This is a genomic window from Streptomyces akebiae, assembly GCF_019599145.1.
Classification (GTDB): Bacteria; Actinomycetota; Actinomycetes; order Streptomycetales; family Streptomycetaceae; genus Streptomyces; species Streptomyces akebiae.
The window spans coordinates 283,166-513,851 of sequence record NZ_CP080647.1 but is presented as its reverse complement, the minus strand read 5'-3'; the positions used below and the strand labels follow the sequence as shown (position 1 = coordinate 513,851).

193 protein-coding genes and 6 pseudogenes (2 of these 199 cut by a window edge) are annotated in these 230,686 nt (G+C 71.8%); 101 read left to right on the top strand and 98 right to left on the bottom strand.

What is annotated here, in order from left to right:
* From K1J60_RS45555 to K1J60_RS02240, 4 genes are all read left to right on the top strand, one after another.
* Positions 1-1,109, top strand: partial view of a benzoate-CoA ligase family protein gene (locus K1J60_RS45555; protein WP_259407518.1) — the 3' portion only. It extends 520 nt beyond the left edge of the window; 1,109 of the gene's 1,629 nt are visible here — the last part of the coding sequence; the start codon falls outside the window, past its left edge; it ends in the stop codon at positions 1,107-1,109.
* A gap of 3 nt (positions 1,110-1,112) precedes the next feature.
* Positions 1,113-2,735 carry a class I adenylate-forming enzyme family protein gene (locus K1J60_RS45550; RefSeq protein WP_259407517.1) on the top strand — a complete coding sequence of 541 codons (1,623 nt, stop codon included), beginning with the start codon at positions 1,113-1,115 and terminating at the stop codon, positions 2,733-2,735.
* Positions 2,732-3,913, top strand: coding sequence for an FAD-dependent monooxygenase (locus tag K1J60_RS02245; protein ID WP_220644656.1), 1,182 nt, complete (start codon positions 2,732-2,734; stop codon positions 3,911-3,913). Before K1J60_RS45550 ends, K1J60_RS02245 begins: the two co-directional genes overlap by 4 nt.
* A gap of 96 nt (positions 3,914-4,009) precedes the next feature.
* Positions 4,010-4,804 carry an aminotransferase class IV gene (locus K1J60_RS02240; protein ID WP_220644655.1) on the top strand — a complete coding sequence of 265 codons (795 nt, stop codon included), beginning with the start codon at positions 4,010-4,012 and terminating at the stop codon, positions 4,802-4,804.
* Positions 4,805-4,944: 140 nt separating this feature from the next.
* Here K1J60_RS02240 and K1J60_RS02235 read toward each other — a convergent pair whose 3' ends face one another.
* Entirely contained in the window at positions 4,945-5,430 is a 486-nt protein-coding gene (locus tag K1J60_RS02235; protein WP_220644654.1) for a carboxymuconolactone decarboxylase family protein, read from the bottom strand.
* A 134-nt stretch (positions 5,431-5,564) separates the two neighbouring features.
* Here K1J60_RS02235 and K1J60_RS02230 point away from each other — a divergent pair, with 134 nt between their 5' ends.
* A complete protein-coding gene (locus K1J60_RS02230) occupies positions 5,565-6,260 on the top strand; it encodes a L,D-transpeptidase family protein (protein WP_220644653.1) in 696 nt (231 codons plus the stop codon).
* A gap of 39 nt (positions 6,261-6,299) precedes the next feature.
* Here K1J60_RS02230 and K1J60_RS02225 read toward each other — a convergent pair whose 3' ends face one another.
* Genes K1J60_RS02225 through K1J60_RS02210 form a run of 4 tightly spaced genes read right to left on the bottom strand, consistent with a single transcriptional unit; the run spans position 6,300 to position 10,737 of the window.
* Entirely contained in the window at positions 6,300-7,502 is a 1,203-nt protein-coding gene (locus K1J60_RS02225) for a Gfo/Idh/MocA family protein (protein ID WP_220644652.1), read from the bottom strand.
* Between the two features lie 14 nt (positions 7,503-7,516).
* Positions 7,517-8,860 carry an ABC transporter substrate-binding protein gene (locus K1J60_RS02220; protein ID WP_220644651.1) on the bottom strand — a complete coding sequence of 448 codons (1,344 nt, stop codon included), beginning with the start codon at positions 8,858-8,860 and terminating at the stop codon, positions 7,517-7,519.
* Positions 8,861-8,871: 11 nt separating this feature from the next.
* Positions 8,872-9,819, bottom strand: coding sequence for a carbohydrate ABC transporter permease (locus K1J60_RS02215; protein WP_220644650.1), 948 nt, complete (start codon positions 9,817-9,819; stop codon positions 8,872-8,874).
* 18 nt (positions 9,820-9,837) lie between these two features.
* Positions 9,838-10,737 carry a carbohydrate ABC transporter permease gene (locus K1J60_RS02210; protein ID WP_220644649.1) on the bottom strand — a complete coding sequence of 300 codons (900 nt, stop codon included), beginning with the start codon at positions 10,735-10,737 and terminating at the stop codon, positions 9,838-9,840.
* A 171-nt stretch (positions 10,738-10,908) separates the two neighbouring features.
* Between K1J60_RS02210 and K1J60_RS02205 the strand changes: the two genes are divergently transcribed.
* Positions 10,909-12,069, top strand: a complete 1,161-nt coding sequence (locus K1J60_RS02205; protein ID WP_220644648.1) for an ROK family transcriptional regulator — start codon at positions 10,909-10,911, stop codon at positions 12,067-12,069.
* A gap of 78 nt (positions 12,070-12,147) precedes the next feature.
* Positions 12,148-12,330, top strand: a complete 183-nt coding sequence (locus tag K1J60_RS02200) for a hypothetical protein (protein ID WP_020115084.1) — start codon at positions 12,148-12,150, stop codon at positions 12,328-12,330.
* Positions 12,331-12,420: 90 nt separating this feature from the next.
* Here K1J60_RS02200 and K1J60_RS02195 read toward each other — a convergent pair whose 3' ends face one another.
* The 3 genes from K1J60_RS02195 to K1J60_RS02185 form a co-directional block, all read right to left on the bottom strand.
* Positions 12,421-13,797 carry a S1 family peptidase gene (locus K1J60_RS02195; RefSeq protein WP_220644647.1) on the bottom strand — a complete coding sequence of 459 codons (1,377 nt, stop codon included), beginning with the start codon at positions 13,795-13,797 and terminating at the stop codon, positions 12,421-12,423.
* A 98-nt stretch (positions 13,798-13,895) separates the two neighbouring features.
* Positions 13,896-14,417, bottom strand: a complete 522-nt coding sequence (locus K1J60_RS45545) for a GNAT family N-acetyltransferase (protein ID WP_259407516.1) — start codon at positions 14,415-14,417, stop codon at positions 13,896-13,898.
* On the bottom strand, positions 14,417-15,253 hold the full coding sequence (locus K1J60_RS02185) for an SAM-dependent methyltransferase (protein ID WP_220644646.1): 837 nt from the start codon (positions 15,251-15,253) through the stop codon (positions 14,417-14,419). Before K1J60_RS02185 ends, K1J60_RS45545 begins: the two co-directional genes overlap by 1 nt.
* A gap of 268 nt (positions 15,254-15,521) precedes the next feature.
* On the opposite strand from K1J60_RS02185, the gene K1J60_RS02180 reads away from it, so the two are divergent.
* Both K1J60_RS02180 and K1J60_RS02175 read left to right on the top strand, forming a co-directional pair.
* Complete coding sequence (locus K1J60_RS02180; protein WP_220644645.1) at positions 15,522-16,157, top strand: HAD family acid phosphatase; 636 nt, start codon at positions 15,522-15,524, stop codon at positions 16,155-16,157.
* A 77-nt stretch (positions 16,158-16,234) separates the two neighbouring features.
* Positions 16,235-16,624 carry a PPOX class F420-dependent oxidoreductase gene (locus K1J60_RS02175; protein ID WP_220644644.1) on the top strand — a complete coding sequence of 130 codons (390 nt, stop codon included), beginning with the start codon at positions 16,235-16,237 and terminating at the stop codon, positions 16,622-16,624.
* 3 nt (positions 16,625-16,627) lie between these two features.
* On the opposite strand, the gene K1J60_RS02170 is transcribed toward K1J60_RS02175, so the two are convergent.
* The 4 genes from K1J60_RS02170 to K1J60_RS02155 form a co-directional block, all read right to left on the bottom strand.
* Entirely contained in the window at positions 16,628-17,311 is a 684-nt protein-coding gene (locus tag K1J60_RS02170; protein WP_220644643.1) for a response regulator, read from the bottom strand.
* A gap of 164 nt (positions 17,312-17,475) precedes the next feature.
* Positions 17,476-19,479, bottom strand: a complete 2,004-nt coding sequence (locus K1J60_RS02165) for an FtsX-like permease family protein (protein WP_220644642.1) — start codon at positions 19,477-19,479, stop codon at positions 17,476-17,478.
* 136 nt (positions 19,480-19,615) lie between these two features.
* Positions 19,616-20,299 carry an ABC transporter ATP-binding protein gene (locus tag K1J60_RS02160; protein ID WP_220644641.1) on the bottom strand — a complete coding sequence of 228 codons (684 nt, stop codon included), beginning with the start codon at positions 20,297-20,299 and terminating at the stop codon, positions 19,616-19,618.
* A 70-nt stretch (positions 20,300-20,369) separates the two neighbouring features.
* Positions 20,370-20,738 (bottom strand): hypothetical protein, encoded by a 369-nt coding sequence (locus tag K1J60_RS02155; RefSeq protein ID WP_220644640.1) that lies wholly within the window; start codon positions 20,736-20,738, stop codon positions 20,370-20,372.
* A 161-nt stretch (positions 20,739-20,899) separates the two neighbouring features.
* Between K1J60_RS02155 and K1J60_RS02150 the strand changes: the two genes are divergently transcribed.
* The 3 genes from K1J60_RS02150 (at position 20,900) to K1J60_RS02140 (ending at position 25,563) form a co-directional block, all read left to right on the top strand.
* Positions 20,900-22,192, top strand: a complete 1,293-nt coding sequence (locus K1J60_RS02150) for a sensor histidine kinase (RefSeq protein ID WP_220644639.1) — start codon at positions 20,900-20,902, stop codon at positions 22,190-22,192.
* Positions 22,193-22,263: 71 nt separating this feature from the next.
* On the top strand, positions 22,264-23,076 hold the full coding sequence (locus K1J60_RS02145; protein ID WP_220644638.1) for a peptidoglycan-binding domain-containing protein: 813 nt from the start codon (positions 22,264-22,266) through the stop codon (positions 23,074-23,076).
* 96 nt (positions 23,077-23,172) lie between these two features.
* Entirely contained in the window at positions 23,173-25,563 is a 2,391-nt protein-coding gene (locus K1J60_RS02140; RefSeq protein WP_220644637.1) for a SpoIIE family protein phosphatase, read from the top strand.
* A 54-nt stretch (positions 25,564-25,617) separates the two neighbouring features.
* On the opposite strand, the gene K1J60_RS02135 is transcribed toward K1J60_RS02140, so the two are convergent.
* Together K1J60_RS02135 and K1J60_RS02130 are read right to left on the bottom strand one after the other, a co-directional pair.
* Positions 25,618-27,528, bottom strand: a complete 1,911-nt coding sequence (locus K1J60_RS02135; protein ID WP_220644636.1) for a phosphatase PAP2 family protein — start codon at positions 27,526-27,528, stop codon at positions 25,618-25,620.
* A 96-nt stretch (positions 27,529-27,624) separates the two neighbouring features.
* The gene (locus K1J60_RS02130; protein WP_220644635.1) at positions 27,625-28,539 is read right to left on the bottom strand and encodes a BadF/BadG/BcrA/BcrD ATPase family protein; all 915 of its coding nucleotides are present in this window, start codon (positions 28,537-28,539) and stop codon (positions 27,625-27,627) included.
* A gap of 244 nt (positions 28,540-28,783) precedes the next feature.
* Between K1J60_RS02130 and K1J60_RS02125 the strand changes: the two genes are divergently transcribed.
* From K1J60_RS02125 to K1J60_RS02100, 6 genes are all read left to right on the top strand, one after another.
* Positions 28,784-29,905, top strand: a complete 1,122-nt coding sequence (locus K1J60_RS02125; protein ID WP_220644634.1) for an ROK family protein — start codon at positions 28,784-28,786, stop codon at positions 29,903-29,905.
* A gap of 274 nt (positions 29,906-30,179) precedes the next feature.
* Positions 30,180-31,505: an ABC transporter substrate-binding protein gene (locus K1J60_RS02120; protein WP_220644633.1), complete on the top strand. Its 1,326-nt coding sequence runs from the start codon at positions 30,180-30,182 to the stop codon at positions 31,503-31,505.
* A gap of 125 nt (positions 31,506-31,630) precedes the next feature.
* Positions 31,631-32,551, top strand: a complete 921-nt coding sequence (locus tag K1J60_RS02115; protein ID WP_220644632.1) for a carbohydrate ABC transporter permease — start codon at positions 31,631-31,633, stop codon at positions 32,549-32,551.
* Positions 32,548-33,450 (top strand): carbohydrate ABC transporter permease, encoded by a 903-nt coding sequence (locus tag K1J60_RS02110; RefSeq protein ID WP_220644631.1) that lies wholly within the window; start codon positions 32,548-32,550, stop codon positions 33,448-33,450. The genes K1J60_RS02115 and K1J60_RS02110 overlap by 4 nt, the downstream gene beginning before the upstream one ends.
* Before the next feature lie 2 nt (positions 33,451-33,452).
* The gene (locus K1J60_RS02105; protein WP_220644630.1) at positions 33,453-35,171 is read left to right on the top strand and encodes a hypothetical protein; all 1,719 of its coding nucleotides are present in this window, start codon (positions 33,453-33,455) and stop codon (positions 35,169-35,171) included.
* A 70-nt stretch (positions 35,172-35,241) separates the two neighbouring features.
* A complete protein-coding gene (locus K1J60_RS02100; protein WP_220651228.1) occupies positions 35,242-37,074 on the top strand; it encodes a hypothetical protein in 1,833 nt (610 codons plus the stop codon).
* A gap of 74 nt (positions 37,075-37,148) precedes the next feature.
* Here the strand turns inward: K1J60_RS02100 and K1J60_RS02095 are convergent, their stop codons facing one another.
* Complete coding sequence (locus K1J60_RS02095; protein WP_220644629.1) at positions 37,149-37,823, bottom strand: nucleoside/nucleotide kinase family protein; 675 nt, start codon at positions 37,821-37,823, stop codon at positions 37,149-37,151.
* Between the two features lie 92 nt (positions 37,824-37,915).
* Between K1J60_RS02095 and K1J60_RS02090 the strand changes: the two genes are divergently transcribed.
* The 3 genes and pseudogenes from K1J60_RS02090 (at position 37,916) to K1J60_RS45535 (ending at position 39,448) form a co-directional block, all read left to right on the top strand.
* Positions 37,916-38,794 carry an ANTAR domain-containing protein gene (locus tag K1J60_RS02090; RefSeq protein WP_220644628.1) on the top strand — a complete coding sequence of 293 codons (879 nt, stop codon included), beginning with the start codon at positions 37,916-37,918 and terminating at the stop codon, positions 38,792-38,794.
* A gap of 17 nt (positions 38,795-38,811) precedes the next feature.
* Positions 38,812-39,036, top strand: a pseudogene (locus K1J60_RS45540) (hypothetical protein); the annotation flags it as partial.
* Between the two features lie 76 nt (positions 39,037-39,112).
* Positions 39,113-39,448, top strand: coding sequence for a glycosyl hydrolase family 65 protein (locus tag K1J60_RS45535; RefSeq protein WP_398683096.1), 336 nt, complete (start codon positions 39,113-39,115; stop codon positions 39,446-39,448).
* On the opposite strand, the gene K1J60_RS02080 is transcribed toward K1J60_RS45535, so the two are convergent.
* From K1J60_RS02080 to K1J60_RS02060, 5 genes are all read right to left on the bottom strand, one after another.
* Positions 39,339-40,457 carry a serine hydrolase domain-containing protein gene (locus tag K1J60_RS02080; protein ID WP_220644627.1) on the bottom strand — a complete coding sequence of 373 codons (1,119 nt, stop codon included), beginning with the start codon at positions 40,455-40,457 and terminating at the stop codon, positions 39,339-39,341. The two genes, K1J60_RS45535 and K1J60_RS02080, sit on opposite strands and share 110 nt — an antisense overlap.
* A 129-nt stretch (positions 40,458-40,586) precedes the next feature.
* Positions 40,587-41,963, bottom strand: coding sequence for a CAP domain-containing protein (locus tag K1J60_RS02075; RefSeq protein WP_220644626.1), 1,377 nt, complete (start codon positions 41,961-41,963; stop codon positions 40,587-40,589).
* 40 nt (positions 41,964-42,003) lie between these two features.
* The gene (locus tag K1J60_RS02070; RefSeq protein ID WP_220644625.1) at positions 42,004-42,321 is read right to left on the bottom strand and encodes a YkvA family protein; all 318 of its coding nucleotides are present in this window, start codon (positions 42,319-42,321) and stop codon (positions 42,004-42,006) included.
* A gap of 108 nt (positions 42,322-42,429) precedes the next feature.
* Entirely contained in the window at positions 42,430-42,813 is a 384-nt protein-coding gene (locus K1J60_RS02065) for a hypothetical protein (RefSeq protein ID WP_220644624.1), read from the bottom strand.
* 278 nt (positions 42,814-43,091) lie between these two features.
* On the bottom strand, positions 43,092-44,015 hold the full coding sequence (locus K1J60_RS02060; RefSeq protein WP_033528651.1) for a MurR/RpiR family transcriptional regulator: 924 nt from the start codon (positions 44,013-44,015) through the stop codon (positions 43,092-43,094).
* Between the two features lie 155 nt (positions 44,016-44,170).
* On the opposite strand from K1J60_RS02060, the gene K1J60_RS02055 reads away from it, so the two are divergent.
* Positions 44,171-44,560: a hypothetical protein gene (locus K1J60_RS02055; RefSeq protein ID WP_220644623.1), complete on the top strand. Its 390-nt coding sequence runs from the start codon at positions 44,171-44,173 to the stop codon at positions 44,558-44,560.
* On the top strand, positions 44,560-45,387 hold the full coding sequence (locus tag K1J60_RS02050) for a DUF1206 domain-containing protein (protein ID WP_220644622.1): 828 nt from the start codon (positions 44,560-44,562) through the stop codon (positions 45,385-45,387). Before K1J60_RS02055 ends, K1J60_RS02050 begins: the two co-directional genes overlap by 1 nt.
* A 67-nt stretch (positions 45,388-45,454) precedes the next feature.
* Here the strand turns inward: K1J60_RS02050 and K1J60_RS02045 are convergent, their stop codons facing one another.
* Positions 45,455-47,167, bottom strand: coding sequence for a cholesterol oxidase substrate-binding domain-containing protein (locus K1J60_RS02045; RefSeq protein WP_220644621.1), 1,713 nt, complete (start codon positions 47,165-47,167; stop codon positions 45,455-45,457).
* A 146-nt stretch (positions 47,168-47,313) separates the two neighbouring features.
* On the opposite strand from K1J60_RS02045, the gene K1J60_RS02040 reads away from it, so the two are divergent.
* Complete coding sequence (locus tag K1J60_RS02040) at positions 47,314-47,835, top strand: DUF6328 family protein (protein ID WP_220644620.1); 522 nt, start codon at positions 47,314-47,316, stop codon at positions 47,833-47,835.
* A gap of 120 nt (positions 47,836-47,955) precedes the next feature.
* Entirely contained in the window at positions 47,956-51,183 is a 3,228-nt protein-coding gene (locus K1J60_RS02035; protein ID WP_220644619.1) for an amidohydrolase family protein, read from the top strand.
* Here K1J60_RS02035 and K1J60_RS02030 read toward each other — a convergent pair.
* From K1J60_RS02030 to K1J60_RS02005, 6 genes are all read right to left on the bottom strand, one after another.
* Positions 51,177-52,400, bottom strand: coding sequence for a 4-hydroxybenzoate 3-monooxygenase (locus K1J60_RS02030; RefSeq protein WP_220644618.1), 1,224 nt, complete (start codon positions 52,398-52,400; stop codon positions 51,177-51,179). The genes K1J60_RS02035 and K1J60_RS02030 overlap by 7 nt on opposite strands.
* Before the next feature lie 87 nt (positions 52,401-52,487).
* Complete coding sequence (locus K1J60_RS02025; RefSeq protein WP_220651227.1) at positions 52,488-53,474, bottom strand: pyridoxal-phosphate dependent enzyme; 987 nt, start codon at positions 53,472-53,474, stop codon at positions 52,488-52,490.
* A gap of 228 nt (positions 53,475-53,702) precedes the next feature.
* Complete coding sequence (locus tag K1J60_RS02020; RefSeq protein WP_220644617.1) at positions 53,703-54,053, bottom strand: UBP-type zinc finger domain-containing protein; 351 nt, start codon at positions 54,051-54,053, stop codon at positions 53,703-53,705.
* Positions 54,050-55,534 carry an ATP-binding protein gene (locus tag K1J60_RS02015; protein WP_220644616.1) on the bottom strand — a complete coding sequence of 495 codons (1,485 nt, stop codon included), beginning with the start codon at positions 55,532-55,534 and terminating at the stop codon, positions 54,050-54,052. Before K1J60_RS02015 ends, K1J60_RS02020 begins: the two co-directional genes overlap by 4 nt.
* Before the next feature lie 19 nt (positions 55,535-55,553).
* Positions 55,554-57,230, bottom strand: coding sequence for an FAD-dependent oxidoreductase (locus tag K1J60_RS02010; protein ID WP_220644615.1), 1,677 nt, complete (start codon positions 57,228-57,230; stop codon positions 55,554-55,556).
* A gap of 97 nt (positions 57,231-57,327) precedes the next feature.
* A complete protein-coding gene (locus tag K1J60_RS02005) occupies positions 57,328-57,684 on the bottom strand; it encodes a VOC family protein (protein ID WP_033528662.1) in 357 nt (118 codons plus the stop codon).
* A 57-nt stretch (positions 57,685-57,741) separates the two neighbouring features.
* Between K1J60_RS02005 and K1J60_RS02000 the strand changes: the two genes are divergently transcribed.
* Complete coding sequence (locus tag K1J60_RS02000) at positions 57,742-58,614, top strand: universal stress protein (protein ID WP_220644614.1); 873 nt, start codon at positions 57,742-57,744, stop codon at positions 58,612-58,614.
* A gap of 52 nt (positions 58,615-58,666) precedes the next feature.
* On the opposite strand, the gene K1J60_RS01995 is transcribed toward K1J60_RS02000, so the two are convergent.
* Together K1J60_RS01995 and K1J60_RS01990 are read right to left on the bottom strand one after the other, a co-directional pair.
* Positions 58,667-59,914 (bottom strand): DUF4032 domain-containing protein, encoded by a 1,248-nt coding sequence (locus K1J60_RS01995; RefSeq protein ID WP_220644613.1) that lies wholly within the window; start codon positions 59,912-59,914, stop codon positions 58,667-58,669.
* Between the two features lie 139 nt (positions 59,915-60,053).
* On the bottom strand, positions 60,054-61,976 hold the full coding sequence (locus tag K1J60_RS01990; protein ID WP_220644612.1) for an AMP-dependent synthetase/ligase: 1,923 nt from the start codon (positions 61,974-61,976) through the stop codon (positions 60,054-60,056).
* Between the two features lie 313 nt (positions 61,977-62,289).
* Between K1J60_RS01990 and K1J60_RS01985 the strand changes: the two genes are divergently transcribed.
* Entirely contained in the window at positions 62,290-62,814 is a 525-nt protein-coding gene (locus K1J60_RS01985) for a hypothetical protein (protein ID WP_220644611.1), read from the top strand.
* A gap of 15 nt (positions 62,815-62,829) precedes the next feature.
* Here K1J60_RS01985 and K1J60_RS01980 read toward each other — a convergent pair whose 3' ends face one another.
* Genes K1J60_RS01980 through K1J60_RS01970 form a run of 3 tightly spaced genes read right to left on the bottom strand, consistent with a single transcriptional unit; the run spans position 62,830 to position 65,856 of the window.
* A complete protein-coding gene (locus tag K1J60_RS01980; RefSeq protein WP_220644610.1) occupies positions 62,830-64,329 on the bottom strand; it encodes a tripartite tricarboxylate transporter permease in 1,500 nt (499 codons plus the stop codon).
* A gap of 1 nt (position 64,330) precedes the next feature.
* Positions 64,331-64,876 (bottom strand): tripartite tricarboxylate transporter TctB family protein, encoded by a 546-nt coding sequence (locus tag K1J60_RS01975; RefSeq protein WP_220644609.1) that lies wholly within the window; start codon positions 64,874-64,876, stop codon positions 64,331-64,333.
* Entirely contained in the window at positions 64,873-65,856 is a 984-nt protein-coding gene (locus tag K1J60_RS01970) for a Bug family tripartite tricarboxylate transporter substrate binding protein (protein ID WP_220651226.1), read from the bottom strand. Before K1J60_RS01970 ends, K1J60_RS01975 begins: the two co-directional genes overlap by 4 nt.
* A 335-nt stretch (positions 65,857-66,191) precedes the next feature.
* Between K1J60_RS01970 and K1J60_RS01965 the strand changes: the two genes are divergently transcribed.
* Together K1J60_RS01965 and K1J60_RS01960 are read left to right on the top strand one after the other, a co-directional pair.
* Positions 66,192-67,835: a sensor histidine kinase gene (locus K1J60_RS01965; protein WP_220644608.1), complete on the top strand. Its 1,644-nt coding sequence runs from the start codon at positions 66,192-66,194 to the stop codon at positions 67,833-67,835.
* A complete protein-coding gene (locus K1J60_RS01960) occupies positions 67,832-68,536 on the top strand; it encodes a response regulator (RefSeq protein ID WP_220644607.1) in 705 nt (234 codons plus the stop codon). The genes K1J60_RS01965 and K1J60_RS01960 overlap by 4 nt, the downstream gene beginning before the upstream one ends.
* A gap of 27 nt (positions 68,537-68,563) precedes the next feature.
* On the opposite strand, the gene K1J60_RS01955 is transcribed toward K1J60_RS01960, so the two are convergent.
* The 6 genes from K1J60_RS01955 to K1J60_RS01930 form a co-directional block, all read right to left on the bottom strand.
* Entirely contained in the window at positions 68,564-69,313 is a 750-nt protein-coding gene (locus K1J60_RS01955; protein WP_220644606.1) for a thioesterase II family protein, read from the bottom strand.
* The gene (locus K1J60_RS01950; protein ID WP_220644605.1) at positions 69,310-70,188 is read right to left on the bottom strand and encodes an STM4011 family radical SAM protein; all 879 of its coding nucleotides are present in this window, start codon (positions 70,186-70,188) and stop codon (positions 69,310-69,312) included. Before K1J60_RS01950 ends, K1J60_RS01955 begins: the two co-directional genes overlap by 4 nt.
* Before the next feature lie 7 nt (positions 70,189-70,195).
* A complete protein-coding gene (locus K1J60_RS01945) occupies positions 70,196-71,584 on the bottom strand; it encodes an STM4012 family radical SAM protein (RefSeq protein WP_259407514.1) in 1,389 nt (462 codons plus the stop codon).
* Positions 71,581-72,387 carry an STM4013/SEN3800 family hydrolase gene (locus K1J60_RS01940; RefSeq protein ID WP_220651224.1) on the bottom strand — a complete coding sequence of 269 codons (807 nt, stop codon included), beginning with the start codon at positions 72,385-72,387 and terminating at the stop codon, positions 71,581-71,583. The genes K1J60_RS01945 and K1J60_RS01940 overlap by 4 nt, the downstream gene beginning before the upstream one ends.
* 49 nt (positions 72,388-72,436) lie before the next feature.
* Complete coding sequence (locus K1J60_RS01935) at positions 72,437-73,618, bottom strand: STM4014 family protein (RefSeq protein WP_220644604.1); 1,182 nt, start codon at positions 73,616-73,618, stop codon at positions 72,437-72,439.
* Positions 73,619-73,727: 109 nt separating this feature from the next.
* On the bottom strand, positions 73,728-74,696 hold the full coding sequence (locus tag K1J60_RS01930) for an STM4015 family protein (RefSeq protein WP_220644603.1): 969 nt from the start codon (positions 74,694-74,696) through the stop codon (positions 73,728-73,730).
* Between the two features lie 257 nt (positions 74,697-74,953).
* Here K1J60_RS01930 and K1J60_RS01925 point away from each other — a divergent pair, with 257 nt between their 5' ends.
* Complete coding sequence (locus K1J60_RS01925; RefSeq protein WP_220644602.1) at positions 74,954-75,280, top strand: hypothetical protein; 327 nt, start codon at positions 74,954-74,956, stop codon at positions 75,278-75,280.
* A 72-nt stretch (positions 75,281-75,352) separates the two neighbouring features.
* A complete protein-coding gene (locus K1J60_RS01920) occupies positions 75,353-76,378 on the top strand; it encodes a DUF6745 domain-containing protein (protein WP_220644601.1) in 1,026 nt (341 codons plus the stop codon).
* 22 nt (positions 76,379-76,400) lie between these two features.
* On the opposite strand, the gene K1J60_RS01915 is transcribed toward K1J60_RS01920, so the two are convergent.
* Positions 76,401-77,021, bottom strand: a complete 621-nt coding sequence (locus K1J60_RS01915) for an L-threonylcarbamoyladenylate synthase (protein WP_220644600.1) — start codon at positions 77,019-77,021, stop codon at positions 76,401-76,403.
* A gap of 143 nt (positions 77,022-77,164) precedes the next feature.
* Positions 77,165-78,529, bottom strand: coding sequence for an FAD-dependent oxidoreductase (locus tag K1J60_RS01910; protein WP_220644599.1), 1,365 nt, complete (start codon positions 78,527-78,529; stop codon positions 77,165-77,167).
* A gap of 262 nt (positions 78,530-78,791) precedes the next feature.
* Here K1J60_RS01910 and K1J60_RS01905 point away from each other — a divergent pair, with 262 nt between their 5' ends.
* The gene (locus tag K1J60_RS01905) at positions 78,792-79,277 is read left to right on the top strand and encodes a hypothetical protein (RefSeq protein WP_220644598.1); all 486 of its coding nucleotides are present in this window, start codon (positions 78,792-78,794) and stop codon (positions 79,275-79,277) included.
* A gap of 54 nt (positions 79,278-79,331) precedes the next feature.
* On the opposite strand, the gene K1J60_RS01900 is transcribed toward K1J60_RS01905, so the two are convergent.
* Both K1J60_RS01900 and K1J60_RS01895 read right to left on the bottom strand, forming a co-directional pair.
* Positions 79,332-80,315: an aldo/keto reductase gene (locus K1J60_RS01900; protein WP_220644597.1), complete on the bottom strand. Its 984-nt coding sequence runs from the start codon at positions 80,313-80,315 to the stop codon at positions 79,332-79,334.
* 12 nt (positions 80,316-80,327) lie between these two features.
* A pseudogene (locus K1J60_RS01895) lies at positions 80,328-81,020 on the bottom strand (hypothetical protein).
* Between the two features lie 120 nt (positions 81,021-81,140).
* Between K1J60_RS01895 and K1J60_RS01890 the strand changes: the two are divergent.
* Positions 81,141-81,923: an alpha/beta fold hydrolase gene (locus tag K1J60_RS01890; protein ID WP_220644596.1), complete on the top strand. Its 783-nt coding sequence runs from the start codon at positions 81,141-81,143 to the stop codon at positions 81,921-81,923.
* Here the strand turns inward: K1J60_RS01890 and K1J60_RS01885 are convergent.
* The 3 genes from K1J60_RS01885 to K1J60_RS01875 all read right to left on the bottom strand — a co-directional run bounded on the left by K1J60_RS01885 (position 81,904) and on the right by K1J60_RS01875 (position 86,571).
* Complete coding sequence (locus K1J60_RS01885; protein WP_220644595.1) at positions 81,904-82,698, bottom strand: hypothetical protein; 795 nt, start codon at positions 82,696-82,698, stop codon at positions 81,904-81,906. The genes K1J60_RS01890 and K1J60_RS01885 overlap by 20 nt on opposite strands.
* A 106-nt stretch (positions 82,699-82,804) precedes the next feature.
* A complete protein-coding gene (locus K1J60_RS01880; RefSeq protein WP_220644594.1) occupies positions 82,805-83,692 on the bottom strand; it encodes a Gfo/Idh/MocA family protein in 888 nt (295 codons plus the stop codon).
* 101 nt (positions 83,693-83,793) lie between these two features.
* Complete coding sequence (locus tag K1J60_RS01875) at positions 83,794-86,571, bottom strand: SpoIIE family protein phosphatase (protein WP_259407513.1); 2,778 nt, start codon at positions 86,569-86,571, stop codon at positions 83,794-83,796.
* A gap of 329 nt (positions 86,572-86,900) precedes the next feature.
* On the opposite strand from K1J60_RS01875, the gene K1J60_RS01870 reads away from it, so the two are divergent.
* Complete coding sequence (locus K1J60_RS01870) at positions 86,901-88,913, top strand: DUF1996 domain-containing protein (protein ID WP_259408217.1); 2,013 nt, start codon at positions 86,901-86,903, stop codon at positions 88,911-88,913.
* On the opposite strand, the gene K1J60_RS45530 is transcribed toward K1J60_RS01870, so the two are convergent.
* Positions 88,894-89,325, bottom strand: coding sequence for a hypothetical protein (locus K1J60_RS45530; protein WP_259408385.1), 432 nt, complete (start codon positions 89,323-89,325; stop codon positions 88,894-88,896). The genes K1J60_RS01870 and K1J60_RS45530 overlap by 20 nt on opposite strands.
* On the opposite strand from K1J60_RS45530, the gene K1J60_RS01865 reads away from it, so the two are divergent.
* A complete protein-coding gene (locus tag K1J60_RS01865; RefSeq protein WP_259408216.1) occupies positions 89,285-89,767 on the top strand; it encodes a hypothetical protein in 483 nt (160 codons plus the stop codon). The two genes, K1J60_RS45530 and K1J60_RS01865, sit on opposite strands and share 41 nt — an antisense overlap.
* An 89-nt stretch (positions 89,768-89,856) precedes the next feature.
* The gene (locus K1J60_RS01860; RefSeq protein WP_398684347.1) at positions 89,857-91,380 is read left to right on the top strand and encodes a hypothetical protein; all 1,524 of its coding nucleotides are present in this window, start codon (positions 89,857-89,859) and stop codon (positions 91,378-91,380) included.
* Positions 91,381-91,418: 38 nt separating this feature from the next.
* Here K1J60_RS01860 and K1J60_RS01855 read toward each other — a convergent pair whose 3' ends face one another.
* Positions 91,419-91,883 carry an SRPBCC family protein gene (locus K1J60_RS01855; protein ID WP_220644591.1) on the bottom strand — a complete coding sequence of 155 codons (465 nt, stop codon included), beginning with the start codon at positions 91,881-91,883 and terminating at the stop codon, positions 91,419-91,421.
* A gap of 309 nt (positions 91,884-92,192) precedes the next feature.
* On the opposite strand from K1J60_RS01855, the gene K1J60_RS01850 reads away from it, so the two are divergent.
* Positions 92,193-93,164, top strand: a complete 972-nt coding sequence (locus tag K1J60_RS01850; protein ID WP_220644590.1) for a hypothetical protein — start codon at positions 92,193-92,195, stop codon at positions 93,162-93,164.
* A gap of 120 nt (positions 93,165-93,284) precedes the next feature.
* Here the strand turns inward: K1J60_RS01850 and K1J60_RS01845 are convergent, their stop codons facing one another.
* Positions 93,285-93,650 (bottom strand): cupin domain-containing protein, encoded by a 366-nt coding sequence (locus K1J60_RS01845; RefSeq protein ID WP_033528688.1) that lies wholly within the window; start codon positions 93,648-93,650, stop codon positions 93,285-93,287.
* Positions 93,651-93,796: 146 nt separating this feature from the next.
* On the opposite strand from K1J60_RS01845, the gene K1J60_RS01840 reads away from it, so the two are divergent.
* On the top strand, positions 93,797-96,091 hold the full coding sequence (locus tag K1J60_RS01840; RefSeq protein WP_220644589.1) for an MMPL family transporter: 2,295 nt from the start codon (positions 93,797-93,799) through the stop codon (positions 96,089-96,091).
* 32 nt (positions 96,092-96,123) lie between these two features.
* Here K1J60_RS01840 and K1J60_RS01835 read toward each other — a convergent pair whose 3' ends face one another.
* From K1J60_RS01835 to K1J60_RS01825, 3 genes are all read right to left on the bottom strand, one after another.
* A complete protein-coding gene (locus K1J60_RS01835) occupies positions 96,124-98,403 on the bottom strand; it encodes a M4 family metallopeptidase (protein WP_220644588.1) in 2,280 nt (759 codons plus the stop codon).
* Positions 98,404-98,600: 197 nt separating this feature from the next.
* Positions 98,601-99,833, bottom strand: coding sequence for a hypothetical protein (locus K1J60_RS01830; protein ID WP_220644587.1), 1,233 nt, complete (start codon positions 99,831-99,833; stop codon positions 98,601-98,603).
* Between the two features lie 56 nt (positions 99,834-99,889).
* The gene (locus K1J60_RS01825; protein WP_220644586.1) at positions 99,890-100,705 is read right to left on the bottom strand and encodes an SAM-dependent methyltransferase; all 816 of its coding nucleotides are present in this window, start codon (positions 100,703-100,705) and stop codon (positions 99,890-99,892) included.
* Positions 100,706-100,924: 219 nt separating this feature from the next.
* Here K1J60_RS01825 and K1J60_RS01820 point away from each other — a divergent pair, with 219 nt between their 5' ends.
* From K1J60_RS01820 to K1J60_RS01805, 4 genes and pseudogenes are all read left to right on the top strand, one after another.
* Positions 100,925-101,143, top strand: a complete 219-nt coding sequence (locus tag K1J60_RS01820; protein ID WP_033528692.1) for a hypothetical protein — start codon at positions 100,925-100,927, stop codon at positions 101,141-101,143.
* A gap of 194 nt (positions 101,144-101,337) precedes the next feature.
* Positions 101,338-102,225 carry a methyltransferase domain-containing protein gene (locus K1J60_RS01815; protein ID WP_220644585.1) on the top strand — a complete coding sequence of 296 codons (888 nt, stop codon included), beginning with the start codon at positions 101,338-101,340 and terminating at the stop codon, positions 102,223-102,225.
* A 203-nt stretch (positions 102,226-102,428) separates the two neighbouring features.
* Positions 102,429-103,507, top strand: a pseudogene (locus tag K1J60_RS01810) (enoyl-CoA hydratase/isomerase family protein).
* A 96-nt stretch (positions 103,508-103,603) separates the two neighbouring features.
* Positions 103,604-104,065, top strand: a complete 462-nt coding sequence (locus K1J60_RS01805; RefSeq protein ID WP_220651221.1) for a GNAT family N-acetyltransferase — start codon at positions 103,604-103,606, stop codon at positions 104,063-104,065.
* A 25-nt stretch (positions 104,066-104,090) separates the two neighbouring features.
* Here K1J60_RS01805 and hemC read toward each other — a convergent pair whose 3' ends face one another.
* From hemC to K1J60_RS01785, 4 genes are all read right to left on the bottom strand, one after another.
* Positions 104,091-105,023 carry a hydroxymethylbilane synthase gene (hemC, locus tag K1J60_RS01800; RefSeq protein ID WP_220644584.1) on the bottom strand — a complete coding sequence of 311 codons (933 nt, stop codon included), beginning with the start codon at positions 105,021-105,023 and terminating at the stop codon, positions 104,091-104,093.
* Between the two features lie 73 nt (positions 105,024-105,096).
* Entirely contained in the window at positions 105,097-107,355 is a 2,259-nt protein-coding gene (locus K1J60_RS01795; protein ID WP_220644583.1) for a bifunctional serine/threonine-protein kinase/ABC transporter substrate-binding protein, read from the bottom strand.
* Positions 107,355-109,748 carry a bifunctional serine/threonine-protein kinase/ABC transporter substrate-binding protein gene (locus K1J60_RS01790; RefSeq protein ID WP_220644582.1) on the bottom strand — a complete coding sequence of 798 codons (2,394 nt, stop codon included), beginning with the start codon at positions 109,746-109,748 and terminating at the stop codon, positions 107,355-107,357. Before K1J60_RS01790 ends, K1J60_RS01795 begins: the two co-directional genes overlap by 1 nt.
* Positions 109,748-110,374, bottom strand: a complete 627-nt coding sequence (locus tag K1J60_RS01785; protein ID WP_259407512.1) for a hypothetical protein — start codon at positions 110,372-110,374, stop codon at positions 109,748-109,750. Before K1J60_RS01785 ends, K1J60_RS01790 begins: the two co-directional genes overlap by 1 nt.
* A gap of 386 nt (positions 110,375-110,760) precedes the next feature.
* Here K1J60_RS01785 and K1J60_RS01780 point away from each other — a divergent pair, with 386 nt between their 5' ends.
* The 3 genes from K1J60_RS01780 to K1J60_RS01770 are packed head-to-tail and all read left to right on the top strand — an operon-like array spanning position 110,761 to position 113,751.
* Positions 110,761-112,305 carry a phytoene desaturase family protein gene (locus K1J60_RS01780; RefSeq protein ID WP_220644581.1) on the top strand — a complete coding sequence of 515 codons (1,545 nt, stop codon included), beginning with the start codon at positions 110,761-110,763 and terminating at the stop codon, positions 112,303-112,305.
* Positions 112,302-113,135 (top strand): fatty acid desaturase family protein, encoded by an 834-nt coding sequence (locus K1J60_RS01775; protein ID WP_220644580.1) that lies wholly within the window; start codon positions 112,302-112,304, stop codon positions 113,133-113,135. Before K1J60_RS01780 ends, K1J60_RS01775 begins: the two co-directional genes overlap by 4 nt.
* The gene (locus tag K1J60_RS01770) at positions 113,128-113,751 is read left to right on the top strand and encodes a TetR/AcrR family transcriptional regulator (protein ID WP_259407511.1); all 624 of its coding nucleotides are present in this window, start codon (positions 113,128-113,130) and stop codon (positions 113,749-113,751) included. The genes K1J60_RS01775 and K1J60_RS01770 overlap by 8 nt, the downstream gene beginning before the upstream one ends.
* 89 nt (positions 113,752-113,840) lie before the next feature.
* On the opposite strand, the gene K1J60_RS01765 is transcribed toward K1J60_RS01770, so the two are convergent.
* From K1J60_RS01765 to K1J60_RS01755, 3 genes are all read right to left on the bottom strand, one after another.
* Positions 113,841-115,199 carry an MFS transporter gene (locus tag K1J60_RS01765; protein ID WP_259407510.1) on the bottom strand — a complete coding sequence of 453 codons (1,359 nt, stop codon included), beginning with the start codon at positions 115,197-115,199 and terminating at the stop codon, positions 113,841-113,843.
* A 107-nt stretch (positions 115,200-115,306) separates the two neighbouring features.
* Positions 115,307-117,511, bottom strand: a complete 2,205-nt coding sequence (locus tag K1J60_RS01760) for a GAF domain-containing SpoIIE family protein phosphatase (RefSeq protein ID WP_220644579.1) — start codon at positions 117,509-117,511, stop codon at positions 115,307-115,309.
* Between the two features lie 110 nt (positions 117,512-117,621).
* Positions 117,622-118,821 carry a PucR family transcriptional regulator gene (locus K1J60_RS01755; RefSeq protein WP_398683094.1) on the bottom strand — a complete coding sequence of 400 codons (1,200 nt, stop codon included), beginning with the start codon at positions 118,819-118,821 and terminating at the stop codon, positions 117,622-117,624.
* A 150-nt stretch (positions 118,822-118,971) separates the two neighbouring features.
* Between K1J60_RS01755 and K1J60_RS01750 the strand changes: the two genes are divergently transcribed.
* On the top strand, positions 118,972-120,459 hold the full coding sequence (locus K1J60_RS01750) for a long-chain-fatty-acid--CoA ligase (protein ID WP_220644578.1): 1,488 nt from the start codon (positions 118,972-118,974) through the stop codon (positions 120,457-120,459).
* Between the two features lie 73 nt (positions 120,460-120,532).
* Here K1J60_RS01750 and K1J60_RS01745 read toward each other — a convergent pair whose 3' ends face one another.
* The 4 genes from K1J60_RS01745 to K1J60_RS01730 form a co-directional block, all read right to left on the bottom strand.
* On the bottom strand, positions 120,533-120,874 hold the full coding sequence (locus K1J60_RS01745) for a VOC family protein (protein ID WP_220644577.1): 342 nt from the start codon (positions 120,872-120,874) through the stop codon (positions 120,533-120,535).
* Between the two features lie 119 nt (positions 120,875-120,993).
* A complete protein-coding gene (locus tag K1J60_RS01740; protein ID WP_220644576.1) occupies positions 120,994-122,994 on the bottom strand; it encodes a GDSL-type esterase/lipase family protein in 2,001 nt (666 codons plus the stop codon).
* 123 nt (positions 122,995-123,117) lie between these two features.
* Positions 123,118-123,594: an iron chaperone gene (locus K1J60_RS01735; RefSeq protein ID WP_220644575.1), complete on the bottom strand. Its 477-nt coding sequence runs from the start codon at positions 123,592-123,594 to the stop codon at positions 123,118-123,120.
* 94 nt (positions 123,595-123,688) lie between these two features.
* The gene (locus K1J60_RS01730; RefSeq protein ID WP_259407509.1) at positions 123,689-124,198 is read right to left on the bottom strand and encodes a pyridoxamine 5'-phosphate oxidase family protein; all 510 of its coding nucleotides are present in this window, start codon (positions 124,196-124,198) and stop codon (positions 123,689-123,691) included.
* 179 nt (positions 124,199-124,377) lie between these two features.
* On the opposite strand from K1J60_RS01730, the gene K1J60_RS01725 reads away from it, so the two are divergent.
* The gene (locus tag K1J60_RS01725) at positions 124,378-127,530 is read left to right on the top strand and encodes an ATP-binding protein (RefSeq protein ID WP_259407508.1); all 3,153 of its coding nucleotides are present in this window, start codon (positions 124,378-124,380) and stop codon (positions 127,528-127,530) included.
* A 17-nt stretch (positions 127,531-127,547) separates the two neighbouring features.
* Here K1J60_RS01725 and K1J60_RS01720 read toward each other — a convergent pair whose 3' ends face one another.
* From K1J60_RS01720 to K1J60_RS01705, 4 genes are all read right to left on the bottom strand, one after another.
* Entirely contained in the window at positions 127,548-128,972 is a 1,425-nt protein-coding gene (locus tag K1J60_RS01720) for a DEAD/DEAH box helicase (protein WP_220644574.1), read from the bottom strand.
* A gap of 142 nt (positions 128,973-129,114) precedes the next feature.
* Positions 129,115-130,035 carry a phosphatase domain-containing protein gene (locus K1J60_RS01715; protein WP_259407507.1) on the bottom strand — a complete coding sequence of 307 codons (921 nt, stop codon included), beginning with the start codon at positions 130,033-130,035 and terminating at the stop codon, positions 129,115-129,117.
* 2 nt (positions 130,036-130,037) lie between these two features.
* Positions 130,038-131,246 (bottom strand): T4 RnlA family RNA ligase, encoded by a 1,209-nt coding sequence (locus tag K1J60_RS01710; RefSeq protein ID WP_220644573.1) that lies wholly within the window; start codon positions 131,244-131,246, stop codon positions 130,038-130,040.
* Between the two features lie 81 nt (positions 131,247-131,327).
* Positions 131,328-131,708, bottom strand: coding sequence for a hypothetical protein (locus K1J60_RS01705; RefSeq protein ID WP_220644572.1), 381 nt, complete (start codon positions 131,706-131,708; stop codon positions 131,328-131,330).
* A 4-nt stretch (positions 131,709-131,712) separates the two neighbouring features.
* On the opposite strand from K1J60_RS01705, the gene K1J60_RS01700 reads away from it, so the two are divergent.
* The 3 genes from K1J60_RS01700 to K1J60_RS01690 all read left to right on the top strand — a co-directional run bounded on the left by K1J60_RS01700 (position 131,713) and on the right by K1J60_RS01690 (position 133,785).
* Positions 131,713-132,021, top strand: a complete 309-nt coding sequence (locus K1J60_RS01700; RefSeq protein ID WP_220644571.1) for a hypothetical protein — start codon at positions 131,713-131,715, stop codon at positions 132,019-132,021.
* 102 nt (positions 132,022-132,123) lie between these two features.
* Positions 132,124-132,861, top strand: a complete 738-nt coding sequence (locus K1J60_RS01695; protein ID WP_317619689.1) for a 2-phosphosulfolactate phosphatase — start codon at positions 132,124-132,126, stop codon at positions 132,859-132,861.
* Positions 132,862-133,023: 162 nt separating this feature from the next.
* Positions 133,024-133,785, top strand: a complete 762-nt coding sequence (locus tag K1J60_RS01690) for a carbonic anhydrase family protein (RefSeq protein ID WP_220644569.1) — start codon at positions 133,024-133,026, stop codon at positions 133,783-133,785.
* A 36-nt stretch (positions 133,786-133,821) separates the two neighbouring features.
* Here K1J60_RS01690 and K1J60_RS01685 read toward each other — a convergent pair whose 3' ends face one another.
* From K1J60_RS01685 to K1J60_RS01675, 3 genes are all read right to left on the bottom strand, one after another.
* Positions 133,822-134,184: an ATP-binding cassette domain-containing protein gene (locus K1J60_RS01685; protein ID WP_259407506.1), complete on the bottom strand. Its 363-nt coding sequence runs from the start codon at positions 134,182-134,184 to the stop codon at positions 133,822-133,824.
* A 118-nt stretch (positions 134,185-134,302) separates the two neighbouring features.
* Positions 134,303-135,202 carry a LysR substrate-binding domain-containing protein gene (locus K1J60_RS01680; protein WP_220644567.1) on the bottom strand — a complete coding sequence of 300 codons (900 nt, stop codon included), beginning with the start codon at positions 135,200-135,202 and terminating at the stop codon, positions 134,303-134,305.
* Between the two features lie 142 nt (positions 135,203-135,344).
* Positions 135,345-136,007, bottom strand: coding sequence for a lysophospholipid acyltransferase family protein (locus K1J60_RS01675; RefSeq protein WP_220644566.1), 663 nt, complete (start codon positions 136,005-136,007; stop codon positions 135,345-135,347).
* A gap of 309 nt (positions 136,008-136,316) precedes the next feature.
* On the opposite strand from K1J60_RS01675, the gene K1J60_RS01670 reads away from it, so the two are divergent.
* The 4 genes from K1J60_RS01670 (at position 136,317) to K1J60_RS01655 (ending at position 138,546) form a co-directional block, all read left to right on the top strand.
* Positions 136,317-137,126 carry an alpha/beta fold hydrolase gene (locus K1J60_RS01670; protein WP_220644565.1) on the top strand — a complete coding sequence of 270 codons (810 nt, stop codon included), beginning with the start codon at positions 136,317-136,319 and terminating at the stop codon, positions 137,124-137,126.
* A gap of 120 nt (positions 137,127-137,246) precedes the next feature.
* Entirely contained in the window at positions 137,247-137,744 is a 498-nt protein-coding gene (locus K1J60_RS01665) for a DUF2975 domain-containing protein (protein WP_220644564.1), read from the top strand.
* Positions 137,744-138,046 (top strand): helix-turn-helix domain-containing protein, encoded by a 303-nt coding sequence (locus tag K1J60_RS01660; protein ID WP_259407505.1) that lies wholly within the window; start codon positions 137,744-137,746, stop codon positions 138,044-138,046. Before K1J60_RS01665 ends, K1J60_RS01660 begins: the two co-directional genes overlap by 1 nt.
* Complete coding sequence (locus K1J60_RS01655) at positions 138,043-138,546, top strand: HAD domain-containing protein (protein WP_220644563.1); 504 nt, start codon at positions 138,043-138,045, stop codon at positions 138,544-138,546. Before K1J60_RS01660 ends, K1J60_RS01655 begins: the two co-directional genes overlap by 4 nt.
* Here K1J60_RS01655 and K1J60_RS01650 read toward each other — a convergent pair.
* From K1J60_RS01650 to K1J60_RS01610, 9 genes are all read right to left on the bottom strand, one after another.
* A complete protein-coding gene (locus K1J60_RS01650) occupies positions 138,512-139,156 on the bottom strand; it encodes a DUF6461 domain-containing protein (protein WP_220644562.1) in 645 nt (214 codons plus the stop codon). The two genes, K1J60_RS01655 and K1J60_RS01650, sit on opposite strands and share 35 nt — an antisense overlap.
* 50 nt (positions 139,157-139,206) lie before the next feature.
* Complete coding sequence (locus tag K1J60_RS01645) at positions 139,207-141,012, bottom strand: RICIN domain-containing protein (protein WP_220644561.1); 1,806 nt, start codon at positions 141,010-141,012, stop codon at positions 139,207-139,209.
* A gap of 8 nt (positions 141,013-141,020) precedes the next feature.
* Positions 141,021-143,159: a beta-galactosidase gene (locus K1J60_RS01640; RefSeq protein WP_220644560.1), complete on the bottom strand. Its 2,139-nt coding sequence runs from the start codon at positions 143,157-143,159 to the stop codon at positions 141,021-141,023.
* 55 nt (positions 143,160-143,214) lie between these two features.
* A complete protein-coding gene (locus tag K1J60_RS01635) occupies positions 143,215-144,144 on the bottom strand; it encodes a carbohydrate ABC transporter permease (RefSeq protein WP_220644559.1) in 930 nt (309 codons plus the stop codon).
* The gene (locus K1J60_RS01630; RefSeq protein WP_220644558.1) at positions 144,141-145,061 is read right to left on the bottom strand and encodes a carbohydrate ABC transporter permease; all 921 of its coding nucleotides are present in this window, start codon (positions 145,059-145,061) and stop codon (positions 144,141-144,143) included. The genes K1J60_RS01635 and K1J60_RS01630 overlap by 4 nt, the downstream gene beginning before the upstream one ends.
* 1 nt (position 145,062) lies before the next feature.
* The gene (locus K1J60_RS01625) at positions 145,063-146,457 is read right to left on the bottom strand and encodes an ABC transporter substrate-binding protein (RefSeq protein ID WP_220644557.1); all 1,395 of its coding nucleotides are present in this window, start codon (positions 146,455-146,457) and stop codon (positions 145,063-145,065) included.
* A gap of 337 nt (positions 146,458-146,794) precedes the next feature.
* A complete protein-coding gene (locus tag K1J60_RS01620) occupies positions 146,795-147,934 on the bottom strand; it encodes a LacI family DNA-binding transcriptional regulator (RefSeq protein ID WP_220644556.1) in 1,140 nt (379 codons plus the stop codon).
* A 188-nt stretch (positions 147,935-148,122) separates the two neighbouring features.
* Entirely contained in the window at positions 148,123-149,790 is a 1,668-nt protein-coding gene (locus K1J60_RS01615; RefSeq protein WP_220644555.1) for an amidohydrolase, read from the bottom strand.
* 101 nt (positions 149,791-149,891) lie between these two features.
* The gene (locus K1J60_RS01610; protein ID WP_220644554.1) at positions 149,892-151,370 is read right to left on the bottom strand and encodes an APC family permease; all 1,479 of its coding nucleotides are present in this window, start codon (positions 151,368-151,370) and stop codon (positions 149,892-149,894) included.
* A gap of 148 nt (positions 151,371-151,518) precedes the next feature.
* Here K1J60_RS01610 and K1J60_RS01605 point away from each other — a divergent pair, with 148 nt between their 5' ends.
* The 3 genes from K1J60_RS01605 (at position 151,519) to K1J60_RS01595 (ending at position 154,341) form a co-directional block, all read left to right on the top strand.
* Positions 151,519-152,211, top strand: coding sequence for a TetR/AcrR family transcriptional regulator (locus K1J60_RS01605; protein ID WP_220644553.1), 693 nt, complete (start codon positions 151,519-151,521; stop codon positions 152,209-152,211).
* A gap of 130 nt (positions 152,212-152,341) precedes the next feature.
* Positions 152,342-153,007, top strand: coding sequence for an ArsR/SmtB family transcription factor (locus tag K1J60_RS01600; RefSeq protein ID WP_398683092.1), 666 nt, complete (start codon positions 152,342-152,344; stop codon positions 153,005-153,007).
* Between the two features lie 74 nt (positions 153,008-153,081).
* A complete protein-coding gene (locus K1J60_RS01595; RefSeq protein WP_398683091.1) occupies positions 153,082-154,341 on the top strand; it encodes an MFS transporter in 1,260 nt (419 codons plus the stop codon).
* 45 nt (positions 154,342-154,386) lie between these two features.
* Here K1J60_RS01595 and K1J60_RS01590 read toward each other — a convergent pair whose 3' ends face one another.
* On the bottom strand, positions 154,387-155,361 hold the full coding sequence (locus K1J60_RS01590) for a GNAT family N-acetyltransferase (RefSeq protein WP_220644551.1): 975 nt from the start codon (positions 155,359-155,361) through the stop codon (positions 154,387-154,389).
* Between the two features lie 335 nt (positions 155,362-155,696).
* Positions 155,697-156,755: a LacI family DNA-binding transcriptional regulator gene (locus tag K1J60_RS01585; protein WP_220644550.1), complete on the bottom strand. Its 1,059-nt coding sequence runs from the start codon at positions 156,753-156,755 to the stop codon at positions 155,697-155,699.
* Positions 156,756-156,969: 214 nt separating this feature from the next.
* Here K1J60_RS01585 and K1J60_RS01580 point away from each other — a divergent pair, with 214 nt between their 5' ends.
* Both K1J60_RS01580 and K1J60_RS01575 read left to right on the top strand, forming a co-directional pair.
* Entirely contained in the window at positions 156,970-160,332 is a 3,363-nt protein-coding gene (locus K1J60_RS01580) for an alpha-L-rhamnosidase-related protein (protein WP_220644549.1), read from the top strand.
* A 395-nt stretch (positions 160,333-160,727) separates the two neighbouring features.
* On the top strand, positions 160,728-161,786 hold the full coding sequence (locus K1J60_RS01575) for an alpha/beta hydrolase (protein ID WP_220644548.1): 1,059 nt from the start codon (positions 160,728-160,730) through the stop codon (positions 161,784-161,786).
* A 33-nt stretch (positions 161,787-161,819) separates the two neighbouring features.
* Here K1J60_RS01575 and K1J60_RS01570 read toward each other — a convergent pair whose 3' ends face one another.
* Positions 161,820-162,746 (bottom strand): PfkB family carbohydrate kinase, encoded by a 927-nt coding sequence (locus K1J60_RS01570; RefSeq protein WP_398683090.1) that lies wholly within the window; start codon positions 162,744-162,746, stop codon positions 161,820-161,822.
* A gap of 25 nt (positions 162,747-162,771) precedes the next feature.
* Positions 162,772-163,476, bottom strand: a complete 705-nt coding sequence (locus K1J60_RS47030) for a WD40 repeat domain-containing protein (RefSeq protein ID WP_398683089.1) — start codon at positions 163,474-163,476, stop codon at positions 162,772-162,774.
* Between the two features lie 392 nt (positions 163,477-163,868).
* On the opposite strand from K1J60_RS47030, the gene K1J60_RS01565 reads away from it, so the two are divergent.
* The 5 genes from K1J60_RS01565 to K1J60_RS01545 all read left to right on the top strand — a co-directional run bounded on the left by K1J60_RS01565 (position 163,869) and on the right by K1J60_RS01545 (position 170,660).
* The gene (locus tag K1J60_RS01565; RefSeq protein WP_220644547.1) at positions 163,869-166,259 is read left to right on the top strand and encodes a SpoIIE family protein phosphatase; all 2,391 of its coding nucleotides are present in this window, start codon (positions 163,869-163,871) and stop codon (positions 166,257-166,259) included.
* A gap of 135 nt (positions 166,260-166,394) precedes the next feature.
* Positions 166,395-167,480 (top strand): S-(hydroxymethyl)mycothiol dehydrogenase, encoded by a 1,086-nt coding sequence (locus K1J60_RS01560; protein ID WP_220644546.1) that lies wholly within the window; start codon positions 166,395-166,397, stop codon positions 167,478-167,480.
* A 396-nt stretch (positions 167,481-167,876) separates the two neighbouring features.
* Entirely contained in the window at positions 167,877-168,239 is a 363-nt protein-coding gene (locus K1J60_RS01555) for a bifunctional 3-phenylpropionate/cinnamic acid dioxygenase ferredoxin subunit (RefSeq protein WP_220644545.1), read from the top strand.
* On the top strand, positions 168,236-169,399 hold the full coding sequence (locus tag K1J60_RS01550; RefSeq protein ID WP_220644544.1) for an NAD(P)/FAD-dependent oxidoreductase: 1,164 nt from the start codon (positions 168,236-168,238) through the stop codon (positions 169,397-169,399). Before K1J60_RS01555 ends, K1J60_RS01550 begins: the two co-directional genes overlap by 4 nt.
* A gap of 130 nt (positions 169,400-169,529) precedes the next feature.
* Entirely contained in the window at positions 169,530-170,660 is a 1,131-nt protein-coding gene (locus tag K1J60_RS01545) for an aromatic ring-hydroxylating oxygenase subunit alpha (protein ID WP_220644543.1), read from the top strand.
* A gap of 1 nt (position 170,661) precedes the next feature.
* Here the strand turns inward: K1J60_RS01545 and K1J60_RS01540 are convergent, their stop codons facing one another.
* Complete coding sequence (locus K1J60_RS01540) at positions 170,662-171,465, bottom strand: IclR family transcriptional regulator (RefSeq protein WP_220644542.1); 804 nt, start codon at positions 171,463-171,465, stop codon at positions 170,662-170,664.
* Positions 171,466-171,615: 150 nt separating this feature from the next.
* On the opposite strand from K1J60_RS01540, the gene betA reads away from it, so the two are divergent.
* On the top strand, positions 171,616-173,286 hold the full coding sequence (betA, locus tag K1J60_RS01535; RefSeq protein WP_220644541.1) for a choline dehydrogenase: 1,671 nt from the start codon (positions 171,616-171,618) through the stop codon (positions 173,284-173,286).
* Between the two features lie 3 nt (positions 173,287-173,289).
* Positions 173,290-174,126, top strand: a complete 837-nt coding sequence (locus K1J60_RS01530; protein WP_220644540.1) for a methylenetetrahydrofolate reductase — start codon at positions 173,290-173,292, stop codon at positions 174,124-174,126.
* Between the two features lie 99 nt (positions 174,127-174,225).
* On the opposite strand, the gene purU is transcribed toward K1J60_RS01530, so the two are convergent.
* Complete coding sequence (gene purU / locus K1J60_RS01525) at positions 174,226-175,107, bottom strand: formyltetrahydrofolate deformylase (RefSeq protein WP_052146168.1); 882 nt, start codon at positions 175,105-175,107, stop codon at positions 174,226-174,228.
* 217 nt (positions 175,108-175,324) lie between these two features.
* Here purU and K1J60_RS01520 point away from each other — a divergent pair, with 217 nt between their 5' ends.
* The 10 genes and pseudogenes from K1J60_RS01520 (at position 175,325) to K1J60_RS01475 (ending at position 190,301) form a co-directional block, all read left to right on the top strand.
* Positions 175,325-176,794 carry an aldehyde dehydrogenase family protein gene (locus K1J60_RS01520; RefSeq protein ID WP_220644539.1) on the top strand — a complete coding sequence of 490 codons (1,470 nt, stop codon included), beginning with the start codon at positions 175,325-175,327 and terminating at the stop codon, positions 176,792-176,794.
* Between the two features lie 20 nt (positions 176,795-176,814).
* Positions 176,815-177,900, top strand: coding sequence for a quaternary amine ABC transporter ATP-binding protein (locus K1J60_RS01515; protein WP_220644538.1), 1,086 nt, complete (start codon positions 176,815-176,817; stop codon positions 177,898-177,900).
* Positions 177,900-179,918, top strand: coding sequence for an ABC transporter permease (locus tag K1J60_RS01510; protein WP_220644537.1), 2,019 nt, complete (start codon positions 177,900-177,902; stop codon positions 179,916-179,918). Before K1J60_RS01515 ends, K1J60_RS01510 begins: the two co-directional genes overlap by 1 nt.
* Positions 179,919-179,931: 13 nt before the next feature.
* Positions 179,932-180,909, top strand: coding sequence for an ABC transporter substrate-binding protein (locus K1J60_RS01505; protein ID WP_220644536.1), 978 nt, complete (start codon positions 179,932-179,934; stop codon positions 180,907-180,909).
* A 236-nt stretch (positions 180,910-181,145) separates the two neighbouring features.
* Positions 181,146-183,584, top strand: a complete 2,439-nt coding sequence (locus K1J60_RS01500; protein WP_220644535.1) for a GcvT family protein — start codon at positions 181,146-181,148, stop codon at positions 183,582-183,584.
* 37 nt (positions 183,585-183,621) lie between these two features.
* Positions 183,622-184,482, top strand: a complete 861-nt coding sequence (locus K1J60_RS01495; protein ID WP_220644534.1) for a bifunctional methylenetetrahydrofolate dehydrogenase/methenyltetrahydrofolate cyclohydrolase — start codon at positions 183,622-183,624, stop codon at positions 184,480-184,482.
* Between the two features lie 58 nt (positions 184,483-184,540).
* Positions 184,541-185,773 (top strand): sarcosine oxidase subunit beta family protein, encoded by a 1,233-nt coding sequence (locus tag K1J60_RS01490; protein ID WP_220644533.1) that lies wholly within the window; start codon positions 184,541-184,543, stop codon positions 185,771-185,773.
* Positions 185,774-185,784: 11 nt separating this feature from the next.
* Positions 185,785-189,062: pseudogene (locus tag K1J60_RS01485) on the top strand (sarcosine oxidase subunit delta family protein).
* Positions 189,055-189,657, top strand: a complete 603-nt coding sequence (locus tag K1J60_RS01480; protein WP_220644532.1) for a sarcosine oxidase subunit gamma — start codon at positions 189,055-189,057, stop codon at positions 189,655-189,657. Before K1J60_RS01485 ends, K1J60_RS01480 begins: the two are co-directional and overlap by 8 nt.
* A gap of 146 nt (positions 189,658-189,803) precedes the next feature.
* Positions 189,804-190,301, top strand: a complete 498-nt coding sequence (locus K1J60_RS01475; RefSeq protein WP_220644531.1) for a dihydropteroate synthase — start codon at positions 189,804-189,806, stop codon at positions 190,299-190,301.
* Here the strand turns inward: K1J60_RS01475 and K1J60_RS01470 are convergent.
* Positions 190,273-191,070 carry an IclR family transcriptional regulator gene (locus K1J60_RS01470; protein ID WP_220644530.1) on the bottom strand — a complete coding sequence of 266 codons (798 nt, stop codon included), beginning with the start codon at positions 191,068-191,070 and terminating at the stop codon, positions 190,273-190,275. The genes K1J60_RS01475 and K1J60_RS01470 overlap by 29 nt on opposite strands.
* Before the next feature lie 333 nt (positions 191,071-191,403).
* Here K1J60_RS01470 and K1J60_RS01465 point away from each other — a divergent pair, with 333 nt between their 5' ends.
* The 9 genes and pseudogenes from K1J60_RS01465 to K1J60_RS01425 all read left to right on the top strand — a co-directional run bounded on the left by K1J60_RS01465 (position 191,404) and on the right by K1J60_RS01425 (position 202,667).
* A complete protein-coding gene (locus tag K1J60_RS01465) occupies positions 191,404-192,489 on the top strand; it encodes an S-(hydroxymethyl)mycothiol dehydrogenase (protein ID WP_220644529.1) in 1,086 nt (361 codons plus the stop codon).
* A complete protein-coding gene (locus tag K1J60_RS01460) occupies positions 192,486-193,118 on the top strand; it encodes an MBL fold metallo-hydrolase (protein WP_220644528.1) in 633 nt (210 codons plus the stop codon). The genes K1J60_RS01465 and K1J60_RS01460 overlap by 4 nt, the downstream gene beginning before the upstream one ends.
* Before the next feature lie 41 nt (positions 193,119-193,159).
* Entirely contained in the window at positions 193,160-194,293 is a 1,134-nt protein-coding gene (locus tag K1J60_RS01455; protein ID WP_220644527.1) for an aromatic ring-hydroxylating oxygenase subunit alpha, read from the top strand.
* Positions 194,294-194,415: 122 nt separating this feature from the next.
* Entirely contained in the window at positions 194,416-195,606 is a 1,191-nt protein-coding gene (locus tag K1J60_RS01450) for an NAD(P)/FAD-dependent oxidoreductase (protein ID WP_220644526.1), read from the top strand.
* Between the two features lie 78 nt (positions 195,607-195,684).
* A pseudogene (glyA, locus tag K1J60_RS01445) lies at positions 195,685-196,940 on the top strand (serine hydroxymethyltransferase).
* 69 nt (positions 196,941-197,009) lie between these two features.
* Positions 197,010-198,392: an L-serine ammonia-lyase gene (locus K1J60_RS01440; protein ID WP_220644525.1), complete on the top strand. Its 1,383-nt coding sequence runs from the start codon at positions 197,010-197,012 to the stop codon at positions 198,390-198,392.
* Positions 198,393-198,443: 51 nt separating this feature from the next.
* Entirely contained in the window at positions 198,444-199,178 is a 735-nt protein-coding gene (locus K1J60_RS01435; RefSeq protein WP_220644524.1) for a formate dehydrogenase accessory sulfurtransferase FdhD, read from the top strand.
* A 192-nt stretch (positions 199,179-199,370) separates the two neighbouring features.
* A complete protein-coding gene (locus K1J60_RS01430) occupies positions 199,371-200,897 on the top strand; it encodes an ABC transporter substrate-binding protein (protein WP_220644523.1) in 1,527 nt (508 codons plus the stop codon).
* A 6-nt stretch (positions 200,898-200,903) separates the two neighbouring features.
* Positions 200,904-202,667: an ABC transporter permease subunit gene (locus K1J60_RS01425; RefSeq protein WP_220644522.1), complete on the top strand. Its 1,764-nt coding sequence runs from the start codon at positions 200,904-200,906 to the stop codon at positions 202,665-202,667.
* Between the two features lie 232 nt (positions 202,668-202,899).
* On the opposite strand, the gene K1J60_RS01420 is transcribed toward K1J60_RS01425, so the two are convergent.
* Positions 202,900-203,715: an SAM-dependent methyltransferase gene (locus K1J60_RS01420; protein WP_220644521.1), complete on the bottom strand. Its 816-nt coding sequence runs from the start codon at positions 203,713-203,715 to the stop codon at positions 202,900-202,902.
* A gap of 222 nt (positions 203,716-203,937) precedes the next feature.
* On the opposite strand from K1J60_RS01420, the gene K1J60_RS01415 reads away from it, so the two are divergent.
* A complete protein-coding gene (locus tag K1J60_RS01415) occupies positions 203,938-207,156 on the top strand; it encodes a glycosyl hydrolase family 95 catalytic domain-containing protein (protein WP_220644520.1) in 3,219 nt (1,072 codons plus the stop codon).
* 105 nt (positions 207,157-207,261) lie between these two features.
* Here K1J60_RS01415 and K1J60_RS01410 read toward each other — a convergent pair whose 3' ends face one another.
* Complete coding sequence (locus K1J60_RS01410) at positions 207,262-207,552, bottom strand: hypothetical protein (protein ID WP_259407503.1); 291 nt, start codon at positions 207,550-207,552, stop codon at positions 207,262-207,264.
* A 166-nt stretch (positions 207,553-207,718) separates the two neighbouring features.
* Between K1J60_RS01410 and K1J60_RS01405 the strand changes: the two genes are divergently transcribed.
* The 3 genes and pseudogenes from K1J60_RS01405 (at position 207,719) to K1J60_RS01395 (ending at position 211,602) form a co-directional block, all read left to right on the top strand.
* The gene (locus tag K1J60_RS01405; RefSeq protein WP_220644518.1) at positions 207,719-208,741 is read left to right on the top strand and encodes a sulfotransferase; all 1,023 of its coding nucleotides are present in this window, start codon (positions 207,719-207,721) and stop codon (positions 208,739-208,741) included.
* 187 nt (positions 208,742-208,928) lie between these two features.
* A pseudogene (locus K1J60_RS01400) lies at positions 208,929-209,375 on the top strand (GtrA family protein); the annotation flags it as partial.
* Between the two features lie 190 nt (positions 209,376-209,565).
* Positions 209,566-211,602, top strand: coding sequence for a DUF11 domain-containing protein (locus K1J60_RS01395; RefSeq protein WP_220644517.1), 2,037 nt, complete (start codon positions 209,566-209,568; stop codon positions 211,600-211,602).
* On the opposite strand, the gene K1J60_RS01390 is transcribed toward K1J60_RS01395, so the two are convergent.
* Complete coding sequence (locus K1J60_RS01390) at positions 211,589-212,683, bottom strand: protein kinase family protein (RefSeq protein ID WP_220644516.1); 1,095 nt, start codon at positions 212,681-212,683, stop codon at positions 211,589-211,591. The genes K1J60_RS01395 and K1J60_RS01390 overlap by 14 nt on opposite strands.
* 2 nt (positions 212,684-212,685) lie before the next feature.
* A complete protein-coding gene (locus K1J60_RS01385) occupies positions 212,686-213,369 on the bottom strand; it encodes a hypothetical protein (RefSeq protein WP_259407502.1) in 684 nt (227 codons plus the stop codon).
* 264 nt (positions 213,370-213,633) lie between these two features.
* Here K1J60_RS01385 and K1J60_RS01380 point away from each other — a divergent pair, with 264 nt between their 5' ends.
* Both K1J60_RS01380 and K1J60_RS01375 read left to right on the top strand, forming a co-directional pair.
* Positions 213,634-214,194, top strand: coding sequence for a snapalysin family zinc-dependent metalloprotease (locus K1J60_RS01380; protein ID WP_220644515.1), 561 nt, complete (start codon positions 213,634-213,636; stop codon positions 214,192-214,194).
* A gap of 257 nt (positions 214,195-214,451) precedes the next feature.
* Complete coding sequence (locus K1J60_RS01375) at positions 214,452-214,886, top strand: cupin domain-containing protein (protein ID WP_220651212.1); 435 nt, start codon at positions 214,452-214,454, stop codon at positions 214,884-214,886.
* A 5-nt stretch (positions 214,887-214,891) separates the two neighbouring features.
* Here K1J60_RS01375 and K1J60_RS01370 read toward each other — a convergent pair whose 3' ends face one another.
* Positions 214,892-215,686 (bottom strand): methyltransferase domain-containing protein, encoded by a 795-nt coding sequence (locus K1J60_RS01370; protein ID WP_220644514.1) that lies wholly within the window; start codon positions 215,684-215,686, stop codon positions 214,892-214,894.
* Positions 215,687-215,906: 220 nt separating this feature from the next.
* Here K1J60_RS01370 and K1J60_RS01365 point away from each other — a divergent pair, with 220 nt between their 5' ends.
* Together K1J60_RS01365 and K1J60_RS01360 are read left to right on the top strand one after the other, a co-directional pair.
* Complete coding sequence (locus K1J60_RS01365) at positions 215,907-216,788, top strand: LLM class flavin-dependent oxidoreductase (RefSeq protein ID WP_220644513.1); 882 nt, start codon at positions 215,907-215,909, stop codon at positions 216,786-216,788.
* A 75-nt stretch (positions 216,789-216,863) separates the two neighbouring features.
* Positions 216,864-217,835 carry an LLM class F420-dependent oxidoreductase gene (locus K1J60_RS01360; RefSeq protein WP_220644512.1) on the top strand — a complete coding sequence of 324 codons (972 nt, stop codon included), beginning with the start codon at positions 216,864-216,866 and terminating at the stop codon, positions 217,833-217,835.
* Positions 217,836-217,881: 46 nt separating this feature from the next.
* On the opposite strand, the gene K1J60_RS01355 is transcribed toward K1J60_RS01360, so the two are convergent.
* Both K1J60_RS01355 and K1J60_RS01350 read right to left on the bottom strand, forming a co-directional pair.
* Complete coding sequence (locus K1J60_RS01355) at positions 217,882-219,048, bottom strand: hypothetical protein (protein WP_220644511.1); 1,167 nt, start codon at positions 219,046-219,048, stop codon at positions 217,882-217,884.
* Between the two features lie 62 nt (positions 219,049-219,110).
* Positions 219,111-220,214, bottom strand: coding sequence for an SMI1/KNR4 family protein (locus K1J60_RS01350; RefSeq protein WP_259407501.1), 1,104 nt, complete (start codon positions 220,212-220,214; stop codon positions 219,111-219,113).
* A 125-nt stretch (positions 220,215-220,339) separates the two neighbouring features.
* Between K1J60_RS01350 and K1J60_RS01345 the strand changes: the two genes are divergently transcribed.
* A complete protein-coding gene (locus tag K1J60_RS01345; RefSeq protein ID WP_220644510.1) occupies positions 220,340-221,482 on the top strand; it encodes a hypothetical protein in 1,143 nt (380 codons plus the stop codon).
* 35 nt (positions 221,483-221,517) lie between these two features.
* Here the strand turns inward: K1J60_RS01345 and K1J60_RS01340 are convergent, their stop codons facing one another.
* Positions 221,518-221,892: a hypothetical protein gene (locus tag K1J60_RS01340; protein ID WP_220644509.1), complete on the bottom strand. Its 375-nt coding sequence runs from the start codon at positions 221,890-221,892 to the stop codon at positions 221,518-221,520.
* Between the two features lie 103 nt (positions 221,893-221,995).
* Here K1J60_RS01340 and sigJ point away from each other — a divergent pair, with 103 nt between their 5' ends.
* Positions 221,996-222,940 carry an RNA polymerase sigma factor SigJ gene (sigJ, locus tag K1J60_RS01335; protein WP_220644508.1) on the top strand — a complete coding sequence of 315 codons (945 nt, stop codon included), beginning with the start codon at positions 221,996-221,998 and terminating at the stop codon, positions 222,938-222,940.
* A 49-nt stretch (positions 222,941-222,989) separates the two neighbouring features.
* Here the strand turns inward: sigJ and K1J60_RS01330 are convergent, their stop codons facing one another.
* On the bottom strand, positions 222,990-223,424 hold the full coding sequence (locus K1J60_RS01330) for a VOC family protein (protein WP_220644507.1): 435 nt from the start codon (positions 223,422-223,424) through the stop codon (positions 222,990-222,992).
* A 73-nt stretch (positions 223,425-223,497) separates the two neighbouring features.
* Here K1J60_RS01330 and K1J60_RS01325 point away from each other — a divergent pair, with 73 nt between their 5' ends.
* The gene (locus K1J60_RS01325; protein ID WP_220644506.1) at positions 223,498-223,959 is read left to right on the top strand and encodes a pyridoxamine 5'-phosphate oxidase family protein; all 462 of its coding nucleotides are present in this window, start codon (positions 223,498-223,500) and stop codon (positions 223,957-223,959) included.
* Positions 223,960-224,041: 82 nt separating this feature from the next.
* On the top strand, positions 224,042-224,878 hold the full coding sequence (locus K1J60_RS01320; RefSeq protein ID WP_220644505.1) for an endonuclease/exonuclease/phosphatase family protein: 837 nt from the start codon (positions 224,042-224,044) through the stop codon (positions 224,876-224,878).
* Positions 224,879-224,929: 51 nt separating this feature from the next.
* Here the strand turns inward: K1J60_RS01320 and K1J60_RS01315 are convergent, their stop codons facing one another.
* Together K1J60_RS01315 and K1J60_RS01310 are read right to left on the bottom strand one after the other, a co-directional pair.
* Positions 224,930-225,892: a GlxA family transcriptional regulator gene (locus K1J60_RS01315; RefSeq protein WP_220644504.1), complete on the bottom strand. Its 963-nt coding sequence runs from the start codon at positions 225,890-225,892 to the stop codon at positions 224,930-224,932.
* A 10-nt stretch (positions 225,893-225,902) separates the two neighbouring features.
* Complete coding sequence (locus K1J60_RS01310) at positions 225,903-226,505, bottom strand: cysteine hydrolase family protein (protein WP_220644503.1); 603 nt, start codon at positions 226,503-226,505, stop codon at positions 225,903-225,905.
* 256 nt (positions 226,506-226,761) lie between these two features.
* Here K1J60_RS01310 and K1J60_RS01305 point away from each other — a divergent pair, with 256 nt between their 5' ends.
* The 4 genes from K1J60_RS01305 (at position 226,762) to K1J60_RS01290 (ending at position 228,384) form a co-directional block, all read left to right on the top strand.
* Positions 226,762-227,136 (top strand): roadblock/LC7 domain-containing protein, encoded by a 375-nt coding sequence (locus K1J60_RS01305; protein WP_220644502.1) that lies wholly within the window; start codon positions 226,762-226,764, stop codon positions 227,134-227,136.
* A gap of 195 nt (positions 227,137-227,331) precedes the next feature.
* On the top strand, positions 227,332-227,703 hold the full coding sequence (locus K1J60_RS01300; protein WP_220644501.1) for an ArsR/SmtB family transcription factor: 372 nt from the start codon (positions 227,332-227,334) through the stop codon (positions 227,701-227,703).
* A gap of 58 nt (positions 227,704-227,761) precedes the next feature.
* Positions 227,762-228,001, top strand: a complete 240-nt coding sequence (locus K1J60_RS01295; RefSeq protein WP_033528876.1) for a hypothetical protein — start codon at positions 227,762-227,764, stop codon at positions 227,999-228,001.
* Entirely contained in the window at positions 228,001-228,384 is a 384-nt protein-coding gene (locus K1J60_RS01290) for a hypothetical protein (RefSeq protein ID WP_033528768.1), read from the top strand. Before K1J60_RS01295 ends, K1J60_RS01290 begins: the two co-directional genes overlap by 1 nt.
* A gap of 46 nt (positions 228,385-228,430) precedes the next feature.
* Here K1J60_RS01290 and K1J60_RS01285 read toward each other — a convergent pair whose 3' ends face one another.
* Positions 228,431-229,558: a GH12 family glycosyl hydrolase domain-containing protein gene (locus K1J60_RS01285; RefSeq protein ID WP_220644500.1), complete on the bottom strand. Its 1,128-nt coding sequence runs from the start codon at positions 229,556-229,558 to the stop codon at positions 228,431-228,433.
* 224 nt (positions 229,559-229,782) lie between these two features.
* Positions 229,783-230,686, bottom strand: the 3' portion of a protein-coding gene (locus tag K1J60_RS01280) for a ferredoxin reductase family protein (RefSeq protein ID WP_398683088.1). Its footprint extends 434 nt past the window's final position; 904 of the gene's 1,338 nt are visible here — the last part of the coding sequence; the start codon falls outside the window, past its right edge; it ends in the stop codon at positions 229,783-229,785.

Here is a 230,686-nt window from a genome sequence, read left to right as displayed (position 1 = left end):
AGCTGACCGCCCTGAGTGCGACAGCCGCCCCCACCACCCGCGCCCACCCCGTCGACGCCCACACCCCCCTCTACATCCAGTACACCTCCGGAACCACCGGCCACCCCAAGGGCGTCGTCCACGTCCACGGCGACCCCAAGACGTACCACGACCTCATCGGCCGCCGGCTCCTGCGCATCACCCCGGACGACGTCACCCTCTCCGTCTCCCGGCTGTACTTCGCCTACGGCTTCGGCAACGCCCTGGTCTTCCCGCTCTTCTCCGGCTCCTCCGCCGTCCTCGCCGACCGCCGTCCCACCCCCGCGGCGGTCGACGAACTCGTCGCCCGGCACCGGGTGACCCTCCTGTACTCGGTGCCCTCGGCGTACGCCGCCCTCGTCACCGACCGGGCCGACGGCCACCAGGACTGCTTCGCCTCGGTGCGCGCGGCGGTGTCGGCCGGCGAGGGCATGCCCGCCGGACTCGGCAAGCAGGTCACCGAACTGCTCGGCGCCCCCGTCCTCGAACAGATCGGCTCCACCGAGGCCGGCCACGCCTTCTGCGCCAACAGCTTCGACCACAACCACCCCGGTACGGTCGGCCGCCCCGTCCCCGGCTTCGAGGTGGAACTCCGCGACCGCGCCGGCCATCCGGTGCCGGAGGGCGAGGCGGGCGAACTCTGGGTACGCGGACCGACGGTGACGCCCGGCTACCTCAACCGGCCCGAGGAGACCGAGCGCACCCTCGTCGGCGGCTGGCTGGCCACACGGGACCGGGCCGTCCGCGAACCCGACGGCACCTACCGCCACCTCGGCCGCGCCGACGACATGGAGATGGTCGGCGGCATCACCGTCTCCCCGCTGGAGGTGGAGGCGCTGCTGCGCACCCACCCCGGTGTCCGGGACGTCGCCGTCGCCGCCGTCACCGACGAACGCGGCGCCAGCAGGCTCCGGGCCTTCGTCGTCCCGGTCCCGCCCATCGGCGTGGGCCTGGAGGCCGAACTGATCTGCATGGCCCGCGACCGGCTCGCCGCCTTCAAGGTCCCCCGCAGCGTCAGCTTCGTGCCCACGCTGCCCCGCACCGCGACCGGCAAGCTCCGCCGCCACCTCGTCCGCCAAGGAGCGTGGTGAGCCATGGCCGGCACCCTCGTCCCCGCAGAAAGGTCCGCCGCCATGCGCGACCGGCTCCACACCGACCGGCAGCCCGCCCTCTCCGGCCGCGGCTTCTACCTGGGCTCGATGTTCAGAGAGGCCGCCGACCGCCACGGCCCCGTCTTCGTCACGCTGGACCGGCCCCTCGACGTCGACCCCGACAGCGGGACCGACCTCTCCTACACCGCCCTCGCCGACCTCGTCGACGAACTCTCCGGGCGCCTGTGGGAAGCGGGCGTGCGCCCCTCCGAGGAGGTGGTCGTCCACAAGACCGACAACGTCGACATCGTCCTGCTGACCTGCGCGGTCTCCCGGATCGGCGCCGTCCCCGTCCTGCTCTCGCCCGGCCTCGCCGGCCCGGTGGTCGGACAGCTCCTCGAACGCCTGCACAACCCCTGGCTGATCACCGACCGGGCCAAACTCGAAGGCCCCCTGAAGGACGTCGACCTCACCGGCCTGGTCCGGCGCACACTCGGCGTCGACGACGCCCCGGGCGCCGAACCGCTGCGGAAGTACGTGGGCGCCCCGACCCCGGCCGCGGTCCGCCTGCACCCCCGCGACGCCTCCCTCATCACCCACAGCTCGGGCACCACCGGCCTGCCCAAGCTGGCCGTGCACTGCCCGAACACCATGTGGAACCGGCTCGTCCCGCAGAAGGCCATGGGCTGGCCCACCCGGGGCGAGACCGCCGCCCTGCACATGTCGTTCGTGCACTCGCGCTTCTACCATCTGCTGGGCGTGCTGCTGCACTTCGGCAGCCCGCTGCTCCTGATCGTCGACCCGGAACCGTCGAACGTCGGCCCGCTGCTGGCCCGCCACCGCCCCGGCATCGTCGAGACCCACCCCAACACCTTCGTCCTGTGGGAGGAGTTGGCCGACGCGCCCGGCGCCCCGCTGTCCCGCGTCCGCTCCTACGGCTCCACCTTCGACGCCATCCATCCCCGGACCGTGCAGCGGCTCCTCGGCGCCTCGCAGCGGCGCTCGCCCTGGCTCATCCAGCTGTACGGGCAGAGCGAGACGGGCCCGGTCGCCTTCCAGTGGTTCACCCGCAGGAGCGCCGCACGCGCCGACGGCCGCCGGGTCGGCATCGGCATCCCCGGCTTCACCCGTGTCCGGGTGGCCGACGACGCCGGGCGGCGGGTCGCCCCCGGCACCGCCGGCCGGATCGAGGCCCGCACCCGCGGCCGCATCCTCACCTATCTCGGCGCCCGGGAGCGCTATCTGCGCCAACTCGACGGCGGCTGGTGGCAGATGGGCGACATGGGCTACCAGAGCCGCTGGGGTGCCCTCTACCTCATCGACCGCGAGATCGACCAGATCGACTCCGTGCACAGCAACCTGGAGGTCGAGGACACGCTGATGTCCCGCCTGGAGGAGCTGCGCGAGGTCGTCATCGTCCCCGGCGCCGACCGCGAACCCGTTCCCGTGGTCTGCGTACGCGGCGAACGGCCCCTGGATCTGCGGCGCTGGCACGAGGCCACGGCCGATCTGCCCACCATGGCGGCGCCGAGGCAGTGGCGGTTCGACGAACTGCCGATGACCTCCACCTGGAAGGTCAAACGCGTCGAGATCACCCGCATGCTCGCCGAGAGCACCCGCGCATGACGCCCCCCGTCCTCGTCGTGGGCGCGGGGCCCGTGGGTCTCTCCGCCGCCCTCGCCCTGCGCGCCCACGACCTCCCCGTCACCCTGCTGGAAGCCGACCCCGAGGGCCGTGAACGCCCCGGCAGCCGCGCCCTGTTCGTGCACCGCGAGACCCTGCAACTGCTGGAGGAGATCCATCCCGGGCTCGCGGTCGAGATCGCCGCCTACGGGCGGACCTGGCACACCAGACGCACCCTCTACCGGGGCCGTGAGGTCTACGCCCGCACCTTCCCGCCGCCCACCGGCACCCCGCCCTTCACCAGCCTCCGCCAGGTCGACACCGAGCGTTTCCTGCTCGCCGCCTGCCGGGAGGCCGGGGTGGAGTTCGTGTGGGACGCCCGGATCACCGCCGTACGGACCGGCCCGGAGGGGGTGACGCTCACCGGCGAGGACGGCCGGACCTGGACGGGCCCCCACGCGGTCGCCGCCGACGGCGCCCGCTCGGCGGTACGCCGCGAGTTGGGCATTCCGCTGGAGGGCACCCACGGAGAAGGCTTCCACGTCGTCGTGGACGTCGCCGACATACCCGGGGCCGAACTGCCGCTGGAACGGGTCTTCCACTACGAACACCCGGCGCTCGGCGGTCGGAGCGTCATGCGGGTGCCGTTCACCGGCGGCTTCCAACTCGACCTCCAGTGCCGCGACGACGACGCGACGCAGGAGTACGGCACCCGGGAGGCCGTACGCCGCTGGCTGCCCGAGGTCGTCGGCGACGGCTACGGCGAGCGGATCCTGTGGGTGTCCACCTACCGCTTCCTGCGCAAGGTCGCCGCCGACTTCACCGACCCGCACCGCCGGGTGCTGCTGGCCGGCGAGGCCGCGCACCTCTTCCCGCCCTTCGGGGCACGCGGCATGAACAGCGGCATCGCGGACGCGGTCGCCGCGGCCCGCGCGATCGCGGAGGGCACCCCCGACGCGGTCGGCTCCTTCGCCGGCGTCCGGCGCGAGGCGGGTCTGTTCAACAGCGCCGCCGCCGGCACCGCCCTGGACCATCTGCGGCCCCGGCGCCGTATCGTCCGTGTCAAGCAGCGGGCGGCGGCGGCCCTCGCCCCGATGGTGCCCCGCTGCGGAGCCTGGCTGGAGCACGCACCCTACGGCCCCCGGCACGGCCCCCCGGTCGGCGCCGGCCGCAAGTACTGAACCGGTCGCGAGCACCGAACCGGCGAGCGACTCGCACCACCCGCGGGACTCGCACGGCCGTGGAACATGGAACCGAAAGACCGACAGGAGCACCGAGTGACACAACCCGCCATCGCGGAAGGTCTGCTGACCTGGTCACCCGAACACGGCCTCGTCCCCGGCCAGGCACAGGGCGGACGCCTCCTCGTAGCGGACTCGTGGCTGCTGCGCGACGGACGGGTGCGCGGCTTCGACCGGCACCGCGAACGGTTCGTGCGGTCCTGCGGCGAGTGCGGCGCGCCGCCCCTGACGCGGGTCGTCGACTTCTGGCAGGACATGACCCGCGCCCTGCCGCGCACGGGGGAGTGGTTCCCCCGGGTGGAACTCGCCTCCGGGTCACTGGAGTTGAGGCTGCTGCTCCGGCACGCCCCGCCCCGCACGGCCGAGATCCGGGTGTGGGCGGCGGGGCAGCCCGACCCGCGCACCGTGCCCCGCCGCAAGGGGCCGGACCTGGACGCCCTGGCCCGCGTGCGCAGACGGGCCTCCGGCGCCGACGCCGACGAGGCCGTGCTGATCGCGCCGTCCGGTCTGGTGCTGGAGGCCGCCAACTCCAGTCTGCTGTGGTGGGAGGAGGACACCCTCTGTCTGCCGCCGCCCCGGCTGCCCCTGCTCGCCGGCGTCACCACGGCCCTCCTCCTGGAACACGCAGCCCGCACCGGAGTCCGCGTCGCCCACCGCGAACGCTCCCTGGCCGAGCTGGACGGCCGCGAGGTGTGGCTCGTCAACGCCCTGCACGGCATCCGCCCGGTCGCGGCCTGGACCGGCCGGCCGATGACACCCGGCCGGGCGGTCCAGGCACCGAAATGGCGACGATGGCTGGACGGGCTCATGCAGCCACTGCCGGAACTCTGAATTCACAGCGATATACGGGCGCGGAGAAGCGCCGGGCCGAAAGGAATTCGGCCCGGCGCTGACGGCGTTCACTGAATTGTGGATGAATCTTCGAGAGCCTTCCCCCGGAGTCCGGAATGCCGGACTCCGGGACTCCGCGACTACTTCTGGACGGGCTGGTAGGCCCCCGGCACCATCCGCGTGGCGATGGCGATCCGGTTGTACGCGTTGATCACGGTCGCCGCCCAGATCAGCGCCGCGACCTGCTCCTCGTCGAACACCTCGGCGGCCTCGGCGTAGACCTCGTCGGGGACCTGGCCGTCGTGGACCAGTGTCACGGCCTCGGTCAGCGCCAGGGCGGCGCGTTCGCGGGCGGTGAAGAACGGGGTCTCGCGCCAGGCGCTGAGCGCGTAGATCCGCTGCTCGGTCTCGCCCTGCGCACGGGCGTCCTTGGTGTGCATGTCCAGACAGAACGCGCAGCCGTTGATCTGCGAGGCGCGAATTCTGATCAGTTCGAGGATCTCGGGCTCGACCTTCGCGTCCCGGGCCGCGGAAACGGCGGCACCGTGCAGGGAGCCCATCGCCCCGGAGGCATCGGGGGTAATTTTCTTCAGTGCCACGCGAGTTATGGATTCGCTGTTGCTCATGGGGGTAACCCTATATCCGAATTCCCGGCTGTGTAACTGTTTCGTCTCAGCGTGGGCTCTCCCACAACCGTCGCCGCCGGTCGCCTGTCTAGGCAGGCAGGACCTACAAAACACTCGAAAGGGAAAGGGCCGTCATGGGGGACATAGGCAGAAGAGGCGCCGTCGCGCTCACGATCACCGGACTGCTGACACCGCTCACGCTCGCGCTGGGCACCGCGCCCGCGCAGGCGGCGAGTTGTACGACGTCGACGGGGCCGTACCAGAAGCAGGTCGAGAAGTTCCTCGGCCGGCCGGTCGACGGCAAGCAGTCCGCCGCCGACTGCAAGGCGATCAAGGCCTTCCAGACCAAGCACGGCATCACCCCGAACATCGGCTACGCGGGATCCGTCACCTGGGGCGTGATGGACCTCATGAACAAGCAGAAGGCCGTGGGCAAGAACCCCAACAAGGCCGGCAAGTGCCCGACCAACAAGGGCCGCATCGCCTGTGTGAACCTCACCCTCCAGCTCAGCTGGATCCAGGACGGCAAGAAGCTCGTCTACGGCCCCGTCCCGGTCCGCACCGGCCGCGACGGCTACGAGACCCGCACCGGACTGAAGAAGATCTACTGGCGCAACATCGACCACGTCTCGTCGATCTACCACGTGCCCATGCCCTACGCCCAGTTCTTCGACGGCGGCCAGGCCTTCCACTCCGTGGGCGTCAGCATGTGGAACCCGCCCGGCTCCCACGGCTGCACCAACATGACGAAGACCGACGCCAAGAAGTACTGGTCGCTGCTGAAGAAGGGCGACGACGTCTATGTGTACGGCCGCAAGCCGGGCACCTGACAGATCGCCAGGAGCCCGGCCGGCGACGGAGGCGGAACGTCACGCCTCGGGGGCGTCCCCGAAGTCCGGGATCTCCAGCCGTACCCCACCCTGCCGCGCGGACTCGTGCGCGACGATCCCCGGCAGGGTGTAGCGGGCCGCGACCCAGGCGTTCACCGACGGCAGGGTGCGGGTGTTGACGGCGGTCACGAAGTCGTCCACCAGGAAGTGGTGGCTGCCCTCGTGCCCGTTGTGCAGATGGTCGAACTCCCTCGGCAGCCGCGACCGGTCGTGCACCGGCGCCGAACCGGAGGTGAAGGCGGCCCGCAGATCCGGCGCGATGTGCTGGAGCGAGGGGTCGTCGGGGGACAGGGTGGGCTTGGGCTCCAGGAGTTCACTGATGTCCTCGACGCCCTTCTTGTCCTGCCAGAACGCCACCGTCGCGAGCTGCTCCATGCTGGCGTCCGTGCCGAAGAACCGGAAACGCGACTCCCGTATCTGCGAGGGGTAGCCGACCCGCCGGAACTCGTTCGTACGGAACGAACCTCCGCCCGCCACCTCGAACAGCGCGGTCGCGTTGGAGAAGTCGTTGCCGAACTGGCTGACCTCCTTGTCGAACACCCCGTCACCGCGCCCGTCCACGACGCCGATCGCGGAGACGCTGACCGCGTGCGTCCGCCAGGCCCCGAGCACCCCGCCCACCGAGTGCGTCGGGTACAGCAGCGGCGGATAGCTGGCGGTCCGCTTCCAGTCCTCGCCGCCGCTGTACTGGTACGCCTCGTAGAACCCCAGATCCATGTCGTGGACGTAGTCGCCCTCGGCGTAGAAGAGCCGCCCGAACGCCCCCTCCGCGATCCGGTTGCGGGCGTGCACGGTCGCCGGGTTGTACTGGCTCGTCTCACCCATCATGTACGTCAGCCCGGTCGCCCGGACAGTGTCGATGATCGCCGCGATCTCGTCGGCGGTGATCGCCATGGGGACCGCGGAGTAGACGTGCTTGCCGGCGTTCAGGCCCTGCAGCACCAGCGGCCCGTGCGTCCAGCGCTGGGTGAAGATCGCGACGGCGTCGACCGCCTTCGACTCCAGCATCGCCTCGTACGAGGGGAAGGCTCCGGCCAGTCCCTGGGCGGTCACGAGGGCTTCGGCCCGCTCGGGCAGCAGATCGGTGACGTAGACGTCGCCGACGCCGGGGTGCGCCTGGAACAGCGTGGCGAACTGGCCGGAGAACTGGCCGGCGCCCACGATGCCGAGGGAGAACGTCATCTGAGGAATGTCCTTCACTGGTCGAGAATCAGGTTGATCTGGTCGTTGGTCTCGTCGAGTCCGCTCACGGGCGCCCCGTTGCCGTAGATGTCCTCCATCGCGGGCTGCATGAGCGCGGTGACGTCCGCCGCGTAGTTGGTGATCGGATAGGAGAAGGTCCGGAAGTCCTGCTTGTCCGCCACCGGTTCGGTGAAGGCGGAGACGTCGAGGCCCTTCTTCTCGTACGCCGCGACGGCGGCCTCGGTGCCGGCCGGGGTGGCGGGGAAGACGACGCCGTACCGGCCGACCGTGCTCTGGCAGGCGTCGGAGGCCAGGTACGCCACCCATTTCCGGGCCCCCGCCTTGTTCTTGGAAGCCTTGGTGATGGAGTCGGCGAGGCCGTTCATCATGGTGGCGCGCTTGCCGGTGGGGCCGGCCGGGGTGAGGGCCGTGCCGATGTCCATGCCCTTGAAGCCCGCATAGGTGGAGATCATCCAGGCGCCGTCGAAGGTGGCCGCCGCCTTGCCGGCCGCCACCTGGGTGTTGGCCTGGTTGGACTGGACGTTGTAGTCGGAGAAGGGCACCATGTAGCCCTTCTCCGCCAGCCCGAAGTACCACGAGATCACGGACTGGAAGGTCTCGCTGTCGTAGCGGTACTTCGTGCCCCAGCGGGCCTTGTCCGTGTAACTCCATCCGGTCGATCCGGTGAAGGGGCTCCACTGGGTCTGTCCGTCGGCGTAACCGCCGCCGTTGCTCGCCAGGCCGTAGACCTTGACGTCGTTCTTGTCGAAGCCCGGTTCGTCGCCCCGCCTGCCCTTGCCGTCGACGGTGAGGCGGGCGACGGCCTTCTCGAAGGTGCCGCCGTCCTCGGGGTTCCAGGAGAGGTCGTTCAGCTCGTCGGCGGTGAGGCCGGCGTCCTTCGCCAACTCCTTGTTGTAATAGAGCGCGACGGTGTCCCAGTCCTTCGGGGAGCCGTAGCGCCGGCCGTCCTGGCCGATCCAGTTGGCGGCGAGGCCCGGCTGGTAGTCGGAGTCCTCGATGCCCAGGTCGTCGAGCGGTTCCAGCACCTCCAGATCGGCGAACTGGCCGAACTTCTGGATGTGGTCGGTGAAAACGTCCGGCTGGGTGCCCGCGATGAACCCGGCGGTGAGCTTGGTCCAGTAGTCGCTCCACCCCAACTGGCTGATCTTCACCCGCAGTCCGGGGTTCTCCTTCTCGAAGTCCTTGGCGCAGGCCTGGTAGGCGGGCAGCTGGTTGGCGTCCCACAGCCAGTACGTCACCGTGTTCGAGGACGCCCCCGTGCCGTCGCCCTGGGCGCAGCCGGTCACCAGGGACAGCGTCAGCGCCCCGGCCCATGCGGTCAGCGTACGAAGTCGCATCTTCGGTTCCCTCACTTGATCCCGGTGAAGCCGATGGAGCTGACGATGCGGCGGGCGGAGGCGGCGAAGAGCACCAGCATCGGCAGCGCGGCGATCAGCGTCGCCGCCGTGAGCCCCGACCAGTCCACGCCGGTCGCCGGGGTCTGCGCCCGGAAGATCGCCAGTGCCACCGTCAGCACCCGCGAGTCGTCGCTGTAACTGACCATCAGCGGCCAGAAGTAGTCGTTCCAGGAGGTGATGTACGTCAGCACGGACAGGGTGAGGATCGGGGTGGCCGCCATCGGCAGGATCACCCGGAAGAAGATCCTGATCTTCCCGGCGCCGTCCAGCAGCGCCGCCTCCTCGACCTCGTGGGGGATGTTCATGAAGAACTGCCGCAGGAAGAAGACCGCGAACGGTGTCATGAAGAGGCTGGGCAACGCGATGCCGAGGAGCGAGTCCACCAGGTGCAGTTGCTTGATGAGCACGAAGTTCGGCAGCAGGGTGAAGATGGTCGGCACCATCAGCCCGGCCAGGAACAGCCCGAACACCTGGTCACGGCCCCGCCAGCGCAGCCGTGCGAAGGCGTAGGCGGCCATCGCGGAGAAGAGGATCTGGCAGCCGGTGATCAGGGTCGACACGATCACCGAGTTGAGCAGGTACCGCCAGAAGTCGAGTCCGCCGCCGGCCCCGCCCTGGGCGATCGCCTCCTCGGCGGACTGCAGGCCGAGGGCCCGCTCGAAGCCGCTGCCGGTGAGATCGACGGGCAGCGGGTTCGCGGGGTCCGCGTTCAGTCCGGCGTTGGTGGAGAGCGCCGTGCGCAGGATCCAGTAGAAGGGCAGCAGGGTGATGAGCACGATCAGGCCCATCACGGTCCAGGCGGCGGCCCGTCCGACGGAGAGCCGGCGCTTCGCCGGACGTACGGTCGGCCGCGTCGTCGGGGGCGCGGCAGGTGTCGCCGGTGTGGTCATGGTGGCCATGCGGGTGTCTCCCTTCCGTCAGCCGAGGTTGCTCTGTCCGGCCCTGGTGAGCCGGTACTGCAGGACGGTGATGGCGCTGAGCACGACCAGCAGGGCGACGGACATCGCCGAGGCGTAGCCGAACTGGAAGCGGCCGAAGGCGGAGCCGTAGATGTAGTACTGCAGGACGTTCGTGGCGTTCGCGGGGCCACCGGCCGTGGTCACCGCCACGGTGTCGAACACCTGGAACGAACCGATCACCGTCATGATCAGCACCACCGCCAGCACCGGTCGCAGCAGCGGCATGGTGACCCGCCAGAACATCCGCCACTCGCTCGCGCCGTCCACCCTGGCCGCCTCGTACACGTCGTTCGGGATCGCCTGGAGCCCGGCGAACAGGAGCAGCGCGGTGTAGCCGACGTGCCGCCACACATTGATCAGGGCGATCGTGGGGATCGCCCAGGTCTCGTCGGCGAGGAACGGGATGCGGTCCGCGCCGAGCGCGCCGATGATCTCGTTGCCGATACCCAGCTGGGTGTCGAGGATCCACAGCCAGACCAGACCGGCCACCACGTTGGACATCAGATACGGCGTGAGCACGATGCCGCGCAGCAGCGCCGACTGGGTCAGCCGCTGGAGCAGTACGGCGATGGCGAGCGCGGCGACCGTCTGCACACCGATGTTGAGCACCACGTACTCGACCGTGACGGCCAGCGAGTCCCAGAAGATCGGGTCGTTGACCATCCGGACGTAGTTGTCCAGGCCCACCCACTCTGCCGGGGTGAGCAGGTTGAAGCGGGTGAAGCTCAGGTAGATGCCGCGCAGGGTCGGCCAGAGCAGGAAGACCAGGAAGCCGAGCATCGCCGGGGCGATGAAGACGGCGGCCAGGAGGCCGTCGCCCCGTTTGCGGATCGGTGGACTGCTGGAGGCGATGGTCATCGGTGCTCCCTCATCGGCGGCGTTGCCTCAGACTCAGGCCACTTACTTTTGTCGCGAAAGAATTATGGCGTCAAGAGGTGGGTCAGCATCTTTTGGAAGGGGCTTGCGCTGGACTAGGGTGGGCCTGTTGTTTCCGTCACGAAAGAAACAAGGTGTGGGAGTCTGACCCTCATGACCGCACTCGCTGCCAGCTGGCTGCCGCTCAGTCCCGGAGAACGCGCGGTGGCGATCGAGGTGCTCGTGCACGGCCCGCTCTCGCGCACGGAACTCGCCCGGCGCCTCGGCCTGTCCGCCGGAAGCCTCACCCGGCTGACCAAACCGCTGATCGAGTCGGGGCTGCTGGTCGAGACCGCCGAGGGGGCCGCGCTCCCCGAGGTCCGGCAGGGGCGCCCCTCGCAGCCGCTGGACATCGTCGCCGAGTCACGCACCTTCGTCGGCTTCAAGATCACCGACGACATGGTGTACGCCGTGGTCACCACGCTCCGGAGCGAGATCGTCGCCCGCCACGACCGTCCGCTGCCCACGCGCGAGCCGGAGCGGGTCGCCGACCTGCTCGCCGAGATGACCGCCGAACTCGTCCGCGCGCACCCCTCGCTCGCCGGTATCGGCATCGGGGTCGGCGGGCTCGTCCGGCGTCGCGCGGTGGTCGGGGAGTCGCCCTTCCTGGCGTGGCGCGACGTGCCGTTGGCGGCACTCGTCGAGGAGCGCACCGGGCTGCCGGTGGTCGTCGAGAACGACGTCGCCGCGCTCGTGGAGGCCGAGACCTGGTTCGGCGCGGGGCGCGGGCTGGACCGGTTCGTCGTCCTCACCATCGGTGCGGGCATCGGATACGGGCTCGTCCTGGGTGGCAGGCGCGTGCCCTATGCCGAGGAGGACCGGGGGTTCGGCCGCCACTGGATCGTGGACCCCTCCGGACCGCTCACCCCCGACGGGGAGCGCGGCAGCGCCGTCTCGCTACTGAGCATCCCCAGCATTCGGTACCAGGTGCGGGCGGCGACCGGGCGTGAGGTGACGTACGAGGAGATCCTGGACGGCGCGGCCGAGGGGGAACCGATGTGCGCGCGGGTCGTCGGCGAGGCGGGGCGGGCGCTGGGAATCCTGGTGGCCCAGATCGCGAACTTCGTGATGCCGCAGAAGATCCTGCTCGCGGGGGAGGGAGTGGGGCTGATGGCGGTGGCGGGGGAGGCCGTGCACGAGGCCGTCCGCGCTCATCGGCATCCGCTGGCCGCGCCCGTGCCCCTGGAGACGAAGGTGTCCGACTTCCACGACTGGGCGCGGGGGGCGGCCGTGCTGGCCATTCAGGTCCTCGTGCTCGGAACGACGGAGCCGTAAACGCAGAGTGATCAGCTTCACGGTCCGTAATGTCTGAAGTGGCACCTTTACTCACATCGGCTTCACGTTCGAGGACATATGGTTTACACCATGTCCACTACCCCTGATGTCGTCCTGGAAAGAGCGGAAGTACCGGCGCGAACGGCCGCCGAGGTCAACGAGGAGATCCGGGCGCTCTGGTTCCGGAGCGGTGGGACGTTGAACAGGGAGCAGCGGAGCGAGTACGAGCGTCTGGTCCTCGAGTGGGCGGCCGCCTCGTAGGTCGTCGGCCGCGGGCCGGTGGGGGCTGGTCGCGCAGTTCCCCGCGCCCCTTCGGGGCGCGCCCTTCGAAAGGGCGCGCCCGACCCGGATCTAGCCCCAGCTCTGTGAGTACTGGCGGCGGTATGCCTGGCGGTCCTGTTCCGTGCGGATGAAGCGGGTGGCCGCCAGGGCGACCATGCTTCCGGCGATCACCAGCAGGCCGGGGCCGACGTTGCGGGGGTCGGCGAGACGGTCGAGGAGGTCGGAGGCGGCCTCGATGGACTCGACGGATTCCACGGCACCCGGTTCGGCGGAGCCCGGGGCGGCGGCACCCTGGGAGTCGTCCTCGGAGCCGTCGGCCGCGGCGGTCGGTTGGGCGGCGGACTGCGGCAGACCGTTCAGCTGGACGCCGAGGTCGTCGAGGGCGTCCGACAGCGGCTGGAAGAACGTCGTACCGCCCGCGTCGCAGTCGCCGTTGCCGCCCGAGGTCACCCCCAGCGCCACTCCTTCCGAGAAGAGCGGGCCTCCACTGTCGCCCGGTTCGGCGCAGACCGTGGTCTCGATGAGACCGGTGACCGTGCCCTCGGGGTAGTTGACCGTGGCGTCGAGGCCGGTCACCTCGCCGTTGCGGAAGCCGCTGGTGCTGCCGCTGCGGAAGACCCGCTGGCCGACCGCCGCGTCACCGACGGAGGTGATGCGCACGCCGCGGCCGTCGCCGACGGAGACGACGTTGGTCTTGTTGCTCGGCGCGTCCTGGAGGTACTGGACGAGCGAGTAGTCGGCGCCGGGGAAGTTGGTCTCGGTGGTCCGGCCGATCTCCTGCCGGCCCTGGTCGTCCGAGAACCAGACGGAACCCTCGGGGCCGCAGTGCCCGGCGGTCAGCATGAAGTCGTTCTCGCCGTCGGTCACGTTGAAGCCGATCGAACAACGCCCGCCGGTCCCGAAGATCGGCTGCGCGCCGTTGAGCCGCATCGTGTACGCGCCTTCGGTGCGCTCCATCCGTACGGAGCCGCCGATCTCCTCGGCGAGGTCGGTCAGGCTCGACCAGTCCTTCTTGGAGACGGTGCTGTCGGCGCGCACCACCACCTCGTTGGAGGCGGGGTCGATCGACCAGGAGGTGCCCGGCACCCGGGGTGCCGAACGCAGCGCCTCCGTGGCGGACTTCAGGTCCTCGCCGCTGTACTCGACCATTTTCGGGCGGGCGCCCGCCTGCTCCACCTCGGCGGCGGCCTTCTCGTCGGTGACGGCGACGACCGGGCTGCCGTCCTCGGCGATCCAGGTGCCCGCGGTCCGCTCGGAGCCGAGTTCGGTCAGCAGACCGTTTCCGGTGCCGGACGCGGACAGCACCGCGCTCGGGGTCGCGGGCGGGGTGACGGCGGGTTCGGTCGCCATCGCCGCCTGCGTGACCATCAGGGCTCCGCAGATCACTCCACCGGCGGCCGTCAGCCGCACCACCCGCTTCACGACTCGTCGTCGTGCGTGCCTCATCGCCTGGCTCCCGAACCCCGTCCGACACGGTGTCAACACCGCCAGGGCGTCCGGTCCTTGAGCGCCCTCCTTTCATACGTGCGGTGGTCGGCACATGTTCACCAGTCCGCGTCGACGTATCCCAACGTCCGGTTCATGGCGATCGCACGGTCGTTGGCCGGGTGGTGGACCGTCCGGACGGTGCTCACCCCGCAGATCCCGGCGAACCCGATGCCGAAGGTCTTCATGGCCACCGAGATGCCCCGGCCGCGATGCCCGACCCGCACTCCGGTCATCTCGTTGAACACGAACCCCGAACCGCGCCGGTCCGAGGTGGCAGCCATGCCGATCCACCGGTCGCCGTCGAGGGCCAGCACGACACCGCGCGGATCGTAGGAGGGCACCTCGAAGCGGAGCCGGTGGTACTCGTCGTACGTGAAGAAGGCGCCGCGCTCGGGGATGTCGGCCGAGCACTCCTTGTTGAGTTCGTACAACGCCCGGCGGTGCTCCGGGGTGTCGCCGAGTTCGGAGAGCGTCGTCAGCCGGATGCCGGAGGTCCGGCACTTGTCGACGTACGGCTGGAAACGTGCCAGGTCGAAGTCGTCGACGTCCAGTTGGAGCCGGACCGGGTCGGTCGTCATCAGCGCTTGCCTCCCACTCCGCAGTACATGGCCACTTCCGCCGGCTCGCCGGTGTCCTCGTCGGTGGGCTCCGGGCGCCAGCGCGAGCACGAGACGACGCCCGGTTCGAGGAGGTCCAGTCCGTCGAAGAAGCGGGCCACCGTCGCGGGGGTGCGCTGGTTCAGTCGCGGGGTGCCGTGCTCGTTCCACCAGGCCGCCGCGATGTCCACGTCGGGCCACCGCGGGTCGGTGACGGTGTGCGAGAGCATCAGATGGCTGCCGGCGGGCAGGGCGGCCATGAGGCGGCGCACGATGCCGTGCGGGTCCTCGTCGTCGGTGACGAAGGCCAGCACGTCGAGCAGCATCAGCGCGACCGGCCGGGTCAGGTCCAGGGTCCGCGCGGCGTGTTCGAGGATCGAGTCGACGTTGCGCACGTCCTCGTCCACGTGGTCGGTACGCCCCTCGGGCGCGCTCGTCAGCAGGGCCCGGGCGTGCACCAGGACCAGTGGGTCGTTGTCGACGTAGACGATCCGCGCGTCCGGGAGGACGCGTTGGGCGACCTCGTGGGTGTTCTCCGCCGTCGGCAGCCCGGCGCCGATGTCCAGGAACTGGCGGATCCCCACCTCGGCGGCCAGATGGCGCACCGCCCGGCGCAGGAAACGCCGGTCCGCGCGGGCGTAGTCGTGGATGCTGGGATGCAGTCGGCGTATCTCGTCCCCGGCCTTGCGGTCGACCTCGTAGTAGTCCCTGCCACCGAGCCAGTAGTTCCAGATCCGTGCCGCGCTCGGCCGCGTGGTGACGATGCGCCGGTTCAGCGACGAGGAGGGGAAGTCCGAGGCTGCCGGGTTGTCCGTCACGGCATCAACTCCTGGATCTTCTGTGAAGGTGCTTTCGTCCAACGGGCAATGTAGACCCGCCGGTTGGTGTTTGCCGACAGTTCGGCGATCTTCACAGCCCCCGCAGCCCGCTCCCCGGCCGTCGTCCGGCCGAAGAAGGTTCGTCGGGACCTCTCTACTAATCAGTAACTCTTAGGTAGTCTCCCGGCCACTGATGGGCATGACCATGACCAGTGCGGCGAAGGTTCCGACGACCTCGCCGCTTTGACATGAGAAAAAGGGGACGAACATGACAGCAAGCGGTGTGGGACGCCGCATCACCACGGTCGCCACGGTGGCCGTACTGGGCCTGGGCGCTTCGATGACCGCGGCCGTGCCGGCCGCCGCGGCGCCGAGCACGGCCGCGGTCGTCGCGGCCACGGCCGCCGAGGTGGACTACGCGACCTGGCAGAAGGACGTGAAGGCCGTCATCGACACGGCCACGCCCTACATACAGCAGCGCACCGCGAACTCCTCGGGGCAGAAGCTCGCCATCGTCTTCGACATCGACAACACGACGCTGGAGACGCACTACACGCCCTGGTACCAGTTGCCGACCCCGGCCATGAAGCCCTCCCTGGCGCTGGCCAAGTACGCCAAGTCCCGTGGGGTCGACGTCTTCTTCGTCACCGCCCGCCCGGGCATCATCGAGTCGCTCACCGAGTGGAACCTGGAGAACGTCGGCTACCCCGTCGACGGCCTCTACGTGCGCGACCTGCCCGACCTGTTCGCCGAGGTCGCCGCCTACAAGACCGCCTCACGCGCGGACATCGAGTCCGACGGCTACACGATCGTCGCCAACGTCGGCAACAACACCACCGACCTCGTCGGCGGCCACGCCGAGCGCACCTTCAAGCTGCCCGACTACGACGGACTGCTGGACTGACGCCGCTCCACCGTTCGTTCCTCGGGGCACGGCCGTCACGGTCTCTTCGCCGGCGGCCGTGCGCCTAGACTCCGGCCATGGCTGACGAAACCACGCTCGACGCGCTCGGCGCGGGTAAATACCTGCTGGTCACCACCTACCGCAAGAACGGCACCACCGTGCCGACACCGGTGTGGGTGGTGCGGGACGGCGACGCGCTCGGCGTCTGGACGGTCGCCGACTCCTGGAAGGTCAAGCGCATCCGGAACCGCGCCGACGTCCTCGTCGGCCCCTGCGACCTGCGCGGCAACCCCACCGGCGACTCCGTCCCCGCCCACGCGGAGATCCTCGACACGGCCGGCTCCGCCGCCTACCGCCGGCTCATCGCCCGCAAGTACGGCGTCCTCGGCCGCCTCACCCTGCTCGGCAGCCGACTGCGCCGGGGCGCCGACGGCACGGTCGGCCTCCGGATCACCCTCTCGCAGTGAACCTCACACGCCGTCACCCGCGTGCCCCGTCCGCCACGCCCACGCCGCGATCTCCACCCGGTTCCGCGCCGCGAGCTTGAGCTGGATGCTGCCGAGGTGGGTCTTGACCGTGGAGAGGGACACGAACATCGAGGCGGCGATCTCCGCGTTGGTGTGCCCCAGCGCGACCAGGCGGACGACGTCCCGTTCCCGTTCGGTCAACGCCTCCTGGGGGCCCGGGACTTCGGGACCGGGCCGGCCCTCCTTCTCCGCCGTCACGTGCTTGAGGAGCCGGACCGTCACCGACGGCGACACCAGCGCGTCGCCCACCGCCGCCGCGCGAACGGCCTCGGCCAGCAGGGTCGGCCCCGAGTCCTTCAGCAGAAAACCGCAGGCGCCGCCGCGCAAGGCCCCGTAGACGTACTCGTCCAGGTCGAACGTGGTCACCACGACCACCCGCAGCGGATCGACCACACCCGGACCGGCCAGCAGCCGGGTCGCCTCCAGGCCGTCCAGCTTCGGCATCCGGATGTCCAGCAGACACACGTCCGGCCGCACCTCACGGGCCAGCCGCACGGCCGTCTCGCCGTCGGCGGCCTCGGCGACCACGGTGATGTCGGGCTGCGCGTCGAGGAAGAAACGGAAGCCGGTGCGGACCATGTCCTGGTCGTCGGCGATCAGGACCCGGATCGGGCTGCGGTCGTTCATGGGCGCATCATGCCTGAAGGAGAAGTACGCGGGTGCGGAGCCTGTGGGCGAAGGGCCCGCGGGTGCACCGGCCTGGGGGAGAGACCGTGGATGGGGGGCCTGCGGGCGGGAGGCCGCGGGTCGAGCGCCTGGGCGTCGACGGCGGACGGCTCGACGAGGGTGTGTCAGTCGGCTTCCTGCGCCCGCTCCGCCGTCACCTTCCGCAGCAGCGGTCGGCTCCCGGCGAGCGCCGCGAACATGGTGGCCGTGCCGAGGGCGACACAGAAGGCGAGGCGTACGGCCCCCGACGCGTCCGGCTCCAGGTGGAACATCTCGCTCACCTTGATGCCGCCGTAGATCCCGGTCGCCGTCGTACCTCCGGCGAGGACCACCAGCGGCAGCGCGGTCTCCCGTATCCGCGCCCGGTCCAGCACCTTCAGCGGCGTACCGGCCAGCCGCAGCAGCGCGTAGACCCGGCGCCGGTCCAGGACCGTGGCCGCCGCGGTGAGTCCGGCGGAGGCCGCGGCGACGAGGAAGCCCAGGGCCAGTACCGCGAGCCCCATCTCGCCGATGAGCCGGGTCGTCGTGTCGCCCTCGGCGTTGACGTAGTCCTGGGTGAACGGCAGGTTCCCGGGGGAGAGGGAGGACAGCGCGGTCGACGCGGTGTCCAACTGCTCCTGCCCGCCGCGCACATGGGCCACGATGCCCTCGTCGCCCACCAGGATCCCGTCGTACACGTCGGCGTCAGCCGTCTCCACCCTTGCCTTCACGCCGGCCTCGGTGAGCAACCCCCTGGCCCGCACGGCGAGTTCGCGCACATCCCCGTGTTCCGCGCGCACGGCGACCTGGCCCCGGTAGTCGTAACCCACGAGGCCGACCTGTCCGACGGTGAAGAACCCGGCGACCAGACCCGCGAGGACCAGACCGCTGACCGTGCGCCAGGCGCCGCGGGGATCGTCGCTGAGCCGACGCGCGGCCAGCAGCGTCGCCGGACGGCGCGCGAAGCGGCTCAGCAGCCTGCCCAGCATGTCGACGACCCAGGGGCCGAGGGTCCAGAACGCCCCGTACACCAGGACGATCAGCGCGAGCGTCTGTCCGGTGCTCAGCCCGTCGCCGTGCGCGGTGACCGCCACGTACAGCCCGATGGCGACGAACAGCACCAGCCGGATCAGCCTCGTCCGGCGCGGATCGGCCTGCTGGGCCACGCCCAGCGGGGAACGTGCCACTCCGCGCAGCGTCGTCACCGCGCTGACGGAGGTGAGCGCGGCCACGGCCGCCACCACCACGAGCAGCCAGGGCAGCCCGACCCACAACTGGCCCGCGTACCAGGTGCCGATGCCGTACGGCACCCGCGCGAGGAGCGGCACCAGCAGCGTGTACACGACCGCGCCGAGGAGACCGCCGACCAGGCCCACCGCCGCCGACTCGACCGCCGTCATCGCGAGAATCTGCCGGGGTGTCGCTCCGGCCAGCCGCAGGGCGGCGAGCCGCTGCTCGCGGCGGGCGGCGCCCAGGCGTCCGGCGGCCGAGGCCAGCACGATCACGGGGACGACGAGCAGGGCGCCGCCGAACAGCGCCGCCTGCTGGTCGAAGGAGGTGAACGGACTGGGCCCGGTGCCGCTGAAGCCGTCCACACGGGCGCGGGCGGCGAGGGCGTCCAGGGCGCTGCCCTCGGCGGCCCGGGTGATCGCCGGGTCGGTGGGTGCGCGGCCGATGACGGCCACGAGTTCCTCGGGGGAGGCGAGGCCGGCTTCGCCGATCGTGCCGTAGCCGCTCGTGGTCGGGAAGCGGTTCGCGAGACGCGTTGCCGGCAGCTCCCGCATCAGCTCCGCCAGGGCGGGCGACAGATAGGTGCGCCCCGGTGCGGGGAAGTGGGCCAGACCGGGCGGGGCGGGTGTCGCGGCCCGGTTCGGCAGCTGGGCCAGGGAGACGACGGTGACCGGCCGGTGGTCCACGTACGTCGTCCCCAGCGTCTGTACGGCGGTCGCCTGCTGCGCCGCCACGGCGTCGGGGGTGCGCCAGGCCGTGCGGTCGGCCCGGGTGCCGGAGCCCAGGTAGGCGGCCAGGAGCGTCAGGAGGACGAGGGCGCCGGCCGCGGCGGCCGCGGCGGACAGGAGGTGGCTCTGCAGGCCGCGCCTTCCGCAGGCGCGGGCCAGGTGCCAGGTGAGGGGCAGGACGGGGGAGCGCATTCTGTGTCTCCGGGGATCGGGGGAATGGACGACCGGCTGCCTGAGAGGCCGGTCGGTTCCGGTTCGAGGGCGGGTGCGGGCTGTCCGAGGCTGGTCGCGCGGTTCCCGCGCCCCTCAAAACGCCCTGCGCGGGGGCCTATGCGACCGTGTACTGGCTGTGGCCGGCGATCCGGCCGTCCCGTACCTGGACGACGCGGTCGCAGTGGGCGGCCACCTCGGCGTCGTGCGTGACCATGACGAGACAGGCGCCCTGGTCGCGGGTGACCGAGGTGAGGAGACGGATGACCTCCTCGCCGGTGGCCTGGTCGAGGGCGCCCGTGGGCTCGTCGGCGAAGACGACATCGGGCTCCACGGCGAGGGCGCGGGCGATGGCGACGCGCTGGGCCTGGCCGCCGGAGAGCTGGCCGGGCCGCCGGTGCTCCAGACCCGCGAGGCCCAGCGGGGCGAACCAGCGGCGTGCGCGCTGCACCGCCTGGCGGCGCGGTACGCCCTCCAGCATCAGCGGGAGCGCGACGTTCTCCTCGGCGGGCAGCTCGGGCAGCAACTGGCCGAACTGGAAGACGAACCCGAACCGCTTGCGGCGCAGTGCGCTCAGCCTGTTCTCGCCCCAGTGGTCGATGCGCTCGCCACGCAGCAGCACCTGGCCGTCGTCGGGGCGGATGATGCCGGCGAGGGTGTGGAGGAGGGTCGACTTGCCGGAGCCGGACGGGCCCATGATGGCGAGGGACTCACGCTCGGCGACCGCCACGTCCACGCCGGCCAGCGCGGTGGTGGGGCCGTACTTCTTGACGAGGCCGTTGCCGGCCAGGACGGTGCTCATGACGGTGACGGGCCTTTCGGTGGGACCGGGGAGTGCTGCGAAAGTGCTGTGCGGGAGCCTCCGGCACCCCCTAGGCGCGCTCGAACTTCCACGTGACGCTGGAGGCGTCGGCCTTGACGACGGTGACGGGGATGGAGAGGTCCTTGCCGTCGCCGTCCTTGCCCGTGCAGGTCACCTTGGTGCCGGCCACCGCCTTGAGGTCGGGGCACCTCAGATCGGAGGTCTCGCCGCCGATCCAGGGCAGCGGGCTGTACTTCGACTCGGTGCGACCGGCGACGATGTTCCCGCTGAGCGCCTTCTGGCCGTCCACGGTGACGGTGTTGAACGTGTCGAGTCCGGTCGTGGACTCCGTACCGCTCATCGCGTAGGTGAGGGCTCCGCCGCCGACGGCCAGAACCGACACGGTGGCGGCGGTGATGAGCAGGGGGCTGCGTTCCATGAGGTGCTCCTGGTGGAGAGGGGTGCGGTTGCGCCACCCAACCTCTCCCGGCGGCGGGGGCGGCCGCCTCGGCCGAACGGCCAGGACTCCCACCCGCCGGACACGCCTCCTCGGCCGTACGGCCGATACGGGGACCACAGGCACTGCCTACTGTGATCCGCGTGAACCTCGTGCTCGACACCAAGGCATCCCCGGGTGGCGGCCCCGGCCGACCGGGGCGCCCGGCCGGAGCGGGCTGTGTACACGTCGGCGGCGTCGTGGCCCTCCTCCTGGCCTGCGGAGCCGACGTCCTCCTCCTGACGGCGGAGGACACCGCCCATCTGTGGCCGCGCCTGCTCCCTCTGGCCGTGGGGCTCGCGGCGGTGCTGTGGCCCGAGCACCGCCGACCGGACTGGCTGACGCCCCAGGTCCGCGCGGGCGTCCCCGCACTGGCCGTCCTGGCGAGCGTCGGGGTCCTGCTCCTGATGCGGGAGACGGGCGGCTTCGGCCCGGGACAACCGGCCGTGCTGCTGTGTCTGCTGGTGGTGGCCGTCCGCACCTGCCCGCCCGGCTGGGCGCCGGCCTGCGGACTCCTCGACGGTCTCGCCCTGGTCACGCTTCCGCTGCCGTACTTCGTCGTCGAGCCGGACGACAGCCTCATCGGCGTGACCCTGCTCCTGGTGCTGCTGGCCGGGATCGCGGCCGCCGTCGCCGCTTATCTGCGCACCCTCGACAACCGGCGGACCCAGGTCGTCACCGAGACCCGCCGGGCGGAGCGCCTCGCCATGGCCGCGGACCTGCACGACTTCGTCGCCCACCATGTCACCGGGATCCTGGTCCAGACCCAGGTCGCCCGGATGATGGCCGCCTCCGAACCCGAGCGAAGCGAGATGGGGGTACCCCCGGACGAAGTCTGGGGGAGCCTCGATCCCGTCCTCGCGGGCATCGAGCGCGCCGCGACCGAGGCGCTGGCCTCCATGCGCCGCACGGTCGGTGTGCTGCGCGACCACGAGGAGGAGACCGGGCCCGCCGACCGGCGCCCGGTGGGCGATCTGGCGGGCCTCGACGAACTGGTGCGCGGCTTCGACGGCGTCGGCGGTGTCGACGGCCGCCGCGCCGTGCTGCGCCACGACCCTTCCGTCCCCGACGACCTGCCGCACGAGGTGCAGGCCGCCGCCTTCCGCGTGGTGCAGGAGGCCTTGACGAACGTCCGCCGGCACGCCGCCGACGCCACCGAGGTCACCGTCGACCTCCGCCACGGGCGCGGTGGACTGGAGGTCGTGGTCCGCGACGACGGACGCGGCGCCGCCCGGCTGCCGGATGCGGCCCGGGGCGGAGGCTTCGGACTGGTCGGCCTCACGGAACGGGTCACCGCGCTCGGCGGCCGTATCCAGGCCCGGCCGCGCGCGGACGGCCCCGGCTGGGAGGTGGCCGCCGTGCTCCCGAGCGCCCCCCGGAGCCGCCTGCCGGGCTGAACCTCCCGGCCCGGCTTCCCGTATCTCCTCTCGGGGATGGCGGGAGACCGCGTGCACGGAAGGAGAACAGCGTGTCGAAACCGCCCGAACCGGGCCGGACGGCGAAGCGTCCCACGATCGAGCCGACCTACGTCATGCGCCGGCGCAGGACCGAGGCCCTGGCCGAGCTGCTGCGTGAGTTCGAGCAGTTCAAGGGAGCCAACGGCCCCGACGACGAGTACGAGACCGTCGCCGTACCCCCCACCCCGGCATCGGTTCCGACACCGCCGCCACCGCCGTCGGCACCGCCCCCGGCGGCGACGCCCGCACCGGAGCCGAAGCCCGCCCCCGAGCGGATCCTGCCCCGGACGGAGTACGAGACCGAGGAACTCCCCCCGGTCATGGTCGGCGAGGACTTCGGCTCGGACACGGTCCCGCGCGACGAGGGACACCGGCGTCGGCAGCGACGGCGGCCGGCCCCCGGCGACGGATCCGGCCTCAAGCGCGCCGCCGTGATCGTCGGCGTCGGCGCGGCGGCCCTGCTGGGCTTCGGCGCCGCCCTGCTCCTGCCCGGCGGCGACACGGAGAAGGAGGCTCGCGCCGTCACCCCGAGCGCGACCCCGTCGGCCCCCGCGACCTCGGCGCCGGCCCCGGACGACGGCGCCGACCCGGACGGCCCCGGCACCCTCCGCGAGGGCGACAGCGGCCCCGAGGTCTCCGAACTCCAGCAACGGCTGCTGCGCATCCCGAACGTGTACGACAACGGCTCCACCTCGGGGCAGTACGACGTCGTACTCAAGGAAGCCGTGGCGCGCTTCCAGCTCTGGTACGGAATCCGGGGCGACGAAACGGGCGTCTACGGCAACGACACCCGCCAGGACCTCGAATCCCGCACCACCCTCTAGCCCTACGGCCCTCCAGCCCTACGGCGGGGCATGGACCCGGTACGTCACGGGCGTAGCCGGGTTGTTGCCCCGCCCCGAACGGACCATCCTGGCCATATGGTGACGAAGGCGTCCGGCGCGTCGCGGGCTGCCACGGCCGGTGAGGCGATGGCGGTGGTCGACGCGCGCGGCCTCGTCGCGGGGTGGAGCGAGGGTGCCCGGCGGCTCACCGGCTACACCGCCGAGGAGGTGACCGGAAGGCCGGCCGACGCCCTGGTGGACGGGGACGCGGTCGCGGTCTGGCGGACGCTGCTGACACACGGCGACGCGGTGGTGGACCTGCGCTACCGGGACGGGCGACGGCAGAAGGTCGCGCTGCGGATCTGCCCGGTGCGGGGCGCGGCGGGAGAGCGGCGGCGGTTCGTCGTCCAGGCCGCGCCCGACCTCACCGAGCGGGGCCTCGGTGAGCTGGCCTTCAGTCAGGCGTCGATGTCCATGTCGGTCTTCGACACCGGGCAGCGGTACCTCCGGATGAACGACTGGGCGTGCCAGGTCATGGGGCAGCCCGAGGAGGAGTTCCGGCACCGGTACTTTCCCGACACCGTGGAGGACGCCGAGCACAGCCGGGGCTTCCTGCGCCATCTGGAGATCGTGGTGGAGACCGGACAGCCGGTCCGTTACGAGAGCTGGACCCGTTCGCCCTCCGGCCGGCGCATGCACGCCTGGACCTCCGAGATGTGGCCGGTGCGTGACCCCTCCGGAGAGCTGATCGGCACCGCGCTCGCCGCGTTCGACAGCAGCGAGCAGTTCTGGGCACGCCAGCGCCTGGCCCTGCTGAACGAGGCGGCCGGGTCCATCGGCACCAAACTCGACGTCGTCCAGACCGCCCGCGAACTCGCCGAACTGGTCGTACCCCGGCTCGCCGATTTCGCCAGCGTCGACCTCCTGGAGTCCGTGCTCCAGGGCGAGGAACCCGAGATGGTCCCCGTGGACGGAGGTGTGGAACTGCGCCGGACCGCGCATCACTCCCGTACGCCGGGTGTCCCGGAGGCGGCGATCGGCCTGGGCTCCGCCGATGTCTACCCGCCCACCTCGCCGCCCGCCCGTGCCCTGTTCACCGGGTCCCCCGCGCTCGCCCGCACCGGCGACGACGCCCTCGACTCCTGGTTCGCCCGGCACGGCGCCCGCTCCGCCAAACTCCAGCAGGCCGCGGACCACGACCTCTCCCTGATGGCCGTACCGCTGGTCGCGCGCGGCACCACCCTCGGTGTCGCCATCCTCGTCCGGCTCCTGACCCCCGAGCATCCCGACGCCTTCGACCAGGAAGACGTGTCGCTCGCCGAGGAACTCGCCAGCCGGGCGGCCGTCTGCGTCGACAACGCCCGCCGCTACACGAAGGAGAGGACTACGGCGCTGGCGCTCCAGCGCAGCCTGCTGCCGAAGACGGTCGGCGGCCAGGCGGCCGTCGAGTTCGCCTCCCGCTATCTGCCGGCCCTGTCGCAGGCCGGGGTGGGCGGCGACTGGTTCGACGTGATCCCGCTGTCCGGGACCCGGGTGGCGCTGGTCGTCGGCGACGTCGTGGGCCACGGCATCCACGCCTCCGTCACCATGGGCCGGCTGCGCACGGCCGTGTGGGCGCTCGCCGACGTCGACCTGCCGCCCGACGAGCTCCTCACCCATCTGGACGACCTGGTCGAGCACCTCGCGGCCGGCGACGGCACGGGGGACGGGGAGATCGGCGCGACCTGCCTGTACGCGGTCTACGACCCGGTGGACCGCAGCTGCTCGATCGCCTCGGCCGGGCATGTGCCGCCCGTGGTGGTGCGGCCCGACGGCAGCGTCCAGGTCGTCGAGGTGGCGGCCGGGCCGATGCTCGGCGTCGGCGGCCTCCCGTTCGAGGCGAGGGAGCTGGAGGTGCCCGAGGGCTCGGTCCTCGCGCTCTACACCGACGGCCTGGTCGAGGCCCGGGACCGTGACGTCGACACGGGAACCGCCGCCCTGTGCGCCGCGCTGGCGGGACCGGCGGACAGTCTGGAGCGCGTCTGCGACACCGTGCTGAAGGCACTGCTCCCCGAGACCCCGGCCGACGACGTGGCCCTGCTGCTCGCGCGCACCCGCGCCCTCGACGCGGAACAGGTCGCCGTCTGGAACCTCACCGACGACCCGGCGCTGGTCGCCAACGCGCGCAAGCTCGCCACCGACCAGCTCAACCGCTGGGGCCTGGAGGAGGCCGTCTTCGTCACCGAACTCGTGGTCAGCGAACTCGTCACCAACGCCATCCGCTACGGCGGCGCCCCCATCCAGCTGCGCCTGATCCGCGACCGCACCCTCATCTGCGAGGTCTCCGACGCCAGCAGCACCTCACCGCATCTGCGCCGGGCCCGCAGCTTCGACGAGGGGGGCCGCGGCCTGCTCCTGGTCGCCCAGCTCACCGACCGCTGGGGCAGCCGTCCGAGTGGCGCGGGCAAGACCATCTGGGCGGAGCAGGCCCTGCCCCCGGCTCTGTGAAGGCCTGTCGGGGGCGGCGCACGCCACCCCCGACAGGCCCGCTCAACCGTGCGGTCACTTCTTGCGCAGGCGCACCGCCACCCCGTGCGCCGTGAAGACCTGCTCGGCCGTCCAGCCGTCGACGGCCACGGAGACCTCCGCGAACCGGCCCTGGAGGGACCGTGCCCCGATGACCGCGACCGTGCTGCCGGAACGCGGCGCCTGCTCGGCGTCGAAGCGGACGACAAGCTTGCTGCCCCGCTCCAGGACCGCCCGTCCGTCCACCACGAGGGCGGCGTCGGCGCCCCGGTCCAGCGTCACGTCGAGGACACCGGCCTGCGCGTAGCCGCCGCGCACCCGGACGGTGTGGTCGCCGGTGACCAGCGTGCCGCCGTTCACCCGGACGTCACCGCGCCCGAACGCCTCCTTCGAGCCCGCCGCGAGGACACCGGCCTCCACGACCGTGCCGCCCGTGTACCGGTTGGCGCCGGCCAGCGTGAGCGTGCCGCCGCCCTTCTTGACGAGCCCACCCGGGCCGTCGATGTCGTTGCGCCAGGTGTCGGCCGCGTGGAAGCCGCCGAGGGACGCGTCCAGCGTGACGGTGACATCGGCGTCGAGGGCACCGTAGCCGTCCGCCGCCGCGAACAGGTTGAGCCGGCCCCACTGCTCCCACCCGTCCAGCAGCACATAGCCGGACGGCAGCGCGGTCGTGCGCAGCACCTCACGGCGCTGCGCCGCGTCGAGGTACGGCAGCCGCGTCTCCAGCAGGACCTCGGCGCCCTTCGGCACGGTCAGGTCCCGGGACTTGCCGTGCCGCGGCAGTACGTACGTCAGCTTCGGCTCGACCAGGCGCTCGTTGGCCGCCCGGTCGGCGTACGGGTCCGTATCGGTTCCGGCCGAGTGCGCGTAGGCGAACAGTGTGTCGGCGGTGGTGCCCGTCTTCGCCTGGAAGTATGCGGCGGCCTGTCGGCGTGCGGCCGCCTTCAGCTCGGCGTTCCTGGGGTCGGCGAGGGCGGCGGCGGCCAGGGCCGTGGCCATGACGCGACCGCCGACGACGTCGAGCGCGGAGTGCATACCCGAGACGATCCGGTCGTGGCTCGCTTCGAAGGCGCGGGTCACCATCTCCTGGAAGCGCTCCGGTACGGCGTACGCGTAGGCCAGAGCGGCCAGGTGGAGGGCGTTGGTGTGCCCGCTGGGGAAGCCGCCGTCCGTGGCCGCGTCCTCGCCGCGCTGCCGCAGCAGCTGGGGGGCGACGACGACGGCGGAGTCGTACACCGGGAACCCGAACTCGTCGGTCCGTCCGGTGTCGACGACCTCGCTGTTCTCGTTCATGCGCCAGGGCCGGGGGTACTGGTAGGAGAACTTGGCGGGGTTGCTCGACGCGAACGGCCCGCGCACGGTGTTGACGAGTTCGGCCACCTTCCCGAGCGCGGAACTGGTCGAGCCGGCGCCGTTCGCCGATCCGGTGGGAGCGTCGGCGGGGACGGAGTCGCTGATCTTGCCCGATGGCGTGCCGTCCGGCGCGGAGGTGATCGCGGTGACCGCCATGGCGCCCGTTCTGTACAGCTCGGCGAGGGGGCCGAGACCGCTGATCACCGAGTAGCTCTGGTGCTGCCGGTCGGTGATGAACGCCTCACGTGCCTGCGCATCCGTCCGGCGGGCGGTGACGCGCTCGCTGTAGCGCACGTTGGCGCGCAGGATCTCCGGCAGCAGCGGGGCGCCGGTGTTCCAGGCGTCGCCGGTCTTCCAGATCTCGGCGAAGCCGCCGAGGGCCCGGACCACGGCGTTGGTCTCGGGGGTGAGGTTCGCCGTGGTGTTGGTCGTGTAGTCGTCGACGAACGCGGCGAACGCGGTGGCGGCCTTCGCCTCGGAGGCCTGCCAGAGGTTCGCGAGGGCCGGAGCGGCGATCAGGCCGGCCGAGACGCCGAGGGAGTTCCTGAGGAAGACACGGCGGTTGAGCGTGTGGTGCCCGGCAGATGACGGCATGGAGCGCCGCTCCTTTCGCGGTGGGTTGATCGGGTGCGGGCTGAGCGTGGAGTTGACGAATGACCGGTCGATGTCCGGTCGACGACCGGACGGTGATCAGCGGGTGACCGGTCGGAGGAGAGTACGTGAGAGTGCCAACGCCCCTTCGACCGGCGGCACTTGAAGCACATGCGGTCGCGCGGACGGTACAGCGTCGGCGAGCGCTTCGGCGAATGCCGAGTACAGGGCGGGCCGGGAGAGGATCGTCCCGCCGGCCACCACCACGTCGTCGACGGGGACCTGGCGGGCGGCGAGCCGCGCCACCAGCGAGGCGAGTGCGCGGCCCCCGTCGGAGATCACCCGGTGGGCGAGGGTGGAGCCCTCCTCGGCGGCCTCGAAGACCGCGGGCGCGTGCCGGCCCCAGTCGGCGGACATGGCCGTGGCGGCCTCCAACGCCCCACCCAGGGCCGGTACCTCGCTCACCTGGAAGGCGGCGACGAGCCGGTCGGCGAGGGCGTCGGGCGCCTCGCCCCGGTCGTGCGCGGCCCAGACGGCGCGACATGCCTCCCGGACCAGGCCGGCGGCGCCGCCCTCGTCGCCGAGAACCGCGCCCCAGCCGCCGACCTGCACCGAAGCACCGGCGGCGGACCGGCCGACGGCCACCGAACCGGTGCCCGCGACCAGCCCCACCCCCTGCGCGAAACCGGCGGCGGGGACCAGCAGCTCGGCGTCACCCACCACCAGGCACGGCACCTGAAGCCGTTGCTGGAGGGCGAGACGTATCCCCTCGCACTGCCGGGGCGTCTCGCAGGCATGGGCGCCGACGGCCACGGCGGACGGAGGGGTGTGCGCGGGCAGCACCTCCCCGACCAGCGTGGCCAGCCATTCGGTCGCGGCCGCCGGGTCGTGCGGCCGCCAGCCACGGCTGGTACGGATGTGGTCGGCGACGGACTCCGTCCCCGTGACAGCACGGAGATGGGTCTTGGTGCCGCCCACGTCGATACCGACCGCGACGGGCCTTGAATCCGGCACGGAGGGCCTCTTTCGTCGTTGCGTTGCGATGGGCGCAGCGACGGCTGGGCGAAACCGTGCCTGGACACACAGGGTCTGTGGGGGGTGCTAGGGAAGCCCCGGGACGGGCTTCTGTCGGTGCGGCAGGCGAGTACCGCTTGACTTCGTTAGGAAATTAACTAACGAATAAGAGTGCGTCAAGGGTTAGGACGCCGGACACCGCACGACCGTGCGGCCGCATGATCGCGGCACGACTGGGGAGACCATGCAACTGAGCGAGAGCGCCCGCGCCGTCTTCGCCGTACTGGCCGCGTCGAGCACCGCCACCCGCCCTCAACTGGCCACCGGGGCGCGCCTTTCCAAGCCGACCGTCTCCACCGCCGTGGCCGAGCTGGAGGCCGCCGGACTCGCCGCCCACTCCGGCACGCTCAACGGCGGAACCGGCAGGTCGGCGGCCGTATACGACCTCGGTCCCGCCGCCGGCGCGGTCCTCGCCGTCGACCTCGGCCCCAGCGTCACCCGGGTCCGGGTCTGCGCCCTGGACGGCACCCTGCTGGCCGAGGGCACCGGCCTGCGGGCGGACACCGTCGACGTGGTCGCCGACGCCCTCTCCGGGCTGCCGCCCGGGGCGCCGCTGCGCGCCATCGTCGTCGCGGTCGGCGATGTCACCGTCCAGAGCCGGGAGGGCACGGCCGTCCGCCCCGCCACCGCCAAGGCGGGCCCCATCTTCGACGCCCTGACCGTGGCACTCCCGCCCGGTGTGCCCGTGCACGTCGAGAACAACGTGAACTGCGCCGCCCTGGCCGAGCTGCACGAAGGCGCGGCCCGCGGCCGGGACACCTTCGGCTATCTGCGGATCGGCGTCGGCATCGGTCTCGGTGTCGTCATCGGAGGCCAGGTGCTGCGCGGCGCGAACGGCGCCGCGGGTGAGGTGGCCCGGCTGCCCTACCCGTGGGACGCGGACCGGGAGCCCCGCCACGAGGGCCTGGAGGCGCACATCGGAGCGGGTTCCCTGCTGCGCCGGGCGGCGGACGCCTGGCAGGGCGTGAACGGCGTGTGCCCGGACACCGTCGACGGGCTGTTCGCGCTGGCCGACGAGGGACACGCCACGGCCTGTGCCGTCGTGGGCCGGCACGCCGCCGACGTGGGCAGACTCGCCGCCGCAGCGACCGCCGTCCTGGATCCCGGCCTGATCGTGCTGGGCGGCGCCGTCGGCTCGAAACCCCGGCTCCTGCCCGGCGTACGGGCCGAACTGGCCCGCCTGAGCTGGCCCACCGAGGTCGTGAGCAGTGCGCTCGGCGACAGCGGCACCGTCGTGGGGGCCAGTCGCCTGGCCGTGGCCCGGGGAATCCAAACCGTGACCGGAGGCGCGGGGGTGAAGCATTGACGGACTCCACCGGCATCTGCCAATGTCCGGACAAGCGCTTTCTAAGTCGGCCGGGACGCCGGCTTGGGGCGAGCGTCCCGCCTGTACTCGAGTACGGCAACCGCACGAGGGCGTGCCCGTGCGGTGACGGCCAGAACGGCCGGGGATACCGCCCCGCGTGGACGACGCGGCCGGGCGAGGCCGCGCCCCCCGGAATGCAGCTTTCCTGCAAAATGCACCCGTGCCGCTCGGTCGGCGCCGTGCTCCGTCCCCTACCGAAAAAAAGGGATCGAAGATGACCACTGTGGGTGTGCGGCGCTCCCGCCGACTCGGCCGCGGCGGTGTGCGCCGCCTGGTTCCCCTCGTTGCCGGTGTCTCGGCGGCCGCCCTGCTGCTCTCCGCCTGTGGAGGAGGGGAATCCGACTCGGGCGGTACCTCCAAGTCGCTGACGTTCTGGATCTCCACGGTTCCGGGGCAGGACGCCGGCTGGAAGAAGATGGTGGCGCAGTACGAGAAGGAGACCGGCGTCAAGGTCAAGCTGGTCAACATCCCCTACGACGGCTACGCGACGAAGCTGCGCAACTCCGCGCAGGCGAACTCGCTGCCCGACGTCGCGGCCGTGCCGGCGCTGGACCCGATCTGGTCGAACAAGCTGATCGACCTCAGCGACATCGCCAACAACAAGACGAACAAGATCAACGCCAACTTCGTCGCCAAGGACTCGTCCGGGAAGGTGCTGTCCATCCCCTCGGACGTCACCGCGTCCGGCATGTTCATCAACAAGTCGCTCTTCGAGAAGGCCGGCGTCGACTATCCGACCTCGCCCGACAAGACCTGGACCTGGGACGAGTTCATCAAGGCCGCGAACGAGGTCCGGGAGAAGACCGACGCCAAGTACTCCCTGACCTTCGACCAGTCGCCGTCCCGGCTGCGCGCCATGGTCTACGAGATGGGCGGCAAGTACGTCCACGCCGACGACTCCGGCAAGTTCTCGGTGGACGCGGCGACCAAGAAGGCCGTGAAGACCTTCGTCGGATGGAACGACGACAAGACCATGCCGAAGTCGGTGTGGACCAGCGGCGCCGACCCGTCGGCCATGTTCCAGAGCGGTGACGTCGTCGCCTACTGGTCCGGCGTGTGGCAGGTCGCCGCCTACTCGGAGAGCATCACGAAGTTCGAGTGGGCGAGCGTCCCGACCCCCGCCCAGCCGGTGCAGGCCAGTGACGTCAACAGCGGTGGCATGACGGTCGGCTTCAACAACAACGCCGACGCGGCCGCCGCCGCGAAGAAGTTCCTGTCCTGGCTGTACGAGCCCGACCACTACAAGACGCTGTGCGAGACCTCCGGCTTCCTGCCGGTCGAGAGCGGTCTGAACCCGGAGTACCCCTTCAAGTCCGAGGCGGCGCAGGCGGCGTTCAAGCTCTACAACGAGTCCATCCCGCTCTACGACCCGATCTCCGGCTACTTCAACAGCGCGCAGACGAACTGGGTGCTGAAGGGCAAGAGCCTCGCCGACGACCCGACCAAGGCGGAGCTCGGCAAGGCGATCAACGGCGAGCAGTCGTCCGACAAGGCCCTGCAGAACATCGTCGACGGCTACAACACGCAGGTCGGCGGCTGATCACAGGCCGGCAGTCCCGGGCGGCGGTGTCTCGACCCCGCCGTCCGGGCCCCCGGTCCCCGCGTGACGCCGGGCTCATGGCCTGAGCCCACCGGAACCCATTCCACCAGCACGGAGTCAGGAAGATGACAAAACGCGCCTCGGACGCTTCGGACGTGTCCGTGAGCCCGCCCAGGAGACGAAGCAAGTACACCCTCGCCCCGCTCGTCCTCATCTCGGGCAACGTCGTGCTCTTCGCGCTGTTCTTCGTCTGGCCGGCGGTGATCGGGCTCGTCTACTCCTTCACGAACTACACGGGCGTGGGGGCGTTCCAGTTCGTCGGACTGGACAACTACCAGAAGCTGCTCGGGGACTCGACCTTCTACGCCGCGACGACCCGCACGCTGCTGTACACCGTGCTCTTCGTTCCGCTGAACTTCGCGTTGTCGCTGCTCATCGCCAACGTGCTGGTGAGCAAGAACGCCAAGGGCGCGTCGGTCGCCCGCATCTTCTTCTTCATCCCGTGGCTGCTGTCGCCCATCATCGTGGGTGTCCTGTGGCGGTGGCTGTTCGGTGAGAACTTCGGACTGGTCAACTACTTCATCGAGAAGGTCGGCGGAAGCGCCGTTCCCTGGCAGTCGAACGCGGACCTGTCCCTGCTCGTGGTCGTGGTGGCGGCGGCCTGGGCCTGGACGGGCTTCTCCATGCTGCTGTTCATCGCGGCGATCAAGAACGTCCCGACGTCGTACTACGAGGCGGCCGCGCTCGACGGCGCCGGTCCGTGGCGCCAGTTCTTCAGTATCACCCTGCCGAGCATCGCCCCCACGTCCTTCATCGTCATCCTGCTCAACACGATCCACGCGATGAAGGAATACGCGGTGTTCGCCTCCCTCAACAACGGTGGACCCGGAACGTCGAACAACCTGCTGGTCCAGTACATCTACCAGACGGGGTTCAAGTCGGGCCAGATCGGCTACGCGAGCGCCGCGTCGTTCGTGCTCATGCTCATCCTGATGGTCGTCGCGATCATCCAGATGATGGTCAACCGGCGGGTGGAGAACCGATGACAACCACAGACATGCCACGCAAGGTCGACGCCGGGCCCGGACGACCTGTTCGCAAGAAGCGGTCCAGCAGCTCGGCCACCGGTGGGCTTCGGCGCGCGGTGGCCCCGACGACCCTGCTGTGGGTCCTCGCGGCCCTCTACGGGGTGCCGGTGCTGTGGTTCGTCCTCAGCTCCCTCAAACCGGCGGGAGACCTGTTCTCCCTTCCGCTGACGGTGTTCCCCGAAGACCCGACCGTGTCGGGTTACAAGGAAGCCTGGGCGAGCGCCAACTTCTCCGAGTACTTCATCAACACGACCATCGTGTGTGTGATCGCGACGATCCTCACGGTGGGAGTCAGCTGCTGCACCGGGTACGCGCTGGCCAAGTACGACAACAAGTGGCTCAAGGCCTTCTTCCTCTGCATCCTGGCCACCACGATGCTGCCGGCCGAGGTCATGCTCGCCCCGCTGTTCCTGGTCGTCCGCGACCTCGGCTTCTACAACTCGCTCTCCGGCATCATCCTCCCGGCCCTGCTCACCGCGACCGGCTGCTTCATGTTCCGCCAGTTCTTCCTGACGGTCCCCGACGAACTCATCGAGGCCGCCCGCATCGACGGCGCGAAAGAGCTGTCGATCTTCCTGCGGATCATGGTGCCGCTCTCCCGGCCCATCATGCTGACGCTCGCCATCCTGTCGTTCCAGTGGCGCTGGAACGACTACATCTGGCCGCTGCTGATGCTGAACGACCCCGAGAAGTTCACGGTGCAGATCGGCATCCAGAGCCTCGTCGGCGCGCAGAACATCAACTGGTCGGTGCTGCTCGGCGGTTCGGTCATCTCCATGGTCCCGCTGATCGTCGTCTTCCTGGTGTTCCAGAAGTACGTCATGAACGCCGACATCAACGCCGGACTGAAGGACTGACCTTGCCCACCCCGCTCGACCACGAGTTCGTCCGCGCGGTGGCCCGTGCCGCCGACCGGTCGGCCGCCCCGCTCGCGGCCCGCCCCGACGAGGAACCCGCCGGTGTGCCGCACCGTGGTCTGGCGCGGAGGGTGAAGACCCTGGTCGCGGCGTACCGTTCCCCGGACTCGGCACTGCACGGCAGCGAACGGGCCGTCGCCGCCGCGACGACCCACCTCCGCGCGCTGCGGGCCACGCAGACCACCACCGGCCTGTTCGCCGGCGGCGACAACGTGCAGTCACCGCCGGACTCCGCGTTCACCGTCAACGACGTGTGCGACGCGCACGTCCTCGCCGCCGACGCGGGGCCGGAACTGCGCGACGTCACGGCCGCGCTCGCCGACATCGCCGACGCCGCCACCGGCAGTCTCCTGACGGGTGGGGTGCACACCCCGAACCACCGCTGGGAGCTGTGCGCGGCGCTGGCCAGGCTGCACCGGTCGTTCCCGGACGACCGGCTGCTCGACCGCGTCGAGGAGTGGCTCGCCGAGGGCGTCGACATCGACGCGGAGGGCCAGTACTCGGAACGGAGCGCCAACTACGCGGCCCATGTGTCCAACCCGTCGCTGCTGCTGCTGGCCGAGGTGCTCGGCCGCGCCGACCTGCTGTACGCCGTCGAACGCAATCTCGCCACGACCCTGGACCTGATCAGGCCGGACGGCACGGTGGAGACCGTCCACTCGCGACGGCAGGACCAGTACCACCCGTTCCCGCTGGCGCCCTACCTGCCGCACTACCGGCTGCTCGCGATCCGTACCGGCCGGGGCGACTTCGCCCGGGTGGCGCGGCTGGCGGCCGCCGGTGGCATCGACGACCCCGACCTGCTCGCCGAGACCCTCCTCACCCCGGACCTGTGCCGCGCCCTGCCGGCCCCGACCGCGCAGACCCTTCCGCGCGACCGGTACCTTCCCACCGCGCGCCTCGCCTCCCGCGCCTCGGCCACCGCGCACACGGTGGTGTACGGCGGCTCCGACGTGCCCGGACACCGGCGTATCCGCTCGGGCCTCGCCTGCAACCCCACCTTCCTGCGCCTGTTCGCCGGCGACGCCGTCCTCGACGCGGTCCGTCTCTCGCGGGGCTTCTTCGACCTGGGCCCGTTCCGCGCAGCCGACATGGAACAGCCCGCCGACAACCGCTACCGGCTCACCGAAACCCTCACGGCCGCCTACTACCAGCCGCTCCCGAAGGACCGGAGGCGGGACGACGGCGCCTACCGGTTGGGGGACGAGGGACGCTTCTCGGCCGCGATGGCCTTCCCCGACCGGCCTCGGGACGAGGTCTCCCACATGACGCGCGTCGAGGTGGACCTGCGGGAAGACGGTGCCGACCTGCGGATCGACCTCAGCGGACCCCGGGTGCCCTGGGCCCTCGAACTGACCCTCCGGCCGGGCGGCGTGGTCGAGGGCGCCGTACCCATCGGCGACGGACGCTGGTGCCTGACGACCGGGCCGATGACCTACCGGGTCGGTGACGACGAGATCCGGGTCGAGGCCGACGTCGAGGCGGGCGAACCGCTCGCCGGGCCGGACCGGAGCGACGTACTGCGCTACGACCCGGGCCAGGACCACACCGTGGTGGGCGGCACCGACGCGACGACCGGGAACCGTGTCTACATCGGCGGAGCCGGCCCGCACACACTGACCGTCGCCCTGCGCGCCCGCCGGTCCGCACCCCTCGTGTGACCCCGCCGAACCACTCCATGGCCACCCCCGGCATGAAGGACTGATCCCCGTGCACCCGACGTCCCCTCCCGTGCACCTCCCGCACCAGCGAGGACCCCTGCACGACCTGCCGGCCACCCCCGAGGCGTACGACGAGGTCCTCGCCTCGGTCACCGAGGTTGCCCTCGCCCGGCTCACGCCCGAGGGCAACCTCGAACACCCCGACTGCGTCGACGACATCGGCGACACCTCCCTCGGCATCACGTCGCTGCTGGCCCTCGCCTGGCAGCGCACGAAAGACCCACGCCTGCCGGAGGCGGTCGGCCGCAGCACGGACTTCCACCTCCGGGAGCGCGTCTACACGGACGACAACCCCGGCTACCCCAACCTGCGGGTGCGCGGCTCCGGCTTCCCGTACGCCCGTTACACCCTGGCTCCCGGCGCCCATCCCATCGGCGACTGGCCGAGCACGGTCTGGGCGCTGCTCCAGGCCGTCAACCTGCTCGACCTCGCCGACGGCCTCCTCACCGACGAACAGACCGCCGCCCTGCGGGAGATGAGCCGCGGCTACTGGCGCTGGCTCACCGAGGCGACCTTCTTCAACCCGCAGGAGGCCGGCAACCAGGCCATCGGCTGCGTCGTCGGCGGCCTGATGCTGGCCCGCCACCTGCCGCCCGAGGACGCCGAGCGGATCCGCGCACAGGCGATCGCCCTGTACGTCGACGAGATCCGCGCCCACCGGGTACGGGATCGGGGCGCCCTCCTGCCGCCCGAGCACGGCGGCGCCTACGACAACAACTACGGCCCGATCTCCCTGTCCTTCCTCGCCCAGGCCCACCGGGTGAGCGGCGAGCGGATCTTCGCCGAGGACGGGGAGGCGCTCGCCCGCTACATCGACGCACGCCTCACCGTCGGCGGCTTCGACAACGGCGGCCCCCGCTACAGCGAACAGCACTCCGGCTTCGAGTCCGTGCTCGGCCTGCGCTACTTCGGCCACCGCATCGGCGCCGACCTGGGCCGCTACCGGGGCGACACGCGCTGGGGCCGGCACGCGGTCAAGCCGGACGGCGGCGTCGACGGCCACTTCGCGTGGATGCTGGTCTGGCAGATCCAGGACACCACGCCCTGGCACCGCGCCCCGTCCACGCGGCCGGTCCGGCACCAGCTGCGCGCCGGCCGGGTCTCGGTCGCCTTCGACTCCAGGATGACCCCCTCCCTCATCGAGGCCGACGGGACCTACCTCCTCCCCGCCGCCGTCAACCGCCAGCACGGCTTCGGGCCGGTCGTCGACGGCTTCCTGCTCTGCCGCCCCATGGGCGAGACCCGGGTCCGGGACGTCCGGGCCGACGGCCTCACGGCCAAGCTCGTCACCAAGCCCGTCGTCACCCGCGACCACGTCCTGCGGCACGTCCAGTCCCTGTACGTCACCGACGGCACCCGACTGTGGACCACGGTCGCCGTCGAACGCCTGCCCGGCGCGCCGTACCTCCTCGCGGGACTGCCGTACGTGGCGGACGACGCCGAGGGCCTGCGCCGGATCGCGGACGCCGACGTGACCTCCGCCGGCGACCTGTGGCTGACGCACCCGGCCGCCGCGGGCCCGGAGTTCTTCGACGCCCGCGCCGACACCACCCAGCAACTCGCCGCCTTCGCCCTCGCCGCCGACCCCCGCGGCTACGGAAACCCCGACGAGGGCTGGTCCCACCTGGTCGCCTCCACGGCCATCGAGGCCACCCCCGCGCCGGGCGCCCCGGACGACCTCGACGTCTTCGCCGTCCGCTACGGCGGCTCCGGCGAGCTCTTCGAGCCCACGTTCGACCGGGTGGCGGAGGGGCTGAGGGTCCGCACGGAGGCGTTCACGGCCGTGATCGGCGACCCGGCGGGCGACGACCGGGGCGAACCGACCCTGACCCTCCGCCCCTGACCGCCCCCACCCCCGCGCCTGACCGCAGGCCGCACAAACCGGCAGCCCGACGTTCCTGACGACGTCGGGCTGCCTCACCCCCGTTCCTCCCACGCGCCGGCCTCCACCGCGGGCATCGCCGACTCCGGCACCACCAGGTCCGCACGCACCCTGGTCGCCGCCACCAGCTCCGCGTTGCGCTCGTCCGTGCGGAGAACCCAGGCGACCGCCTCGTCATGCCCCTTGCCGAACTCCTCGTGGCGGGCGACCAGACGACGGACGCGCTCGGCCTCGTCGAGATCGCAGAACCACACCTCGTCCAGACGGGAACGGACACGCGACCAGGGTTCGCCCGCCACCAGCAGATAGTTCCCCTCCGTGATCACCAGGCGCGCGGACGGCGGGACCGGGATCGCCCCCGCGATCGGCTGCTCCAGGGTCCGCTCGAAGCCCGGCGCGTACACGACGTCGTCCTCGTCGTTCCGCAACCGCTCCAACAGAGCCGCGTAGCCCACCACGTCGAACGTGTCCGGCGCGCCCTTGCGGTCCCGGCGGCCCAGGCGGTCGAGCTCCACGTCGGCCAGATGGAAACCGTCCATGGGGACATGCGCGACCCAGGGCTCGCCTCCCGCGTTGAGTTCCCGGGTCAGCCGCTCGGCCAGGGTGGTCTTCCCCGCGCCGGGGCCGCCCGCGACACCGAGGAGGGCACGGCGGTCGGGGCGGGCCAGAGCGGCCGCGCGGCGCAACAGGTCGTCGAAGGTCACAGACATGAGCAAGACGGTAGACCCGGTCGGCGTACTCGGGCCCGGACCGGGCAGACGACCCCTGCTGTCGTTCCAGGCGAGGAAAGCGGAAGGTGCTCATGCGTGCAGGACCCTGGTCGGAGCCTCACGGGGACGACGAGGAGGTGCGGGAGGAACTGCTGCGGCTGCGCGCGGAGGTACGGCAGCTGCGCACCCGGACGGAGGGCCGGCTCCTGGTCGCCCAGGCCCAGGGCATGCTGCGGGAACGCTACGCCCTGCCGGACGCCGAGACCGCGTTCGCGCTGCTCCAGCGTGCTTCCCAGCAGTACAACGTCAAGCTGCGCACCCTCGTGGAGGCGGCCGTGACCGCGCCGCGTCCGAGTGACCGCGGCGGGCTCTGGTTTCCCGGCCGGGCCCGGCACGCCGAGCCGGCCCTGAGCTTCACGGAGGCACGCGACCGTGGCGTCCGACGCGGCAACCGGAGCGAGGTCCTGGCCGCCGTCCTCAGCCAGACCCTCGCCGTCGTCGGCACCGACATGGGCAACGTCCAGATCGCGGACCGCACCGAGGGCGGACTGCGCATCGAACGGCACACCGGACTCACACGCGACTTCGTCGACTTCTTCGCGTACGTCGGGGACGACGGCACCTCCTGCGCCAAGGCCGCACGGGACGTCGCCCAGGTGACCGTCCAGGACGTGGCGACGGACGCGGTGTTCACCGAGGACGCCCGCTCCGCGATTCTGCACGCGGGCAGCCGCGCCTGCCACAGCGTGCCGCTCATCAGCGCCTCCGGGCTGTGCGTGGGCATGGTCTCCGCCCATTTCGAGCGACCGCTGAAGGGGTTGACGCGTGCTCAGCTCAAGGCGCTGGCCGTCGCCGCCGCGGAGACGGGCGAGTGGCTGGCCTGGTACGACCGGACCGTCGTCCTGGATGCCCTCGAACACCTCCACGCTCTCGGCCGCGCCCACGCGGGCGACAGCGTCAGCCGACGGTGAGAGCGGTTCTCACCCGTGAGCGGACGGTCGCCTACGGCTGGTCCGGCACCTGTTCACTGCCCGCGGTCGGCGACCAGGTGGACGCCGCCCTCTCCGCCGCCACGTACGGCGGCCGGCCCGGCCTCGTCGACGAACAGCGGTCCTGCCTCGACGACTTCTGGGCCCGCGCCGACGTCGAGGTCGACGGCGACGCGGAGATCCAGCAGGCCGTACGGTTCGCGCTGTTCCACGTCCTCCAGGCGACCACCTGACCGAGTCGGCGCTGATGGATCTGGCCGGTCTGGAGCACAACACCCGCGACGGCCCCTCGCCTTCCAGGTGGGGATGCTCGACACGTGTCTGCGCGTCGAGACCGAACCCCGCCACGCAACCTACGTACTGCTCTCCGGCGACTCCCTGACGATCCGCCACCACGGCGAGCCGGTCACCCTCCACGGGGACAAACCCCGGCGACTGGACATACGGGCACCGCAACCACCCGGCCCGGCGCCGGACCGGCCGCCGCACCGGCGACCGGGCCGCCACCGGGGCCGGCCGGGCCGAGTCAGCCGCAGAACGTGGACTCCAGCGTGCGGTTCACCGTCGCGTACACGGTGGAGTTGTTGGACGTGTTGGCGAACGAGGTCACACTGCGCTTGCCGTTCTTCGAGGTGAACGCCCAGGTGTAGTAGCCCTGCACCGTCCCCGTGTGCCCGTACACCGAGACCCCGCAGGACAGGTCACGCCGGCGCAGCCCCAGCCCGTACGCCTGGGTGCTGTTCACCGGGGTCCACTTCAACATCTCCTTCAGCCCCGCCGCCGAGGTGAGCTTGCCCTGCACCAGCGCGGACATGAACTTGTTCAGGTCCTTGGCGCCCGACACCAGGCCGCCCGCGCTCTGCGCCCACGACGTCGTCTGCTGTGTCGAGTCGATCTTCTTCCCGGTGGAGTCGGCGGTCATGTAACCGCGCGAGTGCGTGCCGGGGATCGTGTTCTTCGGGTGGACGTAGAACGTGTCCGCCAGCTTCAGCGGCTTGATGACGCGGTCCTGGTACGCGGTCGCCACCGGCTTCTTGGTGATCTTCTCGATGAGCATGCCCGCGACCACGAAGTTGGCGTTCGAGTAGGCGTAGGACGCGCCCGGCTTGTTGGTGAGCGGCTTGGCGAGCGACAGGTCCATCAGCTGACGGTAGGTGAACACCTTGTTCCGCACCTTCTCGAACCCCGCCACGCTGGGGGAGAAGAGGGTGTTGGCGTAGTCGTACAGCCCGCTGCGGTGGCTGAGCACATGGCGCACGGTGATCTTCTTGTCGGGCAGCAGCCCCGGCAGGTACGTGTTGACGGAGGTGTCGAGCTTGATCTTGCCCTCGTCGACCAGTTGGAGAAGGACCACCGCCGTGAACGTCTTGGTGACGCTGCCGACCCGGATGCGGTCGCCGGTGCCGAGGGCCCGCTTGGTGGACCGGTCCGCGACGCCCTCCGCCAGGTGGTGCACCTTGCCGTTGTCGTCGATCCTCGCGAACGCGCCCGGCGCCCCCTGCGACAGTGCCGTGCGCAGCGTCTTTCGCAGCTCGGTCGTATCGGGCCCGGCCGCCGGGGCCGCATGGGCGGGGACCGTCAGCAACGACAGCACGACCGCGCCCAGCGCCGCCACGCCACCCGTGCCCACCGTTCTCGAAACCATCTGATCCGTCTCCTGTCACCCGCCGTCATCGACAGGGTGCATTGGAGTCGAGTGGTAACGGAGAGTCAAGTAGCGAGGTGCGGGGGTGAGTTGCCCGACTCGAAAGAGGGAGAGTCGGGGAGATCGGTTTCATCCGCCGAAGAGCTGGGTCCAGTAGGTGCCGGCCGCGCCGCCCCCGGCGAAGCCGATACCTATATGGGTGAAGCCGGGTTTGAGGATGTTGGCCCGGTGGCCGGGGCTGTTCATCCAGCCGCGCACCACCTCCGCGGCGGAGCGCTGGCCGCACGCGATGTTCTCCCCGATGGAACGGCGGGTGGAACCGGCCGCCGCCGCGCGGTGCCAGGGTTCGCGGCCGTCGGGGGAGGTGTGGGAGTAGAAGGCCCGGGCCACCATGTCGGCGCTGTGCGCCTGGGCGGCGTCGGTGAGATGAGGGTCGGGGGAGAGCGGCGGGAGGCCGGCCCCGGCTCGCTCGGCGTTGGTGAGGGCGATGACTTCGGTGGCGGTCCGGTGGAGGCCGGCCGGGGAGAAGGGCTGGGCCCAGAGTGCCGTCCAGTAGACGGTTCCCGAGCGCGGGTCGGTGGCGTGAGCGAGGCCCGCCTCGGTGCAGGCGGGTGCGCAGAGGGTCTGCCTGGCCCGCCGGTCGGAGAGGCAGTGGTCCATGAACTCGGCGGGGGTGCGGGGACCGGAGACCAGGTGTTCACCGATGGCGAGGTAGGCGTAGCCGGTGGAGGTGACGCGTTGGTGCACGGAGACGCCGTCCCCGCCTTCCGCGGCGAGTCGTCCCTGCGCGGCCATCGCGTGGGCGTGGGCCTGGGCCGCGGTGGTGAGCCGAGGGCTCAGGGCGACCGGAGGGGAACCCGCGCCGGCCCTGGTGGAGTTGACCACGGCGAGGAAGTCGTCCGGGACGGCGGCGGGTGGGATGGTGGTGCGCACGGCACCGGCCGACGGGGGTTTGTCGCGCCCGCGCGGCGGAGCGGCGTGTGTCACCGCTCCGCGCCCCTGAAGCGGCGCTCGTGCGGGCGTCTCCTCCTCCTGCACGTCCACGCCGAAGTCCCGCGCCACCCCCGCCAAGCCGTCCGCGTACCCCTGTCCCAGGGCCCGCACCTTCCAGCCCTGCCCCTTGCGGTACAGCTCCGCCAACAGCAGTACGGACTCGCGGGTGGGCCTCGGCGGGGTGAAGCGGGCGATCGGGCGGCCGTCGGCCGTTGTGACGAGCAGGGTCGGGGCGGGCAGGTGGCCCAACGGTGTGTCGGGGTCCGCCGGGCTGATCGCAAGGGTGAGACGGGTGGCGCCGGCGCGCAGGCCCGCTGGGTCCACCGTCAGCGTGTCGCCGGTCAGACGGGCGCCCGGGGCCGTCGGCTGGTTGTAGAAGACGAAGTCCGCGTCGCCGCGGACCCTGCCGCTGTCGTCGGTGATGAGGGCGGAGACGTCGAAGGGGCCCGGCACCCTGATCGTCAGGGTGCCGCTCGGCAGCGGGGCGTTGCCCCCGGGTACCAGTTCGTTCATCGGCGCCGTCCGTCGCAGTGACCGTCAGCCCGACAACGTCTCATCCCCGCAGGGCGGTTCCCGTGCCCTCCTGCCGCTCCATGGCGGCCAAGGTGTCCTGGCGGCCGGAGCGCATGGACCTGATCGCCAGCAGGAGGACCCCGATGTCGTCCAGGTAGACCGGGTCAGGCACCAGGTCGGTCGGCAGGACGAGATAGAGGACGGCACCCCAGAAGACCCACTTCGGGCCGGTGGGCAGTCCGGCCCGGCGTAGCTCGCGCCGGGTGCGGACGAGCCGGAGGAGCAGCCAGACGGCCGCTCCGAGAAGCGTGGCCGCGACCACCGCGACCGCGACGATCACCCACGTCCAGGAATCCATCGGTCCCGCCCCTTCGTCGGCCGGCCGGGCGGTCCGCCCGGCCGGTGCCTGTCCATCGTCTTCCCCTCGGCGGCGCCGTGTACCGCGGCGCGCGGGGGCGGGGACGGGTCAGTGTGCGGCGCGGGCCAGATTGTGGTCGACGAGCGCCTGACTGACGGCCCGGATGGAGCGGGCCATGTGGTTCAGCTGCATGACCTCGGCGGCGTACATCTTGATGGTGTGCTCGATGACCGACTCGGACATCCCGAGGCTGGGCAGCTCGGAGCGGGCGGTCTGCAGGGCGGTGCGGGCGACCCGGATCTCGTGCTGGACCTGGATCTGCGCGTGGCGGGCGAGCAGCACGGGGTGGCGCATCATCGCCGGGTAGGAGCCGTAACGGGCCGGCACCAGCTCGCGCAGCCACTTGGCCGCGGACCTCTCCCAGTCGTAACTGCCGGGTGTCTTGACCTGACACGGCCAGTCCGTGCGGAGGGGCGAGGAGGTGAGGGCCATGTTCAACGCTCCGGTCTTGCATCGACGCCATTGGGTGCAGCGGGTGGTGGAGTCTGGGCGGCCCCGGCATAGGGGATGGCCGGGGCCGCCTCACCCGGGGCGCCGTGGCGGGTAGGAGCGGACGGACCCGGGTGGACGACGTGACCCGGATTCCCCCGGGCCACGATCCGGGAGCAGTATTTATATATACCCATGAGTTTGCAAGGGCATGAAAAAATTCATGCCGGGAAAGATGTGAATAATCCCGTGCTGTCCCGATCAGATGGGGGCGAACGGGATCAGTCCCGCAAGAAGAACTGGTGCTGCTCCGAGACCTGCTCGTACGCCTCCAGGCGGGCCTGGGTGCGCTCGGGGTCGGCGTCGGTCATGGCCTGGAGCAGGGCGGAGGACATCATCACGGGCGCCGCGTAGGAGTCGAAGACCAGGCGTGAGCCGGTGCCGGTGGCGAAGACGGCGTCCGCCTCGTCCGCGAGCGGCCCGAGTGCCAGATCGGTCACGAGGGCCACCTTGAGCCCGGCACCGTGGGCGACCCGCAGCGCGGTCAGGGTCTCCTGCGCGTGCCGGGGCATGGAGAACGCCAGAACCCAGGTGCCGCCCGCCTCACGGGACTGCAGCAGCGCGTCGTAGGCGACCGTGCCGCCCTTCGTCACCAGCCGGACGTCGGGGTGGATACGGCGGGCGGCGTACGCGAAGTACTCGGCGAGCGCGCCGGAGATCCTGAGGCCGAGGACGGTCAGCGGGGCCGAGCGGGACAGGGCGCGTCCGATCTCGATCACCTGGTCGGGGTCGGCGAAGTCCCGCCGCAGGTTCTCCAGGTTCTCGATCTCCGCGTCCACCGCGGCCTGCAGCTCGTTGCTGCGGTCCGCCGCGGAGATGCCCGGGGCGCTGCCGAGGGTGGCCAGCGCGATGGCCTGGAGCCGCTCCCGCAGCGCGGGGTAGCCGCTGAAGCCGACGGCCGCCGCGAACCGGGTCACCGAGGGCTGGCTCACGCCGACCCGTTCCGCGAGGTCCGTGATCGACAGGAACGCGGCCTCGGTGATGTGCTCGATCAGATACTGGGCGATCCGCCGCTGCCCCGGGGAGAGCCGGGGGCCGTCGAACAGTTCCCTGAGCCGGGACGTGGGCGACTGCTCGGTCTCCGGGGCGGTCCGCCCCGACGTGATCGCTGATGCCTGCGCACGTGCCTGCTGCGGCGATGGCACCCGCGCGCCTCCTTCGTCTCCCACGAGCACTCAACATAGCCCACGGCCCGCGCGGGCCCGGGCGGATCCCGCGACCTGCGAGAACCCTGTTTCGGGCACACCATGGGGGTACCCGGGGTACCCGCACCCTGTCGTTCATCCGAGGGAGAAGGCTCGTGACCCTGCCCAGTCTGCCCGTGTCCCAGGTGGAGGTCGTGCTCTGCGACTGCTCCGCCCAGGACGCCGAACGTGTCTTCGCCTGCCTGCGTGCCCACTTCGAGTCGGACCGGCGCCCCGACGACCCGCCGCACGAGACCGGCACCGACCGGCCCACGATGTGGACCGGCATGTACGACACCGCCGCCGCCGTCTCCACCGGCGCGGGCCGGCACCCCGAGCCGCCGACCGCGCCCGTGACGGTCGAGGTCCAGGGCAGTCCGCCGGCCGTACGGCTGCTGCGATCCGCCCTGGAGGAGGAGTACGCCGTGCGTCAGGTCGGCGTGGAAGCCGGTGACCAGGAGGTCCAGCTCCAGTTGCGGGTCGAGGGACGGGAGGGGCGCGGCTGATGACGACTCTGGGGGTGGGCGCCGGGCGCGCGGCACGGGGTTCGGTGACCGAGGGCGCGGCCCGCGCCGGACTGACCGCGCGGGGCGTCATCTATCTGCTGGTCGGGGCGCTGGCCCTGCAGATCGCCTTCGGCGGGAGCTCGGAGCAGGCCGACCGGCAGGGCGCCCTGGAGGAGATCTCCGAGAAGCCGCTGGGTTCCGTGATGCTGTGGGCCCTGGGCATCGGCCTGGTGGGCATGGCGCTGTGGCGGCTGTCGGAGGCCGTGTTCGGGGCGGCGGGCCCCGACGGCCGCAAGTGGACCAAGCGGCTCGCGTCCGCCGCGCGCTTCGTCTTCTACGCCTTCGTCGCCTACTCGGTGCTGAACTTCGCGGCGGGCGGGAGCAGCGGGGGAGGCGGCGGTGGTTCCAGCGACGAGCAGTCCCGGGACGTGACGGCCCGCGCGCTCGAACTCCCCGGCGGCCAGTGGCTCGTGGGCGCGGCGGGCGTCGGTGTGATCGCCGCGGGCGGATGGATCGGCGTACGGGCCGCGATGCGCTCGTACCACAAGCACCTCAGGCTCGGCGAGATGTCACGGCGGACCCGCCGCCTCGTCGACATCACCGGGGTGGGCGGCGGCGTCGCCCGGGGCCTGCTGTTCGCCGCGGTCGGTGTCTTCGCCGTCCGCGCCGCGATCGCGTACGAACCCGACAAGGCCAAGGGCCTCGACGACACCCTCCGCTCCTTCGCCGACACCCCCGCGGGCCCGGTGCTCCTGGCCTGTGTCGCGGTCGGGCTGGTGCTGTTCGGGCTGTTCTCGTTCGCCATGGCGCGCTGGCGCAAGGTGTGAGGCACGCCAGGGGGCCGAGCCGGCCGGAGAGCGGGACACGGTGCCTCCGGCCGGCCGCCGTATGTGCTTAGGGGAACAGTCGATCGAGGAAGGCGTTCCCGTAGACCCGGTGCGGGTCGAGGCGGTCCAGGACCTCTCTCGCGCCGGCCCAGCCCGGCCCCGCGCCGTCGTCGAAGGACTTCGGTACGGCGGTGCCGAGCACCTCCTCGTCGCTCCAGGCCGCCTCGTCCGTGTAGCCCCAGCCCTTGGACCACTCGACCCGGGTGAGGGCGTGGCCGCCGTCGTAGGTGGCGAGCAGGAAACGCTCCAGCTCCCGGAAGAACGCCTCGGCGTCCGGCGTCCCCGGCAGCGTCAGCACGTCCAGCCACACGGCGGTGTCCCACTCGGGCCGGTCGGCGCGGGGCCGCAGTGCCGACAGCAGGGGGGCACGCGCCCCGGCCACCCCGACGTCCGCCGGGTCGTCGAGGCCGGTCACCCGGATCTCCACCGACCCGTTGACGGGGAACCGCCCCCGGGCCGCGTACGCGGCGAGCCGCTCCCGGTAGAACGTCGCGAACTCGGAGACCACACGCTGCACCTGGTCCCGTGAGGTGAGCACCGCGTACCCGTTGGCCGTGACCCGCAGTGTCGTCGGCTTCAGATAGAGCAGCGTGTTCTTGGACGGGCCCCAGATGTCCGCCGAGAACGTGGTCGTCAGCCCCAGCGAGGCCGTGGTCAGCTGGGCCTTGCCCAGCACCGGCGCGAGATACCAGGCGCCGTCGGACACCATCCGCCCGACGAGGTCGGCGACGACGGTCGGCACGTTGTCCGAGAAGGGGTAGTTGTAGGGCGAGGTCACGTGCCGTGAGGTGAGCGGGCGGGTCGGCTCGACGCTCCACACCTTGAACCAGGGGAACTCGGTGAACGCGAACCAGATCGCCTCCAGGCGCCCCGCCTCGTCCAGGAAGCTCGCGAAGGTACGCCCGCCGGTGCCGGGTGCGGCGAACAGCTCCCCGGCGGGGATGTCGGTCCGGCTCAGGCATCGCAGGCTGGCGTTGGGCCCGACGCGCAGCACGACCTCGGTGACCAGCGCCCGGCCGACATGGGTGAGCAGCGCGGCCCCGTCCGCGTCGTCGCGCCCGTACGTCCGCAGGACGTACGCGTCGCTGTCGGCGTCCCACACCACCGCCGTCAGCGACAGGACGAGATTGCTGAGCGAGCCGTACGTGTGACCGGGCGGCCGGGTCTCCCCGACCGCGGGCACCGCCGTGCCGTGCGCGTCGACGGCGAGGGCGCCGCCGATCGAGAGGTCACCGGGCGCGGGGCAGGCGGTCACTCCGAGACCGTGGCCCTCCAGGAAGGTCAGCAGTCCTTCCAGTGAGGCGCCGGAGCCCACCCGGACGGCCGCCGGGTCGGTGGACTCCAGCGTCATGGCGGTGAGGTGCGTGGTCGTGTCGACGAGCAGCACCGGGGCGTCGGCGGCGGTGCCGGGGGTGATCGTCAGGGGCGACCAGCCGTGGGAGAGGCCGCGCGCACGGACCGTCCAGCCCTGCCGCCGGGCCCAGTTGACGACCGCCACCACCTGCTCCGGGTCGGCCGGCGCGCACGCCCACAGGCCGGACGCGGTGATCTCCCCGTCCCAGTTGCGGTACACCGACCTGTACAGCTCGACGTCGGAGGGGAAGCCGGGCAGTTCGGCCGCGGCGGCGGCCGGGTCCTGGCGGACGAGCTGCGGGGTGAGGGCGAGCGCGGCGGTGCCGAGGAGGAACCCCCGGCGGGACGTTGCTGAGGAGTCGGTCACGGTGATCACGCTAGGCCGGAAATGACACACGTGACCGATTCGCCAACCGGATTCACTCGTGTGAGTGAAGGTGCGAGGGGGTGTGCTTGTTCGGCGGAGTCACGGCACCATCCAGGGAAGGGGACATCGACCGACCGGGAGGACCTGTGACCGAGGTGCACGGCAACCAGGACCGAGGCCGCGACGAGACCGAGGACGAGCGTGCGGACCGCCGCTGGAGCGAACTCATCCAGGAGGTGCGGGTCGCCCAGACCGGTGTGCAGATCCTGTTCGGCTTCCTGCTCACCGTCGTCTTCACCCCGCGCTACGAGGGTCTGCCGCAGACCGAGAAGACCATCTACATCGTCACCGTCGTCCTCGGCGCCGCCGCCACCGGCGCGCTGATCGGCCCCGTCTCCTTCCACCGGATCGTCGCCGGCCGCCGCATCAAGCCGGCCGCCGTGGAGTGGGCGAGCAGACTGACCGTCGTCGGTCTGATCCTGCTCCTCGCCACGATGACGGCGGCCCTGCTGCTGATCCTGCGCGTGGCCACCCACGACGGGTACGTGCCGTGGCTCGTCGGCTGTGTGGTCCTGTGGTACCTGCTGTGCTGGTTCGCGCTCCCGGCCTGGATCCGCCGCCGCCACGCCGGCGACGTACCCCCGGCGCGCCGGCACACCGGCCGGTGACACCCGGCGCCCGCACGCCGACGGGTGAGGCCGGGCGCCGTCACACCCGTGGGTGACGTCCCCGGTGGCGTGAATGGCGGTGTTGCCCGTGGGCCGTGCGGTGCGCGAGCGTGCCGTGTCATGGACCGTGACCAGAGTCGCCCCACCCCACCCCTGACCCGCCGCCGACTCCTCGCCGCCACCGGTGCCACGGGTGCCGCCGCGGTCCTCGGTACGGTCGGCCCGGCCGCATCCGCCGCCGCCCGGCCCCGTACCGCCGGCGCCGGCCTCTCCCTCACCTTCACCCGAGCCACCAACGGCTCGGCGACCCTCGCACCCGCCGGCGACACACTGATCGCCGAGATCCAGAGCGGCCTGTGGTCGCTTCCGCGCGGTGGCGGCAGGGCGGCCCCCCTCACCCCGGCCGGCCTCGAACCCAACCGGCCCGTGTACTCCCCGGCCGGCGACCTCGTCGCCTTCTGCGCCTACCAGGGCGGCGGCTTCCACCTGTGGACCATGCGTCCCGACGGCTCCGACCTGAGGCAGCGCACCGACGGCCCCTGGGACGACCGGGCACCGGCCTGGTCGCCCGACGGCACCCGGCTCGCCTTCGGCTCCGAACGCGGCGGCGACCCCGACGCCCCCTCCGGCGGAAGCCCGTACCGCGTCCACGTCCTGCACCTCGGCACCGGCGCCATCACCCCCGTCACCGGCCTGCCCGAACAGGACGGCCCCCTCCAGGACGGGCCGTGGGAGGACTTCGACCCCACCTGGTCACCGGACGGCACCCGGCTGCTGTTCGTGCGGGGCAAGGTCGTCGTCTCCGGCAGCACCCCGACCGTCGAGGCCCGCACGGTTGCCGCCGTGGCCGCCGACGGCACCGGTGCGGTGACCGTCGAGCACACCGAGACCGCCGCCGCCCAGGTCATGACCCCCGCCCTCGCCGCCGACGGCCGTCTCGCCTACCTGCGCACCACGGCCTCCCCCAACGGCTCCTGCACCCTCGTCGTCGCCGGGCGGCCCGTCCCGGTCGACGGTGACCTCGCGCCCGTGCCACCCCGCTGGACGGCCGACGGCCGCCTGCTGCTCACGCTGGACGGCGGGTTCAGCCTCGTACGTCCGGAGGAACCCGCGCAGACGGAGGGGATTCCCTTCGAGGGCGTGCTCCCGGTGGACCGGCCGCGCTACCGGGTCAAGGAGTACGACCTCGGGGAGGAGCGGGCGCGTCCCGTCCGGGGCATCCACCTGCCCGCACTGTCGCCGGACGGCCGCCGCATCGCCTTCGCCGCCCTCAACTCCCTCTGGCTGGCCGGCACTTCGGGCGGCCGCCGGCCGAAGAGGCTGCGCCGGTCGCCGCCCACCCGCACCTTGCTCGCGCCCTCCTGGGCCCCCGACGGACGGTCGCTCGTCTACGCCGACGACCGCGACGGCCTGCTCGGCGTGTACCGACACGATCCGGCCACCGGCGAGGAGACCGCCCTCGCGACGGGCGGCCGGGTCATGCCCGCGCTCTCGCCCGACGGCGAGCGGCTCGCGTGCCTCGACATGGCCGGCCGGCTCGTCGTACGGGACCTGGCGAGCGGTGCGGAGCGCGTCCTCGTGGCACCGCTCGGCGGGGGCGGAATCCCCGGCAGGCCGAGCTGGTCGCCCGACGGCCGCCACCTCGCGCTGTGCGATCGCAACCGGCTGGGCGCCCGCTTCCGGGAGGGCTACAACCTGATCCGGATCGTCGACGCCACGACCGGCGCCGACCGGCTGCACGCGGTCGCGCCCCACACCTCCATCGCCGACCGTTACGACTCCGGGCCCGTCTGGTCACCCGACGGACGCTGGATGGCCGTGATCGTCGAGTCCGCGCTGTGCCTGCTGCCCGTCACCCCTGACGGCACCCCGCGCGGCAGGCTCCGCACCCTCACCACCGAGCCCGCCGACCACCCGACCTGGTCCGGCGACTCCGGGACCCTGCTCTACCAGTCCGGCACCCGGCTCCGCCTGATCGACGTCTCCGGCGACCACGCCCGAACCGTCCGGGTGCCGCTCGACCGCACCCGGCCCACCCCCGCCGACACCGTCGTCCACGCCGGGCGCCTGTGGGACGGCACCGGCGAGACGGTCCGCGACGACGTCGACATCGTCGTACGCGGCGGCCGCATCACCGCCGTCGAACCGCATCGCGGCAACCGCCGCGCCGCGCTCCGCCGGGTCGACGCCTCCGCGCACACCGTGATCCCCGGCCTGTGGGACAGCCACACCCACCCCTGGCAGAGCACCTACGGCAGCCGCCAGGCCACCGCACAGCTCACCTACGGTGTCACCACCGCCGTCTCCCTGGGCGGCTTCGCCCACGAACAGGCCCGCATCCGCGAGGAGGTGAACGCCGGCCGACTCGCCGGTCCCCGGCTCCTCACCACCGGCGAACTCCTCGACGGCGCCCGGGTCGCGTACAGCATGGGACGCGCACACCGTACGAAGGCCGGGCTGCGCCGCACCCTCGAACGAGCAGAGGCGCTCGACTGGGACTTCGTCAAGACCTATGTGCGAGCCCCCGGTTGGGTGATGAGCGAGTCCGCGCGCTTCGCCCACGAACGCCTCGGCGTCCGCACCGGCGGCCACCTGCTCTCCCCGGGCGCCCAGCTCGGGCAGGACCTGACGACCCATCTCCAGGCCACCCAGCGCGCGGAGTTCGGCCACGCCATCACCGCGAGCGGACGCGCCTACGAGGACGTGGTGGAGATCTACACCGGGCAGGGCGTGGGTTTCTCCCTGATCGCCACGCCCTTCACGGCCGCACCCCTCATGGGCGCCGACCCGGCACTGGCCGACGATCCCCGGGTCACGGTCGTCATGCCGCCGTGGGACGCCGCCGTCGTCCGGCAGGGCGCGGGGGTCCCGCCGACCCCCGCCCAACTCGCCGCGCTGCGCACCGAGACCGACATCTACCGGCGGATCCTCGCGGCCGGCGGCGTCGTCGCCCTCGGTACCGACCAGCCGCTCGGCCCTGTGGGTCTCTTCCTCCACCTGGCCCTGCGCGCCCTGCACGCCGGCGGCCTCACCCCGGCCGAGACCCTGCGCACCGCGACCGCCCTCCCGGCCCGCCTCTTCGGCCTCGACGACGACCTCGGCACGGTCGAGACCGGCAAGCTCGCCGACCTGACGATCGTCGACGGCGACCCCTTCACGGACTTCGCCGACCTCGTCCGCACGACGTCGGTCCTACGGGGCGGAACGCCGTGCACCACCGAGGAGTTGGTGGCCGCGTACCGGCCCACCGCCCGACGTGCGGAGGCCGCCGCGACGGAGGAGGACTGGCTGGAGGTCGGCCGGCTCATGCGCCGGGACGGCTGCTGCCACGACCACGGAGGTCAGTGATCGGTGCCCTTGCCGATGAACAGCTCCGCGAAGGTCGACGCGGCGGCGGGCGAGCCGAGCACACGGCGGAGCCTCGCGGTGGCGGCGCCTGCCCGGAACGGGTCGCCGGACGACGGCCCGTGCAGCAGCTCCGCCAGCCACTGCGAGAACTCCTGGTAGTCCCAGACCCGGCGCAGACAGGCGTCCGAATAGCCGCGCAGCCCGCTGTCGTCGCCCCTGCCCAGCCAGGCGATCAGGGCGTCCGCCAGGAGCAGGGAGTCGTGCAGGGCCAGGTTCATGCCCTTCGCGGCGATGGGTGCGACGAGGTGCGCGGCGTCACCGGCGAGGTACAGCCGGCCGTACGCCATCGGCTCGGTGACGTAGTTGTGCATGTCGAGCACCCGCTTCTCGACCAACGGGCCCTCGGTGAGCGGTCGGGCGCCGGGCGCCGCCAGGCGGGTGTGCAGCTCGGACCAGACCCGGTCGTCCGGCCAGTTCGCCGGGTCGTCGCCGGCCGGGACCTCCAGGTAGTAGCGGGTGACCTCGGGGCTGCGCGCCATGTGCCCGGCGAAGCCACGGGGATGCACACCGAGGACGACGCAGTCGGACGACGGGGGTGCCTCGGCGAGCAGCGCCAGCCACCCGACCCCGTGGTCGTGCCGGGCGACCGTGGCGTGCCCGGCCGGCAACGCGGTCCGGGTCACACCACGGGCTCCGTCGCAGCCGGCGACGAACTCGCAGACGAGGACGTGCCGCTCACCGGTCGCCGGGTCCAGGTACGACACGGACGGGCGCTCGCCGGCGACGTCGTGCAGCTCGACCTCGTGCACACCGAACCGGATGTCGCCGCCCCGGACGTCCGCGTACTCCCCGACCAGGTCCGACACCAGCAGCGGCTGGGGGTAGACGTAGTGGTGGTGACCGGTGATCTCCGTGTACGGGAACCGCTGCCGCTCACCGGCGAAACGGAACTCGAACTCCGTGTGCACCGGGGCCCGTTCCACGAGCCGGTCGGCCAGTCCGCGTCGTTGGAGCGCACGCACCGCCCACTCCTCCAGGAACCCGGCCCGGGGGCGCCGCTCGATGAACTCGCGGCTCTCGGTCTCCAGCACCACACAGTCCACGGAGGCGGCGCGCAGGATGTTGCCGACGGTGAGCCCGGCCGGTCCGGCGCCGACGATGACGACGGGGGTGCGCTCGGGCGGAGTCGTGCCCGGGAGGGAGGTGGGGGTGGTCACCCGAGCATTATGCCGGGCGACCGGATGGCCGGGTGAGCGACCTCAAGTGAGGTGCGGGAAAAGGGCGTTGGGGCCGGCGGTGCCGGGTCACCGCACCTCGAAGCGGTGCGCCCACTCCGTGATGTCGGCCGTCGTCGCGTTGCCGCCGCAGACCACGAGGCCCAACCGGGCGCCGTCGCCCACGCGTGCCAGGACCTGCCGGGCGGCGGGCAGCAGACAGCCGGCGGCCGGTTCCGTCCACACCTTGCCGTGTTCGGCGAAGTCGAGGACGCCTCGCACCGCCTCGGCGTCGGAGACCACGAGGACGTCCTCGACGAGGGCGGCCACATGGTCGTAGGTGAGCCGGGAGACGGAGGGCGCGCTGAGGGTGGTGACGACGGAGGAGAGCGGGACGGTCACGGGGCCGCCGGCCGCGATCGCCTCGGTCATGGCCGTGGCGCCGACGGTCTCCACGCCCCAGACGCGGACGCCGGGCAGCAGGGCCTTGAAGGCGGCGGCGACACCGGCGGCCAGGCCGCCGCCACCGATGCTGACGAGCACGTCCGTGAGCGTGCCGGTGTCCGCCGTCGCCCCGGAGTTCTCCAGGTCCTCGGCGAACTCCAGGCCCACGGTGCCCTGACCGGCGATCACCCACGGGTCGTCGAACGGGTGGACGAGGGTGAGGCCCTCGGCCTGGAGCTGCTCGGTGAGCGCGAACGCCTCCGCCATCCCGTCGGTGAGCCGCAGCGAGGCACCGGCGGCCTCGACGAGGTCCGCGGCCCGCCGGGGCGCGGACCGGGACATCACCACGGTCGCCTTGATGTGCAGCGCGGCGGCCATGTGCGCCAGCGCGATGCCGTGGTTGCCCCCGCTGACCGCCACGACCCCGGCCGCCCGCTCGGCGTCCGTCAGCGTCAGCAGCTTCGCCGTCGCGCCGCGGGACTTGAACGAGCCGGTCCGCTGGAGTGTTTCCAGCTTCGTGGTCACCGGGGCGCCGAGGAGCGCGGACAGCCCCGGGCTCGCCACGGTCGGTGTCCGTACGACGTGGCCGGCGATCCGCTGGGCTGCGTCCTGGATCTCGCGGATCCCGATCAACACGATGTCACTCCGTTCGGTGGGGCCGGTGTCATGGGGTTCGTGGTCGGGTGCGGGGCCGGTGGCGCTTCTCGCGCAGTTCCCCGCGCCCCTGAAAGGCAGGGGCTGCGCCCCGTGCCTTTCAGGGGCGCGAGGGCCGGGTCCTTCAGGGACGCGGAGAACCGCGCGACCAGCCCCACACACACCCAGCCGACAACGCACCCGAATCCCCGAGCTACCCTGATCAGCTCACCGTAGCGCTGACGTCCAGTCCTGCGGGACGCGCCCCGCAGGGCCAGGCGACGGCTGCCCCTCAGGATGGCTGACGGGCGGCGCGAGGTCCGGCCCCGACTCGTACATCTCGGAGGTCTCGTAGTTCCAGAACCAGGACTCACCCGGTTCGAAGCTCTGCACGAAGGGATGCCCCGTGGCCCCCGCGTGGGCCGTGGCGTGCTGGGCCGGGGAGGAGTCGCAGCAGCCGACATGGCCGCACTGGGCGCAGCGCCGCAGGTGGAACCACCAGCCGCCGGCCTCGTCGCACTCCACGCACCCGTCGCCGCTCGGCGGCACGGCGGGGTCGATTCCGGCGGGCAGGGTCATGAGGTCTCCTCGGGGTCGTCGGCGAGCGTGAGGTCAAGGTCGGCCGCCGGTGCCGTCAGCGGCAGGAAGACCTGGAAGCGGGTCTCGCCCGGCCGGGAATGGACCTCGATGTGCCCGTGGTGCTTGTTGACGACGATGCGCCAGGAGATGTCGAGGCCGAGCCCGGTGCCCTGTCCGACCGGCTTGGTGGTGAAGAACGGGTCGAAGATACGGCCCTTGATCTCCGCCGGGATGCCGGCACCGGTGTCACGGAACTCGACCAGCACCTGGTCCCGGTGGTCGAGCGCCGTCCGTACCGTCAGGGTGCCCGCACCGCCCGTGTCGTTGATCGCCGCGACCGCGTTGTCGATCAGGTTCGTCCACACCTGGTTCAGCTCACCCGGATAAGCGGGGATGCGCGGCAGCGTGCGGTCGTACTCCTTCACCACCTCGATGCGGTCGCCGATCTTCCCGGACAGCATCAGCAGGGTGCTGTCGAGGAGTTCGTGGACGTCGGCGTTCTGGTAGGGCGCGCGGTCGAGCTGCGAGTACTGCTTCGCCGCGTCGACGAGCTGGGTGACGCGGGTCGTGGAGTCCTCGATCTCGTTCATCAACAACTCGGTCTCGACGGTGTAGTTCAGCCAGCGCACCGCTCCTTCGAGGGTGTGCTCGTCCACGGCCTGCGCGACCTGCTCCAGCCACGCGGTGTCGAGTCCGGCCTGCACGAAGTTCGGCGCGAGCTGCCAGCCGCCCGCGATCCCGTGGTCGTCGAGCCAGTCCGTCAGCTCGTCCTCCCGGTCGGAGGCCTCCAGCGGACTGAGCGGAGTCGCCTTGGCGACCTGCTCGGCCGTGCGTTCCTGCAGATCGACCAGCGACTCCAGCATGGCCCGCTTGTACGGTCCGGCGGCGATCGCCCCGAGCTTGTGCCGCATCCCGGCCACCCGCTCCCGCAGCGCCGAGGTCGCCCGGACGGCGGCCGCCGCGGGGTTGTTCAGCTCGTGCGTCAGTCCGGCCGACAACGAGCCGAGCGCCAGCAGCCGTTCCCGCTGGTTGATCGTCCGCTGGGTGTTCTGGCTCCCGAAGAACAGGCCCTCCAGCAGATGGACCGCCATGGGGAACCAGTCGCGCATGATCTGGGCGAAGGCCGCCGCGGGCAGGACGTAGAAGCGGGAGGGCACGGTGACCCGCATGGAGCCCTTGTAACGGGCCTGGTCCGCCTGGTCGCCGAGATAGGCCTGGAAAGCACCCGCGTACACCCCGACCTGGGAGCTGCGGCTGACCTCCACGTCGTCGTCGCCGACCTGCCGCGACAGCACCACCGTGCCCTCCAGGAGCACGAAGAAGCAGGTGGCCGGCTCGCCCTCCCGGTAGACATGACCCGGCTCGAACCGCTCCACCCGGCCCTCGCGGCACAGCCGGTCCAACTGCGCGTCGTCCAGCTTCTCGAACAGGAAAAGACGGCCCAGCTCGGCCCGGTCGCACGGCGACGGCTGCCCGCTCATGACGAAGCCTCCACGCTGGTCATGACTGCTCCAGATACCTGTGCACCAGCATCACGGCCATCGCTCCCTCTCCCACGGCGGACGCGACCCGCTTCGCGGACTCCGACCGCGCGTCCCCGGCGACGAACACCCCGGGCACATTGGTCTCCAGGTGGTACGGCGGCCGGTCCAGCTCCCAGCCGGGCGGCGGGCTTCCGTCCGGGGTCATGTCCGGTCCGGCCACGATGAACCCGCGCTCGTCGCGGAGCACGGTCCCCTCCAGCCAGTCGGTGTGCGGCTCGGCGCCGATGAACACGAACAGCCACTGCGCGTCGACGAGTTCTTCACGCCCGCTCGCCACGTCCTTCAGCGTCAGCTGCTCCAGCTGGTTCGTGCCGTGCGCGGCCTCCACGATCGTGCCGGGGCGCACGAAGATGTTGGGGGCCTCGGCGAGCTGCTGGATCAGGTAGTGCGACATGGACGCGGTCAGCGACTCGCCGCGGACGAGGAGGGTGACCGACTTGGCGCCCCGGGACAGGTACATCGCCGCCTGCCCCGCCGAGTTGGCGCCGCCCACGATGTACACGTCGTGCCCCTGGCAGCCGGCCGCCTCGGTCAGGGCGGAGCCGTAGAACACCCCGCAGCCGGTGAGGTCCGCGCAGCCCGGGGCGGCGAGCTGCCGGTACGACACGCCGGTCGCGAGGATCACGCTGTGCGCGGCGACCGCCGAACCGTCGGAGAACCGGACGGTCCGCGCCGCCCCGTTCACCTCCAGACCGCTCACCTCACGGGCCGTGAGGATCTCCGCGCCGAACTTGGTGGCCTGACGGCGCGCCCGGCCGGTGAGCTGACCGCCCGACACCCCGTCGGGGAACCCGAGGTAGTTCTCGATCCGTGAGCTCTGGCCCGCCTGACCGCCCGTGGCCGACCGCTCGACGAGGAGCGTCCGCAGCCCCTCCGAGGCCCCGTACACGGCCGCGCCGAGCCCGGCGGGGCCGCCGCCGATGACGACCAGGTCGTAGAACTCCTGGGCCGGCGTGGTCGCCAGCCCCACCTTCTCCGCCAGCTCCGGGTCCTCCGGCGCCACCAGCGGCGTGCCGTCCGGGGTGACGACCAGCGGCAGCCGCGCGCCGTCGGCCCCGGCCGCCGCGAGCAGCCGCCGCCCCTCCGGCTCGTCCGAGGAGAACCAGCGGTACGGCACCTGGTTGCGGGCCAGGAACTCCCGTACGCCCGACGACCGCGCCGACCACCGGTGCCCGACCACCTTCGTCGTGCCCACACAGGCACGGTCGGCGGCCCGCCAGGCCTGGAGCAGGTCGTCCAGGACCGGATAGAGCTTCTCCTCCGGCGGGTCCCACGGCTTCAGCAGATAGTGGTCGAGGTCGATGACGTTGATCGCGTCGATCGCCGCGCCGGTGTCGGCGTACGCCGTGAGCAGCACCCGCCGCGCCCCCGGATAGACGTCCAGGGCCTGTTCCAGGAACTCGATGCCGTTCATCTCCGGCATCCGGTAGTCGGCCAGGATCACCGCCACCTGGTCGCCGCGCAGCTTCAGCTCCCGCAGTGCCTCCAGCGCCGCCCGCCCGGACTCCGCCCGGACGATCCGGTACGACTCGCCGTACCTGCGGCGCAGATCCCGCGCCACCGCACGGGACACCCCGGGATCGTCATCCACCGTCAGGATCACGTTCCGCGCCGGACCGACAGCCTGCGTCATACTCCTCCGCCCCGAGACCAATGGGCCCATCGTATGTTCGACCGTGCTGCCGCGCGCGGTTTCCGCGGTGCCACCTGCCGGGACACCGGCAGCGGCGTCAGCTCCGGCGCGGGGCCAGGACGCAGAACTCGTTGCCCTCCGGGTCCTGGAGCACGACCCAGGGCTCGTCGCCGGTCTGCCCGATGTCCGCGTGCCGTGCCCCGAGGGCGAGGAGACGGGTGACCTCCGCCTCCTGGTCGAGGGGGCGGAAATCGAGGTGGAGGCGGTTCTTGCGGTCCTTGACGTCCGGGCTGCGTCCGAACAGGAGGCCGGGGAGACGGTCCGGTGCCGGGCGGATCTCGTACTCCTCGGGCGACTCGTCGACCACCACCCACCCGAGCGCCTCGGCCCACCAGCGCCCCAGCGCCACCGGATCGGCCGCGTCCACCAGCACCTGCTCCCACTGCAAGGTCATGCGGCGAGCGTAGTGAAGACTGGACCCGTCAGCCATGTGACGACCGAGAGGTGGCCGATGACGACGCGCCCGATCACCGCCGCAGTGGACGGTACGCCCGAGAGCCTCGCCGCGCTGGCGTGGGCCGGCCGGGAGGCCGTACGCCGGGGCCTGGCGCTGCGGGTGGTGCACGCGTGGCGGTGGGAGCCGCACGAGGCGATCACCGTGGACCGGGACGGACAGGCGCAGTGGGCCGGTCAGGCCCTCGCCGAGGCCGCGCGGGGTGTCGCCGAGCGGCACCCGGAGCTGGAGGTGACGACGGACCTCGTGGAGGGCCCGCCGGTCGACACGCTGGTCGGCGCCGCCGAGCACGCCGAGACCCTGGTGCTGGGCTCGCGCGGACACGGCGCGGTGGTCGGCTTCCTGCTGGGCTCCGTCGGGCAGCAGGTGATCGTCGGGTCACCGCGTCCCGTCGTGCTCGTGCGCGCCGAGGACAGCCCGAGCGCCGAGGCCGCCGGACGCGAGGTCGTCGTCGGCCAGCAGGGCACGCCGGAGGACAGCGCCGACGTGCTGCGGTTCGCGTTCGAGACGGCGGCCGCCCGGGGGGCGTCCCTGCGCGCGGTGCGGGCGTGGACGCTGCCACCGCTGTACGCGTACAGCCCCGGCTCGCTGAAGCTCCTCGACGAGGCCGGCGGGCTGGAGCCGTACGAGAAGAAGGCGCTGGTCGCCGCGCTGGAGCCGTGGCAGGAGCGCTTCCCCGAGGTACGGGTCGTCCAGCACGTCGAGATGGGCAGCGCCGGGCAGGTGCTGCTGTCCGTGGCCCAGCGGGCCCAGCTGGTGGTCGTCGGGCGCCGAGCCCGCCGCACGGCCGTCGGCGCGCGCATCGGCTCGGTCGCCCACGGCGTCCTGCACCACGCGCACTGCCCGGTGGCGGTGGTCCCTCACAGGTGACGCGCGCGGGCGGCCTCCGCTGCCCGGGGCGGGTGCCCGGGCGCGGGGTGGCTCACTCGGTGGTGTCGTTGTCCGGCCGCGGTGGTGGTGGGGTCGGTGTGGTGGGCAGGACGTTGTCGATGTAGTCCTTCACCGCCGTGTCCAGGCCGATGTCGTGCTGGGCCCGCTCGGACATGTACCAGCGGTGTTCGAGGAGTTGGTGGTAGATCTCCGCCGGGTCCATCGAGCCGCGCAGTTCGAGCGGGACGGCCCGCACCGTAGGGCGGAACACCTCCCGCACCCAGCGGTGGGCCAGCACCTCGGGGCGGGCGCCGAGGGGATCGCCCGGGGCGTAGTCGTCCTGGGTGGCCATCCAGCTCTCCAGGTCGTTCAACAGCCTGCGGGCCTGGTTCTCCTCGGTGTCCAGACCGGTCAGCCGCAGCAGCTGCCGCTGGTGGTGGCCCGCGTCGACGACCTTGGGCACGAAGGTCACCGTGTCGCCGTTGTCGGCGTGCTCGATCTGCATCTCGGCGACGTCGAAACCGAGGTCGTTCAGACGGCGGATCCGGCGCTCGATGTAGTGGTACTTCCCGGCCGGGTACACCGACCTGCGGGTCAGCTCCTCCCACAGCCGGTGGTAGCGGGAGCAGATCTCGTTGCCGAAGTCGATCGGGTCCACCGACGGGTGCAGCGCCCCGGACGCCTCCAGGTCCAGCAGCTCGCCGCTGATGTTCACCCGGGCCAGATCGAGGTCGTACTCCCGCTGCCCGGAGCTCAGCCGCGCGTGCAGATCGCCCGTCTCGGCGTCCACCAGGTACGCCGCGTACGCGCCCGCGTCCCGCCGGAACAGCGTGTTGGACAACGAGCAGTCGCCCCACGCGAATCCGGCCAGGTGCAGCCGCACCAGCAGGACGGCGAGGGCGTCCATCAGCCGGTGCATGGTGGCCGGGCGCATGGTCGTCTCGAACATCGAGCGGTACGGCATCGAACCGCCCAGGTGCCGCGTGATCAGCACCGACTCCAGCGGCTCGCCCCCCTCGTCGAGACGTCCGGTGACCACGCCGAGCGCGTCCACCGCGGGGATGCCGATCCGGTCGAGGTCGCGCAGCAACTCGTACTCGCGCAGGGCGGGCCGCTCGGCGAGTTCCTTGACGGCGACCACCTCGTCGCCGGCCCGCGCGTAGCGCACCACGTGGCGGGAGATGCCGCGGGGGAGCGGCACGAGGTGGTGCTCGGGCCACTCCTCCAGTGGCAGGTGCCACGGCAGTTCGAGCAGCAGCGCGGGGTGTTCCGGGTTGGTGGCGCTGATCTGCAGTGCCATGGGTCCTCTGCCTTCGTCTCACGGTGGTGCGGAGTGCTCTCGGGCAAGCGGTCTCCCCGCCGGTGCCTGGAGCATCTCCGCATCCGGAGGACCCTTTCGTCAACAGCGGCTCGGCCTGTGGGTGGAGGGAACCGCGCGGTCAGTGCCGGGCGCGCCGGAACACGTCGTCGGGGTCCGAGTCGTCCCAGCCCGCGACCTCCTCCGAGAGGGTGCGGCGGGCGGTACGCGCCGAGGTCGCGTACATCGCCTCGATCTCGGCCTCGTACCGCTGCACGATGGTGTCCCGGCGCAGCTTCATCGACGGGGTCAGCATCCCGTTGGCGAGGTCGAAGGGCTCGGGCAGGATGCGGTAGACGCGGATCGACTCCGCGCGCGACACCGTGCTGTTGGCCGCGGCGATCGCCCGCAGCACCTCCTGCCGCAGCGCGTTCTCCTCCCGCGCCTCCCGCCCCAGCAGCTCACCCGGCGCTGACAACGACCCCCGCCAGTGCGCGAGGAACTCGGGGTCCAGCGTGAGCAGGGCCCCCACACAGGGCCGGTTGTCACCCACGACGACCGCCTGGTGGATCAGCGGATGGGTCCGGAGCTGCTCCTCCAGCGGCGCGGGGGCCACCCCTTTGCCCCCGCTGGTGATGATGATCTCCTTCTTGCGGCCCGTGATCGACAGATAGCCCTCGGAGTCCAGCCGCCCGATGTCCCCCGTGGCCAGCCAGCCGTCCTGGAGCGCGGCCCGGGTGCCCGCCTCGTCGTTGACGTACCCCTGGAACACCGAAGGTCCGTTGACCAGGATCTCCCCGTCCCGCGCCACCCGGATCTCGGTGCCCGGCAGCGGACGGCCCACGGTGCCGAACTTCTCCCGGCCCACCGGCTGGGCGGTGATGCCGCCGGCGGTCTCGGTCAGGCCGTACCCGTCATGGATGAGGATGCCGATGCCCGCGTAGAACAGCGTCAGGTCGCGGTTGAGGGGGGAACCTCCCGAACAGCCGCCGCGCACCCGGCCGCCCAGCGCCGCGCGCAGCCTGCGGTACACCGTCTTCTCGTAGAAGGCGTGTTGCAGCTTGAGATCCATCGCCGGTCCGGGACCCGTGTCCAGCCGCTGCCGCTCGACGGCGAGGGCGTGGTCCTGGGCGGCGCGCACCGCCCGTTCGAACAGCGGTCCGCGGCCCGCCTGTTGGGCCTTGCGCAGGAAGTTCTTGTAGATCCTCTCGAAGAGGTACGGGACCCCGAAGAGGAACGTCGGACGGAACGACCGCAGTGCGGCGGACAGCGCCTCCTCGTTGAACTCGGGCTCGTGCGCGAGGAGCAGCCCGCCGCGCAGACACATCCCCTGGATCATCAGACCGTAGACGTGCGAGAACGGCAGGAAGGCCAGGATCGCCGGCTGTTCACCGGGCGCCGCCGCCGTCTGCCGCCAGCCGGCGAGCAGGGCGTCACAGGGGCTGGCGAGGCTGCGGTGGGAGAGCGCGCAGCCCCGGGGCCGGCCGGTCGTGCCCGAGGTGTACGCGATCACGGCGGTGGAGTCCGGCATGACGATACGGCGCAGCGAGTCCACCGTCGCGTCCGGTACGTCCCGGCCCGCCTCCACCAGCTGTGGCAGGGACTCGGTGTCCAGTTGCCAGACGTACCGCAGCAGCGGCAGCTTGGCGCACACCGAGCCGACGGTCATCACACCCAGCTCGTCCTCGACGACCACGCCCACACAGGCCGCGTCCCGCAGGATCCACTCGATCTGGTCGCGCGACGACGTCGGACAGACCGGCACGATCTCGGCGCCCACGGCCCACAGCGCGACGGCGAGCACCGTCCACTCGTAACGGGTCCGCGCCATCACGGCCACCCGGTTGCCCGGGCGGATCCCGGACGCGATCAACCCCTTGGCCAGATCGGCGACTTCGTCCCGTGCCTCGGCCGCGCTCACCCGCGTCCAGGTGCCGGGGGAGGTGCTGTCACGGCGCGCGAGCTGCGGCAGCGCGGGATCGTGGTTCGCCGTCTCGAACAGTGGATCGGCCAGCCCTCCGGTCATGACCGGGCCCGTCGGTGGAGCGATGCCGAAGTTGCCCATGCGACGCTCAGAACCTTCCCTGCACGCGACCTCGCCGACGGTGCGCCAACCGGCGGTGATCGAACGTAGCGTACGGCGCCGACGACCGCTCGGGGAATCGGCAAGTCGGCCTCCGCGTATCCGCACTGTGGGCCGTGAACGTGATGTGCGGCACGTGGGCGACCCCCTTCGCGTGACCCTCCCGGCAATCGTCGCTGCACACGGCTTGATCACCTCTGACCGGCGGTAATGCCCCGGACCCGGACGTCCGACGGGTGTGGCACTGTGGTGCGCGCGACGCGGGAGGTGTCCCGCCGATGTGGAGAGGTGGACGGTGCGCGAGCCCAACGTGATCGGGGACTGGCAGGAGTACGACGGCGACCTGGCCGGCCTGCGTGTGCGCGTCCACGGAGTGGAGTGCGCGGAACCCCCACGGGGACGCGACGACGCCGCCGAAGGGCTGACGTACTTCCGGTTCCGGGTGACCGTGGAGAACCGGGGCAGCGACCACGTCGGCCTCCATCTGGAGGACGGCCAGCTCGACATCCGTACCGGCCCCGACGGCGAGAGCGCCTTCCTCGACTGGCGCAACTCCCGGTTCATCGAGGGCTTCGACCTCTACCCGCTGCGCCGCGCCACCTCCGTCCTGTACGCGGCCGCCCCGGAGTCCCACCTCACCCAGTTCGACATCCAGGTCCAGCTGCGTGCCGACGAGGAGTGGACCGAGCGGTATCTGTGGTCCGGCGGCATCGGCGTGGACGAGGACCTCCTCGACCCGGCGGGCGGTCCGGGCCGAGCGGACATCGCCGGGCAGATCAGCGCCTTCCTGCACGAGGAGGCGGAGCGGGGCGCGAGCTGAGCGCCCGGCCGCCGCTCATCCGACCCGGGCCGTGCGCCTGCCGGTGACCAGCCGCTTCAGCAGCGGCCAGGCCAGCAGCACGGCGATGACCACGTACACCGTCACCGAGAACGGTGTGTTCACCAGGCCGGTGACGCTGCCGTCACTGATCTGCAGGGCCCGTCGCAGCTGCTGCTCGGCGCCTGGGCCGAGGATCACACCGATGACGGCGGGCAGCACCGGCAGGCCGTAACGGCGCATACCGAAGCCGATCAGCCCGATGATCAGCAGGATCACCAGGTCGATCACCTCACCGCCGACCGCGTACGCGCCGACCGCCGCGAAGAACAGGATCCCCGCGTAGAGGTACGGCCGCGGGATGCGCAGCAGCTTCGCCCACAGCGGGGCCAGCGGCAGATTGAGTGCGAGCAGCAGCACCATGCCGACGAAGAGCGAGGCGATCAGGCCCCACACGAGGTCCGGCTCGCGTTCGAAGAGCAGCGGGCCGGGCTGGATGCCGTACTGCTGGAAGGCGGCCAGCATGACCGCCGCGACCGCCGTCGTGGGCAGCCCGAGGGTCAGCATGGAGACGAGGGTGCCCGCCGCCGAGGCCGACGCCGCGGACTCCGGACCGGCGACACCCTCGATGGCGCCCTTGCCCCACTCCTCCTTGTGCTTCGACAGCCGTTTCTCGGTGACGTACGACAGAAAGGTGGGGATCTCGGCGCCGCCCGCCGGGATCGCGCCGAACGGGAAGCCTATGAACGGCCCCCGCGCCCAGGACTTCCAGGTCCGCCTCACATCGGAGCGGCCGAGCCACGGCCGGCCCACCGGGATCGGCTCCGGCGGGCTGCGCCGCAGATGCGCCGCCACCCACAGGGCCTCCCCGATGGCGAACAGACCGACCGCGACGATCACCACGTCGACACCGTCGGCGAGCTGGAGGGAACCGAAGGTCAGGCGCTGCTGGCCGGTCATCCGGTCCAGGCCCACCAGCCCGATCGTCAGGCCGATGAGGAGGGACGCGAGGCCCCGGACGCGCGACGAGCCGAGGACGGACGTCACGGCGATGAACGCCAGCACCATGATCGCGAAGTAGTCCGGGGCGCCGATGTCCACGGCCAGCTCGGCGACCTTCGGCGCCAGCGCCACCAGCAGGACCGTGCCGACCATGCCGCCCGCGAAGTGCCCGATGGCGGCCGCCGCCAGCGCCTGCGCGCCGCGCCCCGACCTGGCCATGGGGTTCCCCTCCATGGCCGCGACCACGGCCGCGCTCTCACCGGGTGTGTTGAGGAGGATCGAGGTGGTGGAACCGCCGAACATCGCCCCGTAGTAGATGCCGGCGAACATGATGAACGCGCCGACCGGGTTCAGCCCGTACGTCACCGGCAGCAACAGCGCCACCGCCATGGCGGGCCCGATCCCGGGCAGCACCCCGATCGCCGTGCCCAGCAGGACACCGATCGCCGCCCACAGCAGGTTGATCGGGGTCAGGGCCGTGGCGAAGCCGTCGAGGAGGGAGCTGAGGGCGTCCATGTCAAAGCACTCCCATCAGCGGACCGCCGGGCAGCGGCACCCCGAGCAGGTTGTCGAACACGGCGTAGGTGACCAGGGAGATGACGGCCGCGATGAGCGGATCCCGGTCCAGGCGCCGGCTGCCGAGCGCGTACGCCGCGCCCCAGAACAGCAGGGCGCCGGCCATGGGGAAGCCGAGCGGTTCGATCAGGACGGCGGCGCCGAGGAACACCCCGGCCAGCAGCAGCACCGTGCGCCAGTCGGCGGGCTCGGACAGGTCGATGTCCTCGCCGACCTCGGCCTGGCCCCGCCCGCCGCGCAACACGTCCACCGCGAGCAGCGCGGCGACCAGCAGCAGACCGGCGCCGACCACGACCGGCACGGTCCGCGGGCCGACCGGCCCGCGCTGGGCGATGTCGACGTCCATGGTCAGCGCGTCGGTCAGGACGAGGACGCCGAGCGCCAGCAGCAGGACGCAGACGCCGAGCTCGGAGTGGTCGCGCAGCCAGGAGCGGCGTTCGTCGGCGGGTGCCGGGGGAGTGCCGGTGGTGCCCGTCTCGGTGGTCACAGCCCCAGCTCCTTCAACACCGACACCACGCGCCTGTCCTGGGCATCCAGGAAGTCGCCGAACGCGTCGCCGGTGAGGAACGCGTCGTCCCAGCCGTTCTGTTTCATCGACTGCCGCCACTGGGGCGAGTCGTGCAGCTCCTCGATCAGCCGGGTGAGCTTGTCGCGCTCGGCCTCGGTGAGACCGGGCGGGGCGACGATGCCGCGCCAGTTGGTGAAGTTCACGTCGTAGCCGGCCTCCTGGAGGGTCGGCGCGTCCAGCCCCGCCACCCGTTTCGGACCGGTCACCGCGAGCAGCCGCAGCTCGCCCGCCCTGATCTGGTCCAGGTACTCGCCGACGCCGGACACCCCGAAGGCGACCTTGTCGCCCAGGATCGACGCGAGCAGCTCACCGCCGCCGTCGAAGGGGATGTAGTTGACGTCCTTCGGCGCGATCCCGGCGGCCTGCGCCATCAGCATCGGCGCCAGATGGTCGGGCCCGCCCGGCGCCGAACCCCCGCCCACCGGCAGCTCGCCCGGGTCGTCCTTCCAGGCCCCGACGAGCTCGTCGATCGTCTTGTACGGGGAGTCCTTGGCGACCACCACGACGTCCTGCTCCTCGGTGAGGCGGGCGATCGGCGTGGTGTCGGCGAGGGTCTTCGGCGCGTCGTTGGAGCGGACGGCGCCGACGACACCGAGCCCCATCGACATCGCGAGCCTGCCGTTGCCGTGCTCGCTCACCAGCCGGCTCAGACCGACCGTGCCGCCGGCGCCCGGCAGATTGAACACCTCGATGGTGTGGGTGAGCCCGGCGTCCTCGGCGTTCTTCGCGGCCGTCCGCGCCGTGATGTCGTAGCCGCCGCCCGGAGTGTTCGGCACCATGAAACGCAGACCGGGGATCTGCGTGCCGGTCTCGCTGCCGCTGCCGGGGGTCAGCAGGGGCGGTCCCACGAGCACGAGCAGGGCCGCCCCGAGCAGGGCGAGCGGGGTGCGCAGCTGCACGAATGCCACCACCTGTCGGTTCGGGTCGAGGAGGGAAGGGTGACCTGGGCCACATCGTGCCCGCGCGGGACGGAGCTGACGCCCTTGCGGAAGCAACGGAAGTTGTGGTCGTAGTGGTCACGGCCCCTGTCACCTTATGGGCACGTCCCCCACACCTCCCTTCCCCGGATCGGACGCGGGCGCCATGATTGTGCGACCCACCGCACAAGGCGGCGCCCCAGCCGCGCGACGCCCGACGTGGCGTCGGCACGAGAAACGAGCGAGACGCCCGGGACGGCGTCGGCACGAGAGAAGAGTCCGTCGTGGTGTTCCGTCGCCATACCCTCGCAGGCGAGATGCTGGTCCTCCAGCTCGCCATCGTCGTGGTGGTGCTGCTGGCGGTCGCGGCGGTCTCGCTCACGCAGTCGGCGGCCACCTTCAACCGGGTCGAGGGCCGCCGTGTCACCGCGCTCGCCGAGCAGCTCGCCGCCAACCCGCTGGTCCGGGACCGGCTCGCCCGGCCCGTCGCGCACGAGGCGCTGGCCCCCCTGGTGAACTCCACCCAGACCCAGTCCGGAGTGACCTCGGTCACCGTCGCCGACGCCGACGGTCTGATCGTCAGCTCCACCGACCCCACCGCGATCGGCGACCCGATGCCGGTGGGTGAGGGCGCCGTCGCGGGCCGCGGCTGGTCCGGTTCACTGACCCTCGACGGCAGCCGCGAGCTCGTGGCCCAGGTTCCCGTGCTCGGTGCGACGACCAACGACAACCTCGGCCTGCTGCTGGGCACCGTCATGATCGGCGAGGCCTCCCCCACCGTGTGGCAGCGCCTCAGCGGCGCCTCCTCCTACCTCCTCGCCTACCTCGGCATCGCCAGCGGCCTCGGCCTCGTCGGCTCCTGGCTGCTCGCCCGGCGCGTCAAACGGCAGACCCTCGGCCTGGAGCCCCAGGAGATCGCGGGCCTCGCCGAACACCGCGAGGCCATGCTCTACGGCATCGCCGAGGGCGTGGTCGCCCTGGACCCCCACCACCGGCTCACCCTCGTCAACGAGATGGGCCGACGACTGCTGGACCTGCCCGAGGACTGCGTCGGCAAGAGCCTGACCGACCTCGGCGTCGAGGGACGCCTGCGTGACGTGCTGGCCGGGGCCCAGGAAGAGGCGCCCCACCAGCGCGACGAGGTCGTGATCCGCCGGGGCCGGGTCCTGGTGATGAACCGCATGACCGTCACCAAGGACGGCCGCCACCTCGGCTCCGTCACCACCCTCCGGGACCGCACCGAGCTGGCCCGCCTCGAACGCGAGATCGGCTCCTTCCGCAGCTCCTCCGAGCTGCTGCGCGCCCAGGCCCACGAGTTCGCCAACCAGCTGCACACCATCTCCGGGCTCATCCAGATCGGCGAGCAGGACGAGGTCGTCCACTACATCCGGGCGCTGAGCCGGCACCGCCACTCCCTGGACGTCACCCTCAGCCGCCGCGTCCGCGACACCGCCGTCGCCGCCCTGCTCACGGCGAAGACCTCGCTGGCCGCCGAACGCCGGGTCATCCTGCGGATCTCGGACGCCACCAACCTGGACCGGCTCGCCCCCGAGGACGCCGCCGACGTGGCGACCGTCGTCGGCAACCTCGTCGACAACGCCGTGGACGCGGCCGCCACCACGACCGCGCCCGACGACCCCGACCGCTGGGCCGGCGCCGACGCCCGGGAGGCCTGGGTCGAGGTGGAACTGCGCCAGGACGCCTCCAGCGTCGAGATCGTCGTCCGCGACTCGGGCCCGGGTGTGGCCCCCGAACTCGCCCGTGAGGTCTTCTCCCACGGTTTCACCACCAAGGCCGCGCGGGAAGGCGAGCGCGGCATCGGCCTGGCCCTCACCCGCCTGGTCTGCGAACGCCACGGCGGTGAGATCTCGGTGACCAACACCCCCGACGGGGCCATGTTCACCGCCCGCATGACCGTCAGCCACCTCGCCGACGCGGTGGCGGAAGGAGCGACACCATGACCGGCACGAGCAGCCCGCCCGGCACCATCGACGTGCTCGTGGTCGACGACGACTTCATGGTGGCCCGGGTCCACCGCACCTTCGTCGAACGCGTCGAGCCGTTCCACGTCGTCGGCGTCGCCAGCACCGGCGAACAGGCCGTCGCCGCCGTCGACGAACTCCGCCCCGACCTCGTCCTCCTCGACCTCTACCTCCCCGACGGCTTCGGCCTCGACGTCATACCGCGGCTGCGCACCGCCGGGCACGACTGCGACGTCATGGTCATCAGCGCCGCCCGGGAGGCCGACAGCGTGCGCGGCGCGGTCCGCCACGGCGTCGTCGACTACCTCCTCAAACCCTTCGAGTTCGAGGAGCTGCGCTCCCGGCTCCAGCGGTACGCCGCCCAGCGCGGCCGGCTGCTCACCACCGTCGTCCGCGGCCAGGCCGACGTGGACCGGGTCCTCGCCGGAGCCACCGCCCCCGCGTCGACGGCCGGCGCCCTGCCCAAGGGCATGAGCGTGGAGACCGCCGAGCTGATCGAGGCCACCCTGCGCGCCGCCGACGGCACCCTCTCCGCCACCGAGTGCGCCACCCTCACCGGCATCTCCCGCGTCAGCGCCCGCCGCTACCTGGAGTACTTCCACAGCACCGGCAGCGCGGACGTCTCCCTCCGCTACGGCGTGGCCGGGCGCCCGGAGCGGCGCTACAGCTGGCGGGTGTGAGGCCTCGCCCCGCCCGCCGTCCTCCGCCTACAGGCCCAGGTGCCGCCGTACGACGTCGACGACCTCCCGCGGCCGGTCGTTGAGGTAGAAGTGACCGCCGGGGAACACACACAGCTCGGTCGGTCCGTCGGTGTGTTCGCTCCAGGCCCGCGCGTCGGCCACCGGCGTCACGGGGTCGGCGTCGCCGGTGAGGACGGTGACCGGACAGGTCAGCCGGTCGTCGGGGCGCGGCGAGTACGTCTCCAGCGCCTTGTAGTCGCCGCGCAGCGCCGGCAGCACCAGCTGCACGAGCTCCTCGTCCTCGAAGACCTGCCCGTCCGTGCCGCCCAACCGGCGCACCGCCCGGAGCAGTTCGGCATCGCTGCCCCGGTGCAGCTCGGGGCCGACCCGGACCGCGGAGGGCGCCCGCCGCCCCGAGACGAACAGCCGCACCGGCGTCCGGCCGGCCGCCTCCAGCGCCAGTGCCGCCTCGTAGGCGACCACCGCGCCCATGCTGTGCCCGAAGAGGGCGAGCGGCCGGTCGTCGTCGCCGGTGACGGCCTCGACGATCCGCTCCGCCAGTTCCCGGACGCTCTCCGACGGCGGCTCGGCGAAACGGTCCTGTCGCCCCGGGTACTGCGCGGCCAGTACATCGGCGGCCGGGGCGAGAGCCAGCGCCAAGGGGTGGTAGGCGCTCGCCGAACCACCGGCGTGCGGCAGACACAGCAGCCGCACGGCAGCCTCGGGCGCGGGCCGGTAACGCCGTACCCACGGACCGCTGTTGACCGCTGAGGTCATGGACTCACTCGCTTTCCGATTCCTCGTCGTGCCGCCGGCGTCGGCACGCGTTCCAGGACACCGCCCGCGAACACGTCGTACAGGGGGAGCGTTTCGAGGTGAACGTAGCCGATGTGGCAGTCGCAGACGGACAACGGGCAGGGGCGGGGCGCGAGTGCCGTCCGGAAGGATCCGTCGTAGAGGTTGCCCAGTTCGGTCTTGACGAAGTGACAGCGTCGTACCGTGCCCTCCCCGTCCACCGATATGACCGTGGAGCCGGTACGGCAGGCGCGGCCCGCCGAGCGGTGCGGGTGGCGGCTGAAGGGGAAGAGCGGGTCCAGCCCGGTCCAGAGCGCCGCCTCCTCGTCGGTGTAGGTGTGCCCCTCGGCGGCGTTCACCCACAGATACACCTGCTCCGGCAGCTCCGCGCGCAGTCGCCGGGCGTGCTCCAGGTGCTCGGGCAGTCCGACGATCCCCACGCTGAAGCGGATCCCGCTCCCGGCCAGTCGCAGCGCCTTGCCGAGGAACCTTTCGTACGGGGTCTGGCCGGGGTGGTACGTGCACCACAGGGCCACCGTGGCCGGGTCGGCCTCCGCCAGCCATTCCGTGCGGCAGCTCAGGTTCGTCTGGATCGCCACCCGGTCGATGTGCGGCTCGTGGGAGAGCTCGACCAGGGCCCTGCGGTACCAGGAGCGCACCAGTCCCTCGCCCCACGGCGTGAACAGCACCGAGAGCCGGTCGCCGGTCTGTTCCCGGGCCCATGCGGTGAAACGGTCCAGGGCCGCACGGTCGGCGCGGAGTTGCTCCGTGGAGTCACGGCGCTTGGCGAAAGGGCAGTAGGGACAGTCGTAGTCGCAGGAGGCGAGCGGGCCCCGGTACAGGATCGTCAGGTCCACGGGCGCGTCACTTCAGCTCGTACGCGGCCATCGCCGCCCGGACGGCGGGCGAGAAGAACTCGGGACCGATGGCGTCCGAGTGCGCCAGCCCCTCGGCGGAGAGCCTCAGCAGGTCGGTGCCCGCGTCCGCGAGCCAGCCGCGCGCGGCCAGCAGGTCCAGCTCCACGGCGAAGTCCTCGTACGGGTCCGACCCGAACCGCCGCCGGTACTCCTCCACCGGCAGCCCCCGAGCCTGCAGCAGCGACTGCAGCAGATGGCGACGCCGCGCCTCGTCCTCGTCGACCGCACGACCGTGCACCGCCCGGCCGAAGTCGCCGGTGGTGGTGTAGTCGTCGATGATCGTGCGGATCTGGCTCATGTTCACCGCGTAGTCGAAGGAGTAGTGCACCTTCGACGTGTACGAACGGGCTCCACAGCCCAGGCCGATCATGCCGTCGGTCTGGCAGGCATGATCGTCCGGGCCCTGCGGCGGAGCGTCCGCGCGGCGGAACATCCGCATGGAGACCTGTTCGTAGCCGTGCGCGAGGAGGTGGTCGCGGCCCTCGCGGTAACGCCGCAGCCGCTGCTCGTCCCAGTCGCGGTCCGCGAGCTCCGGGTCGGCGTTCCGGCCGAGGCCCGTCAACGGCCGGACGTAGAGCGGATAGAGGTAGATCTCCTCCGGCTGCCAGGCGAGGGCCGCGTCCAGTGACAGCCGCCAACTGGCCGCCGTCTGCCCGTCGATGCCGTAGATCAGGTCGATGTTCAGGACGGGGACGGCGGCGTCCCGGATCCGTGACAGCGCCGCCTCCACATCGGACCGCCGCTGCGGTCGTACGGCCGCACGCGCCTCCTCCGGCACGAAGCTCTGCACGCCCAGGCTCAGCCGCGTGGTGCCCCGCTCGGCCAGTACGGACAGCCGGTCGGCCGTCGCCGTGGCCGGGGATGCCTCGACCGACAGCGGGATCGCCCGCAGGTCCGCGCCCATGTGCCGCTCGGCGATGTCGCACAGCCGCTCCAGCTCCGCGGCCTCCAGAAAGGTCGGGGTGCCCCCGCCGAACGCGGCGTTCGCGAACCGCACCGGCTCCGCGTCCCCGAGGGCCTCCCGCACCGCGATCGCCTGCCGTTCGAGGGCGTCGAGATAGCGGCCGGTCAGCCCGTCGGGCGCGCCGATCCGCGTGAAGAGGTTGCAGAAGCCGCAGCGCACCTCGCAGAACGGTATGTGCGCGTACAGCGACAGCGCCTGCCGTGACTCGCCGGCCCACAGTTGGGCGAGCCGTGGTGCGCCGGGCAGCTTCCGGTACGCCGTCTTGTGCGGGTAGGCGTACACATAGTGCTGGTAGGGGCGGACCGCTGCCCCGGTCACGGTCCTGCCGGCGGCGCCGGCCCCGGATCGGGGCCCGGTCTCGATCACGCTCATGCGGACGGCTCCAGGAAGAAGTGGCTGTAGGGGACGGTCCACACGGCCTCGTGGCCGAGGCGGTGCCCGGTGTAACCGTCCTCGCCGTAGGTGGTCCCGTGGTCGGAACAGACGACGGCGAAGCAGCGCCGCCGTGAACTCATCGCGGCGAAGAGCCGCCCGATGTGCCGGTCGACGTACTCCAGGGCCGCCGCGTGCGTGGCCAGGCTGTCGCCCGCCTCACGGGTGGCGCCCGGCAGATGGAACCAGTTGGGCTGGTGCAGCGCCGAGACGTTGAGGAACAGGAACAGCCGCTGGTCGACGGGGAGTTCGGACACGACCCGCTCGGCGCGGGCCACCTGCGACTCGAACGACGTCGGTGACGCCACGGAGAACTCCGGTTCCCAGTGGCTCTCCTGGAACAGGCCCGGCAGGACACTGCCGAGCGCCCCCTGCTTGTTGAAGAACCCGACACCGCCGACGCACACCGTGCGGTAGCCGTGCGCGGCGAGCCCCGAGACCAGGTCGGGACTGTCGAAGACGAAGGTGCGCCCCTCGGTGGTCTCACTGCCGGCGAACCGGCCCGCGAAGAGCCGGGGATGCGGTCCGGGCGCCGCCGGGGTGGGCAGGAACCCCGCGAACATCGCCTGGTGCGAGGCGTAGGTGAAACTGCCGGGCGCGTGCCGCTTCTCCCACATGCCGCCCGGCAGACGGGCGGCCAGGTTCGGCAGCCGGCCCTCCCGCACGAGCCGCACCGCCACGTCGTACCGCAGGGTGTCGAGGGTGAGCAGCAGCAGGTCGTCCCGGCCCACCACCTCGTTCATGTCGGGCGGCCGGACGGTTCCGGGGGGCCGCTGGGCCGTGTCGGCCCGGTCAGAAGGATCCATGGTCTTTCCTTGCCTGGGGGTGGTGCGCGTGCGTCGGGAGCATCGCGCTCCGCACCGCCGCGAGTTGTGCCGCGTAGGTGTCGAGGCCTTCCGCCGGGCCACCCGGCAGTCCGGTCAGCCGGGGCAGCAGATCGCCGAACGCGTTGACCTCGCCCACCGTGAACCGGCGCCAGCCGATCGCCGGAAGCAGGTCCACACCGACGCACAGTGTGTCCGGGAAGCAGGCGGCGGCCCGCTCACAGGTGTTCAGCGCCTGCCGCCAGCGGTCGCCCGCCGCGACCACGACCGAGGTCAGATCGCCCCGTGCACCGCCGAGATGAAGGTTCGTCATCGGGAAACGGCTGGTGCGGACGACCGCGTGCGTGGCCCGGCCCGCCACGACCAGCACCCGGAGATCGGCGGACCGGCCCTGCGCGGACGCCTTCGGCAGCCAGCGCTCGATGTGCAGGCCGTCGGCCGCGAGGGCGTCGACGATGCCGGCGATCTCCCGCTCGTCCGAGTAGCGCCGCACCCGCAGGGAGTTGTGCAGCCGCGGCGGGGCGTGCGGCCCGCTGTCGGCGGCCACCTCCACCGAGGTGGTGGCCCGCAGTCGTCCGCCCGCCGACGACTCGACGGCCAACACACCGGACGCGGAGGAGCCGTGGGCCGGTTTCACGAAGACCCGCGGCATGCCGTGCTCCCGCATCACCGCCCGTACGTCGTCCCAGCCGCGCACCGTGACCGTGTCGCCCGAGGTGGGCGACGGCGGCACCGGGACCCCCGCCGCGTCGAGCCGGGCGTGGCACAGCCGCTTGTCGAACAGCACCGCGAGGTCCGCGGGACCGTCCAGCCGCACCCCGCCCCTCAGGGAGGCCACGGCGGCCAGGAAACGGGTGTACCAGGTGGCCGAGCCCTCCACCCGCGTCGGGTCATCGACGTCCCGCAGCAGCCGGTCCACCTCGGCGTTCTCGCCCGGCGAGTCCAGCCGGACGACCTCGTCGTCGGCGAACTCGTGGCCGCCGTCGCGCAGCACGTCCCGCCACTCGACGACCCGTGGCACACCGACGCCGGCCGCCTCGGCCGCCGCGAGGAACAGCCCGACCCGACGGTTCTCCCCGTTCCCGACGACCGCCCACCTGTACGGGCCCGGTCCCGCGCCCGTCGCACCGGTCCAACCGGCCACACCCATCCCCCTCCACCCGCGCGGCCGCGCGATCCCGCGACCACCGCCCCAGCGACAACCGGCCCCGCGCCGACCGATCCGGCGACGACCGGCCCCGCGACCACCGACTACGTGTTCACTCGCCCACCGCGACGAACCGCCACACCGTGCCGTCCTCCTCCTCGTCCGACTCGGCGTCGTCGGCGTCGACGTCGACCTGGACCCCCTCGGCCTCCAGGGAGTCCCGGAGGCGGTCGCGTATCGCCGCGCTGAGGTAGTTGTGGTGCAGGTCCAGGGTGGTGAGGTGGGTGAGCGGCTGACCGGTGAGGAGCGCGGTCGCGCCGTCGTCGGTGAGGACGCCCATCGACACGTCCAGGACGTCGAGGCGGGCCACCACCGGGGCGGCGGCCAGGGCCGCGCAGATGTCGTCCTGCATCTCGCTGTTGCGCAGCGCCAGATGCCTGAGGGCCGGGAGCCGGGTGCCCGCGAGGATCGGCGCCAGGTCGCTCACCTCGGAGTCGCCGCCGTACTCGGAGGTGCCCAGCCACAGGTCCAGCTCGACGAGGGCCGGCAGATCGCTGCCCGCGACACCCCGGACGGCCTCGACGGGCATGCCGCCGGTCTCCACCGTCAGCCTCCGCAGCCGCTCGTGTCGCAACGGCGGGAAGACGAGCCCCTGGCCGCCGCGCACCCCGAACTCCTCCAGTTCCGGGAAGGCGTGCAGCAGCGGGCTCACATCCCCCTGGTTGATCCAGGAGATCTCGCACTCCTCCATCACGATGTCGCCGAGGAACAGGGCGCGCAGCGAGGGCAGCCGGTCCTTCGCCGCCACCAGAGCCGCGACGATCTCCTCGGGGCCGTTGTCGTAGGCGTCGCTCCAGGCGCCCACCACCAGCGCCCGCACCTTCTCGGTGTCGACCGAGGCCAGGAACCGGGCGAACGCCTCCTCCCAGGCCTCCTCGCTGTCGTACGAGTCCACGGCGATGGCCCAGGCCACCGACTCGGGCGCGGGCAGACGGGCGGCGCCCTGAGGGTCCTTCACCGACGTGGGGAAGCGGTGGACCGGCAGGTCGTGGAACTCCTCCAGATGGCTCCCGATGGTCATGTGCGCCCCGCCCCTTCGTTCCATGTCCGTGGACGTGGCCGAGTCCCTGCCCGGTCCGCCCGCTGCGCACCCGGAGCGCACGGCGCCGCCGGGTAGAGGAGTTCTACCAAGCCGCACTGACACCGTGTGCGGCGGACCCCTGTCCTGTGGACGAACACCTGCGCTCGCCCCGGCGAACCGCCGTGCGGGGCCGATTGTCAGTGGCTGCCCCTACGGTCGTCTCGTGGCACGGGGAGTGCCCGACGGGAGGGAGACCCATGTACCGGCAAGGAGACGTCCTCATCGCGCCGTTGGCGGAGAGCGCCGTGCCCCGCGGCGCGCTCGACGCCACGTCGGAGCCACGCGACAGGCGTGGTCGGCTCGTCCTGGCCCTCGGCGAGGTCACCGGTCACGCGCACGCCGTGGTCGGCCCCGGCCGCCTGATCCGCGAGGACGACGCGTTCGGCCCGATGCTGCTGCACGTGCCGGAGGGCGCCCGTGTCGTCCACGAGGAACACGCGGCGATCTCCCTGCCCAAGGGCTGGTACCGCGTCGTCCGCCAGCGCGAGTACGTGCCGGGTTCGGTGCGGATCGTCGCCGACTGAACCCGTGGGGGAGAGGGCGGCCGTGAGGCACGGCAGCCGCAGGGACAGGCATCGAGATCCAGGAGGAACGGCGTGAACGAGCAGGCGAGTTGGCGGGCGGTGGCGGCGGCCACGGGAGCGGGCGACCGGGCGCGGACCGAGGCGGGTGTGCGCCTCGCGTACCGGGGTGCGGGGCTGCCGGAGCCCGAGCGGATCGTGTGGGTCCGCTCGCCTCTGGCGGCGGTACGCCTGCTGTCGGGGGCGGCCGCGGACGACGGCGAGGCGCTCCCCGCGACCGGGGCGAGCGTCCGTGACGCCGTCCGCAACAGACCGGTCGCCGCCGCCCGCGCCCGGCTGCACCACCGGCTGGGCCCCACCGGCTGGAGCGACCACTGGCGGGCGACCGGGGCCGACCTCTGGGAGACCACCCAGCCCCTCGTCGACCGCGTCCGCACCGGTGTCGTCGAGGCTCTGGCCCCCGCCGACCGCAAGGAGGAGACCCGCGTCCGGCTGCTGCTCCTGGACGCGGTCCTGGGCCAGCACGACGCGGCCTGGCTGTCGGCCTTCGACACCGCCCCCGAGCTGGACGGACTCGCGGAGGTGGCCCGCGCGGCGGGCTGGTGGTGGCCCTACGAGCGCGTCGCGGTCGTCGCCGAACGGCCGGTGGAGCTGCACCGTGACGAGGCGGGCCGTCTGGACCGCGGCGACGGTCCCGCGCTGGCCTTCAGCGACGGCTTCGCCCTGCACGCCTGGCGCGGGCTGCCCGTCCCCGGTGAATTCCTCGACCGGCTCGCCTCGTTGACCCCGGAGCAGATCCGTGCGGAGGAGAACGCGGAGCTGCGCCGGGTGATGCTCGAGTATCACGGTTACGACCGCTACCTGGAGGAGTCCGGGGCGCAGCCGGTGCACCGCGACGAGACGGGTGTGCTGTGGCGCATAGCCCTGCCCGGCGACGAGGACGTGGTGATGGTGGAGGTCGTCAACTCCACGCCGGAGCCGGACGGCACGAGCCGCACCTACTGGCTGCGGGTGCCGCCCACCACGACCACGGCCCGGGAAGGCGTGGCCTGGACCTTCGGCCTGAGCGCCGAGGCGTACGAGCCGCTGCGGCAGACCTGAGCCCCGGCGCCGTGCTCGGCCCTCACTCGAACCGTGAGGTGTCGCCCGCGCCCTTGCGGATGATCTCGGCCTCGCCGCTGGAGAAGTCGATGACGGTCGTCGGTTCCGTGCCGCAGTCCCCGGAGTCCACCACCGCGTCGACCAGGTAGTCGAGGCGCTCCTTGATCTCCCAGCCCTGCGTCAGCGGCTCCTCCTCGTCGGGCAGCAGCAGCGTGCTGGAGACGAGCGGTTCACCCAGTTCGGCGAGGAGCGCCTGGGCCACCCGGTGGTCGGGGATGCGTACTCCGACGGTCTTCTTCTTGGGGTGCAGCAGCTTGCGGGGCACCTCCCTCGTCGCGGGGAGGATGAAGGTGTAACTGCCCGGGGTCGACGCCTTCACGGCACGGAACACGTCGTTGTCGACGTGCACGAACTGGCCCAGCTGCGCGAAGTTCTCGCACACCAGGGTGAAGTGGTGACGGTCGTCGAGCTGCCGGATCGTACGGATCCGCTCGATGCCGTCCCGACTGCCCAGCCGGCACCCGAGCGCGAAGCAGGAGTCCGTCGGATATGCGATGAGCCCACCCTGACGAATACTGTCGGCCACCTGCCCGATGGCGCGCGGCTGGGGGTTGTCAGGGTGCACGTCGTAGTACTTGGCCATTGGACGAGCTTATGCCTACGAGCGGCGCACGGCCGTCGATGGGGCCGCGGGCCCCTGAAAGGGGCGCGGGGAACTGCGCGACCGGCCACGGACGACCCGCGGCTTGAAGACGGCCCACAGTCCCCCTGCCCCGAGCGGAGCGCTTACGCTCCGCTCTCCCGGAGCATGTCCTCACGCTCGACGATCTTCACGCGCTCACGGCCCTGCGGCTCACCGAGCGCCTTCTCCGCGGCGTCGAGCTTGTACCAGCCCTCCCACGTCGTGAAGCGCACGTTCCGGTCCGCCAGGAACGCGTCGACGGCCTCCGGCGCGGGCGCGGACGGCTCGTGCAGCCGCCCGTTCGCGAAGTCGTCCAGGAGGTTGGCGACGGTCTCGTTGGCGTCACCCTTGGTGTGCCCGATGAGGCCCACCGGACCGCGCCGGATCCAGCCGGTGACGTACGTCGACTGCAGGTGAGCGCCGGTCTCCTCGATGACCCGGCCGCCCGCGTCGGGGACGGTGCCCGAGTCGACGTCCCAGGGCAGCTTGGGCAGCTTGTCCGAGAGGTAGCCGACCGCGCGGTAGACGCCGGTGACGTCCCAGTCCTTGAACTCGCCGGTGCCCTTGACGTTGCCGGTGCCGTCCAGGGCGGTGCGCTCGGTGCGCAGGCCGACGACCTTGCCGTCCTCGCCGAGGATCTCGGTGGGCGACTCGAAGAAGTGCAGGAACAGCTTGTGCGGGCGGTCGCCGGTGTCGCGGATCGCCCAGTTCTCCAGGGTCTTGGCGACCATGTCGGCCTGCTTGTTGCCGCGCCGGGTGGCGATGGAGCCCTCGTCGTAGTCGATGTCCTCGGGGTCGACGATGACCTCGATGTTGGGGGAGTGGTCCAGCTCCCGCAGCTCCATGGGGGAGAACTTCGCCTGGGCCGGGCCGCGGCGGCCGAACACGTGGATCTCCAGCGCCTTGTTGGCCTTCAGGCCCTCGTAGACGTTGGCGGGGATCTCGGTGGGCAGCAGCTCGTCGGCGGTCTTGGCGAGGACACGGGCGACGTCGAGCGCCACGTTGCCGACACCGAGGACGGCGACCTTCTCGGCCTCAAGGGGCCAGGTGCGCGGGACGTCCGGGTGTCCGTCGTACCAGGAGACGAAGTCCGCCGCGCCGTAGGAGCCGTCGAGGTCGATACCGGGGATGTCGAGCGCGCGGTCGGCCGTGGCGCCGGTGGAGAAGATCACGGCGTCGTAGAACGCGCGCAGGTCGTCCAGGTTGATGTCCGTCGGGTAGTCGACGTTGCCGAAGAGACGGATCTGCGGCTTGTCGAGCACCTGGTGCAGGGCCGTGATGATGCCCTTGATGCGGGGGTGGTCGGGGGCCACGCCGTAGCGGATCAGTCCGAACGGCGCGGGCATCCGCTCGTAGAGGTCGATGGACACACCGGGCTCGGTGGCGACGTCGGACTTCAGCAGCGCGTCGGCGGCGTAGATCCCGGCGGGTCCGGCTCCGACAATGGCTACCCGCAGAGGGCGGGGCATGTTCAGGTTCCCTTCGAGCGGAAGAAAAGCGTCTCGTCGGCAACCCTAAACTAAGGCAACCCTTACCAGGTACGCGGGTCGGGTCTATGACCTCATAAAGCGATCTTATGCCACGCGAGGGAATGGACGGACGGCGGGGGAGCCCGGGAAACGGCCGGGAAACGGCCGGGGAATGGCCACGCAACGGGCCGCGGAACGGCCGCGGAACGGCCGCGGGACGGCAGGGGAGAGGGCGTAGGCGCCGGCCCCCGGCATAGGTGAGGTGTTTGCCGCGGCGGTGAACGGCAACGCGGTTTCCATGACTCGACCGAACAAAGACCCGAATGAGAACTCCGCGTCCGCCGAGACGGCCGCGGCCAAGGCCCGCCGGACCACCTCCAAGGCGACGGCACCGGCCACCGCGTCCGCGAAGACGGCCGCGATCAAGGTGGACGACGCGACGTCGTCCGCCAAGGCCGGGGCCGGACACGCGGCCGACATGGCCGGCCGCGCCGCCGACAGCGCGAACAGCGCCGTGCACAGCGCCGTGAAGGGTGTCGAGGCGGGACGGCAGGCGGTGGTGCAGGCCTCCGGCCAGGTGGCCGCCGGCGCGAAGACGGCCATGACCGTCATCGCCCACCGCAAGCTCGTCGCCGCCGGAGTGGGCGCCGGCCTGACCGCCCTGACCGCCGCCTCCTACGCGGTCGGCCGCCGCTCCGGCCGCCACGTCCACGGCCCGATCACCCGGCTCACCGGCGGCCGTATCTGATCTGCCCGCAGGGGTCGTCCGGTGCCATGCGCCGGACGACCCCCGCACGCCGTCCTACCAGCGACCTTCCACCTGCTCCTTGATCCGGCGGTCGTACAGCTCCCGGATCGCCGTGAGCGTCTCGCCGGACAGCTCCGGCAGCGCGGCGGCCGACGCGTTGGCGCGGGCCTGCTCGGGCGTGCGGGCACCCGGGATGACCGTCGTGACGCCCGGCAGCTGGATGATCCAGCGCAGCGCCAGCTGGGCCGGGGTGAACCCCTCGGGTGCGAGCGCGGCGAACTCGACGGCCGCCTCCACGCCCGTGCCGTAGTCGACACCGGAGAAGGTCTCGCCCTGGTCGAAGGACTCACCGTGCCGGTTGTAGGTGCGGTGGTCGTTCTCCGCGAAGACCGTGTCCTTGGTGTACTTGCCGGACAGCAGCCCCGAGGCCAGCGGAACGCGCGCGATGATCGCGACCCCCGCCTTCTCCGCCGCCGGGAGGACGTCGAGGAGCGGCTTCATCCGGAACGGGTTGAGGATGATCTGCACGCTCGCCACGTTCGGCCGGGCGATCGCCGTCAACGCCTCGGCGCAGGTCTCCACGCTGACCCCGTACGCGGCGACGCGCTCCTCCTCGACCAGGGTGTCGAGCGCGTCGAACACCTCGTCCGAGGAGTAGACCGGCGTGGGCGGGCAGTGCAGCTGGACCAGATCGAGGCGGTCCACACCGAGATTGCGGCGGGAGCGGTCGTTCCAGGCCCGGAAGTTGTCGAGGACGTAGTTCTCGGGGACCTGCTCCACGCGACGGCCCATCTTCGTCGCGACGAACACATGCAGATCGGGCCTGCTCCGCAGGAACGTGGCGATGGTCTGCTCGCTGCGCCCGTCGCCGTAGACGTCGGCCGTGTCGAAGAAGGTCACCCCCGACTCGGCCGCGGTCTCCAGCACCGCGAGGGCTTCCTTGTCGTCGACGTCTCCCCAGTCGGCGCCCAGCTGCCATGTGCCGAGACCGACCACGGACGCGTGCTGACCCGACCTACCGAATGCGCGTTCTTCCATGGCGTCAGTCTGTCACCTGTTCCCCGCGGTCACCGAGCCGATCTGCCGGGTCAGTTCGGTCTTCTCCAGCCGGTCGAGGTACAGGTTGCGGCTGGCCAGGCCCACCGCGTCCACGCAGAAGTACAGCGCCATCAGCGGATTGACGAACAGTTCGCCGTCCTGGGCGCGGTCGGTGAACCGGACATCGCCGAACTCGCCCCGGCTCCGGGACCTCGTCGAGGCCGCTGCCGGCACCCGGGCTCGCCATGTCCTCCTCCGGTGTCCCGAGCCCGTGCGCGCCGCGCATCAGGATGTCGGTGCCGCCGTCCACCAGGACGACGGCGTCCACCCCGCCCGGATGCCCGATGAGCGCGCGACAGGCGGCCCGCAGGGGTGCCACACCCGTACGGGACAGCGCCTACACGGTGCTGGGCATCCCGTGCAGGTCCAGCCACTCGGCGAGGGCGCGCTCGGGGAAGCAGTCGCCCCGGAAGGCGGTCTCGGGGCCTACCGCCGCGACGTCCTGCTCTAGCCACACATCGAGGCTCAGGCCGTACGGATCGGCGAAGGAGAGGCTCGCGAGATGGGCCTCCTTGCCCGCCGACCGCAGGCGAGGGCCAGCGGCAGCCCGGCGTAGACGTCGAAGCCGCCACCGGCACCGGCTATGAGCACACGCCACGCGTCGCGCAGCCGTGTGAAGAACAGGGGTTGTCCGAGCGAGAACACCGGGGGAAATCAGCAGGGCGGCGCAGGGGGCGCGGACGATTTACGCGGGCCGGGTCACCGGCTACCGTACCGGTCAGTAACCGGACCGCACCGGGCCGGACCGGACCGCAGGAGGCCCCCATGCCGCAGCTCGAAGTCGACGGCGCCGCGCTGACGTACGACGACGAGGGCCCCCGTGAGGGCGACGGTGTGCCCCTGGTGTTCGTCCACGGCTGGACCGCCGACCGCCACCGCTGGGACCATCAGGTCGCGCACTTCGCGAAGAAGCGGCGCGTGATCCGCCTCGACCTGCGCGGACACGGCGAGAGCGGCGGCGCCGGGGTCCGCACGATCGAGGAGCTGGCGAGAGACGTGCTCGCGCTCCTCGATCATCTGGAGGTCGAGCGGTTCGTCCTGGTCGGACACTCCATGGGCGGCATGATCTCCCAGACCATCACCCTCGCCCACCCCGAGCGGGTGGAGCGCCTGGTGCTCGTCAACTCCATCGGCCGCATGACCTACAACCGGGGTCGCGGACTGCTGATGGCGGCCTCCACCCGGGTCCCCTTCAAGCTGTTCGTCGCCGCCAACATCCAGCGCGCCTTCGCGCCCGGCTACCCCCGCGAGGAGATCCGCGCGTACATCCGCGCCTCCGCCGCCACCCCGCGCGAGGTCGTGATGACCCTGTACGGCGCCATGCGCGCCTTCGACGTGCTCGACCGCCTCGGCGAGATCAGCACCCCCATTCTCCTCGTCCACGGCTACCACGACATCCAGCTCCCCGTCGCCCAGATGCTCCGCATGGCCAAGGCCTGCCAGGACGCCGAAGTGCGGATCCTGGACGCCGGCCACGAACTCCCCGTGGAGAAGCCGGCGGAGCTGACCGCCACCCTGGACCGCTTCCTCACCGGCTCCCGGGTCTGAGCCCGCCGCCGATCCACGCGCCGAGGCCCCCGAGGGAGCGGAGCCGCCCGAGTACGGCGCCGACGAACGCACGGGTCCTGGGCAGCCGGTCGATGTCCGCGGCGAGGGCCAGGGCCGCGCCCGTCCACGCGAAACCGAAGGACCACACGGAGAGCCACTCGCACAGGTAGAGAGGTGTGACCAGCCAGTCGTCGCCCACGTCGGTGGCCGCCGCCGCGGCGGCGAGCGCCATGAACACGAGGATCAGCACCCCGGCCACGAGATAGGGGCGCCGCGCGTGCGGCCGGTCCGCGATGCCGGGCGCCCGGTACATGGAGAGGCAGAAGGCCGCCATCGCCGTCAACAGGGCGATGGCGAAGACCTGGTGGAGCACGGAGACCGTCGTCCGTCCCGCGTCGCCCCCGGACCCCGGAGCGGTGGGGAAGAGGGCGACGCCCAGGGCGCAGGTACCGGCGACGGTGCCCAGGATGTCGTTGAACCTGTCGAACCGGTAGACGATCAGGAAGATCCCTAGCGCGCACAACGCGCCGACGAAGATGTCGCGGGTGCTCGTGTAGTACGAGCCGCTCATGGAACCGGGCCAGGCGTCCGCCCCCGATCGGCCGTCGAGCCGTGCCGCGATCCAGTTGCCGGCCGGCAGCGCGAGGGGGAGCAGGACACCGATGACCCCGACCCCCAGGCGCAGCCGCATGACCGTCCGCTCGTCCTGGTCCTTCTCCCGGGCCGCCGCCCCGCGCCGCAGGGGCTCGGCGGCGTCCCCGTCCGTCGCGCTCACGGGCACCTCCTCACCGAAACACGCGAGGCGAAGCCGTGCCCGCCACCGGACGATGTCCGGTAGTCGTCGAACGCAAACTCGAACGCGGGTCCGCGAGTTGGGCTCGTCAGCCGGTCAACTGCCCTTCCGCGGTGGCCAGCAGCTCCGTCACGCGCAGCGCGAACGCGGCGTCGCACGGATGCGGACGACCACTGCGGGCCGCCGCCAACAGCGCGTACCCCGCCCGCACGAGAGCGGGTACGGCCCCTTCGTCGGTCGTGGGCAGGACGGTCGTCCCGGTCCGGCCGCGCAGCTCGACCGTGGCGCCGGAGGCCGCGGGCGGGGCGGTGAGGCTGAGGGTGAGGGTGCTGGACGCCCCGCCGGTGTGCAGAAGGACCAGGTGGACCGTGTCCTTGGGCCCGCGCACGGCGGCGGCCACCTTCGCCACGTCCCCGAGGACCGGCAGCAGCACGGACAGGGCGTGCGGGCCGACATCCCACAGGCCGCCCTTCTCCCGCCGCCAGGGAGAGTCCGCGAAGGGACTGTCGCTCTCGTCGTCGAACAGCGACCCGAACCACTCCGCGCGGCCCGTGAACCAGCCCCCATGGGCGGCCTGTTCGGTGATCCACGCGTCGATCGCGGTCTGGAACCGGGCGGTGAAGAAGACGACCGAGGCGACCCCGGTCTCCTCGACCGCCCGGACGACGGCCCGCCCCTGCTCGACATCCGTCGAGAGCGGCTTGTCGAGCAGCAGATGACAGCCCGCCCGGGCCGCGCGCACCGCGATCGGTGCCTGGACGGAGGGCGGCAGGGCCACGGCGACCGCGTCCACGTCCGCGAACAGGGCGTCGACGTCCTCGTACACGGGCAGCCCGCCGTGCCGGTCGGCCAGTTCCTTGGCCGCCTCCGGGCGCCTGCCCCACACCCCCGCGAAGTCCAGCTCCTGGTGCGCGCTCAGCGCGGGGGCGTAGGTCATCTCGGCCCACGGCCCGGTTCCGAGCAGTCCGATACGCATGCTTCGGTCTCTCCTTGTGCGTTGGGTGCCGTGTCCTACGGAGCCCCCAGAGCCCTTCTGAGCCCTTGGGGTTCCTACGGGACCGGCCTGTCCGACGGCCGTCAGGGCAGCGCCTGTTCGGTCCAGATCGTCTTGCCGGTGGGGGAGTAGCGGGTGCCCCAGCGCTGGGTGAGCTGGGCGATGAGATACAGGCCCCGGCCGCCCTCGTCGGTCGTGGCGGCGTACCGCAGATGGGGCGAGGTGTGACTGCTGTCGGTGACCTCGCAGATCAGCTGCCGGTCGTGGATGAGGCGGACCCGGATGGGGCCACCGCCGTACCGGATGGCGTTGGTGACCAGTTCGCTGAGGATCAGCTCGGTGGTGAACTCCAGCTCCTCCAGGCCCCATGCGGTCAGCTGCCGGGTGGCGTCGGAGCGCGCCCGGCGGACCGCGGCCGGGTCGCCGGGCACCTCCCACTCGATGACACGGCCCGTGTCCAGCGCCCGGGTGCGGGCGACGATCAGCGCGATGTCGTCGCTCGCCCGGCTCGGCGGCAGCGCTTCGAGCACGGCCTCGCAGGTGCCCTGCGGCGAGGTGTCGGCCCCCGCCAGGGCGCTGCGCAGAAGTTCGAGCCCGTCGTCGATGTCCCGCTCCCGGTCCTCGACGAGACCATCGGTGTACAGCACCATGCGGCTGCCCTCGGCGAGGTCCAGCTCGGCCGTCTCGAAGGGCAGTCCGCCGAGACCGAGCGGTGGACCGGCCGGCACCTCGGGGAAGTCGACCGTGCCGTCGGGCCGGGCCACCGCCAGCGGCGGATGGCCGGCGCGGGCGACGGTGCAGCGCCGCGAGACCGGGTCGTAGATCGCGTACAGGCACGTCGCCCCGGTGATCGGGGCGTTGCCGTCGAGGACCGCCTCGTCCTGGTCGATCCGGCTGACCATTTCGTCCAGCAGCCCCAGGATCTCGTCCGGCGGCAGGTCCAGCGCGGTGAAGTTGTGGACCGCCGTGCGCAGCCGCCCCATGGTGGCCGCCGCGTGCAGACCGTGACCGACCACGTCACCCACGACGACGGCGACCCGGGTACCGGACAGGGGCAGGACGTCGAACCAGTCGCCGCCCACTCCGGCCTGCGCGGGCAGATAGCGGTAGGCGACGTCCAGGGCGCTCTGCTCGGGCAGGTTGCGCGGCAGCAGGCTGCGCTGCAGGGTCTCGGCCATCGTGTGTTCGCGGGTGTAACGGCGCGCGTTGTCGATGGAGACCGCCGCGCGGGCCACGAGCTCCTCGGCGAGCGCCAGCTCCTCCTGGTCGAAGGGCTCGGGCTTCTCCGAGCGCCAGAAGTTGGCGACCCCCATCACCAGCTGGCCCACCCGCAACGGCACGGTGATCAGCGAGTGGATGCCGTACTCGAGGACCTGCGCGGACCGTTCGAGGTCCTGGGCCTGCCAGCCGGGTGCCCGGCTGAGGTCGGCCACGAGGGTCGAGGTGCCGCTGTCGATGCTGCGGGCCTGCGGCGAGGAGGGGACCAGGTCGATCCGCTCGCCCACCTTGTACAGCGGCGCGTCCTTGCGGATCCCGCTGCACGCCGTGCGGCGCAGGGTGGTGGCCGTCTTGGGCTCGTCGCCGCTGAGCGCGGCCGGGGCCAGGTCCACGGTGACGAAGTCCGCGAGCCGGGGAACCGCGACCTCCGCCAGTTCCTCGGCGGTCCGGGTCACGTCCAGACCTGTGCCGACGCCCACCCCGGCGTCGTAGAGCAGCCTCAGCCGCTCCCGTGCGGCCTCCGCGCGGCCCGAGAGGGCACGCAGCTCGGTGGAGTCGCGGAGCGTGGCGACGCTGCCGGAGGGTGCGCCCTGGAGATCGGTGGGCCGCTGGTTGACCGCGAGCAGCCGGTCGCCCACCAGGTGCACCTCGTCGTTGGCGACCCGGCCCGAGGCCAGCAGGTCCGCCACGTGCGCTTCGAGGCCCAGGGAGTGGACGTCCTGCCCCTCCGCGTCCGCGGGGAGGTCCAGCAGCCGGTGCGCCTCGTCGTTGGCGAGCAGCAGGCGGCCCCCGCCGCCGACGATGATCACGCCCTCCCGCACGGCGTGCAGCACCGCGTCGTGGTGCTCGTACATGCGGGTCATCTCCGACGGGCCGAGCCCGTGGGTCTGCCGCAGCAGCCGTTTGCTGACGAGCGCCGTGCCCGCCGTGGCCAGGGCGAGGGCCGCCGCGGCGGCGGCCAGCACGAGGGGCAGCTGCTGCTCGGCGACCCCGCCCACGTTCTCGGTGGTGATCCCGGCCGACACCAGGCCCACCACCTTGCCGTCGGGATCCTTGACCGGCACCACCGCCTGGACCAGCGGTCCGAGGGTGCCGGTCACCTCCTCGGTGAAGGACTCGCCCTTGAGCGCGGGCTCGGTGGTGCCGACGAACTGCTTGCCGATGCGGTCCGTCTTCGGATGGGTGTAGCGGATCCCGTCGGTGTTCATCACGACGATGAAGTCCACCTTGGACTGGACCCGCGCGGCCTCGGCCCTCGGCTGGAGCACCTCCGTCGGGTCGGGGGCGCTCAGCGCCTCCCGGGTGCCCGGTGCGTTGGCGAACGTCTCCGCCACGGCGAGCGAACGGTTGTGCGCCTCCTTGGAGCTGTCGTGCCGTACCTGGAGGACCAGCGCCACCACGGCCGACACGACCAGTACCAGCACGATCACGACCTGCAGCAGGAACACCTGCCCGGCGACACTGCGCCCGCTCAGCGCCGATCGCAGCCCCGAGAGCGGGCCCCAGCCGTGTTCCGGCTCCCGACTGGCGCCGCCGTCCGATCCGTGCGGTACCCGCCGGGCGCTGTCGTCCCGGCCCCGCGCAGGCCGACTCTGGGGACGGCGGGTCGACTGAGAGCGAGATCGACCCAGGAGACGGACCATGTGCCCATGTCTACACTGCCCCGCGCCCGGAGGCGAGAGCGGGTCGAGGGCTGCCGCGGCCGACGCCGTCGGCAGCCCGGCGGGGAGAGCGCTTGCTACCACTTTGACCATGTGTGATGCCTCGTTACCTGTCAGATTCCTGTGAATGTACGAGGCGTTTGAACACATCGAGGTCCGGCTCCGTATAGGGCTGGGGTTTTTCATGCCCGGACCCGACCACGACGTTGTAGGAGCTATCCGTGGGACGCACCACCAGGCGCAGACGCCCATCCGGAGCACGGCGCGCGACCTCTGCCGCGATCGCGCTGATCCTGGGCGGAGGCGGTCTCGTGGCCGTCAACGTCTACGCGTCGGCCACCGAGGACGGTTCGCCCGACGACGCGGTCGAGCAGGTGAACTCCGCCGCCGGCACGATCGACTGCCCGGACGTCGGCAGCGAGCTGACGGAGGTGCCCGAGGGGGCGCGGGAGGGGGTCGACAAGGAACTCGCCGCCCTGGACCAGCAGATAGCCGAGGCCTACCAGCGGCTGCAGAACTCCGTCCAGGCCCAGCAGCGGGACAGCGGCTTCGCCGACAACGCGATCATGAACCCGCTGAAGGAGAAGCGAGCGGCGACGATCGAGCGGATCGCGATCGCCGTCGGCCGCGTCGGGGACCGCCCCGAGGGGCTCGACTCCCTCGCCGGCTGCGAACTGCGTCCCGCCGAGAACCAGAACACCGGCCAGGACGACGGTCAGAACGGCGGGGACCAGGACGGCGCCGGCGGCCAGAACGGCGGCGACGAGAACCAGGCCGGCCAGGGGGACCAGCAGGGCGGTCAGGGGCAGCAGGGCAACGGCGGTCAGGCCGGCAACGGGCCGGTGGCCGCGGACTACGCCGACATCGGGTCCGTCCAGCCGAACGCCGGGAACGGCGGCGGGCAGAACGGCTCCACCGGCTCCTTCAGCACCGACTGCGGGGTGAACGCAGGCGGCCTGTTCAACTCGGACAACGTCATCGTCGCCCCCGGTGTCTCCAACGGCGCCCACCACTTCCACGACTACGTCGGCAACCAGGGCAACAACGCGTTCGCCGGCGACGAGGACCTCGCGGCCGCCGACACCAGCTGTGAGAACCAGGGCGACAGGTCGTCCTACTTCTGGCCCGTGATCCGTCTGCAGAACGGCACCGCCGAGCAGGACGCCAACTCGCCCGGCGGCGGCATCGAGGGCAACGCCGGTGAGATCGTGACGCCGAAGGAGGTCACCATGACCTTCGTCGGCAGCCCGCGGGGCGAGGTCGTGGAGATGCCGCGGCTGCTGCGCATCATCACCGGCGACGCCAAGGCCTTCGTCAACGGCCCGGCCAACGCCAACGCGTCCTGGAGCTGCACCGGCTTCGAGGACCGGCAGCTGAAGGACAAGTACCCGCTCTGCCCCTCCGGCAGCGACGTCGTCCGCACCTTCGAGTTCCAGAGCTGCTGGGACGGCCGCAACATCGACAGCGCCAACCACCGTACCCACGTGGCCTTCGCCGCCGCGGACGGCAGCTGCCCGGCCGGGTTCAAGGCCATCCCGCAGCTGGTCCAGCGCATCGTCTACGACGTCGACGCCCCGAGCCTCCAGGACGGCGGCCGTACGACCCCGCTGTTCGCCGTGGACTCCTTCCCCGAGCAACTCCACAAGCCCGTCACCGACCACGGCGACTTCATCAACGTCTTCGACGAGGACCTGATGCGGGCGATGGTGGACTGCATCAACGACGGCCGCGAGTGCGACGCGGCCGACCTCGGCGGCGACCAGGGCGGAGGTGACGACCAAGGAGACGGCGGCGACCAGGGCGGCGACCAGGGTGGCGACGCCGGTCAGGGTGACGACCAGGAGCAGGGCGAGGGCCAGGACGGCGGTCAGAACCAGGACGAGGGCCAGGATCAGGAGAAGCCGGGCAACAACCAGGGCGACGGCGATGACCAGGGCCAGGACCAGGACGAGAACACGGCCGAGCCCACCGAGACCGCCCAGGCACCCGGTGACACGGACGACCAGGCCGACCAGGGCGACGACAAGGAGCCCCAGGTCCTCGGCTCGGTGAAGGCGACCCAGCGCGGCAACGCCGCCGACACCGACGCCGGCGACAAGGACGCGGACGACGCCGGGGACGGCGGTGAGGCAGCCGCGACCCCCGAGCAGACGCCCGCGGGGAACGTGCCGTCGGCCGCCGGGCAGCCCGGCGCACAGGGGTCCGAGTCGGCGACGGGCAGCCTCGCCGAGACCGGTTCGCAGCTGTGGCCCGCGATGATCGGCGGCGTGGCCGTGCTCGCCGGTGTCGTACTGCTGCGCCGGGTCAGGCGCGGGAACTGCTGATCCCGTACCGCCACTTGGAGAGGTGGCGACGGCCGCCGTGCCGCTCGTGGCCGGACGGTGGACGCCGGTCGCGAACCGCATCGGCGTCCACTCGCCGGGCCTGGACGCGAGTCCCCGCAGGGCCGGGCTCGGCGCGCTCCTCGTACCGCGCCCGATGCGCCCGGCCCACTTCGCCCCGAAGGACGACCCGGGCGACGCGGGTAGCGGTCGTCCTCGTCCGGCTGTCGGTGTGGGCGGCGGGCTGCGCCACGGCCCGCCGCCGCAGGGAGACGGAGGCGCCGCGGCGGTCGCTGCGACGCGAGTCGGTCGTCGCCGAACGGGTGCGCATCGCCCGGGAGCAGCGCGACGTCGTCGGACACCCGGTGAACGCCATGCTGGTCCAGGCCGGTGCGGGGCGCGCGGTGCTCGACACCGACCCCGAACGCACCCGGGAACTGCCGCACCGACTCCGCGATCCGGTCCGTGACCGGCACCCTGATCCTGCCGCTGGTCCTCGGCCTGGTCCGACTCCTCGCCGTCCTCGCGATCCTGTGCGAGGCGGGCCGACCACGGCCCCGTCGGGCGGGCTCCGTCCTGGCCTTGGCGGCGTGGTCCCCGCTCAGGCGTTCCCCGCCCGCCGTGCCCCCGCTCCCGCCCCGCGGCGGAGAACCCGTCGCCCGCCGGGCGAACCGGAAGGTGACCCCGGTGCGTCAACCAGCTGTGGGGCCTGTACTTTTCACGCACCGACCGAAGGTGCGACCGATGCTTTCGCGCCGGCTCTCGGGCGGTGGTCACGAAGTGAAATCGATCTCTTCCCGCGCCCGAGAATCAACTGTCGCGGCATCGAGTTTCGGCCGTACACTGACAATTCGTAAGCATGCGGGTGGAGTTGACGGGGGGATCCGAGATGTCCGGGGATCAGTACGGTGTAAGAGACCAGGACGGGTGGAGTCACAGCTTCGTCGTGCCGCCGATGCCGTCGGCGCCGCCCCCCGGCCCCGCGGACGGCTGGCGGGCCGTCGGGGTGGGCCTGCTGAACCTCAGCGGTCTGGGACTCGGCTACGCGCTGATGCGCCGCCCGCTGCTGACCCTGCTGTGCTGGGCGGCCACCGGGCTGCTGCTCTTCTCGGTACTGCCGGCCGACCCTGACGGCGTCTCGGGCACCACGCTCACCGTCTACGGCCTCTTCCTGCTCCTCACGGCGGCCCACGGCGCCTTCCTGGGCCTGCGCAACCGCCTGGTGTGGCCCGCGAAGTCCCCGCTCGCCATCGCGCTCGGTGTCCTCCTCCTCGGCGTACCGGTCGCGGGCGGTCTGCTGTACGAGACCGCGCGCAAGGAAGCCGTCGAGGAGATGCTCCTGGACCGGCTGGAGAAGGCCGACGAGCTGGTGGACAAGGCCTCCGGCGAGTCCTTCTCGACGACCCAGTCCGAGTACCGCAGGGCTCTGTCCGCCTACGACGACCTCAGCACCGACCACCCCGACTCCCGGGCCGCCGAGAAGGTCCCGGACCGGCTGAAGAACTTCTACACGACGGTCGGCGCCCCCTACGAGGAGCAGGAGTACTGCGAGGCGGTCGCCCCCCTCGAGTACCTGCGTACGGTCCCGCAGACCGTGAGCAAGCAGGATCTCGGCTCGCTGGCCGCCTGGCCCGACGACCGGCTCGCCACCTCGCTGTACGAGTGCGCCTCCGACAGCCTGGCGGGCAACACAGCGGGCTGGCAGGACCAGTTCAGCGACCTCCTCACCACGTTTCCCGACTCCGACCAGGCCGCGAAGGTCGAACCCGACGTCAAGGCGGCCGTCGACAAGGCGGTCAAGGCCGTCGGCGGCGACGACCCGTGCACCGCCGTGGACCAGCTGGAGACGCTCGGCTCCCAGGTCAAGGCGTTGCCGGGGGAGAAGGCCGGGGTGGCCGACGCCCTCTCCGCCGCCGCCGGAAAGGCCGAGGACTCCGCCTCCGCCGGTGTCTACACCTGCGGTGTCGACCAGTACAAGGACGGTGACTTCGCCGAGGCGGTGACGTCGATGAACGACTTCGTCGACGCCAACAAGAACCACAAGAACGCGCCGCGCGCCAAGAAGATAGCGATCGCCGCCGAGATCGCGCAGGAGGTCCCGGAGGCGGGCAAGAAGCTGCCCACCACCCGGACCGGCGGCAGCATCTCCGTCACGGTCAAGAACGACAGCCCCGACGAGATCCAGGTCATGTACACCGGCCCGGTGACCGGCACCTTCACCCTGAAGGGCTGCTCCACCTGCACCAGCTACGACTGGAGCAGCACCCTGGTCTCCAGCTTCAAGCCGTGCAGCGGCAACGACAAGTACCCGCAGCGCACGATCAGCCTGCCGGTCGGCACCACGTACTTCCTGCACAAGCCGAAGGGCGACAACGCCTCCAGCGCCGCCTCCGACACGGCCAAGCTGGAGTCCGGCTACATCTACACAGAGTGCGCCTACGTGACCTCGGGCTACGGCCTGAACTCCTGACGCGCACCCGGGCACGGTGACCGGAGGGCCGCGGCGGCTCAGCCCCTGCGGCCCTCCACCCACCCGGCGACGTCGTTCAGGTCCTTCGCGACGGCCTTGCGTACGGCTCGGGCCCCCACGGGGCCCATGATCCTGGCGAGCAGACCCGCGACGGCGCCGGTCGGCCGGGCGGAGAACGTCATCAGGATCGTCGTCGACGCCGGTCCGTCGGCCCGCAGCACCCACTCCGAGGCATAGCGGGAGCCGTGCGACTCGGCCTCCACCACATAGCGCTCGGGCGGCTCGCTGACGGTCACCCACATCTCCTCGGTGGCGTCCTTGCCGAACATGCGACGGGTCTCCCGCCACCGTGTGCCCACCCCGAAGCCCCCGTCCGTGAGGACCTCGACGCTCGTGACACCGCTCAGCATCCGATCCATGGTGGCGAGGTCCGTCAGGGCCTCCCACACCCGTCCCTGGGAAGCGGCCACCCGGCGCTCGACGACGACACTTCTGCTGGTCATGCCTCCCATGAAAGCACCGGGTGCGGACGGCCGCCCGAGGACGGCCGCCGTGCCGGGGCGGGCACCGGCCGGCGGGCCAGGTTCCGTAACCGGGGTGCGTAGTTCTACGGACGACCACGCGAGAGGGGTTCTGCGAGGCTTGGATCTTCGGATGCGGCCGGGACCGGTGAGGCCGCATGGAGGGGATCCGGCCGTGGGTATCCCTCCTCCACGCGTTCGACCACGACATCCCGCCGCCCTGCCCCGCGGCCCCGTGGGGCGATCCGGCTCCGCCACCGCACCGCGTCCACCACGACCGAGGAGAACCCGATGACCGAACGCCCCGAGGGTGCACCGGCACAGCCACAGCCGCAGGACCAGCCGTCCGCGTCCCCGCCGGGGCAGGCGCCGCCCCAGACACCCACACCCACCCAGGCCGAGATACCCGCCCAGCCGGCCCAGGCACAGGCTCCGACGCAGGCGGCCGTCCCGAGCGCCTACCCCTACCCGCATCCGCAGTCCCCGGCGCCGACCCCCCAGCCCCCGCTCGGCTACGGCCCCCCGGCCGCCCCCGTGACCGGCCAGGCCAACCCGTACGGTCAGCCGCCGGGTGGCTACCCGCCGGGCGGCTATCCGCCCCTCGGGGCACCGCCCGCCACGGGCGCCGGCGGGCGTGCCGTGCTGTGGGCCCTGGTCGGCGCGGCGGTTGCCTCGGCCGCCTGGGCGGGCGGGGTCTTCCTGCTCGGCAAGGACGACACCGAGGCGGACCTGCGCGGCTACCAGGCCAAGTCGGACATCTGCCCGTCGGTGGACTACTCGTCCTTCAAGAACGAGTACCCGGAGGAGGACAACGCCCCGGTCAACAACTCCCTGAAGCACACGGCCCTCGACCAGAGCTACTGCAGCATCTCCCTGAAGGAGTCCTCGGCCTCCACCCTCTCCGACGCGTACTTCTCGGTCCAGATCGACCTGCACAAGAAGACCGACCCCGGTCCCGAGTTCACCGCCCTGTGGTCCGAGTACGACCAGCGGTACGACGACTACGAGGTCGACGAGGTCGACGGCTTCGGGGACGAGGCGTACGTCATCACCGAGGACACCACCTCGGGCGACGACACCAGCGGCAGCCGGTCGGCCACCCTCGCGGTGCGCGACGGCTGGATGACGTACGAGATGCGGTGGAGCGCCTACGGCTCCAGCTACGACAACGTGAGCATGCCGGACGTGGACGAGGTCGTGGAGTGGCTCAAGAGCGACACGAACACGACGCTGGACAACCTGCGGGAGTCCGACGGCATCTAGCGCGGACGGACGGATGCCAGCGCGGACGGACGGATGCGCGGGTGAGCCGGAGCGGACGGCGCGGACGGAGGCGGGGTGCGTCGCACCACCGCCTCCCATCCCTCGCGCACCCCGATCGGCTCAGTCGCCCTTCGCCTTCGCGTAGTCCGTCGCCATCTGGCCGGCGAAGTCGTACAGCAGGCACTGTTCGTCGCCCACGACCCACGCGTCGTGCCCCGGCGGACACACGAAGGCGTCGCCCGGTCCGACCTCGCCCTCACCGCCGTCGTCCATACGGATGTGCATGCGGCCCTTGACCACATAACCGTTGTGGTGGACCTGGCAGCTGTCCGTGCCCGCGATGGGGGCGACCGACTCGGACCAGCGCCAGCCCGGCTCGAAGGTGGCCACGGCGAAGTCGAGCCCGGTCAGGTGCACGGCTTCGAGGTGACCTTGGGGGAAGTCGCGCCGCTCGTCCGGCTTCTCGACCGTCTTGATCTCCAGCATGACGGCTCCTTCCGTTACGTCCCACCCCCTTCATCGTCCGCCTGTCAAGCCGGGGCCGCCAACCGGGGGCGGTCGCCGTCCTGAGGTGCCGGACCACCGGCGGCGTCGTGTAATGAGGGCCGGAGATCGCTGCCGCAGGAGAGACGATGCGCTCAGGTCGTTCCAGGGGGAAGGGCGGGGCCGAGGCCACGGGGGGCGGACTGCGGCGACTAGGCGAGTGGTGCGCCCGGCACATCGTGATCGTCATCGTCGCCTGGCTGGTCGCCCTCGCGGCCCTGCAGGTGCTGAACCGGTCCTACGGCGGCGACTACTCGGACAACTTCTCCCTTCCTGGCGTGCAGTCCCAGAAGGGCCTGGACGTCCTGAAGAAACACGACCCGGCGGCTGGCGGTTACGGCAGCCAGATCGTCCTGCACGACAAGGACAAGGCCCTCACCTCGCTCGGCTCCCAGATGTCCGAGACGGTCGACGACCTGCAGAAGCTGCCGCACGTGCTGTCGGTCCAGAACCCGCTGACCGCGCCGACCACCCAGCCGTCGCAGTCGTCGGGGCAGTCGCAGCAGCCGAACGTCGGCCCCCTGTCCTCCGACCAGAAGACGGCGTACATCACGATCCGCTTCGACGTGCAGCCCTCGACCCTCGGGGACGGCTATCTCGACGGCGTGGACGACGCGGTCCAGCCGCTGCGGTCCGCCGGCGCCGAGGTCGAGTACGGCGGACCGCTCGGCGAACTGGCCCGTCCGGCCGCCGACGACCGGGTGAGCGAGCTGATCGGCTTCGCGGTCGCGATCGTCGTCCTGCTGGTCGGCTTCGGCAGTGTCATCGCCGCCGGACTGCCTCTGGTGACAGCATTACTGAGCGTCATCGGCGGCCTCGCGTGCCTCGGTCTGCTGGCCGCCGCGTTCACGTTCGCGACCGTCTCGCCGACCCTGGCGACGATGATCGGGCTCGGCGTCGGCATCGACTACGCCCTGTTCCTGAGCACCCGTCACCGGCAGAACCTCATGGACGGCGACGACCCGGTGCGGGCGGCCGGCCGCGCCGCCTCCACCAGCGGCCACGCCGTCCTCGTCTCCGGATGCACGGTGATCGTCGCCCTCGCCGGGCTGTACGCGTCCGGTGTGAGCTTCATCGGCAAACTCGGACTCGCCGCCGCCGTGACCGTCGTCTCCGCGATCATCGGCGCGCTCACGCTGGTCCCGGCCCTGCTCGGTCTCATCGGCGGGCGCATCGACCGCTACCACGTCCGCAAGCCCGTGGCCGAGACCGGCGCCGACGCGGGTGAGGAGATCACCGGCACCTGGCACCGCTACGCCCAACGCGTGGAACACCATCCGTGGCGGTTCCTGGCGGCCGGTGTGACGACCGTGGCGATCCTCGCGATCCCCGTCTTCTCCATCCAGCTCGGTCACATCGGCGACGGCGCCGATCCCACCTCCTTCACCGACCGCCGCGCCTACGACCTGATGACCGACGCCTTCGGGCCGGGCTCCAACGGTCCGCTCACCGTAGTCATCGACCAGACCTCGGTGCCGTCCTCGGACCGTCAGAGCCTGCAGAGCACCGCGCAGAAGAACCTGGACGCGGTGGCGGGGGCGTACGCGGTCACCCCGCTGACCCCCACCCAGGACGGGGATGTCCTGGTCGGCACGGTCTACTCCGAGAAGTCCCCGCAGAGCGCCGACACCACGGACCTGACCAACCGCCTCGTCGACGACACCCTCCCCGCCTCCGTCTCCGGGACCGCGGCCGAGGGGTACGTCACCGGGACCACGGCCTCCCAGGTCGACTTCCGTGACATCGTGGCGAGCCGGCTGCCCATCATCATCGCCGTGGTCGTCGCCCTCGCCTTCCTGATCATCCTCGCCGTCTTCCGCGGCCTCCTGGTCGCGGTGAAGGCGGCGGTCCTCAACGTGCTGTCCATCGCGGCCTCGTACGGCGTCGTCGTCGCCGTCTTCCAATGGGGCTGGGGCGGGCCCGCCCTGGGCGTCAACGGCAAGGTGCCCATCGAGAGCTATGTCCCGATGATGATGTTCGCCATCATCTTCGGCCTCAGCATGGACTACGAGATCTTCCTGCTCTCCCGCGTCCACGAGGCCTGGTCGCGCACCGGGGACGCCCGGGCCTCCGTGGCCCACGCGCTGGAGATCACGGCCCGCGTCATCACCTGCGCGGCCCTGATCATGGTCAGTGTCTTCGCCGCGTTCATCGTCAGCGACAACATCGTGGTCAAGATGCTGGGGCTGGGTCTCGCCGTCAGCGTCCTCGTCGACGCGACGGTCGTCCGCCTGCTCATGGTCCCCGCGGTGATGACCCTCCTGGGCCGCCGTGCCTGGTGGACGCCGCACTGGCTGGACCGGATGATGCCGCACATCGACGCGGAGGGGGACACGGCGAAACGGCCGGTCCCGCAGGGGCGGGACCGGCCGCTCGGCAGCTGACCGGCTTCAGCCGGAAGAAATCTGACGGTTCGTCAGAACGTCAGCTTCCAGCTGTTGATGTAGCCGGTGTCGAGGCTGGCCACGTCCTGCACCCGCAGCTTCCAGGTGCCGGCGGCGGTCTCCGAGGAGGCGTCCACCGTGTACGTCGCGACCACGTTGTCCGCCGAGTCGGACGACGAGGAGTTCTTCAGCCGGTACGCGGTGCCGTCCGGGGCCACGAGGTCGACGACCAGGTCACCACGCCAGGTGTGGACGATGTTCACGTCCACGGTGAGCGCGCTGGGCGCCGCGCCGGCCCGGTTGACGTTGATCGGCGACTCCACGGTGGAGTTGTCGGGGATCTGGTAGTCGGCGGTGTTCTCGAACACCGACTGGTTCCCCTCCTCGTCCACGCGCCAGGCGAAGCTCGCCGTGCCGGTCTCACCGGCCGCGTCCGTCACGGTGACCGTCGGCGTCCAGTTGCCGGCCGTGGTCGGCGTACCCGAGATCCGGCCCGTGGCGGCGTCGATGGACAGCCCGTCCGGGAGGCCGGTGGCCGCGTACGACAGGGCGCCGGCGTTGGTGGACGACGCCTGGACGTCCAGGGTGACGGCCTGGCCGGTCAGGGAGTACTGGGCGGCCGGCGGGACGACCGTGACCCCGTCGAGGATCCGGGAGCCGACGTTGATCGCGGCCCAGGCGTTGGCGGTGTTGTTGTAGGTCACCGAGCCGAGCCCGTACAGGTCGGCGGCGGCCTGGAGGGTGGCGGTACGGGCGCCGGCGTAGTTGGTCGTGGACGTCATGTACGTGGTCAGCGCCCGGAACCAGATCTTCTCGGCGGCGTCCCGGCCTATCGGGGTCACCGGAAGCCCGTCGAAGGTCGGCGAGTCGTAGGAGACGCCGTTGACGACCTTGGCGCCGCTGCCCTCGGAGGCCAGGTAGTACCAGTGGTTGGCCGGGCCCGAGGAGTAGTGGACGTCGATGTTGCCGAGCGTGGAGGACCAGTAGTCGCGCGAGGAGCCGTCCTTGCTGGGCCGGTCCATGTAACGCAGCGGCGTACCGTCGCCGTTGATGTCGATCTTCTCGCCGACGAGGTAGTCACCGACGTCGCCTGCGTTGCCCGCGGCGAACTCCACGGCGGCGGCGAAGATGTCGGAGGTCGCCTCGTTCAACCCGCCCGATTCACCGCTGTAGTTGAGGCCCGCGGTGACCGAGGTCAGGCCGTGGGTCATCTCGTGCGCGGCCACGTCGATCGAGGTGAGCGGGTTGGCGTTGCCCGACCCGTCGCCGTACGTCATGCAGAAGCAGGAGTCCTGCCAGAAGGCGTTGACGTAGTTGTTGCCGTAGTGCACCCGGCTGTACGGCGCGACCCCGTCGTTGCGCAGCCCGTTCCGGCCGTGCACGTTCTTGTAGTAGTCCCAGGTCAGCGCCGCGCCGTAGTGGGCGTCCGCGCCCGCCGTCTCCAGGTTGGCGGTGGTCCCGTCGCCCCAGATGTCGTCGGAGCCGCTGAAGAGCGTGCCGGTGCCGGAGGTGCCCCGGTTCAGGTTGTACGTGCGGTGGTTGCCGCGGTCGGCGTCGGTCAGCGTGTACGACGAGCCGGACTGGCTGGTACCGAGGGTGACCGTGCCGCTGTAGCGGGTGTTGCCCGTGCCGGTGTGCACGGCCTCGTACTCGTACAGCTTCTTCCCGGTCTGCGCGTCGGTGATGACGTGCAGCTCACTGGGGGTGTCGTCGTGCTGGAAGCCGCTGACGACGGTCTCGTAGGCGAGGGTCGGCTTTCCCTTCGCGGCCCAGACGACCTTGCGGCTGCTGTCCGGAGCGGTCTTGGTGGACCCCTCTTCCTTCGCCGCCGCGACCGCTTGCTTCTCCGCGGTGGCCCTGCTGACCTCGGCACTGAGGTCCGACACCTTCAACTCGGGCTTGTAGGCCCGCGTGACGCTCTCGACCGAGCCGGACCTGGCGGCGTGGACGACCAGGTCGCCGCCGAGCACGGGCAGGCCGGCGTAGGTGCGCTCGTAGCGGGTGTGCACGGTGCCGTCGGCGTCCTTGACGACGTCGCGGACCCGCAACTCCTCCTGGCTGCCGAGGTCCAGGCGGTCGGCGGTGGTGTCCGTGGCCTTCTCGGCCTGCCGGACGAGGGTCGCCCGCTGTGCGGGGGTGAGCTTGGCGGGCAGTGCCCCTCGGTCCGCCTTGGCCGCCGTGGGACGGGCGGTGCCTTCGCCGCCGTCGCCACGTGCGATCGCGGGGGCGCCCGGGACGGCGACGGCGAGGACCGCCGCCGCGACTACGAGGGCGGCTGTGGCCGTGGTGCGTCTGTGGGGGGTGGATCTCACGCGAACTCCTTTGCTGCGGCCGCGTCGGACGAGCGGCCGTACGAAGGACCCGGTGCACGGGTCGAGGCACCGGGTGGTGCAGGGAGTACTGCGATGCGGATGCGCGTGCGCCGTCGTGAGACGGAGTGTGCACAGAGTGGCAGATGTGGAGCTGCTGTGTCAGGAGCACAACAAGTGTTTGGCCGGAAAGTGATCGATCACCGAACGCCGGTGACCAGCCGCTTCCCGGCGGCTGCCCGCACCTCGGCCTCCTCCATGGGATCGTCCCGCAACTCCGTCAGCCGCTCGCGGACGTGCGGCAGACCGGGTGCGTGGGCGATCCCCAGCAGCCGGGCGTCGGATTCGCAGTCCCACAGCGACTCGGTGTACGCGAAGTCGAGTCCGACCGGCGCGACGGACGCCAACGCCTTGAGGAGGGCGGGCCGTTCATAGGAGTGCGGAGTGCGCAGCCACAGCCGGCGCAGCACCGGCGCCGCCTCCGCGCCCGCCGTGCCGAAACGGGCGATCCCGGCGGCCAGGAGGGCGGGTCCGCACCACTGGCGTGCCGCTTCGTGCGCCACGAGCTCCGCCGGCAGTACGGGCAGATCCCGGGGTGTGCCATGCTCCGCCAGCACCTGGACGCCGATCCACGACAACCACGGCCGCCCGTCCGCCGCCCAGGCCCGCGCCTCGGGGACCGCGAGCGGGCCGAGCCGCAGGACCGCGGACGCGAGCCCCGGCAGGGGCAGTTCGCCGTTCACCTCAGCAAGGTGGGGCACCAGGGGGACGAGCCCCGGCTCCGGCGGACGCCCGGCCAGACAGCGCAGGGCCCGGATCCTGGTGTGACGGGCCGATCCGCCGTCGGCGAGGACCTCCAGCAGCCGGCCACCGCTCGCACCCACGTCGATCGGGTGCGGCCGGAGCGGGCGGACGGGCGCACGTGTTTCGGCCCCCGCCCGCCAGCGCGTCCAGGGCTCGGAGCGCCACAACCGCGGCCGATCCCCGCCGAGTCGATCCCGTGCGACGCCGGCCAGGTCGTCCCACCACTCGACCGGCCAGGCGTCCGCCACCGACTCCAGCACATCGGTCCAGTGCTCGCCCTCGCGGACGTACGCCCGCAACGTCTCGCGCGCCTCGACCGATCCCGACAGGGCCAGGAGTTCCAGCATCCCGGTGGCCCGCTCGCAGTCGTCCCCGTCGCCCCCGAGGAGGGAGACCACGGGGTCCAGCGCGAGACCCGACTCCCTCACCAGGCGCGCCAGATACAGAGGGCGGTCGTCCACCACGGTGTCCCACCGCCAGTCCCGCCGCACGACCTCGCAGACCGCCGCGGCCGCCTCCCCCGGCTCGCCGAGCGCCCGCAACGCGCCCAGCCCGCGCCCGCGTTGCAGCAGCCCTTCCAGCGTGCCCGGTAAGGCGTACGCCTGGCCGACCGCGGTGTCATCGGTCATCGCCGCGAAGCCTGCCGGAGACGCCCCACCGGCACCAGCCCTTTTTCAGCGGCCTCTCACGGCTTGCGGGCGAGACCGCCGTGCTCGGCGACGACCTCAGGGGCGGGGTCCGTGGTGTCCGGGCGCCAGAAGGGGACCGAGACCACGCCGGGGTCGAGGAGTTCCAGGCCGTCGAAGAAGGACGTGATCTCCTCGACGGTACGCAGGTTGTACGGCACGGCGCCGCTTTCGTTGTAGCCGTCCTGGGCCTGCTCGAAGACCGGGTCGATGCCCCGCGAGCCGTCGTTGATGGAGAGGTAGCTCCCGGACGGCAGCGCCCCCATCAGGCGGTCGACGATGGAACGCGCCTGGTCGTGGTCGGCGACGTGGCCCAGGATGTTGCTGAGGATCAGCGCGGTGGGCCGGCCGAGGTCCAGGGTGTCGGCGGCGGCCGCGAGGATGCGGTCGGGGTCGAGCACGTTGGAGTCCACGTAGGAGGTCGCCCCCTCCGGGGTGGAGTGGAGCAGGGCGCGGGCGTGGGCCAGGACCAGGGGGTCGTTGTCGACGTAGACGATCCGGGACTCCGGGGCGATCCGCTGGGCCACCTCATGGGTGTTCTCGGCCGTCGGCAGCCCCGTACCGACGTCCAGGAACTGCCGTATGCCCGCCTCGGTGACCAGGTGGGTGATGTTGCGACGCAGGAACGCGCGGCTGCTGCGGGCGATGGTCACGATGCCGGGGAACACGGCGGTGTAGGCGTCACCGGCCTGCTCGTCGACGGGGTAGTTGTCCTTCCCGCCCAGCCAGTAGTTCCAGATACGGGCCGAGTGCGGCACCGAGGTGTCGATCTTCTGATGCGCAGCCGGACCGGGCGTGGTCGCGTGGTCGGTCATGTCTACCGTCCGTCTTTCAGCCGAAGCGAGGATTTCCGGACACAACCTACGTCCCGACACCCCTGCTCCGTAGGCCAGTTCACATTTTCCGGTACGTCCGAGCAGGGGTATCCCGGCGCGGACGCGTCTCGTCGGCCGGACGGGGAACTTCCGGGCCGGGGTCGCACGTCCATCCGGGTGAGGCTGGACGCACGCGGTGCGAGACGGAAGTGGGTTGCCATGACGACGAACGACCCGGGCACGATCGAGACCACGCTGGCCGACGGCCGCCGCATGACCCTGTCGCTGCCTCCTACGGACGCGGGATGGGCCGCCGACGGGATCAAGGCACTGCGCGCCGTTCCCCCCACCCACACCGGACGCGGAGACACCCCTCCCGCCCTCCCCGAGCGCCCCGCCCTCCCGCTGGAGGTCGCACTGCTCGGCTTCGGGGCGTAGGGACCTGCCGGGGTCCTGCCGGGGCCTCGTCCGGATCAACGGCTTCAGTTGAACGCCTCGGCGACAAGCTGGAGTTGCGGGGCGGCCCCGAGCTGGGGCCGCCGGAGGAGTAGGTTGAGGAGGTCGACTGAACCGACCGGGGGCGGAGCCGCTCCGACACAGGGGGTCGGTGAGCGGGACGAGGGGGAGTCGGCGTGCCGGACGGATGGCAGTGGGACCCCACGCTCTTCCAGGGAAGCGCGGCGTACTACGAGCGGGGCCGGCTCCCGTACGCCACCGGATTCGCCGAAGCCCTAGCCGGGTCCCTCGGCCTGGACGGCGGCGGCCGACTCCTCGACGTCGGCTGCGGACCCGGGATCGTCCTGCTGCCGATGGCGCGGTACTTCACCCAGGCCGTCGGCGTCGATCCGGACGAGGACATGCTGGCCGAGGCCGAGCGCCGGGCCGGACACCTGGGGGTGACCAACGCGCGCTGGGTGGCCGCCCGCGCCGAGGACCTGCCGGCGGGACTGGGGACCTTCCGGGCCGTGGTGTTCGCCCAGTCCTTCCACTGGACGGACCGGTACCGGGTCGCGGCCACCGTGCTGCGGATGCTGGAGCCGGGGGGCGCGCTCGTCCACGTCAGCGACCTGAAGGAGCCGGTTCCTGAGCCGGTGGTGTCGCCCGCACCGGTCCCTTCGCCCACGCCGGTCCCTCAACTCGCGCCGCCGCTGTCGCCCACGCCGCCGTACGACCGGATCCGGGACCTGGTACGCCGGTATCTGGGCCCGGTGCGCCGCGCGGGGCAGGGCGTACTGGTCGACGGCACGCCGGGTGGAGAGGCGGCGATCATCGAACGCGCCGGTTTCGAGGGCCCCGCGCGACTGGTCGTGCCGGCGGGGGAGGTCGTCACCCGCACCTCGGACGACATCGTCGCGTGGGCCTTCTCCCGGTCCGATTCCGCGCCCCACCTGTTCGGCGACAGACTGGCGGACTTCGAGCGGGACCTGCGGACGCTGCTGGCGGCGACGGCCCCCGACGGCCGTTTCGCGGAGCGCCTTCCGGCGACCGAGATCAGGATCTGGCGGAAGCCTCCGGGGTGAGCGGTGCCCTCGTCGGTCGGTCGTCGGTCACTCGTCGGTCGGTCGTTGGCCGGTCGTCGGTCCGGTGGCGTTGTCGGTGCGGCTGTGCGGGCGGCAGGTGGCGAAGACGTGCGGGGTAGGCTCGACGGGCCCCGAGCCGGAAGGAACGACCAGATCATGCGTGTCCGAGCGAACGTGCCCCGACGTCGGACCGGAGCGGACAGGTGAGCGGCGGCGAAGAGCCCGTCCTCCTGCACACCGACGGCCGGGCCGCCCATATCGTCCTCAACCGGCCGAGGGCTCTCAACGCTCTCGACCACACCATGGTGCGGCGCGTCGACGAGGCGCTCACCGCCTGGGAGCACGACCCGGCCGTGGAGACCGTCGTCGTCACCGGCGCGGGGGAGCGCGGACTGTGCGCGGGCGGCGACATCCGGGTCGTCCACGACGACGCCCGCGACGGGGACGGCACCGCCTCGGCCGCGTTCTGGCGCGACGAGTACCACCTCAACGCCCGCATCGCCCACTACCCCAAGCCGTATGTCGCCGTCATGGACGGCATCGTGATGGGGGGCGGCGTCGGGATATCCGCGCACGGCAGCGTCCGGATCGTCACCGAACGGTCGCGGATCGCCATGCCCGAGACGGGCATCGGCTTCGTCCCGGACGTCGGCGGCACCCGTCTGCTGGCCCTCGCGCCGGGCGAACTCGGCACCCTCCTCGCCCTCACCGGCGCGGCGATCGGCGCCGCCGACGCCCTGCTGTGCGGCCTTGCCGACCACTACGTCCGTCCGCGTCACTCGGCACCCTCCTCGACGACCTCGCCGAACTGCCAGCCCAGGACGCCGTCGCGCGGCACGTACGGCAGCCGCCGCCCGGCGAGTTGGCGCGGCGACGGGAATGGATCGACGCCTGCTTCGCCGCCGACACGGTCGAGGAGATCGTCCGACGACTGCTCGCCGACGGCGACCCGGAGGCGAAGGAGACCGCACAGACCCTGCTGGCCAAGTCCCCCACCGCCGTCAAGGTCACCCTCACCGCCGTGCGGCGGGCCCGAGGCCTCGGCTCCCTCGAACAGGCGCTGGACCAGGAGTACCGCGTCTCCTGCGCCGCCCTGGCCACGGCCGACCTCGTCGAGGGCATCCGGGCCCAGGTCATCGACAAGGACCGTCGCCCCCGGTGGACCCCGGCCACGCTCACCGACGTCACCGACGCGGACGTGCACCGCTTCTTCGCCTCGCTCGGCGACCGTGAACTCGGCCTCGGCCCTGGTCCCGGCCGCACCGAGCACGACAACACCTAGGCTGCCGGCGTGACCTCCAACCTCCACACCTCCCACACCTCCCACACCCTCCGCATCAGGCCCGGCTCCCCGGCCGACGCACCGGCCATCCTCCGTATGCTCGACTCGGCGGTGGCCTGGATGAACGCGCGCGGCAACACCGAACAATGGGGCACGATCCCGTACTCCGAGCGACCCGACGGACCGTCACGGATCGATCGCTACACGACCGAGAACACCCCGTACATCGCGGAGTGGGACGGCACACCCGTGGGCGCCCTCGTCCTGGACTCCGGCCCCAGCCCCCAGATGCCGATCCCCCCGGCCGACGAACCCGAGCGGTACGTCCGCCTCCTCGTCTCCGAGCGCCGGCACGCCGGCCACGGCATAGGCGCGGCGCTGCTCTCCCACGCCGTCGACGAAGCCCGCCGCGCCGGCGTGGGACTCCTGCGCGTCGACTGCTGGGCGGGTGGCGGCGGCAGCCTCGTCGCCTTCTACGAACGCAACGGCTTCACCCCGACCGCGCCCTTCCTCTCCGACGGCTGGCCGGGGCAGGTGCTGGCCCGCAGGCTCGACTGACCCGCGGGCCGGGCGTCGGAGAGGATCAGTGCGGGATGCCGTCGATGAGCTCGCGGGCGCCCTGGCGGAGGAGGGCCACCGCGACGGAGGTGCCCAGGGTGGCGGGGTCGAGGCGGCCCGCCCATTCGTGGGCGTTGAGGACGGTCTTGCCGTCGGGGGTGAACACGCAGGCCCGCAGGGAGAGTTCGCCGCCGCGGTCCGTGCGGGCGAAGCCGGCGATGGGGCTGTTGCAGTGGCCCTGCAGCACGTGCAGGAACATACGCTCGGCGAGGGTCTCCCGGTGGGTGTCCGGATCGCCGAGCCCGCTGACCGTCTCGATGGTGTCGCTGTCGTCCTCCCGGCACTGCAGTGCCAGCACGCCCGCGCCGATGGGCGGCATCATCGTCTCGACGGACAGGATCTCGCTGATCACGTCCGCACGGCCGATCCGCTCCAGCCCGGAGACGGCCAGCAGCAGGGCGTCCGCCTCGCCCGAGGCCAGTTTCTCCAGGCGGCGGTTGGCGTTGCCGCGGAACGGCACGCACTCCAAGTGCGGGTGGGAGGCGGCGAGTTGCGCGGTACGCCGCACGGAGGAGGTGCCGATACGGGTTCCTGCGGGCAGTTCGTCCAGGGTGCGCCCCGCCGGGTCCACGAGCGCGTCGCGGATGTCGTCGCGCTTCAGGAACGCCGCGAACATCGTGCCGGCCGGGAGGGGCCGGTCGGCGGGGATGTCCTTCACACAGTGCACGGCGAGATCGGCCTCGCCCGCGACGAGCGCGGCGTCGACCTCCTTGGTGAACGCCCCCTTGCCCTCGACCTGGGAGAGATCGCCCATCCACTTGTCCCCGGTCGTCTTCACGGGGACCACCTCGGTGCGCAGCGCCGGGTGGAGCACGGCGAGTTCGGCGCGTACGCGCTCCACCTGCGCCAGAGCCATGGGTGAGTCTCGGGAGACGATACGAATCAGGTCCTGCGACATAAAGGCACGATAGCCCCTCGGGACGGCCCCCCGTGACCACCTTCGGCCCCGGGCCCGAGCCCGGCCGCCGCCGTCATACGTCCGCCCGCTGGTACTGCCCGAGGAAGTCGAACTCCCCTTCGACGGCGCGGAACAGGAACATCGCGTCGTGGTTGTATCCGTTGCCCGAGGTGTATGCGACAGTGCGGCTGATGCCGGTGTAGGACACCTCCCGCATACGGCGCACGATCGCGCCGCGCTCCCGTAGCGCCGCATCCCCGCTCGTGCACGCCTCGGCCAGGAACAGCACCGCGTCGTACGCCTCCGCCGCGTACCGGCCCGGCCGTTCCCCGTACCGTGCCTCGTACTCCTCGGTGAAGGAGCGGGCCGCCGGGGTCGCCGTCGGATCGATGAAGGCGGTGGCGAAGACCCAGCCGTCGGCCGCCGGGCCCGCCCGCTCCAGGAACCGTGCACCGAAGGCCCGTTGGGTGGCGACGCGGGCCCCGGAGAACCCGGCCTCGCGCAGCGCCGCGGCGAAGGCGCCCGCCCGTTCCTGCCCTCCGCTGAACACGACCGCGTCCGACCCGGCGGCAAGGACCCGCGCGGCGAGCGCGGTGTGGTCGAGCTTCCCCGCGGCGACACTCGTGGTGGTCGTCTCCCTGCCGACGCGGCCGAGGGCCCGCTGGATGTAGTTGCATAGGGTCCAGGCGAAGTCGCCCTCGGCCCGGTCCTCGACCAGGAACACCTTGCGGGCGTCGGTCTCGCCCGTGAGATACATGTTGCACGGGGCGGCGAGCAGGTCGTCCGTCGGCGAGAGCTGTGCGTGCGAACGAAGCGTGGACGCACCGGCCTCCCTGACCTGGGACGTCACCCCCACCGACACGGAGACGACGGGCAGCACGGCCCGCGTGTACGTGGTCTCCGCGGCGAGGAAACAGGCGTCCGTGGTCGGTCCCAGCACCGCGAGGACCCGGTCGTCCTTCACGAGCCGGGTCGCCCGGTCCAGGGTCCGGTCGGGCTCGCCCCCGTCGTCGTACGCGCGCAGCGTCAGCCGCAGTGGGCGGTCGTCGTCGGCGTTCACGCGCGCGACGGCCATCCGGGCGCCGTTGAGCTGGGCCCGCCCGACCTCGCCGGTCGTGCCGGAGAGGTCGCCCTGGAAGGCGACGACGAGTTCGGCGCGCGGGCCGGACGAGGGTGGGCTTCCCGCACCGGGCTTGCGCTCGGTCTTGTTCCGCCACCACCACGCTCCGGCGCCGGCCGTGAGCAATCCGGCCGCCCCCGTGGAGCCGAGCGTCAGGAAACCACGGCGACTCGTGGCCCGAGCCCCGGACCGTGCCTGCTCCTGAGTCCGGGCCCCGGCGTCCGGTTCCTTGAGTGACGTCACCGTCACCACGTCCGGGAGCGACGCCGAAGCCGAAGCCGACGCCGTCGGCGCCGGTGCGGTGATCCGGGTCGGCTCGATCGCCCCCATCGCGAGCACCGCCGCCGACCGCTCCGCGATCAGCCGGGTCACCGGCTCCGGCAGCCACCGCTCCCGATCGGCCGGCACCGCCGCGTCCAGCGCCGCACGGACCTCGACGGCGGTCGGACGGCGCGCCGGGTCCTTGTCCAGACACGCCCGTACGACCGGCTCCAACGCTCCCGGGATACCGGGCAGTTCCGGCTCGTCGTACACGGTGCGCAGCAGCACTCCGGCGGCCGCGCCGGTGCCGAACGGCCGGACACCGGTCGCGGCGTAGGCCAGGACGCAGCCCAGCGAGAAGACATCGCTGGGCGGGCCGATCCCGGCGCCGCGCGCCCGCGCCTGTTCGGGCGACAGGAAGCCGGGGGAGCCCACGATGACGCCGGTGGACGTGAGCGCCGTACCCTCCGGCGTGCGCGCGATACCGAAGTCGATCAGGCGCGGACCGTCCGGGGCCAGCAGCACGTTGCCCGGTTTGACGTCGCGGTGCACCAGTCCTGCCCGGTGGACCGCGTCGAGCGCCTCGGCGAGCCGCAGCCCCAGCACACACACGGATGCGGGGGACCACGGTCCGTGTCCCTCCAGCGCCTCCGAGAGCGAGGGGCCCGGTACGAACGGGGTCGCCAGCCACGGTTCCTCCGCGTCGGCGTCCGCGTCCAGCAGGGGGACCACCCAGGGGCTGTCCACCTGCCGGGCCACCTCGATCTCCCGGCGGAACCGGGCCCGGAACCCGGCGTCGTCGGCGTGGGACGCCCGGACGACCTTGACCGCGGCGAAGGCGCCGCCGGGCGCGCGGGCCAGGAAGACGACGCCCATGCCGCCGGCGCCGAGCCGCCGCAGCAGGCGGTAGTCGCCCAGCCGCGACGGATCGGCGGTGCGCAGCGGTTCCATCAGGCGGTCAGCGGCGCCGGGCCGCCGTACACGAACGCTCCGTTCTCGACGCGCCAGAGGTAGCCGCCGGTGCCGTCGATGACCGGCAGACCGACCTTCTGGAACGCGTAGGTCCGGGTGACGCCCTGGTACTTGGCGGCCCGCAGCGCGGCGAGCAGCTCCTCGCGGGTACGGCTCCCGGAAGGGAGGCCCGCGAGCGACGTGAGCACCATCGACGTCACGTCGTAGGCCTCCGCCGCGTACCGGGGCGGCGCCTTCTTCCACCGCTTGCGGTAGGCGTCCACGAACGCCTTCGCCTCGGGGACGTCCGCCGGGTCGACGACCGGTGCGACGATCGTCCACCCGTCGGCGGCCTCCTTCGCCGCCGTGAGGAAACGGGGGTCGAGCAGGGCGGGTCCGGCGGCGCGGGCACCGGTGAAACCGCGCTCGCGCAGGGTCCGGGCGAACGAAGCGGCCCGGTCGGACAGCCCGGCGAAGGCGAACGAGTCGATGCCGGCGGCCAGCAGGTCGTCCACCGTGTCCCCGAAACCGGTCCGCATGGTGCTGACCACGCGGGGCACGTACGGCTGACCGGCCGACCGCAGCTGCTTGCTCAGATTGGCGCTGACCTCCCAGCCGTAGTTGTCGGCCGCCCGGTCGACGACCACACCGACCCTGCGGGGCCGGGTGCTCCGCAGGAACGCGTCCATGTAGAACGGCAGCAGCGAGTCGGGCAGGCGGGCGTGCAGGAACGAACGGAAGCCCTGCACGGACAGGGCGATGGCGCCGGGGGACACGGCGACCACGGGCAGCAGCGCGGCGTCGTAGGCCGCCAGCGCGGACTGGGCGGTCACGTCCGTGGTCGGGCCGACCACGGCGAGTACGGCGGGATCGTCGGCGAGCCGCTTCGCCACCCGGGCGGCCTCGGCCGCGTCGCCTGCGTCGTCCTCGGCCCGCACCTCCACCTGGAAGGGAGCGTCGCGTCGGGCGTTGAACTCCGCGACGGCCAGGCGCAGTCCGTTCTCCTGGGCCCTGCCGGTGTCCCGCTGGTCGCCGCTGAGGTCGCCGTGCAGCGCGACCGTGTAGGCGGCGCGCCGCGAGGAGGCGGACGCGGACGGCTTCCCGTTCCCCGAACCGCCACCGTCCCGGCCGAGGGCCCACCAGGTCGCGCCGCCCCCTGCGGCGAGCAGTACACCCGCGCCACCGAGGAGGACACGGCGCCTCGCCGGGGCGTCGGTGGTTCCGCCGGCCGCCACGGGCACGGTGTCGTCGGAGGCGGGCGTCGGGGGTGGCGAGGGGGTGCCGGGGAGGCCGACGTCCGGTGTGGTCGTCGAGGCGGAGGCCGACGCGGTTTCCGAGGCGGCGTCCGCGCCGGTGGCGCCGGCGGAGATCTCGGTGCGGTCGATGTCCGGCAGGGCGAGTGCTTCGGTGGAGCGTCGTGCGATCAGCCGGACCACCTCGTCGGGCAGCCAGGAATCGGAGGCGCCGCCGGGCCTGCCGACGGCAGCGTCGGAGGGTTCGGCCGAGGTCTCGTCGGCGGAGGTCTCATCGGCGGGGGCTTCGGCGGACCCGGCCGAGGTGGCGGCGGCCGTGCCCTCCTCCGCCTCCGTGGGCAGCAGCTCCCGTATCAGCTCCGCCACCTCGGGGCGGTCGGCCGGGTCCTTCTCCAGGCAGCGGGACAGCAGTTCGCCGAGCGGTGCCGGTACGCCGTCGAGGTCCGCCGGGTCGTGCACGGCCCGGTAGAGGAGGGCGTCGAGGGCCCCCGTGCCGAACGGCGGCCGGCCCGTCGCCGCGAACGCCAGGACGCAGCCGAGGGAGAACACGTCGCTGGGCGCGCCGATGGTTCGTCCGCCACGCCCTTCGGCCTGCTCCGGGGAGAGGTAGCCGGGCGTACCGACGACGAGCCCCGTCGCGGTGAGTCCGCTGTCCTCGGGCGCCCTGGCTATGCCGAAGTCGATGAGCCGGGGCCCGTCCGCCGCCAGCAGGACGTTGCCGGGCTTGAGGTCCCGGTGGACCAGCCCCGCCCGGTGGACCTCACCGAGGGCCAGCGCCAGCCGGCCCCCGAGGACCCGCAGCCCGAGCTCGCCGAGTGGCCCGTGCGTGGCCACGGCCTCGGCCAGGGACGGGCCGGGCACGTACGCCGTCGCCAGCCACGGCGCCTCCGCGTCGGCGTCGGCGTCGATCAGCGGCACCGCCCAGGGGCTGCTGACGCGCCGGGCCACCTCCACCTCGCGCCGGAACCGCTCCCGGAAACCCGTGTCCTCGGCGTACTCCGCCGCCAGCACCTTCAACGCCACGAGTGAACCGGTCGGGGTACGGGCGAGGTACACCACGCCCATGCCGCCGGCGCCGAGCCGGCCGAGCAGCCGGTGGTCGGCGATCCGTGCCGGGTCGGACGAACGCAGTCGCTCCATCAGCCCTCGCCTCCGCCCAGCTCGTGTTCCACCCGGCCGAGCATGGTGGTGGTGCCGCGCGTCATGAACTGCTCCAGCTCGTTGACGGTCCAGCCCTCGGCGCCCTTGATCGACACCGTCATGGTGACCGGGCCGAGCCGGGTGATCATCCACCGGTAGTCCGCCTTGCCGGTGCCGGTGCCGGTGCCGGTGAGGTAGACGCCCGTCTCCAGGACCGAGTCGTCGGCGTAGTTGTTGCCGCGCATACCGCGGGGGGTGCCCACGGACATCAGTTCCGCTATCCGCTCGTCGGCGCGCACCTGCTGCTCGGGGCAGCGCAGCGCCTCCTCCAGCGTCGCGGACACATGGTCGTCGGCATCGAGCACCGCCGTGTGCACCGTCACCGTCGCGGTCACCCTGACCGTGCCGCGCTTCGCGGTGCCGGGCAGTTGGCTGTACAGGGACAGGGAGGCCAGTACGCCGTCGGGGAGCGCCCGGCGCTGCCACCGGCACTCCTCGTCGAGCAGGGCGATGGTTCCCTCGGCGCTGCGGGCGAGCGGCTGGGCCTCGAAGCCCGAGCCCCAGTCCTGTGGCCGCATCGCGACCGCCTCCGCCAGCGCCGTGCCGTCCTCCCTCCCGCGCGGCACGCGATCCGGGTCCGCTGTGAACGGTGTGGCGGACGGTGTCGCAGTCGGCTCCGCACCCTCCGCCGACAGTTGCCCGGAGGCGGAAGCGGAAGGCGTCGCCGCCCCGGACGCCGTGGGCCGGGGCTTGTCCGCCCGCTCCGCCGCCCCCGCGCTGCAACCGCCGAGGAAGACCGCCGCGGCGGCCCCCGACGCGGCGGCCCTCAGCCGCCAACCACCTCTAGGCCCAGCCGTTTTGTCGTCCAACGCCCGCCCCCTCCACCGCGCTGCCCCATGTGTGACCGGTGATCGTACAGAGGTACGCAATCCCGGCGGGAGCGGTTCCCGCGAGTCTCTTCGCACACGCCCGAACCATTGACGTGGAGGCTGAACTGGCCCAGTCTGAACGAATGTTCAGAACAAACGTTCAGAACGGCAGCCGGACAGCGGCCGGTTGGGATGGCGGCCATGCCGATGTGGTGGTGATCGGCGGCGGTATGGCCGGCATGGCCACGGCGCTGCGCCTGCAACGGGCGGGGCTGTCCACGATCGTGCTGGAGGCGCACGGCCACGCGGGCGGCTGCGCCGGCTACTACCGCAAGCGAGGCTTCTCCTTCGACGTCGGCGCGACGACGCTGGTCGACTTCGGCCCCGGAGGGGTCGGCGGTGAACTCCTCGCCGCTGTCGGCATCCCACCGCTGCACGCCGAGGAACTTCCGGGCTACCGCGCTCATCTGCCGGACCGTGAGGTCGTGCTCCACCGCGACCGGGCCGCCTGGCACGCCGAACGCCTGCGCGAAATCGGTGACACCGAACGGCATCGCGCGTTCTGGGATCTCCTCGACCGGCTCGCCGACACCTTCTGGCGGGCCAGCAGGGCGGGCGTACGGCTGCCGATCCGTGGCCCCGCCGACGCACTGCACGACCTGCGGGCGGTCGGTTGGTCAGGGCTTCCGTACGCCCGCCATCTGAACCGGACCCTGGGCGACGCGCTGCGCGACCACGGCCTGCGCGCGGACGCCCCGCTGGTCGGGTTGCTCGCCATGCTGGTCGAGGACACCGTCCACACGGGGGTCGACGACGCGCCCCTCATCAACGCGGCGCTCGGCGTGACCATCCGGGGCGCGGGCCTCAGCAGACACCACGGCGGCATGCACGGCTTCTGGCGGGTGCTGGTCGCCCGCTACCGGGAACTGGGCGGCACACTCCGCACCGCCTGCCGCGTCTCCCGGGTCCAGGGCGCTCCCGGCGCCTATGAGGTGACGACACGTCGAGGAGCCTTCCGTGCCGGGCGGATCGTGTGCGCGGTCCCGGTGGCCACCACCGCGACGATCTGTGCGGGGCTGCCGGTGGCCCGCCGGCTCCGCCCCTACCTGGAACGTGACGCGGACGCCCTCGGCGGCGCGCTCGTCGCCTTCCTCGGGGTGCCCGAATCCGAGGTGGAAGAGCAGGAGTTGACGCACCATCAGCTGCTGCACTCCTACGACCGTCCCCTGGGCGACGGCAACAACATGTTCGTCTCGGTGTCCGCACCCGGAGACACCCTCAGCGCACCGTCCGGCCATCGGGCCGTGATGCTCTCGACCCACACCGATCTCGCCGACTGGCGCGACCTCGACGCGGCGGAGTACGGGCAACGCAAGAAGGAGGCCGGGGAACGACTCCTCGCTCTCGCGCGGCGCGCGTACCCACGGCTCGGGGAGCGTGCCGTGTTCGCCGAGACGGGAACGCCCCGCAGCTACGAACGGTTCGGCTTCCGCCCAAAGGGCGCGGTCGGCGGCGTACGCCAGCGCCTGGCCAACACCAACCAGCACGCCGTACCGCACGATCTCGGCGGCCCCGGCCTGTGGCTGGTCGGCGACACGACCTGGCCGGGGCTCGGCACGGTCGCCTGTGTGCTGGGCAGCCGCATCGTCGCCGAAGGTCTGCTGAAGGAGAGGAGACGCGCGGGATGAGCGCATCCGACAACCCCGGCCCGACCGGTTCGAACGGCCCGGCCCCGGGCCTCCCCACCCTCGCCGAACTCGGCGACGACCTGCTCGTCACCACGCGTCGGCAGCGGATCGTCGCGCTGGCCCGTCCGGGCGCCGGGGCGCTGCTGTTCACGGGCGCGGTGTGGCTCGGCTGGTGGTGGCTGACGCCGCTGATCGTGTTCGGGATCTTCGTCGCGGTCGTGACCGTCACCCATGACGTGGTGCACCGCACGATCGGTCTGTCCCCGCGGGCCACCGACTGGGCGCTGTTCGCGATGGGGCTGGCCCTGCTGGAGAGCGGGCACGCCTACCGGGCCACGCACACCCAGCACCACCGCCTCTTCCCGCACCCCGACGACCCGGAGGGCCACCCCGCCGAACTGTCCCTCCTGGGCGCGGTCTGCTACGGCCCCGTCTTCCTCGTGCGCCTGTGGATCTGGTCCTACCGGCGGGGCCGCGACCGCCGCTGGCTGCTGGTGGAGGCGGCGGCCCCGTTCACCGCGTTCACCGGGGGAGTGCTGCTCCTGCCGTACACGCCGGGTCCGCTCCTCTATACGGTGATGGCGATCGTCGGCAGCTGGGTGTACCCGCTGCTGACGGTGTATCTGCCGCACCACGACTACGGAGACACCCCGTTGACGCAGACCCGCACGCTGCGCGGGAGGATCATCCCCGCCGTCTTCCTGGAACTCACCTACCACCTGGAGCACCACCTGTACCCGGGGGTGCCCAGTCACCGGCTGCCGGAGCTGTCCCGCAGACTCGAAGGCCACTTCGCCGCGCACGGGGTACGGCCGGTGCGCGTTGTCTGAGCACCGAGGTTCTCGCGGCACCCGTGACCGGGTCCTGGAAGCCGCCCTGGTGTGTCTGGTCCGCCACGGTTACGGCGGGACCACCGCACGGGCGATAGCGCAGGCGGGCGGCTTCGCGCCCGGGGTGATCTACTACCACTTCGCGGACCTGGACGACCTGTTGGTGGCGGCGCTGGAACGGACCAGCGGGGCCCGCATCGGCCGCTACCGTGCCGAACTGTCCGGCCTCGACCGCGCCGTGCCCGTGGTCGCGCGGCTGCGCGAGCTGTACGACGAGGACAGCCGGACCGGGCACATCGCCGCCGTCCAGGAGCTGTACGCCGGGGCGCGGCCCGGAACGCGGCTGGCCGCCCAACTGGCGCTGGAGACCCGGAAGTGGGAGGAGCTGGCCGAGGAACAGCTCACGGTCCTCCTGCGCGGCAAACCCCTGGCGTCCGTGGTCCGCGTGCGGGTGCTGGCCGGGGCGGCCGTGGCCTTCTACCTCGGCATGGAAACGCTCACCCACCTCGACGGCGACCGTTCCCGTCCGGAGACGCTGTTCGCCCAGGGGGCCCGCCTCGCCGCGATCTTCGACCGTGTGCCCCGTATGAAGAGACGGGCGCGGGGGGTGAGATGAGCGAGGGGGCCGGCCCCTGAACCGCCGTCACCGGTGATCGGCGGGGCGCGGTGCCACGTGCGGTGTCCGGGGCTCCCTACCGGGGCTCCCTACCGGGCCTCGCCCGTCGCCAACCGCCCCTTCGCGAGGGCGGATTCAGCCGAGTCCGACCCGGTGCCCGCGCCCGCGCCCCCGCCGTTCCTGCGGATCAGCGCCACGCCGAGCACCGCGAGGAGCGAGGCCGCCGACAGCGTGTACAGGCCGCCGTTCGTCGTGCCGGTGGTGTCCTTGAGGTAGCCGAAGAGCGTGGGGGAGACGAAACCGCCGAGGTTCCCGATGGAGTTGACGACCGCGAGCCCCGGCGCCGCGATCTTCAGGTCGAGTCCCGACTGCGCCATCGGCCAGAACAGGGTGGCCGCGCACTTGCCGCCCACCGCGGCGAGCGTGATGGCCGCCAGGCCGAACCAGGGGGAGCCCAGTGTGGCCAGGAAGGTGCCCGTGGCGGACAGGGTCAGCGCGACGGCGAGGTAGGGGCGACGGTCGGGGGCACGGTCGGTGAACCGGCTCATCGAGTACATGGCGATCACCGCGCAGATCCAGGGGATCGCCGACAGCAGACCGACCTGGAATGGCGACAGTCCGCCGATCTCCTCCACCAGACTGGGCAGCCAGAAGGTGATCGCGTACCCGGTGAGGGCCATCGCGAAGAACACCGTGGTCAGCAGCGCCACCTGAGGGTGGATCAGCAGCTTGAGCCGCGACACCCTGGGGGCCCGGCTGCGCGCCTCCTCGTCCCGTGCGACCGCGGAGCTCAGCGCCTGCTTCTCCTGCGCCGTCAGCCACGGGGCGTCCTGGATGCGGGAGACGAGGAAGAAGCCGGCGACGAAGCCGACGACGATCGACAGCAGCCCTTCCAGCGCGAACATCCAGCGCCACCCGGCGAACCCGCCGACCCCGTGCAGTTCCAGCAGCGCACCCGTGATCGGCCCGGTGACGATGTACGCGGTGGCCGAGCCGCCCAGGAAGATCGCGCTTGCCCGGCCACGGCTGGAGTCCGGCAGCCACTGGGTGAAGTAGAGCAGGACACCGGGGAAGAAGCCCGCCTCGGCGACACCGAGCAGGAAGCGCAGCCCGTAGAACATCCATACGTTGTGGATGAAGCACATCGCCATGATCACCAGACCCCAGGTGATCATGATGCGGGTCAGCCAGACCCGGGCGCCGAACCGCTCCAGGAGCATGTTGCTGGGCACCTCGAAGAGGGCGTACCCGATGAAGAACAGCCCCGCGCCGAGACCGTACGCCGTGGCGCTCACCCCGACGTCGGCCCGCAACTCGTCCTGGACGAAGCCGACGTTGGTCCGGTCCATCTGGTTGATCAGCAGCATGAGGACGAGGATCGGCAGCATGCGGCGCAGGAACTTGCCGACCGCACGCCGTTCGGCATCGGGTATGAGGACGTCAGACATCGTTGTCTCCCTCCGGCTGTTCATGTATCTGAATAGCCGTCACGTACGTAGGAATGGCGGGAACCTTACGGAGGGCTCGCCTCCGGGTCAATGGGTTGGTCCGTCGATCACGTATGTGAACTGGGGTGAAGAAGGAGCAGCGCGATGTCGTCGCTGCGCGGCGCGGAGCGACGGGCGTGCTGGACGAGGGAGTCGGCGACGGTCTCCATGGCGTGCGGGCCGGAGGGGTCGGAGCGCGCGAGGGCGTCGGCCAGAGCGTCGACCGCGTCCCCGATGTCGACGCCCGGGGCCTCGACGAGCCCGTCCGTGTAGAGGGCCAGTACGGAGCCGGGCGGCAGCGGGATCTCGGTGGACGCGTAGTCGGTGTCGGCGTCGATGCCGAGGAGGAGTCCCGGTGGCAGGGGAAGGGGCTCGGTGCGGCCGTCGGGGTGGCGCAGCAGCGGGGGCGGGTGGCCGGCGCCGGCGAGGCAGGCGGTGTGCGCGCCCAGGTCGAGGTGGACGTAGAGGCAACTGGTGAACAGGTCGGGGTCGAGGTCGGTCAGGAGCCGGTTGGTCCGGGTGAGCACCTCGTCGGGGGCCGCGCCGGCGGTCGCGTGGACGGCGGTGCGGACCTGCCCCATCAGGGCGGCGGCGTGGACGTTGTGCCCCTGGACGTCCCCGATGGCCGCCGCGGCCGTGGTGGGACCGAGCCGGATGAGGTCGTAGAAGTCGCCGCCGACGTCCATGCCACGGGTGGCCGGGAGATAGCGCGCGGCCACGTCCAGCCCGGCGACCCGGGGCAGCGTGTGCGGCAGCAGCCCCGACTGGAGGTTGTGGGCGAGCTGCTGCTTGGTGTCGTACAGCCGGGCCCGGTCCAGGGCCTGGGCGATCAGCCCGGCGGTGGAGGTGAGGACGGCGCGCTCCTCCGGCGGGAACGGGTGGGGCTGTTCGTAGGCCAGGACGAGGGAGCCGACCGGACGCCCCGAGGTGATCAGCGGCAGGAAGGCCCACGCGCCCATCGCGTCCTGGAGGACGGCCGGCGGATAGGCCCGCTCCAACTCGGCGAACGTGCCGAAGAAGGCGGGGACACCCGTGGTGAGAGCGTGCACGGCGGGGGTGTCCGAGGTGAGCGGGACGGTGTCGAAGCGCTCCATCGACTCGGCGGTGTAGCCGCGGTAGCCGATGATCCGCAGTCGGCCGTCCTCCGCCGTCATCAGGGCCAGAGCGGCTGCGCCGAACGCGGGCAGGACCTGCTCGGCGACCTGGTCGACCACGTCGCGCACGCCGACGGCCTCGGTGAGCGTCGCGGCCAGGTGCATCAGGTGGTACAGGGTCGTGGCCCGCCCCGTGGCGGGCGAGGTGGGCGGGCGCGACGCGGCCGGCGAGGAGACCGGTGCGTGGGCGTGCGTCGAGTGGGTGGGCGTGATGCGCACGCTGATGCCGGAGGCGTCCGGCACCAGGCGGAAGGAGAGCCACCGGTCCGGCGGGCGCAGGGCGATGAACGACACCGTCTCACGGCTGAGCATGGCCGCCCGGTAGCTGTCCTCCGCGATCGGGTCGGCCAGCCAGCGCAACGCCTCCCACGGCTTGGTGCCGAGCAGCTCCGGGATGTCGGCGCCGAGCAGCTCGGCGGCCTCGGTGCTGAGGAAGGTGATCCGCCCGTCCGCGTCCAGCGAGCAGCTGCCACCGGGGAGGCGCTCGGCGAAGTCGACCGCGGCCTGGGCCTCGGTCGGCCCCGCGAGCCTGCGCCGCAGCGGCGGCAGCATCACCGGCTCGGCGGCGGGCCGTACCCGGTGGCCGCTGTCCGCCGCCTCCCGCAGGAGCAGGCCGAGCCGGTGACAGGTGGCGGTGATGGCCTCCCGCTCCCGGGGGCTCGGCCGCGGCGGGTGCGAGGCGGGCCAGTGCAGCACGAGACCGCCCCAGACGTCCGTGCCCGTGGTGATGGGGGCGGCGGCCAACGTGAAGCGGTACGGCACGATCAGTGCCATCCGTGGATAGCGGCGCGCCAGCTCCTCCTGGCCGCCCACCCACACCAGCCGCCGCTCCCGGACGGCGTCGGACACCGGGGAGGGGGCCTTCAGCGCCACTCGCGCCCAGGGCATGGAGATCTCCCAGGGGACCCCGCCCAGCACCGCCAACTGCAGCACCGGCTCGTCCGGCGGCAGCAGATACACCGCCGTGACCGAGGTGCGGCTCTCCCGGGCGAACTCGATCAGGGCGGACTGCAGCAGCTCCGGACCGGAGGCGGCGGTACCAGGCACGTCCTCACCCGCCCCGGACCGGTCCGACGGGGTGTGCGGGCAGCCGCCGATCGTCACCCATATGCGGACCATACGCCCACGGGGCGGCGTTCAGCATGTGGATGAGGCCCCGCCGGGGTGCGGGTGCCGGGCGACATCCGGTGCGGACGCGGATGCGTGTGCGTAGGGGACTCGGCGGCGACTCAGCCCGGTTCGGTGGACGGCGGCTCGGTGTGCCCGGTGCCGGGGTCCCGGACGGCCAGGAGGGCAGCGCCGATGTGCGCCACCGCTCGCGGGTCGGAGAGGGACAGGGCCGTCAGCTCCTCGACGCGACGCAGCCGGTAACGGACGGTGTTGGGGTGGACGAACAGGCTCCGGGCCGCGGCGGTCGCCGAACCCGCGGCGGCGAACCACTGCTCCAGGGTGCGCAGCAGACGCGCACGCTCCGCGACCGGGAGGTCGACCAGGGGCCGCAGGACCACCTCCACCAGGTGCGCCGCCTCCGCCGGCGCGGCGGCGACCACCATGGCCAGCGGGTCGTCGTCGAAGCGTGCCACGCCGGGACCACCGCCCCGCAGCCCGGCCAGCGCGAGCCGGGCGAAACGCAGCGCCTGCGGGGTGTCGCGCAGGGAGTGGAAGCTCGGGCTGACCCCCACCCGGGCGCGGGTCCGGCGCAGGATCCCCAGGCAGGCGCCTTCCGCCGCCGCCGTGGGCAGGGCGATCAGACCGATCTGCTGGTCGGGCAACAACCGCCAGGCGGAAGGGAGTTGGGCCTGACGCAGCCAGGCCTCGACCCCCGCCAGCGGCTCCTCGCCGGGCGCGCCGGCCGCGGCCGCGGCGACCGCGTAGGGCCCCCGCTCGGGCAGGCCCAGCTCGCGGGCGGCCTCCCACAGAGTGGTCCGGTCGGCGATGACACCCGTGAACAGCGCCTCCACCAGCGCCGACCGCCGGGCCTGCCCCCGCGAGGTCAACTCGGCCGCGGTCTCCCGGTAGGCCGCCGCGACCGCCTCCGCGTACAGGCCGAACAGCGCCCAGATCTCCGCGGACTTCGCCACCAACTGGTCGGCGGAGACCTCCGGATGGGTACGTGCCTCCGCCACGATCTCCGTCCACAGCAGTTCGAAGCCGACCCGGTACGCGTGCAGGGTGTCCGCCAGCGGCACGCCCTGCTCGGCACGGACGCGCCCCGTCTCCCGGGCCGGGCTGGGGTCCGGGGTGGCACCCGCACGGAGGTGGTTGAGGATCAGGTCCGCGTTGGCCGTGCACGAGCGACGGAGCGAGTCGAAGGGGATCAGCGACTCGTCGCCGTAGGCGTCGACGTCCGACCGGATGCGCCCCGCGATCCGCTCACCCAGTTCCGGCAGCCTGGAATGCAGTGCCGCGGCCACGCCCGAGATGTCCATCACCGCAGCTTAACGCCCACGTTTTGTTCCCCCGGACAACAGCGGGGAGCGGGCGCTGTCGTCCCGGCCATAGGCCGCCGCCGTAGGCGGCAGCACGATGTCGTGCAGGTGAACAGCGGATTTCGACGACGACTTTCGTGGAGGCGGGCCATGGCCAATCTGGCGGAGTACCTGGTGGAGACGGCACAGCGACAGCCGGGGCGTCCCGCGCTGCGTCTGGGCGACCAGGTGACCGGCTACGCGGAGCTGGGCGAGCGCAGCGCCCGCGCCGCCGCGCTGCTGAGGGCCGAGGGCGTACGCCCGGGTGACCGGGTCGCCCTGATGCTGCCGAACGTGCCCGAGTTCGTCGTCCTGCACTACGGCGTGCTGCGTGCCGGAGGCGTCGTCGTCCCGATGAACCCGCTGCTGAAGACGCGGGAGACCGAGTACCACCTGACCGATTCCGGGGCGGTGCTGCTGTTCGAATGGCATCAGGCGCCCGGTGAGGGCGCGCGGGGCGCGGCCGCCGCCGGTGTGCGGCACACGGCCGTCGAGCCCGCGGCCTTCGCGGAGGCGCTGGCCGGACACGAGCCGCTGCCCGGCGTGGCGGAGACGGCGGACGACGACGTGGCCGTGCTGCTCTACACCTCCGGCACCACCGGCCGCCCCAAGGGCGCCACGCTCACCCACGGCGGACTGCGGCACAACACCGAGGTCAACACGGTTCACGTCCAGCGGATGACCCCGCAGGACGTGGTGGTCGGCTGCCTGCCGCTGTTCCACATCTTCGGCCAGATCTGCACGATGAGCGTGGCCGTGCGCGCCGGGGCCTCGCTCACCCTGATCCCCCGCTTCGAGCCGCAGGCGGTGCTGGACGCCGTCGCACGGGACGGGGCCACGGTCTTCGAGGGCGTTCCGACGATGTACGCGGCGCTGCTCCAGCATCCGGGGCAGACGGACGTGTCGACGCTGCGGATGTGCATCTCCGGCGGGGCCTCGCTGCCGGTGGAGATCCTGCACGGCTTCGAACGACGCTTCGGCTGCGCGGTGCTGGAGGGGTTCGGCATGTCCGAGACCAGCCCGGTGGTCACGTTCAACCACCCCGACCGGCCCCGCAAGGCCGGCTCGATCGGCACCCCGATCCAGGACGTGGAGGTGCGACTGCTGGACGACAAGGGCCAGGACGTCGCGCCCGGCGAGGTCGGCGAACTGGCCGTACGGGGCCCGAACGTGATGAAGGGGTACTGGAACCGGCCCGAGGAGACGGCGGCCGCGATCCCGGACGGCTGGCTGCGCAGCGGCGACCTCGCGCGCCAGGACGACGACGGCTACCTCTACATCGTCGACCGCAAGAAGGACATGATCATCCGCGGCGGCTACAACGTCTACCCGCGCGAGATCGAGGAGACCCTCCACGAGCACCCGGCCGTAGCCCTGGCCGCCGTGGTCGGGGTGCCGCACTCCCACCTGGGCGAGGAGATCGCGGCCGCGGTCGTCCTGCGGCCCGGCGCCCACGCCACCCCCGACGAGCTGAGGGAGTTCGTCAAGGACCGGGTCGCCGCGTACAAGTACCCGCGTGAGGTGTGGCTCATGGACACCCTGCCGACCGGCCCCAGCGGCAAGATCCTCAAGCGGGAGATCACCGCACCGACGGGATGACACAACCGCCGGACACCGTACGGGCCGGTCTCCCGTCCCCGGGAAGAAGACGTGAGGCCCTCCGCCGGACAGCTCAGAGCGGACCGCCGCCGAGACCGATCTCGTTGCCGTCCGGATCGTGGTACGTGACCTTGCGTACGCCGTTCGCGTAGGTCTCGCGGCTGCTGGGATCGAGCCCTCGATTGGTGATCCCGGCGATGCGGGCGTCGAGGTCGTCGACGAAGACGGTGTGCAGCGCGTGGCCGGCCCGTCCGGGCCGGTGCTCGATATAGAGATAGCGGTGCTCCGCCAGCTCCCACACGGCCTCCGTGTCGTTCGGGAAGAACGTCGGCGGGGAGCCCAGCAGGCGCTCGTACCAGGAGAGCGCCGCTGTGTAGTCGTTCACCGGGATACCTGCGAAGAGGACGACGGCCATGCTGCCATCGTAGGGGGCACCGGCTTCCCCCGGCCGTATGTGATCATGTCGCGGACCCCCGCTCGGTGGCCTCGTTCGGCGGCGCGCCGAGCGGGTCCCGTGCCCTCGCACGGTGGGCGTCAGCCGCCGATCCTCGCGGCGATGACCGGGGCGAGGCGGTCGGCTATGGCGCGGTGCCCCTGGTCGTTGGGGTGGACGGAGTCGGTGAGGTCTGCGGAGCCCAGCCAGCCCGTGGTGTCGACGAAGGACACCCGGGAGTCCCCGCCCGCGATCGCCTCCCGCACGGCGGCCTCGGTCTGCGGGACGAACCGTCCCCGGAAGGTCTCCAACGCGAAGATCCAGGCCCCGGGGTGCGCGGCGCGGACCTTGCGCAGCAGACTGGTGTAGGCGGCCTGGAACTGCGCCGAACTCACCCCGTGCCCCACGTCGTTGGTGCCCAGGTTGATGACGACGGCGTCCGCCCGGTAGCGGGTGAAGTCCCAGTCGGGCGTCGCCGCGTTGGGGTTGAGTTTGCCGTACTGCCGCTCCAGCCCCACGCACCCGTCCGCCGCGGCCACCAGGCAGGCGCCCCCCTGGGCGATCCGGGTGTGCTCGGTGCCGAGCCGTTCCCCGATCAGCCAGCCGTAGGCGGTACGGGCGTTCTGCGACGTCGTCGTGCCGACGGTGATCGAGTCGCCGACGAACTCGACCGTCCTGCTCGGCGCCGACGGGGCGAACGTCGTCGCGCCGCTGTCCAGGACGAGCCCCTGGAAGACGGCGTCACCGCGATAGGAGCCCGCCACCACCTGGTAGTTGACCTGAAGGGTGTGGCGGCCGGCCGACAGCGCGGCCGGTGTCAGGTTCACCGTCCCCTTCACGTCGTCGTAGAACCTCACGGGCCCGTCGTCGATCCGCGCCCAGAAGTCGATGGTGTTCCGCTGCTTCAGCTGGACGGTCCGCCCGGTGAATCCGACGCGGTAGTAGGCCCCTGCCCAGTAGGGCGTGTACGCGGTGGCGGAACCGGTGGTGTCCCAGCGTCCGACGAACTTGATGTTCGGGTCGCCCGGCTGGCCGGGCGCGGCCGCCCGCGTGGTGGCGGACGCGGCCGCCGTGCCGTTCAGCGCGCCGCTGACGACGGGCGCCAGCCGGTTCGCGAACTCGGTGTGCCCCGCCTCATTGGGATGCCCGTTGCCGTCCTCGTAGTCGGTGCCGTCGGTGAGCCAGCCCGTGGTGTCGACGTACCGCACCCTGCCGTCCCCGGCGCTGTTGCGCGCGCCGACGGCGGCCCTGGTCTCGGCGACGTACCGTTTCTTCAGGGTCTGCACCGCGAAGAGGACCGCGTCCGGGTACGTGGCCCGGACGTCCCGCAGCAGGGCGGTGTACGCCGCCTGGAACTCGGCACCGGTCACCCCGTGCCCGATGTCGTTGGTGCCCAGGTTGATGACGACCGCGTTCGCCCGGTAGCGGGAGAAGTCCCAGTCCGTCCCACCCGTGCTGCCGACCTTGAAGAACTGTCCGCTCAGACCCGTGCAGCCCGAGCGTGCGACGAGGCAGTACCCGGCGCGTGCGATCCGCGTGTGCCGCATGCCCAGCCGCTCGCCCGTCTTCCACGCGTACGAGTCCAGGGCCAGTCGGTCGGTGAGCGCCCCGGCGGTGATGGAGTCCCCGACGAACTCGATCAACCCCGGTGAAGTGCCCGGCGCGACCGTACGGGCCCCGGAGTCCAGGACCAGCCCCTGGAACACCGTGTCGCCGGACCGGTAGGCGATCCGCAGGGAGTGCGTGCCGGGCGCCAGGGGGCGCGGGGTGAGGTTCACCGTGCCGCGCACGCCGGCGTGGAAGACGTCCGGGCCGCCGTCGACGCTGACGTAGAAGTTGACCGCGTCCCTGGCTCGCACCTTCACCGTGGTGCCGGTGAAGGACGTCTGCACGTACGCGCCGGTCCAGTGCGCGACGGCCGTCGTACCGGAACTCGTGTCCCAGCGGCCGACGTACACGATGTTCGGGTCGGAGACCGAGCCGTCACCCGGCGCGGCCCGCGCCGGGGTGACACCCGCCAGCGACAGCAGACAGGCGAGGAGTACCGCTGTGAGGACGGCGGCCACGCCGCCTCTGCCGGACCTGTGGGGGAAGGTCAGCATGGGGATCCTTTCTCACCGGAAGTGGGAGCGCTCCCATGAGTAACCTCCTCACGGAACCAGTGAGCGGGACCGTGGTCAAGAAGGCCTACGGTGAAGGAAGTCGGGTTCTTTGTGCGCGTGGCTTCAGCCTGCCGCCCTCCGGACGAGCTCTCCGATCCGCGCCTCCGTTTCGGCCGTCAGCTCGGTCAGGGCGTAGGTGGTCGGCCACAGGGTGCCTTCGTCGAGGTGCGCCTGGTCGCTGAAGCCGAGGGTGGCGTACCTGGTCTTGAACTTCTGGGCACTCTGGAAGAAGCAGACGACCTTGCCGTTCCTGGCGTACGCGGGCATGCCGTACCAGAGCTTCGGCGAGAGGTCCGGCGCGACGGCGGCGACGATCCGGTGCAGCCGCTCGGCGAGCACCCGGTCCCCGTCCTGCATCGCGGCGATCTTCGCGAGCACATCGCTCTCCCCGTCCGCCTTGGCGGCACGCGGTCCGCGACGGGCGGACGTCTTCAACTCCCTCGCGTGCTCCTTCATCGCCTCGCGCTCCTCGGCCGAGAACCCGTCGAACTTCTCGCCGGTCGTGGCGGCGCTCCCGGTGGTCTTCCGCGTGTTGGTCATGGCGGTTTTCCTTCCTCTCGCAGTGATGATTCGTCGATCCGGTGGATGTGTGGTGCCGCGATTCCGCGTTGCGGATGAAGGACGCGGGTTCCGGTCAGTCGAGCCAGCGGCCCCCGCGCATCAGCTCACGCCCCGTCAACTCGTCCGCCTCACGCCAGGCCTGCACCCGGATCGGGGTGACACGGAACCAGTGGTAGGAGGTGGCCGAGACCCGGGGATCGAAGCCGGTGCGCGCGGCGAACCGGTCCCCCCGCTCCGTCGGCAACGCGTCGACCGGGAGCACCTCCACCTCGCCCTCGATCATGGTCACGTCGCGGGTGGGGCCCAGCCCGAGACGGGTGGTCCGTGTCGCGGCCAGGTTCCTGCCCGTCGGACTGCCGCCCGGCGTCGCCAGCAACAACGTCTCGCCGTCCCAGTCGAAGGACAACGGAACCAGATACGGCACACCGTCCACCGAGGCACTGGCCACCCAGACGTCGGCGTCATGGGCGAGCCGGTGCTCCGTGTCGCGGCGACGCACCGCGCGGGGGCGGGGACCGGGGGACCGGGTGGCGGGCCGGACGGCTGCCTCGGCGGTGGACTGGGTTACGGACGAACCGGTCATGGTCACTCCTGAATCGCTGGGGCTCACGGAGGGCGGGGGACGGGGGCCGCGGCCCGTCCGGTGTGTCCGCCGGGCGCGTTCGCCGTGGTCACAGCCTCCCCCGACGGGGCCACGGCCCGCCTCCGTGGTGAGCACGGAATCCACCACTGAGAGGCCACGGAGCAGCGGATAATGACCCGGTGTCCAGTCCAGTGGTCTCGGCCCGGGAAGCCGAAGTGCTCGCGCTGCTCGGGGAGCACCTCAGCAACGCGGAGATCTCCGCGCGCCTGTTCATCTCCGTGCGCACGGTCGAGTCCCATGTCTCCGCCCTGCTGCGCAAGCTCGACGAACCGGACCGGCGCGCGCTCTCCCGGCGCGCGGCAGACCTCGCCCGCGCCGCCCGGCCCCGTCCGGCACCCGCCCTCCCCGCACCGCTGACCGCGTTCATCGGCCGGGTGCGTGAACGCGCCGAACTGGCCGAGGCGGTCAAGACGCGGCGACAGGTCACGGCGGTCGGTCCGGGCGGGGTGGGCAAGACCCGGCTCGCGCTGGCGGTGGCGGCGGACGCGGCCGGTGACTTCGCCGACGGGGTGTGGTTCGTCGACCTGGCCCCGGTCACCGACCCGGGGCGGGTCGGCGCGGCGGTCGCGGCGGCCGTCGGTGTGGGCGAACAACCCGGGCGCGGCGCCGAGGAATCGGTGCTGGCCGCCCTGGCGGACCGCGAGGCGCTGCTGGTCCTGGACAACTGCGAGCAGATACGCGACGGGATCGCGCCCTTCCTGGAACGCCTGCTGGTCGCCTGTCCGAAGCTACGGGTGCTCGCGACGAGCCGCGCTCGGATGATGGTGCCGTTCGAATGGGTCTTCCCGGTGCCGCCGTTGTCCTCGGACGGTGGTACCGATTCGGAGGCCGTGGCCCTCTTCCTGGAACGGGCGGCGGCAGTCGGTCTGCCACCGGAACCGGCCCTGCGCGACAAGATCGCGGCCATCTGCGAACGCCTCGACGGCATGGCGCTCGCGATCGAGCTGGCGGCGGCACGCTGGCCCACCCTCGGCCTGGACGGTCTCACCGCCGGCCTCTCCGACCAACTGCGCATTCTCGCGGGCGGCCCCCGCGCGGACGACCGGCACCGGTCGGTACGGGCCGCACTCGACTGGAGCCATGATCTGCTGGAGCCGCCGGACCGGGCGCTGCTGCGCCGGATCTCGGTGTTCGTCATGCCGTTCACCGCCGAGGCGGCCGGCGTCGTCGCCGGGTTCGCTCCGCTGGAGCCGGCGGCGGTCGCCGACGGGCTGGGCCGACTCGCGGAACAGAGCCTGCTCGCCGCGACACCGACCGCGACCGGTACCCGCTACCAGGCGCTGGAGACCATCCGCCAGTACGGGACCGAGCGGCTCGCCGACGCCGACGAGCTGACGGACGTGCGATCGCGCCACGTCGCCTGGTGCCTGGCCGGTGCGACCGCGCTCAGCGGAGCCGAGGGCCCGGACCGGCGCGCACGCTTCGACGCCGTCGCCGACGACCTCCGAGCGTCCCTCGCCTGGGCCGCCGACCGCCCGGACCACCGCACGGTCGCCCACCGCCTGGCCCTCGTGCTCGCCGGTCTGACCTTCACCCGCAACCTGCTCGGCGAGAGCCAGCAACGGTATGAGCAGGCGGCGGCACTTGCCGACGATGGGGTCGGACGAGGAGACACGAGGGGCGTCGCGGACGCCGCGGGCCGCGTGGACGTGGTCGACGGCGGCGGCACGGGCCGCGCGGTTGCGGAGGCGGCCGGGGTGGCCGCGGGCCGCGCGGTGGCGGACGCGGCCGCTGCGGTGGGGGACGAGGCTGGTGCGGGTCGTGATGCGGGTCGTGGTGTGCACGGTGCCGCCGCCGCTGCCGAGGCGCTGCGGGAGGCCGCCGGGGTGGCCGGCTGCCGTCGGCTCGGCGACGACATGTACCGCCTGCACCGCGCAGCGGCCGAGGCCGCCTGCCGCGCGGGCGACCCCACCGGCACGGCCCGCGACCTGGCAGCCGCCGCCACCGTCGCGTACCGCTTCTCCAGCGAGTTCGCACATCTCCCCAGCACGGCCGAGGTGACCGCACTGCTCACCACGGCCCGCCGACTGTCCGGCGCCATGCCGCCCGGCACCACCGGCCTGATGCCCGACGCCATCGATCTGCCGGCCGGCGCCATCGATCTGCCGGCCGACGCCACCGACCCGGTGCCCCATCCGTCGACCTCCCCGCTGTCCTCCCCGCCCCTCGCCCCGCCGACCGAGCCGGCGGTCGCGGTCGAGGTCGAGGTCGCGGCTGACGCCGTGGCAGCTCTCGCTCTCGCCGAAGCGGCCGTCGTCATGGATGCCTTCGGGGCGGTTCAAGGGGACGTGGACAACAGCGCGGGGGAGACCGTCGCTTATGCCGAGCGGGCCGTCCGGCTGGCCGGGCGGGCGGGGGATCCGGTGGCCGAGTCCGCCGCACTCGACGCGCTGTCCGGAGCCCGGACCTGGGCCGGTGACCCGTTCGGCGCGGCGGCCGCCGCCCGACGCCGGATCGAGGTCCTGGCCCCGGTGCCGCACACCCCCGCCGGCACACAGGAGCGGATGGACGCCCTCGCCATGGCCGCCGGGACCGCCCTCGGCGTGGGCGAGCTGGCGCAGGCCCGCCGGTGGGGCAGACAACTCGCCGACCACCCCCTGCTCGCCGAGGTGGCACAGCACGCCACGTCCTGGCTGCTGGTCGCGGACGCCTTCGCGGGCAACGGCAGGGACGTACTCACCGGCAGCGAACGCTTCCTCGACGCATGGCGCCGCGGCGGCAGGCAGCGGTCGTTCTCCCTCGGACCCGCCGCCGCGTCCGTCGCGATGATCCACGGCCTGCGCGGCGACCACGGGGCGCGGGCGAGCTGGCTGGCGATCGTCAAGGAGGCCGGTACGGCGTCGGAGCACCACCACGGCTACGGCGCGGTCTTCGACGCCATGGTGCTCCTCCAGGACGGCGAGCCGGACGCGGCACTGGCCCGGGTCGCGCCGGAACCGGACCAGGTGTGGAAGTGGGTCTCCTGGATCTGGCACCACTGGTACGTGGGCCTGCGCGCCGAGGCCTCGGTCCTCGTCGGCCACCCGGAGGCCCGGGCGCGGGTCGCCGCCGCCCGGCACCTGACCGCGGGCAACCCGGTCGCCACCGCCCAACTGGACCGGGCACAGGCGCTCCTGGACGGCGACCTGCCCGGTCAACTCGCCGCCGCGACGGCGTTCGACGCCGCGGGCTGCCCCTACCAGTCGGCCCGCACCCTCCTCCTCGCCGGAGGCGACCACACCGCCACCGGCAGGGCCGCCCTCGCCGCCCTCGGCCTCGCCCCCGGCTCCTGAGCGTCGGTGCGCGGGTGTCAGCGGCCCTTGCGCACCCGGGCGGCCGCGCGGGCCTCAGCCGCCTTCCGGGCCTCGGCGGCCTTGCGGGACTCCTTCGCGGGGCGGCCCGGCCGGGTGCCGAGGCCCCGGAAAGGCGCGTTGCCACCGCTGGACTTCGTCCCGGTCGGTGGCCGCCTGGCCCCGGTGATGGCGGTCAACTGCGCCTCGCCGGACCGCACTTGGGTGACCGTCGGCCGAATCCTTGCCTCGGACATCATCCGGTTGACGTCGCGCCGCTGATTGGGTGTGACCAGGGTGACGACCTTCCCGGACTCCCCGGCGCGCGCCGTGCGCCCGCCGCGGTGCAGATAGTCCTTGGCGTCGGCGGGCGGATCCACGTTGACGACGAGGTCGAGCGCCTCGATGTGGATGCCCCGGGCCGCGACGTTGGTGGCCACCAGCACGGTGACCGCACCGTCCTTGAACTGCCCGAGCGTGTGCGTGCGTTGGGGCTGCGACTTGCCGCTGTGCAGGGCGGCGGCCCGTACGCCACTGGCCCGCAGATGGCGGGTGAACTGGTCCACCCCGGCCTTGGTGTCGAGGAACATCAGCACCCGGCCGTCCCGCGCGGCGATCTCGGTCGCGGTCGCGTACTTGTCGGCGGGGTGGATGTTCAGCACATGGTGTTCCATCGTGGTGACCGAGCCCGCGACCCGGTCGACGGAGGCGAGCACCGGATCGTGCAGGTGGTCGTGGACCAACTGGTCGACATCGCGGTCGAGGGTGGCGGAGAACAGCAGCCGTTGCCCGTCGGGGCGGACCTGGTCCAGGATCTCCGAGACCTGCGGCAGGAACCCCAGGTCGCACATCTGGTCCGCCTCGTCCAGCACCGTGATCCGTACCTGGTCGAGGTGGCAGTCACGGCGTGAGACCAGGTCGGCCAGCCGTCCCGGGGTCGCCACGACCACCTCGGCGCCGGTCCGCAGCAGCGCCTGCTGCTTGTTGATCGACAGCCCGCCGACCACCGTCGCCAGCCGCACCCCCAGGGTCCGCGCGTACGGCGTCAGCGCGTCGCTCACCTGCTGCGCGAGCTCCCGGGTCGGGACCAGGACCAGTGCCAGGGGCCGCTTGGACTCCGCCCGCGGCCCGGCCGTCCGGACCAGGAGCGCGAGCCCGAACGCCAGCGTCTTTCCCGAGCCGGTCCGTGCCCGGCCGAGGACGTCACGGCCGGCCAGCGCGTGAGGCAGCGTCGCCGCCTGGATCGGGAACGGCTCCCGCACCCCGAGCTCGGTCATGGTCCGCAGCAGCTCCGGCGGCAGCCCGAGCGCGTCGAAGGACTCCGCCGGCGGCAGCTCCCCGGACACCGCCGCCGGCGTCGAGGACTCGTCCCACGGCGAGGTGGCGTGCCGGGGTGGGTCGGCGGGGGAGAGCCCGGAGGCCGAGGACGACGGCTTCGCGTTCAATGGGGAACCTTTCCTGGTGTGTCGCCCGGAACGCGCCGGGGCCCGTACCCCTCGGTACGGGCCCCGGCGGTGTCGAAGCGTGGCCCCATTTTACCAGCGGGCACCCACGGGCCGACCCGCCCGCTCAGCCTCTGCCGCGGCACTAGAAGTTGCCGTAGTTGACCTGCCAGGTCGGCAGCCCCATCCGCCGCCACACGGCGACGACCCGGTCCCGGTCGTCGAGGGAGACCCGTACGGCGAAGCGGTGCCGCACATGCCGGTCGAAGAGCTCCGCCTTCACCACGTCGTCGCGACGTTGGTCGCCCGCCGCCCGCATCCACAGCTCGTCGTACGGCACCTCGTGCGCCCGCAGCCACGCCTCCGTCTGGCCCCGGTGCTCCTCCCCGCGCCCGGAGAGCAGGACGATCACATCGCCGTCGGCGCTGCGGAAGGAGCGCAGCGCACCGCGCACCGACACGTTGAGCAGATCCTCCTCGCAGCGCGTGAAGTCGTAGGCACCCCGGTCGCCCCGAATGGCGAGTGTGCCGTCGATGTCGCACATGACCGCCGAGGGGAGCGCCGGGTCGGCGGTGTACGGCTCGACGGCGGGCTCGTCGTTCAGCCACTCCGCCGTGAGCCGCCAGCCGCCCCTGCGGGACTTCTCGTGCTTGTCGGCGAGGATCCGGATGATCTCCTCACCGACCGGCCGCTCCCGCGCGGCGTCCCGCCGCAGGCACTCCTCCACCGGGACGTCGGTGAAGTCGTGCACCACGAACGTGGCCAGCCCCGCCACGGCCGCCTTCAGCCGCTTGGGGATGTGCGGGGTCATGTGCGTGTTGTCCACGACGACGTCGAAACCGCCGTCGACGGCCGCCCGTACCGCCGCGTCCTGGATCGCCAGCACGGTCTGCTCGTGCGCGTACGACCGGCGCTCGGCCCCCTCGGGCAGCGGGATGTCGAGCATCTGCCGCAGATCGTCGAGGTTGACGCGGCGCATCCGGCCCCCGGACTCCGCCTGCAGCTCGCGCGCGGCCGTCGTCTTCCCCGAGGCGGGCAGCCCCGTCATGACGTGTACCACGGGCACGGTCAGTTCTCCTCGTCGTTCTTGAAGGGGTCGGCCGCCTCCGGCCGGGTGGAACGGTACGTCACGAGGACGGTCGGGCGGCCGTCCAGGCGCTGGAACATGGCGGGGCGCAGGGCCGCGTCGGGCAGTTCCCGCACCGCGCGGGCGAACGCGCCCCGGTCGCCCGCGAGATGCGCGAGCGACCGGAACGCCTCGTCGATCGCCCGCTCACGGTCCTCGACCTGTTTGTCGATGCCCGCGACGACCCCGCGCACCCAGGCGTCGAACTCGTCGGGCACCTGCTCCAGCAGCGCGTCCAGCGGCCGCCCGGCGGACGCGACGACGTCCTCGGCCGAGCAGTTCAGCGCCTGCGCCACCTGCTTGGCGGGCAGCCCCGCGAACCGCTGGATGCCGTGACCGCGCCAGATGTCCCGCTCGGTCACACCGGTCAGCACCTTGTGGAGCCGCACGTACTCGGCGAACTTGGCCTTGGCCCGTACACCCGAGGCGAAGCGCAGCACGAAGCCCTCCGCGTCGGTGCCCGTGGCCGTCAGGCCGCCGGGCAGCCGGTTGCCCTCCGTCATCGCCAGCAGCTCGGCGAGCGGCACGGCGGGCCGGACGGTGACGACCGAGCCGATGCCCCGCCACCCCACGGCGGCCTCCGCCAGGGCGATCTCCGTGCCGTCCTTGGCGAACGCGGCCAGCAGTACCACGTCCCGACGGTCGCCGTAGTCGACGACGATCCGGTTCTCCGGGTAGAGGATCTCGGCCAGGTAGGTCACTCCGGGAACGAGAGCGGACGTGTCCTTCGCGTCGAGCAGCAGCTGCGCCCACGTGGCCTGCACGCTCACGAACGACCCCTTGGACGCGACCCGCCACCGGCCCGCGTAGTGGAACACCACCGCCAGACTGCCGTCGACCTTGTCGTACACCTCGAACGGCTCGTCCGGAAGGCTCGGGGCGTAAGGCTGACCGGCCTCGTGCTCACCGACGTTGAAGAACTTCGGCAGCGGCAGCGCGACGATCTCCCCGGTGCCGTCGTCGGCCACGAGGCCCCGGCAGCGCGTGGTCACGCGGTTCCACACCCGCTCGTACTGACATGTCCTCGTGTACGTGTAGATGGACAACGGCAGTTCCGGGTGCGACTTGCGCGTGACGTGCCCCGCTTCGAGCGCGGCCGCGAGCTCCTCCGGCGGCAGCAGCTCATGAAGAGTCAGGTGTGCCTGGCTCATTGTGTTCCTCCCCTTGCTGGCCCCTGATTGTCACGTGGGGCGCGGCCCCGGGCCCACCGATTTTCGGCGGAGCGCCGCAGCTCATCCGCCGGGTGCCACCGCCCGTGACACCCTCGCCAGGAGCATCTCGACCTCCGCGCCCCGGCGTGAGCTGATCACCAGGTCGCGCGCCGGGTCGACCCACGGCAGATGGTTGCCGCCGTTGCCCCGGGCGCAGCGCCCGGTCGCGGGCGCCGAGGGCCAGACCGTGCGGTCGTCGTTCCAGCCGCCACGACAGGCCGTGTCGGCCGCCGGACGCCGCCCCGGCCTCGTGCGCTCCCTGCCCCTGATCCAGCCCTCCGCGTTCGCCGCGGCCGCCGGGCACCCGGTGATCGACGCCATGAAGCGGCGGGTGCGGGAGGGGCCCGCGGTCCCGGAGTCGGTGACGCCGGAGCAGTTTCCGCGCGCCTCCACGGAGGGCATCGGCATGACCATGCCCGAACCCACCCCGCGGCGGCTCCGAGCCGTGGCCACGTCCACGCGCGAACGCCCCGTCCGGGAGGCGACGGCGCCGCTGGAACCGCTGCGTGCGGCGCCCTGGCCGACGCTGGTGATCTGTGGGACCTGGCAGGACGCGCCGGAGCCGTACCGCGCCCACGTCGGTGAGGCACTGATCGCCTGCGCCGAGGCGGTGCCCGACGCGCTCGACGGCCGCTTGCTCCGCGTCCCCGGCTACCACCCCCACACCCAGCAACCGACCACCGTCATCGCCGCGTTGCGCGCCCTGTGGTCCTGAGGCGGGGACGCGTCCGGCTGGACGCGCGTCCCGGGAACTCCTGACTGTGGTGTGCGTCACTCTCCGGCTGCTTCGAGGTCGACGTGCACGATCATGGTCAGAATGAACGCTCGTTTCGTCGGCATCCCCGGGCTGCTCGAACCTCCGACCGTGGCGGTCGTGGTCGACGTCATGCGTGCCTTCACCGTGGCCGCCTGGGCCTTCGCCCAGGGCGCGGAGAAGATCGTTCTCGCCGAGTCACTGGACGACGCCTTGGCGCTCAAGGACGGTCACCCTGACTGGGTGGCGCTCAAGGACGGTCCGTCGGCGCCCGGATTCGACGCCGTCAACTCGCCGGGTCTGATGCGGTCCATGGATCTCGGCGGACGGACCGTCATCCAGAAGACCACGGCGGGGACGGTCGGCGCGCTCGCCGTGAAGGACGCCTCGCTGGTGCTGTGTGCCGCCTTCGTGGTGGCGGAGGCCACGGCGCGGGTCCTGCGGACGCGCGGGCGTGACGGCGTCACGTTCGTGGTCACCGGCGAGGACGGGCGGGCCGACGAGGATCTGGCCTGCGCCCAGTACATCGCCCGCAGAGCCTCCGGGGGCGGGGATGGGGCCGCCGGGGTCGAGGCCGCCGGGGCCGGGACGGACGCCGCTGACTTCCTCCGCCGTGCTGCCGGGTCACGAGCCGCGGCCGAGCTGGCGGAAGGCGTGCGCCAAGGGGTCCATCCCGATGACGTCGCCCTCTGTCTGGAACTCGACCGGTTCCCCTTCGCCATGGTGGCGACCCTGGAGGGCCCTCTCATGGTCCTGCGTCCGTGTGACGTGCCTTCGCCGACCGAGGACGCCTCTCTCTGAGGCGGACCCGCCGGTCGTCAGGGAGCCCGTGCCCTTCGTGGCGTCAAGGCCGTGCCGTCTGTTCATCAGTGCGGGTGAGCCTGTGCGTTCCGGCGCGGTGAGAGGGGGAGGGATGCGGTGCGTCCGGACCCCAACTCCCGCCCCAGCCGAAGGTGTTCACCCATGTCCCTGACCGCGCCCGCGTCGTCCGCCGTCGGCTGTTCGCACGGGAAGCAGAGCCCGGTCGACATCAGGCCGCTGGACGTCGACCTCTCCGCGCTGCCGCCCCTGCGCTTCGCCCACCCGGCGACGCTCGACCTGGAACTGCACTTCGACGCCCCCGGGAACCATCGGGCCGAGACCGGCCCCGTGCGGAGTGGCCGGCCCGACTGCGTGCGGGACGACGAGGGGACCGTGAAGGCCGCGCCGCCACCCGGCGGAGAGTGCCGGGTACGGGTGGGCGCCGACCGCTACGAGCTGGTCGACGTGCACTGGCACACGCCGTCCGAGCACACCGTCTCGGGCGTGGCGTTCCCGATGGAACAGCACATGAAATACCGGCGGGTGACCGATGACGACGGCGCGGCCGGAGTGGGGAAGGACAGCGGGTTCGCGGTCGTCGGCGTCTTCGTGCACCCGGGCCGGGCCAACGACTCCCTCGACCGCCTGCTCACCTCGGCACGCCGCGCCGCGGAACCCTGGGAGGTCCGCGGCGTCGAACTCGACGCACTGCTTCCGTCCTGCACCGAGTCGTATCGCTACCTCGGCTCCACCACCGTCTGCCCGTACACCCCCGGAGTGCGCTGGATCGTGCTGACCCACCCCGTCCAGGCCTCCGCCACCGCGCTGGCCCACTACCGGACGGTCTTCCCCAAGGGCAACGCCCGCGCCGTACAGCCCCTCGGCGACCGGCGCATCGTCGGCGACCGCCACCGGTGGTGGTGACGGCGCGGCGGGCCGTACCCGCCGCGCCGACCGTGGTCAGGAGTGCAGGTGGCCCGACGCGTGCCCCGAAACGCCGGCCCCCTCGTGCGCGGAGAGCGCCAGACGGGGCCAGCCCCGGATGTCGCGTCGCAGCTGCCGGTCGTGCGTGGCGACGACGACGGCCGCGTCCGTGGTGTGCAGGGCCTCGGTGAGTTCGTCGACCAGGGCGATGGACAGGTGGTTGGTCGGCTCGTCCAGCAACAGGACGTGCGGCCGGGTGGCCGGCGCCGGCGCGAGGTCGAGACGCCGCTGCTGCCCCGTCGACAGCTCGGCCACCGGCTTCTCGGCGTCCCGGGAGCCGAGCGGACCCAGCGCTCCGAGCCCCACGACCTCGCCCTCCGTGAGGACCCCGGTCGTCACCAGCCGCGCGGTGTGCCGGACGGCCACCGAATGTCGAGCCCCGGGGGCGGGAGCGTGCCCGCATGTGTGTCGAGGCTCGTCGAGGGCCACGGGCGAGACCTCGACCGTGGTGTCGGCCTCAGCCGGCCTCTTCGGCTGCCGCGCGCAGGCGGCGGACCACCCGGCGGACGGCGGGAGAGGTCTCGTCACGGCGGTGCACGCCGACGAGGCGGGTGGTGAGTGAGACGTCGGCGAGTGGGCGATGGACCACGCCGGGCATCCGCACGCACCGGACCGAGTCCGGTACGAGGGCGACACCCAGGCCGCCGCCCACGAGGGTCAGGGCGGCGACGAAGTCCTTGACGGGCGGCGCGAGTCGGGCCTGGAAGCCACCGATGTCCCCCACCTCGTTGATCTGGTCGCGGAAGCCGTGCTCCTCGTCGAAGTGGGGCACCACGAACCGTTCCCCGGTCAGCTCTGCGGCGGGCACGGCCTCCAGGGCGCTCAGCCGGTGCTCCTCGGGGAGGGCCAGTACCATCTCCTCCGTCAGCAGGCAGACGGCCGTCAGGTCCGGCGGGTACTCCGGCCGCCACCGCAGAAAGCCCACGTCGATGCGGCCCGAGCCGAGCGCCTCCAGCTGTGCCGGCGTCTCCATCTCCCGCACCCGTACGGTCACGTCCCGCTCGTGGCGCGCGCAGTCGGCCAGCACCCGGGTGAGCACACCGGAGAACGCGGCGGAGGCGACGTACGCGATCTCGGCCTCGCCCAGCTCGCCCCGGCCCGCCCGCCGGCCCACGGCCTCGGCCTTCGCGACCTGGGCCAGGGTCAGCCGGGCCTCGGTCAGGAAGAGCTCGCCCGCGCCGGTCAGCCGGATCCGGGAGCGGCGGCCACGGTCGACGAGCCGCACGCCCAGCTCGGTCTCCAGCGCCTTGATCTGGGCGCTCAGTGCCGACGGGGCCAGGTAGAGCCGGTCGGCGGCATGCCCGAAGTGCAGATCCTCGGCGACCGCCACGAACGATGTCAGCCAGCGCAGTTCCACCGTCGGCTCCTCGTGTCCGCGGAATCCCGTGCCGCGATCATCGTCCGCGCCCCTGTCGCGCGACAACCGCGCCGCACCCTGTCCATGCTAACGATAGCATCGAATGCGTACCGGGCAGCGTCCCGCCGGTGCGGCTCCTCCGTCACGCGGCGAGCGCGGCCGGTTCCCCGAGGCGGGCGGCGGCCGTGCGCCAGGCGGCGGTCACCGCGGCGTGCGCCTGCCGGGTGTTCGACGTGTGATCGTCGGTGAGGGAGAGAGGCGCCCCGACGTGGACATGGAGCGCGGGGCGGCGCACGGGCGCGGTGAGCAGCCCCGCCATCTGCTTGACCGTGTTGCCGGAGGTGACCCGGCGGGCCCCGGCCTGGCCGACGGGGACGACGGGCGCTCCGGTGCGTGCCGCGAGCCGGGTCAGGCCGCTGCGGAACGCCCCGGGCGCGGCCTCGGCGGCGTCCTCGCGGACCGGGATCCCGCCCTCGGCGTAGATGAGGACCGTCCGGCCCCGCGCCAGCGCGGCGGCGGCGAGATCGAGCGCGTCGGCGGCGCGCGGGTCCCTCCGGTACACCGGGATGTACCCCTCGCGGGTGAGCGCGCGGCCCAGCAGGGGGATCCGCCACAGGCCGGCGGCGCCCATGGCGACCGGCTCGATGCCGAGGCGGTGCAGCGCGGCGAGCACGATCGCGGGATCGGCGAGGGAGGTGTGGTTCGCGACGACGATGCTGCCCGGTGTCCAGACGGATCCGGCATCGGTGGTCACCGTGAGACGTCCGACGGCGGGTACCAGGACGTCGGCGAGGCGGCTGAACATGAGGTCTCTCCCGAGCTCGACGAGGAAGACCCCCATCGTCGGGGCGCCCGCCGCACCGGATCTTGAGTGCGCGTACTCAACTTCGCGGGTGCTGCTACCCAGACACGGCGCCACGTCGACATCCCCCGGCTCCCCGGCCCACCGGTCCGGCGCCGGCCTGAGGGCGCGCCGAACCGTTGCGACCACCTCGGGTTCGGCACACTGCAGTGCACCCTCTGACCATCGACCGGCGGAGTTCCCCGTGACCCACGCCCCCGTCCCGCGCGGATGCGCGCACACCACCCACCGCACCACCCCGGGCGATCGCTCATGACCCTGCTCGACCTCGGCCGCATCCGCCTCTTCTGCACCTCCCTCGGTCCCGCCGGCCACGAGGGCGCCCCCGTGCTGCTGCTCGTGCACGGCTGGGGTGGCGACGGGCGGGAGTGGTCGCCGCACGCGGAGGCGCTGGCCGACCGGTTCCGGGTCCTCGTCCCCGACCTGCGCGGCCACGGCCGCTCCGAGGTGCCTGACGAGGGCAACACCCCGGCGGAGATGGCGGAGGACCTGGCCGCGCTGCTCGACTTCCTGGGCGTGGGGCCGGTCGTCGCCGTCGGCCACTCCATGGGCGTCCAGGTCGTCAACCTGCTCGCCCTCCGCCACCCGGTGACCGTGCGGTCGGTCATCGCCCTCGATCCCGCGCACGGCGCGGACGAGGCCGAGGCCGCGCGGATCCCCGCCCGTCTCGCCGAATACCGGGAGCGCGGCGCCCGTGCCGCGGCCGCCCTCGTGGCCGGCGCCTTCTCCCCGCAGGCCCCGCCCGGACTCCGTACGGCACACATCCGCACGGTGCTCGGCACACCGGACCACGTCATCGCCCAGGCCTACGCGGGCATGTACACCGATCCCGGAGCGGTGGGGGTCCGCCCGCACAGCGAGACGTATCTGCGCCGCCGATCCCAACCGGCGCTCACGGTGTGGTCGTTCGAGGAGGCCGCCGAGTGGGAGCGCGGCACGCTGCGGGTGCCCGGCTCACGTGTCGAGCACTGGCCCCACACCGGCCACTATCTGCACGAGGAGCGGACCGACCGCACGATCCGGCTCATCCGTGACTGGGCGGCCGGGGAACCGCCCGGCTGACGCACGACGCCGCGGACCATACCGAGTGCCTCCGCGCAGCCGTCACGGTCACACCTTGCCTACCCTATCGATTCTCGATAGATTTCTATCGCTGGTCGAGTGGGCGTGAAGGAGGGTGTCGTGGGGAAGCTGACGGTGCTGGCATTGCGGGCCGTGATCGTGGGGTTGTTCGTCGGCTCGGTGTTCGTGCAGGCGGTGATGGTGCCGCTGCTGGCCGCGGATCTGGAAGGGCTCGACGCGGATGTGGCCCACGTCCGGACGCCGACGCTCGTGATCGTGGTCCTCGGCGTGGTGACCGTCCAGGTCGTCCTCGTCTGTGTGTGGCGGCTGGTGACGATGGTCCGGCGGGACACGGTCTTCTCCCACGCGGCCTTCCGGTACGTGCACGGGGTGATCGGCGCGATGGTGGCGGCGGCGCTCCTGGTGTTCGCGCTCGGTGTGGTCCTGGCGCCGGGCGAGGCGGTGGCCCCCGGCGTCGTGCTCCTGCTCGGCGGCGTCGGTCTGGCGGTGCTGGGGATGGCGCTCATCGTCCTCGTCCTGCGGATGCTGCTCGCGCAGGCCGTCAACCGTGACGCCGAGGCGACGCGGATGCGTGCCGAGCTGGCCGAGGTGATCTGATGCCGATCGCCGTCGACATAGACGTGATGCTGGCCAGGCGGAAGATGTCCGTGGGCGAACTTGCGGAACGCGTCGGTATCACCCCGGCCAACCTGGCGGTGCTCAAGAACGGCCGCGCCAAGGCCGTCCGTTTCACCACCCTCGCCGCGCTCTGCGAGGTGCTCGAATGCCAGCCGGGAGACCTGCTCCGCTGGGAGAGCGACCACCCTTCGGACACCGGCCGGCACGCCGACACCGACGGTCTCAGGGCCAGGGACGACCACACGCAGACCGACGGCTCCACGGGCGGTGTGCGGCCATGACCACTGACACGCACCGCCCCCTGCTCTTCCTGGACGTCGACGGCACCCTCCTGCCCTACGGCGGTGGGCGGCTCCCCGCGTCCGCCGAGGAGTGGGTCGACTGGCAGCTCACGTCCAATCCGCAGCTGGCGAAGATCGACCGCGCGCACGGGCCGCGCCTGCGGCGGCTGATCTGCGAGCCGATGTGGGCCACCGCGTGGATGGACGACGCCAACGAGGTGATCGCCCCGCTGCTCGGCCTTCCCCGGTGGCCGGTCGTCGACCTGCCGGAGGCGCCGGAGGAGGACCGGGCGGACCTGCTGCACTGGAAGACCCGGGTCCTCGTCCGCACGGCGGCCGGACGCCCGTTCATCTGGGTCGACGACGAGATCACCGACCTCGATCGCGCCTGGGTGGCGCGGCACCACCCGGGGCGGGCCCTCCTGCACCGGGTCGAACCCCAAGTGGGCATGACCGCCGCCGATTTCACCGTGGTCGAGGGGTGGCTGGGCGGCGGGTGACAAAAGCCGCCGCCGGCAGCCGCCGGTGCTCGGAGGCCCTGGGCAGCCACAGCCTGAAGTGGTGCTCCAACCACTCCATGACCTGGGGCGAGGCCATGCTCCCGGCGGCGGTCGGCCAACCGAATGCCACCGGGTCGACGCCGTCGTCGTAGGCGGGGAGCCCGGGATCGAAGGAGGACAGGACCCGCCCGTCGACGGCGTACTCCACCCGTTGCGTGGCGTTCACGTCCCGGCAGGCGGTGACGACACGGGTTCCACGGGAGAGCGCGGGCAGGTGGTCGCGGGCGGAGACGTACGAGGTGGAGGCCTGGACCGCGAAGGCCCAGCCCTCGATCGCCCCCGCCCGGAGCACGGCGTCGACCTCCGGCCGCAGGAACCCCCGTTCCTCGACGGCCGCCACGTCCAGGTCGTCGAGGTGGTCGAGGTCGTAGGGCTCGTCGGCGGCGTTGCGGACCTCGATCTCCTGGGCCTCGACGCGCGTCAGCGGGAAGAACGACTCCCTTCGCGCGCCGAGGCGCAGGAGCACCTGCTCCGGGGCGAGGCCCTCGCAGAAGACGAGGGTGTGGCCGAACGGGTACGCCTCGCACACCCAGCGGAGTCCGTCAGTCATCGGATCATCCTGGCAGTCTCCGCCGGGACAAGGTCAAGGTTCCGGGCCCACTACCGAACGAGCCTCCATTCCTGCGAACCGTCCGTGGACGCGTTCTGCAGGGTGAGCGGCGCCCCGGCCGAACCACCGGTCAGGTAGAGGTCCTTGTTCTTCACCGACCGCAGTCTGATGCGACCGTCGCCGGTCTTGACGACCTCCCACGTGCCCGTGGCGCTGTCGTCCACCCACTGCCCGATCCGCTGCCCGGCCGTCGCGTTGCCGGTCCAGATCGCCGCCGCCCGGCCCCCCGACTTGTTGAGCAGCGTCACACCCCCGTCGGACTTGGTGACGACGTGCCAGTACTGGGTGTCCGGATCCGCGGCCGCCCCCGCGTCCTCCAGGACCACGTCGGGCACGTCCCCGTTGCCGATGTTCGCGTCGGTGGTGTTGTTCCCGGTACCGATGACCTGGCCGGTCTTCCGGTTCACCAACTTCCGGTAGGCCCCGGCCGAGCCACCGAGATCGACCTCGGCGAACGCGATCGTCGACGTGCCCTGGTTGTTGAGGATCACGACCCGGCCGGTGTCCTCCACGTACTGCAGGTTGCGGCTGTACCCCGCCCGCGAGGTCGTCTGGTACTGCGTCCACGCGCCGTCGGCGCGTCCGCTGTCGTTGACCCAGACGTCGCCGCTCCCGGCGGCGTTGTAGACCAGGCGCCCGTCGGGCAGGCGGATGAGCACCGGACTGCCGCCCTGCGCGAGCGGGCGGGAGCCGGACACCACCGGCAGCGCGTCGACACCCATGCCGGTGGGGGAGCCCCGGAAGAACTTCAGCGGGTCGTTCGCCACGCGATAGCGGGTGTTGGCCCCGCCGCCCCAGTACTCGTAGGTGAGCAGCCACTTGCCGTCCGCCGTCGGGACGAGGTTCGTCATGCCCGGCCGGCCACCGCCGATCTCCGTCTTCCCGCCGCCCATGTCCTGGGTCGACCCGGCGATGTCGACGACCGGAGCGCTCCACTTGGCGCTGCGGCCGTCCCAGGTCTTGTGGACCAGGATCTGGCCGTGCGAGTCCTTGGCGGTGTCGTTCGCCGGGTCGAGCCTCGGGACGCCGGTGGCCGGGTCGAAGCCGAGGTAGTCGTTCTCGTCGGAGTAGTAGCAGACCAGCTTGCCCTTGTGGACCATCAGGTACGGCTCCCAGAGGGGATCCACCTGACGGTGCGTGTTGGCGCTCGCGACGTTCTGCCCGACCGCGCCCGCGCTGCCGCCCTGCCAGCCGCCGGTCGCGACGACGTTGACCACCTTCCAGGTCCGGCCGTCGTCGGTGCTGGAGTACAGCGCGATCGCCATGTCGGAGCGGTCGCCGTCGTTGGAGGGCGTCCAGTCGGGGTCGGCGGCCTTGTGCTCCTGGTAGTAGGCGTCGTCGCCCGACACGACACTCGCCAGCAGCAGTGTGCCGGCCTTCAACTTGCCGACCTGCTGCGGGAGTACGTACAGGAACGGGTTGGTCCAGTTGCTCGTGTACTTCGCGTAGCGGGGATCCTTCGACAGGTACGCCGGTGCCTTCACCTCGGACAGTGGCTGCCAGGTCGTTCCGTCGTCGTCGCTCTTGTACACCGGGAGGGTCTGCCGGTCGGCGCTGCCCGTCGACGTGACGACGGTGGACTTCTCGAACGACGCGACCAGACGCCCGCTCGGCAGCTGCGCCGACTTGGGGTAGACCGCGCAGTTGCCCCGTCCCTTCAGACAGGCCTCGGCGCCGAGCTGGTACATGACTCCACCGGTCGGGCTGTACGCCCCCGCACTGGCCATGGGCACCACCAGCAGCGCGGACGCCGCGGTGAAGGTCCCCAGCACTCTCGCGGCTCGTCTTCTCTGCATGGCTTCTCCTAGTCGAGGTCGTCGGCGACGAAGACCCGTACGTCCCACGGGCCGAGTTCCACCGCCGTGCCCGCCGCGACGGACGTGCCGTCCAGCGCGTCGGTGAGGTCGATCGGGGCCGGGACGCTCGCGGGCTCCCAGCTCCAGTTGTGGACGATGTGGACGCGCCGCCCGTCCTCGGCCGTGCCGGTGGTCGCGGTGACCGACTCCGGCAGGTCCGCCCAGCCGTGGCGTGCGGCCGGCGCCAGCCACTCGGCCAGCGCGCGCCCGAGGCGACGGTCGGGCACCGTACCGACGTACGTGATCCGCCCCGCACCGTGCCCACGCGTGGTGAGCGCGGGCCAGCGGCCGAAGTGCGGGTGGTCGTACGCGGCCAGCACCTCGGCGTCGTCGACGGTGAGCCCGTCCGCCCAGCGCGTCGCCGCCGCGCCCTCCGACAGCCGGAGCGGGCTGTCGGGCGTCGGGCGCACCGGGATCTCGCCCGTCAGGTTGCTGAACTCGTCGTAGTGGACGCCGGCCGCCTCCGCCAGCCGCCCGGGGGCCGGTTCGGTACGGGCCCGGGCCTCGTGGTCGGCGTACCCGGTGCGCGGGCTCAGCACCAGATGGCCACCGGCCTCGGCGTACGCGGCGAACCAGTCGAGGGTGGCGTCGGCGGCGAGATACAGCGCCGGGACGACCAGGACCGGATGGCGGCGGACGGCCTCCTCCGGTGACAGGCCCTCCCGCTCCCCGCTCGGGTCGTGCAGTTGCCGGGCGTGGACGATCCGGACCTGGCGTCCCGCGTCGAAGGCACCCCGGTAGAACGGGTCGAAGATCCGGTGGTAGGCGGCGGGGTCCGGTTCGCCGTCCGGTGCGGAGAGCGGCGGGTACTTCTGCATCAGCCACTTGCTGGGCGTCGAGTACACCAGGGTGATGTCGGCGTCCGGTTCGAGTCCGGCGACGAGCGGACCGGCCGCCTCGAACTCCGCGCCGAGACGGGCGAGTTCGGCGTACGTACGGCCGGGCTGCCCGGTGTGCGGGAGGATGCCGCCCCAGTAGGTCTCGGCGCCGAAGTGCAGGGTGTGCCAGTGCCAGTACTCGATCATGCGCGCGCCGCGCGAGACGAGCGCCCAGGCCGCCTGCCGCCACTGTCCGTCGTAGCCGGGGCGGTTGTCCCAGGCCATGCCGATCGAGCCGGCGTTGGTCTCGGTGACGAGGAACGGCTCCTGGCGCGAGGAGAACATCCAGTCGGCGGTCTGGTACAGCGCCCACACCCCGGTCGTCTTCCACTTCTGCTCATGACCGTCGGGCGTGGGGTCGGGCAGCAGCAGGCCGTCCTGCATGTCGTAGTACGGGTTGCCCGAGGCGACGTCGAGACGCGCGCTCAGCTCGTCGTCCTCCACGCCCTGGCGGGTGTAGGAGATGCAGGTGGTGACGAACTGCTCGGGCCGGGCGTACTCGCGCACGAGGTCGGCCTGCCAGCCGATGAACTCGGTGACCTGCCGGGCCTGGAACTCCCGCCAGGCGACGTCGTACTGGGGCTGTTCGTTGCCGTCCGGGGTCCACAGGTCGGCCCACGTCGACAGCCGGTGCGACCAGTAGACGAGCCCCCACTCCCGGTTGAGGGTCTCCACGTCGCCGTACTTCGCGCGCAGGTGGTCCACGAAGCGCTGGAAGACGCCGTGGTTGTGGAAGAGGTGCAGACCGGGCTCGTTGTCGACCTGGAAGCCGATGACGGCGGGGTGGTCGGCGTACCGGGCCACCACCTTGCGGATGATCCGTTCGGCGTGGAAGCGGAACGCCGGGTGGGTGAAGTCCACCTCCTGGCGGGCGCCCCAGCCGATGCGCTCGCCGGTGCGCCGCTCGCCCGTGATCTCCGGGTACTGGCGGGCCAGCCACGGCGGTACGGCGTACGTCGGGGTGCCGAGCACGACGGAGATGCCGCGCTCGTGGGCGCCGTCCAGGACCGGCTGGAGCCAGTCGAGATCGAACGTCCCGTTCTCCGGCTCCCACGTGGACCACACCGACTCACCGACCCGGATCACGGTCACATGGGCGTCGGCCATCAGGTCCAGGTCGGTCTTGAGCCGCTCGGCGGGCCGTTCGTACGGCTGGTATTCGTGGTAGTACGCGGCGCCGAACAGGACGCGGGCAGGCAGAGCCGCCATGAAGGGAAACCTCCGAGAGAAAGGGTGGGGGGGGAGTGCTACGAGGGCGGTGGCCCTACTGTTTGACCCCGCCGGTGGCCAGGCCGCTCTGCCAGTAGCGCTGCAGCATCAGGAACGCCACGACCAGCGGGACGATCGAGATCAGGGAACCGGTCACGACCAGCGCGAGCATGTCGCTGCTGGCGCCAGCCCCGCCGTTCTGGGCCTGCGCGGCCCAGGAGGCCAGGCCCACGGTGATCGGGTACAGGTCGGGGTCGTTGAGCATGATCAGTGGCAGGAAGTAGTTGTTCCAGGTCGCCACCAGCGTGAACAGCAGCACCGTCACCACTCCGGGAGCCATCAGCCGCAGGGCGATCCGGAAGAAGATCCGGGCCTCTCCGGCACCGTCGATCCGGGCGGCCTCCAGGATGCTGTCGGGGACGGAGTCCGCGGCGTAGACGCGCATCAGGTACAGGCCGAACGGGTTGACGAGGGACGGCAGGATGATCGCCCACGGGGTGTTGGCCAGACCCGCCTGCGCGAACAGCAGATAGGTCGGGATGGCCAGCGCGGTGGTCGGGACCATGACGGCGCCGAGGATCAGGTTGAAGGCGGCCCGGTCGCCGCGGAACCGGAACTTGGCGAACCCGTACCCGGCCGCCGCCGCGAGCAGCGCGGCCCCGACCGCGCTGACTCCCGCGTACATGACCGTGTTGAGCAGCCAGCGCACGAAGACGCCGTCGTCCTGGGTGAACGTCTCCTTGGTGTTCGTCAGCAGCTGCGGGGCGTCGGAGAACCACAGACCGAAGCTGTTGAACAGGTCCTGGGTGCTCTTGGTCGAAGCGATCAGCAGCCAGAACAGGGGCAGCAGGAAGTAGGCGAGGGCCGCCAGCATGGCGATCGTGAGCGGGGTGCTGCGGCGGGCCGGGCTCGCCCTGCGGTGGGTGAGGCGTGCCGGCTTCTTGGCGGTCCTGGTCACCGGGGGCGCGGGGATCGTCGTGGTCACGGGGTCCTCCTGCGGTTCGCGGTGAGCAGGACTCCGTAGGAGGCGATCACGATGACCAGGCCGAGGAGGAAGGACACCGTGGCCGCGTAGTTGACCTGCTGGCCGGTGAAGGCGAGGGAGTAGGCGTAGAGGTTGGCGGTGTAGGAGCTGCTGATGACGTCGGGGGCGATCTTCATCAGCAGGTTCGGCTCGTTGAACAGCTGGAAGCTGCCGATCACGGAGAACAGCAGGGTGAGCAGCAACGCCGGGCGGAGCGCGGGGAGTTTGATCGACCAGGCGATGCGCCAGGCCCCGGCGCCGTCCATCGCGGCCGCCTCGTACAACTCGTGCGGGACGGTGCGCAGGGCGGCGTAGAGGATGATCATGTTGTAGCCGACGAACTCCCAGGTGACGATGTTCGCCAGACTGCCGAGCATCCAGCCCTCACTGAGGAAGTGCGGGGCCGGCAGGTCCAGGTTCCGGCTCAGCTGGGCGAACGGCCCGAAGTCCGGGCCGTAGAGATAGCCCCACATGAGCGCGGCGACCACGCTGGGCACGGCGTACGGGACGAAGATGCCCAGCCGGATCACCCGGGAGAGACGCAGCAGACCGCTGTCGAGCGCGAGCGCGAACAGCAGGGCGAGCAGCAGCATCACGGGGACCTGGACCACGAAGAACAGCGCCACCCGGCCGACTCCGTGCAGGAACTGGGAGTCGCCGAGGGCCTGGGCGTAGTTGTCGAGGCCGACGAAGACCGTCCCGCCGATCAGACGGGTCTGGAAGAGGCTCAGGTAGGCGGCGTACCCGAGCGGGGCGAGGAAGAGCAGCAGGAACAGCACCAGGAACGGTGCGACGAAGAGCGGTCCGGCCGAACGGTGGCGGCGCGGGCGGCCCGGCCGGGAGCGGTCCTCGGCGGTGGACGGGGTGGTGACGGCCATGTCAGCTCCCCTTGACGGTGAAGCCCTGGTTCTTGGCGTACGTGGTCATCCGTGACTGCCAGGTGCCGAGGGCGGCGACCGTGTCGGACTTGTCGGCGAGGGACTTGCCGACGGTCTCGGTCCAGTCGGTCGCCGCCTGGTCGAGGAACGGCGGCCACTGGAAGGAGGGGTCGACGGTGGCGCTGATGTCGGCGAAGACCTGGTTGACCTTCTGGCCGCCGTAGAAGGACGGCGCGTCCGACACGAACTCCTGGTCGGTGAGCAGGGCCTTGGTCGCCGGGAAGAAGAACTGCTCGGTGGCGAACATCTTGGCGGTGGCCGGGTCGCTGTTGAGGAACTGCGCGAACACGGCCGCCGCGACGGGGTTCTTGGTGGAGCGGATGACGGCGGTGGTCGAGCCGCCCCAGTTGCCCGCGTTGGGCTTGGCCGCGTCCCACTGGGGGAGCGGGGCCGCGCGCCACTTGCCGGCGGTGGCCTTGGCGGAGCCGGAGAGGAAGGCGGGGCCCCAGGCCGCGGTGATCCAGGTGGCGTACTTGCCCTTGTTCAGGCCGGCGTACCACCCGTCGGTGAAGTCCGGGTCGACGCTGATCACGCCCTCCTTCGCCAGCCCGCCCCAGTAGGCGCCGAGCTTCCGGGAGACGGCGTCGTCGACGCTGATGGTGATGTCGCTCTTGCCGGAGGTGGCGTACGGCTTGGCGCCGGCCTGCCAGAGCAGTCCGTGCCAGGCGGCGGGCTGGTTGGCCGCGAGGTTGGTGAGGTAGACGTCGGGGTCGGCCTTGTGCAGCTTGCGCGCGGCCTCGGCGAACTCGTCCCAGGTGCCCGGCACGTCGATGCCGTGCTTGTCGAAGATGTCCTCGCGGTACAGCAGACCCATGGGGCCCGTGTCCTGCGGGATCGCCCACACCTCGCCCTTGGCGCCACTGACCTGACCCCACGTCCAGTCGACGAACCGGTCCTTCAACTCGGCGGCCCCGTACGGGCGCAGATCCAGCAGGCTGTCGGTGATGGTGAACGTCGGGATCGCCTGGTACTCCATCTGCACCATGTCCGGGGCGCCGCTGCCGGCCTTCAGCGCCGTGCGCAGCTTGGTGTACTGCGGGGTGCCCTGACCGGCGTTGACGACCTTGACCTTGACGGCCGGGTACTTCTTCTCGAAGAGCGCGATCTCCTTGGCGATGTTCGGGACCCAGGTCCAGAACGTCAGCTCGGTCGGCGTCTTCATCGCCTTGTCGATGTCGGCCTTGCTGACGGGCGCGGCCGAGCCGGAGGAGCCGGAGGAGTCACCGCCGCCGCAGGCGGTCAGGGCCGCCCCGAGCGACAGGGCACCCGTGGTGGTGAGGAACAGCCGACGGCTCATGGGGGAGGAGGAGGCGGCTGTGAACGCGTTTCTGGGCATGGTGAACTCCGGCTGGTGGCGAGGGTGATGGCGGCACGCCCGAGACGGACGTACGGAGACGTGCGGGAGGTGTGTGGGGCTGTCGGGGCGCGACGCGACGCGCCCCGGCGCGGCTGACCGACTTGGTCGGGAGCGGGGGAGCGGGGGAGCGGGGGAGCGTCGATACCCGGGGCGGACGCGTGAACCTGGTTCAGGACACGCCGCGGGTGACGGGGGCGGCCCTACGGCGAGTGCGTGAGGGGTGCGCGGGAGCGACGGGGGCGTGACGGGTACGGCGGCTCGTTGTCGGGGTCACGCGCCGGCCGTGACGGTGATGTCCGGGCGGGCGAGGGGGTCTTCAGTGCTGTGGGGCTCCTCCTCCCGGACGGGCGGCGGCGGGGGTGCCCCCTTGGCGGCGTGCTGGGGTGCGCCGGCCGCGAGCCGGGGTCGTCCGGCTCGGTGGTGGCGCGGTCGAGGCGCGGACGACCAGGTCGATGGGGGGGTCGCTCGGCGGCAGTGGGTCCGCGTCGGGGTTCTCGATGGCGTGCACGAGCCGCTTGAGCCCTTCCTGCGCCACGGCGTCGAACGGCTGTCGCACCGTGGTCAGGGGAGGAGTCACATAGGCGGCGACCGGGATGTCGTCGAATCCGACGACGCTGACGTCCTCGGGCACCCGGCGTCCGGCCTCCGTCAGCGCGCGGACCAGACCGATCGCCATGTCGTCGTTGGCGGAGAAGACGGCGGTGACGTCCCCGTCCTCGGCCAGCGCGCGTCCGGCCGTGTAGCCGGACGCGGCCGACCAGTCACCCGTGACGACCTCGGGCACGTCCTTCCCGTGTGCCGTGAGGGTCGCCCGCCATCCCTCCAGACGGTCCCGGGCGGCGTACCACCGCTGCGGGCCCGCGAGATGGTGGACCGTCGTGTGGCCCAGCGCCAGCAGGTGCTCGGTGGCGGTACGTGCCATCAGGTCGGCGCCGTCACCCGCGTTCAGCACCGCGGGCGCGGTGACGAACGGTGGGGCGCCGATGACCAGCACCGGCACGCCGACCCGCGGAGCCATGTCCCCGTTCCCGCCCGCCTCGTCGATCGGCTCGGAGATGACGATGCCGTCCACTCCCTGGTCGAGCAGTGAGTCCACGGCACCGGCGATCCCGGCCGGGTCGCCTTCCATCGTGTTGACCACGCGGAGCGCGTAACCCGTGTCCCGGACGACCCGCTCGACGCCCATGAGCAGCGAGGCCGGCCCGTACAGGGCCGTTCCCAGCGTCACCACCCCGATGGAGCGGGTCCGCCCGGAGGCCAGCGCCCGGGCGGCGTTGTTGCGCCGGTAACCGAGCCGTTCCGCGGCCTCCGAGACGCGTCGGCGCACGTCGGCGGAGACGTACGGTTCGTCGTTGAAGACCCTCGACACGGTCTTCTGCGACACCCCGGCCAGCCGTGCCACATCCGTGCTGCTCGGCGCCGCAGGGCTCCCGCCCCGCCCTGTACCTCGCGTCATGATGCCTCCCGGTGACCGCACGAACCGACCCCATGATGTCAGACATCGCCCTTCTGACTGCGCTGTCATGTCTGCGTAGTCATGTCTACGCAGTCACACGACTGCCGTCAAGGGGTCGGGCATGGATCCGTGCGGCCGGACCTACGCCCCGGAAGCCGTGGGGCGCGGGTCCTCGGGGGTCGGGGCCGTCACGCGTCGGGTGCCGCGTGGACGCGTGCTCCGTCCACGAAGGTCTGCAGGACCCGGGTGGCCGCGATCTCGTCGGCCGGGCGCGCGAACGGGTCACGGTCGAGGACGACCAGATCGGCCGCCTTGCCCACGGTGATGCTGCCGGTCAGGGCGTCGAGGTGGTTGGCGTAGGCGCTGCCCGCCGTGTACGCGGCGAGGGCGGTGCCGAGGTCGAGGCGCTGTCCGGGCAGGAACTCCGGAGTGCCCTCGGGAGCGTCCGGTGAGACGCGGTTGACGGCGACGTGCACGGCCTGGAGCGGGTCGGGGCTGCTGACCGGCCAGTCGCTGCCCGCCGCGAGCGTGGCCCCGGACCGCAGCAGATCGCCGAACGGGTACTGCCGGGCGCCGCGTTCGGGGCCGAGGAACGGCAGGGTGAGCTCGTCCATCTGGGGTTCGTGGGCGGCCCACAGCATCTGGAGGTTGGCGGTGGCACCGAGCGCCCGGAACCGTCGTACGTCGTCGGGGTGCACGACCTGGAGGTGCGCCAGATGGTGGCGGGTGTCGCGATGACCGTTGGCGGCGCGGGCGGCCTCCACGGCGTCGAGCGCCTCGCGCACCGCGCGGTCGCCGAGGGCGTGGAAGTGCACCTGGAAACCGAGCGCGTCGAGTTCGGTGACGTACTTCTTCAGCTCGCCCGGTTCGACGAAGCTGATGCCGCTGCCGTCCGAGGCGCACCCGCAGCCGGTGAGATAGGGGTCGAGCATCGCGGCCGTGTGGTTCTCGGCTATGCCGTCCTGCATGATCTTCACTGTGCCGGCGCGGAACCGGTCCACGCTCAACTCCGCGCGCCGCGCGAGCAGTTCGGGGATCTGCTCGGCGCCGCGCTCCCGGTCCCACCACAGGGCGCCGACGACGCGGGCGGTGAGGAGCCCCCGGTCCAGGGCCGCGCGGTACGAGGGTGCGGGGTCGGTCATGTTGGCGTACGCGCCGACGATGGCGTCCTGCCAGGCGGTGACCCCGTGGGAGTGCAGCACGGCCTGGGCGCGCAGCAGGGCGGCCAGCTGTTCCTCGGGGGTCGGCTCGGGCACCAGCCGGCCGACGAGATGGACGGCGCCCTCCTGGAGCATCCCGGTCGGGCGGCCGTCGGCGGCGCGTTCGATACGGCCGTCGGCGGGATCGGGGGTGTGGGCGTCGATCCCGGCCAGCTCCAGGGCCCGGGTGTTGACCCAGGCGCCGTGGTGGTCGCGGTTGGGCAGGAAGACGGGCCGGTCGGGGACGATCGCGTCGAGCGCGGCGGCGGTGGGGGCGCCGCCGGGGAAGGCCTCCAGGGACCAGCCGCCGCCGGTGATCCACTCGATGTGCGGGTGCTCGTCGGCGTACGCCCGGATCCGCCGCAGGTACTCGGCGGGGTCGACGGTGTCGGCGAGGTGGCACAGGCCCAGTTCCAGGCCCGCGCCCTGCGGATGGACGTGGGCGTCCTGGAAGCCGGGCAGCAGCAGCTTCCCGGTGAGGTCGACGACCTCGGTGCCGGGCCCGATGAGGGCGTGCACCTCGTCGTGGCCGACGGCCGTGATCCGTCCGCCGTGCACGGCCACGGAGGTGGCGCGGCTGCGTGCGGGATCGACGGTGTGGACGGGCCCGCCGGTGAGGACGAGGTCGGCGGGGCCCGTGACCTGGGACTGGGGCATGCGGAAGAACTCCCTGGGCGATGGAGGGGCGGCGGAGGGGCGCGCGGGTCGGACGAGCACGCGGGTCGGACGGGGCGTGCGGGTCGGACGGGCGCGGGCGGTCAGACGGGCGTGCGGTCCATGGGCAGGGTGATGGCCTCGGCGTCGGTGCCGCGTCCCGTGGCGAAGTACGGCGACCGGCGGACGTACTTGGCGACGGCCGCCATCCCGAGACCCACCAGGACGATGACGGCGGGCAGCGAGAACATGAACCACCCGTTGTCCGGGCTCAGTTCGAAGTGGTCGCTCATCGTCAGGTAGGAGTATCCGAGGTAGCCGCCGAGGCCGAGCAGGATCAGTCCGGACACGGCGGGCACACCCACGGCGAGCACCGCCGCGCGCACCCCCTCGTGCCGGGCGGAACGGAAGCGGACGGCGCACGCGAGCGCGGTGAGGCCGTAGTACAGGGCGACGAGCAGGCCGATGGCGTTGACGGCGGCCAGCAGCATGTCGCTCAGCCGGGGCAGGGCGACGGCCAGCAGGGCGATCGAGGCCGCGACGGCCAGGACGACGACCGTGCCGGCGGCGGGGGTGCCGTAGCGCGGGTGGACCCGGGTCCACAGCGGGCCCATCGTGCGGTCCCGGCCCATCGCGAGCAGCCCGCGTGCCGTCGGGATGAGCGTGGACTGCACCGAGGCCGCGGCGGAGAACATCAGGGCGATCAGGGGCAGCGTGGCCCAGGGCTCGGCGGCCAGCTTCTGCCCGAGGTACGGCAGGGCCTGCGGACCGTTCTCGATCAACTCGGCGAGGCTCATCTCCCGCTGGAAGGCGACGGAGGCGAAGAGGAACAGGCCCAGCATCGCGAACAGCGCGATCAGGCCGCCCCGGGCGGCGTCACCCGGCTTCCGGGTCTCCTCCGTGACGCTGAAGGCCGCGTCCCAGCCCCAGAAGAAGAACACCGCGAGGACCATGCCCTGGGCGAAGGTGGTGCCGTCGGCGATCTCGAAGGGGTTGAACCAGGACAGCGAGAAGGACTGTTCGCCGGTGACGAGGGCCCAGCCGCAGAAAGCGATGAGCACGGCGTACTCGAAGACCAGCAGCGCGAACTGGAAGCGGGTGGTGGCACGGGTGCCGGTGACGGCGAGGGCGGTCAGGCCGAGCAGGAGCACCAGCCCGACGGCCGTGCTGACGCCGGTGGACGTCGGATCCAGCGCGATGCCCGCCAGGCTGTTCAGTCCGGCCTTGTTGGCGAAGATCAGGACGACCGAACCCATGACGGCGCTGGTGTAGGCGCAGAAGACGACCGAGCCGGCGATGGTGACCCAGCCGGTCAGGAAGCCGGGCCACGGTCCGAGGGTCCTGCCGACCCAGGCGTAGCCGTTGCCGCAGTTCGGCTCCGAGCGGTTGAGCCGCGCATAGGCGGTGGCGATGCCGAGCACGGGCAGGAAGGCGAGGAGCAGGAGGGCCGGCCCCTGGAGGCCGACGATGGTCGCGATCGTGCCCATGCCGATGGCGATGCTGGTGGTGGCGGCCGTGCTGGAGGCGGCGATGGCGACGCCGTCGACCACGCCGAGGGAGCGGCGCAGTGGGGTGGATGACATGGAGGCTCCTCGTGGGGAGGGTGACGAGGTGAGAGCCGCGCGGGACTGTGATGGAACACCCGGCGTTCGTCTTGCGTCAATGCTGTTGACATAAGGGCACCCGACCCCTTCACTGCCGGTACGCCTCCCGACCGACAGGAGTCCCTCGATGTCCACCCGTGTCCCGCAGGAACGCAGCCGCCGCCGCCCCACCCGCTCGGGCGTCGTGCTGTCGGAGGAGCTGATCGTGGAGACCGCGCTGCGGCTGATCGGTGAGCACGGCCCGGAGGCCCTCAGTGTGCGCCGGCTCGGCACCGCCCTGGGCTGCGACCCCAGCGCCCTCTACCGCTACTTCCACGGCACGGACGACCTGGTGCTCGCCATCGCGGACCGCATCATCGGCGACGCGATGGCGGGCTTCGTCCCCGGGGACGACTGGGTGGCCGCCCTGCGCGACATGGCGCTGCGGGTCCGCGACGGGTATCTCGCCCACCCTCGCGCGGCAGCCTTCGCCTCGTACCGGGTCACCCGGCGCCCGAACGAGATCCGCGCCGTGGACACCGGCATCGGCCTGCTGCTCGCGGCGGGCTTCGGGCCCGCCGACGCGCCCCGCATGTATCTGACGTTCATCGACACCGTGCTCAGTCACGCGGCCATGGAGGCGGCTCTCCTGGCGCTCCCGCGCGGGCAGCGCGAGGCGGACGAGAGGGCGTGGAGCGAGGTCTACCAGGGGCTGGATCCGGCGTCGTACCCGGCCCTGACCGCCGTACGCCACAGCCTGCGCAGCATGGGCGACAGCTCCTTCGAGGACGCGGTCGACCTGCTGCTGGAGGCGTTGGCGGCCCGTGCGCCGGGGAGATGAACGCGGGTTCGTCTGCTGCGGACGTCGCCTTCGCTCCGAACTGCAAGGGTTTGCCGCAAAGGAGTCTTCGCAAAGAGTTCTTCGCGAAGAACTCTTTGCGAAGACTCCTTTGCGGTTTACTCTCTGTGCTGTGACCGACGTGACGAAGAGGCCCGACGGCCGGAGCGCTGAAGAGAACTCCGTTGTTCTGGACGCCAAGGGCCTGCGCGCCATGGCGCATCCGGTGCGCGTGCAGCTGATCGGGCTGCTGCGGAAGTACGGCCCATCGACAGCCACCCGACTCGCCGAGCGGCTTGGGGTCAACTCCGGGACGGCCAGCTATCACCTGCGCCAGCTGGGCGCGGCTGGTTTCGTCGAGGAGGACACCGAGCGCGGCAACGCGCGAGAGCGCTGGTGGCGTTCGGTGCATCAGATGACCGAGCTCAACGACCGAGAGCTGGTCGATCGAGAGCCCGAGGCCACCATGGCCTTTCTGCAGTCCGTCGCCACCGCTTACACCCTGCGCGCTCAGCAGACGCTGAACGAGCTGCAGACGATGCCCCGCGCGTGGCGGGACACCTTCGACATGAGCGACTGGGCCTTGCGGCTCACGCCCGAAGAGGCCGTCGGCATGCGGCAGGAACTGAGGGACGTGATCGCCCGGTACCGGAAAGACACGCCCGAGGCGGCGGCGACTGCCCCCGAGGGGGCCCAGCGGGTCGGCGTCATCGCACACATCCTGCCGGAACTGGACGCGCCCGCCGCGCCGGAGGTGCACTCCGGTCCGGAGACCGTGGCAGGAGCGGAGACGTCGTGACGGGGGACGCCTTAGCCGCTGACGACATGTCCAGAAGGCGGTCCTTACGGCCTCTGGGCGGGGTATTGGCGGCGATGGCCGTGTCGCTGACCGGTACCCGGGTCTCGGCGCTCGCACTGCCTTGGTTCGTCCTGGTCACGACCGACAGCGCCACCCGCACGGGGCTGGTCGCCTTCTTCGAGGTGGCTCCCTACGTGGTGGTCAAGGCGCTCACCGGACCACTGGTGGACCGGGTCGGCCCACGGACCGTCTCCTGGACCACGGACCTCACCAGCGCGACCGCCGTCGCCGCCGTCCCGCTCTTCCACGCCCTGCACCTGTTGTCCTTCCCGCTGCTGCTGGTCCTGGTCGCGGTGATCGGTGGCGCCCGCGGACCCGGAGACCTGGCCAAGGAAGTCATGGTCCCGGAAGCGGCCGAGCGCGCTGGGGTGCGGCTGGAGCGGGCCACCGGCCTGTCCGGCGCGACCGAGCGGCTCGCCTCTACCGTCGGACCGGTCGCCGGTGGCTCGTTGGTGGCGCTCCTGGGCCCCTTGACAGTGCTTCTCGTCAACGCGGGTTGTTTCGCTCTCGGATCGGTGATCATCGCACTGGCGCTGCCTCGCCGAGTGGGAGAGCCGGCCGAGGGCGCCTCGTCGCGGGCAGGGGAGACAAGGGCGGGCTACTGGAAACGCTTCGGCGAAGGTTTCGCCTTCCTGCGTACCGAGCCGCTGCTGCTCACCGTCATCGTCATGGTGGGCATCACCAACCTGCTCGACGCCGCGTTCACGACGGTTCTCATGCCCGTCTGGGCCAAGGAGTCCGGCAACGGGCCGACGGCGATCGGTCTCACCGGCGGCGCGATGGGGGCCGCGGCGGTTGCAGGGAGCCTGATCGCGGCCATGGCCGCACACCGGCTGCGCCGCCGACTCGTGTTCTTCGCCGGGTTCCTGCTGGCCGGTGCCCCAAGATTCCTGATCCTCGCCTCCGACGCTCCGCTGGGAGCGGTATTGGCCGTCTTCGCGGTCAGTGGATTCGGTGCGGGCTTCCTCAACCCGGTGATCGGGGCCGTCCTCATCGAGCGGGTCCCACGCCCGATGCTGGGCCGGGTCAGTGCGCTCGGCGACTCGCTTGCCTGGGCAGGTATCCCTCTCGGCGGGCTCATCGCGGGGGCGGTGGTGTCCTCCGCCGGACTCGTGCCGGTGCTGCTGGTCTGCGGGGCCGCGTACTTCCTCACCACGAACCTGGTGGGGCTGCGGCCGGAGTGGCGAGAGATGGACCGCAGGACAGGGAGGAGCACCGCACCCAGGCACCCCGAGGAAAGCGCTCCGCGGCCCAACACCAAAGCCACGACGTGACACAGGGGAAGCGGGAGCTCCCCGAAGCCGAGCGTGGCGATCGACTCAGCGCCAGTCGTCGATCACGTAGGCGTCCGGGTGGCTGTAGCCAGGTTCGTTGGGCTTGTGCATGGTCACGCCCTGCAGCCAGGTGCGGAAACCGTGGTCGACCATGGACCGGTAGGCGTCCTGGCGGGCCAGGTTCATTCCGGCGTCCAGTTGCCCCAGCCCCCTCTCGGCGGCCAGTTGCTCGCACGCGTCCAGCAGCCGCTCGAACCGGTCCGCGGCGTCCCGGCCGGGGCGTACGGCGCCGAATTTGACGAAGCACACGTCCTCCCCGGCCTCGGACCCCGCTCCGCAGTGGCAGACGGCCAGACCGTCGAGATCCGAGCCGGCGCCCTCCAGGAGGATGGTGTCGCCGAGCCCCTGCGCCTGTGTGGCCATGATCTCGCGCTCCAAACTCAGGCCCTCGTACACGGCCCCCGTCAGTGCGCGACCGAGGCTCAGTGCTTCGGACCGCTCGGGGGCGGTCAGCCCGCTGTACAGCACGCGGCCGGAAACCGCGGCACTGGCGGTGACCTGCTTCTTCATGATGGCTGTGAGGAAGCGGGGCCAGAAGCCGTACCGGCGGTAGAGCTCGAGGTGCTTGGGACTGTGCGAGAAGGTGAACAGTCCGAGGTGGCGGTTCTCCCAGGTGTCGAAGCAGGCCATGACCGGTTCCATCAGACGCCTGCCGATGCCCTGGTCCCACAGGTCCGGACGGACGGTCAGCGGGCCGAAGAACCCGACGCTGCCCCAGTCGGTCGCGAAGTTCGATCCGGCGACCTCGCCCTCGACGGTCGCCGCGAAGGCCGCGTGTGGATCTGCCGCCCAGCGGGTGCGGACATAGTCGGCGGTCCCGAAGAACGTCTCCGGCTCCGGGGCCCCGAGGAAGGTTCCGAAGGCGATCCTGAAGATCTCGTCGGCCCGGTCCAGGTCCGGCTCGGCCAGCGGGCGGACCGACACCGAGGCGGCGACACTCGTTCGCTTCGCTGCGGGCATGATCGCTCTCCTTTCCGCCCCGGTTCCATCGCACCACGGACGTGCGCCGCGGGCGAAGCGACAGCTTCGGCCCCACCTCGAGGAGGCGGGTCAGGACCGGAACGCGGACCGCTGCGCCGACGCCGAGCCGTGTTCCGCCCGGAGCGAGCCCGGAGCGAGCCCCTCGGGCGAGGACCATCGAGCGCCGATCGGACAGGACGCGACGGCCCTCCACGCCGAGCGGACAGGAGGGTGCCCGTCACCGCCGGCTTCGTGGTCGGCCCTGGCCCCCTGCGCGCCCGATGACGTCAGCTGACGTCGGCCGACGGCGTGGAACGTTCCACGTTCTACGGGGCCTATCGGAGCGCCGGCGGCCGACGACGGGGCGGGGCCGTGCTGCCCCGCGTCACCAGGTGGGGGATCGACGCCGTGACCACGGCGCGGTCGCGTCGTCCGTCGACACGTTCCAGCAGCAGTCGGGCCGCGGTCTCGCCCATCAGGGCGCCGGCCTGGTCGACGCTGGTGAGGCTCACCGGGGCCAGCGCCGCGACCGACGTGTTGTTGTATCCCGCGAGGGACAGGTCCTCGGGGATGCGCAGACCCAGCTCCGCGACGGCCCGGAAGACGCCGGTCGCGGCGACGTCCGCGCCGGCGAATATCGCGGTGGGCGGGCGCGCGGAGGTGAGCAGTTCCCTCGCGCCCCGGTAGCCGCCCTCGTCGGAGTAGCCGGAGTGCACGATCCGGGCCAGGTCGGCCAGCCCGTGCCGGGCCATCGCCGCACGGTAGGCGGCCCGGACGTGGTGCTCGGGCCGCTGCTCCCACTGGGTGCCGCGCACCGTCGGATGCGACAGGTGGGCGATGTCCCGGTGCCCGAGGCCGACGAGGTGGTCGATGACCAGGTCGACGCCCGTGCCGTCCTGGTTGACCACGCAGTCGTACGCCGGGGAGGGGTCGTGGTGGCCGATCACCACCGTCGGTACCTCGGCCGCGAGGCGCACCACCTCCGTGCGCCGCACGGCGGGCGCGATCAGGATCAGGCCGTCCATCCGCCGGTCCACCATGGCGTGGATCAGCCTGGTCTGGTCCTCCATCTCGGACGAGCCGCTGGAGCCGAGGAAGAGCGCGTACTCGGTCTCGCGCAGCGCCGTGTTCACGCCGTCCAGGAGGTCGGCGTAGAAGGCGTTGCGGATGCTCGCGAGGAGAACGCCGAGCGTGTACGTACGCCCCCGCATGCCTCGCGCGGCGGCGTGCGGGCGGTAGCCCAGCTCGGCCATCGCCGTCCGCACCCGCTCATGCATCGCCGGGCTCACCCCGTAGGCGTTGTTGAGCACCTTCGACACCGCCGAGGTGGACACCCCGGCGCTGCGCGCGACATCGGCGATCGTGACTCGCTTCGAGCCGCCGGTTGATTGCACTGGGGGACCCACCTCCGTCGTCACGCACCGCTCTGCCTCGTCGGCGTTTCGGAACGTTACTCGCAGACTCCTTGACGACTCGGCCTTCCTCGCCTCAATCTTTGGGCGTTCCCCGTGTGGCACGTTTTACGAATGAGCCGCATACGGTCTCGGATTGAATCGATTCAATCCGCCGCCGCAACCCGCACCGAGTCATCGCCGTAGGAGAGCCGCCATGCCCGACATCACACGCCGGTCCACCCTGCGCTCGGCCGTAGCCGTGGCCCTCGCGCCCACCCTGGGCTCGCTTGTGCTGCCCGGGCTCGCGTCCACCGCGTCCGCAGCCGTCTCCTGGACCGCGAAGTGGATCTGGGCCCCGACCAGCGCCACCAACCAGTGGGTGGCCTTCCGTAGATCGTTCACCCTCGCCGCGGCGCCCTCGAAGGCGGTCACGCAGATCGCGGCGGACTCGAAGTACTGGTTGTGGGTGAACGGCACCCTGGTGGTCTTCGAGGGCGGGCTCAAGCGCGGCCCCAACCGCACGGACACCTACTACGACGAGATCGACCTTGCCCCGTACCTGAAGAGCGGCGGCAACACCGTGGCGCTGCTGGTGTGGTACTTCGGCAAGCAGGGCTTCTCGCACAACAGCAGCGGCAAGGGCGGGCTGCTGTTCCAGTCGGCCATCGAGGTCGGCGCGAACACCACCCGGCTGGTCAGCGACACCGGCTGGAAGCACCGAGTCCACCCCGGCTACTCGAACAACACCAGCGGTACGCAGGTCAACTTCCGGTTGCCCGAGTCCAATGTGCACTACGACGCCCGCGCCGCCGCCGTCATGTCCGGCTGGCGGTCGCCCGGGTTCGACGACAGCGCCTGGACCGCGCCGACCGACTTCGGCGCCGCGGGCGCCGCACCCTGGAACGGCCTCGTCGAGCGCCCGATCCCGCAGTTCCGTTACTCCGGCCTGAGGACGTACACCAACGCCTCGTCGCTGCCGACCACGGGGCGCGGATCCACCGGGATCTCGGCCACGCTGCCGTCGAACATCCAGGTGACCCCGTTCCTGAAGGTGGACGCACCGGCCGGAGCCGTGATCGGCATCCAGACCGACCACTACGACGACGGCGCGGGCCTGACCGGGATCGAGCCGGGGACGCAGTACAACATGCGCGCCACCTACATCTGCGCCGGCGGGGTGCAGGAGTTCGAGTCGCTGGCGTGGATGAGCGGTACGGCGGTGCGGTACACGATCCCCGCCGACGTGACGATCCTGGAGCTGAAGTACCGGGAGTCGGGCTACGACACCGACTTCGCCGGGTCGTTCAGCAGCAGTGACCCCTTCCTGGACACGCTGTGGACCAAGGCCGCGCGCACGATGTACGTCAACATGCGCGACAACTACATGGACTGTCCCACCCGTGAGCGCGCCCAGTGGTGGGGGGACGTGGTCAACCAGCTCAAGGAGGGCTTCTACACCTTCGACACCAGGTCCCACGCCCTCGGCGAGAAGGCCATCGCCCAGCTCGCCGCCTGGCAGAAGTCCGGCGGCGCCCTGTACTCCCCGGTGCCCTCGACGATCTGGACCGCCGAACTGCCCGTCCAGATGCTCGCCTCGGTGTGGTCCTTCTGGACGTACTACCTCTACACCGGCAACGAGAGCGCCGTCACCGGCGCCTACCCGGCGGTGAAGAAGTACCTCGACCTGTGGACCCTGGACGGCGACGGCCTGGTCAACCACCGGGCGGGGGACTGGGACTGGGAGGACTGGGGGAACGACATCGACGCCCGTGTCCTCGACAACTGCTGGTACTACCTCGCGCTGGACACCGCCGCCAAGCTCGCCGACCTCAGCGGCAACACCGGCGACGTGGCGGGCTGGAAGTCGCGGCGCGACAGCATCAAGGCCAACTTCGACCGCGTCCTGTGGAACTCCTCCCGGGGCGAGTACCGCTCACCGGGCTACACCCGTGACACCGACGACCGCGCCAACGGCCTCGCCGTCGTCGCCGGCCTGGCCCCCGCCTCGCGCCACAAGGCCGTCACCGAGGTGCTGCGCACGCACCTCAACGCCAGCCCGTACATGGAGTTCTACGTCCTCGAAGCGCTCTACCTCATGGGCGCGGCCACGGTCGCCGAGGAGCGGATGCGCAACCGCTTCGCCGCCCAGGTCACCGACCCCGTCTGCCACACCCTGTGGGAGCTGTGGGACAAGGCCGCCGGCACGGACAACCACGCCTGGAACGGCGGCCCCCTGTACGCCCTGTCCGCCTACGCCGCGGGCGTCCGCCCGACCGCGCCCGGCTGGAGCAGGTACGAGGTGGTCCCGCAGACCGGCACTCTGACGAAGATCAACACAGTCGTCCCCACGGGCAAGGGCGACATCCGCTTCGGGATCACCCGCGACGGCACCAGGGCGACCCTGACCCTCACATCGCCGGGCGGCACGACCGCCCGGGTGGGCGTGCCCACCTACGGCGGCGCGCAGCCCGTGGTCAAGGCGGGCGACACCACGGTCTTCAGCGGCGGTTCCGCCACCGGCGGCGTCAGCGGGCTGACCTACGACGGCAAGGACGCCTCGTACGTCTACTTCCTGCTCCAGCCGGGCGCGTGGACGCTCACGGTCACCGGAGCGGGCCGGCTCGACAACCTCGCGCTCGCCCGTCCGGTCACCAGCAACAACAGCCTGGAGAACGGTGAGTGGGGCAGGAACCGGCTCACCGACGGCAAGCTCACCAGCGTCAGCGGCGCGCGGGGCTACACCAGCAACGACTTCCCCTCCGCCGATGTCGGCGCCAACCCGGTCTGGGTGGAGGTCGACCTCGGCGCCGACACCGACCTCGACGCCGTACGCCTCTTCCCCCGCACCGACACCCCGGCCGCCGGAGGTGGAACGGCCGGATTCCCGGTCGACTTCACGATCCAGACCCGCCCCGAGGGCGGCGGCACCTACACCACCGTCCGCACCGTCACCGGGCAGGCCAACCCCGACGGCCGCGTGCAGACGTACGGCTTCAGGACCACGACCGCCCGGTACGTGCGGCTCCAGGCCACGCGGCTCGGCGCCCCCGCCACGGACGAGTCGGCCAAGTACCGCCTCCAGCTCGCCGAACTCACCGTCCCCACCGCCGCGACCACGGTCACCGGCAACTGCACGCTGGAGAACGGTGACTGGGGCAAGACCCGCGTCCTGGACGGCACTCTCACCAGCGCGGCCGGCGCCAAGGGCTTCACCAGCATCGACTTCGCCTCCGCCGATGTCAGCGACACGCCCGTGTGGATCGAGCTCGACCTCGGCGCGGACCGGGCCGTCGGCACGGTCACCCTCCACCCGCGCACGGACACCAGTGGTGCGGGCGGCGGCACGGCGGGCTTCCCGGTCGACTTCACGATCCAGACCCGCCTCGACGGCGCCACCTCCTACACCACCGCGCGCACCGTCACCGGCGAACCCAACCCCAACGGAGCCGCCCAGACCTACACCCTCACCTCCGCCACCGGCCGCCACCTGCGGCTGAGGGTCACCAGACTCGGCCGCCCCGCCACCGACGAGTCCGCCAAGTACCGCCTGCAACTCGCCGAGATCCGCGTCGGCTGACGGCTCCGCCCCTTGCGGAGAAGGGCTCCCCACGAGTACGAGACGCAGGCCTCGTACGTCTCGTGCGGGAGCCCTTCGCCGTGGTCGACTCCCGTCACGGACAAGCTCGTTCCCGCGGTGTGAACCGGGACGCGACGGCGAGGACCCGGCGCCTCGGCGAACTCCCGATCAGCTTCCTGCCGGTAGCGGTCTTCGGCGCGGCGACAGCCCGCGGTACCGTGACCCGACCGGTCGGCCGACACGCGCGCCGCGCCGCGCCCCGCCCCGACGCAAGGGCCCGGTCGTTCACCCGCCCGCGACGGCGCGGGTGCGGCCACCGGCGGGACGGGAGACCCTGACCTCGGCCGACGACCCGCACGCACCCGCCGACACCGAGGCCGCGGAGGAGAACGACCATGACCGGACCGGCCCACGAGTCCCCGCAGGGGGTACGCGGGATCACCCTGGACGCGGCGGGGCTGCCGCTCTCCGCGCTGCTCAGCGAGCCGCCCGGCGGCTCCCCGCGCGCCGTCGTGGTCGCGGTGCACGGCGGCGGCATGAACGCGGGCTACTTCGACTGCCGGGCCCACCCCCAGCAGTCGCTGCTGACGCTCGGGGCGAGCCTCGGCCACACCGTCCTGGCCGTGGACCGGCCGGGCTACCGGCATTCCGCCGCCCTGCTGCCCGAGGGGCAGGGGCTGGCGGAGCAGGCCGTGTCGCTGCGCGCGGCGCTGCGCGACTTCGCCTCCCGGCACGACACGGGCGCGGGGCTGTTCCTGCTCGCCCACTCCTACGGCGGCAAGGTGGCCCTCACCGCAGCCGCCGACCTGCCGCGAGCCGCCGACCTGCCGCGAGCCGCCGACCTGCCGCGAGCCGCCGACCTGCCGCGAGCCGCCGACCTGCCGCAGGCCGCCGATCCCGGCCCGCCGCACCTGCTCGGGATCGACATCTCGGGCTGCGGCCATCTGTACGCCGTCGAGCCGCACGAACTGCCCACCGCCCCCGACGGCGGCCGACTGCGCAGGAGCTGGGGGCCGCTGCGGCTCTATCCCTCGGGCACCTTCCGGGAGAGCGGCTCGATCGTCGAGCCCGTGCCCGCCCTGGAACGGGCCGAGCTGGCACGCTGGCCGCTGCTCTTCCGCTCGACCGCGCCGCGCGTCCGCGTGCCGGTACGGCTGACCTTCGCCGAGCACGAGGCCTGGTGGCGCCATGACGACGAGGCCCTGGCCGATCTGGTCGCGCACTTCACGGCCGCCCCGCAGGTGACCGTCGAGCGTCAACCGGCGGCCGGACACAACATCAGCCTCGGACGGGCCGCCCGCGCCTATCACCTGCGCGCGCTCGCGTTCCTCGAAGACTGCCTGGTGGCCCGCGAGACGACCCCAGCCCCCCGCGCCGTCAGCCCCCTGCCGTCCACCGTGGCCTCCCGCGACGGAACGGAGGCCGACGACGTTCATATGTGTGCAGAGCGGTGAACACGACATGCCGCTGCGGGCGGATCGGTGCACTCAACCGCCCCGCATCCACGCCCGCGTCCCGAACGACGCGCACGCCCGCGAGGCCACCGCCGCCGCTCCGCGCAGGGCCCCGACGAAGCCGTGCGACGTCAGCCCGTCCTGCCCCGCGAGGCCATGGGCGAGCGCCCCGTGCAGGACGTCACCCGCGCCCAGCGTGTCCGCGACCTCCACGACGGGAACCTCCACCGTGCCGCCGCCGTCGGGCCCCGCCCAGACGAGGGGCCGCCCGCCCCGGCTGACCGCCGACCAGACGACCCCGTGGTCGCGCAGGAACCGCAGGGCGTCGGTCGGCCCGCACCCCGGTGTGTCCCTGCCGGGCGGACGGAAGTCCTCCGAGACGACGGCCACGTCGATCGACGGCAACAGCCTGTCCGTACCGGCCTTCCAGCTGCCGCCGTCGAGCACGGTGCGCCGACCGGCCGCCCGCGCTCTGGTGGCGGCGGCCACGGCCAGTTCCATGTGGTGGCCGTCGAACTCCACGATGTCCGAGGCCGCGACCCACGCGTCGAGATCGTCCGGCGGGTCGAGCCGGCGGCCCCTCGCGTTGGTGGAGGCGACGGCCCGGTCGCCGCTCGACGCGGTCACCAGCACGGAGGACACGGCCGGCGGCTCGACCGAGTCGGCCGCCAGGTCCACCACGGTCACGCCCAGCCGGTCCAGATCCGCCGCGACAGCGGCCCCCAGCGGATGGCGGCCGATCCCGGTGAGCAGCGTGGCCGTACCGCCCAGATGGGCGAACGCCACCGCCGCGTTCGCCGCCGGGCCGCCCGCGGCCACGAGCTGCTCACGAGCCGTCAGCTTCTCGTTCGGCCCCGGCACCCGGTCGACGAGCTGCACGACGTCCACCGTGCACAACCCGACGAACAACCCCCGCGGACGCCTCCGCCCATCCGCCGCCCCGCCCCCTGACTCCACCAAGGTGTCCTCCTCACGATCGGCGGGCTCAGTCCCCGCAGGTCGGACGGTACGCCGCCCGGGCGGGTCGCAGAGGCGGGTGCTCTGCTCCTCGCCGCCGCCGGCCGGCGTGCGGCCCCCGGGGCGGAAGGCCGGCGACCGGACGCTGCCGGTGTGTCCCCTGAGCACATCCCCCCTCGCGCGGGGCCCCGGAAACCGCCGGCTCCCACCGGCGTACGGTGCCGTCGGTCCCACCGCTGGTGAGGCGGCGACCGTCGGGGGCGAACGCGACGGCGTCGACCGCGTCGGTGTGCGTGGTGAGCCGCCGGGTCCCGCTGGGCCGGCCCGCCCGGCTCGAGTCCCAGCCGTACGGTGAAGTCGGCTCCTCCGGTGGCCAGTCGTTTCGTCCGTCGGGGCCGAACGCCACCGTGTTCACCTGCCGCCGTGTGCCTGTCCCGACCGGTCGCGGCCGACACCCGCCGCAGCCGCTCGCCCGACCCGGTCCTGCCCGACGCTCGCGCCACTCCTCGGTGTCCCCGGCGCAGGCGCGTACGTAGGCCGGCGTCACCGACAGCGTGGGCAGCCGCTGTCCGGACGCGGCGGAAGAGAGGGGCGAGATGGAGCAGTGCGCCTGGTCCGCCGGGCTCCGGTACGGCGGATTCCCGGCAGTGCGCTCCAACTGCCTTAATTCTGTGGCGAATTCGACTGACGGACCGTCCCCGTCGTCGTGCAGCGGTCGCTCCCTGCGCGGCATCGCCGCCCCTCCCCGGTGGGCCCGGCAGCTCCCCGTGGCTCCTCGTTCCCCCGTGCCGCGGGTCGCACTGCCGCTCCGCATTTTCAGGAGTTGTCCGTCCGGCACCGGTGACCGAACGCGAACGACGTGGAGCCGCCACAGCCGGAGTGCCCGGCTCGACCGCCCGGCCCGGCGGAGGCACGTGCGCGGGCGGGGCCGCCGCGGTGTCCGGACGAGGCGTGAAACCGGGCGCCCGCGAGGCAGGTGACGTGGCAGGGTAGGGGCTCGGGTGTGCCGGGTGGTCGCGCGCCATGTCTGGCGCGCCCGGCGCACAATGAAGCTTGGAAGCAGTGCCCCGCAGTCGATCTGTGAGCCCATGGACCACGGCTCCGGTCGTACGGAGAGAAGGAACGATGGGCGAGCACGGTGTCGCCACGGCCGCGGTCGACGCCAGGGGACTGGTGGTCGCGTGGAGTGTCGGCGCGCGACGGGTGCTCGGATACGAGCACGGCGAGGTGCTCGGCCGCCGCGCGGCGGACCTGCTGGCCCGGTCCCTTCCCGCCTCGGCGCGGAGCCGTCTGAGTGAACCGGCCGACTGGCACGGCCCCGTGCACGCACGGCATCGGGACGGTCACGACGTGGAGCTGGAGCTGGAGGCGCATCCCCTGCTGGACTCCGCCGGCCGGACGCAGTGGTTCCTGACGGCCACGGTGCCGGAGCCCGCCGCCCGGCTGCGCCGGTTGGCCCTGGACCAGCTCCCCGTGCCGATCGCTCTCTTCGACCACGACGGGCTCGCGGTGTCCGCGAATTCCGCCATGGAGACGGTGATGGGCAGGCCGCAGCAGGACCTCCTCGGCCGGCGGGTGGGGGTGTCCGTCGACGGACAGCGTCGGCTGCCGGGCTTCGAGGGGCTCGACGACGCGGTGCGACGCGTGCTGCGCACGGGTGAGCCGATGCCGTTCGAGGCGTGGCTGCGCGCGCCGGGCGAGGCGAACGAGCACGCGTGGCTGGTCTCCCTCAGCCCGTTGAAGGACGCCTCCGGCGACGTACGGGGCATGTGCCTGGCGGCGATCGACAGCACGGAGCAGTTCCTGGCCCGCCGACGCCTGAGCATGCTCAACGAGTCCAGCAACCGGATCGGCTCCACCCTCGACGTGACCCGCACTGCCGAGGAACTCGCCGAGGTGTGCACGGACCATCTCGCCGACTTCATCATCGTGGACCTGCTGGACTCGGTGCTCGCCGGTGAGGAGGCCGCCCCCTCGCCCGACGCCGGTCCCCTGGTCTTCCGCCGCGCCGCCCACCGGTCCGTGCTGGAGGGCTGCCCCGAGGCCGTCATCCCGGTCGGCAGCAGACACAGCTACGACGAGGGCTCGCCGTCGGGCCGCGCGCTGGCCACCGGCCGTGCCCTGCTGTACGAGGTCGACGACGTCACCGGGCTGCGGTGGGCGGGGGGCTCACGGGAGCGGGCCCGCAGCATCGAGACCTACGGCATCCACTCGATCATGGCCGTGCCCCTGCGCGCCCGCGGCCTCACCCTCGGCCTGTCGATCCTCTCCCGCCACCGCACGGCCGAGCCCTTCGGCGAGGACGACCTGCTGCTGGCCGAGGAACTCGCCGCCCACGCCGCCGTCTGCGTCGACAACGCCCGCCGCTACACCCGCGAACGCGCCATCGCCCTGGAACTGCAACGCAGTCTCCTGCCCCACCGCGCGCCCCGGCAGGCGGCCGTCGAGGTCGCCTCCCGCTATCGGCCGGCCAGTACCCGCGCCGGCATCGGCGGCGACTGGTTCGACGTCATCCCGCTGTCCGGCGCCCGAGTGGGGCTGGTCGTGGGCGATGTCGTCGGCCACGGCGTACAGGCGTCCGCCACCATGGGACGGCTCCGGACGGCCGTGCGCACCCTGGCCGACGTCGACCTGGCTCCGGACGAGCTGCTCACCCAGCTCGACGACATCGTGCTGCGGCTGGAGTCCGAGCTGACCACGGACGAGGCCGAGGACGCGGAGAGCCCGGGCGAGATCGGGGCCACCTGTCTGTACGCCGTGTACGACCCTGTCGCGCGCCGCTGTTCCATGGCCCGGGCCGGCCACCCGCCACCGGCCCTGATCACCCCGGACGGCGAGGCGGCCTTCCTCGACCTGCCGATCGGGCCCCCGCTGGGCGTGGGCGGTCTGCCCTTCGAGACCGCGGAGTTCGACGTCCCCGAGGGCAGCGTGTTCGCCCTCTACACCGACGGCCTCGTCCAGGGGGCCGGACGCGACCTGGACGACGGACTCGCACGGCTGCGCCAGGCTCTCCGCGGCACGGCCCGTCCGCTGGAGGAGACCTGCGACGGAGTCCTGGCGAGCCTGCTGACGGACCGCCCCGTCGACGACGTGGCCCTGCTGCTGGCCCGGACCCGGGCACTGGACGCCGACCGGGTCGCGGTCTGGGACGTCCCGGCCGATCCCGCGTTCGTGGGGCAGGCCCGCAAACTGGCCTGCGACCAGCTCGCCGCCTGGCAGCTGGAGGACCTCTCCTTCGTCACCGAACTCGTCGTCAGCGAGCTGGTCACCAACGCCATCCGCTACGGCGGGTCCCCGATCCAGCTGCGGCTGATCCGCGAGGCGACCCTCATCTGCGAGGTCTCGGACTCCAGCGCCACCGCTCCACACATGCGCCGGGCCCGCGCCTTCGACGAGGGCGGCCGCGGCCTCCTCCTCGTCGCGCAGCTGACCCAGCGCTGGGGCAGCCGCCACACCCGCACGGGCAAGACCATCTGGGCCGAGCAGGCCCTCCCCGACGAGGAACGGACGGCGTAGCGCCGGAGCGGCGCCGACGACCGTGCGACTCCTTGACCCCCGGTCGGCACTCCACGATGCTGTGTTGCGGTACGCGCTATGCGTGCCGCGATGAGAAACATCAGACTCAGGTCTCGTACCAGCCGAGGAGTGGCCATGGCTCACCAGGTCCGTGCTGTCGTCGCGCGGGGCAAGGGCGCCCCCGTCAGTCTGGAAACGATCGTCGTGCCGGACCCCGGCCCGGGCGAGGCGCTGGTGAAGGTCGAGGCCTGCGGGGTGTGCCACACCGATCTGCACTACCGGGAGGGCGGGATCAACGACGACTTCCCCTTCCTGCTCGGCCATGAGGCCGCGGGTGTGGTGGAGGCGGTGGGGGAGGGGGTCACGGATGTCGCCCCCGGTGACTTCGTCATCCTCAACTGGCGTGCGGTGTGCGGTAGTTGCCGGGCGTGTCGACGTGGTCGCCCCTGGTACTGCTTCGCCACCCACAACGCGAAGCAGAAGATGACCCTGCTCGACGGTACCGAGCTGGCTCCCGCGCTGGGCATCGGCGCCTTCGCGGAGAAGACCCTCGTCGCCGCCGGCCAGTGCACCAAGGTCGACCGGGCCGCGTCGCCGGCCGTCGCCGGGCTGCTGGGCTGCGGGGTGATGGCGGGCATCGGCGCCGCGATCAACACGGGGAACGTCGGCAGGGGAGACACGGTCGCCGTCATCGGCTGCGGCGGAGTCGGGGCCGCGGCGGTCGTCGGATCCGAGCTGGCGGGCGCCGCGAAGATCATCGCGGTCGACATCGACGACCTCAAGCTGGAGACCGCCAGGAAACTGGGCGCGACCCACTCCGTCAACTCCCGCGAGACCGACCCGGTCGAGGCGATCCGTGAGCTGACCGGCGGCTTCGGTGCCGATGTCGTCATCGAGGCGGTCGGCCGCCCCGAGACCTACAAGCAGGCCTTCTACGCCCGCGACCTGGCCGGCACGGTCGTCCTCGTCGGCGTCCCCACCCCGGAGATGAAACTCGAACTCCCCCTCCTCGACGTCTTCGGCCGCGGCGGCGCCCTGAAGTCCTCCTGGTACGGCGACTGCCTGCCCGACCGCGACTTCCCCATGCTGATCGACCTCTTCCTGCAGAACCGTCTTGACCTGGACACCTTCGTCACGGAGACCATCGCGCTCGACGAGGTCGAGAAGGCCTTCGAGCGGATGCACGGCGGCGACGTCCTGCGCTCGGTGGTGGTCCTCTGACGCCGGGGAGGGCCGCGGCCGCGTCGGCGTAGCCCGCGGAGCGTGACGGACGAGCCGTGGCCGGGGCATCCCCCGGCCACGGCTCGTCGTCGTGTTCCGGGAACGGCGCGTCCCGGGGTGATCGGGTGGTGGGTCTCGCCATCGCCTTCAGTGCCCTCCGGCGCGGTCGTCGCCGGCTGATCAGCGCGGAGACCGCAGGGGCGGGGGTCACGGCACCCCCCTGTGCGGCCATGACCCCGACCGGGCTTCTGTTGTTCTATGTGAGGTGGGGTTTGAATAACGCAACGATGCGAGGGACTCGGAGGGGCCTCTGGATGTCTTGACAAGGGTTCTGGGCGACTCCAGACTGATGTTGCGCTTACCGCAAACCGTTTCGTTATACGCACCCGAGGTGTCATGATGATTCCCGCGTGCCGTCTCGCGGATCTTCCGCGAGGTGAGGCCTTCCGGCTCGACATCGACCCGCCGGTGTCGGTGTTCCACACCGACGACGGCGAGGTCTTCGCCATCGATGACACCTGCACCCACCAGGACGCCTCGCTCGCCGACGGCTGGCTGGAGGGCTGCGAGGTGGAATGCCCGCTGCATGCCTCCAAGTTCGACCTGCGCACCGGCGCGGTCGACTCCCCGCCGGCCAAGCTTCCGGTCCGGACGCACGAGGTCGCCGTCGAGGACGGCATGATCTACGTCCGGCTCTCCACGGAGGCCCCCAACCTGCCGCCCTGCATCTCCGCCCGGCTCGCCGGAGGTCCCGCGTGAGGACCGTCGCCGTGGTCGGCGCCTCTCTCGCCGGCCTCTCGGCGGCGCGCTCCCTGCGCAAGCAGGGCTTCGACGGGCGCCTGGTCGTCATCGGCGACGAACCGCACCGTCCCTACGACCGGCCCCCGCTCTCCAAGGAGTTCCTGGCCGGCACCGTCGGCGAGGCCGAACTCGCCCTGGAGACGCAGGACGAGGACCTGGCGGCCGAGTGGCTGCTCGGCACCCGCGTCACCGCTCTCGACCACACCGGGCGAGCCGTCCGCCTCGCCGACGGACGTGAGGTGCGTGCCGACGGCTTCGTCATCGCCACGGGTGCCGTGGCGCGGAACCTGCCCGGCTCCGAGGGCCTGGCCGGAGTCCACACCCTGCGCACCCTGGACGACGCCCGCGCCCTGCGGGACGAACTGGCCCGCGGCGGACGCCTGGTGGTGATCGGCGGCGGTTTCATCGGCGCCGAGGTCGCCTCCACCGCCTGCGCCCTCGGCCTTGAGGTGACCGTCGTGGAGGCGGCGTCGACCCCGCTCGCCGGACCGCTCGGCGACACCATGGGCGCCGTGGTCTCCGGCCTCCACGCCGACCACGGCGTACGGCTGTTGTGCGGCGTGGGGGTGAAGGGACTGAGCGGCGAGGACCGGGTCGACGCCGTCCTGCTGGAGGACGGCCGCAGCGTCCCCGCCGACATCGTCGTCGTCGGCGTCGGGGCCCGCCCGTGCGTCGAGTGGCTCGCGGGTTCCGGCATCGCGCTGGACAACGGGGTGAAGTGCGGCGCCGACGGCCGTACCAGCCTGGCCTCCGTGGTCGCGGTCGGCGACTGCGCCAACTGGTACGACCCCCGTGCGGGCCGCCACCGCCGTGTGGAGCACTGGACCGGCGCGCGCGAGCGCCCGGACGCCGCCGTCGCCACCCTGCTGGCGGGGGGCGCGGTCGAGCCGGGCGTACCCAGGCCGCCGTACTTCTGGTCGGACCAGTACGGCGTCCGCATCCAGTTCGCCGGCAACGCGGCCGAGGCCGACAGCGTCACCGTCGAGGCGGGCGCGGCCGACGACCGCGACGTCCTCGCCGTCTACCGGCGCGCCGGCCGGCCGATCGCCGTGCTCGGGATGAACCAGCCGCGGCTGTTCACGCGGGTGCGCAAGGAACTTGCCGCCACCACATCTTGACACCACCCTGGCGTCACCCCATGCTGCGGTTGCCCACAGCGCGCAGCGTTGCTCCATACACAACGCCGACCGGAGTCGTTCCTCCCGGCGCCCGCATGATCCCTCCGCGACGTTCCCCGAGGAGTGCCCCGTGACCTCGACCAGCCTGCCCGACAGCCTGATCGCCACTCTTCCCGGCTCCTCCTACACCGATCCGGTGGTCTTCGCCCAGGAGCAGGAGCACATATTCGAGACCATGTGGTTCTGTGTCGCGCGCGCCTCCGAGCTGGCGAAGCCCGGTGCCTTCCGCACCGTCGACGTGGGCCGCGAGAGCATCCTCGTCACCCGGGCCCGGGACAACTCGATCCGCGCGTACTTCAACGTCTGCCGACACCGCGGGGCCAAGCTCTGCACCGAGGAGTCCGGCGAGGTCAAGCGGGCCTTCCAGTGCCCCTACCACGCCTGGACGTACGGCCTGGACGGCAAGCTCGTCGCCGCGCCCAACCTCACCAAGATGCCCGATGTGGGCCGTACCGAGTACGGCCTGGTGAGCGTCGCCGTACGGGAATGGCTCGGGTATGTCTGGGTCTGTCTCGCGGAGAACCCGCCGTCCTTCGAGGAGGACGTCATCGGTGAGGTCATCGCCCGCCTGGGCGACGTCGAGTCGATCGAGCGCTACGACATCGGCAACCTCTCGGTGGGCCGCCGGATCACGTACGACGTGCAGGCGAACTGGAAGCTCATCATCGAGAACTTCATGGAGTGCTACCACTGTGCCACGATCCATCCCGAACTGACCGAGGTGCTGCCGGAGTTCGCGGACGGGTACGCCGCCCAGTACTACGTGGGCCATGGCGCGGAGTTCGGTGAGGAGGTGCGGGGGTTCACCGTGGACGGTTCCGAGGGTCTGGACCGTATTCCCGGTGTCGCCGAGGACCAGGACCGCCGCTACTACGCGATCACCGTCCGGCCGCAGGTCTTCATCAACCTCGTACCCGACCACGTGATCTTCCACCGGATGTACCCGGTGTCCGTGGACCGCACGATCGTCGAGTGCGACTGGCTGTATCTGCCGCACGTCGTCGAGAGCGGCAAGGACGTCAGCCGGTCCGTGGAACTCTTCGACCGGGTCAACCTCCAGGACTTCGAGGCCTGTGAGCGGACCCAGCCCGGCATGAGCTCCCGGCTGTACGCCAAGGGCGGTGTGCTGGTGCCCAGTGAGCACCACATCGGCGCGTTCCACGACTGGGTGAACGAGCGCCTCGGCACCCCTCAGGGGTGAATCAGCCCAGGAAGCCCATCCGGTGGCTGATCTCGGCCGCGCCCTTGAGCAGCACCGGGGACATCTCGTGCAGGCGCTCCTCGGTGAACCGGTAGGAGGGCCCGGAGGCGCTGAGGGCGGCGATGACGTCGCCGTCCCGGTTGCGAACGGGTGCGGCCATGGCGTGCAGGCCGATCTCCAACTCCTCCAGGGTGAAGGCGTAGCCCCGCTCCCGTGCGGCGACGAGGTTCTTCTCCAGCTTCGTCTTCGCGGTGATGGTGTGCGGGGTGACCTTCTTCATGCCCACGGTGGACAGCAGTTCGGCGCGTTCCTTCGCCGGCAGGTGGGCCAGCAGGATCTTGCCGCTCGACGTGGCGTGCAGGGGGGTCAGCTGGCCCACCCAGTTGTGCGCGGTGACGGCCCCCGGGCCGCGCACCTGGTACAGGTTGATCGCGTAATGCTCCTGCATCACGGCGATGTTGACGGTCTCGCCGATCTCCTCGGCCAGCCGCTCGCAGACGGGACGGCCCTGCTGCGTGATGTCGATACGCCCCGTGACCGCGCCGGCCAGGCGCACGATGCCGAAGCCGAGCCGGTACTTGCCGCGCTCGCCGGCCTGCTCCACCAGACCGCGCGCCTCCAGGGCGCCGAGGAGACGGAAGGCCGTGGACTTGTGCACCTCGATCTCCGCCGCCACCTCGCTGACGCCGGCTTCGCCACGCTGAGCGAGGATCTCCAGGACGCTGATGGCGCGGTCCACCGACTGGACACCGCCCGAGCCCCCGTGTGAATTCGACGTTTCCGTGTCAAGGCTGTAGTTGCTCACAGTGCAACTATACGCGCAGTAAACAACACACTTGCAAGTAACCGCCCCGAAACGAAGTTCCTCAAGTTGCGTCGTTCGCAACCTGGTGCGCATAGCGCGACCGGTCTAGCATGCCTCGCATATCTACGGCGCGAGCGAGACGAGGCACCCATGGCCCCTGTGCAGTACGACTTCGTCATCGTCGGTGGTGGTTCCGCGGGCAGTGCACTGGCAAACAGGCTGTCCGCCGACCCGGCGAACCGAGTGCTGGTCCTGGAAGCGGGCCGGTCGGACTTCCCGTGGGACGTCTTCATCCACATGCCCGCGGCGCTGACCTACCCGATCGGCAGTCGCTTCTACGACTGGAAGTACGAGTCCGAGCCCGAGCCCCACATGGGTGGCCGACGTGTCTACCACGCGCGCGGCAAGGTGCTGGGCGGGTCCAGCAGCATCAACGGCATGATCTTCCAGCGCGGCAACCCCATGGACTACGAGCGCTGGGCGGCCGACCCCGGTATGGGGACCTGGGACTACGCGCACTGTCTGCCGTACTTCCGGCGCATGGAGAACTGTCTCGCGGCCGATCCGGACGACGAGTTCCGCGGCCATGACGGTCCCCTCGTCCTGGAGCGCGGCCCGGCGACCAACCCGCTCTTCGGAGCCTTCCTCAAGGCCACCGAGGAGGCGGGCTACGCCCCCACCGACGACGTCAACGGCTTCCGGCAGGAAGGTTTCGCGAAGTTCGACCGGAATGTCCACCGCGGACGCCGGCTCTCGGCCTCGAAGGCGTATCTGAAGCCCGTCCGCAGACGTCCCAACCTCACGGTCACCACCCGGGCCCTCGTCACCCGTGTCCTCTTCGAGGGCAAGAAGGCCGTCGGCGTCGAGTATCAGCGCGGCAAGGGCGCCCCGAAGCAGGTCCGCGCCAAGGAGGTCATCCTCTGCGGCGGCGCGATCAACTCCCCGCAGCTGCTCCAGCTCTCCGGCGTGGGCAACGCCGAGGAACTCCGGGCGCTGGGCATCGACGTCGTGCACGACCTCCCGGGCGTCGGCGAGAACATGCAGGACCACCTGGAGGTCTACATCCAGTACGGCTGCAAGCAGCCCGTCTCCATGCAGCCGTACCTGGCGAAGTGGCGCGCGCCCTTCATCGGGCTCCAGTGGCTCTTCCGCAAGGGCCCGGCCGCCACCAACCACTTCGAGGCCGGTGGGTTCGCCCGCAGCAACGACGACGTCGACTACCCCAACCTGATGTTCCACTTCCTGCCGATCGCGGTCCGCTACGACGGCTCCGTGCCGGCCGGCGGCCACGGCTACCAGGTGCACGTCGGGCCCATGTACTCGGACGCCATCGGTTCGGTGAAGATCAAGAGCAAGGACCCGCGGCAGCACCCCGCCCTGCGCTTCAACTACCTCTCCACCGAACAGGACCGCCGCGAGTGGGTCGAGGCGATCAGGGTGGCGCGCAAGCTCCTCAACCAGCCCGCGCTCGCTCCCTACAACGACGGGGAGATCTCGCCCGGACCGTCCGTCGAGTCGGACGAGGAGATCCTCGCCTGGGTCGCCAAGGACGGCGAGACCGCTCTGCACCCGTCCTGCACCTGCAAGATGGGCACCGACGAGATGGCGGTCGTGGACCCCACCAGCATGCGTGTGCACGGCGTGGACGGTCTGCGGGTGGTGGACGCCTCCGTCATGCCCTACGTCACCAACGGCAACATCTACGCGCCGGTCATGATGATCGCGGAGAAGGCCGCCGACCTGATCCTCGGCAAGGAGCCGCTGGCGCCGTCGAAGGCCGCGTACTACCGCCACCGTGACGTCCAGAAGCAGGCGGAGTAGACGTTGGGCGCCGCGGGGCTCCGTGTGCTGCTGAGGACGGTCCGCTACGAGGTGCTGCCGGCGAGGACCACCGAGGAGAAGGTCCTGGCCCATGTCCCGCGCGACGTCGTCGTCACCGTGACGGCGTCGCCGGTCAAGGGACTGGAACCGACCCTCGACCTCGCCGTCCGGCTCGCCGCGCACGGCTACCGTGTGGTCCCGCACGTCCCCGCCCGGCTCCTGCGGGACGATCTGCACCTGAAGGAGATCGCGGGGCGGCTGCGCGAGGCGGGCGTGGACGACGTGTTCGTCCCGGCGGGGGACGCCGATCCACCGGCCGGTTCCTACGACGGGGCGCTGCCCGTGCTGCGGCGGCTGGGCGAGCTGGGCCGGCCGTTCGACCACGTCGGTGTCACCGGTTATCCCGAGAGCCATCCGCTCATCCACGACGACATCACGGTCCAGGCGATGTGGGACAAGCGCGAGCACGCCACGTACATCGTGAGCAACCTCTGCTTCGACCCGCGGGTGCTGGGGGACTGGCTCGTCCGGGTGCGGCGCCGGGAGGTGACCCTGCCGGTCCATGTGGGCGTCGCGGGGCCCGTGCAGCGGGCGAAGCTGCTGGCGATGGCGACGAAGATCGGCGTGGGGGAGTCCACCCGCTTCCTGACCCGGCACGCGTCGTGGTTCGTGCGCTTCGCCGCGCCCGGCGGCTACTCGCCCGAGAAGCTGCTCAGGCGCACGGAGAACGTCCTCACCGACCCCGCGTCCGGGGTGGCGGGACTGCACCTGTTCACCTTCAACCAGATCGCGGAGACGGAGAGGTGGCGGCGGGCCCTGCTGGACCGGCTGGAGGGCTGAGCGCCCGCCCCGGACACGGAAACGCCGAACGCCGGACGGGCTCCGAGCCCGTCCGGCGTTCGTGTCGTACCGGTCGTTCGTATACGGAGGCCGTTGCGCTCAGCGGAAGACGACCGTGCGGTTGCCCGCGACCATCACCCGGCTCTCGCTGTGCCACTTCACGGCGTGCGCGAGCACCTGGGCCTCCACGTCCCGGCCGACCGTGACCAGCTGGCCGGGGTCCAGCGAGTGGTCCACCCGCACCACGTCCTGCTCGATGATCTGGCCCTCGTCCAGGTCCGGCGTCACGTAGTGCGCCGTCGCGCCGACGAGCTTCACCCCGCGGTCGTAGGCCTGGTCGTAGGGGCGTGCGCCCTTGAAGCTGGGGAGGAAGGAGTGGTGGATGTTGATGGCGCGGCCGTCCAGTTCCTTGCAGAGGTCGTCGGAGAGGATCTGCATGTAGCGGGCCAGGACGACCAGGTCGATGTCCAGCTCACGGACGAGTTCCAGCAGCCGTGCCTCGGCCTCGGGCTTGGTGTCCCGGGTCACCGGCACGTGGTGGAAGGGGATGTTGTACGACTCCGCGAGCTTCTCGAATTCCCGGTGGTTGGAGACGATCGCCGGGATCTCGATGTTGAGGGCGCCCGCGCGCCGGCGGAAGAGCAGGTCGTTGAGGCAGTGCCCGAACTTGGACACCATGATCAGGGTCCGGGTCGGCGTGGAGGCGTCGCTGAGGGACCACGAGATGCCGTACGCCTGGGCGACGGGGCCGAAGCGGTACCGCAGGCCGTCCAGGTCGACGTTCGGGTCGGAGACGTCGAAGTGGACCCGCATGAAGAAACGGCCCTGAAGTCGGTCGTCGAACTGCTGGCTTTCCAGGATGTTTCCTGAGTTCCTGACGAGATAGCCGCTCACGGCGTGGACCAGCCCGGCACTGTCGGGGCAGGAAAGCGTCAGGACGAACTCACGGCCAGGCTGGGGTCGGGGGAACCTTATGGACACGGCGGCCTCCGTCGGTGCGTATTGCACAACAAGGTGAGCGATACGCAACATGGTCGGCTCGGTGCCGCTTGCGGTCAAGGGCGGGCGGGTAAGTGGTCACATGGCCATATCGTCATCGGTGAACATCTTGACGTCCGTCTGGCCAGGCGACAGGGTGTTCCATCACAAGCAATCGGGTGCACGATGCGCAACGAATTTCAGTCGGAAGGCTCGGCGCGTGGCAGACCTGTATGTGAATGGCGAATGGCGGACCCCGGTGGCCGGCGGTCACCGGGAGATCCGATGTCCCGCTGACGGCACGCTCACGGCGACCGTCTCGGAAGGAACGCGCCCCGACACCGAGGCGGCCGTCGCCGCGGCCCGGGAGGCCTTCGACACCGGCCCCTGGCCGGGCACACCCGAGCGGGAGCGCGGCGCACTGCTGCTGCGCACCGCCGACATCATCGAGCGCGACACCAAGAGCTTCGCCCGCGCGGAGTCGCTCGACACCGGCAAGAGGGTGGTGGAGAGCGAGTACGACATCGCCGACGTCGTCTCCTGCTTCCGCTACTACGGCGGACTCGCGGGAACCGATGCAGGGCGGGTGATCGACACCGGCCGCGACGACGCCGTCAGCCGGGTCGTCTATGAACCGGTCGGGGTGTGCGCACTGATCACCCCCTGGAACTACCCACTCCTGCAAGCCAGTTGGAAGGTCGCCCCGGCGCTCCTGGCCGGCAACACGATCGTCCTCAAGCCCAGCGAACTCACCCCCTCCACCTCGATCCTGCTGATGAGGGCGTTGGAGGAGGCCGGGCTGCCGGCCGGTGCCGCCAACCTCGTCCTCGGCGCCGGTCCCGAAGTGGGCGCCCCGCTCTCCGAGGACCCCCGCGTCGACCTGGTCTCCTTCACCGGCGGCCTGGACACCGGCAGGCGGATCATGGCCACCGCGGCCGCGACCGTGAAGAAGGTCGCGCTGGAACTGGGCGGCAAGAACCCCAACGTCGTCTTCGCCGACGCCGACTTCGAGACGGCCGTGGACTTCGCCCTCACCGCCGTCTTCCTGCACTCGGGCCAGGTGTGCTCGGCCGGGGCCCGGCTGATCGTCGAGGACTCCCTGCACGACCGCTTCGTCGACGAGGTCGTCCGCCGCGCCCGGCTCATCCGGCTCGGTGGCCCCTACGACGCCGAGGCCGAGACCGGGGCACTGATCTCCGCGCAGCACCGGGAGAAGGTCGAGGCGTACGTCGCCTCGGGCCTCGCCGAGGGAGCCGTCCTGCGCTGCGGCGGCGCCCGGCCCGACGACCCCGCGCTGGCGGACGGCCACTACTACCTGCCCACCGTCCTCGACGAGTGCCGCCAGGACATGCGCGTGGTGCACGAGGAGTCCTTCGGGCCCGTCCTCACCGTGGAGCGCTTCACCGACGAGGACGACGCCGTACGCATCGCCAACGACACCGAGTACGGGCTGGCCGGGGCCGTGTGGACGCAGGACGCGGGCAAGGCCCAGCGGGTCGCCCGGCGACTGCGCCACGGCACCGTGTGGATCAACGACTACCACCCCTATGTGCCGCAAGCGGAATGGGGCGGTTTCGGGCATTCGGGTGTGGGCCGGGAGCTGGGACCGACCGGCCTGAACGAGTACCGAGAGCCCAAACACATCTGGCAGAACATCCAACCCCGGCCGCAGCGCTGGTTCCGCGGCTGAACGCCGAAAGAAGGTCGAACATGACCACCCAGACCGAGGTGCCGCAGCGGCGCGGCACGCCCCAGGACTCGGGTCCCACCCCGGTCATCTCCGTGCGCAGGCTGTGGAAGGTGTTCGGGCCGAAGGCCGACCGGGTGCCGGAGTCGGAGGAGCTGTGCGGGCTCACCCGCCGTGAGCTGATGGACCGCACCGGCTGCACCGCCGCCGTGCGCGATGTGAACTTCGACGTCTCGCCCGGTGAGGTCTTCGTCGTCATGGGCCTGTCCGGCTCCGGCAAGTCCACCCTGGTGCGATGTCTGACCCGGCTGATCGAACCCACCGCGGGGGAGGTCGTCTTCGAGGGCGAGGACATCCGCCAGGCCGACGACAGACGCCTGCGCGAGCTGCGTCGCCGCAAGTTCTCCATGGTCTTCCAGCACTTCGGGCTGCTGCCCCACCGCAGGGTCCTCGACAACGTGGCCTTCGGGCTGGAGATCCGCGGCATGGGCAGGGCCGAGCGCCTCCGGCGGGCCCAGGAGGTTGTCGAGCTGGTCGGCCTCGCCGGTTACGAGAAGTCCTACCCCGACCAGCTCTCCGGCGGTATGCAACAGCGGGTCGGGCTGGCCCGCGCGCTGGCCGGCGATCCGGACGTGCTCTTCTTCGACGAACCGTTCTCGGCGCTCGACCCGCTGATCCGCCGCGACATGCAGAACGAGGTCATCCGGCTGCACCACGAGGTCGGCAAGACGATGGTCTTCATCACCCACGACCTCTCCGAGGCCCTCAAACTGGGCGACCGCATCCTGATCATGCGCGACGGCAAGATGGTCCAGTGCGGCACCGGCGACGAGCTGGTCGGCGCCCCGGCCGACGACTACGTGCGCGAGTTCGTCAAGGACGTACCGCGCGGCGACGTGCTCACCCTGCGGTGGATCATGCGGCCCCTGGAGGACGGCGACGCCCTGGACGGCCGCGAACTGGGACCGGACGTCGTGGTCAAGGAAGCCACCCGGGCGGTGCTCGCCGCCGACAAGCCGGTCAAGGTCGTCGAGAACGGCAAGCTGCTCGGCATCGTCGGTGACGAGGAGATCCTCGCCGTGGTCGCCGGGCAGGAAGGCGGCGCGTGATGACCGTCGTCGTGGAGAAGACCGAACCGCCGGGCAGACCGGAGAAGACCCGGCCGGCCGAGGAGCCGGCCCCGGTCCGAGAGCCCCGCCGTGTCAGCCGGCCCATGGTGATCGGCGCGATCCTGCTCGTCTGGCTGGTGCTCTTCGTCGTCCTGCGCGGCAAGCAGACCCTCGCCCTCGGGGCGGCGGACCTGACCGATCTGCACCGCTGGTTCAACGACGTCAACGACTCGATCGGCGCGAACCGCAACTCCAACCCGCTCTTCCTGTACTTCTTCAACGAGATCCGCCTGGTCATCGACACCCTGGTGACCTTCGTGCAGGAGCTGATCTCGCAGCCCTCCGTCGACCGCCCCCTCCCGCAGATCGGCTGGCTCGGCGTCGTCGGCCTCGCGGGCTATCTCTCCTGGGCGTTCGGCAACTGGCGGGTCGCGCTGCTGGCGGTGGCCGGCTTCACCTTCCTGGGCCTCCAGGGGCTGTGGCAGGAGAGCATGGACACCCTGGCGCTCACCGTCTCCGCGGTGTTCGTGGCGCTGCTGTTCGCGATCCCGCTGGGCGTGTGGGCGGGGCTGTCCGACCGGGTCAACCGGATCGTCACGCCCCTGCTGGACTTCATGCAGACGATGCCGACCTTCGTCTACCTGGCCCCGCTGACCCTGTTCTTCCTCATCGGCGGAGCCTCCGCCACCATCGCCACCGTGATCTACGCGGCGCCGCCGGCCATCCGGATCACCGCGCACGCCATCCGGAACGTGCCGGAGACGACGGTGGAGGCCGCCGACTCGCTCGGGGCGACGCGCGGTCAGGCCCTGCTGAAGGTCCTGCTGCCCATGTCCAAGCGGACCGTGGTGATGGGCGTCAACCAGACCATCATGGCCGCTCTGGCCATGGTGACCATCGCGGCCCTGATCGACGCTCCCGGCCTCGGCAAGACCGTCGTCCAGGCGCTCCAGTCGCTCGACGTCGGCACGGCCTTCAACGCGGGCCTGTCCATCGTCGTCCTGGCGATCGTCCTCGACCGGGTCACGACCGCGGCCAGCACGCGCGAGGAGGAGGCCCGGCGCTCCAAGAACCGGTTCCTCGCCTGGCGGCGGCCGCTGCTCGGCGCCGGCGCGGTCCTCACGGCCGTCCTGGTCTTCATGTCGCACACCTATGTGTGGGCGGCGGAGTTCCCAGGCGAGGGCGGTGTCGGCAGCTCCATCGCGAGCGCGGCCGACACCACGACGACCTGGGTGCAGGACAACCTCTCGGGTGTCACCAACACGGTCCGCGACCTCATCACCAACGGACTGCTCAACCCCTTCCAGTCGCTGCTCACCGACTCCCCGTGGTGGCTCGTCGGCGCCGTGCTGATCGCGCTCGGAGTCGTCCTCGGCGGCTGGCGGGCCGGCCTCACCACGGCGGTGTGCGTGGGGCTGCTGGTCGCCACCGGGGTGTGGTCCGACAGCATGACGACGCTGGCGTCGACCGTGGTCGCCACCGTTCTCGTGATGCTGCTCGGCATCGTCTTCGGTGTGTGGATGGGCCGCAGCCGGCTGGCGGACCGCATGCTGCGGCCCAGCCTGGACGCGGCCCAGGTCATGCCGCCGTTCGTCTATCTGGTGCCGTTCCTCGCACTCTTCGGCGCGACCCGTTTCACGGCGATCGTCGCCGCGATCGTCTACGCGGCCCCCGTCGCCATGAAGATCATCGCGGACGGGGTGCGGAACGTGCCCGCGACGACCGTGGAGGCGGCCACCTCCGCCGGGTCCAACACCTGGCAGATCATCACCAAGGTCCAGCTGCCGATGGCACGCGGCGCCCTGACTCTCGCCACGAACCAGGGTCTGATCTATGTGCTGTCGATGGTTGTGGTGGGCGGCCTGGTAGGTGCCGGCGCCCTCGGCTACGACGTCGTGGCCGGTTTCTCGCAGGGCCAGCTCTTCGGGAAGGGGCTCGCCGCCGGGCTCGCCATCGTCCTTCTCGGAGTCATGTTCGACCGCATCACTCAGGCCGCGGCGCGGCGTACCAGTGCATAAGGAGCAACTGACCATGGCAAGGCAAGCAAGACGATGGAGAGCCGGCGCGGCCGGTATGGCGGTCCTCGGCCTCACCCTCACCGCCTGCGGCGGCGCGAAGGTCGGTGACAGTTCCTCGGACGCGGGCGGCTCGGGCGGCTCCGCCAAGTGCGGCACGTTCAACCTCGCGGTCAACCCGTGGGTCGGCTACGAGGCCAACGCGGCGGTCATCGCCTACGTCGCGGAGAACGACCTCGGCTGCAAGGTCACCAAGAAGGACCTGAAGGAGGAGATCGCCTGGCAGGGCTTCGGGACCGGTGAGGTGGACGCGGTCGTCGAGAACTGGGGCCACGACGACCTGAAGAAGAAGTACATCACCGACCAGAAGACCGCCGTGGACGCCGGCGCGACCGGAAACGAAGGCCTGATCGGCTGGTACGTGCCGCCGTGGCTCGCCAAGGAGCACCCGGACATCACGAACTGGGAGAACCTCAACAAGTACGCGGCGAAGTTCAAGACGTCGGAGTCCGGCGGAAAGGGTCAGCTCCTCGACGGCGACCCGTCGTTCGTCACCAACGACGAGGCCCTGGTGAAGAACCTGAACCTGGACTACAAGGTCGTGTACGCGGGCAGCGAGACCGCCCTCATCCAGACCTTCCGCAAGGCGGAGAAGAACAAGGAATGGGTGATCGGCTACTTCTACGAGCCCCAGTGGTTCATGTCCGAGGTGCCGCTGGTGAAGGTCAAGCTGCCCGACTACAAGGAGGGCTGCGACGCCGACGCCGAGAAGGTCGCCTGCGACTACCCCGTCTACACGCTGGACAAGATCGTCAGCAAGAAGTTCGCCGACTCGGGCAGCCCCGCCTATGACCTGGTGAAGAACTTCAGCTGGACCAACGACGACCAGAACATCGTGGCGAAGTACATCGCCGTGGACAAGATGACCCCCGAGGCCGCGGCGAAGAAGTGGGTCGAGGCCAACCGTCTCAAGGTGGACGCCTGGCTCAAGTAGTGCCGGCGACCGGACGCGGGAATCCGGTCGGGACATGCCCGGTGGGCGGTGCGCGAGGGATGCGCGCCGCCCACCGGGCATCGCCGTGTTCCCCCTCTTCCCCGGCCTGTTTTCCGAGGTCCCGGGGCCCTTGACACCCACCTGCGCGGAAGGCACATTGAGTTGCGCAACCTGAATCGCGTTGCGTAAACAGCAACTCGATCGGCTCGACCGGTCAACAAGGCGGAGGTGCGGCGATGGCGGGACCCCGAGTGGTCATCATCGGAGCGGGCGTCGTGGGAGCGGCTCTCGCGGACGAGATCTCCGCGCGAGGCTGGACCGAGGTGACCGTGGTCGACCAGGGCCCGCTCCCCGCCACCGGGGGCTCCTCCTCACACGCCCCGGGTCTGGTCTTCCAGACGAACTCCTCCAAGACGATGACCGAGCTGGCCCGGTACACCGTCGAGAAGTTCTGCTCCCTGGACGTGGACGGCAAGCCCTGCTTCCTCCAGGTCGGCGGCCTCGAAGTCGCCACCACCCCCGAGCGCCTGACCGAACTGCGCCGCCGCCACGGCTGGATCACCGCCTGGGGCATCGAGTCCCGCCTGCTCACCGCCGACGAGTGCGTCGAACGACACCCGCTGGTCGACCGCGACAAGGTCCTCGGCGGCCTCCTGGTCCCCACCGACGGCCTCGCCAAGGCGGTCCTCGCCGTAGAGGCGCAGATCCGCCGGGCCGCCGAGCGCGGCGTGACCTTCCTGGCCCGCCACGAGGTCCTCGACGTCCTGCGGGCCGACGGCGAGGTCACCGGCGTCCTCACCGACCAGGGCGAGCTCCCGGCCGACATCGTCGTGTGCTGCGCCGGCATCTGGGGCCCGAAGATCGCCCGCATGGTCGGCATGAACCTCCCGCTGACCCCGCTCGCCCACCAACTCGCCTGGACCGGCCCGATCCCGGCGCTCGCCGGTCAGACCGAGGAGGCGATCCGGCCGATCCTGCGCCACCAGGACGCCGACCTCTACTACCGCGACCGCTTCGACGGCATCGGCATCGGCTACTACGGCCACCGCCCGATGCCCATCACGGCCGACGAGATCCTCTCCGTGGACGAGGCCGACGACATGCCGTCGGTCCTGAAGTTCACCGAGGACGACTTCGCCGACGCCTGGACCGAGACCCAGTCGCTGCTGCCCTCCACCAAGGAGGCGAACATCGAGGAGGGCATCAACGGCCTGTTCTCCTTCACCACCGACAACTTCCCGCTGCTCGGCGAGTCCCCGGACGTCAAGGGCTTCTGGGTCGCCGAGGCGGTCTGGGTCACCCACTCCGCCGGAGTCGGCCGGGCCATGGCCGAATGGCTGGTCGACGGCTACTGCTCCTCCTTCGACCTCCACGAGTGCGACGTCAACCGCTTCGAACCGCACCAGCTCTCCCCGGAGTACGTCCTGGCCCGCGACTGCCAGAACTTCGTCGAGGTCTACGACATCCTCCACCCCCTCCAGCCCTCCGGGGACCCCCGCCCGATCCGCACCAGCCCCTTCCACGCCCGCCAGCAGGAGCACGGCGCCTTCTTCCTGGAGGCGAACGGCTGGGAGCGCCCGCAGTGGTACGAGGCCAACGCCGGCCTCGTCGAGGGCCGCTCCATCCCCACCCCGGGCGACTGGGCCGCGCGGTACTGGTCGCCCATCGTCGGCGCCGAGGCCCAGGCCACCCGCGAGACCGTCGCGATGTACGACATGACGGCCCTCAAGCGCCTGGAGGTGAGCGGCCCCGGCGCCGCCGACCTCCTGGAGCGCCTGTGCACCGGCAAGGTCGCCAAATCCGTCGGCTCGGTCACCTACACCCTCTTCCTCGACCACGACGGCGGCATCCGCAGCGACGTCACCGTCGCCCGGCTCGCCCGCGACACCTTCCAGATCGGCGCCAACGGCAACCTCGACCTCGACTGGATCACCCGCCACCTCCCGGCCGACGGCACGGTCCAGGTCCGCGACATCACCCCCGGCACCTGCTGCGTCGGCCTGTGGGGCCCGCTGGCCCGCAAGGTCCTCCAGCCCCTCACCGACGCCGACTTCTCGAACGACGGCCTGAAGTACTTCCGCGCCAAGCACGCCTACATCGGCTCGGTGCCCGTCACCGCCATGCGCCTGAGCTACGTCGGCGAACTCGGCTGGGAGCTCTACACCACCGCCGACCAGGGCCAGAAACTCTGGGACACCCTCTGGGAGGCGGCCGAGCCGCTCGGCGGCGTCATCGCCGGCCGCGGCGCCTTCAACAGCCTCCGCCTGGAGAAGGGCTACCGCTCCTTCGGCACCGACATGACCTACGAGCACGACCCCTACGAGGCCGGGGTCGGCTTCGCCGTCAAGCTCGACAAGGACGACTTCATCGGCAAGGACGCGCTGCTGCGCCGCAAGGAGAACGTCCGGCGCAAGCTGACCTGCCTCGTCATCGACGACCCCCGGTCGGTCGTCATGGGCAAGGAACCGGTCCTCGACGGCGACCGCCCCGTCGGCTACGTCACCAGCGCCGCCTACGGCTACACCATCGGCAAGGGCATCGCCTACGCCTGGCTCCCGACGGACCTCACGACACCCGGAACCGCGCTGCGCATCGGCTATTTCGACCAGCTCGTCGAGGCGGTCGTCACCGAGGAGCCCCTGTTCGACCCGACCATGTCCCGCCTCCGTGGCTGACCCCCGGCCACGACCGCAGAGGGAAGGAACACCGCCGGTGAACGCAACGCTGCTCGACGGCAAGGCGACCGCCGCCGACATCCGCCGCGAACTCACGGAGCGGGTGGCCAAGTCGACCGCAACCGGCGGCCGTCCGCCGGGCCTCGGCACCGTCCTGGTCGGCGAGGACCCCGGCAGCCGCGCCTATGTCGCCGGCAAGCACCGCGACTGCGCCCAGGTCGGCATCGCCTCCATCCGCCGCGACCTGCCCGCCGACGCCTCCCAGCAGCAGGTAGAGGACGTCATCGACGAGCTCAACGCCGACCCTGCCTGCACCGGCTACATCGTCCAGCTCCCGCTGCCCCGCCACCTCGACGCGAACGCCGTACTGGAACGCATGGACCCGGCCAAGGACGCCGACGGACTGCACCCCGTCAACCTCGGCCGGCTCACCCTCGGCGTCGACGCCCCGCTGCCCTGCACCCCGCGCGGCATCGTCGAACTCCTGCGCCGGCACGACGTACCGCTCGCCGGCGCCCGCGTCTGCGTGGTCGGCCGGGGCATCACGGTCGGCCGCCCCATCGGCCTGCTGCTCACCCGCCGCTCCGAGAACGCCACCGTCACCCTGTGCCACACCGGCACCAAGGGCCTGGCCTGGCACACCCGTGAGGCCGACATCGTCATCGCGGCGGCCGGTTCACCCGGGCTGATCACCAAGGACATGCTGCGCTCCGGCGCGGCCGTCCTGGACGTCGGCATCACCCGCACCGACCAGGGCCTGGTCGGCGACATCCACCCGGACGCCGCCCAGGTCGCCGGCTGGATCGCGCCGATGCCCGGCGGGGTGGGCCCCATGACCCGCGCGATGTTGCTGGCCAACGTCGTCGAGGCCGCCGAGAGGAACGCCACCGCCGTATGAACGCGCACGTCCCCCAGTACCCGCAGCATCCGCACCTTTCAGAAGACGGAGACGTCCGATGAGCCCCCGTACCCCCGGCGCCGACCTCCCCGAGCACCCCGACTGGCTGTGGCGTGACCCCGAGCCGAAGAAGTCGTACGACGTGGTCATCGTCGGCGGCGGCGGACACGGTCTGGCCACCGCCCACTATCTGGCCAGGAACCACGGCATCACCAATGTCGCGGTGCTGGAGAAGGGCTGGCTCGGCGGCGGCAACATGGCCCGCAACACCACGATCATCCGCTCGAACTACCTGTGGGACGAGAGCGCCGGCATCTACGAGCACGCCCTCAAGCTCTGGGAGGGACTGGAGGAGGAGCTCGACTACCCGATCCTCTTCTCCCAGCGCGGTGTGCTGAACCTCGCGCACAGCCTCCAGGACGTCCGCGACAGCGTGCGCCGCGTCGAGGCCAACCGCCTCAACGGCGTGGACGCGGAGTGGCTCGACGCCGACGGCGTCAAGGACGTCTGTCCGATCGTCAACATCTCCCAGGACGTGCGCTACCCGGTCCTGGGCGCCACCTACCAGCCGCGCGCCGGCATCGCCAAGCACGACCACGTGGCCTGGGGCCTGGCCCGCTCCGCCGACGCGGCCGGCATCGACATCATCCAGAACTGCGAGGTCACCGGCCTGGACGTGGTCGACAACCGCGTCGTCGGCGTCCGCACGACCCGGGGCCGCATCGCGGCCGGCAAGGTCGCCCTCTGCTCGGCGGGCCACACCTCGGTCCTCGCCGCCATGGCCGGCATCCGACTCCCGGTCCAGAGCCACCCGTTGCAGGCCCTGGTCTCCGAACTCCTGGAGCCGGTGCACCCCACGGTCGTGATGTCCAACGCCGTGCATGTGTACGTCAGCCAGGCGCACAAGGGCGAGCTGGTGATGGGCGCGGGCATCGACGCGTACAACTCGTACACCCAGCGCGGTGCCTTCCACATCATCGAGGAGCAGATGGCCGCGGCCCTGGAGCTCTTCCCGGTCTTCGCCCGCGCTCATGTGCTGCGCACCTGGGGCGGCATCGTCGACGTCAGCCCCGACGCATCGCCGATCATCGGGCTCAGCCCCGTCGACAACCTCTATCTCAACTGCGGCTGGGGAACGGGCGGTTTCAAGGCCACCCCGGGCGTCGGCTGGGTCTACGCCCACACCATCGCCCACGACACCCCGCACGCCCTCAACGCCCCCTTCTCGCTCGACCGTTTCACCACCGGCGCGCTCGTCGACGAGCACGGCGCGGCCGCGGTGGCCCACTAGGGAGCCCAACCATGCTGCTCATCACCTGCCCGTGGTGCGGGCCCCGCGACGAGGCCGAGTTCCACTACGGCGGCCAGGCCCACGTGGCCTACCCCGAGACCCCCTCGGCCCTCACGGACGAGGAGTGGGCCCGCTACCTCTTCTTCCGCGACAACACCAAGGGCCCCTTCGCCGAACGCTGGAGCCACGCGGCGGGCTGCCGCCGCTGGTTCAACGCGGTCCGCGACACCTCGACGAACGAGATCCTGTCGGTGTACCGCTCGGGCGAGGAACGCCCGGAAACCCCGGAACCAAGGCCGGCGATCTCGGCCACGCCTCTCGACGCCGGTCGGCATGTCTCAGCCCGTCCGGCGCTTGAGGACGAGGCCGTTCAGGCCGACGGGGGGCCCGGGGGCGCAGCCCCCGGAACGGGGTCGAAGGGGCACAGCCCCTTCAGGACGGGACGGGAAGGGGCGGCGGGGGCGGGACAACCCAGCCGTTCCGCCACCCCACCCGAGGCCGCGTCGACCGGGACACGACCCTCACGTTCACCTTCGACGGCACCGAGTACCAGGGCCACCGAGGCGACACCCTCGCCTCCGCCCTCCTTGCCAACGGCGTCGTCGAGGCGGGCACCAGCATCAAACTCGGCCGCCCCCGGGGCATCTTCTCCGCCGGCGTCGAAGAGCCCAACGCGGTCGTCCAGATCGAGGAACCCTTCCCCGAGCCGATGCTCCCCGCGACGACCGTCGAGCTGTACGACGGCCTGGTCGCGACCAGCCTCCCCGGCCAGGGACGCCTCGCCACTGAACCCGACCCCGCCCGTTACGACGCCGTGCACGCCCACTGCGACCTCCTGATCGTGGGCGCGGGCCCGGCCGGTCTCGCGGCCGCGGCGGCGGCCGCGAGAAGCGGCGCCCGTGTCATCCTCGCCGACGACCAGCCGGAACTCGGCGGCAGCCTCCTCGGCACCGCCGAACACCTCGACTGGGTGAGGGAGACCGCCGACCTGCTCGACGCCGCCCCCGAGGTCCGCGTCCTGCGCCGGACCACCGTCTTCGGCTACTACGACGACAACCACCTCCTCGCCGTCGAGCGCCGCACCAACCACCTCGGCGGCGCGGCGCCCGGACACGTCTCCCGGGAACGCGTCCACCGCATCCGCGCCCGCCGCGTCGTCCTCGCGACCGGCGCCCACGAACGCTCCCTGGCCTTCGCGGACAACGACCGCCCCGGCGTGATGCTGGCCTCCTCGGCCCGCACCCACGTCAACCGCCACGGCGCCCTGCCCGGCCGCCGCGCGGTCGTCCTCACCACCAACGACAGCGCCTACGAGGCGGCCCTGGACCTCTCCTCGGCGGGCCTGACCGTCACCGCGATCGTCGACACCCGCCCCGAACCGGGGGAGTGGGCCGAGCGCGCCACGGCCGCCGGCATCGAGGTCCTGGCCGGACACGCCGTCACCGGCACCGACGGCGGGCCCCGCCTCACCGCCGTGAGCGTCGCCCCGTACGGCGAGTCCGCCGGACAGCGGGAGTTCGCCGCCGACCTGCTGCTGGTCTCCGGCGGCTGGAACCCGGTGGCGCACCTGTTCAGCCAGTCCGGCGGCAAGCTGCGCCACGACGCGTCGCTGGGCTCCTTCGTGCCCGACACCTGCCGCCAGGCGGTCGAGGTCGTGGGCAGCGCGAGCGGTCTCCTCGACCAGGCCGCCGTCCTCGCCCAGGGCGCCGCCGCCGGTGCCCGCGCGATCGAGGCCGAGGGATACACGGCCGAGGCGCCCCGCCTCCCCGTGGTCGCCGCGCGGCCCGCCGGGACACCGCCGATGCATGTGTACGTCGTCCCGGGCGAGTCGGACGCCCCCCGGTTCGTCGACCTCCAGCGCGACGTCACGGTGGCCGACCTGGCCCGCGCGACCGGCGCCGGCCTGCGCTCGGTGGAGCACACCAAGCGGTACACCACGGCGGGCACCGCCAACGACCAGGGCAAGACCTCGGGCGTGCTGGCCGGCGGTGTCGTCGCCGAGCTGCTCGGCGTGGACGTCTCGGCTCTCGGCACGACCACCTTCCGCCCGCCGTACACACCGGTCTCCTTCGCCGCCCTCGCGGGCCGTGACCGGGGCGTGCTCAGCGATCCGGTCCGTACGACCGCCCTCCACGAGTGGCACGTCGGGCACGGCGCGCTGTTCGAGAACGTCGGTCAGTGGAAGCGACCCTGGTACTACCCGCGGGACGGCGAGGACATGGAGACCGCCGTGCTCCGCGAGTGCGCGGCCACCCGCGAGGGCGTGGGCTTCATGGACGCCTCCACCCTCGGCAAGATCGACGTCCAGGGCCCGGACGCCGGTGTCTTCCTCGACCTGCTCTACACCAACATGATGAGCACCCTGAAGGTCGGCATGATCCGCTACGGCGTCATGTGCCGCCCGGACGGCATGGTCTTCGACGACGGCACGGTCATCCGGGTCGCCCAGGACCGCTACCTGGTCACCACGACGACCGGCAACGCCGCCACCGTGCTCGACTGGATGGAGGAGTGGCTCCAGACGGAGTGGCCCGAGCTGAAGGTCCACTGCACGTCGGTGACCGAGCAGTGGGCCACGGTCGCGCTGGTCGGGCCGAAGTCCCGCGAGGTCCTCGGCTCCCTCGCCCCGCGACTGGCCGTGTCGAACGAGGACTTCCCGTTCATGGCCTGGCGCGAGACGGCCGTCGCGGGCATCGAGGCCCGGGTCTGCCGCATCAGCTTCTCCGGTGAACTCGCCTACGAGATCAACGTGTCGCCGTGGGAGGCCCTGGCCCTCTGGGAGGCGCTGTACGAGGCCGGCGCACCGTACGGCATCACCCCGTACGGCACCGAGACCATGCACGTCCTGCGTGCCGAGAAGGGCTACCCGATCATCGGCCAGGACACCGACGGCACCGTCACCCCGCAGGACCTCGGGATGAGCTGGGTGGTCTCGAAGAAGAAGCCGGACTTCATCGGCAAGCGGTCCCACGCCCGCGCGGACACCGCCCGCCCCGACCGCAAGCACCTGGTAGGCCTCCTCCCCGAGGACCCGGGCGCCTTCCTCCCCGAGGGCACCCACCTGGTCGCCGACAGCGTGCTGCCGGCCCCGCCCGTGCCGATGCTCGGCCACGTCACCTCCAGCTACCGCAGTGCCGCCCTCGGCCGGACCTTCGCGCTCGCCCTGGTCAAGGGCGGCAGGGACCGCGTCGGCGAGCGGCTGTACGCCCCCGTGGGCGACCGACTGGTCCCCGTGACCGTCGCGAGCCCCGTTCTCTACGACCCCGAGGGAGCCCGCCGCGATGGCTGACACCGCCCCGACCTCCCGGCCCCGCAGCCCCCTGTCCGGGGCCGCCGACCGGCTGGCCGCCGCCACCCGCACCTCCGGGGGCAGGATCCGCCTGGCCGAACTCCCCTTCCTCACCCAGCTCGACGTACGTCTCGACGCCAAGGGGGCGGCGGCGGACGCCGTCGGCCTCGCGCTGGGCCTGCCGCTACCGCTGGAGCCCAACACCGTCGCCCGCGCGGGGGAGCTGACCGCGCTGTGGCTCGGCCCCGACGAGTGGCTGCTCGTGGGGCCGCCGGGCGGCGGGCGCGAGCTGGAGAGCCGGATCAGGGAAGCCGCCGGAGAGGAGCCGGTCTCCGTGACCGACGTCTCCGCACAGCGCACCACGGTCCTCATCACCGGCCCGCGCGCCCGCGACCTGCTGGCCCACGGCTGCCCGCTGGACCTGCACCCGCGCGCCTTCGGTGCCGGGCGCTGCGCCCAGACCACCCTGGCCCGCACCCAGGCCGTCCTGGTCGCACGGGAGGAGCCCGGCGCCGGTTTCTGGGTCCTGGTCCGTTCGTCGTTCGCCGGCTATCTGGCGGACTGGCTGCTCGACGCGGCGACGGAGTACGTCTGAGGCATGCGAGCCCCTGTCAGCGGGCCGAGAGTCGGACACCGGTGACGGTCACGGCCCCGCCCCCACGCCGTCGTCGCCCCCGGGCACGCCGGACCGCACCCGCACCCGCACCCGCACGGACTGCCGGGCCCGGGCGCACGCTGGTCATGGGCGTCGTGAACGTCACGCCGGACTCGTTCTCCGAGGGCGGGCCGTCATGCGCCACCGAAGCAGCCGGGGCACGTGGCGGCGCCCTGCTGGGGCAGGGCGCCGCCATCGTGGACGTGGGCGGCGAGTCGACCCTCCCCCAGACTTCGTCCCGGGGGATCCCACTCGCTTCGCCCGGCGCGGTCGTCGGTGTCGACACCGGGTGGGCCGAGGTCGCCGCCCGTGCGCTGGAGGCGGGCGCACGGCTGGTCAACGGCGATGTGGTCGACGACGTGCTCCGGGAGCTGCGGCCGAGGAGCGACGCGGCCCCGGAGGCGGGCGTCCCACCCGGTTCGCTGACCGTCGACCCAGGGCTGAGCTCCGCCGAAGTCGCCTCGACGCTGGACGCGGTCCGGGTGACGGCCCGTCGGGGCGCCGAAGCGGCGGTGGCGGCGTGGCGGCCGCTGGGCGGGGCGCCGTCCGTGGCGGTCAGCCCAGATAGCCCATCCTGCGGCTGATCTCCTCGGCGCCCCGCGTCAGTACGGGCACGAGTTCCCGGATGCGTTCCTCGGTGAAGCGGTAGGCCGGGCCGGAGGCGCTGAGCGCGGCGACGACCTGGCCCTCGCGGGAGCGGATCGGGGCCGCCATGGCGTGCAGTCCGATCTCCAGCTCCTCCAGCGTCACCGCGTACCCGAGCTCGCGCGCCGTGGTGAGGTCCTGCTCCAGCTTCGCCCTGGTCGTCAGCGTGTGCGGCGTCAGCTTGCGCAGCCCGGACGCCTCCAGCACCTCGGCCCGCTGTCGCTCCGGGAGGTGGGCCAGCAGGATCTTGCCGCTGGACGTGGCGTGCACGGGGGTGAGCTGGCCGACCCAGTTGTGGGTGCCGACCGCGCCCGGGCCGCGCACCTGGTGGAGATTGACCGCGTAGTGCTCCTGGAGCACGGCGATGTTGACGGTCTCGCCGATCTCCTCGCTGAGCCGCTCGCACACCTGCCGGCCCTGCTGCGTGATGTCGAGCCGGCCCGTGACGGCGCCGGCGAGCCGCACGATGCCGAAGCCGAGCCGGTACTTGCCCCGCTCGGCCGTCTGCTCGACCAGTCCGCGTGCCTCCAGCGCCCCGAGGAGCCGGAAGGCGGTCGACTTGTGGACGTCGATCTCGGCGGCGACCTCACTGACACCGGCCTCGCCGCGCTGGGCGAGGATCTCCAGGACGCTGACGGCGCGGTCGACGGACTGCACACCGTTCACCGCGGCACCCGCTGTTGCGCCCTCTGCCGAGTAGTTGCTCATAGTGCAACTATACGCAGCCGCTCCCGATGGCTCCGAGGTGCTCGCCGAGTGCGGTGACCATGGCCGGACCCAGTCGCCCGCATGCTCGCACGGACCCTCCCGTCCAGGGAAGGGGGAGGCGTCGAGGGGGAGCGGGCAAGTCGGCGTGGTCAACCTCTTGACAGTGGGTGTCCACGAGGAGACAGTTTGGTCGTCGTTGCTCATGACGAACATCGTTGCGTCATATGAAACGCGGCGATCGGCGGCCCGGCCACGGTCCCCGTCCGGGCGGGCAGGCCCGGTGAAGCTCCTCCCCCTCCCCCTTCCCCCTCTTCCTCGACGAGGAGATCGACCGTGACACACGAGGTACGCGCCGTCGTCGCCCGAAAGAAGGGCGCCCCGGTCTCGGTGGAGACCGTCCTGGTGCCGGACCCCGGCCCCGGTGAGGCGCTGGTCCGGGTGCAGGCCTGCGGCGTCTGCCACACCGACCTGCACTACCGGGAGGGCGGGATCAACGACGAGTTCCCGTTCCTGCTCGGCCACGAGGCGGCGGGCGTGGTGGAGTCGGTCGGCGAGGGAGTCACCGACGTCGCCCCCGGCGACTTCGTCATCCTCAACTGGCGCGCCGTCTGCGGCGCCTGCCGGGCCTGCCGCAGAGGCACACCCTGGTACTGCTTCGCCACCCACAACGCCACCCAGCCGATGACCCTGGCCGACGCCACCCCGCTCGCCCCGGCCCTCGGAATCGGCGCCTTCGCAGAGAAGACCCTGGTCGCCGCGGGACAGTGCACCAAGGTGGACTCCATGGCCTCCCCGGCCGTAGCCGGACTCCTCGGCTGCGGAGTGATGGCCGGTTTCGGCGCCGCGGTCCACACCGGTGGTGTGGGACGCGGGGACTCCATCGCGGTGATCGGCTGCGGCGGCGTGGGCATGGCCGCGATCGCGGGTGCCAAGGTCGCCGGAGCCGGCCGCATCATCGCCGTCGACGTCGACGAGCGGAAGCTGACGTGGGCCGAGCGGTTCGGTGCCACCGACACCGTCGACTCCTCCAGGACCGACGCCGTCGAGGCGATCCGCGAGCTCACCGGCGGCTTCGGTGCCGACGTGGTCGTCGACGCGGTCGGCCGCCCGGAGACCTTCAAGCAGGCCTTCTACGCCCGCGACCTGGCCGGTACCGCCGTCCTGGTCGGTGTCCCCACCCCTGAGCTGACGCTGGAACTGCCGCTGCTGGACGTCTTCGGACGGGGCGGCGCGCTGAAGTCCTCCTGGTACGGCGACTGCCTGCCCTCCCGCGACTTCCCCGCCCTGATCGACCTCTACCTCCAGGGCCGCTTCGACCTGGGGGAGTTCGTCACCGAGACCATCGGCCTGGACGACGTCGAGGCCGCGTTCGCCAAGATGCACCACGGCGACGTCCTGCGTTCGGTGGTGGTCCTGTGACCGCCCGCGTCGAGCGCCTCGTCACCTCCGGCACCTTCGAACTGGACGGCGGCACCTGGGAGGTCGACAACAACGTCTGGCTGATCGGCGACGACGAGGAGGTCCTCGTCGTCGACGCCGCGCACGACGCGGACGCCATCGCGGCCGCCGTGGGCGACCGCCGTCTGGTCGCCGTCGTGTGCACCCACGCCCACAACGACCACGTCAACGCAGCCCCGGACCTGGCCGCCCGCCACGGCGCGCCCATCATGCTCCACCCCGCCGACACCGTCCTGTGGAAGATGGCGCACGGCGAAGAGGCGCCCGACGTCCGCCCGCTGGCCGCGGGCGAGACCCTGACCGTCGCCGGCGTCGAGCTGACGGTGCTGCACACCCCCGGCCACTCGCCCGGCGCGGTCTGCCTCCACGCACCCGAGCTGAACGCCCTGTTCTCCGGCGACACGCTCTTCCAGGGCGGTCCGGGGGCCACCGGCCGCTCCTTCTCGGACTTCGGCACCATCATCGCCTCCATCCGGGACCGGCTGCTGACGCTCCCCGCCGCCACCACCGTCCACACCGGTCACGGCGACACCACCACGATCGGGGCCGAGGCGCCCCACCTCGACGAGTGGATCACCCGCGGCCACTGACCCGCCCGCCATCGCTTCCCGATCCTCCCGAAGGTGACTCGATGACCCTCACGAATCTGCCGCCCAGCCTGATCCCCACGCTGTCGGGCGAGTACTACACGGACCCCGGAGTCTTCGCCCAGGAGCAGGAGCGGGTCTTCGAGGCCATGTGGTTCTGTGTCGCGCGCGCCTCCGAGCTGGCGAAGCCCGGTGCCTTCCGCACCTACCAGGTCGGACGCGAGAGCGTCCTCGTCTCCCGATCCCGGGACGGCTCGGTCAAGGCCTTCCTCAACATCTGCCGGCACCGCGGGGCCAGGCTCTGCACCGAGGAGTCCGGCGAGGTCAAGCGGGCCTTCCAGTGCCCCTACCACGCCTGGACGTACGGCCTGGACGGCAAGCTCGTCGCCGCGCCGAACCTGACCTCGATGCCGGACATCGACCGCACCGCGTACGGCCTGGTCAACGTCCATGTGCGGGAGTGGCTCGGCTATGTGTGGGTGTGCCTGGCCGACGAGCCGCCGTCCTTCGAGGCCGACGTGCTGGGCGCGGTCGTCGAGCGGCTCGGCGACCTGGAGTCGATCGAGCGCTACGACATCGGCAACCTCTCGGTGGGCCGCCGGATCACGTACGACGTGCAGGCGAACTGGAAGCTCATCATCGAGAACTTCATGGAGTGCTACCACTGTGCCACGATCCATCCCGAACTGACCGAGGTGCTGCCGGAGTTCGCGGACGGGTACGCCGCCCAGTACTACGTGGGCCATGGCGCGGAGTTCGGTGAGGAGGTGCGGGGGTTCACCGTGGACGGTTCCGAGGGTCTGGACCGTATTCCCGGTGTCGCCGAGGACCAGGACCGCCGCTACTACGCGATCACCGTCCGGCCGCAGGTCTTCATCAACCTCGTACCCGACCACGTGATCTTCCACCGGATGTACCCGATGGCGGCCGACCGCACGATCGTCGAGTGCGACTGGCTGTATCTGCCGCACGTCGTCGAGAGCGGCAAGGACGTGGAGCGTTCGGTGGAGCTCTTCCACCGGGTCAACCAGCAGGACTTCGACGCCTGCGAGCGCACCCAGCCGGCGATGAGCTCGAAGGCGTACGCCAAGGGCGGTGTGCTGGTGCCCAGCGAGCACCACATCGGCGAGTTCCACACCTGGCTCCAGAAGAAGCTCGACGTCGGACCCGCGCACTGACCTCGCTCGGTCCCGCCCCCTTGACACCCCGGAATTCCACCGAAACCATGTTGCGCATAACGCCCGTCGTTGTGTCATGTGAGACAGGCTCATGTGAGACAGCCTCTCGTCTGGAGCCCGCCATGAGGAGCATCACCGTCGTCGGAGCGTCGCTGGCGGGCCTGAGCACGGTCCGCGCGCTGCGCGCGGAGGGCTACGACGGCGAGATCGTCGTCGTGGGGGAGGAGCGCCACGCTCCCTACGACCGTCCGCCGCTGTCCAAGGACTTCCTCAAGGGAGAACTCGACGCCGACGCCCTCGCCCTCGGCGACCCCGACGAGTACGAGGACCTGGATGTGCACTGGCTGCTCGGCGAACGGGCGGTGCGCCTCGACCCCGCCGCCCGGACCGTCACGCTGACCGGTGGCCGCCAGGTGCGCACCCACGGCGTGGTCGTCGCCACCGGCGCGAGCCCGCGCACCCTGCCCGGCTCCGACGGGCTGGCCGGCGTGCACACCCTGCGCACCCTGGACGACGCCCTGGCCCTGCGGACCGAGTTGCTGACGGGCCTGCCCCGGCTCGTCGTCATCGGAGCCGGCTTCATCGGCGCCGAGGTGGCCTCCACCGCCCACCGGCTCGGAGCGCACGTCACCGTCGTCGAGGCGGCCGACGTACCGCTGGAGCGCCAACTGGGCCGCGAGATGGGCCTGGTCTGCTCCTCCCTGCACACCGATCACGGCGTGGACCTGCTGTGCGGCACCGGCGTCGCCGAACTCCTCGGCGGGGACCGGGTCACCGGTGTACGGCTGGCGGACGGACGGGTGCTGCCCGCCGACATCGTCGTGGTCGGCGTGGGTGTGCGGCCCAACACCGACTGGCTGGCCGGCTCGGGAGTGCTGGTGGACGACGGTGTGGTGTGCGACACCGGCTGCGCGACCACCGTCCCCGGCGTCGTCGCCGTCGGCGATGTGGCCCGCTGCCCCCACCCGTTCACCGGACGGCACGCCCGCGTCGAGCACTGGACCAACGCCACCGAGCAGGCGAAGACCGCCGCCCGCACCCTGCTGACCGGCGTGTCCGCGCCCGCCCCGCTCACCGCCCCGTACTTCTGGTCCGACCAGTACCGCACGCGGATCCAGTTCGCCGGGTACGTCGCCCCGGGCGCCGAGCCCGAGGTCGTCGAGGGCGACCTGGACAGCCGTACCTTCACGGCCGTCTACCGGTACGAGGGCGATCCGGTGGCCGTGCTCTCCCTGAACCAGCCGAAGTTCTTCAACCGGCTCCGCCGCACGCTCGTCCCCGTCCCCGTCCCCGTCGCCGTCGCCGTGTCCTGAGCGTTCCGCACGTGAGCGTCGTCTCGTGAGTGTCCCGTCCCCCTCTCCTCCCTCCGGAACCCGCACAGGAGACCTCTGATGACCCTGTTCAACCAGTCCCTGCACGACCTCGACCCCGAGGTCGCCGCCGCCGTCGACGCCGAGCTGCACCGTCAGCAGTCCACCCTGGAGATGATCGCCTCGGAGAACTTCGCTCCGGTGGCGGTCATGGAGGCCCAGGGCTCGGTGCTGACCAACAAGTACGCCGAGGGCTACCCGGGCCGCCGCTACTACGGCGGCTGCGAGCACGTCGACGTCGCCGAGCAGATCGCCATCGAGCGGGTCAAGGACCTCTTCGGTGCCGAGTACGCCAACGTCCAGCCGCACTCCGGGGCCTCCGCCAACCAGGCCGCGCTGTTCGCGCTGGCCTCCCCGGCGACACCATCCTCGGCCTGGACCTCGCGCACGGCGGCCACCTCACCCACGGGATGCGGCTGAACTTCTCCGGCAAGCAGTTCAACGTGGTCGCCTACCACGTGGACGACGCCGGACTCGTCGACATGGCCGAGGTCGAGCGGCTCGCCAAGGAGCACCGCCCGAAGGTGATCATCGCGGGCTGGTCGGCGTACCCCCGTCAGCTGGACTTCGCCGCCTTCCGCCGGATCGCCGACGAGGTCGGGGCGTACCTGTGGGTGGACATGGCGCACTTCGCGGGCCTGGTCGCGGCCGGACTGCACCCCAACCCGGTCGAGTACGCGGACGTGGTCACCTCCACGACGCACAAGACGCTCGGCGGACCGCGCGGCGGCATCATCCTCGCCAGGAAGGACTTCGCGAAGAAGCTCAACTCCTCCGTCTTCCCCGGCTTCCAGGGCGGCCCGCTGGAGCACGTCATCGCGGCGAAGGCGGTGTCCTTCAAGGTCGCGGCGAGCGAGGAGTTCAAGGAGCGCCAGCGCCGTACGGTCGAGGGCGCGCGGATCCTCGCCGAGCGCCTGACGGCCGCCGACGCCCGCGCGGCCGGCGTCGACGTGCTGTCCGGCGGCACGGACGTGCACCTGATCCTGGTCGACCTGCGCGCCTCCGAGCTGGACGGGCAGCAGGCCGAGGACCGCCTCCACGAGGTCGGCATCACGGTCAACCGCAACGCCGTCCCCAACGACCCCCGCCCGCCCATGGTCACCTCCGGCCTGCGCATCGGCACACCGGCTCTGGCGACGCGCGGCTTCACGGCCGAGGACTTCACCGAGGTCGCCGACGTCATCGCCGAGGCGCTGAAGCCCGCCTACGACGCGGAGGCGCTGAAGACCCGGGTCAAGGCACTCGCCGACAAGCACCCGCTGTACCCGGGGCTGTGACCGACAACCTCCCGCAGAGGGCGTGCCGTCACCGAACGGCACGTCCCCTCCAACTCCACGGAGTGTGGCGTGGCAATCAGCGTCTTCGACCTGTTCTCCATAGGCATCGGCCCGTCCAGCTCGCACACCGTGGGCCCGATGCGCGCCGCCGGGATGTTCGTCAGGCGACTGAAGCAGGACGGAGCGCTGGCCCAGACCGCCGCCGTACGGGCGGAGTTGTTCGGTTCCCTCGGTGCCACCGGCCACGGCCACGGCACCCCCAAGGCGGTCCTGCTCGGCCTGGAGGGCTACGAGCCGCACACGGTCGACGTCGTCCGGGCCGACCTGGACGTCGAGCGGATCCGCGCCACCGGGCGCATCCGTCTCCTCGGCGCCGAGATCGGCCCCGCCCACGAGGTCGGCTTCGACACCTCGACCGACCTGGTCCTGCACCGCAGGCGGTCACTGCCGTACCACGCCAACGGCATGATCCTCTTCGCGTACGACGCCGACGGCGTGCCGCTGCTGGAGAAGACGTACTACTCCGTCGGCGGCGGCTTCGTGGTCGACGAGGAAGCGGCCGGCGCGGACCGGATCAAGCTCGACGACACCGTGCTGCCCCACCCGTTCGGCACCGGTGACGAACTGCTGCGGCTCACCCGGGAGACCGGCCTGTCGATCTCCGCGTTGATGCTGGAGAACGAGAAGGCCTGGCGCACCGAGGAGGAGATTCGCGCGGGCCTGCTGGAGATCTGGCACGTCATGGAGGCCTGTATCGCACGCGGTCTCGGCCGCGAGGGCATCCTCCCCGGCGGTCTGAAGGTCCGTCGGCGGGCGGCCGCGGCCGCGCGCGCCCTGCGCAGCGAGGGCGACCCGTTGGCCCGCGCCATGGAGTGGATCACGCTCTACGCGATGGCCGTGAACGAGGAGAACGCCGCCGGCGGCCGGGTCGTCACCGCGCCGACGAACGGCGCGGCCGGCATCATCCCCGCCGTCCTCCACTACTTCCTGGAGTTCGTGCCGGGCGCCGACGACGACGGCATCGTCCGCTTCCTGCTCGCCGCCGGGGCCATCGGCCTCCTCTTCAAGGAGAACGCCTCCATCTCCGGCGCCGAGGTCGGCTGCCAGGGCGAGGTCGGCTCCGCCTGCTCCATGGCCGCCGGCGGACTCGCCGAAGTCCTCGGCGGCAGCCCCGAACAGGTCGAGAACGCCGCCGAGATCGGCATGGAACACAACCTCGGCCTCACCTGCGACCCCGTGGGCGGCCTCGTCCAGATCCCCTGCATCGAACGCAACGGCATGGCCGCGGTGAAGGCCGTCACCGCCGCCCGTATGGCGATGCGCGGCGACGGCCGCCACCACGTCTCCCTCGACAAGGTCATCAAGACCATGAAGGAGACCGGCGCAGACATGAAGGTCAAGTACAAGGAGACCGCCCGCGGCGGCCTCGCCGTCAACGTCATCGAGTGCTGAGCGCCGCGGGGCAGCGGCCGGTGCCCCGACGGCGGAACGGGGAGCGAGGCCATGGGACGGGTCACCGAACGACGGCGCGTGCTGCGGATCCGGGACGGGGAACCGAGCACCCGCCCCGACACACTGGTCGCCGAAGAACCGATGGAGATCCGCCTCGACGGCAGACCCCTGGCCATCACCATGCGCACACCCGGCGACGACTACGCCCTCGCCGCCGGGTTCCTGGTGAGCGAGGGCGTCGTGAGCCGCGCCTGGGACGTGGCCGCCGTCGTGTACTGCGCGGGCGCCACCCAGGACGGCCGGAACACCTACAACGTCGTCGACGTCCGTCTCGCCCCCGGCGTGCCGCCGCCCGACATCACGCTGGAGCGCAACGTGTACACCACGTCGTCGTGCGGCCTGTGCGGGAAGGCCGGTCTCGACGCGGTACGGACGACGGCGGCCTGGCCCCTCGCCGACACGCCCCCGGTCCGGGTCACCCCCGACCTGCCGGCCCTCCTTCCCGACCGACTGCGGGCCGCGCAACGGGTGTTCGACCGGACCGGCGGGCTGCACGCCGCCGGGCTGTTCTCACCCTCCGGACGGGCGTCCTTCGAACTCGCCCGGAAGGCCGTCATGGCCGGCATCCCCGTCCTGGCGTCCGTGTCCGCTCCGTCCTCCCTCGCGGTGGACCTGGCCGCGGAGACCGGACTCACCCTCGTCGGATTCCTGCGCGGCGGCTCCATGAACGTGTACGCGGGCGAGCGCCGCCTCGACCTGCGGGCCGGGGCGGGAGCCGGCACATGACGGGCCGCGACCGACGGTCTCCGGACACCGCCGTTGCCCGCCGGCGCCCGCCACGGTTTCTGCGGTGTCCGGCATGCGGTCCTCATGCCGGTCGTCGCAGGGAGTGCGTATCCTCACCCACCCTGCCGTGAAAGATTGGTAAGGCTGGCCTTATATTCTTGATCGATCCGCTCTCCGCAAGACAGGACCACCATGCGCACCGCCACTCCCCGCCGCCTCCTGGCAGCCCTCACCCTCACCCCGCTGCTGGCCGGTTGCTTCGCCGCAGGCGAGGAGGGATCCGGTGCGAGCGACGGGTCGGGGGCCGCGGGCCGCCTGCGGATAGCCCTCGCGGTGCCACCGGTGCAGGCCCTGTCGCCGTACAGCAACGACGCCACCGTGCTCAGCAAGCTCTCCGTCGCCGAAGGCCTCACCGCCCTGGACGAGGACGGCGCCGCCGCCCCCGCCCTGGCGAAGTCCTGGACCCGGAAGAGCGCCACGACCTGGGTCTTCGAGTTGCGCGAGGCCACGTTCCAGGACGGCACCGACGTCACCGCCGAGTCGGTCGTGAGCGCCCTCGACCACGCGAACGGGGCCAAGACCAAGCCGCGGGTTCTGAGCGACGTGACGCTCACCGCGCAGGCCGATGACGCCGACACCGTCACCATCACCACCGAGGCCGCCGACCCGGTCCTCCCGCTGCGGCTCGCCAGCCCCGCCCTCGGCATCCTCGCCGAGAAGGCGTACGCCGACGACGGCACCGTCAGCCCCGTGGGCACCGGCACCGGCCCCTTCGAGATCACCCGGCTCACCGGAAAGACCAAGGCCACGCTCAGCCGCTACGACGGGTACTGGGGCGGCAGGGCCAAGGCGTCCGGCATCGATGTCACGTGGATCGCCGACGGAACCGCACGCGCCAACGCCCTGCGCGGCGGCGACGTCGACATAGCCGAGTGGATCCCCACCGCCCAGGCGAAGCTCCTCGACGAGAACACCCGCCACGAAGTGCCCTCCGTGCGCACCGACAGCCTTGTCCTCAACACCGGCAGCGGCCTCTTCACCGACGCCGGTCTGCGCGCCGCAGCCCGTGAGGCGGTGGACGGCGAAGTCCTCGTCGACTCCGTCTTCGGCGGCTACGCCGACCCCGCGCAGGGCCTGTTCGGGCCCGCCGTCCCGTGGGCCGCCGACCGGCGGGTCGAGGTGACCGGCCGGGCGAAGGCCGCGACCACCGCACAGGTGAGGAGCGGGACGAAGGGCAGGACGCTGCGCCTGGCCACCTACACCAACCGCGCCGAACTGCCCGAGGCCGCCACCGTCCTCCAACAGCAGCTGGAGAAGGCCGGGTTCACGGTGAAGCAGGACGTGCGCGAGTACACCCAGATGGAGGCCGACCTCCTCGCCGGCGAGTACGACGCCCTCGTCTTCTCCCGGGTCACACTCCTCGACACCGGCGACGCGGTCGCCTACCTCGCCAGCGACTACACCGGCGACGGCGTCTACAACATCGCCGGCCTGAAGGACGCCGAGGTCGACCGGGCCATCAAGTCCGCCGCCGGGGAAGGCGACACGGCCGAGCGGCAGGAGAAGATCATGCGGGCCGAGGCGGAGATCCTGCGCACCGACGCCGTCGTGCCGCTGGTCCACGAGAAGGTCGTCCAGGGCATCTCCGACGATGTCGAGGGCGTCCTCCTCGACCCCCGTGAGCGCTCGCTCGTCGACGTCGACACCCGACTGAAGTAACCGCCGATGACCACCACGTCGTCGGCCGGTGCCCGGGGCCTGCCCACCCGGTGGCGTACGGGCGCCGGCCGCGTCGCCGCCGGAGCGGCGCTGCTGACGGCCGTGGCCTTCCTGCCCTGGCTGTCCGGCATCGACCCCGCCCTCACCGTGCTGCGCGCCCGCGCCGCCGACCAGGACCCGACCCCGGCCCAGCTGTCCGCCGTACGCGAGCAACTGGGTCTGGACGAGGGGCCGTTCGCCCATCTCGGACGATGGCTGAGCGGACTGGCGCACGGCGACGCGGGCGCCTCCTGGGTGTCGGGCGAACAGGTTCTGCCCCAGGTGACCACGGCCCTCGCGGTCTCCGTCACGCTCATGCTCGGCGCGCTGGCGGTCACGATCGCGGTGGCCGCGCTGGTCTGTGCCCGCACCCTGTACCTCGGATCCCGGCGAGAACTGCGGCAGAAGCGTGCGGGCACCGCGGCCGCCGTCGCGGCGGCACTGCCCAAGTTCCTGCTCGCCTCGCTGCTCGCGACCGTCTGCGGGGTGTGGCTCGGCTGGTTCCCCTCCCAGGGGTGGGAGGGGCCCCGGTCGATGGTGCTGCCCGCCCTCGCCCTCGGCGTCCCCTCCGGCGCCATGATCGGCGGACTGCTCGACCAGGCACTGCCCGCCGCCTTCAACGAACCCTGGGCACGGACCTGGCGCGCTCACGGATGTTCGGGTGGCCGCATCGCGCGCACCGCACTGCGCAGCGCCCTCGCCGGTGTCCTCCCGCAACTCCTGCCGACCGTCGTCGCCCTGGTCGGCGGCGCGGTCGCGGTCGAGAAGATCTTCAACATCCCGGGTCTCGGCCGTCTCTCGCTGGACGCGGCCACCGCCCAGGACATGCCGCCGCTGCAGACCGCGACGCTGACCCTGGTCCTGCTCGGCGTCTGCGCCGGCTTCCTGATCCAGCTCCTGCGGCACGCCCTGCTCGGCCCCGCCCTGCGGGACGGTGCCCTGCCCGCCCTGCACCCGCCGAGGCTCCCGCGACCCCGGTCGCTGCCCTGGGTCGTCGGACTCTGCGCCGTGACCCTCCTCGCCCTGGTCGTGGCCGGCCTCCTGCGCGACCCGTCGCACGTCGAGACGACGGCCAGACTGCTGCCCCCCTCCTTCGCGCACCCCCTCGGCACCGACTCGCTCGGCCGCGACCTGCTGGCCCGGCTGGGGCACGGAGCCCTGCGCACGGTGGGCGTGGCCCTCGCGGTCACCGTGGTCAGCGCCCTCGTCGGACTGCTGATCGGCACGACCGCACAGCTGGGGGCGGGCCTGACCGAAGTGGTCTCGACGATGCCGGCCGTCCTCGCCGGACTGCTCACCACCGCCGTGACCGGCCCGTCGGTCTGGGGCGCCGCGTGCGCGGTGTGCCTGGTGGCCTGGACTCCGTACGCCGCCCAGACCGCCGCCCTGCTGGAACAGGAACGGGCCAGCGGCCACCTCCTCGCGTCGCTCTCCTTCGGCGCGGGCCCCTCCTACCTCCTCCGCCACCACCTGCTGCCCGCGGTCGGGCCCGCGCTGGTGCGCAACGCCCTGCTCCGCCTGCCCACCACGGTCCTCGTCCTCGCCTCCCTCGGCTTCCTCGGCCTGGGCGAACAGCCGCCCACCCCCGAGTGGGGCCGCCTCCTCTCGGAGAACCAGCCCTACGCGGAACTGGCCCCCTGGACCGTCCTGGGCCCGTCCGCCGCCCTCGTCCTCCTGTCGGTCCTCGCCGTCTCCTCCACGACCTGGAGCCGCAGCCGACCTCGGGGCTAGGTGTGCTGTCCGGGGCAGGACGTGCCCATCCGGGCCCGGCGGGTGAACGAGTACACCGCCGAGGTCGTCCCCCACGCACGGCCGCTGCCTCGGCGACCCGCTGTCCGAGCCTCTCCGGCCCGAACGGGACGCCCGTGCCGCCGTCGTCCTCGTCTCCACTGCGTCGACCGAGGCAACGCCGAACTCTCGTACCCCCACTCGCCCGGCCCTGACGCCAGGTGGCGGCCGTGTTTCAGGGCTTCCGCGCCACCGCCCCCAACTGCGGTACGACCGTGGGCTCGTCGCCGGGGTCGGGACGCCACAGCGAACACGGGACGAGGCCCGGCTCCAGCAGGGTGAGACCGTCGAAGTAGCGGGCGATCTCCGCGCCGCTGCGCGCGGTGACCGGTGGCTTGGCGTGAGCGTTCCAGAATTCCATCGCCTCCAGCTGGCGGTCGCCGCCGAGTTCGGGCTCGGTGGTGGGGTGCGTCAGCACGAGGAAGCTGCCGGGGGCGAGTGGTTCGAGGAGCCGGTGGGCGATGGCGCGGGCCTCGGCGTCGTCGAGGACGAAGTTGAGGATGCCGAGGAGCATCAGCGCGACGGGCTCGCCGAAGTCGAGTGTCTCTCCGGCGATGCGCAGGATCGTGTCCGGGTCGTGCGCGTCGGCGTCGATGTAGGCCGCGGCACCCTCCTCGGTGCTGGTCAGCCGGGTGCGGGCGTACGCGAGCACGACCGGGTCGTTGTCGACATACACGATCCTCGACGAGGGGGCGACGCGCTGGGCGATCTCGTGGGTGTTCTCCAGCGCGGGCAGCCCGGTGCCGATGTCCAGGAACTGGCGTGTCCCCCGCTCCTCGGCCAGATGGCGCACCGCGCGGACGAGGAAGCGCCGGTCGGCGGAGGCGATGTCGCGGATGACGGGGATCAAGCCGGCGACGTGGTCGCCGACCTGCCGGTCGACCTCGTAGTTGTCCGTGCCGCCCTGCCAGTGGTTCCAGACGCGGGCGTTGTGCGCCGTGGTGGTGTCAGGGCGCTCGCGTGCGGTGTCGGTGGCCTCGTTCGCGCTCACGTGGTCCTCTCCTGGCACGCCCAAGGGTCAGATGACGGTGGGCGGTTGGGGCCCGGGTGGCGTGACATGGCGTCATTGTGCCGCTGCCCTTCCGCTGGTGTTCGCGCACACCCCTAGACATCCGATGTATTCTCCGGCAACGATGATCGTGCCCCCGACCGAGGTCGATGTGGTGCCACAACTGCCGTGAAAGAGCCGATGACTGGGCCTGGAGATCTCATAGTGATCGATGCATCCGAACCGCAGAGACGAAGCCTCCTCAAGTTCGGCGGTGCCCTCGCCTTCGCACCTCTGGCCACCGGGCTGACGGGCACCACCGCCTCGGCACAGCCCGCCGCCGGGACCCGCGCCCCGGAGGCTCTCCGTCGGCCCACCCTGTCGCGCGACGCCCTGTGCTACACCGTCCCCGCCAGGAACTGGGAGTCGCAGGCCCTGCCGATCGGTAACGGCCGGCTCGGCGCCATGCTCTTCGCCGATCCCCACGAGGAGCGCGTCCAGTTCAACGAACAGAGCCTGTGGGGCGGGGTGAACGACTACGACAACGCCCTCGCCGGCAAGCCGGACAGCGACTTCGACACCGGCATGCACGGCTTCGGCTCGTACCGGGACTTCGGTGACCTCGTCATCACCTTCGCCGCCGCGCCGCGGGCCAGGGTCACGGCGCCGGGGGGACCGTACAGCAGCTCCCCGTCGGAGGGCGTCGACAAGTCGTACGACGGCGAGACGGGCACCAAGTGGTGCGTCGAGGGGCCCGGCGCGACGGTGCGGTGGCAGGTCGAACTCCCCGCTCCCGTGGAGGTCGCCTCGTACCGGCTGACGAGCGCCGACGACGTGCCGCGGCGCGACCCGCAGGAGTGGACGTTCTCCGGTTCGGCCGACGGCGCCGCCTGGACCGTGCTGGACAGCCGCACGCTCGCGGCGCCCTTCGAGAGCCGCTTCCAGACGAAGCGGTTCACCTGCGCGGACCCGGCGGCCTACCGCTTCTACCGGTTCGACTTCGTCCCCAAGGCCGGCGTCAGCCACTTCCAGGTCGGCGAGATCGGCCTGACCGGCGTCGACCTCGGCGCGTCCGAGGCGGTGTACCTGTCCTCGCCGAGCGGGCACCGCGAGGGAGGCTCGCAAGGGGGCGGTCCCGGCTCCGGTGCGCGGTCCACGGACATCTCACGTTCCGTGGACGGCGACGCGGCCACGGTCTGGCGGGTCGCGGACACCTCTCCCACGCTCGTCTGGCAGGCCGACCTGCCCCGCGCGGTCGCCGTCACCTCGTACACCCTGACCGCGGCCCCGGACCGCCCGCGGGAGGACCCCCGGCAATGGACGCTGGAGGCGTCGAAGGACGGGAGCACCTGGGTCACCCTCGACACGCGGCGGCCCGGCACGCCGTTCGCCGAACGGGGCGAGACCCGGACCTTCCGGTTCACCAACAGCACCGCCTACCGCGTCTACCGGCTCACCCTGACCCCCGACGCCACCGCCGACGGCTGCGGGATCGCCGAGATCGCCCTGGCGGGTGAGGACTTCGACACCCGCACCCGGCCCATGGTCGTCGACTACCGACGCACCCTCGACCTCGTCGACGGCGTCCACGTCACCCGCTTCGGCGCACCGGGACAGCGCGTCGTCCGGGAGGCCTTCGCCGGCCGCGCCGCCGACGTCATGGTCTTCCGGTACACGACGGAGGCGGCCGAGGGACTCTCCGGAGCCATCTCGCTGACCTCCGGTCAGGACCAGGCCCCGACGACCGTGGACGCCGATGCCCGCCGGATCGCCTTCAGCGGTGTCATGGGCAACGGCCTCAAGCACGCGTGCACCGTCCGGGCCGTGCACACCGACGGAGACTTCCGCGCGGACGGGTCGGTGCTCCGGTTCAGCGGATGCACGACACTGACCCTGCTCCTGGACGCCCGCACCGACCACCGGCTCGACGCCGCCGCCGGGTGGCGCGGAACCGATCCGCAGCCGGCCGTGGACCGCGCGCTCGACAACGCCGCCGCCCTCTCCTACGCCGCACTGCGCAAGCGGCACACCAGCGACACGCGCGCCCTCATGAAACGCGTCTCGGTCGACTGGGGCACCTCCGAGGAGGCCGTGGTCGCCCTGCCGACCGACGCCCGGCTGGCGCGCTACGCGGCGGGCGGCGAGGACCCGACACTCGAACAGACGATGTTCGACTACGGCCGCTATCTGCTGATCAGTTCCTCCCGCCCGAAGGGCCTGCCCGCCAACCTCCAGGGTCTGTGGAACGACAGCAACCAGCCGGCGTGGGCCGCCGACTACCACACCAACATCAATGTCCAGATGAACTACTGGGGAGCGGAGACGACGAACCTGCCGGAGTGCCACGAGGCACTCGTCGGGTTCATCCAGCAGGTGGCGGTGCCCAGCCGGGTGGCCACCCGCAACGCCTTCGGTACGGACACCCGCGGCTGGACCGCCCGCACCAGCCAGAGCGCATTCGGCGGCAACGCGTGGGAGTGGAACACCGTCGCGAGCGCCTGGTACGCCCAACACCTCTACGAACACTGGGCGTTCACCCAGGACCTGGCCTATCTGCGCGACCTCGCCCACCCGATGATCAAGGAGATCTGCGAGTTCTGGGAGGACCACCTCAAGGAGCGCGAGGACGGACTCCTCGTCGCGCCGAACGGCTGGTCCCCGGAGCACGGGCCGCGCGAGGACGGCGTCATGTACGACCAGCAGATCATCTGGGACCTGTTCCAGAACTACCTCGACTGCGAGGCGGTCCTCGACGCGGACCCCGACTACCGGGACAAGGTCGCGGACATGCAGGCCCGCCTGGCGCCGAACAAGGTCGGCAGGTGGGGGCAGTTGCAGGAGTGGCAGGAGGACATCGACAGCCCCACCGACATCCACCGCCACACCTCGCACCTGTTCGCGGTGTACCCGGGGCGCCAGATCACCCCGAAGACGCCCGACTTCGCGGCCGCCGCGCTCGTCTCCCTCAAGGCGCGCTGCGGCGAGAAGGAAGGGGTCCCGTTCACGGCCGCGACGGTGTCCGGCGACAGCCGCCGCTCATGGACCTGGCCGTGGCGCGCGGCTCTCTTCGCCCGCCTCGGTGACGGGCACCGTGCCCGGATCATGCTGCGCGGCCTGCTGACCTACAACACGCTGCCCAATCTGTTCTGCAACCATCCGCCCTTCCAGATGGACGGCAACTTCGGCATCTCGGGAGCCGTCGCGGAGATGCTCCTGCAGAGCCACGACGGAGGCATCCACCTGCTGCCCGCCCTGCCGGAGGCGTGGAAGCCCAAAGGCTCCTTCACCGGCCTGCGCGCCCGTGGCGGCTACGCGGTCAACTGCGAGTGGCGCGACGGAAAGGTCACGTCCTACGAGATCGTGGCCGACCGGGCGCCGAACCGGGGCAAGGTCACCGTCCGGGTGAACGGCTCCGACATCAAGGTGAGACCGCGCAGGCCCTGACGGCTTCCGCGGCCGACGCGGTGCGGCTCGCCGTAGCCGGGCCTGTCCACGGCCGCTCGCCGTAGCCGCCGCCGATCACCGCGCCCCGGGCTCAGAGCCTGGGGCTCAGGACTTGGCGGCGGCTTCGGCAGGGGTGTCGGCATCGGCCGCCTCGTTCCGCGCCATGTGCAGAAAACGCCGGATCGCCTCGACCGACATGTCGAGCGCCTCGGACGCGGACTGCTCGTCCCCGAACACCTGCACCGCCTCGGTGACGGCCACGGCGAGTTCCGCCTCGGCCTTGCGGACCTTGCCCTCCGCCTTGTCCACGGTGTCGACGACCGACAGCTGGCGGCGCTGCTTCTCCTGAAGCCGCTGTTTACGGGAGAGGGTCTTGTCAACGTTCTGCACAGTCATGCCCAAGATCATAAGGGTGGGAACGCGCCCACGGAACGGTCAACTCGCCTTGCTCGAAGCGGCGTTCGATCCGGTCGGCTTCGGTCCTGGACATGCGACCCTTCCCCGGTCACCTCTGAACCGGCGGTCCACCCGCGGGGACCTGCCTCCACCCTGAAAGGGGATCATGCGTTCTCTGACCTTCGTCTTCGGCACCGGGCGCAGCGGCTCGACGGCGCTCTCCCGCATCCTCAACGCCCACCCGGACGTACTGAGTCTGAACGAGTACATGGCCTCGGTGGGCGACGCGTCCTTCCCCGCCGGACAGGTGGGCGGTGAGGAGTTCTGGCAGGCGCTCTCCCGGCCCGCGCCGCATTTCGAGCGGATGATCCGCAGCGGGCTGCCGCTGCCGGAGTTCCTCCACACCCGATGCCCCGGCAGGTACTCGGCACGCACGTCGGACATCCCCGCCCTCTCCCTGATGGTGCTGCCCCACCTCACCGACGACCCGGACGCACTCCTCGACGAACTCGGCGCGGCCGTGGTCCGGTGGCCGGAGCGTTCCGCCGCCGATCACCACCGGGCCCTGTTCGGTCTGCTCTGCGCCCGTTTCGGACGCACCGCCGTCGTGGAGCGCTCCGGCTACTCGACCGGCTGGGCCCCGGGACTGCGGGAGGCCTTCCCGGAGGCCAGGTTCGTGCACATGTTCCGCGACGGCCCGGACTGCGCCCTGTCCATGAGCCGCCACCCCGGGTACCGCACGATCTCCCTGCTCCGTGAGATCAGGACCCGCTCCGGGGTCGACAGCTTCGCCGACCTGACCCCCGAGCACGTCCGCGCCCTGCCCCCGGACCTGGCACCCCTGCTCGACGACCGCTTCGACCCCTCCCTCGTACGCGACCGGCACATGCCTCTGCGGACCTTCGGCGCCCTGTGGTCCGAACTCGTCACCGAGGGAACGGAGTTCCTCCGCCGGCTTCCCGAGGACCGCCGCGCCACCCTCTCCTACGAGAACCTCCTGGACCACCCCGCCGAAGAGCTGACCCGCCTGGCCCGGTTCATCGGCGTGGCCCCCGACCCGCAGTGGCTGCACGCCGGATCCGCCCTGCTCGACCACGGCCGTCGAGGCTCCGCCGCCACCCTGCCCGCCGCCGCGCGCGAAACCCTGCGTGACGCCTGCGCCCCGGGGGCCCGCGCCCTGGAGTCATAGCGTTCACGTTCGCCAGTTGCAACGAAACGAGCCAGGTTCGTTGCATTGAAGGCAGGGTCATTGCAACAAAATACTGCCTTCCAACCGGCCTTATTTGGATGGTGTGCAATTATTACTTTGCCTAAATCATGAACGCAACGTAGCGTTTCCGTATCAGGAAACGGTGGGCGTTCAAGGGGGCAAGGTCATGGGGGCAGCACACAGCCGACGGCGAGGGGCACCCGGCGCCGGTGCCGGCACCGCCTTCGCCCGCTTCGTGCTCTGCGGCGGGGGAGTGGGGCTCGCCTCCAGCTTCGCCGTGGCGGCCCTCGCCTCCCGGATCCCCTGGGTCCTGGCCAACGCCCTGATCACGGTCGCCTCGACGCTGCTCGCCACCGAGCTGCACGCCCGCTTCACCTTCGGCGCGGGCGGGCGCGCGACCTGGCGTCAGCACACGCAGTCGGCCGGCTCCGCGGCGGCCGCGTACGCGGTGACCTGTGGGGCGATGTCCGTCCTGCATCTGCTGGTGGCGGCACCCGGAGCTGTGCTCGAACAGGCCGTCTACCTGTCGGCGTCCGCCCTCACCGGCGTCGCACGGTTCGCGGTACTGCGCCTCGTCGTCTTCGCCCGCCACCGTGCGCGACCTCGACGGACGGAGTCGGCCGTCCCCAAGCCGGCGTCCGCCATCCCCTCGGTTCCGGAGCGAAGGGCGGGTGCCGCGCCCCGGCTCGGTGACCCCGCATCGCGCCGCGCTCACCCGGCCGGATGGAATCGCTGCAGCCGGGCGGGTGCAATGCCGCACCCGGCGTCCGTCCGCGTGTGCGAAGAGCGGAAGGCTGTCGCACATGCTCACACCTCATGCGCGACCAGCGTGGCGGCGGCACGGTGAACGCTCCCGCCGGTCCTTCCCGGCCCGGGCCGGCACCGTCGCCGCCGCGGTCCTGGCACTCCTCCTGTCCTTCCCCGGCACCGCCGCGGCGGTGCCGGGCGATCTGGATCCCACCTTCGGCGGCGACGGGAGGGTGCTCACCAACTTCGCCGACGACGATCACGCCAACGACGTGGCGGTGCAGCCCGACGGAAAGATCGTGTCCGTCGGCGCCTCCGCCGACTACTCCGTGACGGAGAGCCACTTCGCCCTGGCCCGCCACAACCCCGACGGCACCCCGGACACGGACTTCGACGGCGACGGCAGGGTCACGACCCCGATCAACACCATGGGCCCCAGCCTCCAGTGGAGCGAGGCCGACGCCGTCACGCTGCAGCCCGACGGCAAGATCGTCGTGGTGGGCATGAGCTGGCGGGAGTACGAGGACTGCTGCTGGTTCGTGGTGGCCCGCTACAACGCCGACGGCACCCTGGACGACACCTTCAGCGGCGACGGCAGGGTCTTCGCCGACATCGGCGGCCCGACCGAGGCCCTCGACGTGGCGATCGACGCGGAGGACAGGATCGTGGCGGCCGGCTACAGCGGGGGCCTTGTGGCCCTGGCCCGCTTCGACGACCAGGGCGCCCCCGACACCTCGTTCGGCGGCGACGGAGTGGTGACCGTCGACCCGACGCCGAACACGCAGGAGGCGGGCGGCGACGCCCGCAGCCTGGCACTCCAGTCCGACGGGAAGATCGTCGTGGGAGGCGAGGTGGGATCGACCAGCTTCGACTTCCTGCTGATGCGCCTCAACACCGACGGCACCGTGGACAACGGCTTCGGCGCCGCCGGCGTCGTCCGCACCGACTTCGGCGGCTACGACGGCGTGCGGTCACTGGCGATCCAGCCCGACGGCAGGATCGTCGCCGGCGGCTCCAGCGACGCCCGGGTCGCCCTGGCCCGGTACACCACCAACGGCACGCTGGACACGAGCTTCGACGGGGACGGGCGGGTCGTCACGCCCGGCGCCTTCGCCGACGACATGCTGCTCCAGCCGGACGGACGGATCGTCACCGCCGGCGGGACGAACGGCGACTTCGCCGTGCTGCGCCACAACCCCGACGGCAGCCAGGACAGCGGCTTCGGCACCGGGGGCGTCGCGACCGCCGACTTCGGCGGCAGCGACAGCGCCCGCGCCGTGGCGCTCCACTCCGGTGGCCGGATCGTCGCCGCGGGCGGGGGCGGACCGAACACGGACTTCGCCCTGGCCCGCTTCGAGGGCGGCGGCAGCGTCCCGCCGCCACCTGCCGGCGTGGACCTGGCGGTGACGAAGTCCGGTCCCACCACGGCCGCCATCGGTGACCGACCCACCTACACCGTGCGGGTCACCAACAACAGCACCACGACCTCCGCGACCGACGTCTCCCTGTCCGACACGCTCAGCGGGGTCCCCGCCTCGGTCGTCTCGGCGACCACCACCTCGGGCACCTGCGCCACGACCACGACCGGCGCGAACTGTTCCCTGGGCACCCTCGCCCCCGGGGCCACGACCACGGTCACGATCGCCGCCGAACCCCGGACCACCGGCACCCTCACCGACCGGGCCACGGCCGGGTCCACCCAGACCGATCCGAACACCGGGAACAACACCGCCACCGCGACCACCACCGTCAACAACACCCGTGGCTGCACCCGCGTCGGCACCAGCGGCAACGACACCCTCACCGGCACCTTCGGCAACGACGTGATCTGCGCCCTCGGCGGCGACGACACCGTCAACGCGGGCTCCGGCAACGACACCGTCCACGGCGGCCACGGCAACGACCGCGTCGACGGCGGCAACGGCAACGACACCCTCAACGCGGGTCCCGGCACCGACAACCTGATCGGCAACTACGGAACCGACAACCTCAACACGGTCGACAACGTCTCCGGCAACGACACCGCCAACGGCGGCCCCCACACGGACACGTGCACCACGGACGCGGGCGACACCCGCGTCAGCTGCCCCTGACCCACCCGTCGGACCCCGGGCCCCGCGCGTCGCCGTGCCGGGCCCGGCGGAGTGCCTCCAGCGGGTACGGGGTCGCCCGGCTCTCGTGGCGGAAGCGGTGGTAGAACTCCCCCATCACCGCGGCGACCGGCGCGTGCCGCACCAGGATCGCCGCGATCGTCTCGGGAAGGTCCGCCGGAAGCACTCCCCGGGCGCAGGCGCGCACGAACTCCCGACGCTCCTCCGGGGAGTACCCGTACAGCGCGACGGCCAGCCAGTTCACCAGGTGGGTGACGGCGTAGCACCGGTCGTAGGTGCGGTGCCGGTCGTAGAACTCCGCCTCGTTCCGGGTGAGTTCGAAGCCCGACGCGAGGGAGAGGCCGTAGTCGGCGAAGTAGAGACGTCGGCCGTCGGTCAGGATGTTCTGGAAGTGCGCGTCGAAGTGCAGCAGGCCGTGGTCGTTCATGAACGACACGCCGGCTTCCAACTCCTCCTCCACCATGGCACAGGCCCGCTCGGCGGCCTCACCACCGGCACCTATCCGATCGCCCAACCAGTCGTGCAGGTTGTGCGGGACGTACTCCAGGAACAGGGTGAGGCTCGCCGAGGACCGCCGCAGTTCCTCGATCCGGCGGCGTACCCCTCGACCGCCTCCCCAGTAGGCCACGGCACGTTCCACGTCCGCCAGTTCCTCGGGGAGCGGCCGGCCGGCGTCGGGGAGGACGCGCCAGTGGTGCGTCAGGGGAAAGCCGTCGTGGTCTCCCGCGATCACCCAGTTCGTCGTCATGGTGTGCACGGCCAGCTCCCGCCAGGCCCCGAACCCCGGTCCACCGACGCTGCCGACGCCGTACTGACAGTGGACCGGCAGTCCGAAGAGATTCGCCGTGGAGCGGGCGTGCTCCGGGCGTCGCTCCAGATCGGTCAGGCGCACCTGCTTGACGAAGACCGGTCTTCCGGCGACATCCAGCAGTGCCGACGTCCCGCCGATGCCGGAGCCGAGCGGCGTGGCGGCGTCGACCAGCTCGCGCAGTTCGCGATCACCGTACCGCGCCAGCGCCGCGGAAACGGCGCGGTGCGCGGCCAGACGAGCGGCACGCGACATGTCTACGTCCGGTCCAGCCCCGCGCGCAGCAGGGCTCTGGTCATGGCGGGCCGGTCCAGCTCACGCCAGTCGGGTTCGGTGACGAGCGACATCAACAGGTCCGGCGTCAGCCGGTGGCCCTCGGCGTGCTCCAGCAGCGTCTCGGCGTCACGGGTGGGCATGGCGCCGTGGTCCTCGTCGGCGATCGTCCTGAGCACCTGCTTCCGGTCGGCGAAGCGGCTCATACCGCAGTCGAGTCCGTCGTCGTGGAGGGTCGCCGGGTAGGGAGCGCGGGCCCAGCCGCCGTTCTCGAACCAGTAGACACAGCCCAGTTGACCGCTCGAGAGCAGATCCTGGAGCTTCTCGTGGGGGAGCCAGTCGGGGGCGCCGACGAGCATGTCGACCGGTGGCTCGTGCCACTTGACCCCGCTCGACTCGTCCTCGCCGAACAGCACGAACCGCCCCGGACCGCGCGGCTCGAAGCCCCACCACGTGCAGCCGGAGTCGTCCAGATGGAGCCCCTCGTCGTCCACCCAGGTCCCCGTGCGGTGGACACCCGCTCCCTCGTCCGCGGTGGTCGCCTCCAGCACGGCGACCAAAGCCCACCGGGCCCACAGCACCTCCGCCGCCGGCAGATCCCCGCCCAGCCCCGGCCGGTTGATGTCCATGTCCTGCCCTTCGGCCTCTACACCGGTGGATCGACTCATCGACTTATGAACCCGTCGACATGCTGACGCGCAACCACTCAGCCGCGCCGACGCGCCGACGACGCGCCGATCCAAGATCGGAGCCAGACTCTCACGGAGTGGACGACCCCGGTGCACGGCCCGGCGGATCCGCCGACCCTGCCGGGCCGTGCGGCAACTCCGCTCGTGGGCAAGCAGATTGACGGATTCGTCTCCACCCCGGCCGGGCAGCCAACCGGTAATGTCATGAGCACGACTAACCTTCCCCCCACAAGGAGGTCGATCATGCGCATCCGTACGCTGACCGGCGGCCTGACAGCGGCCCTGATGGTGTCCCTGTCCCTGTCCCTCACCGGCGGCCAGGCCGCGGCCGCCGCTCCCGACGCGGCCCTGGCCGCCCGTGTCCTCACCTACGACGCGGCCGGGTCCGCGGAGTTCCGGAGTGCCGTCGACCGGGGCGCGGCGATCTGGAACGAGAGCGTCGGCGCCGTCGAGCTGCGGCCCGCGGCGGCCGGTCAACGCGCGAACATCCGGGTCCTCGCGGACAACGGCTGGCCGCGCGCCCTGCCCACGACCCTGGGCAACGGAACCGTCTACATCGGGCGCCAGGCCGTCGACCAGGGCTACGACACGATCAGGATCTCCGCCCACGAACTCGGTCACATCCTGGGCCTGCCCGACCGCAAGCCCGGACCGTGCTCCAGCCTGATGTCGGGCTCCACCGCCGGCACCGCGTGCACGAACCCGTATCCGAACGCGGCGGAGAAGGCGGAGGTCGAGGGCAACTTCGGTGGCCTGCTCGTCGGGCGGACCCCGGCGAAGCTCCCCGAAACGATCGTGGACTGACGCACACGGTCGCTGCCCGGCCGGGGCATCCGCTCGGCCGGGCCCCGATCGCCCGGGTCCGCTCGGCCGGGCAGCGAGGTCGTTCCGGCGAGGTCGTTCCGGCGAGGCGGAAGCCCGCGTGATCCAGCCCGTCGACGAGAACGCGCCGACTTTCGACCGGACGTGTGCGGATCCACCGGATCCAGGCCCAACCGCCCCTGCCGCGGCCTATGTTCACGGCGATGACCATGTCTTCACCCGCCTTGCAGGAGGTCCGCATGCGCCGCACGTTCCGTACCACCGTCGCCGGGATGGTGACGGCCGCCGCCCTCGTGGTGGGCGGCACCGCGCATGCCACCCCGGCGGGGCCGGGAGTCACGGGCCGTGTGCTCAGCCGGACCACCGCGAACGGCACCGACTACATCCTGCGGGAGGTCACGATCCCGCCCGGCCAGGCCACCGGCTGGCACTACCACGACGGACCGCTGTACGGCTTCGTCAAGCAGGGCACCCTCAGCCACTACGACTCCACCTGTGAGACCGACGGCGTCTACCGCCCCGGCGACCGCATCCAGGAACCGGCCGGCCCCGACTACGTCCACATCGGCCGCAACCTGGGTGACACCCCCCTCGTCCTGGTCGTCCTGTACGTCCTGCCCCACGGCTCCCCGTTCTCCGAGGACGCCCCGAACCCGGGCTGCTCCTTCGAGTGACCCCGTCAGGCGCGGCGGCCGACGGCGACATAGGTGTTGCCGAAGAACCGCAGGCCCGTCAGGTCCTGTCCGGCATCCGTGAACGCGTCGTCCCACCGGGCGATGTCGTCCGCGGTGACGAGACCCTCGGAGAGCAGGGCGTCACGGGCCGCCCAGGCGGGGCCGCGCATACCGGGCGGGGGCGTCATGACGTTGATGTGGCCCTCGTAGGCGATGACATCGAGGCCGGCCGCGGTGAGGAGTTCGTCCAGCCGGGTCCCGACGGCGAGATCGTTGCCCCGGCGACGGTGCAGTTCGCGGTAGCGCTCGTCCATCTCGTCGTACGCGGCGGGCGCGCCCCGCAGCCGGAAGCCGGTCGCGTCGATGTCGACCAGGTACACCACGCCGCCGCCGGGCCTGGCCAGCTCGGCGAGATGGTCCACGATCGCCTGCTCCCGGCCACCGTTGTGGGCCAGCACATGACGGAGCATCACCACGTCGAACGTGCCCTCGGCCAGCCCGGTGGCGTCGGCGGACCCGGTGCCGGTGTGCACGACGACGTTCGAGCGTTCGGCGAGCGCGGAGGCGACGGCCACCGCGTCGGGGTCACGGTCCACCGCCCAGACGGCACCGTCGGGCCCGACGATGTCCGCCAACCGCACGGACAGCGCGCCCGGCCCGCACCCCACGTCCGCGATCCGCGCCCCGGGTGCCACCCCGGCCGCCGTCCACAACTCGCGTTCACGCCGCTCGGCGATGTCGGCCATGAGCCGGTAGCGCGCGATCTCCGAGTCGTCGAGGGTCAGTGAGTAATCGGCCACTGCGGTTCCTCCCAGGTTCGTCGGTGGCCCATTGTGTGCGCCGGGACGCCTCCGTGGACCATGAAGGACGCACACGGCGTTTCGCCGGTTGACGGCCGAGAGGCCGGGCGGGGCGGGGCGCCGGAAGGGCGAGGCGGGGGAGCGAACCTGGTCCGGTGGTCGTTCATGGGGCCGGATACGCCGTTGATCCGCTCGTCGTCCGCCACATAGGTTCGCCCGTATGACGAACGTACGGATCGGTGTGATGTACGACCGCGACTGGGCCCCGGAAGGGCTTCCCGAGTTCGCGCGGCGGGCCGAGGCACTCGGGGTGGACGACCTGTGGGTGGTGGAGGACCTCGGCTGGAACGGCGGCGTCTCGGCGGCGGCCGTCGCCCTCGGCGCGACAGAACGCCTGCGGGTGGGCATCGGCATCACCCCGGCCCCGCTGCGCAGCCCGGCACTGCTGGCGATGGAACTGGCCACACTGGCACGGGTGTTCCCCGGGCGACTGGTGGCCGGCATCGGGCACGGCGTACGGGAGTGGATGGTCCAGGTCGGTGTCGCACCGCGCTCCCCGCTGGCGCTCCTGGAGGAGACGATCACCTCCGTCCGTGCGCTGCTGCGCGGTGAGCGCGTCGAACTGACGGGGCGTGAAGTGCGGCTGGACGGAGTCGAGTTGGTGCACGCACCGACGGAGGTCCCGCCGGTCGTCGCGGGTGTGGTGCGCCCCCGCTCCCTCGAACTGTCCGGCCGTGTCGCCGACGGCACGCTGATCGCCGAGGGGCACGGGCCGCGCGACCTGGAGCACATTCGCGAGCTGACCGCCAAGGGGGGTGCCACCGCCGACCACACCCTCACGGTCTTCGCCTTCGCGTGCGTCGGCGACGACCCCGGCGAGGTCGCCCGCACCCTCCGCCCCCACACCGAGGGCCACGGCGCCTGGCTGGGCCGCCCCCAGGAGGAGGTCTTCACCGTCTCCGGCGACGCCGGTCGGGCCGCCGACGCGGTTCGCGCACTGGCGGGGGCCGGCGCCGACACCGTCGTCCTGCGCTTCGTGGGCGAGGGCCCGCTGCGACAGTTGGAAGCCGTGCTCGAAGCCTGGCGGGCACCCGCGGTCTGAGGCTTCGCTCGGCGAGTCCGTCTCCGGGTCCCCAGCCGGCTGTTTTTGATCCGCTCAGGCGGGGACCCGCCGCTCATGGTGCAAATCGGATACACGATGATGACCGAGCAGGCCGGCCCCCGTGACCTCGTCGACCACGTGGTTCGGGCGGAGGGCGCGGGGTTCGACTTCTCGGTGACCTCCGACCACTACTTTCCGTGGCTGCGCTCGCAGGGTCACTCACCGTACGCGTGGAGTGTGCTGGGCGCGGCCGCCCAGGCGACCTCGCGCATCCCGCTGATGACCTACGTGACCTGCCCGTCGTTCCGTTACCACCCGGCGGTGGTGGCACAGAAGGCGGCGACGATGCAGTTGCTCTCCGAGGGACGGTTCCGGCTGGGGCTGGGCTCCGGGGAGAACCTCAACGAGCACGTGGTGGGCGGTGGTTGGCCGTCCGTGGACGTACGGCACGAGATGCTCGAAGAAGCGGTGGAGATCATCCGGGCGCTTCTCGACGGTGGCCATGTGAACCACCACGGCACGCACTACGACGTGGAGTCCGCCCGGCTCTGGGACCTGCCGGACGACCCGCCGCCGCTCGGCATCGCCGTCTCCGGCGAGCAGTCCTGCTCCCTCGCGGGCAGGCTGGGCGACCTGGTCATCGCCACGGAGCCCGAGGCCGGGCTGCTCCAGGCGTTCGACCGTCACGGCGGCACGGGCAAGCCGCGCGTGGGCCAGCTTCCGGTCTGCTACGACCCCGACCGCGACACGGCGATCCGGCGCGCGCACGACCAGTTCCGCTGGTTCGGCGGCGGCTGGAAGGTCAACTCGGAACTCCCGCACCCGGATTCCTTCGCGGCGGCCACGCAGTACGTCACGCCCGACGACGTCGCCGCGTCCATCCCGTGCGGCGACGACCCCGAGGCCTTCGTCGAGGCCGTACGCCCGTACGCCGAGGCCGGGTTCACCGAGATCGCCCTGGTCCAGATCGGCGGCGAGTCCCAGCCCGCCTATCTCGACTGGTCGGAGAAGACCCTGCTGCCCGCCCTGCGCGAGGCCTTCGCCTGACGCCCGCCTGCCCGGTCTCGCCCTGCCCGGTCTGGTCGGGCAGCGCCTACGCCCCGTCGCTCCGGCGCTCCGAGCCGGCCGACCCGCCGTCCGCGGGCTCCTCGCCCTGGTCGGTGCCGGTGGGACGCGAGGCCTTGGCGCCGCCACCCGTGAAGCGCTCCAGCGTGCGCGCCAGCTGTTGGAACGGCGACGCCGTCGGCTTCCCCGACGGCTGCTGAACGGCGGGAGCGGCCTCGGCGGACTCACGGTAGGCGGCGAGCGCCTCATGGGCGCGCTCGGTCGCCTCCCGGTACAGGTCCCGGGACGCGGTCATGGCCTCCAGCGCCTCGGCGTACATCGCCACCCGTTTCCGCTCCCGGGCGAGTTCCTCCTCAAGAGTGAGCAGGTGCCAGTCCTCCCGGAGCGCGGTGAGGGCCTCACCGGCCCCGTCCGGCAGCGGACGCGACAGCGCGGCGAACCGCGTCACCGCCGCCACGAGGTCGACCGGCTCGGAACCGTCCAGGAACACGGTGCGTACGGTGAAGTCCTCGGCGTCGTAGCCGGTCGGGGCCGGGGCACCGGGCAGCACCACGGCACCGCCGCGCGGCACCTCCGCGTCGAACTCGCGCAGCGCCCAGTTCACGACCCGTACCTGGTGCGGGGCGGCGCGGTGCTCGACCACCCGGTGGCGCAGACTCGGCGACAGCCATCGCGCCACAGGCAGCTGCCCGCGCTCGCCCGTGGTCATCGCCTCGTGGACGACGACGTGGACGCACCATGCCCCGCGCCCGGCGTCCCGGAGCACGCGTCGTACGTCCTTGTCGTCCTCGGGGAGGGCGTTGATCCTGCTCAGCGACAGGCCCGTGGCGGCGTCGTGGTCCCAGTCGCCGTACTCCGGCCAGAAGCGGGTGACGGGGGACGGCCACGCCGGATCCCACGGCTGTTCAGCCTCCGCGACCAGAGTCCACTCCCGCCCGCCGCCCAGGTCGGGCGCGAGGGCGAGCCGGGCGCGGACGGTCACCTCGTCGCCGACCCGCCAACGGGCCTCGAAGACCCGCTCCGGGGACTCGCCCCCGGTGTCGGGCACTTCGAGGAAGTCGTCGACGATCTGACTGTCCTTGAGCTGCCGCAGAGTGCGACGGAGTACGTCTTCCGCGCCGGGTCCGATGTGGCGGCCGCGGGCCGGCCACACCGTCGGGGGAGTCGCGGGACGAGCTGTGGGGGAGGTCGGCATGAGTCCTTCGGGAAGCAGGGGCACGTGCGTCCACCAGTATCACCGCCGCGCCCCTGCCCAGATCACGCGGGGTCCCGCCGACCTCCCGCCAGGTCTGGAGCGTTTGCGGCTCCACCGAACATACGCGCCGCTCGGTGGGGTCGGTCCGTCAGAGGCCGCCACCGGCCTCGCAGCGGGGCGCTGACGCTGCTGCCCCAGACCAGCGCCCCGCCGATCAGGCCGGGCTCGTCCCGGGTCGCCAACGCCGGGGCCTCCAGCATGTCGGCGGTCTCTTCCAAGTACGTGACCAGGGTGTCGAGTTCGTCGCCCGGAGGCTCGTGGTAGCGGGACCAACGGCCCAGGTATCCGGTCGCGGTGTCCAGATACAGCCCCGAGGTGCGGTCGGTGGCGCTGTGCGAGATCAGCGGGATCCAGGTCGCCTTCCACACGGTGACGCGGTCGTCCTCGGGGAGTTCGGCGTCGAGGGTCTCCTGATGGGCCTGGGCGTCCGTCTTCAGCCGGTGGCGGGCGGCAACGGCATCCAGCGGCATCAGCGTCGCGCCGCCCGGCAGACATCCCCAGCCCCGGCCGTCGACCCCTTCGTCACCGTCCGTCAGCAGCCACAGGACGTGCAGCTCGACGGGTATCCGAACGCCGAGAGCGTCTTCCAGGGCGGCGATGGCGGAGGGCCTGGCTCCAGCGCGGAGCGCGGCGTAGGAGTCGGGGGCGTTGCGCCTGAGCCAGCGCGTGATGCGCTGCCAGGCATCGGCGACCTGCCGTACGGTGACCGCGACGGCAGCGGGGTCGGCAGCAGGGGCGACAGCCGGGTCGGCAGGACGGTTCTCGTCCGGGCTCTGCTCAGCGCCCGGGTCCTGAGGGGCCTGGGAGGGCTCGGCGGCGGGGACCGCTCGTAGGAAGCGGATCTCGACGCGGTCCGGCTCACGTATGTAGCCGACGGAGAGATCAGGACAGTCCTCGAACGTCGTGCCGTCGACGGTCACCGTCAGGATGCCGGGCAGTTGGGAGGGGCGCCCCATGTCGGGGTCGTCCACCAGTCGGCCGGCCAGGACCTTCAACGCGTAGGTGGCCCCTGCCCCGAGCCGGGCGGCGGTGTCGCGTACGTCCGGCTGGATCTCGACCTTCATGGCCTGCTTCTCCTTGATCGTCGGACGGCGAGGAGTGTCCACCTCGCACAGTAGGGCGCCCGGGCTCCGTGAGGTGGCGGTGCCGCGGCATCGCTCCGAACGGAAAACCCGTTGGTCGGTGGTCGCCGAACTGCGACGATGCCCCCTGATTTCCCAGCGGAGGACATTTGTTCGTTTTCGAGTGTGCGGGGTGCGGCGCCAGGCTGACCTCCCCGCTGTCCCGGGTCGCCCTGCCGGTCCACGCGCATCAGAAGTACGGCAACGGCATCCAGCTGCCGGTGCTCATGGAGACGGGCACGTTCGCCGTGGAACCGGAGCCCTCGGGCCCACCATGGCGGAGGTGGGAGGAGATCGACCCGGACGAGGCGACGGCCCGCGGCATCCACGCACCGGTCCCCGCCCTGTCCGACGGCCCGCCCGGCGCGGTCGCCATCGCCCCCGGAGACGTCCGCGGCACCCTGCTGATCCCGGAGAAGGCCGGCGGCTACTGCTGCGGTCTCGACGGGGCCGACGGCCCCAACATGGCCTGCGAGGCATGCGGCCTGCCCGTGGCGAGCAGGATCGACGACTGTTCGCTCTGGCAGGTCGTGTGGCTCGCCCCGAACGCCGTGCGCCACCGCCTCGTCGGCGACCCCGCGCCGCTGTCCTGGTCCGAGCTGATGGAGACGCCGCGGACCACGCCACCGTTCGAGCCGATCGCCACCTGGGGCTCACGCTCGGGGACGAGCCACTGGTGGTCGTGGAGCCCGCAGTGGGAGGCGGCGGCGGGCCGGGCACTCGCCCACCTGCTGGCGGCGTCGGAGCGCCGACCGGTCGCCGTCCCGGACGGTCCGACCGCGGAAGTGCTCCGCCGCGCCCTCGACGCACTGCTGCCCGCCGGCCCACCGGCGCTGCGCGCCGTCCTGGCGGGGCCGGGGTGCCCCGCCTCTGGCACCGACGCGGACCTCCTCCTCGTGCCGGTCCACCCGCAGACGGGCGAGCTGTGGACGCCGGGCGGCAGGACCGGCGGCTCCGGTGGAGTCACCGCCGCACCCACCCCGGGGGGCACCGCGGACCGCTCGGTGCCGCTGCCGTTCGGGGTGTGGCGGTGGTTGGCCTTCCCGGAGCCGTCGCCGCCGGTCCTCACATCGGGCGGCAGGCACGCCGAACTCCTCCGCGACGACCTGCCGGAACCACGCCCCCTCCACCCGTTCCGCATCGACTCGGGAGTCTTCCGGCACACCCTGGTCCGGCTGCCGGCGGCGCGCAGCCCGTGGCTCCGCGAGATCCTGGCCGACCTCGTCGAGCACATGCGTGCCGGTGTCTTCTAGCCGGTCCCGCGGACATCGGGGGAGGCATCCGGACCTCAGCGCCGGGCCAGTGCCAGCACGCTCAGGCCGAACATCAGGACTCCCAGGGGCAGATGGACCGCCGGGACGTGTGCGATGCCGAGCACGACCTGGGCCGAGGCGAGCGCGAGGAAGCCTGTGGCGTGCCAGACGGGGCGGGGGGAGCCGCCGCCCGGCTTCCAGGCCAGTACCGCCGCGAGCACATACAGCATCGAGGCCCCGTACATCACTCGCGCACCCGCACTGTGCAGGGTCTCCCCGTACGGTGAGGCCAGCAGCAGTCCTGCGGAGATCGCCTGAAGGAAGATCGTCAGGGTCTGCAGGGCGATCGTGATCCGCAGGAACGAGGAAGTGCGCCGTGCGTTCGCCGTAGCCGTCACCTGGGTGGCCATGTCGCGGTCTCCTTCATGCCCTCGGGCGGTGGATCGATAAGGTCTCACCAGTCCGACGACGTGGGCCGGCGGAAGGTAAGGCGAGTTGGGCGAGGGGGCGACGATGGGCGGGACGACGGGCGCGACGGCGGTGGACGGGGAACGGCGTCAACTGGTCAATGTCGCCTACCGGTTGCTCGGTTCGGCGACGGAGGCCGAGGACGCCGTGCAGGATGCCTACGCGCGCTGGTACGGGCTGCCGAGCGGCCGGCGGGAGGAGATCGAGTCTCCCGGTGCCTGGCTCACGACCGTGACCGGCCGGATCTGTCTGGATCTGCTCGGCTCGGCGCGGGCCCGCCGCGAGCGCTACGTCGGCGCGTGGCTGCCCGAGCCGCTGCCCGACCGTACCGAGTGGGACGGCGCGGGCCAGGTCGTCCACGTCGGCGGCCCCGCCCACCCCGTCGGCCCCGCGCGTCCCGCCGATCCGGCCGACCAGATCGTCCTCGACGAGTCGGTGGCCATGGCCTTCCTCGTCGTCCTGGAGTCGATGACGCCGGCCGAGCGGGTGGCGTTCGTGCTGCACGACGTCTTCCGGTATCCGTTCGCCGAGATCGCCGACGTGCTCGGCCGGAGCCCCGGAGCCTGCAAGCAACTGGCCGCCTCCGCCCGGAGACGGGTGGGCGCCGCACCCGCTCCGGTGACGGCGGCCGACCGCGCGGAGGTCGTCAGGCACGTCAAACAGGCGTGGGAGAGCAAGGACATCGCCGCCCTCGTCGCTCTCCTCGACCCGGGCGCCGTGATGACCGCCGACGGCGGCGGCATGGTCGGCGCCGTGCTACGCCCCGTCGAGGGAGGCGCGCACATCGCCCAGTACATGATCGCCATCGCCGACAGGGCTCCGGGGCTCGAACTCCTGGAGCGGTCGGTCAACGGTGTGCCGGGCCTGGTGGCCCGGCGCGACGGCATCGTCATGACCGTGGCCGCGTTCGACGTCGCCGACGGACGCGTCACCAGGATCTGGGCGATCCGGAACCCGGAGAAACTGCGCCCCTGGGCGAGGCAGTACTAGGGCCCGTCCGTGCCAGGGAGTGCCAGGCCCTTCTGGGCGCTCCCCGGCCTCAGTCGAGACAGAACTCGTTGCCCTCGATGTCCTGCATCAGCAGGCACGACTCGTTGTACTCATCGGCACGCAGCAGGCGCACGCGCACCGCGCCGAGCGCGACCAGTCGTGCGCACTCGGCCTCGAGCGCTGCGACCCGCTCGTCCCCCACGAGCCCGGTGCCCACCCGCACATCGAGATGCACCCGGTTCTTGACGACCTTGCCCTCGGGCACACGCTGGAAGTACATGCGAGGCCCGACCCCGGAGGGATCCATGCAGGCGAACCCCGCACCCTGACGCTCTGGCGGCAGTGAACGGTCGTAGTCGTCCCAGGAGGTGAACCCTTCCGGCGGCGGCGGTACGACGTATCCCAACACCTCGCACCAGAAACGAGCGACCCGCTCGGGTTCCGCACAGTCGAAGGTGACCTGGACCTTCTTGATCGATGACATCGGCGCACCATAGCAAGGGCGTTGGAGCCGCGACGCATGAAATATCGGCGTGCCCCGGTAAGTTGATCACGTCATGACTCAAGGACCGGCCCCGCGCCCGCTGTCCGACGAGGCCCTCTCCGGCCTCCTCGGCACGCACCAGTTCGGCACGCTCGCCACTGTCAAGCGCGACGGCCACCCCCACCTGACCACCATGCTGTACAGCTGGGATCCCGAGTCCCGTGTCGTACGTTTCTCGACGACCGCCGACCGGATCAAGGTCAAGCATCTGCGGCACAACCCGCGCGCGACGCTGCACGTGCAGGGCGGCGACGTCTGGTCGTTCGCCGTCGCCGAGGGCGAGGCCGAGGTCTCGGAGCCCACCACGGTCCCCGGTGACGCCGTCGGGCGGGAACTTCTCGGGCTGATCCCGAAGGACGCCGAGCCCGAGGACGAAGGCGCTTTCCTGGAACAACTGGTCGCCGAACGCCGCGTGGTCGTCCGACTGCGGGTGAACCGCCTCTACGGAACAGCGCTCGACATCTCGGGCCGGTAGCGGCACTCGCGTCGCTCACAGGCTCGTCCCATAACCTCGTGCGGAAGACGTACGTTGCCGGGTGGAACCACGCAGGGAGGCGATGGTGTTCGGAAAGGGAACGCGCTTGCTCGCGGGCGCCGTCACCGTGGCCTGTGTGGTGGTGCTCGGCCCCAGCGCGCCCGACGGCCTCTTCGCCAGGTCGCAGCCCGTCGACGCCGTCAAGGACGTCGTACCGAACCGGGTCATGACCTGGAACATGTGCAACCCCTGCAAGGAGAGCAACGTCGACCGGGCGGCGGAGATCGCCGCCTACGCACCCCAGGTCATCGGGTTGCAGGAGGCGTGCGCGCGTGATGTCGAGCGGATCCGGGAGTACCTGGAGAGCCTGCACGGGCTGGTCTACCACGTCGAGTACGGCACCGTGCTGCGGAACTGGAACCGCTGCGGGGGAGTGCCGTGGAGCCCGGGAGGCTACGGCCAGGCCATCCTCTCGGCGGCGCCGATGACGGACCGCGTCAACGTGGAGTATCCCGACGGCGGATCCGAGGACCGCGGATACCTGGCGGTCACCACGACGGTGGGCGGCCGGTCCGTCCGGGTCGTCAACACGCACCTCGCCCAACGGCAGCAGGGGGAGGTCCGGGCGGAGCAGATCGGCGTACTCGCCCCGGTCGTGGCCCGGTACGACCGTGCCATCGTCGTCGGCGACTTCAACGCGGTGCCGGACGCTCCCGAACTCGCCCCGATGTGGAAGGTGGCCACGGACACCGACCCCCGGTGTCGTCCCGCACTCGCCGGCGACTGCGAGGTGACCACCGACTGGCAGAGCAAGTTCGACTACGTCTTCCTGCGGGGCATCACTGCGCTCCGGCACCAGGTGCGGCCCACGGAGACCTCGGACCACCACGTGCTGCACACCGATCTGGACATCGGCTGAAGCGCCGCCCCGGCGCGGTCCACGCGACAGCGCCCTGACGCGAGTGCGTGGTCAGCGCGAGGGGGAATGGCTCCGTGCGTTCGCGGCAGAAGAGACCGAGGAGACCGGCGTCCGGCGGGCCCGCAGGCGGCGGAGCATGCGCGCGTCCTCGAAGCCGACCGAGCGGGCGGCGGCGTCGACCGTGGCACCGTGACTGATGAGGTGCTCGGCGCGCTCCAGGCGGAGGGTCTGCTGGTAGCGCAGCGGGGTGAGACCGGTGGCGCGGCCGAAGAGCCGGGTGAGGGTACGTTCGCTGACGCCGACGGCCGCGGCCAGGCCGGTCAGCGGGAGCGGCTGGTCGAAGCGGGTGTCGATGAGGTCCTGGACCCGGTGCACGGTGTCGTCGAGATGGGACCGGTGCCGGAACATCGCGCTGGACTGCGGCTCGTGGCCGTTGCGGCGGGCGTAGACGACCATGTCCCGGGCGACCCGCGCGGCGACGGCGGGCCCGTGACGGCCTGCGACGAGGTGCAGGGCCAGATCGATGCCGCTGGCGATACCGGCCGAGGTGATCACCCGGTCGTCGGCGGTGAACAGGACGTCGCGGACGACGACCGCCCCGGGGTGGCGCGACGCCAGCTCGTCCTGCACGTCGTGGTGGGTGGTGCAGCGGCGGCCCTTGAGCAGACCGGCCCGCCCGAGCGCCTCCGCGCCGGCACAGACGCTGGCCACCGTCCCGCCCCTCGCGTGGTGGTCGGCCAGCGCCTTCAGGGAGGCGTCGGCGACGGCGGGTGAGTCGGCCAGGGTGCCGGTCCGCCAGCCGGGCACCACGACCAGGTCCTCGGGCCCGAGCGCGGGCCAGTCGGTCCGGGCCACCAGGGGCAGTCCCTGGGCCGAGGGGACCTCCGGCCGCTCGGCGACGTAGGTGAGGGTGTAGGGGTGCCCGAAGTCGGCCGCGGTGGAGAAGACCTGCGCAGGGCCGGCCAGGTCCAGCAGATGGACCCCGGGCACCAGGAAGAAGACGATCCGGCTCACGATCCGGTCATCATGCCGTAAGGTCCGCCGCGGCCTCCACCTCGTCGACCGTCGCGATGGTGGCGAAGCGGCCGGCGAGGGCGTACTCGGTGCGGCGGACGACCTCGTCGGCGGGCAGGGTGCGGGGGTCGGCGAGCAGTTCGGCGACGGTCCGGCCCGCGGGGGCGTCGCGGTGCGGGATCGGCTGGGTGGCGGTCGCGTCGACGACGAACGTGACCAGATAGCCGAGGTCGCTCGCGAGGCGGGCCGTGGTCTCCACGCACTGCTCGGTACGGATGCCGCAGAGGGTGAGTTCCCGTACGCCGCGTTCGGTGAGGAGCTGCTGCAGGTCGGTGGTGGTGAAGGCGTTGTGCGAGGTCTTGTGGAGCAACGGCTCCTCGTCCTCCCGGCGCTCCAGCCCCGCCTGCAGCCGGACGTGGCCGAGGGCCGGGTCGAAGACGTCGCCGCTCCCGGGCTCGGCGTGGAGCACCCACACCACCAGGTCGCCGGCCTGGCGAGCCAGCCGTACCAGCCGGTCCACCTTGTCGGCGATCTTCGGGTCGGAGATCGCCTCCCACAGCGGATCGGCGCGGAAGGACTCCTGGACATCGATGACGATCAGTGCTCGGGTCATGTCCCAAGCCTCGGCCGTACGGCCCCGGGTGCGACAGGCCGCATCGGGTCCACAAGCGGACCGATCCGGTCAGCCGCTCCGAGCGGTCACTCACGGAGCGCGAATGATCGAAAGCGGTCCGAAGATATGACAATGTGCGGCTCCCTCGTTCAGTAGCGGAGCAACAGGGGTGCCGCGGACAGGTACCTCGTACGGTCCTCGCACCGGCGGAGAGGGCGATGCCCGAGCCGCGCAGTGACCGACAGGAGATGCCGATATGGCCAATGTGGAGATTTCCCTGAAGGAGATCATGACCTCGATCGAGGGTTCCCTGGGGACCGCGCTCGTCGACTACACCAGCGGTATGGCGCTGGGCACGCTGGGCGGCGGAAAGGACCTCGACCTCACGGTCGCGGCGGCGGGCAACACCGACGTGATCCGCGCCAAGACCCGCACCATGGAGCACCTCGGCCTGACGGGGGAGATCGAGGACATGCTCATCACCCTCGGCAGTCAGTACCACATCATCCAGCCGCTCAAGGGCCGCAGCGGCAACGGACTGTTCCTCTACCTCGTGCTCGACCGGACGAAATCCAACCTGGCCATGGCCCGCCACCAGCTCAGGCGCATCGGGGCCGAAGTCGACGTGTAGACAACCGCGTTCTCCGTGGCCTCGCACGCCCATGAGTTGAAGATTTCTTCAACTGGACATATCCAGATCGGGTCAATCCCATGGGTGTGCGGGGCCGGATCCACGAGGATGGGGACGCAGTACCGCCTGCGGTGGCGCACACAGGCCGCCGTGCCCACAGAGCCCGTCGAACGCGGCAGGGAGCGAGCGATTCTCATGCAGGTGCCCCTCTACCAGGCGAAGGCCGAGTTCTTCCGGATGCTCGGGCACCCGGTGCGCATCCGGGTCCTGGAACTGCTCCAGGGCGGCCCGCTTCCCGTACGCGATCTGCTGAGCGAGATCGAGATCGAACCGTCCAGTCTCAGCCAGCAGTTGGGCGTGCTGCGCCGCTCCGGCATCGTGGTCTCCATCCGGGAGGGCTCCACGGTCAGCTACGCCCTCGCCGGCGGCGACGTGGCGGAACTGCTCCGTGCCGCCCGCCGGATCCTGACCGAGCTGCTCGCCGGCCAGAGCGAGCTGCTCGCGGAGCTCCAGCAGGCGGACCTCCAGCCGACCCTCACCCCGGACGCGGCAGGTCGACGCTCCTGAGCCGGTCTGTGCCCCGCACGCTGGCGTAGGCAGGTGCCAAGTAGGTACCATGCGGGGCATGCCATCACTGAACGTGTCCTTCACGGACGAGGAAATGGAAGGTGTGCGGGCGGCCGCGGCGGCCGAGGGCAAGAGCCTGAAGCAGTACATGCACGATCTCGGGGTCCGCGAGATGCACCGCAAGCGGTTCGTCGCCGGCGCCGCCGCCTGGGCGGACCGGTTGCGCGGCGAGTTCGACGAGGCCTTCCCCGACGAGGTGCCTCCGTCCCAGCGCGATCAGGGAGTCACCGCCGCCTGATGAGCGAGACCCTGTACGTCGACGTCTCCTGGCTGCTGGACGTCCAGGAGGCGGCCCTCGGCAGCGAGGACGTGTCCGTCACGGACTACTCCGCGCTGGTGGCGGCCGTCGCCCGGCACAAGACCCGTATGCCGACCCTGGAGACGTCGAACCCCGACGCCGCCTGGCGCGCGGCCGCGCTGCTGCACACCATCGCGCGCCTGGAGCCGTTGCCGCACCGCAACAGCCTCGTCGCCGCGTTCGTCGCCGCCCAGTACATGGACCAGTCGGCGCAGGGCATCGATCCGCCCTACGGCGCCCTGTCGGATCTGATCCGCAAGGTCCGTGAGAGCAGGCTGACCATCTACGAGGTCGCCGACACCCTGCGTTCCTGGCGGATCTGAGCCTCGCCCACCCGGCCGGTCCGTCCCCCGCCCGGCGCCGGTCAGGTCATGTCCGGACGCACGCGGTCCCGTTCAGGCTGAAGCCGCCCGGCGTGGCGAAGGTGCCGCCGTAGGTGCCCTGGAACCCGAAGCTCTGGCTGCCGCCGGGGGAGATGCTCGCGTTGTGCGCCAGCGCGCTCGCCGTGATCGAGCCCGAGGACGAGGAGAGGGAGGCGTTCCAGGCGCCGGTCGCGCTCTGGCCGGAGGGCAGTGTGAAGGCCAGCCGCCAGGTGTCGACGGGCGTCGAACCGGTGTTGGTGACGGTGACGTTCGCGGTGAAGCCGCCCTGCCACACGGTCGTGGCGTACGACACCGCGCAGGCCGTGCCGCCGCCCGGGGCCCCGGGGCCGCTCCCACTGGTGTCGACGGTCGACGAGAAGGAGTTCACGGTCAGGCCGGTGCCGTTCTGCCAGGGTTCGAAGCCGGCCTGGACGCTCGTCAGGTACCAGTCGTTCTGGGCCAGTCCCCGGGACACGGCCTGGCGGACGAAGTCCATCACGTCGAAGCTCCAGCTCGCGATGGCCGACGGGGCGACGAAGGACAGCACGTCGTTGGTGCCGTTGTCGCCCTGCCACACCTGCCAGGAACGCCCGCCCACGGTGGCCGTACCCACCTGGGAGCCGATGGGCTGGATCGGGCCCACCTTGTTGAACCAGATCATGATCTCGGTCCGGTTCACGCCGTCGGTGCGCGGCGTCGGGTCCAGCCAGATGTCGTACGAGGCGTTGTAGACGGCGTCGCCGACGTAGCCGTACGAGATGCTGCTCGGCGCGCCGGAGATGCCCGAGAGCTGGGCGGGCAGGTTGGTCCCGGGCGAGCAGTTGGTGTAGTGGCAGCCGTTGAAGACGGAGGGGTACGACTTCGGGGCGCCGTTGGTGGGGACGGAACCGTCGGCCCGGGTGACCCGGAAACCGGTGTCGGTGGTGGTGACGCACTGGGGCTGGCTCGTGCCCCAGCGGTTGTTCTGGACGACGTAGCGCCCCTGGATGACGCTCGATCCGTACTGCTCACAGACGGTCGTGTCGGCCTGGGCCGACGGCGTGGCGGCGAAGAGCGCCGCGAGGGTCGCGAGCGCGGTGACGAACGCGGCCAACGCGCCGCGCGCGGTGCGCGGCAGATGTGGTGACGGTCGCATGGGGGACCTCTTTCGGAGGTACGGCCGGGAGGTGGGGGCGGCACGGGCGCTCCACGGTTCCCCCGTATGGGAGCGCTCCCATTTTCGTTCTGCCACGGACTGTAGAAGCGCAGGCATGCCCCTGACAACCCTGCTGCGGCGGTTCGTCGCACAAGTGGTGGCCGCCCGCGCGGTGTCCCGGCGTCGGCAGGGAGCCTGCCGACGCCGGGAGCACGGCCGGTCCGTCAGGCCAGACCGAACCGCTCCGCGTGCACCTGCCCCCGCGGGACCGCCAGGTCGCGCAGGGCGCCGAGAACGGCCGAGGTCATCGCGGGCGGACCGCAGACGTAGACATCGCGTTCGGTGATGTCGGGGACCAGAGCCCGCAGACTGTCCGGCTCGAACGGCGGTGTTCCCTCACCCCTGCGGCCGGTGAGCAGGTGCAGGCGCCCGCCACGCTCCGCGACCAGAGCCCGTACCTCGTCCACCAGCACGGCATCGCTCTCGCTGCGCACCCGGTAGAGCACGACCACGTCGCCCGCCGGTTCCTCCTCCAGCAGGGAACGGACCGGTGTGATCCCCACTCCTCCGGCGATCAGCAGGGCGCCGGGCCGCGTCCGATGCAACGAGGTGAACGCCCCGTACGGCCCCTCGACGAACGCGCGGCTCCCGACGGGGAGGTCGCGCAGACCGGCGCTGGCGCTGCCGACCGCCTTGGCGGTCAGCCGCAGCGTCCGGCCGTCGGGTGCCGCCGACAGCGAGAACGGGTTGGCGAGCCACCAGTGGTTGTGCCCGGGGAACCGCCAGATGCAGAACTGCCCGGCGCGGGCCGGCAGCCGGTCGAGCCGGCGGCCGGTGACGTGCACCGACACCACGTCGTCCGACTCCCGCACGACCGCGGCGACCCGGAACCGGTGATACGCGTTGCGCCACAGGGGCATGACGATCCGGCCCACGACCAGGGCACCGAACGCGAACAGCCACAGGGCCCACCAGTAGGTCCGCGCGAACGCGGAGGAGTTGAAGGTCGTGGTCTCCTGCAACTGGTGGACGAACGCCAGCCCCAACGCCAGGTACAGCAGGAGATGCAGGCCGTGCCACGTCTCGTACCGCAGCCGGCGGCGCACCTTTCGGGCGGACACCGCGGCG

Excerpts from the sequence above, each read along its gene's own strand:
- K1J60_RS45550 (WP_259407517.1), top strand. The coding sequence starts at position 1,113 with ATGGCCGGCACCCTCGTCCCCGCAGAAAGGTCCGCCGCCATGCGCGAC.
- K1J60_RS02245 (WP_220644656.1), top strand. The coding sequence starts at position 2,732 with ATGACGCCCCCCGTCCTCGTCGTGGGCGCGGGGCCCGTGGGTCTCTCC.
- K1J60_RS02235 (WP_220644654.1), bottom strand. The coding sequence starts at position 5,430 with ATGAGCAACAGCGAATCCATAACTCGCGTGGCACTGAAGAAAATTACC.
- K1J60_RS02230 (WP_220644653.1), top strand. The coding sequence starts at position 5,565 with ATGGGGGACATAGGCAGAAGAGGCGCCGTCGCGCTCACGATCACCGGA.
- K1J60_RS02225 (WP_220644652.1), bottom strand. The coding sequence starts at position 7,502 with ATGACGTTCTCCCTCGGCATCGTGGGCGCCGGCCAGTTCTCCGGCCAG.
- K1J60_RS02220 (WP_220644651.1), bottom strand. The coding sequence starts at position 8,860 with ATGCGACTTCGTACGCTGACCGCATGGGCCGGGGCGCTGACGCTGTCC.
- K1J60_RS02215 (WP_220644650.1), bottom strand. The coding sequence starts at position 9,819 with ATGGCCACCATGACCACACCGGCGACACCTGCCGCGCCCCCGACGACG.
- K1J60_RS02210 (WP_220644649.1), bottom strand. The coding sequence starts at position 10,737 with ATGACCATCGCCTCCAGCAGTCCACCGATCCGCAAACGGGGCGACGGC.
- K1J60_RS02205 (WP_220644648.1), top strand. The coding sequence starts at position 10,909 with ATGACCGCACTCGCTGCCAGCTGGCTGCCGCTCAGTCCCGGAGAACGC.
- K1J60_RS02200 (WP_020115084.1), top strand. The coding sequence starts at position 12,148 with ATGGTTTACACCATGTCCACTACCCCTGATGTCGTCCTGGAAAGAGCG.
- K1J60_RS02195 (WP_220644647.1), bottom strand. The coding sequence starts at position 13,797 with ATGAGGCACGCACGACGACGAGTCGTGAAGCGGGTGGTGCGGCTGACG.
- K1J60_RS45545 (WP_259407516.1), bottom strand. The coding sequence starts at position 14,417 with ATGACGACCGACCCGGTCCGGCTCCAACTGGACGTCGACGACTTCGAC.
- K1J60_RS02180 (WP_220644645.1), top strand. The coding sequence starts at position 15,522 with ATGACAGCAAGCGGTGTGGGACGCCGCATCACCACGGTCGCCACGGTG.
- K1J60_RS02175 (WP_220644644.1), top strand. The coding sequence starts at position 16,235 with ATGGCTGACGAAACCACGCTCGACGCGCTCGGCGCGGGTAAATACCTG.
- K1J60_RS02170 (WP_220644643.1), bottom strand. The coding sequence starts at position 17,311 with ATGAACGACCGCAGCCCGATCCGGGTCCTGATCGCCGACGACCAGGAC.
- K1J60_RS02165 (WP_220644642.1), bottom strand. The coding sequence starts at position 19,479 with ATGCGCTCCCCCGTCCTGCCCCTCACCTGGCACCTGGCCCGCGCCTGC.
- K1J60_RS02160 (WP_220644641.1), bottom strand. The coding sequence starts at position 20,299 with ATGAGCACCGTCCTGGCCGGCAACGGCCTCGTCAAGAAGTACGGCCCC.
- K1J60_RS02155 (WP_220644640.1), bottom strand. The coding sequence starts at position 20,738 with ATGGAACGCAGCCCCCTGCTCATCACCGCCGCCACCGTGTCGGTTCTG.
- K1J60_RS02140 (WP_220644637.1), top strand. The coding sequence starts at position 23,173 with ATGGTGACGAAGGCGTCCGGCGCGTCGCGGGCTGCCACGGCCGGTGAG.
- K1J60_RS02135 (WP_220644636.1), bottom strand. The coding sequence starts at position 27,528 with ATGCCGTCATCTGCCGGGCACCACACGCTCAACCGCCGTGTCTTCCTC.
- K1J60_RS02125 (WP_220644634.1), top strand. The coding sequence starts at position 28,784 with ATGCAACTGAGCGAGAGCGCCCGCGCCGTCTTCGCCGTACTGGCCGCG.
- K1J60_RS02120 (WP_220644633.1), top strand. The coding sequence starts at position 30,180 with ATGACCACTGTGGGTGTGCGGCGCTCCCGCCGACTCGGCCGCGGCGGT.
- K1J60_RS02115 (WP_220644632.1), top strand. The coding sequence starts at position 31,631 with ATGACAAAACGCGCCTCGGACGCTTCGGACGTGTCCGTGAGCCCGCCC.
- K1J60_RS02110 (WP_220644631.1), top strand. The coding sequence starts at position 32,548 with ATGACAACCACAGACATGCCACGCAAGGTCGACGCCGGGCCCGGACGA.
- K1J60_RS02095 (WP_220644629.1), bottom strand. The coding sequence starts at position 37,823 with ATGTCTGTGACCTTCGACGACCTGTTGCGCCGCGCGGCCGCTCTGGCC.
- K1J60_RS02090 (WP_220644628.1), top strand. The coding sequence starts at position 37,916 with ATGCGTGCAGGACCCTGGTCGGAGCCTCACGGGGACGACGAGGAGGTG.
- K1J60_RS02080 (WP_220644627.1), bottom strand. The coding sequence starts at position 40,457 with ATGGTTTCGAGAACGGTGGGCACGGGTGGCGTGGCGGCGCTGGGCGCG.
- K1J60_RS02075 (WP_220644626.1), bottom strand. The coding sequence starts at position 41,963 with ATGAACGAACTGGTACCCGGGGGCAACGCCCCGCTGCCGAGCGGCACC.
- K1J60_RS02070 (WP_220644625.1), bottom strand. The coding sequence starts at position 42,321 with ATGGATTCCTGGACGTGGGTGATCGTCGCGGTCGCGGTGGTCGCGGCC.
- K1J60_RS02065 (WP_220644624.1), bottom strand. The coding sequence starts at position 42,813 with ATGGCCCTCACCTCCTCGCCCCTCCGCACGGACTGGCCGTGTCAGGTC.
- K1J60_RS02050 (WP_220644622.1), top strand. The coding sequence starts at position 44,560 with ATGACGACTCTGGGGGTGGGCGCCGGGCGCGCGGCACGGGGTTCGGTG.
- K1J60_RS02035 (WP_220644619.1), top strand. The coding sequence starts at position 47,956 with ATGGACCGTGACCAGAGTCGCCCCACCCCACCCCTGACCCGCCGCCGA.
- K1J60_RS02020 (WP_220644617.1), bottom strand. The coding sequence starts at position 54,053 with ATGACCCTGCCCGCCGGAATCGACCCCGCCGTGCCGCCGAGCGGCGAC.
- K1J60_RS02015 (WP_220644616.1), bottom strand. The coding sequence starts at position 55,534 with ATGAGCGGGCAGCCGTCGCCGTGCGACCGGGCCGAGCTGGGCCGTCTT.
- K1J60_RS02010 (WP_220644615.1), bottom strand. The coding sequence starts at position 57,230 with ATGACGCAGGCTGTCGGTCCGGCGCGGAACGTGATCCTGACGGTGGAT.
- K1J60_RS02005 (WP_033528662.1), bottom strand. The coding sequence starts at position 57,684 with ATGACCTTGCAGTGGGAGCAGGTGCTGGTGGACGCGGCCGATCCGGTG.
- K1J60_RS02000 (WP_220644614.1), top strand. The coding sequence starts at position 57,742 with ATGACGACGCGCCCGATCACCGCCGCAGTGGACGGTACGCCCGAGAGC.
- K1J60_RS01995 (WP_220644613.1), bottom strand. The coding sequence starts at position 59,914 with ATGGCACTGCAGATCAGCGCCACCAACCCGGAACACCCCGCGCTGCTG.
- K1J60_RS01990 (WP_220644612.1), bottom strand. The coding sequence starts at position 61,976 with ATGGGCAACTTCGGCATCGCTCCACCGACGGGCCCGGTCATGACCGGA.
- K1J60_RS01980 (WP_220644610.1), bottom strand. The coding sequence starts at position 64,329 with ATGGACGCCCTCAGCTCCCTCCTCGACGGCTTCGCCACGGCCCTGACC.
- K1J60_RS01965 (WP_220644608.1), top strand. The coding sequence starts at position 66,192 with ATGCTGGTCCTCCAGCTCGCCATCGTCGTGGTGGTGCTGCTGGCGGTC.
- K1J60_RS01960 (WP_220644607.1), top strand. The coding sequence starts at position 67,832 with ATGACCGGCACGAGCAGCCCGCCCGGCACCATCGACGTGCTCGTGGTC.
- K1J60_RS01955 (WP_220644606.1), bottom strand. The coding sequence starts at position 69,313 with ATGACCTCAGCGGTCAACAGCGGTCCGTGGGTACGGCGTTACCGGCCC.
- K1J60_RS01945 (WP_259407514.1), bottom strand. The coding sequence starts at position 71,584 with ATGAGCGTGATCGAGACCGGGCCCCGATCCGGGGCCGGCGCCGCCGGC.
- K1J60_RS01940 (WP_220651224.1), bottom strand. The coding sequence starts at position 72,387 with ATGAACGAGGTGGTGGGCCGGGACGACCTGCTGCTGCTCACCCTCGAC.
- K1J60_RS01935 (WP_220644604.1), bottom strand. The coding sequence starts at position 73,618 with ATGGGTGTGGCCGGTTGGACCGGTGCGACGGGCGCGGGACCGGGCCCG.
- K1J60_RS01930 (WP_220644603.1), bottom strand. The coding sequence starts at position 74,696 with ATGACCATCGGGAGCCATCTGGAGGAGTTCCACGACCTGCCGGTCCAC.
- K1J60_RS01925 (WP_220644602.1), top strand. The coding sequence starts at position 74,954 with ATGTACCGGCAAGGAGACGTCCTCATCGCGCCGTTGGCGGAGAGCGCC.
- K1J60_RS01915 (WP_220644600.1), bottom strand. The coding sequence starts at position 77,021 with ATGGCCAAGTACTACGACGTGCACCCTGACAACCCCCAGCCGCGCGCC.
- K1J60_RS01910 (WP_220644599.1), bottom strand. The coding sequence starts at position 78,529 with ATGCCCCGCCCTCTGCGGGTAGCCATTGTCGGAGCCGGACCCGCCGGG.
- K1J60_RS01900 (WP_220644597.1), bottom strand. The coding sequence starts at position 80,315 with ATGGAAGAACGCGCATTCGGTAGGTCGGGTCAGCACGCGTCCGTGGTC.
- K1J60_RS01890 (WP_220644596.1), top strand. The coding sequence starts at position 81,141 with ATGCCGCAGCTCGAAGTCGACGGCGCCGCGCTGACGTACGACGACGAG.
- K1J60_RS01880 (WP_220644594.1), bottom strand. The coding sequence starts at position 83,692 with ATGCGTATCGGACTGCTCGGAACCGGGCCGTGGGCCGAGATGACCTAC.
- K1J60_RS01875 (WP_259407513.1), bottom strand. The coding sequence starts at position 86,571 with ATGGTCCGTCTCCTGGGTCGATCTCGCTCTCAGTCGACCCGCCGTCCC.
- K1J60_RS01865 (WP_259408216.1), top strand. The coding sequence starts at position 89,285 with ATGCTGGTCCAGGCCGGTGCGGGGCGCGCGGTGCTCGACACCGACCCC.
- K1J60_RS01855 (WP_220644591.1), bottom strand. The coding sequence starts at position 91,883 with ATGACCAGCAGAAGTGTCGTCGTCGAGCGCCGGGTGGCCGCTTCCCAG.
- K1J60_RS01850 (WP_220644590.1), top strand. The coding sequence starts at position 92,193 with ATGACCGAACGCCCCGAGGGTGCACCGGCACAGCCACAGCCGCAGGAC.
- K1J60_RS01845 (WP_033528688.1), bottom strand. The coding sequence starts at position 93,650 with ATGCTGGAGATCAAGACGGTCGAGAAGCCGGACGAGCGGCGCGACTTC.
- K1J60_RS01840 (WP_220644589.1), top strand. The coding sequence starts at position 93,797 with ATGCGCTCAGGTCGTTCCAGGGGGAAGGGCGGGGCCGAGGCCACGGGG.
- K1J60_RS01830 (WP_220644587.1), bottom strand. The coding sequence starts at position 99,833 with ATGACCGATGACACCGCGGTCGGCCAGGCGTACGCCTTACCGGGCACG.
- K1J60_RS01825 (WP_220644586.1), bottom strand. The coding sequence starts at position 100,705 with ATGACCGACCACGCGACCACGCCCGGTCCGGCTGCGCATCAGAAGATC.
- K1J60_RS01820 (WP_033528692.1), top strand. The coding sequence starts at position 100,925 with ATGACGACGAACGACCCGGGCACGATCGAGACCACGCTGGCCGACGGC.
- K1J60_RS01805 (WP_220651221.1), top strand. The coding sequence starts at position 103,604 with ATGCTCGACTCGGCGGTGGCCTGGATGAACGCGCGCGGCAACACCGAA.
- hemC (WP_220644584.1), bottom strand. The coding sequence starts at position 105,023 with ATGTCGCAGGACCTGATTCGTATCGTCTCCCGAGACTCACCCATGGCT.
- K1J60_RS01795 (WP_220644583.1), bottom strand. The coding sequence starts at position 107,355 with ATGGAACCGCTGCGCACCGCCGATCCGTCGCGGCTGGGCGACTACCGC.
- K1J60_RS01790 (WP_220644582.1), bottom strand. The coding sequence starts at position 109,748 with ATGGAGCGACTGCGTTCGTCCGACCCGGCACGGATCGCCGACCACCGG.
- K1J60_RS01780 (WP_220644581.1), top strand. The coding sequence starts at position 110,761 with ATGTTCAGAACAAACGTTCAGAACGGCAGCCGGACAGCGGCCGGTTGG.
- K1J60_RS01775 (WP_220644580.1), top strand. The coding sequence starts at position 112,302 with ATGAGCGCATCCGACAACCCCGGCCCGACCGGTTCGAACGGCCCGGCC.
- K1J60_RS01765 (WP_259407510.1), bottom strand. The coding sequence starts at position 115,199 with ATGTCTGACGTCCTCATACCCGATGCCGAACGGCGTGCGGTCGGCAAG.
- K1J60_RS01760 (WP_220644579.1), bottom strand. The coding sequence starts at position 117,511 with ATGGTCCGCATATGGGTGACGATCGGCGGCTGCCCGCACACCCCGTCG.
- K1J60_RS01755 (WP_398683094.1), bottom strand. The coding sequence starts at position 118,821 with ATGGACATCTCGGGCGTGGCCGCGGCACTGCATTCCAGGCTGCCGGAA.
- K1J60_RS01750 (WP_220644578.1), top strand. The coding sequence starts at position 118,972 with ATGGCCAATCTGGCGGAGTACCTGGTGGAGACGGCACAGCGACAGCCG.
- K1J60_RS01745 (WP_220644577.1), bottom strand. The coding sequence starts at position 120,874 with ATGGCCGTCGTCCTCTTCGCAGGTATCCCGGTGAACGACTACACAGCG.
- K1J60_RS01740 (WP_220644576.1), bottom strand. The coding sequence starts at position 122,994 with ATGCTGACCTTCCCCCACAGGTCCGGCAGAGGCGGCGTGGCCGCCGTC.
- K1J60_RS01735 (WP_220644575.1), bottom strand. The coding sequence starts at position 123,594 with ATGACCAACACGCGGAAGACCACCGGGAGCGCCGCCACGACCGGCGAG.
- K1J60_RS01730 (WP_259407509.1), bottom strand. The coding sequence starts at position 124,198 with ATGACCGGTTCGTCCGTAACCCAGTCCACCGCCGAGGCAGCCGTCCGG.
- K1J60_RS01710 (WP_220644573.1), bottom strand. The coding sequence starts at position 131,246 with ATGAGCCAGGCACACCTGACTCTTCATGAGCTGCTGCCGCCGGAGGAG.
- K1J60_RS01705 (WP_220644572.1), bottom strand. The coding sequence starts at position 131,708 with ATGCCCTCCGTGGAGGCGCGCGGAAACTGCTCCGGCGTCACCGACTCC.
- K1J60_RS01700 (WP_220644571.1), top strand. The coding sequence starts at position 131,713 with ATGACCATGCCCGAACCCACCCCGCGGCGGCTCCGAGCCGTGGCCACG.
- K1J60_RS01695 (WP_317619689.1), top strand. The coding sequence starts at position 132,124 with ATGAACGCTCGTTTCGTCGGCATCCCCGGGCTGCTCGAACCTCCGACC.
- K1J60_RS01690 (WP_220644569.1), top strand. The coding sequence starts at position 133,024 with ATGTCCCTGACCGCGCCCGCGTCGTCCGCCGTCGGCTGTTCGCACGGG.
- K1J60_RS01675 (WP_220644566.1), bottom strand. The coding sequence starts at position 136,007 with ATGTTCAGCCGCCTCGCCGACGTCCTGGTACCCGCCGTCGGACGTCTC.
- K1J60_RS01670 (WP_220644565.1), top strand. The coding sequence starts at position 136,317 with ATGACCCTGCTCGACCTCGGCCGCATCCGCCTCTTCTGCACCTCCCTC.
- K1J60_RS01660 (WP_259407505.1), top strand. The coding sequence starts at position 137,744 with ATGCCGATCGCCGTCGACATAGACGTGATGCTGGCCAGGCGGAAGATG.
- K1J60_RS01655 (WP_220644563.1), top strand. The coding sequence starts at position 138,043 with ATGACCACTGACACGCACCGCCCCCTGCTCTTCCTGGACGTCGACGGC.
- K1J60_RS01650 (WP_220644562.1), bottom strand. The coding sequence starts at position 139,156 with ATGACTGACGGACTCCGCTGGGTGTGCGAGGCGTACCCGTTCGGCCAC.
- K1J60_RS01645 (WP_220644561.1), bottom strand. The coding sequence starts at position 141,012 with ATGCAGAGAAGACGAGCCGCGAGAGTGCTGGGGACCTTCACCGCGGCG.
- K1J60_RS01640 (WP_220644560.1), bottom strand. The coding sequence starts at position 143,159 with ATGGCGGCTCTGCCTGCCCGCGTCCTGTTCGGCGCCGCGTACTACCAC.
- K1J60_RS01630 (WP_220644558.1), bottom strand. The coding sequence starts at position 145,061 with ATGGCCGTCACCACCCCGTCCACCGCCGAGGACCGCTCCCGGCCGGGC.
- K1J60_RS01625 (WP_220644557.1), bottom strand. The coding sequence starts at position 146,457 with ATGCCCAGAAACGCGTTCACAGCCGCCTCCTCCTCCCCCATGAGCCGT.
- K1J60_RS01620 (WP_220644556.1), bottom strand. The coding sequence starts at position 147,934 with ATGACGCGAGGTACAGGGCGGGGCGGGAGCCCTGCGGCGCCGAGCAGC.
- K1J60_RS01615 (WP_220644555.1), bottom strand. The coding sequence starts at position 149,790 with ATGCCCCAGTCCCAGGTCACGGGCCCCGCCGACCTCGTCCTCACCGGC.
- K1J60_RS01610 (WP_220644554.1), bottom strand. The coding sequence starts at position 151,370 with ATGTCATCCACCCCACTGCGCCGCTCCCTCGGCGTGGTCGACGGCGTC.
- K1J60_RS01605 (WP_220644553.1), top strand. The coding sequence starts at position 151,519 with ATGTCCACCCGTGTCCCGCAGGAACGCAGCCGCCGCCGCCCCACCCGC.
- K1J60_RS01595 (WP_398683091.1), top strand. The coding sequence starts at position 153,082 with ATGGCCGTGTCGCTGACCGGTACCCGGGTCTCGGCGCTCGCACTGCCT.
- K1J60_RS01590 (WP_220644551.1), bottom strand. The coding sequence starts at position 155,361 with ATGCCCGCAGCGAAGCGAACGAGTGTCGCCGCCTCGGTGTCGGTCCGC.
- K1J60_RS01580 (WP_220644549.1), top strand. The coding sequence starts at position 156,970 with ATGCCCGACATCACACGCCGGTCCACCCTGCGCTCGGCCGTAGCCGTG.
- K1J60_RS01575 (WP_220644548.1), top strand. The coding sequence starts at position 160,728 with ATGACCGGACCGGCCCACGAGTCCCCGCAGGGGGTACGCGGGATCACC.
- K1J60_RS47030 (WP_398683089.1), bottom strand. The coding sequence starts at position 163,476 with ATGCCGCGCAGGGAGCGACCGCTGCACGACGACGGGGACGGTCCGTCA.
- K1J60_RS01565 (WP_220644547.1), top strand. The coding sequence starts at position 163,869 with ATGGGCGAGCACGGTGTCGCCACGGCCGCGGTCGACGCCAGGGGACTG.
- K1J60_RS01560 (WP_220644546.1), top strand. The coding sequence starts at position 166,395 with ATGGCTCACCAGGTCCGTGCTGTCGTCGCGCGGGGCAAGGGCGCCCCC.
- K1J60_RS01555 (WP_220644545.1), top strand. The coding sequence starts at position 167,877 with ATGATGATTCCCGCGTGCCGTCTCGCGGATCTTCCGCGAGGTGAGGCC.
- betA (WP_220644541.1), top strand. The coding sequence starts at position 171,616 with ATGGCCCCTGTGCAGTACGACTTCGTCATCGTCGGTGGTGGTTCCGCG.
- K1J60_RS01515 (WP_220644538.1), top strand. The coding sequence starts at position 176,815 with ATGACCACCCAGACCGAGGTGCCGCAGCGGCGCGGCACGCCCCAGGAC.
- K1J60_RS01510 (WP_220644537.1), top strand. The coding sequence starts at position 177,900 with ATGACCGTCGTCGTGGAGAAGACCGAACCGCCGGGCAGACCGGAGAAG.
- K1J60_RS01505 (WP_220644536.1), top strand. The coding sequence starts at position 179,932 with ATGGCAAGGCAAGCAAGACGATGGAGAGCCGGCGCGGCCGGTATGGCG.
- K1J60_RS01500 (WP_220644535.1), top strand. The coding sequence starts at position 181,146 with ATGGCGGGACCCCGAGTGGTCATCATCGGAGCGGGCGTCGTGGGAGCG.
- K1J60_RS01490 (WP_220644533.1), top strand. The coding sequence starts at position 184,541 with ATGAGCCCCCGTACCCCCGGCGCCGACCTCCCCGAGCACCCCGACTGG.
- K1J60_RS01480 (WP_220644532.1), top strand. The coding sequence starts at position 189,055 with ATGGCTGACACCGCCCCGACCTCCCGGCCCCGCAGCCCCCTGTCCGGG.
- K1J60_RS01475 (WP_220644531.1), top strand. The coding sequence starts at position 189,804 with ATGGGCGTCGTGAACGTCACGCCGGACTCGTTCTCCGAGGGCGGGCCG.
- K1J60_RS01470 (WP_220644530.1), bottom strand. The coding sequence starts at position 191,070 with ATGAGCAACTACTCGGCAGAGGGCGCAACAGCGGGTGCCGCGGTGAAC.
- K1J60_RS01455 (WP_220644527.1), top strand. The coding sequence starts at position 193,160 with ATGACCCTCACGAATCTGCCGCCCAGCCTGATCCCCACGCTGTCGGGC.
- K1J60_RS01450 (WP_220644526.1), top strand. The coding sequence starts at position 194,416 with ATGAGGAGCATCACCGTCGTCGGAGCGTCGCTGGCGGGCCTGAGCACG.
- K1J60_RS01435 (WP_220644524.1), top strand. The coding sequence starts at position 198,444 with ATGGGACGGGTCACCGAACGACGGCGCGTGCTGCGGATCCGGGACGGG.
- K1J60_RS01430 (WP_220644523.1), top strand. The coding sequence starts at position 199,371 with ATGCGCACCGCCACTCCCCGCCGCCTCCTGGCAGCCCTCACCCTCACC.
- K1J60_RS01425 (WP_220644522.1), top strand. The coding sequence starts at position 200,904 with ATGACCACCACGTCGTCGGCCGGTGCCCGGGGCCTGCCCACCCGGTGG.
- K1J60_RS01410 (WP_259407503.1), bottom strand. The coding sequence starts at position 207,552 with ATGACTGTGCAGAACGTTGACAAGACCCTCTCCCGTAAACAGCGGCTT.
- K1J60_RS01405 (WP_220644518.1), top strand. The coding sequence starts at position 207,719 with ATGCGTTCTCTGACCTTCGTCTTCGGCACCGGGCGCAGCGGCTCGACG.
- K1J60_RS01395 (WP_220644517.1), top strand. The coding sequence starts at position 209,566 with ATGCTCACACCTCATGCGCGACCAGCGTGGCGGCGGCACGGTGAACGC.
- K1J60_RS01390 (WP_220644516.1), bottom strand. The coding sequence starts at position 212,683 with ATGTCGCGTGCCGCTCGTCTGGCCGCGCACCGCGCCGTTTCCGCGGCG.
- K1J60_RS01385 (WP_259407502.1), bottom strand. The coding sequence starts at position 213,369 with ATGAGTCGATCCACCGGTGTAGAGGCCGAAGGGCAGGACATGGACATC.
- K1J60_RS01380 (WP_220644515.1), top strand. The coding sequence starts at position 213,634 with ATGCGCATCCGTACGCTGACCGGCGGCCTGACAGCGGCCCTGATGGTG.
- K1J60_RS01375 (WP_220651212.1), top strand. The coding sequence starts at position 214,452 with ATGCGCCGCACGTTCCGTACCACCGTCGCCGGGATGGTGACGGCCGCC.
- K1J60_RS01365 (WP_220644513.1), top strand. The coding sequence starts at position 215,907 with ATGACGAACGTACGGATCGGTGTGATGTACGACCGCGACTGGGCCCCG.
- K1J60_RS01360 (WP_220644512.1), top strand. The coding sequence starts at position 216,864 with ATGGTGCAAATCGGATACACGATGATGACCGAGCAGGCCGGCCCCCGT.
- K1J60_RS01355 (WP_220644511.1), bottom strand. The coding sequence starts at position 219,048 with ATGCCGACCTCCCCCACAGCTCGTCCCGCGACTCCCCCGACGGTGTGG.
- K1J60_RS01340 (WP_220644509.1), bottom strand. The coding sequence starts at position 221,892 with ATGGCCACCCAGGTGACGGCTACGGCGAACGCACGGCGCACTTCCTCG.
- sigJ (WP_220644508.1), top strand. The coding sequence starts at position 221,996 with ATGGGCGGGACGACGGGCGCGACGGCGGTGGACGGGGAACGGCGTCAA.
- K1J60_RS01330 (WP_220644507.1), bottom strand. The coding sequence starts at position 223,424 with ATGTCATCGATCAAGAAGGTCCAGGTCACCTTCGACTGTGCGGAACCC.
- K1J60_RS01325 (WP_220644506.1), top strand. The coding sequence starts at position 223,498 with ATGACTCAAGGACCGGCCCCGCGCCCGCTGTCCGACGAGGCCCTCTCC.
- K1J60_RS01320 (WP_220644505.1), top strand. The coding sequence starts at position 224,042 with ATGGTGTTCGGAAAGGGAACGCGCTTGCTCGCGGGCGCCGTCACCGTG.
- K1J60_RS01310 (WP_220644503.1), bottom strand. The coding sequence starts at position 226,505 with ATGACCCGAGCACTGATCGTCATCGATGTCCAGGAGTCCTTCCGCGCC.
- K1J60_RS01305 (WP_220644502.1), top strand. The coding sequence starts at position 226,762 with ATGGCCAATGTGGAGATTTCCCTGAAGGAGATCATGACCTCGATCGAG.
- K1J60_RS01300 (WP_220644501.1), top strand. The coding sequence starts at position 227,332 with ATGCAGGTGCCCCTCTACCAGGCGAAGGCCGAGTTCTTCCGGATGCTC.
- K1J60_RS01295 (WP_033528876.1), top strand. The coding sequence starts at position 227,762 with ATGCCATCACTGAACGTGTCCTTCACGGACGAGGAAATGGAAGGTGTG.
- K1J60_RS01290 (WP_033528768.1), top strand. The coding sequence starts at position 228,001 with ATGAGCGAGACCCTGTACGTCGACGTCTCCTGGCTGCTGGACGTCCAG.
- K1J60_RS01285 (WP_220644500.1), bottom strand. The coding sequence starts at position 229,558 with ATGCGACCGTCACCACATCTGCCGCGCACCGCGCGCGGCGCGTTGGCC.